210 protein-coding genes, 1 tRNA gene and 1 other RNA gene (1 of these 212 cut by a window edge) are annotated in these 230,686 nt (G+C 32.4%); 98 read left to right on the plus strand and 114 right to left on the minus strand.

Features of this window, described 5'->3' with window-relative positions; genetic code table 11:
* The 3 genes from CXF54_RS03995 to CXF54_RS04005 all read left to right on the plus strand — a co-directional run.
* Positions 1-1,505 (plus strand): gliding motility-associated C-terminal domain-containing protein (locus CXF54_RS03995; protein ID WP_157823383.1); only part of this gene is annotated, 1,505 nt, incomplete at its 5' end.
* 9 nt (positions 1,506-1,514) lie between these two features.
* Positions 1,515-2,462: a type IX secretion system membrane protein PorP/SprF gene (locus CXF54_RS04000; protein ID WP_090840145.1), complete on the plus strand. Its 948-nt coding sequence runs from the start codon at positions 1,515-1,517 to the stop codon at positions 2,460-2,462.
* 1 nt (position 2,463) lies between these two features.
* The gene (locus CXF54_RS04005; protein ID WP_101202550.1) at positions 2,464-4,410 is read left to right on the plus strand and encodes an OmpA family protein; all 1,947 of its coding nucleotides are present in this window, start codon (positions 2,464-2,466) and stop codon (positions 4,408-4,410) included.
* A 444-nt stretch (positions 4,411-4,854) separates the two neighbouring features.
* On the opposite strand, the gene CXF54_RS04010 is transcribed toward CXF54_RS04005, so the two are convergent.
* Together CXF54_RS04010 and pdxH are read right to left on the minus strand one after the other, a co-directional pair.
* Positions 4,855-5,349, minus strand: coding sequence for a CAP domain-containing protein (locus tag CXF54_RS04010; protein ID WP_090840150.1), 495 nt, complete (start codon positions 5,347-5,349; stop codon positions 4,855-4,857).
* 159 nt (positions 5,350-5,508) lie between these two features.
* Complete coding sequence (pdxH, locus tag CXF54_RS04015; RefSeq protein WP_101202551.1) at positions 5,509-6,156, minus strand: pyridoxamine 5'-phosphate oxidase; 648 nt, start codon at positions 6,154-6,156, stop codon at positions 5,509-5,511.
* A gap of 48 nt (positions 6,157-6,204) precedes the next feature.
* On the opposite strand from pdxH, the gene CXF54_RS04020 reads away from it, so the two are divergent.
* The gene (locus CXF54_RS04020; protein ID WP_101202552.1) at positions 6,205-6,513 is read left to right on the plus strand and encodes a DUF3784 domain-containing protein; all 309 of its coding nucleotides are present in this window, start codon (positions 6,205-6,207) and stop codon (positions 6,511-6,513) included.
* On the opposite strand, the gene CXF54_RS04025 is transcribed toward CXF54_RS04020, so the two are convergent.
* From CXF54_RS04025 to rpsA, 5 genes are all read right to left on the minus strand, one after another.
* Complete coding sequence (locus tag CXF54_RS04025) at positions 6,510-7,415, minus strand: ribonuclease Z (protein ID WP_101202553.1); 906 nt, start codon at positions 7,413-7,415, stop codon at positions 6,510-6,512. The two genes, CXF54_RS04020 and CXF54_RS04025, sit on opposite strands and share 4 nt — an antisense overlap.
* A gap of 53 nt (positions 7,416-7,468) precedes the next feature.
* Positions 7,469-7,801 carry a ribonuclease Z gene (locus CXF54_RS04030; RefSeq protein WP_090840161.1) on the minus strand — a complete coding sequence of 111 codons (333 nt, stop codon included), beginning with the start codon at positions 7,799-7,801 and terminating at the stop codon, positions 7,469-7,471.
* Between the two features lie 2 nt (positions 7,802-7,803).
* On the minus strand, positions 7,804-8,733 hold the full coding sequence (locus CXF54_RS04035) for an aspartate carbamoyltransferase catalytic subunit (RefSeq protein ID WP_090840163.1): 930 nt from the start codon (positions 8,731-8,733) through the stop codon (positions 7,804-7,806).
* Positions 8,734-8,863: 130 nt separating this feature from the next.
* The gene (gene pyrR, locus CXF54_RS04040; RefSeq protein WP_090840165.1) at positions 8,864-9,403 is read right to left on the minus strand and encodes a bifunctional pyr operon transcriptional regulator/uracil phosphoribosyltransferase PyrR; all 540 of its coding nucleotides are present in this window, start codon (positions 9,401-9,403) and stop codon (positions 8,864-8,866) included.
* Between the two features lie 126 nt (positions 9,404-9,529).
* Positions 9,530-11,368, minus strand: a complete 1,839-nt coding sequence (rpsA, locus tag CXF54_RS04045; RefSeq protein WP_101202554.1) for a 30S ribosomal protein S1 — start codon at positions 11,366-11,368, stop codon at positions 9,530-9,532.
* 389 nt (positions 11,369-11,757) lie between these two features.
* Here rpsA and CXF54_RS04050 point away from each other — a divergent pair, with 389 nt between their 5' ends.
* Positions 11,758-12,138, plus strand: a complete 381-nt coding sequence (locus tag CXF54_RS04050) for a LysM peptidoglycan-binding domain-containing protein (RefSeq protein ID WP_090840650.1) — start codon at positions 11,758-11,760, stop codon at positions 12,136-12,138.
* Between the two features lie 76 nt (positions 12,139-12,214).
* Here CXF54_RS04050 and cmk read toward each other — a convergent pair whose 3' ends face one another.
* The 4 genes from cmk to dnaK form a co-directional block, all read right to left on the minus strand.
* Complete coding sequence (gene cmk / locus CXF54_RS04055; protein WP_090840170.1) at positions 12,215-12,910, minus strand: (d)CMP kinase; 696 nt, start codon at positions 12,908-12,910, stop codon at positions 12,215-12,217.
* A gap of 112 nt (positions 12,911-13,022) precedes the next feature.
* Positions 13,023-13,457, minus strand: coding sequence for a hypothetical protein (locus CXF54_RS04060; RefSeq protein ID WP_157823384.1), 435 nt, complete (start codon positions 13,455-13,457; stop codon positions 13,023-13,025).
* 12 nt (positions 13,458-13,469) lie between these two features.
* Positions 13,470-14,417 (minus strand): NAD(P)H-dependent flavin oxidoreductase, encoded by a 948-nt coding sequence (locus CXF54_RS04065; RefSeq protein ID WP_101202556.1) that lies wholly within the window; start codon positions 14,415-14,417, stop codon positions 13,470-13,472.
* 195 nt (positions 14,418-14,612) lie between these two features.
* Positions 14,613-16,508, minus strand: coding sequence for a molecular chaperone DnaK (gene dnaK, locus CXF54_RS04070; protein WP_090840176.1), 1,896 nt, complete (start codon positions 16,506-16,508; stop codon positions 14,613-14,615).
* A 179-nt stretch (positions 16,509-16,687) separates the two neighbouring features.
* On the opposite strand from dnaK, the gene CXF54_RS04075 reads away from it, so the two are divergent.
* The 4 genes from CXF54_RS04075 (at position 16,688) to CXF54_RS04090 (ending at position 21,346) form a co-directional block, all read left to right on the plus strand.
* The gene (locus CXF54_RS04075) at positions 16,688-18,109 is read left to right on the plus strand and encodes an L-serine ammonia-lyase (protein WP_090840179.1); all 1,422 of its coding nucleotides are present in this window, start codon (positions 16,688-16,690) and stop codon (positions 18,107-18,109) included.
* A 142-nt stretch (positions 18,110-18,251) separates the two neighbouring features.
* Entirely contained in the window at positions 18,252-19,070 is an 819-nt protein-coding gene (panB, locus tag CXF54_RS04080; RefSeq protein WP_090840181.1) for a 3-methyl-2-oxobutanoate hydroxymethyltransferase, read from the plus strand.
* Between the two features lie 43 nt (positions 19,071-19,113).
* Positions 19,114-19,809 (plus strand): RluA family pseudouridine synthase, encoded by a 696-nt coding sequence (locus CXF54_RS04085; RefSeq protein ID WP_101202557.1) that lies wholly within the window; start codon positions 19,114-19,116, stop codon positions 19,807-19,809.
* Between the two features lie 166 nt (positions 19,810-19,975).
* Positions 19,976-21,346 (plus strand): aldehyde dehydrogenase, encoded by a 1,371-nt coding sequence (locus tag CXF54_RS04090; protein WP_101202558.1) that lies wholly within the window; start codon positions 19,976-19,978, stop codon positions 21,344-21,346.
* Positions 21,347-21,357: 11 nt separating this feature from the next.
* Here CXF54_RS04090 and CXF54_RS04095 read toward each other — a convergent pair whose 3' ends face one another.
* The 13 genes from CXF54_RS04095 to CXF54_RS04155 all read right to left on the minus strand — a co-directional run bounded on the left by CXF54_RS04095 (position 21,358) and on the right by CXF54_RS04155 (position 37,147).
* Positions 21,358-22,185, minus strand: a complete 828-nt coding sequence (locus CXF54_RS04095) for a sensor histidine kinase (RefSeq protein WP_101202559.1) — start codon at positions 22,183-22,185, stop codon at positions 21,358-21,360.
* Complete coding sequence (locus tag CXF54_RS04100; protein ID WP_101202560.1) at positions 22,178-22,885, minus strand: hypothetical protein; 708 nt, start codon at positions 22,883-22,885, stop codon at positions 22,178-22,180. The genes CXF54_RS04095 and CXF54_RS04100 overlap by 8 nt, the downstream gene beginning before the upstream one ends.
* A 2-nt stretch (positions 22,886-22,887) precedes the next feature.
* Entirely contained in the window at positions 22,888-23,601 is a 714-nt protein-coding gene (locus tag CXF54_RS04105; protein WP_101202561.1) for a hypothetical protein, read from the minus strand.
* A 7-nt stretch (positions 23,602-23,608) separates the two neighbouring features.
* Positions 23,609-24,109, minus strand: coding sequence for a hypothetical protein (locus tag CXF54_RS04110; protein WP_101202562.1), 501 nt, complete (start codon positions 24,107-24,109; stop codon positions 23,609-23,611).
* A gap of 83 nt (positions 24,110-24,192) precedes the next feature.
* A complete protein-coding gene (locus CXF54_RS04115; RefSeq protein WP_090840195.1) occupies positions 24,193-24,918 on the minus strand; it encodes a hypothetical protein in 726 nt (241 codons plus the stop codon).
* Between the two features lie 189 nt (positions 24,919-25,107).
* The gene (locus CXF54_RS04120) at positions 25,108-25,497 is read right to left on the minus strand and encodes a hypothetical protein (protein WP_090840197.1); all 390 of its coding nucleotides are present in this window, start codon (positions 25,495-25,497) and stop codon (positions 25,108-25,110) included.
* 121 nt (positions 25,498-25,618) lie between these two features.
* A complete protein-coding gene (locus CXF54_RS04125; protein WP_101202563.1) occupies positions 25,619-27,154 on the minus strand; it encodes a YifB family Mg chelatase-like AAA ATPase in 1,536 nt (511 codons plus the stop codon).
* Positions 27,155-27,200: 46 nt separating this feature from the next.
* On the minus strand, positions 27,201-29,078 hold the full coding sequence (locus CXF54_RS04130) for a CocE/NonD family hydrolase (protein WP_101202564.1): 1,878 nt from the start codon (positions 29,076-29,078) through the stop codon (positions 27,201-27,203).
* 65 nt (positions 29,079-29,143) lie between these two features.
* On the minus strand, positions 29,144-30,103 hold the full coding sequence (locus CXF54_RS04135) for a YheT family hydrolase (protein ID WP_101202565.1): 960 nt from the start codon (positions 30,101-30,103) through the stop codon (positions 29,144-29,146).
* A gap of 341 nt (positions 30,104-30,444) precedes the next feature.
* On the minus strand, positions 30,445-32,067 hold the full coding sequence (gene ade, locus CXF54_RS04140) for an adenine deaminase (protein ID WP_101202566.1): 1,623 nt from the start codon (positions 32,065-32,067) through the stop codon (positions 30,445-30,447).
* Positions 32,068-32,117: 50 nt separating this feature from the next.
* Positions 32,118-34,496, minus strand: a complete 2,379-nt coding sequence (locus tag CXF54_RS04145) for a protein-disulfide reductase DsbD family protein (protein ID WP_101202567.1) — start codon at positions 34,494-34,496, stop codon at positions 32,118-32,120.
* Positions 34,493-35,821 (minus strand): tRNA lysidine(34) synthetase TilS, encoded by a 1,329-nt coding sequence (gene tilS / locus CXF54_RS04150; RefSeq protein WP_101202568.1) that lies wholly within the window; start codon positions 35,819-35,821, stop codon positions 34,493-34,495. The genes CXF54_RS04145 and tilS overlap by 4 nt, the downstream gene beginning before the upstream one ends.
* A 21-nt stretch (positions 35,822-35,842) precedes the next feature.
* Positions 35,843-37,147, minus strand: coding sequence for an anthranilate synthase component I family protein (locus tag CXF54_RS04155; RefSeq protein ID WP_410503934.1), 1,305 nt, complete (start codon positions 37,145-37,147; stop codon positions 35,843-35,845).
* Positions 37,148-37,201: 54 nt separating this feature from the next.
* On the opposite strand from CXF54_RS04155, the gene CXF54_RS04160 reads away from it, so the two are divergent.
* Both CXF54_RS04160 and CXF54_RS04165 read left to right on the plus strand, forming a co-directional pair.
* Positions 37,202-38,113 (plus strand): aldose 1-epimerase family protein, encoded by a 912-nt coding sequence (locus tag CXF54_RS04160; protein ID WP_232782567.1) that lies wholly within the window; start codon positions 37,202-37,204, stop codon positions 38,111-38,113.
* Between the two features lie 42 nt (positions 38,114-38,155).
* Positions 38,156-39,505 carry a DEAD/DEAH box helicase gene (locus tag CXF54_RS04165; RefSeq protein ID WP_101202571.1) on the plus strand — a complete coding sequence of 450 codons (1,350 nt, stop codon included), beginning with the start codon at positions 38,156-38,158 and terminating at the stop codon, positions 39,503-39,505.
* Between the two features lie 286 nt (positions 39,506-39,791).
* Here CXF54_RS04165 and lpdA read toward each other — a convergent pair whose 3' ends face one another.
* The 3 genes from lpdA to CXF54_RS04180 all read right to left on the minus strand — a co-directional run bounded on the left by lpdA (position 39,792) and on the right by CXF54_RS04180 (position 43,619).
* The gene (gene lpdA, locus CXF54_RS04170) at positions 39,792-41,192 is read right to left on the minus strand and encodes a dihydrolipoyl dehydrogenase (protein ID WP_090840217.1); all 1,401 of its coding nucleotides are present in this window, start codon (positions 41,190-41,192) and stop codon (positions 39,792-39,794) included.
* Between the two features lie 179 nt (positions 41,193-41,371).
* Positions 41,372-42,991, minus strand: a complete 1,620-nt coding sequence (locus CXF54_RS04175) for a S41 family peptidase (protein WP_101202572.1) — start codon at positions 42,989-42,991, stop codon at positions 41,372-41,374.
* Positions 42,992-43,160: 169 nt separating this feature from the next.
* A complete protein-coding gene (locus CXF54_RS04180; protein WP_101202573.1) occupies positions 43,161-43,619 on the minus strand; it encodes an Lrp/AsnC family transcriptional regulator in 459 nt (152 codons plus the stop codon).
* A 162-nt stretch (positions 43,620-43,781) separates the two neighbouring features.
* On the opposite strand from CXF54_RS04180, the gene CXF54_RS04185 reads away from it, so the two are divergent.
* The 10 genes from CXF54_RS04185 (at position 43,782) to CXF54_RS04230 (ending at position 53,113) form a co-directional block, all read left to right on the plus strand.
* Positions 43,782-44,996, plus strand: coding sequence for an aminotransferase class I/II-fold pyridoxal phosphate-dependent enzyme (locus CXF54_RS04185; RefSeq protein WP_101202574.1), 1,215 nt, complete (start codon positions 43,782-43,784; stop codon positions 44,994-44,996).
* 277 nt (positions 44,997-45,273) lie between these two features.
* Positions 45,274-46,935 (plus strand): Na+/H+ antiporter NhaC family protein, encoded by a 1,662-nt coding sequence (locus tag CXF54_RS04190; RefSeq protein ID WP_090840229.1) that lies wholly within the window; start codon positions 45,274-45,276, stop codon positions 46,933-46,935.
* 146 nt (positions 46,936-47,081) lie between these two features.
* Positions 47,082-47,726 (plus strand): peroxiredoxin, encoded by a 645-nt coding sequence (locus tag CXF54_RS04195; RefSeq protein WP_090840231.1) that lies wholly within the window; start codon positions 47,082-47,084, stop codon positions 47,724-47,726.
* A 6-nt stretch (positions 47,727-47,732) separates the two neighbouring features.
* Positions 47,733-48,041, plus strand: coding sequence for a thioredoxin family protein (locus CXF54_RS04200; RefSeq protein WP_101202575.1), 309 nt, complete (start codon positions 47,733-47,735; stop codon positions 48,039-48,041).
* 77 nt (positions 48,042-48,118) lie between these two features.
* The gene (locus CXF54_RS04205; protein ID WP_090840235.1) at positions 48,119-48,376 is read left to right on the plus strand and encodes a DUF6952 family protein; all 258 of its coding nucleotides are present in this window, start codon (positions 48,119-48,121) and stop codon (positions 48,374-48,376) included.
* A 171-nt stretch (positions 48,377-48,547) separates the two neighbouring features.
* Complete coding sequence (locus CXF54_RS04210; protein WP_101202576.1) at positions 48,548-49,645, plus strand: polysaccharide lyase family 7 protein; 1,098 nt, start codon at positions 48,548-48,550, stop codon at positions 49,643-49,645.
* A 232-nt stretch (positions 49,646-49,877) separates the two neighbouring features.
* Positions 49,878-50,552 carry a hypothetical protein gene (locus tag CXF54_RS04215; protein WP_101202577.1) on the plus strand — a complete coding sequence of 225 codons (675 nt, stop codon included), beginning with the start codon at positions 49,878-49,880 and terminating at the stop codon, positions 50,550-50,552.
* Between the two features lie 149 nt (positions 50,553-50,701).
* Complete coding sequence (locus tag CXF54_RS04220) at positions 50,702-51,535, plus strand: hypothetical protein (protein WP_101202578.1); 834 nt, start codon at positions 50,702-50,704, stop codon at positions 51,533-51,535.
* 115 nt (positions 51,536-51,650) lie between these two features.
* Positions 51,651-52,325 carry an NADase-type glycan-binding domain-containing protein gene (locus CXF54_RS04225; protein WP_101202579.1) on the plus strand — a complete coding sequence of 225 codons (675 nt, stop codon included), beginning with the start codon at positions 51,651-51,653 and terminating at the stop codon, positions 52,323-52,325.
* A gap of 347 nt (positions 52,326-52,672) precedes the next feature.
* Positions 52,673-53,113: a hypothetical protein gene (locus CXF54_RS04230; protein ID WP_101202580.1), complete on the plus strand. Its 441-nt coding sequence runs from the start codon at positions 52,673-52,675 to the stop codon at positions 53,111-53,113.
* A 54-nt stretch (positions 53,114-53,167) separates the two neighbouring features.
* On the opposite strand, the gene CXF54_RS04235 is transcribed toward CXF54_RS04230, so the two are convergent.
* Positions 53,168-54,139, minus strand: a complete 972-nt coding sequence (locus CXF54_RS04235; protein WP_101202581.1) for an IS110 family transposase — start codon at positions 54,137-54,139, stop codon at positions 53,168-53,170.
* 362 nt (positions 54,140-54,501) lie between these two features.
* Here CXF54_RS04235 and CXF54_RS04240 point away from each other — a divergent pair, with 362 nt between their 5' ends.
* The 5 genes from CXF54_RS04240 (at position 54,502) to CXF54_RS04260 (ending at position 59,068) form a co-directional block, all read left to right on the plus strand.
* The gene (locus tag CXF54_RS04240) at positions 54,502-55,008 is read left to right on the plus strand and encodes a hypothetical protein (RefSeq protein ID WP_101202582.1); all 507 of its coding nucleotides are present in this window, start codon (positions 54,502-54,504) and stop codon (positions 55,006-55,008) included.
* A gap of 184 nt (positions 55,009-55,192) precedes the next feature.
* A complete protein-coding gene (locus CXF54_RS04245) occupies positions 55,193-55,915 on the plus strand; it encodes a phospholipase D family protein (protein WP_101202583.1) in 723 nt (240 codons plus the stop codon).
* 207 nt (positions 55,916-56,122) lie between these two features.
* Positions 56,123-57,082 carry a hypothetical protein gene (locus CXF54_RS04250; RefSeq protein WP_101202584.1) on the plus strand — a complete coding sequence of 320 codons (960 nt, stop codon included), beginning with the start codon at positions 56,123-56,125 and terminating at the stop codon, positions 57,080-57,082.
* A 113-nt stretch (positions 57,083-57,195) separates the two neighbouring features.
* Positions 57,196-58,338 carry a DUF3800 domain-containing protein gene (locus tag CXF54_RS04255; RefSeq protein ID WP_101202585.1) on the plus strand — a complete coding sequence of 381 codons (1,143 nt, stop codon included), beginning with the start codon at positions 57,196-57,198 and terminating at the stop codon, positions 58,336-58,338.
* A 73-nt stretch (positions 58,339-58,411) separates the two neighbouring features.
* Positions 58,412-59,068, plus strand: a complete 657-nt coding sequence (locus tag CXF54_RS04260) for a hypothetical protein (RefSeq protein WP_157823385.1) — start codon at positions 58,412-58,414, stop codon at positions 59,066-59,068.
* A 142-nt stretch (positions 59,069-59,210) separates the two neighbouring features.
* Here the strand turns inward: CXF54_RS04260 and CXF54_RS04265 are convergent, their stop codons facing one another.
* The 3 genes from CXF54_RS04265 to CXF54_RS04275 all read right to left on the minus strand — a co-directional run bounded on the left by CXF54_RS04265 (position 59,211) and on the right by CXF54_RS04275 (position 62,764).
* Entirely contained in the window at positions 59,211-59,681 is a 471-nt protein-coding gene (locus tag CXF54_RS04265; protein WP_101202587.1) for an ankyrin repeat domain-containing protein, read from the minus strand.
* Between the two features lie 71 nt (positions 59,682-59,752).
* Entirely contained in the window at positions 59,753-61,945 is a 2,193-nt protein-coding gene (gene katG / locus CXF54_RS04270) for a catalase/peroxidase HPI (RefSeq protein ID WP_090840276.1), read from the minus strand.
* Between the two features lie 222 nt (positions 61,946-62,167).
* Positions 62,168-62,764, minus strand: coding sequence for a fasciclin domain-containing protein (locus CXF54_RS04275; protein WP_101202588.1), 597 nt, complete (start codon positions 62,762-62,764; stop codon positions 62,168-62,170).
* A 225-nt stretch (positions 62,765-62,989) separates the two neighbouring features.
* Here CXF54_RS04275 and tpx point away from each other — a divergent pair, with 225 nt between their 5' ends.
* From tpx to ribB, 6 genes are all read left to right on the plus strand, one after another.
* Entirely contained in the window at positions 62,990-63,496 is a 507-nt protein-coding gene (gene tpx / locus CXF54_RS04280) for a thiol peroxidase (protein ID WP_090840280.1), read from the plus strand.
* Positions 63,489-63,857, plus strand: a complete 369-nt coding sequence (locus CXF54_RS04285; protein ID WP_090840282.1) for a diacylglycerol kinase — start codon at positions 63,489-63,491, stop codon at positions 63,855-63,857. The genes tpx and CXF54_RS04285 overlap by 8 nt, the downstream gene beginning before the upstream one ends.
* Before the next feature lie 61 nt (positions 63,858-63,918).
* Positions 63,919-66,351: a DNA translocase FtsK gene (locus CXF54_RS04290; protein WP_101202589.1), complete on the plus strand. Its 2,433-nt coding sequence runs from the start codon at positions 63,919-63,921 to the stop codon at positions 66,349-66,351.
* Between the two features lie 12 nt (positions 66,352-66,363).
* Positions 66,364-66,999 carry a LolA family protein gene (locus CXF54_RS04295; protein WP_090840286.1) on the plus strand — a complete coding sequence of 212 codons (636 nt, stop codon included), beginning with the start codon at positions 66,364-66,366 and terminating at the stop codon, positions 66,997-66,999.
* 6 nt (positions 67,000-67,005) lie between these two features.
* The gene (locus CXF54_RS04300; protein WP_101202590.1) at positions 67,006-69,177 is read left to right on the plus strand and encodes an LptF/LptG family permease; all 2,172 of its coding nucleotides are present in this window, start codon (positions 67,006-67,008) and stop codon (positions 69,175-69,177) included.
* 50 nt (positions 69,178-69,227) lie between these two features.
* Positions 69,228-70,382, plus strand: coding sequence for a 3,4-dihydroxy-2-butanone-4-phosphate synthase (ribB, locus tag CXF54_RS04305; RefSeq protein WP_090840290.1), 1,155 nt, complete (start codon positions 69,228-69,230; stop codon positions 70,380-70,382).
* Between the two features lie 69 nt (positions 70,383-70,451).
* Here ribB and CXF54_RS04310 read toward each other — a convergent pair whose 3' ends face one another.
* From CXF54_RS04310 to CXF54_RS04325, 4 genes are all read right to left on the minus strand, one after another.
* Positions 70,452-74,195: a DUF3857 domain-containing protein gene (locus CXF54_RS04310; RefSeq protein WP_101202591.1), complete on the minus strand. Its 3,744-nt coding sequence runs from the start codon at positions 74,193-74,195 to the stop codon at positions 70,452-70,454.
* Positions 74,196-74,235: 40 nt separating this feature from the next.
* Positions 74,236-75,429 carry a DegT/DnrJ/EryC1/StrS family aminotransferase gene (locus tag CXF54_RS04315; protein ID WP_101202592.1) on the minus strand — a complete coding sequence of 398 codons (1,194 nt, stop codon included), beginning with the start codon at positions 75,427-75,429 and terminating at the stop codon, positions 74,236-74,238.
* A 104-nt stretch (positions 75,430-75,533) separates the two neighbouring features.
* Positions 75,534-76,007, minus strand: a complete 474-nt coding sequence (locus CXF54_RS04320; RefSeq protein WP_090840296.1) for a thioredoxin family protein — start codon at positions 76,005-76,007, stop codon at positions 75,534-75,536.
* Positions 76,008-76,080: 73 nt separating this feature from the next.
* On the minus strand, positions 76,081-76,710 hold the full coding sequence (locus CXF54_RS04325) for an NAD(P)H-dependent oxidoreductase (RefSeq protein WP_101202593.1): 630 nt from the start codon (positions 76,708-76,710) through the stop codon (positions 76,081-76,083).
* 198 nt (positions 76,711-76,908) lie between these two features.
* Between CXF54_RS04325 and CXF54_RS04330 the strand changes: the two genes are divergently transcribed.
* Positions 76,909-76,993: transfer RNA gene (locus CXF54_RS04330), tRNA-Ser, on the plus strand.
* A gap of 83 nt (positions 76,994-77,076) precedes the next feature.
* Here the strand turns inward: CXF54_RS04330 and CXF54_RS04335 are convergent.
* The 7 genes from CXF54_RS04335 to CXF54_RS04365 form a co-directional block, all read right to left on the minus strand.
* Complete coding sequence (locus CXF54_RS04335; RefSeq protein ID WP_101202594.1) at positions 77,077-77,703, minus strand: Pycsar system effector family protein; 627 nt, start codon at positions 77,701-77,703, stop codon at positions 77,077-77,079.
* Positions 77,704-77,793: 90 nt separating this feature from the next.
* A complete protein-coding gene (locus CXF54_RS04340; RefSeq protein WP_090840302.1) occupies positions 77,794-78,219 on the minus strand; it encodes a DUF6789 family protein in 426 nt (141 codons plus the stop codon).
* A 9-nt stretch (positions 78,220-78,228) separates the two neighbouring features.
* A complete protein-coding gene (locus tag CXF54_RS04345; RefSeq protein WP_101202595.1) occupies positions 78,229-78,972 on the minus strand; it encodes a hypothetical protein in 744 nt (247 codons plus the stop codon).
* 6 nt (positions 78,973-78,978) lie between these two features.
* On the minus strand, positions 78,979-80,589 hold the full coding sequence (locus CXF54_RS04350; RefSeq protein WP_090840306.1) for a glutamate synthase-related protein: 1,611 nt from the start codon (positions 80,587-80,589) through the stop codon (positions 78,979-78,981).
* A 15-nt stretch (positions 80,590-80,604) separates the two neighbouring features.
* Positions 80,605-84,168: a ShlB/FhaC/HecB family hemolysin secretion/activation protein gene (locus CXF54_RS04355; RefSeq protein ID WP_101202596.1), complete on the minus strand. Its 3,564-nt coding sequence runs from the start codon at positions 84,166-84,168 to the stop codon at positions 80,605-80,607.
* Between the two features lie 293 nt (positions 84,169-84,461).
* Positions 84,462-87,419 (minus strand): DNA polymerase III subunit alpha, encoded by a 2,958-nt coding sequence (locus tag CXF54_RS04360; protein ID WP_101202597.1) that lies wholly within the window; start codon positions 87,417-87,419, stop codon positions 84,462-84,464.
* Positions 87,419-88,633: a DNA polymerase IV gene (locus tag CXF54_RS04365; protein WP_090840312.1), complete on the minus strand. Its 1,215-nt coding sequence runs from the start codon at positions 88,631-88,633 to the stop codon at positions 87,419-87,421. Before CXF54_RS04365 ends, CXF54_RS04360 begins: the two co-directional genes overlap by 1 nt.
* Before the next feature lie 52 nt (positions 88,634-88,685).
* Between CXF54_RS04365 and CXF54_RS04370 the strand changes: the two genes are divergently transcribed.
* From CXF54_RS04370 to CXF54_RS04405, 8 genes are all read left to right on the plus strand, one after another.
* On the plus strand, positions 88,686-89,459 hold the full coding sequence (locus CXF54_RS04370) for an XRE family transcriptional regulator (protein WP_090840314.1): 774 nt from the start codon (positions 88,686-88,688) through the stop codon (positions 89,457-89,459).
* The gene (locus CXF54_RS04375) at positions 89,456-90,787 is read left to right on the plus strand and encodes an exonuclease domain-containing protein (protein WP_101202598.1); all 1,332 of its coding nucleotides are present in this window, start codon (positions 89,456-89,458) and stop codon (positions 90,785-90,787) included. The genes CXF54_RS04370 and CXF54_RS04375 overlap by 4 nt, the downstream gene beginning before the upstream one ends.
* Positions 90,788-91,023: 236 nt before the next feature.
* Positions 91,024-96,027 carry a DUF4132 domain-containing protein gene (locus CXF54_RS04380; RefSeq protein ID WP_101202599.1) on the plus strand — a complete coding sequence of 1,668 codons (5,004 nt, stop codon included), beginning with the start codon at positions 91,024-91,026 and terminating at the stop codon, positions 96,025-96,027.
* A gap of 120 nt (positions 96,028-96,147) precedes the next feature.
* Entirely contained in the window at positions 96,148-96,561 is a 414-nt protein-coding gene (locus CXF54_RS04385; RefSeq protein ID WP_101202600.1) for a hypothetical protein, read from the plus strand.
* Positions 96,562-96,753: 192 nt separating this feature from the next.
* Complete coding sequence (locus CXF54_RS04390; protein WP_101202601.1) at positions 96,754-97,269, plus strand: GNAT family N-acetyltransferase; 516 nt, start codon at positions 96,754-96,756, stop codon at positions 97,267-97,269.
* 58 nt (positions 97,270-97,327) lie between these two features.
* Positions 97,328-98,311: a hypothetical protein gene (locus CXF54_RS04395; protein ID WP_101202602.1), complete on the plus strand. Its 984-nt coding sequence runs from the start codon at positions 97,328-97,330 to the stop codon at positions 98,309-98,311.
* A gap of 210 nt (positions 98,312-98,521) precedes the next feature.
* Complete coding sequence (locus CXF54_RS04400) at positions 98,522-99,142, plus strand: hypothetical protein (protein WP_101202603.1); 621 nt, start codon at positions 98,522-98,524, stop codon at positions 99,140-99,142.
* Between the two features lie 91 nt (positions 99,143-99,233).
* Positions 99,234-99,608 (plus strand): hypothetical protein, encoded by a 375-nt coding sequence (locus CXF54_RS04405; protein WP_232782569.1) that lies wholly within the window; start codon positions 99,234-99,236, stop codon positions 99,606-99,608.
* A 149-nt stretch (positions 99,609-99,757) separates the two neighbouring features.
* On the opposite strand, the gene CXF54_RS04410 is transcribed toward CXF54_RS04405, so the two are convergent.
* The 4 genes from CXF54_RS04410 to CXF54_RS04425 all read right to left on the minus strand — a co-directional run bounded on the left by CXF54_RS04410 (position 99,758) and on the right by CXF54_RS04425 (position 103,291).
* Entirely contained in the window at positions 99,758-100,189 is a 432-nt protein-coding gene (locus CXF54_RS04410; RefSeq protein ID WP_101202605.1) for a hypothetical protein, read from the minus strand.
* 57 nt (positions 100,190-100,246) lie between these two features.
* Positions 100,247-100,927, minus strand: coding sequence for a hypothetical protein (locus tag CXF54_RS04415; RefSeq protein WP_143067813.1), 681 nt, complete (start codon positions 100,925-100,927; stop codon positions 100,247-100,249).
* A 42-nt stretch (positions 100,928-100,969) separates the two neighbouring features.
* On the minus strand, positions 100,970-102,106 hold the full coding sequence (locus CXF54_RS04420; RefSeq protein ID WP_101202606.1) for a hypothetical protein: 1,137 nt from the start codon (positions 102,104-102,106) through the stop codon (positions 100,970-100,972).
* 279 nt (positions 102,107-102,385) lie between these two features.
* A complete protein-coding gene (locus CXF54_RS04425; protein ID WP_101202607.1) occupies positions 102,386-103,291 on the minus strand; it encodes a DUF6892 domain-containing protein in 906 nt (301 codons plus the stop codon).
* A gap of 224 nt (positions 103,292-103,515) precedes the next feature.
* On the opposite strand from CXF54_RS04425, the gene CXF54_RS04430 reads away from it, so the two are divergent.
* The 5 genes from CXF54_RS04430 to CXF54_RS04450 are packed head-to-tail and all read left to right on the plus strand — an operon-like array spanning position 103,516 to position 111,543.
* The gene (locus CXF54_RS04430) at positions 103,516-106,002 is read left to right on the plus strand and encodes a hypothetical protein (RefSeq protein ID WP_101202608.1); all 2,487 of its coding nucleotides are present in this window, start codon (positions 103,516-103,518) and stop codon (positions 106,000-106,002) included.
* A 3-nt stretch (positions 106,003-106,005) separates the two neighbouring features.
* Positions 106,006-106,665: a DUF1266 domain-containing protein gene (locus CXF54_RS04435; RefSeq protein ID WP_101202609.1), complete on the plus strand. Its 660-nt coding sequence runs from the start codon at positions 106,006-106,008 to the stop codon at positions 106,663-106,665.
* Complete coding sequence (locus tag CXF54_RS04440) at positions 106,662-108,905, plus strand: tetratricopeptide repeat protein (protein ID WP_157823386.1); 2,244 nt, start codon at positions 106,662-106,664, stop codon at positions 108,903-108,905. The genes CXF54_RS04435 and CXF54_RS04440 overlap by 4 nt, the downstream gene beginning before the upstream one ends.
* Before the next feature lie 28 nt (positions 108,906-108,933).
* A complete protein-coding gene (locus CXF54_RS04445) occupies positions 108,934-110,901 on the plus strand; it encodes a tetratricopeptide repeat protein (protein WP_232782570.1) in 1,968 nt (655 codons plus the stop codon).
* 6 nt (positions 110,902-110,907) lie between these two features.
* Positions 110,908-111,543: a response regulator transcription factor gene (locus CXF54_RS04450; protein WP_101202612.1), complete on the plus strand. Its 636-nt coding sequence runs from the start codon at positions 110,908-110,910 to the stop codon at positions 111,541-111,543.
* 64 nt (positions 111,544-111,607) lie between these two features.
* Here CXF54_RS04450 and CXF54_RS04455 read toward each other — a convergent pair whose 3' ends face one another.
* Positions 111,608-112,600, minus strand: coding sequence for a hypothetical protein (locus tag CXF54_RS04455; protein WP_101202613.1), 993 nt, complete (start codon positions 112,598-112,600; stop codon positions 111,608-111,610).
* A 149-nt stretch (positions 112,601-112,749) separates the two neighbouring features.
* On the opposite strand from CXF54_RS04455, the gene CXF54_RS04460 reads away from it, so the two are divergent.
* Positions 112,750-113,145: a hypothetical protein gene (locus tag CXF54_RS04460; RefSeq protein WP_101202614.1), complete on the plus strand. Its 396-nt coding sequence runs from the start codon at positions 112,750-112,752 to the stop codon at positions 113,143-113,145.
* A gap of 202 nt (positions 113,146-113,347) precedes the next feature.
* On the opposite strand, the gene CXF54_RS04465 is transcribed toward CXF54_RS04460, so the two are convergent.
* From CXF54_RS04465 to CXF54_RS04500, 8 genes are all read right to left on the minus strand, one after another.
* Positions 113,348-113,749 (minus strand): type VI secretion system tube protein TssD, encoded by a 402-nt coding sequence (locus CXF54_RS04465; protein WP_101202615.1) that lies wholly within the window; start codon positions 113,747-113,749, stop codon positions 113,348-113,350.
* Between the two features lie 45 nt (positions 113,750-113,794).
* The gene (locus tag CXF54_RS04470) at positions 113,795-114,484 is read right to left on the minus strand and encodes a hypothetical protein (RefSeq protein WP_101202616.1); all 690 of its coding nucleotides are present in this window, start codon (positions 114,482-114,484) and stop codon (positions 113,795-113,797) included.
* Between the two features lie 158 nt (positions 114,485-114,642).
* Positions 114,643-115,002: a hypothetical protein gene (locus CXF54_RS04475; RefSeq protein ID WP_101202617.1), complete on the minus strand. Its 360-nt coding sequence runs from the start codon at positions 115,000-115,002 to the stop codon at positions 114,643-114,645.
* Positions 115,003-115,027: 25 nt separating this feature from the next.
* Positions 115,028-115,729 (minus strand): WG repeat-containing protein, encoded by a 702-nt coding sequence (locus CXF54_RS04480; protein ID WP_101202618.1) that lies wholly within the window; start codon positions 115,727-115,729, stop codon positions 115,028-115,030.
* On the minus strand, positions 115,729-116,694 hold the full coding sequence (locus CXF54_RS04485; RefSeq protein ID WP_101202619.1) for a methyltransferase: 966 nt from the start codon (positions 116,692-116,694) through the stop codon (positions 115,729-115,731). Before CXF54_RS04485 ends, CXF54_RS04480 begins: the two co-directional genes overlap by 1 nt.
* Positions 116,687-118,108 carry a tyrosine-protein phosphatase gene (locus CXF54_RS04490; protein WP_101202620.1) on the minus strand — a complete coding sequence of 474 codons (1,422 nt, stop codon included), beginning with the start codon at positions 118,106-118,108 and terminating at the stop codon, positions 116,687-116,689. The genes CXF54_RS04485 and CXF54_RS04490 overlap by 8 nt, the downstream gene beginning before the upstream one ends.
* Positions 118,108-120,408, minus strand: a complete 2,301-nt coding sequence (locus CXF54_RS04495) for a glycosyltransferase (protein ID WP_101202621.1) — start codon at positions 120,406-120,408, stop codon at positions 118,108-118,110. Before CXF54_RS04495 ends, CXF54_RS04490 begins: the two co-directional genes overlap by 1 nt.
* A 65-nt stretch (positions 120,409-120,473) precedes the next feature.
* The gene (locus CXF54_RS04500; RefSeq protein ID WP_101202622.1) at positions 120,474-120,701 is read right to left on the minus strand and encodes a hypothetical protein; all 228 of its coding nucleotides are present in this window, start codon (positions 120,699-120,701) and stop codon (positions 120,474-120,476) included.
* A gap of 48 nt (positions 120,702-120,749) precedes the next feature.
* Here CXF54_RS04500 and CXF54_RS04505 point away from each other — a divergent pair, with 48 nt between their 5' ends.
* Positions 120,750-121,754: a sigma 54-interacting transcriptional regulator gene (locus CXF54_RS04505; RefSeq protein WP_101202623.1), complete on the plus strand. Its 1,005-nt coding sequence runs from the start codon at positions 120,750-120,752 to the stop codon at positions 121,752-121,754.
* A 289-nt stretch (positions 121,755-122,043) separates the two neighbouring features.
* Here CXF54_RS04505 and CXF54_RS04510 read toward each other — a convergent pair whose 3' ends face one another.
* From CXF54_RS04510 to CXF54_RS04560, 13 genes are all read right to left on the minus strand, one after another.
* Positions 122,044-122,478, minus strand: coding sequence for a hypothetical protein (locus CXF54_RS04510; RefSeq protein ID WP_157823387.1), 435 nt, complete (start codon positions 122,476-122,478; stop codon positions 122,044-122,046).
* A 93-nt stretch (positions 122,479-122,571) separates the two neighbouring features.
* Complete coding sequence (locus CXF54_RS15690) at positions 122,572-122,736, minus strand: hypothetical protein (RefSeq protein ID WP_157823388.1); 165 nt, start codon at positions 122,734-122,736, stop codon at positions 122,572-122,574.
* A 100-nt stretch (positions 122,737-122,836) separates the two neighbouring features.
* Entirely contained in the window at positions 122,837-122,986 is a 150-nt protein-coding gene (locus CXF54_RS15695; RefSeq protein ID WP_157823389.1) for a hypothetical protein, read from the minus strand.
* Positions 122,987-123,065: 79 nt separating this feature from the next.
* Entirely contained in the window at positions 123,066-123,446 is a 381-nt protein-coding gene (locus CXF54_RS04515; RefSeq protein WP_101202625.1) for a hypothetical protein, read from the minus strand.
* A gap of 7 nt (positions 123,447-123,453) precedes the next feature.
* Positions 123,454-124,293, minus strand: coding sequence for a hypothetical protein (locus tag CXF54_RS04520; protein WP_157823390.1), 840 nt, complete (start codon positions 124,291-124,293; stop codon positions 123,454-123,456).
* Between the two features lie 20 nt (positions 124,294-124,313).
* Positions 124,314-126,461, minus strand: coding sequence for a retron system putative HNH endonuclease (locus CXF54_RS04525; RefSeq protein WP_101202627.1), 2,148 nt, complete (start codon positions 126,459-126,461; stop codon positions 124,314-124,316).
* A 20-nt stretch (positions 126,462-126,481) separates the two neighbouring features.
* Positions 126,482-127,846 (minus strand): restriction endonuclease subunit S, encoded by a 1,365-nt coding sequence (locus tag CXF54_RS04530; protein ID WP_101202628.1) that lies wholly within the window; start codon positions 127,844-127,846, stop codon positions 126,482-126,484.
* Positions 127,847-129,250 (minus strand): N-6 DNA methylase, encoded by a 1,404-nt coding sequence (locus tag CXF54_RS04535; protein ID WP_101202629.1) that lies wholly within the window; start codon positions 129,248-129,250, stop codon positions 127,847-127,849.
* The gene (locus CXF54_RS04540) at positions 129,251-130,489 is read right to left on the minus strand and encodes a PD-(D/E)XK nuclease family protein (protein ID WP_101202630.1); all 1,239 of its coding nucleotides are present in this window, start codon (positions 130,487-130,489) and stop codon (positions 129,251-129,253) included.
* Positions 130,490-130,524: 35 nt separating this feature from the next.
* Positions 130,525-133,776: a type I restriction-modification system endonuclease gene (hsdR, locus tag CXF54_RS04545; protein ID WP_101202631.1), complete on the minus strand. Its 3,252-nt coding sequence runs from the start codon at positions 133,774-133,776 to the stop codon at positions 130,525-130,527.
* Positions 133,777-134,131: 355 nt separating this feature from the next.
* Positions 134,132-134,485 (minus strand): DUF6567 family protein, encoded by a 354-nt coding sequence (locus tag CXF54_RS04550; RefSeq protein ID WP_232782571.1) that lies wholly within the window; start codon positions 134,483-134,485, stop codon positions 134,132-134,134.
* Positions 134,486-134,650: 165 nt separating this feature from the next.
* Positions 134,651-135,376: a hypothetical protein gene (locus CXF54_RS04555; RefSeq protein WP_101202633.1), complete on the minus strand. Its 726-nt coding sequence runs from the start codon at positions 135,374-135,376 to the stop codon at positions 134,651-134,653.
* Between the two features lie 404 nt (positions 135,377-135,780).
* On the minus strand, positions 135,781-137,157 hold the full coding sequence (locus CXF54_RS04560; protein WP_101202634.1) for a sugar porter family MFS transporter: 1,377 nt from the start codon (positions 137,155-137,157) through the stop codon (positions 135,781-135,783).
* A gap of 356 nt (positions 137,158-137,513) precedes the next feature.
* Between CXF54_RS04560 and CXF54_RS04565 the strand changes: the two genes are divergently transcribed.
* Both CXF54_RS04565 and CXF54_RS04570 read left to right on the plus strand, forming a co-directional pair.
* Positions 137,514-138,347 carry a universal stress protein gene (locus tag CXF54_RS04565; protein ID WP_101202635.1) on the plus strand — a complete coding sequence of 278 codons (834 nt, stop codon included), beginning with the start codon at positions 137,514-137,516 and terminating at the stop codon, positions 138,345-138,347.
* Positions 138,348-138,480: 133 nt separating this feature from the next.
* Positions 138,481-139,251, plus strand: a complete 771-nt coding sequence (locus CXF54_RS04570; protein ID WP_101202636.1) for an RNA polymerase sigma factor — start codon at positions 138,481-138,483, stop codon at positions 139,249-139,251.
* A gap of 114 nt (positions 139,252-139,365) precedes the next feature.
* Here CXF54_RS04570 and CXF54_RS04575 read toward each other — a convergent pair whose 3' ends face one another.
* The 10 genes from CXF54_RS04575 to CXF54_RS04620 all read right to left on the minus strand — a co-directional run bounded on the left by CXF54_RS04575 (position 139,366) and on the right by CXF54_RS04620 (position 146,972).
* Entirely contained in the window at positions 139,366-139,830 is a 465-nt protein-coding gene (locus CXF54_RS04575) for a pyridoxamine 5'-phosphate oxidase family protein (RefSeq protein ID WP_101202637.1), read from the minus strand.
* Between the two features lie 97 nt (positions 139,831-139,927).
* Positions 139,928-141,151 (minus strand): metallophosphoesterase, encoded by a 1,224-nt coding sequence (locus CXF54_RS04580; RefSeq protein ID WP_101202638.1) that lies wholly within the window; start codon positions 141,149-141,151, stop codon positions 139,928-139,930.
* Positions 141,152-141,185: 34 nt separating this feature from the next.
* Positions 141,186-142,079, minus strand: coding sequence for a mechanosensitive ion channel family protein (locus CXF54_RS04585; RefSeq protein ID WP_101202639.1), 894 nt, complete (start codon positions 142,077-142,079; stop codon positions 141,186-141,188).
* Between the two features lie 22 nt (positions 142,080-142,101).
* Positions 142,102-142,395 carry a chaperone modulator CbpM gene (locus tag CXF54_RS04590; protein ID WP_101202640.1) on the minus strand — a complete coding sequence of 98 codons (294 nt, stop codon included), beginning with the start codon at positions 142,393-142,395 and terminating at the stop codon, positions 142,102-142,104.
* A gap of 2 nt (positions 142,396-142,397) precedes the next feature.
* Complete coding sequence (locus tag CXF54_RS04595; protein WP_101202641.1) at positions 142,398-143,291, minus strand: DnaJ C-terminal domain-containing protein; 894 nt, start codon at positions 143,289-143,291, stop codon at positions 142,398-142,400.
* Complete coding sequence (locus CXF54_RS04600) at positions 143,292-143,492, minus strand: hypothetical protein (RefSeq protein ID WP_090840403.1); 201 nt, start codon at positions 143,490-143,492, stop codon at positions 143,292-143,294.
* An 84-nt stretch (positions 143,493-143,576) separates the two neighbouring features.
* The gene (locus tag CXF54_RS04605; RefSeq protein ID WP_090840405.1) at positions 143,577-144,251 is read right to left on the minus strand and encodes an ABC transporter ATP-binding protein; all 675 of its coding nucleotides are present in this window, start codon (positions 144,249-144,251) and stop codon (positions 143,577-143,579) included.
* Positions 144,251-145,513: an ABC transporter permease gene (locus CXF54_RS04610; RefSeq protein WP_101202642.1), complete on the minus strand. Its 1,263-nt coding sequence runs from the start codon at positions 145,511-145,513 to the stop codon at positions 144,251-144,253. The genes CXF54_RS04605 and CXF54_RS04610 overlap by 1 nt, the downstream gene beginning before the upstream one ends.
* Entirely contained in the window at positions 145,513-146,592 is a 1,080-nt protein-coding gene (locus CXF54_RS04615; protein WP_101202643.1) for an efflux RND transporter periplasmic adaptor subunit, read from the minus strand. Before CXF54_RS04615 ends, CXF54_RS04610 begins: the two co-directional genes overlap by 1 nt.
* Positions 146,589-146,972, minus strand: coding sequence for a hypothetical protein (locus tag CXF54_RS04620; protein WP_101202644.1), 384 nt, complete (start codon positions 146,970-146,972; stop codon positions 146,589-146,591). The genes CXF54_RS04615 and CXF54_RS04620 overlap by 4 nt, the downstream gene beginning before the upstream one ends.
* Positions 146,973-147,098: 126 nt before the next feature.
* On the opposite strand from CXF54_RS04620, the gene CXF54_RS04625 reads away from it, so the two are divergent.
* From CXF54_RS04625 to CXF54_RS04660, 8 genes are all read left to right on the plus strand, one after another.
* The gene (locus tag CXF54_RS04625; protein WP_101202720.1) at positions 147,099-148,235 is read left to right on the plus strand and encodes a PAS domain-containing sensor histidine kinase; all 1,137 of its coding nucleotides are present in this window, start codon (positions 147,099-147,101) and stop codon (positions 148,233-148,235) included.
* Positions 148,235-149,287 (plus strand): response regulator, encoded by a 1,053-nt coding sequence (locus CXF54_RS04630; RefSeq protein ID WP_101202645.1) that lies wholly within the window; start codon positions 148,235-148,237, stop codon positions 149,285-149,287. Before CXF54_RS04625 ends, CXF54_RS04630 begins: the two co-directional genes overlap by 1 nt.
* 88 nt (positions 149,288-149,375) lie before the next feature.
* A complete protein-coding gene (locus CXF54_RS04635; protein WP_101202646.1) occupies positions 149,376-150,224 on the plus strand; it encodes a universal stress protein in 849 nt (282 codons plus the stop codon).
* A gap of 7 nt (positions 150,225-150,231) precedes the next feature.
* Complete coding sequence (locus tag CXF54_RS04640; RefSeq protein WP_101202647.1) at positions 150,232-150,993, plus strand: patatin-like phospholipase family protein; 762 nt, start codon at positions 150,232-150,234, stop codon at positions 150,991-150,993.
* An 84-nt stretch (positions 150,994-151,077) separates the two neighbouring features.
* Positions 151,078-152,640: a protein adenylyltransferase SelO gene (locus tag CXF54_RS04645; RefSeq protein ID WP_101202648.1), complete on the plus strand. Its 1,563-nt coding sequence runs from the start codon at positions 151,078-151,080 to the stop codon at positions 152,638-152,640.
* A 122-nt stretch (positions 152,641-152,762) separates the two neighbouring features.
* A complete protein-coding gene (locus CXF54_RS04650; RefSeq protein ID WP_101202649.1) occupies positions 152,763-153,272 on the plus strand; it encodes a peptide-methionine (S)-S-oxide reductase in 510 nt (169 codons plus the stop codon).
* A 35-nt stretch (positions 153,273-153,307) separates the two neighbouring features.
* On the plus strand, positions 153,308-153,748 hold the full coding sequence (locus CXF54_RS04655) for a DUF2452 domain-containing protein (RefSeq protein ID WP_101202650.1): 441 nt from the start codon (positions 153,308-153,310) through the stop codon (positions 153,746-153,748).
* Positions 153,741-154,157, plus strand: a complete 417-nt coding sequence (locus CXF54_RS04660) for a hypothetical protein (RefSeq protein WP_101202651.1) — start codon at positions 153,741-153,743, stop codon at positions 154,155-154,157. Before CXF54_RS04655 ends, CXF54_RS04660 begins: the two co-directional genes overlap by 8 nt.
* Positions 154,158-154,245: 88 nt before the next feature.
* On the opposite strand, the gene fsa is transcribed toward CXF54_RS04660, so the two are convergent.
* The 4 genes from fsa to ffs all read right to left on the minus strand — a co-directional run bounded on the left by fsa (position 154,246) and on the right by ffs (position 156,559).
* Entirely contained in the window at positions 154,246-154,899 is a 654-nt protein-coding gene (fsa, locus tag CXF54_RS04665) for a fructose-6-phosphate aldolase (protein WP_090840428.1), read from the minus strand.
* 186 nt (positions 154,900-155,085) lie between these two features.
* The gene (locus CXF54_RS04670; RefSeq protein WP_101202652.1) at positions 155,086-155,517 is read right to left on the minus strand and encodes a hypothetical protein; all 432 of its coding nucleotides are present in this window, start codon (positions 155,515-155,517) and stop codon (positions 155,086-155,088) included.
* Positions 155,518-155,519: 2 nt separating this feature from the next.
* Positions 155,520-156,320: an SDR family oxidoreductase gene (locus tag CXF54_RS04675; RefSeq protein WP_101202653.1), complete on the minus strand. Its 801-nt coding sequence runs from the start codon at positions 156,318-156,320 to the stop codon at positions 155,520-155,522.
* Positions 156,321-156,460: 140 nt separating this feature from the next.
* Positions 156,461-156,559: signal recognition particle sRNA small type (ffs, locus tag CXF54_RS04680), an RNA gene on the minus strand.
* A gap of 88 nt (positions 156,560-156,647) precedes the next feature.
* Between ffs and CXF54_RS04685 the strand changes: the two genes are divergently transcribed.
* The 5 genes from CXF54_RS04685 to CXF54_RS04705 all read left to right on the plus strand — a co-directional run bounded on the left by CXF54_RS04685 (position 156,648) and on the right by CXF54_RS04705 (position 160,886).
* Entirely contained in the window at positions 156,648-157,685 is a 1,038-nt protein-coding gene (locus CXF54_RS04685; protein ID WP_101202654.1) for a glutaminyl-peptide cyclotransferase, read from the plus strand.
* Between the two features lie 107 nt (positions 157,686-157,792).
* Positions 157,793-158,551 carry a hypothetical protein gene (locus CXF54_RS04690; RefSeq protein WP_157823391.1) on the plus strand — a complete coding sequence of 253 codons (759 nt, stop codon included), beginning with the start codon at positions 157,793-157,795 and terminating at the stop codon, positions 158,549-158,551.
* A gap of 28 nt (positions 158,552-158,579) precedes the next feature.
* The gene (locus tag CXF54_RS04695) at positions 158,580-158,963 is read left to right on the plus strand and encodes an acyl-CoA thioesterase (RefSeq protein WP_101202656.1); all 384 of its coding nucleotides are present in this window, start codon (positions 158,580-158,582) and stop codon (positions 158,961-158,963) included.
* A gap of 71 nt (positions 158,964-159,034) precedes the next feature.
* Positions 159,035-160,588, plus strand: a complete 1,554-nt coding sequence (locus CXF54_RS04700; protein WP_101202657.1) for a hypothetical protein — start codon at positions 159,035-159,037, stop codon at positions 160,586-160,588.
* A gap of 76 nt (positions 160,589-160,664) precedes the next feature.
* Entirely contained in the window at positions 160,665-160,886 is a 222-nt protein-coding gene (locus tag CXF54_RS04705; protein ID WP_090840442.1) for a DUF2892 domain-containing protein, read from the plus strand.
* A gap of 90 nt (positions 160,887-160,976) precedes the next feature.
* Here CXF54_RS04705 and glyA read toward each other — a convergent pair whose 3' ends face one another.
* A complete protein-coding gene (gene glyA / locus CXF54_RS04710; RefSeq protein WP_101202658.1) occupies positions 160,977-162,251 on the minus strand; it encodes a serine hydroxymethyltransferase in 1,275 nt (424 codons plus the stop codon).
* A gap of 144 nt (positions 162,252-162,395) precedes the next feature.
* Here glyA and fahA point away from each other — a divergent pair, with 144 nt between their 5' ends.
* The 4 genes from fahA to CXF54_RS04730 all read left to right on the plus strand — a co-directional run bounded on the left by fahA (position 162,396) and on the right by CXF54_RS04730 (position 169,921).
* A complete protein-coding gene (gene fahA / locus CXF54_RS04715) occupies positions 162,396-163,688 on the plus strand; it encodes a fumarylacetoacetase (protein WP_090840446.1) in 1,293 nt (430 codons plus the stop codon).
* 117 nt (positions 163,689-163,805) lie between these two features.
* Positions 163,806-164,990, plus strand: a complete 1,185-nt coding sequence (locus tag CXF54_RS04720; RefSeq protein ID WP_101202659.1) for a hypothetical protein — start codon at positions 163,806-163,808, stop codon at positions 164,988-164,990.
* Between the two features lie 99 nt (positions 164,991-165,089).
* Positions 165,090-167,465: a hypothetical protein gene (locus CXF54_RS04725; RefSeq protein ID WP_101202660.1), complete on the plus strand. Its 2,376-nt coding sequence runs from the start codon at positions 165,090-165,092 to the stop codon at positions 167,463-167,465.
* 119 nt (positions 167,466-167,584) lie between these two features.
* Positions 167,585-169,921, plus strand: a complete 2,337-nt coding sequence (locus CXF54_RS04730; protein ID WP_157823392.1) for a hypothetical protein — start codon at positions 167,585-167,587, stop codon at positions 169,919-169,921.
* A 62-nt stretch (positions 169,922-169,983) separates the two neighbouring features.
* On the opposite strand, the gene CXF54_RS04735 is transcribed toward CXF54_RS04730, so the two are convergent.
* Genes CXF54_RS04735 through ytxJ form a run of 3 tightly spaced genes read right to left on the minus strand, consistent with a single transcriptional unit; the run spans position 169,984 to position 171,488 of the window.
* The gene (locus tag CXF54_RS04735) at positions 169,984-170,589 is read right to left on the minus strand and encodes a MarC family protein (RefSeq protein WP_090840656.1); all 606 of its coding nucleotides are present in this window, start codon (positions 170,587-170,589) and stop codon (positions 169,984-169,986) included.
* A gap of 5 nt (positions 170,590-170,594) precedes the next feature.
* Positions 170,595-171,104 carry a DUF3124 domain-containing protein gene (locus CXF54_RS04740; RefSeq protein ID WP_101202662.1) on the minus strand — a complete coding sequence of 170 codons (510 nt, stop codon included), beginning with the start codon at positions 171,102-171,104 and terminating at the stop codon, positions 170,595-170,597.
* Positions 171,105-171,107: 3 nt separating this feature from the next.
* Entirely contained in the window at positions 171,108-171,488 is a 381-nt protein-coding gene (gene ytxJ, locus CXF54_RS04745; protein WP_410503933.1) for a bacillithiol system redox-active protein YtxJ, read from the minus strand.
* A 266-nt stretch (positions 171,489-171,754) separates the two neighbouring features.
* Here ytxJ and clpB point away from each other — a divergent pair, with 266 nt between their 5' ends.
* From clpB to CXF54_RS04760, 3 genes are all read left to right on the plus strand, one after another.
* The gene (gene clpB, locus CXF54_RS04750; RefSeq protein ID WP_101202664.1) at positions 171,755-174,364 is read left to right on the plus strand and encodes an ATP-dependent chaperone ClpB; all 2,610 of its coding nucleotides are present in this window, start codon (positions 171,755-171,757) and stop codon (positions 174,362-174,364) included.
* A gap of 149 nt (positions 174,365-174,513) precedes the next feature.
* Positions 174,514-176,430 (plus strand): PEP/pyruvate-binding domain-containing protein, encoded by a 1,917-nt coding sequence (locus CXF54_RS04755; RefSeq protein WP_157823393.1) that lies wholly within the window; start codon positions 174,514-174,516, stop codon positions 176,428-176,430.
* Positions 176,431-176,735: 305 nt separating this feature from the next.
* The gene (locus tag CXF54_RS04760) at positions 176,736-177,137 is read left to right on the plus strand and encodes a hypothetical protein (protein WP_101202666.1); all 402 of its coding nucleotides are present in this window, start codon (positions 176,736-176,738) and stop codon (positions 177,135-177,137) included.
* Between the two features lie 10 nt (positions 177,138-177,147).
* Here the strand turns inward: CXF54_RS04760 and CXF54_RS04765 are convergent, their stop codons facing one another.
* The 3 genes from CXF54_RS04765 to CXF54_RS04775 all read right to left on the minus strand — a co-directional run bounded on the left by CXF54_RS04765 (position 177,148) and on the right by CXF54_RS04775 (position 179,949).
* Positions 177,148-177,543, minus strand: coding sequence for a hypothetical protein (locus CXF54_RS04765; RefSeq protein WP_157823394.1), 396 nt, complete (start codon positions 177,541-177,543; stop codon positions 177,148-177,150).
* A 194-nt stretch (positions 177,544-177,737) separates the two neighbouring features.
* Positions 177,738-179,225, minus strand: coding sequence for a malate dehydrogenase (quinone) (gene mqo, locus CXF54_RS04770; protein WP_101202668.1), 1,488 nt, complete (start codon positions 179,223-179,225; stop codon positions 177,738-177,740).
* A gap of 106 nt (positions 179,226-179,331) precedes the next feature.
* Positions 179,332-179,949: an OmpW/AlkL family protein gene (locus CXF54_RS04775; RefSeq protein ID WP_090840472.1), complete on the minus strand. Its 618-nt coding sequence runs from the start codon at positions 179,947-179,949 to the stop codon at positions 179,332-179,334.
* Between the two features lie 180 nt (positions 179,950-180,129).
* Here CXF54_RS04775 and deoC point away from each other — a divergent pair, with 180 nt between their 5' ends.
* The 7 genes from deoC (at position 180,130) to CXF54_RS04810 (ending at position 186,678) form a co-directional block, all read left to right on the plus strand.
* On the plus strand, positions 180,130-180,801 hold the full coding sequence (gene deoC, locus CXF54_RS04780) for a deoxyribose-phosphate aldolase (RefSeq protein WP_101202669.1): 672 nt from the start codon (positions 180,130-180,132) through the stop codon (positions 180,799-180,801).
* A gap of 35 nt (positions 180,802-180,836) precedes the next feature.
* Positions 180,837-181,535: a purine-nucleoside phosphorylase gene (deoD, locus tag CXF54_RS04785; protein ID WP_101202670.1), complete on the plus strand. Its 699-nt coding sequence runs from the start codon at positions 180,837-180,839 to the stop codon at positions 181,533-181,535.
* Between the two features lie 9 nt (positions 181,536-181,544).
* Entirely contained in the window at positions 181,545-182,054 is a 510-nt protein-coding gene (locus tag CXF54_RS04790) for a SixA phosphatase family protein (RefSeq protein WP_090840480.1), read from the plus strand.
* Complete coding sequence (locus CXF54_RS04795; RefSeq protein WP_101202671.1) at positions 182,054-182,557, plus strand: GNAT family N-acetyltransferase; 504 nt, start codon at positions 182,054-182,056, stop codon at positions 182,555-182,557. The genes CXF54_RS04790 and CXF54_RS04795 overlap by 1 nt, the downstream gene beginning before the upstream one ends.
* A gap of 34 nt (positions 182,558-182,591) precedes the next feature.
* Positions 182,592-183,050: an SsrA-binding protein SmpB gene (gene smpB / locus CXF54_RS04800; protein ID WP_090840485.1), complete on the plus strand. Its 459-nt coding sequence runs from the start codon at positions 182,592-182,594 to the stop codon at positions 183,048-183,050.
* Positions 183,051-183,254: 204 nt separating this feature from the next.
* Entirely contained in the window at positions 183,255-185,723 is a 2,469-nt protein-coding gene (locus tag CXF54_RS04805; protein WP_101202672.1) for a DUF5686 and carboxypeptidase regulatory-like domain-containing protein, read from the plus strand.
* Positions 185,724-185,799: 76 nt separating this feature from the next.
* Positions 185,800-186,678 (plus strand): hypothetical protein, encoded by an 879-nt coding sequence (locus tag CXF54_RS04810; protein ID WP_157823395.1) that lies wholly within the window; start codon positions 185,800-185,802, stop codon positions 186,676-186,678.
* Between the two features lie 72 nt (positions 186,679-186,750).
* Here CXF54_RS04810 and CXF54_RS04815 read toward each other — a convergent pair whose 3' ends face one another.
* Complete coding sequence (locus tag CXF54_RS04815; RefSeq protein WP_090840491.1) at positions 186,751-187,392, minus strand: protein-L-isoaspartate(D-aspartate) O-methyltransferase; 642 nt, start codon at positions 187,390-187,392, stop codon at positions 186,751-186,753.
* A gap of 159 nt (positions 187,393-187,551) precedes the next feature.
* Between CXF54_RS04815 and CXF54_RS04820 the strand changes: the two genes are divergently transcribed.
* The 10 genes from CXF54_RS04820 to miaA all read left to right on the plus strand — a co-directional run bounded on the left by CXF54_RS04820 (position 187,552) and on the right by miaA (position 197,646).
* Positions 187,552-188,511 carry a Gfo/Idh/MocA family protein gene (locus CXF54_RS04820; RefSeq protein WP_090840493.1) on the plus strand — a complete coding sequence of 320 codons (960 nt, stop codon included), beginning with the start codon at positions 187,552-187,554 and terminating at the stop codon, positions 188,509-188,511.
* Between the two features lie 12 nt (positions 188,512-188,523).
* On the plus strand, positions 188,524-189,411 hold the full coding sequence (locus CXF54_RS04825; protein WP_090840495.1) for a 3-hydroxyacyl-CoA dehydrogenase family protein: 888 nt from the start codon (positions 188,524-188,526) through the stop codon (positions 189,409-189,411).
* A gap of 123 nt (positions 189,412-189,534) precedes the next feature.
* Positions 189,535-190,773 carry a DUF1015 domain-containing protein gene (locus CXF54_RS04830; protein ID WP_090840497.1) on the plus strand — a complete coding sequence of 413 codons (1,239 nt, stop codon included), beginning with the start codon at positions 189,535-189,537 and terminating at the stop codon, positions 190,771-190,773.
* A gap of 104 nt (positions 190,774-190,877) precedes the next feature.
* Positions 190,878-191,369 (plus strand): hypothetical protein, encoded by a 492-nt coding sequence (locus tag CXF54_RS04835; RefSeq protein WP_101202674.1) that lies wholly within the window; start codon positions 190,878-190,880, stop codon positions 191,367-191,369.
* A gap of 52 nt (positions 191,370-191,421) precedes the next feature.
* Complete coding sequence (locus CXF54_RS04840; protein ID WP_090840502.1) at positions 191,422-192,075, plus strand: YggS family pyridoxal phosphate-dependent enzyme; 654 nt, start codon at positions 191,422-191,424, stop codon at positions 192,073-192,075.
* Between the two features lie 37 nt (positions 192,076-192,112).
* A complete protein-coding gene (locus tag CXF54_RS04845; protein ID WP_090840504.1) occupies positions 192,113-192,475 on the plus strand; it encodes a four helix bundle protein in 363 nt (120 codons plus the stop codon).
* A gap of 26 nt (positions 192,476-192,501) precedes the next feature.
* Positions 192,502-193,866 (plus strand): exonuclease domain-containing protein, encoded by a 1,365-nt coding sequence (locus CXF54_RS04850; RefSeq protein ID WP_090840506.1) that lies wholly within the window; start codon positions 192,502-192,504, stop codon positions 193,864-193,866.
* On the plus strand, positions 193,863-195,821 hold the full coding sequence (locus CXF54_RS04855; RefSeq protein WP_101202675.1) for a DUF3857 domain-containing protein: 1,959 nt from the start codon (positions 193,863-193,865) through the stop codon (positions 195,819-195,821). The genes CXF54_RS04850 and CXF54_RS04855 overlap by 4 nt, the downstream gene beginning before the upstream one ends.
* 23 nt (positions 195,822-195,844) lie before the next feature.
* On the plus strand, positions 195,845-196,708 hold the full coding sequence (locus CXF54_RS04860) for an ion transporter (protein ID WP_090840510.1): 864 nt from the start codon (positions 195,845-195,847) through the stop codon (positions 196,706-196,708).
* Positions 196,709-196,731: 23 nt separating this feature from the next.
* Positions 196,732-197,646 carry a tRNA (adenosine(37)-N6)-dimethylallyltransferase MiaA gene (gene miaA / locus CXF54_RS04865; protein ID WP_101202676.1) on the plus strand — a complete coding sequence of 305 codons (915 nt, stop codon included), beginning with the start codon at positions 196,732-196,734 and terminating at the stop codon, positions 197,644-197,646.
* Positions 197,647-197,702: 56 nt separating this feature from the next.
* Here miaA and CXF54_RS04870 read toward each other — a convergent pair whose 3' ends face one another.
* The 14 genes from CXF54_RS04870 to CXF54_RS04935 form a co-directional block, all read right to left on the minus strand.
* On the minus strand, positions 197,703-198,410 hold the full coding sequence (locus CXF54_RS04870; RefSeq protein WP_101202677.1) for a response regulator transcription factor: 708 nt from the start codon (positions 198,408-198,410) through the stop codon (positions 197,703-197,705).
* A 4-nt stretch (positions 198,411-198,414) separates the two neighbouring features.
* Positions 198,415-199,986: a sensor histidine kinase gene (locus CXF54_RS04875; RefSeq protein WP_232782572.1), complete on the minus strand. Its 1,572-nt coding sequence runs from the start codon at positions 199,984-199,986 to the stop codon at positions 198,415-198,417.
* A gap of 70 nt (positions 199,987-200,056) precedes the next feature.
* A complete protein-coding gene (gene coaE / locus CXF54_RS04880; protein ID WP_101202679.1) occupies positions 200,057-200,656 on the minus strand; it encodes a dephospho-CoA kinase in 600 nt (199 codons plus the stop codon).
* Positions 200,653-201,612, minus strand: a complete 960-nt coding sequence (locus CXF54_RS04885; protein ID WP_090840522.1) for a hypothetical protein — start codon at positions 201,610-201,612, stop codon at positions 200,653-200,655. Before CXF54_RS04885 ends, coaE begins: the two co-directional genes overlap by 4 nt.
* A complete protein-coding gene (locus CXF54_RS04890) occupies positions 201,612-202,619 on the minus strand; it encodes a glycosyltransferase (protein ID WP_101202680.1) in 1,008 nt (335 codons plus the stop codon). The genes CXF54_RS04885 and CXF54_RS04890 overlap by 1 nt, the downstream gene beginning before the upstream one ends.
* A 73-nt stretch (positions 202,620-202,692) precedes the next feature.
* Complete coding sequence (locus CXF54_RS04895; protein ID WP_101202681.1) at positions 202,693-205,242, minus strand: T9SS type A sorting domain-containing protein; 2,550 nt, start codon at positions 205,240-205,242, stop codon at positions 202,693-202,695.
* A gap of 249 nt (positions 205,243-205,491) precedes the next feature.
* Positions 205,492-206,316: an enoyl-ACP reductase gene (locus CXF54_RS04900; RefSeq protein ID WP_090840528.1), complete on the minus strand. Its 825-nt coding sequence runs from the start codon at positions 206,314-206,316 to the stop codon at positions 205,492-205,494.
* Between the two features lie 97 nt (positions 206,317-206,413).
* Positions 206,414-208,066 carry a DNA repair protein RecN gene (gene recN, locus CXF54_RS04905; RefSeq protein WP_101202682.1) on the minus strand — a complete coding sequence of 551 codons (1,653 nt, stop codon included), beginning with the start codon at positions 208,064-208,066 and terminating at the stop codon, positions 206,414-206,416.
* Positions 208,067-208,142: 76 nt separating this feature from the next.
* Positions 208,143-209,030: a DUF4835 family protein gene (locus tag CXF54_RS04910; protein ID WP_090840532.1), complete on the minus strand. Its 888-nt coding sequence runs from the start codon at positions 209,028-209,030 to the stop codon at positions 208,143-208,145.
* Positions 209,023-210,234, minus strand: coding sequence for a bifunctional phosphopantothenoylcysteine decarboxylase/phosphopantothenate--cysteine ligase CoaBC (gene coaBC, locus CXF54_RS04915; protein ID WP_101202721.1), 1,212 nt, complete (start codon positions 210,232-210,234; stop codon positions 209,023-209,025). Before coaBC ends, CXF54_RS04910 begins: the two co-directional genes overlap by 8 nt.
* Before the next feature lie 4 nt (positions 210,235-210,238).
* Complete coding sequence (locus CXF54_RS04920) at positions 210,239-210,568, minus strand: DNA-directed RNA polymerase subunit omega (RefSeq protein WP_090840534.1); 330 nt, start codon at positions 210,566-210,568, stop codon at positions 210,239-210,241.
* An 8-nt stretch (positions 210,569-210,576) separates the two neighbouring features.
* The gene (locus tag CXF54_RS04925; RefSeq protein WP_090840535.1) at positions 210,577-211,377 is read right to left on the minus strand and encodes an outer membrane protein assembly factor BamD; all 801 of its coding nucleotides are present in this window, start codon (positions 211,375-211,377) and stop codon (positions 210,577-210,579) included.
* Positions 211,378-211,485: 108 nt separating this feature from the next.
* Complete coding sequence (dapA, locus tag CXF54_RS04930; RefSeq protein WP_101202683.1) at positions 211,486-212,373, minus strand: 4-hydroxy-tetrahydrodipicolinate synthase; 888 nt, start codon at positions 212,371-212,373, stop codon at positions 211,486-211,488.
* The gene (locus tag CXF54_RS04935; protein WP_101202684.1) at positions 212,366-212,893 is read right to left on the minus strand and encodes a DUF6913 domain-containing protein; all 528 of its coding nucleotides are present in this window, start codon (positions 212,891-212,893) and stop codon (positions 212,366-212,368) included. Before CXF54_RS04935 ends, dapA begins: the two co-directional genes overlap by 8 nt.
* A 72-nt stretch (positions 212,894-212,965) precedes the next feature.
* Here CXF54_RS04935 and CXF54_RS04940 point away from each other — a divergent pair, with 72 nt between their 5' ends.
* Complete coding sequence (locus CXF54_RS04940; RefSeq protein WP_101202685.1) at positions 212,966-213,724, plus strand: 5'-nucleotidase C-terminal domain-containing protein; 759 nt, start codon at positions 212,966-212,968, stop codon at positions 213,722-213,724.
* A gap of 8 nt (positions 213,725-213,732) precedes the next feature.
* Positions 213,733-214,650, plus strand: a complete 918-nt coding sequence (locus CXF54_RS04945; protein ID WP_090840544.1) for a bifunctional metallophosphatase/5'-nucleotidase — start codon at positions 213,733-213,735, stop codon at positions 214,648-214,650.
* Positions 214,651-214,658: 8 nt separating this feature from the next.
* On the opposite strand, the gene CXF54_RS04950 is transcribed toward CXF54_RS04945, so the two are convergent.
* The 4 genes from CXF54_RS04950 to CXF54_RS04965 all read right to left on the minus strand — a co-directional run bounded on the left by CXF54_RS04950 (position 214,659) and on the right by CXF54_RS04965 (position 218,902).
* On the minus strand, positions 214,659-215,327 hold the full coding sequence (locus tag CXF54_RS04950) for a hypothetical protein (RefSeq protein ID WP_157823396.1): 669 nt from the start codon (positions 215,325-215,327) through the stop codon (positions 214,659-214,661).
* Positions 215,328-215,467: 140 nt separating this feature from the next.
* Positions 215,468-217,462, minus strand: a complete 1,995-nt coding sequence (gene ligA, locus CXF54_RS04955) for an NAD-dependent DNA ligase LigA (RefSeq protein ID WP_101202687.1) — start codon at positions 217,460-217,462, stop codon at positions 215,468-215,470.
* A gap of 66 nt (positions 217,463-217,528) precedes the next feature.
* Positions 217,529-218,401, minus strand: a complete 873-nt coding sequence (prmC, locus tag CXF54_RS04960; protein WP_101202688.1) for a peptide chain release factor N(5)-glutamine methyltransferase — start codon at positions 218,399-218,401, stop codon at positions 217,529-217,531.
* Between the two features lie 6 nt (positions 218,402-218,407).
* A complete protein-coding gene (locus CXF54_RS04965) occupies positions 218,408-218,902 on the minus strand; it encodes a GNAT family N-acetyltransferase (RefSeq protein ID WP_232782573.1) in 495 nt (164 codons plus the stop codon).
* Positions 218,903-218,968: 66 nt separating this feature from the next.
* Between CXF54_RS04965 and CXF54_RS04970 the strand changes: the two genes are divergently transcribed.
* The 5 genes from CXF54_RS04970 (at position 218,969) to CXF54_RS04990 (ending at position 222,580) form a co-directional block, all read left to right on the plus strand.
* On the plus strand, positions 218,969-219,424 hold the full coding sequence (locus CXF54_RS04970; protein ID WP_090840552.1) for an LEA type 2 family protein: 456 nt from the start codon (positions 218,969-218,971) through the stop codon (positions 219,422-219,424).
* 3 nt (positions 219,425-219,427) lie between these two features.
* Complete coding sequence (ribD, locus tag CXF54_RS04975; protein WP_232782574.1) at positions 219,428-220,414, plus strand: bifunctional diaminohydroxyphosphoribosylaminopyrimidine deaminase/5-amino-6-(5-phosphoribosylamino)uracil reductase RibD; 987 nt, start codon at positions 219,428-219,430, stop codon at positions 220,412-220,414.
* A gap of 77 nt (positions 220,415-220,491) precedes the next feature.
* On the plus strand, positions 220,492-221,103 hold the full coding sequence (locus tag CXF54_RS04980; RefSeq protein ID WP_090840554.1) for an HAD family hydrolase: 612 nt from the start codon (positions 220,492-220,494) through the stop codon (positions 221,101-221,103).
* On the plus strand, positions 221,103-221,966 hold the full coding sequence (locus tag CXF54_RS04985) for a DMT family transporter (RefSeq protein WP_101202689.1): 864 nt from the start codon (positions 221,103-221,105) through the stop codon (positions 221,964-221,966). Before CXF54_RS04980 ends, CXF54_RS04985 begins: the two co-directional genes overlap by 1 nt.
* Before the next feature lie 2 nt (positions 221,967-221,968).
* On the plus strand, positions 221,969-222,580 hold the full coding sequence (locus CXF54_RS04990) for an IMPACT family protein (RefSeq protein WP_101202690.1): 612 nt from the start codon (positions 221,969-221,971) through the stop codon (positions 222,578-222,580).
* Here the strand turns inward: CXF54_RS04990 and CXF54_RS04995 are convergent.
* A complete protein-coding gene (locus CXF54_RS04995) occupies positions 222,569-222,967 on the minus strand; it encodes an acyl-CoA thioesterase (RefSeq protein ID WP_090840664.1) in 399 nt (132 codons plus the stop codon). The two genes, CXF54_RS04990 and CXF54_RS04995, sit on opposite strands and share 12 nt — an antisense overlap.
* Positions 222,968-223,159: 192 nt before the next feature.
* Here CXF54_RS04995 and dnaA point away from each other — a divergent pair, with 192 nt between their 5' ends.
* From dnaA to CXF54_RS05010, 3 genes are read left to right on the plus strand one after another with little or no spacing between them, the layout of a single operon-like run.
* Positions 223,160-224,587, plus strand: a complete 1,428-nt coding sequence (gene dnaA, locus CXF54_RS05000) for a chromosomal replication initiator protein DnaA (protein WP_090840560.1) — start codon at positions 223,160-223,162, stop codon at positions 224,585-224,587.
* A 13-nt stretch (positions 224,588-224,600) separates the two neighbouring features.
* A complete protein-coding gene (locus CXF54_RS05005; protein WP_101202691.1) occupies positions 224,601-225,062 on the plus strand; it encodes a low molecular weight protein-tyrosine-phosphatase in 462 nt (153 codons plus the stop codon).
* Between the two features lie 20 nt (positions 225,063-225,082).
* Positions 225,083-225,799, plus strand: coding sequence for an SAM-dependent methyltransferase (locus CXF54_RS05010; RefSeq protein ID WP_101202692.1), 717 nt, complete (start codon positions 225,083-225,085; stop codon positions 225,797-225,799).
* Here the strand turns inward: CXF54_RS05010 and CXF54_RS05015 are convergent.
* The 5 genes from CXF54_RS05015 to dapF all read right to left on the minus strand — a co-directional run bounded on the left by CXF54_RS05015 (position 225,796) and on the right by dapF (position 229,821).
* Positions 225,796-226,461, minus strand: a complete 666-nt coding sequence (locus CXF54_RS05015) for a peptidoglycan-binding protein LysM (RefSeq protein ID WP_090840566.1) — start codon at positions 226,459-226,461, stop codon at positions 225,796-225,798. The genes CXF54_RS05010 and CXF54_RS05015 overlap by 4 nt on opposite strands.
* Positions 226,462-226,568: 107 nt before the next feature.
* Complete coding sequence (locus CXF54_RS05020; RefSeq protein WP_101202724.1) at positions 226,569-227,519, minus strand: DUF2279 domain-containing protein; 951 nt, start codon at positions 227,517-227,519, stop codon at positions 226,569-226,571.
* Entirely contained in the window at positions 227,482-228,525 is a 1,044-nt protein-coding gene (gene mltG, locus CXF54_RS05025) for an endolytic transglycosylase MltG (RefSeq protein WP_101202693.1), read from the minus strand. Before mltG ends, CXF54_RS05020 begins: the two co-directional genes overlap by 38 nt.
* On the minus strand, positions 228,515-229,048 hold the full coding sequence (locus CXF54_RS05030) for a GNAT family N-acetyltransferase (RefSeq protein ID WP_090840570.1): 534 nt from the start codon (positions 229,046-229,048) through the stop codon (positions 228,515-228,517). The genes mltG and CXF54_RS05030 overlap by 11 nt, the downstream gene beginning before the upstream one ends.
* Positions 229,042-229,821: a diaminopimelate epimerase gene (dapF, locus tag CXF54_RS05035; RefSeq protein WP_101202694.1), complete on the minus strand. Its 780-nt coding sequence runs from the start codon at positions 229,819-229,821 to the stop codon at positions 229,042-229,044. The genes CXF54_RS05030 and dapF overlap by 7 nt, the downstream gene beginning before the upstream one ends.
* 126 nt (positions 229,822-229,947) lie before the next feature.
* Between dapF and CXF54_RS05040 the strand changes: the two genes are divergently transcribed.
* Positions 229,948-230,686, plus strand: the 5' portion of a protein-coding gene (locus CXF54_RS05040; protein WP_101202695.1) for a S1C family serine protease. It continues 674 nt past the right edge of the window; 739 of the gene's 1,413 nt are visible here — the first part of the coding sequence; the start codon lies at positions 229,948-229,950; the stop codon falls past the right edge of the window.

Here is a 230,686-nt window from a genome sequence, read left to right on the forward strand (position 1 = left end):
AGAATAATACAGAAGTAACTTTCTGTACGCCTACAGTTTTACTTGATATTGTTAAAACTGGTGTTTTCAATAATGATAATAGCAATGAATGTACTGAAGTAGGTGAAACAATAACATATACATTCACTGTTACAAACCCTGGTACTCTATCATTAGAAAATGTAGTGATAACAGATCCATTACTAGATAATGCAGCAACGCCTGTATCAGTAACATTTGTTTCTGGTGATGTAAACAGTAACAATATTCTTGAACCTACTGAAACTTGGATTTATACTGCAACGTATTTAGTTACACAATCAGATATTGATGCTACAGAAGTTGTCAATACAGCAACTGCTACAGCTACAGCAATTCTAAATGGAGAAATAGCAACAGCTACAGGTCAAACAACTACAGACTTAATCGAAGATACTACTCCGCCTAACGTTTCAACTTGTGCGGTTCTAGATGAAACGATTGAATGTGATGGTGACAATAATGCTTTACTTGCTGAAGTATGGAACGAGACTAATATTACAGCTCTTGAAAATTGTGCGACAGATGCATGTGACAATAACGTTACAGTAACTTCAAATTATGACTTTGCTAATTTAGTATCTACTTGTGGTGCTAGCGGAACAATTGAAGTAATATATACTTTAACGGATGCTACTGGTAATGCTAGTACATTCACTGCTACAGTTACTATAGTGGATACAACAGGTCCTGCATTAGTTACACCTTTAGAATTACCAACAAGTGTTATATGTTCTAATGTTCCTGAAGTACCTGTATTAGTATTTGAAGACAACTGTTCTGTAAATGATGTACAGATTACATTTGAAGAAACTACAACATTTACTGGTAATGAAGAAGTTTACGACTTAGTATGGACTTGGACAGCTACTGATGACTGTGGTAATGATACAGTAATTACACATACAATTAATGTGATTACAGAAGACTTTACTACCCCATTAACGGCTGATAGATGTAATGAAGATGGTGCGATAGATCTTTACCAATTCTTACCAACCGATGCCGATACAACTATAGAATGGACGGTTGTAACTAATGGTACAGAAATTGTTGATGGAATGTTTGATCCTCTTGAAGTAGAACTAGGAGACTATGTCTTTACTTACACAACTTTAAATGGAGGATGTTTAAACACATATGAATTAACTATTAATATTAATGATGACTGTACAGTACTTCCATGTGGAGAAGATGATTTAAAAATATCTAAAGCTGTTACTCCAAATGGTGATAACTATAACGAGTATTTCACAGTTGGTGGATTAAACGAATGTGGTTTCATAATAGAATTACAAATATTTAACCGTTTTGGTGATATCGTTTTCGAAACTAAAGATTACCAAAATGATTGGAATGGTCAAAGTCCAAGTGGATCAGTTGGATCTGCAGGTAGACTACCAAACGGAACATATTACTATGTAGTAAAAATATTAGATAGTGGAATCGAACCAATAGCAGGTCCTCTTTACTTAGGAACAAAATAAAAACTATAAATGAAAAAAATAAAATTATATAGTATTGGAGTAATATTACTGTTGAGCTGTGCAAATGCATTAGCTCAACAATTACCACAATTTTCTCAATACATGTTTAACACTATTGCTATTAATCCTGCTTATGCTGGAAGTAGAGAAACTATTAGTGTTGTTGGTTTACACAGAAGCCAGTGGGTTGGATTAGCAGGTGCGCCAACCACTTCAACAGTATCTGTGCATGCTCCGCTTAAAAATGAGAAAATTGGTCTAGGATTATCTGTAATTAATGATGAGTTAGGTTACGAAAATTTTGTTTTTGTTTACGGAGACTTTTCATATACTATAGAGCTTTCTGAGAAAACAAAATTAGCATTCGGATTAAAAGCCGGTTTTACACACTATAATTTAGATCAAGAAGGTTTCTTAGATGATCCATCAGTAGCTATAGACCCTTTCTTTAGTAACTTTACTAATAGATGGAACCCTAACATAGGTGTTGGAGCATACTTGCACCAAAACAGATGGTATGTAGGTTTATCTGCACCAAGAATTCTTAATACGGATTACAATCAAAGTGCTTTAGATCCTGAAGTAGATTATATAGCGCTAGAACGTGTTGGATACTATTTAACCGGAGGTTATGTGTTTGATTTAGACGAAAACACAAAACTTAAACCTTCTGCCCTAGTAAAAGTAACTAACGGAGCACCTATATCTTTTGATCTTAGTGCACACGTTTTATTTAACGAAAAATTCTGGTTAGGTGGTAGTTATAGATATAACAGAGATACATCAACAATCGGAGCTTTAGCAGATTTTCAAGTATCGCCACAAATGAGAATTGGGTATGCTTACGAACATTATATTACTGACTTGAGACCATATACTGGAGGAACACATGAAATCTTAATAATGTTTGAAGTATTCAAGCCAACAAAACGTGTAAAATCACCTAGATATTTTTAAAATGAAAATAAAAATTATTTCATATATAGTACTTTTCTTATTTGTACAACAAGCTGTTGCACAAACAAAAGTAGCCGATAACTTTTTTAGAGATTTCTCTTATGAAAAAGCAGCTGAACTTTATAAAGAGGCTTTAAAAAAAGAAGATAGTACGGAGTATATTCTAAAAAGAATTGGTGATAGTTACTTTAATATCAGTAAAGTTGAAAAAGCTGAATTCTGGTACAATAAAGCAATAACCAAATATCCAACAATTGATCCTGAATATATTTATAAGTATATACAAACTCTAAGAAGTCAAAAAAAATACGATTTAGCAAATGAGTATTTAAGAGACTTCAAACTAAAAAATACCAAAGATAAACGTATCAAGGATATTGAAGTTTTTAGTATGGAAAACTATAACCAATTAACTAATACTGAAAAAGTGTATGTTGATACTGAAAATTTAGAATTAAACACACAGTATTCTGATTTTGGAGGTTATGAGTTTAAAGATAAAATGTACTTCTACTCTACTTGGGTTAAAGATTCTATTACAGACGAAAAAGAATTATATGATTGGAATAACGAGCCTTTCTTAAATATTTTTGAAGTTGATACTAAAATAGAAAAAGCTGCAAAAACATTTAGTGAACCACAAAAACTTAATTCGTCAATTAATACAAAAGATGATCATGAAGGTTTAGTGACTATTACCAATGATGGTAAAACAATGTACTTTACTAGAAATAACGTTAATAAAAAAGAGAAACGTAAATATTCAAAAGAAGGAACCTCTAATTTAAAGATATATAAAGCAACGCTATCGGGAGAGAAATGGAGCAATGTAGTAGAGCTTCCTTTTAACAATGATGCTTATTCTTGTGGCGCACCAGCTTTAAGTCCTGATAACAAAACGTTATATTTTGTATCTGATATGGAAGGTGGTTTTGGTCAAACCGACTTATATAAAGTATCAATAAAATCGGATGGCACTTACGGTGTACCTAAAAACTTAGGAGCAGAAATTAATACCGAAGGAAACGAGAAATTCCCGTTTGTAGCTAAAGATTCTACGCTTTACTTTTCAAGTGATGCCAATTTAAATTTAGGATTACTTGATATTTTTGAAACTAACTTATTAAAGATAAAAAGAAACGATTCTACGGAAGTATTTATCAAAAATCTTGGAGCGCCATATAATAGTCCTTTTGATGATTTTTGTTACTTTATCGATACGGAAACACAATCGGGTTACTTCTCTTCAAATCGTGAAGGAGGAAAAGGTGGTGATGACATCTATGCTTTTGGTAAATATGAATGTAAACAAACTGTATCTGGAGTAGCATACGATAAACTATCTAACGAGCCTTTAGATAAAGTAAGAGTAGCATTACTAGACATAGATGGTAAAGTTATAGATACCTACTTTACTGAAAAAGATGGAAAGTACGAGTTTAAAGATATCGCTTGTGATAAGACGTTTACAGTTTTAGGTGAGCGAGTAATTTATAGACCAGACAAACAAGGATTTGTAACATCACCAAATAACGGAGATGAAACAACTATAGATTTATACCTAGACCCATTAATTGTAGATAATGAAATAGTTATTAACCCGATTTACTTTGATTACAATAAATCAGACATCAGAACTGATGCTGCATATGAATTAGAGAATATTGTTGCTGTAATGAGAGAACATCCTAAGATGATTATTAAAATCGAATCTCATACTGACGCTAGAGGACGTGATGCTTACAATTTAAAACTGTCTGATAGACGTGCTAAGTCAACTAGAGATTATCTTTACTCAAGAGGTATTGAGGATGGCAGAATACAAAGTGCTATAGGGTATGGAGAATCACAAATACTAAATCACTGTACTAACGGTGTAAAATGTACTGATAAAGAACATGAAGAGAATAGACGATCTAAGTTTATAATCACAAATCAATACAAATAAATAAAAAAAGCCTTTCTAAATTAGAAAGGCTTTTTTTATGTTATGCGGATTAGTGAATAATTATATCTAAAAACAACATTGTATTTTTCGCATTCTTTTATAATACGTTGAAACTTTATAGGCAATTGTATCAATTAACAACATTAAGCGCAGCCGCTTTGCTATAACAGTTATTATACAACAAAAGTATTAACTCCTACACAAAAAGCCTTAAAACAACGCTTATAACTAAAATAGCATTTACATATTACATTAGTTAAAATTCGTAATCCCTAATAACAGAAAGAGACTTATATCTATAACTATAAACACCATTCCCTAAATAATCGTTACAAATTGGTCTACATAAAAAAAGCCTCAACAATATAACTATTGTTGAGGCTTTTTAATTCTATTATAAATCCGTGATTTTTACATCAATTAAAAATCATGTAAAAAATATAATTATTTCTTCATAAAAATATTAGTAAAATACCATTTGTTATTTTCTCCTAACTCTGCAGAAATTTCAAAATCTGTGTAATCACCTTCAATATTACCTCTATGTCCTTCACTATTTAACCAAGCATTTACTACTGATGCAGCACTTGAAAATCCATAAGCGACATTTTCAGATACTTTTACGGCATCTGCATTATCTACTAAGAACGATTTTCTAGTAAAAAAATGATCGTGATTTACCTCATTAATATCTGTCATATAATCTGTATGACTAAAAGCTTGTCCTTTTATAAGCTGGTGACTAACCAAAACGTTTAAACCAATACTTATACGGTGTTGATTAATAAGTTCTAAAATTTCAATTTCAATTGGTTTTGCTTCTGGGATAACTAGAGCTTCAACATTATAATCTGCAGTTTCATCTAAGCTATCAGTTGAACAAGATGTTAAGGTTATTGTTAGTAACATAACAGTCAGTAGGTAGGTAAATTTTCTCATTTTTAAAGAGTTAAGTAGGTTTGGGACTTTAAAAATAGAACAGGTTACTCTAACAAACTGTTAAAGAAATGTTAAAATCGATTAAAAACATGCTTTTCGACGTTTCAATATGCTTTTAATCGATGAAATACATATTTTAAATGCATTTTAACGATTAAATCATGGCGATAAACGGTTTTTAACCCAATTAAACTCAGCATCTAATGCATATAGAATTCTATCATGCAATCTATTAGGTCTACCTTGCCAAAACTCAATAGAAATAGGTTTTATAATAAACCCTCCCCAAAACGAAGGTCTCTCAATTTCTTTCCCTTCATAATCAAGCTCAAGCTGCCTTAATTTAGATTCTAATACCTCTCTACTCTCTACAATACTACTTTGATTTGATACTATTGCACCTAGTTGACTACCGCGTGGACGAGATTCAAAATAACCATCACTTAAATTCTCTGCTATTTTTTCCGCCTTTCCTTTAATTATGATTTGTCGTTCTGCACCATGCCAGAAAAAGGATAAACATACATTTGGATTATTAAGTATCGCTTTTCCTTTTTCGCTATCATAATTAGTATAAAAAATAAAGCCTTCATATGTAAATTTTTTAAGAAGCACCACTCTACTTTTAGGAAATCCGTCGCTACCAATAGTAGCAACTGTCATCGCGTTAGTTTCGTCTTCAGGAAAATGTTGATCCACTTCATTAAACCAAGACCTAAAAAGCTCTAATGGGTTTTCAGGTGTGTCTTTTAATAACAACGCTCCTTTCTCGTAAGTTTTTCTGTAATTACTTAAGTCTTTTTCCATAACATTAATTTATATGTAAATTTACGCGTTTTTTACTATTTTTAAGGCATGATGTATTCTCAACTTTTGGTAAGTATAATTCTAATTATTTGTGGTTTTTTAGTGAAGAAATATCCAGATCTAATTGCTGGATACAATACATTAAGTCCTTCTGAAAAAGCAAAAATAGATAGTAAAGGTTTAGCCTTATTTTTAAAACAAGTATTAGTTGGTTTAGGGATACTTAATATAGTATCCTTTTTATTATTAACACTTAACCACGTAAGTAACAAAAACATCTTATACTTTAATAGTGTACTATTAATTGTATTACTTCTTCTAAGCCTTTTTGTAGTTAATAGGCGTTATAAAATTTAAAACTCAAAAACTTTACCATCGTCACCAAGTACAACATTGTCAAAGATTGTTTGTGCTTCGGTTTTAAAAACATTTAAATCGTCGTAACGTGTAGAATAATGTCCTAATATTAACTGTCCAACATTAGCTTGCTTTGCAATACTTGCTGCTTGTTTTGCAGTACTATGTTTTGTTGGGGCTGCTAATTTAGCATGTTTTTCTAGAAAAGTAGATTCGTGATATAATACATCTACGTTTTTTATAAGTGGTATTATATCTTCTTTATAAGCCGTATCGCTACAAAATGCATAGCTTTTAGGTTTTTTAGGTGCTTTGGTTACGGTTTCGTTCTTTACAACCTCTCCCGCTTCATTTGTAACATCTGCCCCTTGTTTTAACTTTCGATAATAAGACACATCTATATTTTCATTTAAAACAGCATTCATATCTAATTTACGGTCTCCTGGCTTTTCTTTAAATAAAAACCCGTTTGTGTAAATTCTATGATCTAAAGGGATGGTGTGTACTTCAACCTTTTCATCCTCAAAAACAATTTCAGAATCTTTATTAGTTAACTCATGAAACGTAAGCTTGTAATTAGTCCAAGAATTGGCTAACTTCATTTGAAGTGTAATGACTTCTTTTAACCCTTTCGGGGAATAAATATGCAGCTCCGTATCACGTCCTAATAATCTAAAAGTAGAAATTAATCCGACTAACCCAAAAAAGTGATCGCCATGTAAATGCGAAATAAAAATGTGCTTAATGCGACTGAACTTAATTTTATTTTTTCTTAGTTGTACTTGCGTTCCCTCTCCACAATCTATTAAAAAAATGTGATTATTAATTTCTAATACTTGAGATGTAGGATTAGTAAATGTACGTGGTGTTGCACTGTAACAACCTAAGATATTTAATTTCATTAAAGAATATTAATTTAATTATAAGACAAAATAAAATTCACTAAAAAGGTGTTTTAAAACCCTAAATCGCGTTCCATAACTTCCATTTCAATAATGTCGTGTGCTTCTTGAAGCGTTGGTACAATTATTATTTCGTCCGGCGTGTTGTCTGTATCTGCACCTTCGTTAACTATTACAAAAGAATGTTTTGCAGCGCGGTGTTGATTAGATACTCTTAAAAACTCAATAACATCTTTTAAAGACACCACTTTTGTAGCGTTTAAATTAACGATAATATTATTATTTTTAAATTTAGGATATAGTGTTTCTATTTTTTTAACTAATTCTATAACCGTAGCATTTTCTTGGGTTATAATTGCTAAGTTTTCATTTTGATCTATAATCATAACTATTGTTTTATTTTAGAAGCTAATAAGTAAATTACCGCCATTCTAACCGCTACTCCATTTTGTACTTGATCTAAAATAATGGCTTGTTTAGAATCTGCAACGTCACTAGTAATCTCTACACCTCTATTTATTGGTCCAGGGTGCATTATTGTAATCTCTTTGTCTAGGCTATCTAATAATGCCTTATTAACTCCGTATTGTTGTGTATATTCTCTTGTAGATGGAAAATAACTTATATCCATTCTTTCATTTTGTACGCGCAACATATTTGCTACATCACACCAATTAAGCGCCTTTCTTAAATTGGTTTCAACTTTTACGCCTAATTTTTCAATATGTTTTGGTAATAATGTTTTAGGACCACAAACCATGACATTAGCACCTTGTAACTTTAAAGCATAAATATTAGATAATGCAACACGACTGTGTAGTATGTCTCCAACAATAACAACGTTTTTACCTTTAACACTACCTAGACGCTCTCTTATAGAATAGCTGTCTAATAAGGCCTGTGTTGGATGCTCATGCGCTCCATCTCCTGCGTTGATGATACTAGCATTAACATGCTTGGATAAAAATACACCTGCCCCTGGATTTGGATGGCGCATAACAACCATATCCACTTTCATGGATAATATATTATTTACAGTATCTATTAATGTTTCTCCTTTTTTTACTGACGATTGCGAAGCCGAAAAATTAATGACATCCGCTGACAATCGTTTCTCTGCTAATTCAAAGGACAGTTTGGTACGTGTAGAGTTTTCAAAAAACAAATTCGCAATAGTAATATCACGAAGAGATGGTACTTTTTTAATAGGACGATTAATAACTTCTTTAAAGTGATCTGCTGTCTTAAAAATAAGCTCTATATCTTGTTTATTAAGATACTTGATTCCTAATAAATGTTTGACACTTAACTCGCCCATATTATTTGTTTTCAGTTTTAAATAGCACTGTTTAAATTGCTATTGTATTGATGATTATAATCTTGTTCCTTTTATTAACTTACTATTTTGTTAGATAAATGCTATGTAAAGCATTTAAGCAAGTTTATGTTTAGTTATTAACTAAATATACAGCATCTTCTCCTTCATTTTCCATCCAGTTTACTTTTACCTTTTCGTTATTTATAGCATCTACTTGACGACCTCTATAATTTGGTTGTATAGGTAAATGTCTACTAAAACGCCTGTCTATTAAGGTTAATAATTCAATTTCTTTAGGTCTTCCAAAAGATTGAATTGCGGTCAAAGCTGCACGAATACTACGTCCAGTATAAAGTACATCGTCAATAAAAACAATATTTTTATCTTCAACTTGTACATTAATCTCTGTAGTATTAGCTTCTAATGTGGTGTCTCCTCTTCTAAAATCATCTCTATAAAACGTAATATCTAGATGTCCTAATTGTAAGTTTTTAATTTTGTAATCCTCTTTTAGCATGGTTGCTAAACGGTTAGCCAAATATTTACCTCTAGGTTGTATACCAACTAAAACGGTATTAGAAAAATCATTATGATTTTCGATGAGTTGACAAGCCAATCTATGTAGAATGATGTTGACTTCTGTTGCGTTAAGTAGCACTTTTTGACTCATAGTATTCCAAACGGGTTTGGTAAACAAAGGTAAAGTAAATTATTATAAGTTGAAAGCTGTTTTTGTACCAAATAAAAAAGCCTCTCATTTCTGAGAGGCTTTTAATATTGATAAAAACTTTAAAGCTTATACTTTACCGTCCATTTTATCTTTTAACGCTTGTAAAGCTTCGTTAGCATCACCTAAAGTTGGTTTAGCTTCGTCAGCTTGAGAAGCTGCCTTTTTAACAGCTGCTTTTACATTTGCCATTTCTTCTGCTTTAAATATAGCAGTATGAGATGCAACAACACGTTTGAATTCTTTGTTAAATTCGATAATCTTGAATTCTGCAGAATCACCTTTCTTTAACATCTTACCGTCTTCTTTTTCAAGGTGACGAGATGGTACGAAAGCAACGATATCTTCGTTAAATTCAATAGTAGCTCCTTTATCTACAACATCAGCGATTTCAGCTGTGTGTGTTGTACCTAAAGCAAACTCAGTTTCGTATTTATCCCAAGGATTATCAGTTGTTTGTTTATGACCTAAAGATAATTTACGTCCTTCAACATCTAACTCTAATACTACTACATCTAATGTATCACCTACGTTACAGAACTCAGATGGATGCTTGATTTTCTTAGTCCAAGATAAGTCAGAGATGTAAATTAATCCATCAATACCTTCTTCTAATTCAACAAAAACACCAAAGTTTGTAAAGTTACGTACAATACCTGAATGCTTAGAACCTACAGGATATTTAGTTGTAATATCTGTCCATGGATCAGCAGATAATTGCTTGATACCTAATGACATTTTACGATCTTCTCTATCTAAAGTTAAGATTTGTGCGTCAATTTCGTCACCAACTTTTACAAAGTCGTTAGCAGAACGTAAATGAGTAGACCATGACATTTCTGAAACGTGTACTAAACCTTCAACTCCTTCTGCAACTTCGATAAATGCACCGTAATCAGCGATTACAACAACTTTACCTTTAACTTTATCACCTACAGCAACAGTTTCTCCTAAAGCATCCCAAGGATGTTTAGATAATTGCTTAAGACCTAATTGGATTCTAGACTTATCTTCATCAAAGTCTAAGATTACAACATTTAATTTTTGATCTAACTCAACAATCTCATTTGGATGGTTAATTCTTGACCAAGATAAATCTGTAATGTGAACTAATCCATCAACACCACCTAAATCAATAAACACACCATAAGAAGTAATGTTTTTAACAACACCTTCTAATACTTGTCCTTTTTCTAGTTGACCAATGATTTCTTTTTTCTGCTCTTCAATATCAGCTTCAATTAAAGCTTTATGAGAAACTACTACGTTTTTGAATTCGTGGTTGATTTTCACAACTTTAAATTCCATAGTTTTGTTTACATACTGATCGTAATCTCTAATTGGCTTAACATCAATTTGAGATCCTGGTAAGAATGCTTCGATACCAAAAACATCTACAATCATACCACCTTTAGTACGACATTTAACAAAACCGTTAACGATTTCTCCAGTTTCATTAGCTTTAATTACTCTATCCCAAGCCTTAATTACACGAGCCTTTCTGTGAGATAATACTAATTGTCCTGTTGCGTCTTCACGTACATCAATTAATACCTCAACCTTGTCTCCTACTTTTAAGTCTGGATTGTATCTAAATTCGTTTAAAGAAATAACTCCTTCAGATTTAGCGTTGATGTCAATAATTGCATCACGATCTGTCATGTGCACTACTGTTCCTTCAACAACCTCATCATCTAAAGTATCTACGAAATTTTCTGATACTAATTTTTCAAATTCTTTTAATTGAGAATCTTCAACTTCATCAATTCCTTCTTCGTAATTGTGCCAGTTAAAATCTGCTAAGAATTTTTCAGGGTTTGCTTGAGCTTCAGATACTACTGGAGCTACTTTTGTTTCTGCAGTTGCTTCTTGAGATGCAACTTCTGCTTGTTTTGCTTTTTCAGCCATTTAAATAAATTTAATAATGTACTTCCCGCTTTCGCTGAAATATAAATACATTATGTTTTTGTATTCTGTTATGTCTAGAAGATTTAGGCGCTAACACACAGAAGTGTTATAAATAAAATTGTTTTAATCCCTTTTCATCTTTCTTGTATGCGCCAAAAAGGAGTGCAAAAATACTACTTTTTAATAATACAGCCTAATAGTAATATAAAAATATTAAAACACTGAACCTCAGCATACTAATTAATTATAGTTTTACACTAAAAAAATGCTTTTAATCGGATAAATCAATCATTTAATCTAAGTTGATTCTAAATAAGGTTTTAGATAATCAACCTATTATTTTATTTACTATATTTAATCAAGAATTAATATTTAAAAACAAATTATTTATGGCTGTAAGAGCAAAATATCAAGGTGTACTTGATTTAGGAGAAAAATTAAAGATCGCTAACGGAGACGTTACTGAAGAAAATGGTGTATTAAAAGTTAAAGGAACTGCAGGTACGCAATATGAGAAAAACTTAATATGGGATGCAATCAAAGCTGCTGGTGGAGATAGCCCTTCTGATATTATGGCAAACATTGATGTTGCAGACGAAAGTCTTTATGCAAGACATACTGTTGTAGGTGGAGACACTTTAGGTAAAATTGCTAAGCATTACTACGGTAACGCATCTAAATACACTGCTATTTTTGAAGCTAACAAGGATATCTTAAAGAATCCTGATATGATCAATGTAGATCAAGAACTAAAAATCCCTAATTTATAGGCATTTTATACCAATTAGTAAAAGCGGATTGTTAAGCGTAAGCCAACTATCCGCTTTTTTTTATGCTTTAATCTAATTAGGCTAAATCTTCTAGTGTCTTATTTACTAAATTAAGTACAGTATCAAATTGTTGTTCTAATGTTAAATCAGAATTATCAATGGCTATAGCATCTTCTGCTTGTACTAATGGGGAGTCTTCTCTATGAGAGTCTATATAGTCTCTTTCTTTTACATTTCTTAATACGTCCTCGTATTTTACATCATCTCCTCTACCAATCAACTCATCAAAACGTCTTATGGCACGTTTATCTGCTGATGCTGTCATAAACAATTTTAATTCTGCGTAAGGAAACACAACCGTTCCAATATCACGACCATCCATGACGACACCTTTATCTTTACCCATTTTTTGTTGCTGTTTAACCAACTGGTAACGCACTTCTGGGATCGCTGCTACTTTACTAACAAAACTAGAGACTTCTAAAGTTCTAATTTCTCGTTCTATATTAACACCGTTTAAATAGACTTCTGCAAATCCTAATTCTGGATTAAAAGTAAAGCTTATTACTATTTTGTCAAGGTTTGAAACTAAAGCATCAACATCAAACTGATCTTTATCAATCCAACCATTTTGCATAGTATATAAAGTAACCGCCCTATACATTGCACCAGTGTCTACATAAATGTAACCTAAATGTTTTGCTAATTGCTTTGCTACTGTACTTTTTCCTGTAGATGAAAAACCGTCTATGGCTATGGTAATATTTTGCACTTATTTTGTTTTAGAATGTAAAAATAGGAATTAAAATTCGGAAATATAAGGTTGAAATAAGGCTGTTTTATAAAGTCAATTACTGCAATCATAATCAAAACAAATAATAATACTACTCAAACAGAGGGAAGTCTCCTGTGTAATAATACTCAAAATCAATAACTTCTCCTGTATCTAAGGTATCACGTCCAATCAAATAATACGTTGTACCAACATGTAAACTAGAATAAGATTTTGCCGAAATAAAAGTAACAGTCTCTCCTGGTTGATATATTTTGACAGATTTTACCTCTGGCGTATCATATGCTGAAGCTTCATTTAAAATTAAGCTGTAATTTTTAAATCTTAAATTATTAGCATTCCAACGTATAGTAGCATGCTCTTTTAGTTTGAATGGTATATTTAAGCATTTAGCATAGCGTTCGTCTTCAGACACATCTTTTTTAGAATCATACATCAAAGCGTAAAAAACACCAATAAACATGATTACAAAAAAGAAGAGACCAGCAAAAACAATTCTTTTAACTCTTTTAGAATTATTAGACATGTATTGCTAGTATTAAGCTACAAGGTTAGCAACAATATCCCTAACTGGTAATATTGCTTTAGTATGCTCAATACTTGGTCCTGCAACCCAAACAGTTTTATAAGTTGCTTTTTTAGCTGCATTTTCTGTGGCTTTCATCCCTATTGAAAAACGAATCATTTTAACCCATTTTTTCAACTTCTTGTTTTTATTTAAAACGCGCTCTATCCACGTTTGCTTTGTACCTATTTTTTGTACGTAAGGTGTATTGATTACTGTACAAGGTGTCCCAGAGATACGCTCTGTCATGATAATATCCTTTTCGCCGTAATCGACACAAGCCTGCTTATACTCGTCAGTAACTCCTGCTTCTACAGATGCAATAAATGGACTACCAACAGACACACCTTCTGCGCCGTAACTTATCATTTTATCAATATCCGCTTTACAACCTACACCTCCTGCAGATATTACAGGAATTGTTAAGGCTTGACTTAATTGATTAGTCAACTCTTGAGGTGTTAAATTACCTCTATGCCCTCCTGCTTCGTTATTAACAGCAATAGCAGCATCTGCACCCAACTGCTCTACTTTTTTAGCAAAACGTAAGTCTGTAACATCACAAAACACTTTTATACCTGCTTTGTGAGCCTGTTTTATAGTTTCTTCTGGGCTTCCTAGAGATGTAATTATAAAATCACAACCTTCTTCACATAAGACCCTTAGTTGTTCTTTATATTTAATGTTGGACTTGTTAACTATTAGGTTAAACCCAAAAGAGCCTCCTTCAACCTTATTAGCTTTTAACTCAATTATAGCAGCTCTTAACTGCTCTAATGTTCTATAATTAAGTGCAGGAATACATCCAGCAATACCAGCCTTCATCCCTTCCGTTACCATAGCAACGTTAGACACCAAAAACATTGGTGCTTGTATAATTGGATATTTTATATTTAAAAGCTGAGTTAATTTAGTTTCCATAATCATTAAATTGTTTAAACAAATATAGCATAAATTTATTATGCATGCATAGTTTTTTATTCCAATTATTAACACAAAAAAAACGCAATCAAATTAATGATTGCGTTTTTTTTGTGTTAAATCTAATAAGATACTCAGTCAAGCTGAGCATAAGTGATTCACTCAAGTTTTACTAAACAAAACTTGGTTCTCTGCTTACTTTACTTCTTCGAAATCTACATCTTCAACATCACTGTTTTCAGTTGTATCTGCTCCTGCATCAGGACCTGGTTGCCCAGCTTGACCATCTGCTTGTGCTTTGTACATTTCTTCGCTAGCTACTTTCCAAGCTTCGTTAATTTTCTCTAAAACTGGCTTAATAACTGCTACATCTTTAGATTCGTAAGCTGCTTTTAATTCAGTTAAAGCTGCTTCAATTGGTGCTTTTTTATCATCAGATAATTTATCACCAAATTCTTTTAATTGATTTTCTGTTTGGAAAATCATAGAATCAGCTTCGTTTAAAGTCTTAGCGTTTTCTGCTGCTAAAGCATCAGATTCAGCGTTTGCTTCTGCATCAGCTTTCATTTGCTTAATTTCTTCTTCAGTTAAACCAGAAGATGCTTCAATACGAATATCTTGTGTTTTTCCTGTAGCTTTATCTCCTGCAGAAACTTTAATAATTCCGTTTGCATCAATATCAAAAGTTACTTCAATTTGTGGAACACCTCTTTGTGCTGGTGGTAATCCATCTAAGTGAAAACGTCCAATTGTATTGTTATCTGCTGCCATAGCACGTTCACCTTGTAATACGTGAATCTCTACTGATGGTTGGTTATCTGCTGCTGTAGAGAAAACCTGAGACTTTTTAGTTGGTATAGTTGTATTTGCTTCGATTAACTTAGTAAATACGTTACCCATAGTTTCGATACCTAATGATAAAGGTGTTACGTCTAAAAGTAATACATCTTTTACATCTCCTGATAATACTCCACCTTGGATACCAGCTCCTAAAGATACAACCTCATCTGGGTTAACGCCTTTTGAAGGTGCTTTTCCAAAAAATGCTTCTACTGCTTTTTGTACTGCTGGGATACGTGTAGATCCACCTACTAAAATAACTTCGTCAATATCAGATTTTGATAAACCTGCTGCTTTTAAAGCTGTTTGACAAGGCTCAATAGTACGTTTTACTAAATCGTCAATTAACTGCTCAAATTTAGAACGTGTTAATGTACGTACTAAGTGTTTTGGTCCACTTGCAGTAGCTGTAATATATGGTAAATTGATTTCTGTTTGCTCAGAAGAAGATAATTCAATCTTCGCTTTTTCTGCTGCTTCTTTAACACGTTGTAAAGACATTGGATCTTTTCTTAAGTCCATACCTTCTTCTGCGTTAAACTCATCAGCTAACCAATCAATAATTTTTTGATCAACATCATCTCCACCTAAGTGCGTATCTCCATCTGTAGATAATACTTCAAATACACCATCTCCTAATTCAAGGATAGATACATCATGTGTTCCTCCACCAAAATCAAATACTACTATTTTTTGGTCAGTACCTTTCTTGTCCATTCCGTAAGCTAAAGCTGCTGCTGTTGGCTCGTTAATGATACGACGTACTTTTAAACCTGCAATTTCTCCTGCTTCTTTAGTTGCTTGACGTTGTGAGTCATTAAAGTAAGCTGGTACAGTAATAACTGCTTCAGTTACATCTTGACCTAAATAGTCTTCAGCAGTTTTCTTCATTTTTTGAAGTACCATAGCAGATAATTCTTGAGGCGTATATAAACGACCATCAATATCTACACGTGGTGTATCATTATCACCTTTAACTACTTTGTAAGGTACGCGTTCTGCTTCTTTTTTAGAATCAGAGTACTTGTTACCCATAAAACGTTTAATAGAATAAACAGTTTTTGTTGGGTTAGTTACTGCTTGTCTTTTTGCTGGATCACCAACTTTAATTTCGCCTCCTTCAACAAAAGCGATAACTGAAGGTGTTGTACGTTTACCTTCTGCGTTTGGGATTACAACTGCTTCGTTACCTTCCATTACAGAAACGCAAGAGTTTGTTGTTCCTAAATCGATTCCAATAATCTTACTCATAATTTTATATAATTTAAATTTTGTATTGTAATTGTTACGGTATCAGTAAGTCAATGATTATGCCAAGACAACCTAACTGACATGATGGCAGAATCTTAATAAAGAAGACTATTATTTTAACTATTATATGTCCAACAAAAAACTATATTTGTCGGCTAATACTAAAACGATATAGTAATATGGAATGTATTTCAGTTTTTGACATGCTTAAAATTGGTGTAGGTCCTTCTAGTTCTCATACACTAGGTCCTTGGCGCGCTGCAGAGCGTTGGATACACGAGCTTAAAGCAGCTAATTTATTTGACCAAGTACAACGTGTTACTATTGACTTATATGGCTCATTATCTTTAACAGGAAAAGGACACGCCACAGATTTAGCAGTCATGTTAGGACTTAGTGGCGCAGATCCAGAAAGAATCCCTACAGATACTATTGATATAATAATAGCCTCTATTACTAATACTCATAAAATTGTTTTAGACAACCAACGTATTATTTCTTTTGACAAAAAAGAAGACATTATATTTAACCGTGCTTTTTTACCGTTTCACTCAAACGGAATAAAATTTACCGCTTACGCTGAAACAGAAATACATACCTCTACCTTCTACTCCATTGGTGGTGGATTTGTTGTTAAAGAAGAACGTACGGTCGATGCCGAAAATAAAGAACTAAAAAAAGAATTCCCGTATCCTATTGATAAAGCTACCGAGTTACTAGCCTTTTGTCAAAGTGAAAACAAAACAATATCAGAAATAGTTTTAGAAAACGAACGCTCTCTTAGAACGGACGAAGAAATTGATTTTGAATTACACCGCATCTGGGACACTATGCTAGAGTGCATGTTTATTGGGTGTCATACAGAAGGTAATTTACCTGGAGGACTAAACGTAAGACGTCGCGCTTTTGACACACACAAGCGTTTAAATATAGAAATGCCTTACACTACACCTCAAGAGTGGTTAGAAAGCATCAGGAATAGTGAAGTCAAATTTAGACAAATCTTAAAATGGGTAAGCTGCTTCGCTTTAGCAGTAAACGAGGTTAACGCATCCCTTGGGCGTGTTGTTACAGCGCCTACAAACGGAAGTGCTGGAGTAATACCATCTGTTTTAATGTATTATATGGTAATCGAAAATCATGATGCCAACTTTGATGACATTAAAAAATTCTTACTTGTAGCCAGCGAGATTGGAAGCATCTTTAAAAAAGGCGCAACTATTAGTGCCGCAATGGGAGGCTGTCAAGCGGAGATTGGTGTATCTTCTGCTATGGCAGCAGCAGCTTTATGCGACTTACTTGGCGGAAGTACAGAACAAGTTATGATTGCAGCAGAGATTGCAATGGAACATCATTTAGGTCTTACTTGCGACCCTATTGGAGGTTTAGTACAAATACCATGTATTGAGCGTAACAGTATGGGTGCCATAAAAGCTATTAATGCAGCAGAGCTTGCTTTGGATACAGACCCTAAAAATGTAAAGGTACCATTAGACAAAGTCGTGGATACCATGTGGGAAACTGCAAAAGACATGAATACAAAATACAAAGAAACTAGTGAAGGCGGTTTAGCTGTTAGAGTAAACATGTCCGATTGCTAATCCGTTTAACAATACAATACCATAGCTTTTACTAGCACCAATAACATATAAAAAGGCTAAGTATAAGGGACTCAGTCTAAAAGAAAAATTTAGCAATACGTCTTTAATTTAGTACATTTACAATCTATATAAACAACGCAATATGTCTGTAGCAAAAAAAGAATATAAAAGAGTTACCGTAAAATCATTAGTAGATATGAAAAAGAATGGAGAAAAAATCTCCATGCTTACTGCCTACGATTACACTATGGCTAAAATAGTAGATGGTGCCGGTACAGATGTTATATTAGTAGGTGATTCTGCAAGTAATGTAATGGCTGGACATGAGACAACCTTACCTATTACTTTAGATCAAATGATTTATCACGCCTCTTCTGTTGTACGTGCTATACATCGTGCATTAGTTGTTGTAGATTTACCATTTGGTAGTTACCAAAGTGATCCAAAAGAAGCGTTACGTTCTGCTATCAGAATCATGAAAGAATCTGGCGGACATGCTGTTAAAATGGAAGGTGGTAAAGAAGTAAAAGACTCAATAAAACGTATTTTACATGCTGGTATCCCTGTTATGGGACACCTAGGATTAACACCACAGTCTATATATAAATTTGGTACTTACACCGTACGTGCTAAAGAAGAGCAAGAAGCTGTACAACTTAAGGAAGACGCTTTAATGTTAGAAAAAGCAGGTTGTTTTGCAATTGTATTAGAAAAAATACCGGCTAAATTAGCGCAAGAAGTAGCAGAAAGTGTTTCTATTCCTGTTATCGGAATTGGTGCTGGTGCTGGTGTTGACGGACAAGTACTAGTTACACATGATATGATTGGTATGACACACGAGTTTAACCCAAGATTTTTACGTCGATACATGAATCTTTACGAAGACATGACTAATGCTATGAAGCAATACGGAGAAGATGTAAAAAGTGGTGACTTCCCTAGTGATAAAGAACAGTATTAATTCAGCTTTTAGCTTATTGCTATTGGCTTTTAGCTTATAACTTGTGTCTAAAATACTTTCCAATAAAGACAACCTAAAAGTCATCTACGAGGACAACCATATCATCGTAGTAAATAAACGTGCAGGAGATATTGTACAAGGCGATAAAACGGGAGACAAACCTTTAAGTGATGTTGTTAAAGGATTTATAGCTGACAAATACAACAAGCCAGGTAAGGTATATTTAGGGACCGTACACCGATTAGACAGACCAACCACTGGTTTAGTTATCTTTTCAAAGACCAGTAAAGCCCTACCCCGCTTAAATAAGTTGTTTGTATCCAAAGAAATTTCTAAAACCTATTGGGCTTTAGTTAAAAACAAACCCGAAAAAGAAGCCGATACTTTAATCCACTGGCTAAAAAAGAATCCTAAAAATAATAAGTCTACCGCATATATAAAGGAAATTCCAGAAAGCAAAAAAGCCATTCTGCATTATAAAACAATAAAGAAATTAGATAATTATTATCTCTTAGAAGTTAACCTAGAAACGGGACGCCATCATCAAATACGCGCGCAACTCTCTAGTATTGGTTCTCCTATTAAAGGTGATTTAAAATACGGCTTTGATCGCAGCAACAAAGACGCAAGTATTAGTTTACATGCCAGAAACATAAAGTTTATCCATCCAGTTTCTCAAGACAATTTAAACATAACAGCACCCTTACCTAAAGATCCTATTTGGGACGCTTGTTTATAGTTTATAGGCGTTACCACAAGAGTCGTGTTTAAATTTATCCTGAGCGCAGTCGAAGGGTTATATCTTTTTTCGCCATTTATGGCAGCAAAAAAAGGATGCCATTACTACCACTAACGCAACAATAGCAAACCAATAAAATACGTTACCTTTATATAAACACACACGCATGATTCCGGAATTACTAAACGATCAAAAAAGCTATTTTAAAACAGGTCAAACGTTAAGCATCACCCATAGGAAAACACTTTTAAAAGCACTTTTAAATCAATTAGTAGCAAGAGAGCAAGATATTACCGATGCGCTGTATAACGATTTCAAAAAACCAGAATTCGAATCTGTTTTAACAGAAACAGCTATTGTTATTCAGGATTTAAAACACACCATTAAAAAGTTAAACAAATGGGCCAAACCTAAACGTGTATTTCCTGCGTTATTAAACTTTCCGTCTTCTGACTATTTGTATGCAGAACCTTATGGAAGCGTTTTAGTTATCGCACCATGGAATTACCCCTACCAATTGGCTTTAGCACCTTTAGTTGGCGCTATTGCTGCAGGAAACACGGTTGTTTTAAAACCAAGCGAATTAACGCCACATACTTCTGCCTTAATCAGTGACATTATTAAAACAGTATTTAAACCAGAACACGTTACAGTTGTAGAAGGTGGTGTTGACACTTCTACTAAATTACTAGAGCAACATTGGGATTATATTTTCTTTACAGGTAGTGTTAACGTCGGTAAAATAGTTGCTAAAGCTGCTGCTGTTAATTTAACACCAACCACTTTAGAATTAGGCGGTAAAAACCCATGTATTATTGATGATACTGCTAATATTAAGCTAGCAGCAAAACGTATTGTTTGGGGTAAATTTGTTAATGCTGGACAAACGTGTATTGCTCCTGACTATATCTTAATTCATCATTCCAAAAAAGATGCGTTCTATAAAGCTATGAAACATGAGGTTGAATTAGCCTATTCTACCACACCGCAACAATCTAAAGATTTTGCGCGTATAATAAACCTTAAAAACTTTGAGCGTTTATCAAAAATGCTAACCAATCAAAACTGTATTATTGGTGGTCAAACAGATGCTGATACGTTATACATTGCGCCTACTGTTATTGATAACCCAACGCTTGATAGCGAAGTCATGAAGGACGAAATATTTGGCCCCATTCTTCCAGTGATTTCTTATCAAAATGATTCGGAATTAGAAACTATTATTTTGTCTTATAACAAACCGTTAAGCTTGTATGTATTTGGCTCAAATTCCGCGAAAGCGAAACAATTAATACAAAAATTCTCTTTTGGAGGTGGTTGTATCAATGACACCATTGTACACTTTGCTAATCACAGATTACCATTTGGAGGTGTCGGAAATAGTGGTCTTGGGGCTTATCATGGACACTATACTTTTGACACTTTTAGCCATAAAAAAGGAGTAGTTAAAAAAGCCAATTGGCTAGATATACCTGTGCGTTATGCACCTTATAATGGAAAATTAGACTTGGTTAGAAAAGTATTAAATTGGTTATAATATACCAATTACTAGTAGTTTGATAGATTAACAAAAGGATATCCTAATTGTAATTTTACGCCTTCACCTTTTGTTGACGTCAAAGCGTAAGACATATTTATAAGCTCGGCACGACTTTTCATGTTTAATAATCCTGAGCCTTCTTGTACGGTGGCCATATCAAAACCAATACCATCATCTGTGGCCTCTATTAGTAATTGATCTTTTAAATAATGAAGTATAACGTTTAAGTTTTTAGCTTCAGAATATTTAACTGTATTAGAGAAAAACTCTTGTAATATCCTAAATACAATTATCTCGTGCTTTTTGTTATTAAAAGGCACAACGTCTCCTTTAACCTGCAACTCTGCTGTTGCAAACTTCATTTTTTTAAGTCTACTTAACTCGTTAGAAATTGATTTCTCAAACCCTATATTTAAAATAACCTCGTTGTTTAAAGACCGTGACAGCATCCTTACTTCTTTAAGACTTTGCTTGACATAGTCTGAAGCTTCAGAAAAGTTTTCTTTAGTCTCTTCATCTACTTTTGTTTTTAAAATGTTTAACTGCATACTTGCTGCTGCTAATAGCTGACCAACATTATCATGAAGCTCCCATCCAATGTTTTTTAGTGTTTGTTCTTGAATTTCGGTTTGTGCAATGGATAACTCTTCTTGAAAGGTTTTTTCTTGTTCAAACTTATCTAATAAAAGCTTATTTTTTCGCTTCTGAAATACAATAAAAAAAAGTACAACTAAAGACGTTACAATAAGTAAAACGCCAATCATGTATATTAATAGATAGCGCTCTGCAGCTGTAGACACAGGAAGTTTTTGTATAAACAATAAAAGGTTAGTCATTTTTTAAATGTGGTTTAGAAATAATAAGACCAATAGCAAAACAAGTATACATAAATATATTAGCAAACAGAAATACACGTCGTTTTAAATTTGCAAAATCCCAATCTGCAGTGGTATTGTATTGATCGTAAAATATTATAGGTGTAATTACTAACCACCAAACAAAAAGCCCAGTTGATGCGTACAAACCAAAGCTTGTAAACATGTTTAAAACAGCATTACTTTTTAATAATTCTAAAAGATACAAAGCAACACATATACAAACAACAGAAGCATCCAAAATAAAATATATTGGCGGATGTGCTTTTAAAAATAACTCAAAATTAAAGATAACATGTAGCACAAAAATTAGGGTAAATACTACAGCAGTATACTTTACTATAGTTTTATAACGCTTAGTTTTTAAAAGTAAATGGTAATATTTTAAAATAAATAAAACACTTCCAAACATCCAAAAAGCATTATACCAATTGTTACTGCGTAGACCATATTGTCTTAAAAATTGTATAAAACCTAAATCTCTAAAATAGATAAAAGAAACGCCTATACATTCCACAAAAACAATATAGAATAAAAAGTAGATAAAACACTTTGTTGCTGACTGCTTATGTCTTTTTATTACTAAAAGACCTATTATAGCTGTTAATAGTTCAAAACCATAGCTAATAAAATTAAAATACTTGGTTATAAATTCTATCATATTTAAAGGTGATCTTCAGTAAGTGGTTTTGATACTATTAGTCCTACAGCATATGTTAAATACATAAATAGGTTTGAAAACATAAATATTTGCCATTTTAGAAACACAAAATCCCAGTCTTCGGTGGAGTTATAAACGCTATAGAATACAACCGGTGTTGTTATTAACCACCAAAAAAATAAAGCGATACTTATATAAAAATCTAAAAGCCTATAAAAATTTAGAATTTTAGTACTTTGTAATAATTCAATAAAATAAAAAATAGTGCAAGCTAATATGGACATACACCCCAAAACACTAAGTAACGGTAAAAATCCTATAAAAAAGAGATCAATATTAAATACAATATAAAATACCGCTATTATAAAACTGATACTCCCAATAAGTAATACAGCAGTTTTGTAGGTATTGTTGTTTAGTATTTTATTAAAGTAAAACATAAAAAACAAAATACTACCTAGTATATAAAATATAGTAAATAGCCAATAATTATATTGAAACCTAGAGTTTTTAACCACAGACAACCATTCAATTTTCCCGTACATACTTGGGTACAATCCAATAAAATCGACACAAAAGACATAAATTAAAAAATAGATAAAATATCTAGCTGTCGTACGTTTGTATTTTTTTAAACACAATATACCTACCAACACTGCTAAAAACTCAATCCCATGAGTAATTATAGTATAGTTTTGTTTTAAAAATGTTTCCAATATTTAATTATTGAGGATAATTAGAGTTTGGCGGATTACCCGCAGATCCCATATTTAAAGGTCCAATTTGGGTAAGATCATTACTTTTTGAAGGACCAAATTTAGCATCTTTATTTATTTGCGTTTTAACACCAGTTGGCACCATAAACATCGTAGTATAACCTACTAAACCTTTTGTTTCAGGATAGGCGCCTAAATAGACTCTTAAACCATTCATAGCATACCCCAAACTATCTGCTTTGTGTTTAGAATACTGTAAGTAGTTTGTAATGTCATTTATGGACCACCAACAGGATCTATTATCAGGTCTTTTAACAATACTGTCACTAACAAGTTTATGTCTTAGGTCAAAAGTGTAATCTAATAATTTGGCTTCAGTTGGTGTAATAATGCCATTTGGCTTGATAATCGCGGTTACTGCTTCTCCTGTATTAGATGTATTTAAGTAAAAATACATAAGTAATGCACCAAGAAGAATACCTAGGATTAGAGTTCCTAAATTTTTCATTTGTTTTTTGTTTAGTAATTAATAGCGTTTTAAATGTACTAAAAAAAAACCTAAACAACACTTAAACCTTTATAACTAACGCTTTACTTTTCAATTTCCTTTTCTGGCGTGGACACAATAAAACCAATAGCAAAAGAAAGGTACATAAAAACTATAGAAAATAAATACACATAATTTTTTATGTGTACATAAGCGTAGTCATTAGCATTAAAGTATTGCTCGAAAAAATACAATGGTGTTGTCACTAACCAAAAAAAGAAAACGCCAATAGCGATATAAAAACTTAAAGATTTATAAAATTTTAATATTTGTTCAGAATCAAGTAATTGGATAAAATAACATATTGTTACACTTAAAATAACGATTAAACTTAAAATTTCTAATGAAAAAATAGAATTAGTATGTAGCGCATTGTAGTCCACAATAAGAATAATTGTAGATAGCACTAGAAAACTAGTTAAGAGTATTTTTAAACCTTTTTTTATTCCATTATTTTTATTTATTAAAATAAAATAAAGGGCTATAATAGCTGTGCTTAAAACAGTCCAAAAGACTTGAAAAAACCAAAAATTTCTATCAAAAATCGTGTTTTTAATTATGCTTTTTAACCAACTAAACTGCTCCGTTTTAGCTAAAAACAATGGGTAAGCTCCAACTATTTCAATAAATTGAACATAAACCAAAAACCAAATAAAAAGCCTTACTGCTTTAGATTTAAATTTTTTATACAAAACCAAACCCGCCACTGCTGCTAGTATTTCTGCACTACGATAAATCAATACATAATTTTCTAAAAGAAAAGAGCTCATTATTAATTGTATAACTTTTATTTATTATTGTTTAGCTTATTAAATTAACCTCAAAAAATGAGATGTTTTACAAACAAAAAACAGCCATCAAATAATGCCTTCAACAGGCGTATATATTTTAATGGCTGCCATTTTTTTACAATAGTATTAAACTATTTTAATAATACTAAGGATATCTACAAATAAAATTTATTGAGGGTAAGCACCGATTGGAGGGTGTCCATTTGACCCTCTATCTAAACCATCAGCATCTGTAATATCAGTATTTAAATCGTCATCATCCTCAGTACTTGGTTCTGTCGGCACCATAAAAATCGTAGTTAAACCATTTCCTTTGCCAGCATCTTTATTTACACCTAAATAAAAACGTAATCCGTTAGCCGTTTCATATTTTTCTTTAACACTGTTAATAAAGGCTTGTAAATCATCTAAAGAGTACCAAGAAGACCTATTGTCTCCTGTACCTCCTTGCGCCTTGTCATTGGCTTCTTTTCTTAAGTTTGTCCATTCATCACTTAGCACTTTTGCTTCTGTTGATGTGATAATTCCCTTTGGTAATCCGTTTTCAGTTTGTTCCATAAGTTTAGTTTTACTTAAAAACAAAAACCTTGTTTAGGTTTCCTTTTTAAGCATATAGTTATTAATTAATAGCCTTGCTAAATTATGAAAAAGAAACCGATTGTAGCACCTCCTAATTAAATTATCCTAACCAACCATCTCTATCTAGACTTCTATATTGTATGGCTTCGCTAATATGGCTCCCTAAAACGTCTTGACTTTCCTCTAAGTCTGCAATAGTTCTGGATACTTTTAAAATACGATCATATGCTCTTGCAGAAAGATTTAAACGTTCCATTGCTGTTTTTAATAAATGTTTAGAAGCTTCTTCTAGTTTACAATACACCCTAATTTGTTTGGTAGACATTTGTGCATTATAATGTACGTTCTCAAATGTTTCAAAACGGGTGGTTTGTATTTTTCGTGCTTTAGTCACCCGTTTTCTTATGTCTACAGATGATTCGCCTTTACGTTCTTCAGATAATTTTTCAAAAGGTACCGGTGTAACTTCTATATGTATATCTATTCTATCCAAAAGTGGACCTGAGATTTTACTTAAATAGCGTTGCATTTCAGCTGGACTACTGGTTATAGGAGAATCTGGGTCGTTAAAATAACCACTAGGACTAGGATTCATACTAGCCACCAACATAAAAGATGAGGGATACGTAACTGTAAATCTAGCTCTAGAAATAGTCACCTCTCTATCCTCCAAAGGTTGTCGCATAACTTCTAAAACACCTCGTTTAAATTCTGGTAATTCGTCTAAAAACAACACCCCATTATGAGATAACGATATTTCTCCTGGTTGTGGATACGCCCCACCACCAACTAAAGCGACGTCGCTAATAGTATGATGCGGACTTCTAAATGGTCTTTGAGACATTAAACCGGTGTCTTTAACACGTCCCACGACACTATGTATTTTTGTAGTTTCTAAAGCTTCATGTAAGGTCATTGGAGGCAATATGCTTGGCAAACGTTTGGCTAACATTGTTTTCCCTGCACCTGGAGGACCAATTAATATTATATTATGACCACCTGCTGCTGCAATTTCCATGCAACGTTTAATACTTTCTTGCCCACGTACATCGCTAAAATCAAATTCAGGAAAATCTAAGTTCTTTTCAAACTCTTCTCGTGTATTAATGATGGTTTGTTCTAAAGGTTCGCCCTTATCAAAATATTTAATGACTTGACTAATATTTTCTACACCATATACTTCCAATCCGTCAACAATCGCGGCTTCTTTTACATTTTGGATAGGTAGTATAAAACCTTTATAACCTTCCTCTCTTGCTTTAATTGCAATTGGCAAAGCCCCTTTTATAGGTTGTAAGCTTCCATCTAAGGATAATTCTCCCATGATTAAGAAGTCTTCTAAATTGTCTGCTGCAATTTGTTTAGACGCGGTTAAAATACCCATTGCCAAAGTCAAGTCATAAGCAGAACCTTCTTTACGAAGGTCTGCTGGTGACATATTGATAATTATCTTTTTTCCAGGAATTTTATAACCATTATTTTGTAGCGCTGCCGCAATCCTAAAATTACTTTCTTTAATCGCATTATCCGGTAATCCAACAAGATGGTAACCGATACCACTATCTATATTAACTTCTACTGTTATTGTCGTAGCCTCAACGCCAAAGACCGCACTTCCAAAAACTTTTCTTAGCATAAAATGGTTGGTTTAGATACTAAAAGTAGGAAAAAGATTCAAGACATTACTTTAAAACTGAAAACTCTATTGCAGAATCGTTATAAACTTTATGTGTTTGTGCCTTAAAATCGGACGCTTTTGCTTCAAAAATATTATCGACATACGTTTGTGGATTAATATCTATATAAGGAAAAAATGTACTTTGTACTTGCACTTGTATTTTATGTCCTTTTTTAAAGGTGTGTAACACATCTTGCAACTTAATATTTACCGCTGTTTTTTGGTTTGGCTCAAAAGGTTCTGGATTAGTCATACTATTTCTAAAACGCCCACGCATTGTTTCGCTTCTAATTAGCATGTGGTAATTACTTAGTTTTAAATGGTCCTGAACATCGTCTGTGTTTTCTGTGACAGCAGGAAAAACATCAATAACTTTAACAATCCAATCGGCAGATGTACCCGTTGTAGACACTTGTAATTTAGCTAAAATATCTCCAGCTAAAGTGATGTCGTTTTCCAAAACTTCAGTTTCAAAAGTCAAAACATCAGGACGTCTTGATGCAAAACGCTGATCGTCGGTCATAAATTTACGTGGCGTAAATACCACTTTTATATCTTCCGTGTATGGTACAGGCTTTTTAGGATCACTAATAAAATCGCTAGTCGCTATCATACGATTTGCTTTTTGCGTTAAACGCTGATTTGGTTGCATAAAATAGCTTTCTTTAACGCTATTTTCTGGTGGCCAAGCCGTAAAATCTGACCATTGTTTGGTTCCTGTATTAAAAAAGTGAGCTTCTGGTAAGTCCACTGTACCATCTGCTTTTTCTTTTAGGAAATGGTTAAAGAATTTAGTTTCGATATTCTTCTGAAAGTAATCAGAGATACTATCTCCAAAATGAATGTTACCCACTACTTGACGGTCATTACTTCTTGCCCAATCCCCATGACTCCATGGTCCAAAAACAACACCGTTATAGTTTTTACTATTTTTTTCAATAGACTTATACGTATTAAATGGTCCATATAAATCTTCAGCATCAAATAAACCTCCTACGACTAGCGTCGCTGGTTTAATATCTTTTAAATGTTGTAGAATTCCTCTACTCTGCCAGAATTCATCATAATTTGGATGGCTCTTTATTTGGTTCCAAAACTTATTATCTTCTCCGTAATACTTATTTAAATTACTAAGCGGTCCTGCATCTAAGAAAAACTGATATTGATCTTCAGTACCAATTTCAGGAAACTTGTACCAAGCTTCCTTTGTTGGTTTATCCTTCATATAACCAAACACTGAAGTCGCTCTCCAATAACTTAACAAAAAAGCACCGTTATGGAAAAAATCATCAAAAAAGAAATCACTAATACAAGCTTGAGGAGAAGCTGCTTTTAAAGCAGGATGGCCCGATAGCGTAGAGTAAGTCGCATAAAACCCAGGATAAGAAATTCCCCAAGTCCCCACATTACCATTAGTATTATCTACATTATTTACTAACCAATCTATAGTGTCATACGTATCACTAGCTTCGTCAAATTGTTTGCCTGTTTTATTTGGTATAAACGGTCTCATGTTATCATAAACCCCTTCACTATTCCAACGTCCTCTAACATCTTGATAGACTATAATATTACCTTCTTTCATTAAATATTGATTAGGTCCTATCTTTGATTTAAACTCGGCATCTCCATAAGGTCTGCAACTGTAAGGTGTACGTTGCATTAAAATTGGATACTGTTTAGAAGTATCTTTAGGCGAATAAATAGTGGTATGTAATTTTACACCATCACGCATAGCAATAGAGACTTCTTTTTTATTGTAATGTTCTGCAACAATAAAAGTGTCTTTTGCTTTTTCGGTGGTAGTGGTGTCTAATTTTAGTTGGTCTTTACAAGACGAAAATACTAGCGTTATGGCTAATAAAAGAAGGATACGATTCATTAATTTTTGATTTAAAAAAACTAAAGATAGGTATTTTATTACTAAACTGAAACTAGAGCTGTACGCTATAAATTAGTAATAAACTGAAGCATTCGTTTTTCCGAATAATAAGTGTTTTGTTCATCATAAAAACCAACATGTCCACCATATTTAGGCATTTCTAAATAAAAATTAGCATTTTGTTCTGCTTCTTGAATCGGGTAACATTCTTTTGATAAAAAAGAATCGTTTTGTGCATTTATCAGTAAAGTAGGAATTGAAATGTGTTTTAAATACTGCAGACTACTAGATTGCTCATAATAATCATAAGCATCTTTAAAACCATGCGCTATTGAAGTATATACATCATCAAAATCTTTTAGAGTTTTTACAGCACTCAAATCTTGATTGTTTATTTTTTGAGGAAACAACTGTTGTTTCTCTACTAGTTTACTTCTCAAATTTCTTAGAAATTTCTTTGAATACACATAGTTTTTAGAGGACATTAGTTGTTCCAAAGATCCTTTTAAATATACAGGAACAGATACTGTTACTGCTGCTTTAATTTGTTTTGGCAAATCTGATGTTTCACCTAAATACTTTAAAATAACATTACCACCCAAGCTAAATCCATTTAGGTAGATCGTATCATAATCAAACTGAGTCGTAATGTGTTTTATAACTGAAGCTAAGTCGTCCGTCTTTCCTGAATGGTAAGATTGAAACGTTTTGTTTACCTCTCCACTACACCCTCTAAAGTTTACACAAACCGCATCCATATTATTTTGGTTAGCCATTTTAGCAGATCCTAGCATATAATGGCGTTGTGCATTACCTTCTAAACCGTGTAAAACCACTAGTAGTTGTTTAGTCTTATTACCAGCATAACTCCAATCTAAATCTATAAAATCAGTATCTGGTAAAGTAATACGTTCTCGTTTCTGAGTCACGCCTTCTACTTTTCGTAATACACCTGAATAGATCGTTGAAATATGCCCATTTCTGAACATAAATTTAGGTTTATATGTGGATTTTAGGATTGGCATTTAATGGTTGTTTTTTTATTTTTAAAAATTCTGTCACATTGAGCGCAGTCGAAATGCTACAAAACCTAAGATCCCAAGTTTTTCGACTACGCTCAAAATGACAATTGTTTAGCTAGTAAAATAGCAATTATTATAAAACTGTCACATTGAGCGCAGTCGAAATGCTACAAAACCTAATATCTCAAGTTTTTCGACTGCGCTCAAAATGACAATTGTTTAGCTACTCAAATAACACTTATTTTAAAACTGTCACATTGAGCGTAGTCGAAATGCAATACAACCTAAGGTCACAAGTTTTCGACTGCGCTCAAAATGACAATTGTTTAGCTAGTATATAAACACTAAACCTCTAAACTAGTAAACTCAAATTTCCCACCATCAAATAAGCCTTTATCGCTTAATTTTAGTGAAGGAATTACTAATAATGCCATAAAAGACAAGGTCATGTAAGGTGCATTTAATGTTGTCCCCAATTGTTTAGCAAATGCATCCAATTCCGCGTAAGCGTGCCCAATAGTTTCGGCATTTTTATCGCTCATAATTCCAGCAACAGGAAGCGATACTATTTTTTGATCAGTATCAGACACCGCGCAAATACCACCTTTATTTTCAATTATTAAATTAACTGCTTTGCAAATAGCTTCGTCGCTAACACCTACCGCAATTATATTGTGAGAATCATGTCCCACAGAACTTGCAATTGCCCCTTCTTTTAAACCAAAGTTTTTAATAAACGCTAACGCTGGCTTGTCGTTTTTATAACGGTTAACTACTGTCATTTTTAAGACATCAGTAACTGTATTTGAAACTAAATTTCCGTTTAAGATTGTTGCTTCTTCAATTAATTGATTAGTTACCAACTGCCCTTCTAAAGCTTCAATAACGCGTATTTGTTTTGCTGTACTTTCGACTTTAAAGTCTTCAACCGTTTTAATTTCGGTATCAAAATTATTAAGATTTTCAAAATCTACGTGCTTAATTAAAGACGTTCCATTGTCAAACACTAACTCACCATTTATATACGTTTGTAATGTTTTAAAATCTTTTAAATCTTCAACAATAATAAAATCTGCAACATCATCTTTTTGTAATAATCCAACATCTAAATTATAATGTTTTACAGGATTGACACAAGCTGCTTGCAACACTTTAAACACATCAATATCTTTTGCTACTGCTCTAGCGCAAAGAGCGTTTATATGGTTTAATAATAAATCGTCAGGATGCTTATCGTCACTACAAAACATCATGTTTTGATAATGCTCAGGTAATAAATCTATTAAAGCTTCAAAGTTTTTAGCAGCACTACCTTCTCTAATCAAGATTTTCATTCCCTTTTGAAGCTTTTCTAATGCCTCGTCATAGGTAAAACATTCGTGATCTGTGCTAATTCCTGCATTGATATATTTAGTAACATCATCACCTCTTAAACCAGGTGCGTGACCATCTACGGGTTTGTTATAATGTTTTGCCCACGCTATTTTTTTAAGTACTTCCTCATCATCAAACAACACGCCAGGATAATTCATCATTTCGGCTAGATACTTAATATCTGGATTAGCCATAAGCGTTTTAATGTCGTCAGAATCTATAACTGCTCCAGCCGATTCAAAAGTAGTTGCTGGGACACAACTTGGTGCTCCAAAATTGAATTTAAACGGTGTTTTTTTACCGTTTTCAATCATAAACTCCACTCCTGCTACACCCAATACATTCGCAATTTCATGCGGATCACTAACCGTAGCAACAGTCCCATGTTTAACTGCTATTTTTGCAAACTCTGATGGTACTAACATCGAGCTTTCAATATGTATATGAGCATCTACAAAACCGGGTAAAATGTAATGCTTACTATCGTGTTCTTTTTCTGTAACAGAGGTAATCTTACCTGCGCTAATAGTAATTTCTCCACTAAAAACACGCTTGTTTTGTATGTCTACTATTTGTCCTTGTATTGTTTTCATGTTGTACTATATAACAGTAAAAAAAATCCCGCTAATGCAGGATTTTTAATTTATTTTTTAAAATTTTCTAATCCTTCTTTAAGCCATTCAAGATACTGGTCAGCATTTGGTGTATACGCTGTTGTGTGGTTTAAAAGCTCCATTTTATCATTAACCAAAACATAAAATGGTTGTGAGTTATTTTGGAAATTTAACGTTTGTAATGTTGCCCACTTATCTCCAATAGTCCTAATGTTTTTTAAATTACCATTGGCTTTGACAAATTTAAACTGTTCCTCTTTTGGTAATTCTTTTCTGTCATCCACATATAAAGACACAATAATATACTCGTCTTTTAGGATTTGATAAATAGCATCTTGACTCCAAACCTGCTCTTCCATTTTTCTACAGTTGACACATGCCCAACCTGTAAAATCTAACATGATTGGCTTATTTTCTTCTTTTGCTGCTGCAAGACCTTGGTCTATATCTTTATAACAATTTAAACCTAACGGGCAATCGCTATCTTTTTCATAAAGACTATATGGTAAAGGTGGTGGGAAACCACTCAATAATTTTAAGTTAGCATATTTTGTATTAGTCAATCCAGGAATTAAATAAATAACAAATGCTCCCACTAGAACAGCAAATGATATGCGACTAAAGCTTAACTTTTTTAGTGGACTATCATGCGGAAACTTAATTTTTCCTAATAAATAAAGTAATAGACCTATCCCAATTATAATCCAAATACCGATAAATACCTCACGTTTTAAAAGTCCCCAATGTTTAACTAAATCTGCATTTGATAAAAACTTAAATGCCATCCCTAATTCTAAGAATCCTAAAACCACTTTAACTGAATTTAACCAACCTCCAGATTTAGGTAATGAGTTTAACCATTTTGGAAACATTGCAAATAATGTAAACGGTAAAGCTAAAGCTAATCCAAAACCGCTCATTCCGGCTGTTAATTGCATAGCGCCACCATCGCTTGTTAGCGAGCCTGCTAATAATGAACCCAAAATAGGACCAGTACATGAAAAAGATACAATTGCTAAGGTCAACGCCATAAAAAAGATACCGATAAAACCACCTATTCTAGACGATGTTTCATCCATTTTATTTCCCCATGATGCAGGTAAAGTAATCTCGTAAAATCCAAAGAATGAAAATGCGAAAAAACCTAAAATCAAAAAGAAAATAATATTTAACGTCACATTAGTAGATATCGTATTTAGTATTTCTGGATTTAACGAATCTAAAAAGTGAAATGGTAATGATAATAACACATATATGATTAAAATAAAAAGCCCATAAATGATTGCGTTAGCTAATCCCTTTTGAGAATTCTCAGCACTTTTTGTAAAAAATGAAACCGTTAAAGGTATCATTGGAAAGACACATGGCGTTAATAAAGCTATTAAACCTCCAATAAATCCAAGGACAAATATTCCGAAGTTAGTCTCTTCTTTAACGTCTTCCTTTTTGTATTTATCCCAACCAGTAACACCTAAACTAAGTGCTCTTGATTTTTCTAAATCTTGTGGATCAATAGCTAAAGTCTCCACAAGACCTTGGCTTCCATCAAGATTGTTTATAAATTGAAATGTCGTTGGCGCCAAACATTTTTCGTCGTCACAAGCTTGATAATACGCTTCCGCCTCAATTTTTTTAATCGCAGGATTTAGTACTTGTATTTTTTGAGTGAAGATTGCTTGTTTTTCAAAATAAGTAACATCCATTGCAAACGCATTTTCATACTTTGTAATAGTTTGAGACTCCTCTAGCTTACCAATAGTCTTATAATCTTTATTCTCGTTATCCTTAAAAGTAATCTCAGTTGGAATAGGTCCCATTGGTTCCGTATTATTCTGAGAATAAATATGCCATTTGTCTTCTAACGTTGCTGTATAAACTAACTCATAATCAGTATCGTTTAACTTTTTTATTGAAGACGTCCATTTTACAGGATCAAATATTTTAGATTGCTTCTCTTCTTTTAACTGAAACGTTACAATTTCGCTTTCAAAAATACATTTTGTGTCATCACACGCTTGAAAACTAATTTCAGCCTCAATTGAAGAGATATTTGGATTTGTAACCTTTATTTTTTGAGTGAATGTTGCCGCATTATCAAAATAAGACAACTCCATTTGAAAGACTTTATCAAACTCAGTGATGCTCTCACTTTCCACAGCCTTACCAACTAACTCAAAATCTTTGTTTAAAACATCTTCCTGATAAAAAAACTCAGTAGGAATTGCGCCTCCTTCAGGTAACGTCTGAGAATAGACATGCCAATGGTTGTCAATTTTAGCATTATAAATCAAGTTGTATTCTGTGTCAGATATTTTCTCGACCTCAGTGGTCCATTTTACAGGATCTAACTGCGCATTTACAGTAAATGCAGTAATAAAAAACAGTATAAAAGCGGTTATATGCTTCATTTTGATAATTTAATTTTTAGTATTGATTTGGTTTGATTGGTTATTTTAAATCTATCATCTGCACGATGATTAATAACCCAAACAATTTTATCTTGACTACACAATAATAAAACCTTTTTCTTGTCTAACAAAGACAACTTTTGATCTTTAAAATATTTGCTAAGCTTCTTTTTACCTTGCATGCCAATAGGGTAAAAATAGTCTCCTTCTTCCCAATGTCTTACAGTTAATGGTAATTTTAACGTTTCTTTATCAATAAACACCGTCGAGGTGTCCGTTTTTTCTACACTCTCTGTGGTTTCAAAAGATAAAACGCCTAACGACACATCTACCTCGTTTTTAAAATTAGTAATTAATACAGCCCCTTCATTTTCATGCTGACTATCCTCCGTTTTTAATTCACTTAAAATTAAAGTCTCTCTATTTTTAAGTAATTGGTGCGTTGCAGAAAACACTTGCTTTCCACTTTGTGCGGTCAACAAATTAACAATATCTGTCCATTGGGTAAATCCGTAATCTTTAAATATTTCGAATAGATATGCTTTAGGATTACTAACTTTAATAAACTCCGATATTTTATAACTTATTTGAGTATCATCAATATCGATTATTGCACGTTTTAAAACCGCTTGCACACTTTCTTCCACAATATCTGCTGTATCATTAAGATTATTTAATGTGTTTTTAAAATTGGTTAAAACATTGCTATTTAAAGATTTTAAAACCGGAATAACATCATGTCTTAACTTATTACGCAAGTATTTTGTAGATGCATTACTACTATCTTCTCTCCATTGTATTTTGTTAGACACTGCAAAATTTTCGATAGTTTCTCTAGAAAATGGCAACAATGGTCTAACAATGTTTTCATTTATTTCCGGAATACCTTTTAAACCTTCTAAACCTGTTCCTCGAGTCAGATTAATTAAAAAAGTTTCTAAATTATCATCTGCATGATGAGCAGTTAAAATGTAATCAAAACCCAACTGTGTTGCTAATTCCTGAAACCAATCGTAACGCAATGTTCTTGCTGCCATTTGGATGGATTCTTTATTACTTTCGGCGTAAGCCTTAGTATCAAAACTTTCAGTAAACACTTCTAAATCTAAACTATTAGCTAGATTCAAAACAAATTTTTCGTCTCCATCGCTTTCAATACCTCGTAAATTAAAATTACAATGTGCCAATGTAATATCTAAACCAGATGTTTTACATAAATGCGTTAAAATAACACTGTCCAAACCTCCTGAAATAGCAAGCAATAGTTTGCTGTTTTTAAGAAAAGGAAGCGTGTTGTTAATGTGATTTTGGAAGTGTTCTAGCATTTTTAATTTAACAGTTTTTAATTAACTCTCTAAAACAGTTCTCATTGCTTTAGCTTTAATCAAACATTCTTCATATTCGTTTAAAGGGTCTGACTTTGCTGTAATGGCTCCTCCAACAGAGTAAGACACATATTTATTAGATGCGTTGTATAAAATACTACGTATTACAACATTAAAGTCAAAGTCGCCTGATGGCGAAATATAGCCGACTGCTCCTGAATATAAACCGCGTTTGGTTTCTTCTAAAGTTTCAATAATTTTCATTGCCGAAATTTTTGGAGCTCCAGTCATACTTCCCATAGGAAACGTGCTTTTTATAATATCTATTGGATGTGTGTTTCCGGCCACCTGAGAGGTTACTGTGGATATCATTTGATGTACTTGATCAAAGGTGTAAATCTTACATAACTCTTCAACCTTAACACTCCCTTTTGTGGCTGTTTGCGATAAGTCATTACGCACCAAATCTACAATCATTACGTTTTCACTACGCTCCTTTTGGTCCGTAACCAAGTTGTTTTTTAAAATAGAATCCAATATAAAATCGTCCTCACGTTTTGCGGTCCCTTTTATAGGTTGTGATATAATTTTAATACCTTCTTTTTTAATGTAACGCTCTGGTGACGCCGACATCAGGTATTTATCATTTAGTTTTAAAAACGTCGCAAATGGTGGTTTTGATATCGCATTAAGTTTATTGTAAATCTCTAAAGGGTTTATAACAGTGTCCTCTGCATAAAACTCTTGACAAAAATTAGCTTCGTAAATATCACCTCTGTGTATGTGACTAAGCATGGTTTTTATCTTATCAAAATACGCGTCTTTTTCTATTCTCAGTTCAATTTTAATTGGGTCGTTTTCATTCGGCAAATTGTCACGTCCTTCATCCTTGTACTGACGTATTTGATTTAAATCCATTTCCACTTCATCATCAACCATTTTTAAATACTGCATTTCGACAGTATCACCTTTAATTAAAAAGATTTTTTTAGGTTGAAAAAAATATAAATCAGGAAATGCTAAACCATCATAATTAGCAGATTTTAAATGCTCTACATCATTTTTTAAATCGTAAGACAAATAACCAAAAACCCAGTCATTAGCTAACGTTTGGTATTCTTTAAACTGTTCAAACGCATTTTTATAATCCGTTTGAAACCCTGTAAAGGCATCCACCGCTAAAACGGCATCGTAGCTAGAATACTGTTGCTGATATTGGTTAGAATCTAGCCAAACGACATCGTCAAATTGTTGGCTCCAAGACAATAAATTTTGCTTGAAGTCCTCAGGATTAGTCAGTTTATGTTTTGTCGTTGTTCTCACTATAAAAATGTTGTGTAAAGTTAAACAGAAATGTTAAAAAAAACGAGTATTTTAGTCATGAGATTAAATATAAAACAGATGTTTGAACTATCAAATGCCCTATTAAAAATTTCGGTTAAACCGAAAGGCGCAGAATTGTGCGAAATTGCTTCCGTAAAAAACGACAATCAGTTTATGTGGCATGCAAATCCTGACATTTGGGGCAGCCACGCACCCAATTTGTTTCCCATAATTGGTGCTTTAAAAAATGATGAATACACCTTTGAAGGCAAAACGTACACATTACCAAAACATGGATTTACAAGACATAGTGATGCTATTAAACTAATAGATCAAACCAAAAACAGTTTGACGTTTAGTTTAATGTACAATGATGACTTACTGAAACAGTTTCCTTTTAAGTTTGAATTTTTAATCACTTACACTTTAGTTAATAACACGTTACATATAAATCACACGGTTAAAAATTTAGATAACCAAACCATTTATTTTAGTATTGGCGGACATCCTGCTTTTAAATGTCCTGTTTATAAAGATGAAATTTACACCGATTACAGCTTGGTTTTTGAGACTGACGAAACCGCTCAAACCTATGTATTAAATATGGATAATGGTTTAGTTACCAAACAAACAAAACCTGCTTTTGACACTAAAAATAGCATCCAATTAAGACCCGATTTATTTACTAAAGATGCGCTTATTTTCAAGGATTTACAATCTAGACAGGTCGCTTTAGTTAGTAAAACTCATGGCGAAATACTAAATATGACCTTTAAAGACTTTAATTATTTAGGTATTTGGGCAAAACCAAACGCACCTTATGTTTGTATAGAACCTTGGTTAGGTATTGCTGATGCTGAAAACACATCACAAAAACTAACCGAAAAAGAAGGGATTATCAAATTACCACAAAACGAAACCTTTAATGCAAATTACAGTATACAAATACATGAGCATCATTTAGGGTAAACAAAATATTAGTAGTAATTTTGTAGGCTAAAATAATACGTTTTGAGCTTTAGAGATTTAAATTTAAATACCCCTTTATATAACGCAATTGACGACCTAGGTTTTACACAACCAACTCCAATACAAGCAGAAGCTTTTAATGTAGTTGCTAGTGGGGCTGATATGGTTGGTATTGCACAAACTGGTACAGGTAAAACTTTTGCCTACATGTTACCAATACTAAAAAACCTAAAATTTTCTAAGCAAGAAAACCCTCGTGTTTTAATTTTAGTACCTACTAGAGAATTAGTAGTACAAGTTGTTGATGAGATTGAAAAATTAGCAAAATATATAAACACACGTGTGCTTGGTGTTTATGGAGGAACAAACATTAACACACAAAAACAAGCTGTTGCACAAGGTCAAGATATTATTGTTGCAACACCAGGACGTTTATATGATTTAGCGGTTAGTCGTGTACTACAACTTAAGTCTTTAGAGCGTCTAGTTATTGACGAAGTAGATGTTATGTTAGATTTAGGATTTAGACATCAATTAATTAATATTTTTGATATCCTTCCGGAACGTAGACAAAACATTATGTTTTCTGCAACAATGACGGATGATGTTGACGCGTTAATTACAGATTTTTTTACTGCTCCTCAAAAAGTATCTATTGCAATTTCTGGTACGCCATTAGAAAATATATCACAAACAAAATATAGTGTTCCTAATTATTACACTAAACTTAATTTATTAGTACACTTATTTCAGGATGCTGAAACGTACAATAAAGCCTTAGTCTTTGTATCTAACAAACGTATGGCTGATAGATTATTTGAAGCTTTAGACGAGTTTTTTAATGAAGAATTATGTGTTATACACTCCAACAAAACACAAAACTATAGATTACGTAGTATTGAGCAATTTAGAGAGGGTGTAAATCGTATTCTAGTTGCTACAGACGTTATGGCACGTGGTTTAGATATTGATAACGTATCACACGTATTTAACTTTGATACGCCAGATTATCCAGAAAACTACATGCACAGAATTGGTAGAACTGGTCGTGCAGAGCGCGAAGGTCAAGCCATTATCTTTTCTACAATAAAAGAACAAGAAGGCCTTGAAAAGATTGAGACGTTAATGCAAATGGAAATTCCTGAATTACAAATCCCTAAGGAAGTTGTAATCTCTACGGAGTTGATTGAAGAAGAACGTACTGTAATTAAAGAACGTAACAATCCAACCAAACGAAAGGATATAGACGCACCTGGACCTGCTTTTCATGAAAAATCAGAAAAAAACAGTAAGGAAAACTTAGGGGGTAGTTATAAGTTTAAGATTGCTGCCAAATACAAGAAACCTAAAACTAGAGGAGATAAAAATTACAATAAACGTAATAATAAATAAAAAAAAGCGAGCTATTTAGCTCGCTTTTTTTTTGTGGTTTAAACATACTTTTATCTACCAACCAAAGTACTACACAAACAGTCAATTAGAAAAGCGTATTAGCGTTCCCGTACTCAATTAGTTAACTTTACGCATAGTTACATCTAAAACCAAAAACAATTCAATAATAAATAATTATAATAAATCAACTCTACCCTTAAAAATTATTTACATAAAAAAAGCGAACCAAATTGGTTCGCTTTTTTTTAAATTTTATTTCCGCGAAAGCGGATTCTCAACTTAACTTTTAAACATGTAATGCTCTATCATCAGTTGCAGCTAAAGCAGCTTCTTTTACCGCTTCTGCAAAAGTTGGATGTGCATGTGACATACGCGAAATATCTTCGGCAGATGCTCTAAATTCCATAGCAACTACTGCTTCTGCAATTAAATCTGCACAACGTGCACCAATCATGTGTACACCTAATACTTCGTCAGTCTTTTTATCTGCAAGGATTTTTACAAATCCATCTAAGTCTCCTCCTGCTCTAGCACGACCTAACGCTCTAAACGGAAATTGACCTACTTTATAATCTACTCCAGATTCTTTTAACTCTTCTTCTGTTTTTCCAACAGCAGCAACTTCTGGCCATGTGTAAACAACACCAGGAATTAAGTTATAATCTATATGTGGTTTTTGACCTGCTAAAGTTTCGGCAACAAAAACACCTTCTTCTTCAGCTTTATGCGCTAACATTGCCCCTTTTACAACATCTCCAATAGCGTAAATGTTAGATACATTAGTTTGTAAGTGCTCATTAACTTCAACTTGACCTCTGTCTGTTAATTTTACACCAGCTGCCTCAGCATTTAAACCATCAGTAAAAGGCTTACGTCCAACAGATACTAAACAATAGTCTCCTTTAAACTCAACAACCTCTCCCTTTTTGTTTTCTGCTTTAACAATAACCTCATCTCCAACACGCTCTACAGATTGTACTTTATGAGATAACATCATTTTAAATTTAGCCTTTTTAAAGACTTTATTTAACTCTTTAGACAATGCACCATCCATTGTTGGTAAGATTCTGTCTTGATACTCAATAACAGTAACCTCAGCACCTAAACGTCTGTAAACTTGACCTAACTCTAAACCAATAACACCACCACCAATCACAATCATGTGTTTAGGGATTTCTTTTAGTTTTAAAGCTTCAGTAGATGTAATTATACGTTCTTTATCTAAAGTAATAAATGGTAAACTTGATGGCTTACTTCCTGTAGCAATAATGGTGTTTTTTGCTTCAATTACAGTTGTTTCTTCACCTTCAATAGTAATGTGAGTCGCATCTTTAAAACTTCCAACTCCAGTAAAAACATCAATGTTGTTTTTCTTCATTAAAAAGTCAATACCTCCAGTTGTTTGATCTACAACTGCTTGCTTACGACCAATCATTTTTTCTAAATTAACTTTGATCTCACCCGGAATTTCAATTCCGTGATCTTCAAAGTGTTTAGTTGCTTCTTCATAGTGATGTGAAGAGGCTAATAATGCTTTACTTGGTATACATCCAACATTTAAACATGTACCACCTAAAGTAGAATATTTTTCAATAATTGCAGTTTTCATTCCTAATTGTGCGCAACGTATTGCTGCTACATATCCACCAGGTCCTGAACCGATAATTGCTACGTCGTATTGACTCATATATTTTATTTTTTCGCTTTCGCGGAAATTATTAATTGTTACTTTCTATAACAAAAGTACAATTTTGTGTGATTATTTACTAACGACTTAAAGCTAATTTTATAATAATATAGACAAATGAAAACCATATGTGGTATTCACTTTTAAATCAGAGATAAGTTATAATTCAATATCCAAGTTTACTTTTGCGCTTCTATATCTTCTAAAACCCAATGTAATTCTGGATCAATGTTATTTAAACGATCTTGATAAGTCGGAATTATTTCTACATCAGGTTTAACGCCATAACCATCTGTGCTCATTTTCTGTTTAGTATCTATAAACAGCAATCCTATCTTTGCTTCTATTTTTGAGTTAGGTAATATATATGTTTTCATTAATCCAGCGACTGTCCCATTGTATGCTCCACCAGTCTCTTCTCCAACAAAAGTAGCACGTTGTGTACCATGAAGCTGAGAAGATAATACTGACGATGCAGAAAATGAGTTACCATTAATTAGCACATAAATTTTACCTTTAAAATTTAATGACTTAGCCTCACTAACCTTTGCCTGTTTTAATCTATAATATAGTTTACCGTCCTTTTTACTGCTTTTAAGTAATTCTACCGGAGCTATAAAAGGAGACAACACTCCCGCTAAAACTCTAATTCCTAAAGGATTTGAATTGCTCATAATACTTTTTAGAAATGGCATTCTAGTTTTGGTTTCACTTTTATTAACAAACGCAACATTTTGATCTGAAAGATATGAGTATAGATAGGCTATTTCAGACAAACGTCCTCCAAAGTTATTTCTTAAATCAATAATTAATGTTTTGGTTTTTAGAGAATCCAATGTTGTAAAGGTTTCGTCATAAAAACGTTCATAATTACCTTTAGTAAAAGATTGTACTTTTAATAACGCAACAGTACTATCCTGTCCCACAAAATTTAAGTTCCTGTTATATTTTTTTACTTCAGGAAAAAATTTTATTGGTGTATAGCCATATTTACTATTATACTTCCCTAAAGCTTTTGCTTTTACCTTTTTGGCTTTACGTTCGGCTTTTGTAAGTTTTACTTTATCTTTTTTTATTGCTGACAAAGACTCTTTTTTAGCAACAACTAAATCAATCTTAGTAGTGTCTTTACCAATACCTCTTATATATTTTTTTAGAAAAGTAGAATCTGATAATTTTAACGTAAAAGAAATACTATCAAAACGACCTACATCTCTTGTGTAATAATTAAAAAACCGTCTTCCTGCTACTCTATTATGAAACGTTGTATTATAACCATCTGAAGCAATAATACGTTTGTATTTTTTTATTAATTTTTGAGGTGTTTCATCTTCAATTTTTAAAACTTCGGCATTAATTAAAACAGAATCCTGTCCTAATGCATCCACAATAAAAAGTTTCTCATCTAAATACTCAGTTTCTAGAAAATTGATACCAAACTTCGATTTACTAAGGTTGTTTCTTTCTTTCTTATTATATTTTTTTGAAGGAGGCGCAATAGACAAATGGCCTTGGCCAACATATTTTGTAACCGCTGCCAATTGCTTATAAAACGTACGACTATCCATTGGTTTAGTAATCGCGATTTTTAAACTATCAAACTTAAAGTCTAAAACGTCTTTAGATGTAAATTGGTATAAATGTGGATGATTCCGTTTTAACTGAGTATAAATATTATCAATATCATCACGCAAATCCTGAACAGCATGTTGCTTGGTGACTTGTAAATTATAGGTCTCTATACTGTTGCAAGAGACTAACAATAATATAATACTTAGGCAGGTAAACAACTTTCTCATAATTATAGCGATTTTAAATGATTGTATTTACTTATAAAGACGTAAAAAAAGAAGAAAAGGTTGCTTTGGCATCGTTTTTTACGACGAAAAAATAAATCACAACATTAAATTAGATTAAACTAATCTTCTCTTTTAAGATTTTAAATTTAAACAAAACATGTGCCATTTATTAAATCGGAATTGCAGTTGTGCTTTTTACTTCGCTAATAACAAACATACTATGCGTACTACCAATATGATTTATGTTGGTTAGTTTTTCAACCATAAACTCTCTAAACGCTTCCATATCTTTTACCATAACTTTTAAAATATAGTCATAATCGCCACTAATATGATGACACTCTAAAACCTCTGTTAAATTTGTAACTTCCTTTTCAAATTGCACCACATACTCTTGAATATGTTGTGACAGTTTAATATGGCAATATGCAACAAAGCTTTTTTCGACCTTCTCCTTTTTAACTAGCGCTACATATTTATTTATTACGCCATTATTTTCGAGCTTTTTAATACGCTCAAAAACAGCGGTTACGGATAAATTTAGTTTGTTAGATAACTCTTTATTAGTCTGCTTACTATCATTTTGTAGTAATTGAAGGAGTTTTCTGTCTATTGCATCAAAGGTCATAATCGAAAAATTTTCAGTGTAATTAGATTAAATTCAAATATACATACTTTATTTTCCGAGAAAACACAATTATATAGTTTTATATTCCTAATACTTAACCAAGCATTGATTATTATTCTAATAATATGCATATTTGATATAATAAATACTAAAATCATACTTATGTCATTTAAACCAGCAGACAACATTCAGGACTTACAATATTTTGGAGAATTTGGAGGTGTAAACCCCTCTATTTCAGACTCATCTACTTATACTTTTTTGAAAGCAAAAACCATGTTTGATACTTTTGAAGGTAATACAGATGGTTGCTATTTATACTCTAGACACTCTACACCTTCTAACCTTTATTTAGGCGAAGCATTAGCTGCTATGGAAGGAACAGAAAGCGCAAATGTTGCAGGATCAGGAATGGGCGCCATCACACCTACTCTTCTACAACTTTGTGGCGCTGGTGATCATATTGTATCTAGCCGAACGATTTACGGTGGTACTTATGCTTTTTTAAAGAACTTTACACCTAGAATGAACATTGAAACGTCTTTTGTGGATATTACTAAACTAGACGTTGTAGAAGCTGCAATTACTAAAAACACAAAGGTATTGTATTGCGAGTCTGTTAGTAACCCTTTATTAGAAGTTGCAGACATTAAAGGTTTAGCCGCTTTAGCAAAAAAACATAATCTAACGTTAGTTGTAGATAATACGTTTTCTCCTTTATCAATTTCGCCTGCGCAATTAGGAGCAGATATTGTAATTCATAGTTTAACTAAATTTATTAATGGCTCTTCGGACACCATGGGAGGTGTTGTTTGTGGTAGTGCAGACTTTGTTAATTCACTTAAAAGTGTCATTGATGGTGCTAGCATGTTACTTGGTGCTTCTATGGATAGTTTGCGCTCATCTTCAATATTAAAAAATATGAGAACGTTACATATTAGAATGAAGCAACACAGTAAAAACGCAGCTTATTTAGCTGAGAAATTTGAAGACTTAGGTATAAAGACCGTATACCCAGGATTAGCTTCTCACCCTTCTCATGATGTGTTTAAGTCTATGATGAATGAAGCCTATGGTTTTGGAGGTATGCTAACTATTGATGCAGGATCACTAGACAAGGCAAACGCATTAATGGAATTAATGCAAGAAAAAAATGTGGGTTACTTAGCTGTAAGTTTAGGGTTTTACAAAACATTATTTAGTGCTCCCGGAACCTCTACATCTTCTGAAATACCACAAGAGGAACAAGCTGAAATGGGATTAAGCGAAGGTCTAATTAGATTTTCTATTGGTTTAGATGATGATATCGAACGTACGTTTAACATGATAAAAGCATGCATGATTGAAGTTGGTGTTTTACAAACAGCAATGGCATAACCAATATAATTTACACAATAAAAAAGCCTGAACATGTTTAATGTTCAGGCTTTTTTTAATCATTATATTAAAACTATACTATAAAAAATCATTCACAAAATTACCTCAAAAGCAATGGTATATTATCTACCCCTTTTTTTTGAGATTGTTAGCAAAAAGTTACTCCTTTAAAGACTCAACTTAACAATTACAGATAACTACCTAATTGTCAGCACTCAAATCCATTTGCATAGCTTCTTGTAAAATCGTAACATTACATATCCAAAAAACTAACTAAATGCAAGACGACAATCTTTCGGAAATAGAAATCCAAGATCAAACCATAATAGAGAATAAAGAACTAAACATTTGGGAAGCATTAATACCTGTTGTATTGTTAATGTGTATGCTAGCTTACAACATATTTGTGGCAGATGGCGAAGCTTTAGGTGCATATTCTAATCAGTTTATTTTATTAATCGCAGGTGCAATTGCAGCAGTTGTCGGTTTCTTTAATAAAGTAAACTATAAACTAATGCTAAAGGAAATATGGGAAAACTTACAAAGTGTATTTGTCCCGATCATGATTTTATTTTTAGTTGGTGCTTTAGCCGGAACTTGGTTAATTAGTGGTGTAATACCCGCTATGGTATATTATGGATTACAAGTTTTAAATCCATCCATATTTTTACCGGCTTCTGTTATTATTTGTGCAGTAATATCTATTGCTACAGGTAGTTCTTGGACCACCTCTGCAACTGTTGGTATTGCGCTTATTGGTATTGGTACAGCTTTAGGGATTAGCCCAGGTATGATTGCTGGAGCCGTAATTTCTGGAGCTTATTTTGGAGATAAAATGTCACCTTTAAGTGATACAACAAACTTGGCGCCTGCTATGGCCGGAACAGATTTATTTACACATATAAAATACATGAGTATTACTACTGTACCAACAGTAATTATTACACTTATAGCGTTTTCTATCATGAGTGTAAGCATAGAGTCTACAGGTAGCTCTGACACCTCTTTCATTTTAGGAACAATAGACAAATACTTTAATATTACACCGCTACTTTTTTTAGTACCAGTAGCTGTAGTTGTATTAATTCTTTTTAAAGTTAAACCTGTAGCAGCCTTAATTTCTGGTGTACTTCTAGCAGCAGTATTCGCCTTTGTATTTCAATCTAAATTAATTGAAAACATAACAGACTCTTCTACCAAAACAGTTGTAACCTCTATATTAACAGATACTAGTGTAGAAATTGATAACGCAGAATATCTAGCTAACTTATCTCCTGCAGATATAGAGAAAGTTAATAACGACCCACAACTTAAAAATCTATTTTCAGATGACGATTTAAAAGGTGTGCATACACTACAAAGTTTACAAAGTTTTTTAGCTCCAGATTATGCAGACGCTGCTGTTGTTAAGGCTAAAGCCGAAAACTTAGAAAAACTAATCACCATTAAAAGGTTAAAAAAATTATTTAGCGCAGGTGGGATGAACGGGATGCTTTGGACCATCCTACTAATATGTTGTGCAATGGTATTTGGTGGTACAATGGACGCAATTGGTGCCTTATCACGTATTACAAGAGAACTATTAAAACTAGCCACTACAGTCTTTGGATTGTTTGCTAGTACCGTAATAAGCTGTTTAGGGTTAAATGCAATTGCATCAGATCAATACCTGGCATTGGTTATACCGGGTAAAATGTTTAAAAAAGCATATCAAGATAAAGGACTAGCGCCAGAAAACTTAAGTCGTACTCTAGAGGATTCTGGTACTGTAACCTCTGTACTTATACCATGGAATACCTGTGGTGCATACCAATCTGGTGTTTTAGGCGTAGGTGTTGGAGAGTATTTTGTCTATGCCATTTTTAACTGGCTAAGTCCATTTACAACCTTATTTTTTGCTGCACTTAATATTAAAATTAGACAACTAAAAGATAAATAACTGTAAATTATACACTTTAGAGTTTACTATAATTAAAATTTATAGCCTAATAAGATTTAAAAATTTTATTAGGCTATTTTTTTTTACCTTCTAATGTATCTTTGCACACTGAAAAAACAATGTATTAATTATAAAATTTTAAACAAATGGCAATAGTAGGAAAACAATTCCCAGATTTACATGTGGATGCAATGAACGAAATGGGTGATACTTTTAAAATCAACGTTCTTGAAGAAGCAAAAAACAACAACAAAAAAGTAGTATTATTCTGGTATCCTAAAGATTTTACTTTTGTTTGCCCAACAGAATTACATGCTTTTGAAGCTGCTAAGGCAGAATTCGCAAAAAGAAACACAATCGTTATTGGTGCGTCTTGTGATACTCCAGAAGTACACTTTGCATGGTTAAGTCAAGCAAAAGACAATGGTGGTATTGAAGGTGTAACTTACCCAATCCTTGCAGATAGTAACCGTAACTTATCTAGCATCTTAGGTATTTTAGATATCAAAAACGAAACTTACGATGAAGAAACTGGAACTGTACAAGTAGAAGGTGACAACGTAACTTACAGAGCAACTTATATTATTGACGAAGATGGTATCGTACAACACGAAAGTATCAACAACATGCCATTAGGTAGAAACGTTGGAGAATACTTACGTTTAGTAGATGCATTAACGCATGTACAAGAAAAAGGTGAAGTTTGTCCTGCAAACTGGGAAGAAGGTAAAGATGCAATGCAAGCTAACGCTAAAGGTACTGCAGCTTATTTAGCAAATCACGTAAATTAAATTATTATGTTACAAGAACTAAGTCAAGATAACTTAAGCGAAATTATAGCAAATAACGACACTGTAGTAGTACAATATTCGGCTACATGGTGTGGTAACTGTCGTATCATGAAACCAAAGGTTAAGAAATTAGCTAGCGAGTTAGAAAATATAACATTTGTTATCGCTGACGCGGAAAAATTTCCGGAATCAAGAAAATTAGCAACTGTAGATAATTTACCAACGTTTGCAACATTTAAAGGTGGACAATTTGTAAATCAAACACAGACTAACAAATTTGACGTTTTAAAAGAGTTAGTTGACGAAGTAGCATAACACATAAATGTCAGGTTACGCGCAGTTACAGCCAAAAGCTTAACTGCGTTTAAACAGACAACAAAAAACAATTATCAATGAAATTACCAGTAATAAAACACTTAACACAATTTATAGAGGACAATGACGAAGATTACATCGTTGAAACTATTGAAACTCTAGAAGCCTTAACTGAAGTACCATCTCTTAAAGATGAAGAATTAGACGTTATTGGAGAGTTAATCTCTAATATGTACGGTGCAATTGAAGTTAATAAAATGATTAAAGACGGTGCAACTAAAAAAGATGCAGTAAACGGATTTATGAAACGTGTTTTAGGGTCTATTGATAAGTAATTGAAAAAGAAAAATTAGTAATTATTAAAACCACTTTGTGCTAGCAAAGTGGTTTTTTTTTGTTAAATCAATAATTGGTTAACCAAATTTTGCATACCTTGGTTTTGTTATTAATGCAAGGCAATATAAATGTATTGTTGCGATATACCACCAAAAAAAAACTAAACTACAATGACAAAACAAAGTATCTCAACAATTTCAGCTACTTTACTTCTATGTGCTTTAACAACACTTAGTAGCTGTAAAAAAGAAACAAAACAAGCGGAAATGCCTAAAACGGAAGTCGCTCCAAAAACAGTATACGCTAGTAGTGTTATTCCGTTTTTTGACCAATGGAAACTTATTTTAGGTGATGGTTCAAATGCAGGAATTGCAACAGATTTTGAAAACAAAGATTTTTTCTACACTCAAAACGATGGAAAAGACAACTGGGTTGTGTTTAAATCGCCAAATGGTGGTGATACTCACGGAACATCAAATAACACCAGAACCGAACTAGCACAAACAAAAAAATGGTATCCAGAAACTGCTGATGACAAACTATCTGCGACATTAAAAGTAATGAATGTGTCTGCAACAGGAGATGCACGTGTTGCTGCATCGCACGCTGTGGTAGTTGGTCAAATACATAGTGCAGATGCTTTTGAAAACGAGCCACTAAAAATATTTTACAAAAAGTACCCTGGTCAAACTAAAGGTTCTGTCTTTTGGCATTACGAAATTAATACTGCAGGAGACGATAATGCTAAACGATGGGATTATTCTTCTGCTGTTTGGGGTAACGATTTTTCTGTAGTGGGTAGCGATGCTAATACATTTCCGGCAGAACCTGAAGATGGTATAGCCTTAGGCGAAGAATTTAGCTATAATGTGGTTGTAAAGCAAGGTATTATGGAGCTTACATTTACAAGTCCAGGACACGAGACTAAAACGTTTACTAAAAACTTATTACAATCAGAATACGCTACTAAAGCAGATATCCCTGTACAAACTCAAAAACTATTTTTTCCAATTGGTCAAGATGGTGTAGAGCGTAAAGAAGCATACACAGGAGAAGGTTGTTTCTTTAAACTTGGATGTTACAATCAGACTAACGGAAAATCTCCTGACGTAAATAAAAACTGGTGCTCTGGAGCAGAAACACATGGTGGCGATATCCAAAAGCAATATGCAGATGGTAACTATGCAGAAGTATGGTTTAAAACAGGAAGCATATCGGTAAGTGACAAAGCTGTATCAAATGATGGTTACTTCGCTAAAAACGATTAATCCACGCTACTAATTTATACTATTTTAAAAGCCACTTTACCGTTGTAAAGTGGCTTTTTTATGTCGCATAACGTCAAGTTTTATATCAATTTTAATTATTATCTATTCTAAGATCTTATGTCTGTTTAAATAATTTCTATTTAGTAGCTTACATTCTGACGGGGTAGTTATAATTAATCGCTTACTTTATTTATAAAATAAACTGTTGTAAATTACTTGCTTAATTAGAAAAATGAGAATAAAAGTAAGCGTTTTATTTATTTTAATATTTGCCACTCAATGCAAAAACATTGAGAAAAAAGACGTGCAAGAGCGTGATTGGGATGTAGTAAAAACATCAAGGTATTATAGAGACTACGCTACATTCATTCAGAACCATCCTAATTCTAACAATTTAGAAAATGCTATTTCAGAGTATTTATTTTTAAAAGATAGCCTTTCGGATTTTATTGGTTGTAATAGATACAATGCCACAATTGATACAGTTAACAATACTAAACTACTGTTTAATCAGTCATTAACAACTATTGATTCGTTAAGACATTTAGCCTTCAACTATCTTAAAAATGCAAACGGAGCAATGGAAGTTTCATCAAAATTGAAGTATAAAATCAGAATTCCAAATACGGATGTATTCGATTCCATTTCTAAAGGTCAATTTGAATTTCATTTTTATAAAAAACACATTCCTGTTACTTATTTACAGCCTTTAATAACTGAAATAAGTAAAGGCATTAATGATTACAAAAACTATTTGTCAAAAAAATGGTATCAAACGGAATACGCTAAGTTAGAAAAGAACAAAAAAATAGCAATTGACGCATTAAACGATCAAAAGTTGGTCTTTTTTGATTTCACGGACTTAGAAGCTAAAAGGATTACACCACCGCCACCAGCATCGGACTAATACAGTTAAAAGTAAATAATAAAAGGCACAACCAATATTATAAACAAAGCCCTACTCTTCCGCTTTTATTCACTAAATTAGACATTCAACAAAGGCAGATTACCTAAACTGATCACAAATAACACCATTACAACTAACGCTATTACACAATGAAAATTGAAAAAGTAAAAAACTACAATCAAAAACTACTGGCTATTCTAGGAACACTAGGAGCCCTTTTTTTAGTAATAGCTTTAATCGCTTTTATTTCAATTATAATTAAAGAAAATCGTGACTACTCTTCTTATGACGATGTTGAAACAGGAATATTATCTGACGAAAAAATTGAAAAACTACAAAAAGAAAATAAACGTCTACAAGTCATATCCTACGAAACACCAAAATTAATTGACACCTTAAAATCTGTTTACATAATCCCGGTGTCTCATAAAATGCTGAATCAAAAAGAAGATATTAATGGCATCTTAAATGGATTTGTAAGTGCTTCAGGAGAACAATATGCAAGCTCTAACAACAGATACTCTAGTGGCTTTTATGGTGCTTACAACAATGTTATTATTTATGATCAAAACAATCAGATCAACAAAAAACTATTTGACAACCGTGTCAATTTTAATACCATACATACAGCGTATTTTGATAATGATATACTGTTATTAATGCAAGCTTCAGAAAAGGACACCTATAAAGATGGCGTTTTAAATTTAGAAGATTTTAAATCACTTTATATCTATTCGTTTAAGCAAAAAGAAATGAAAAAAGTAAGTATTGAAGGCATGGATGTTTTCAATTATAAGTTTTTAAATAACAGTACTGATTTAATTATTGAATTTGGAATAGACAAAAATAGTGACGGACAATACGAGTCTTATAACGAACCTATTTTAATCAAGAGATATGATTTTAAAAGCGGAACACTAAGCGATATTATTGACAATCAAACACATTCTGAGTTACAAAAAACGTTAGAAGGATCAGAATAATAAAACACCATAAACACACCCACAACTCAAATTGAAACATCTAATTATTATCATTTTATTTATAACGTGTCACGTTTTTATTCAGGATCTAAAACAACTGGAAACAATTATTGGCATGGATTTCGATTTTGGAATTCAGGTGCAAAAAGACTGGCAACAAAGAGACCAATTACTAGAAGCTATTGCTTCCAATAAAAAAAGTTGGAACAACCTAACAGACCAAGAAGCAGCGCTTTTAGAAAAATATGACGAAACCTACAGCACAATGTGGGATGTAGAAGGTGCAGGTTGCTCCTGGTATTGTGGCGCTGGAGACTACACCGTTAGCGCTTCCTCCTTTTTAAAATCGGAAAACGCAAATACGTATAGCGTCAATAACATATCTGACTTTAGTTATCAAACAGCTTGGGTAGAAGGTGTAAAAGGCTATGGTATTGGAGAATCTGTTACGTTTTCATTTGTTCCAAACCACCCGCGATTAACCACTATTAAAATTGCAAATGGTTATATAAAAAGCAAAACCACTTGGAAGAATAACTCCCGTGTAAAAAAGTTTAAACTATATATAAACGATACTGTTTATGGGGTCATTAATCTTAAAGACCGTTATGCATTACAGTCTATTAGATTAGATAAACCTATTGGGTATTCTCAAAGAAAAGATCAAGAAAAACTAAAAACATTACCTAATTGGAAGATTAAATTTGAAATCTTGGAAGTCTATAAAGGCGATAAATATGATGATACAGCACTATCTCAAATATTTTTTGACGGTATTGATGTGCATTAAAATTGTAATGGATTTATAACGTTTTACAAGCCTGGTTTGAAACCTAGCGATGATTAACAGACGAATGTAACAAGACCGTTTATATAATTAACAGAGACTATTTTATTTAAAATAAATGGTGGTTACGGTTTCCCGTAAAGTATAGTAATCAGACTTTTGTAACTTGGCTGTAGTTTAGAAAAATACGTAGTTCTACTTATAGTTTTTTAAATGAATAAAAAGTAACTTCGTTTTTTATGTCTTAATAGATATAAGCAAAACTAAACTAACCATATCCGGTATATTTACGGGATTTGAGGAATAAACGTAATTATATAACTAGTTGTAGCTAATATCAGAGCAAGAATATGAATATAAATGAAACATTGAATTTCTTTGTAAACTTCAAAAAAAGTTCCAATGATAAGTCGGAAATAAAAATCTATGACAAATACATTGGAATTTTATCTGATTTAAAAGAGCGAGATTTGACAGAAAAACAAATAAAAGATATAGAATCAGAATTATCCAATTTGGATTTAGAATCTGAAAATCATAATAGAAAAAAATATTATAATAAAAAATTATCTGAATTTGAAAAGTTCCTTAAAAACAGACTCTCATTGATTTTAGATGGTCATTATACATTTACAGGAATGATTTTTGGAATGATGATTGGCTGTATAGCAACATTTTTTATTGGAATTTTCTCAATGATTGGAGGAATGATTATCGGAATGATAATTGGTGGAATTATGGATTCCGAAGCAAAAAAACAAGGGCGAGTTTTGAAAACAAAAGTTGGTTGAATAAAAAATACTAGCTACAACAAAGTACTGTGCTAAAAAACAAGTAAAATCTTATTAATTTTTCACTAGCGCACTTTTATATTCCTTGTCAAATATTAATCCCGATTTTGCAATAGCAAAAGCTTGTTTTAATAGCTTATTACATACCGCTATTAATGCTAATTTTTTACTCTTTCCTTTTGCTACTAATCGTTCATAAATATCTCTACATGCCTTGTTGTATTTACAAGCCGTAAAACTGCACATAAATAATAAATTCCTAAGTTTTTGATTGCCCATTTTACTAATTCGTGGTCGTCCTTTTATACTACTTCCACTTTGCCTAATAACTGGAGTTAACCCTGCGTAACTACATAATTCTGACGCACTTGAAAAGCGCTCAAAACCACCTGTTAAAACGATTAACATTATAGAGGTTTTTCTTCCGATTCCTGGTATGGTTTTTATTCGTGTAAATAAATCTTTATGAGCCTCTTTTACTAAAACCAGCAACAGTTCTTCTAGGTTGGACACCTCTTTATCTAAATGTTTTAAACTACGTTTTAACGATCGTACAATTGCTATACTTGGCTCCCCTAAAACAGATTCACCATGAAGTTTATTCTTTATCATCGTACGCTGTTTTGTATATATAGAAAGGGTTCTGGTGATTTGAAGACATTCCTGTACTTCCTTTGAACTACCCTTCCAAAGCTTTAACTCTACTTGCTCAGCATATGAACATATAAGTTTTGAATCGCTCTTATCGGTCTTAATCTTGGACAGCCTCATCTGGATAAATCGTTTTACAGACAATGGATTTTCTACTGAAACATTTAGACCTTCTTCAAACAAATAATAAGCCAACTGATAATGATAGTAACCTGTAGCTTCCATCACGCAATGACTCTCCGAATTTAAGAGTTTCCGAAACGCTTTAAAGCCTGAAACTTTGTTTTTAAACTGATAGTAATTACCATCAGAATCTGTGACATCAAAAACTAAATAACTAATGTCAATACCAAAATATTTAATATCTTTATTCATAACAAATTGTATTTTGAAAGGACATACTACGCGAGTTTCAACGACTTAAAATCGAGGTCTAAAAGCCTCACAGAACTGTTCGAAATCTGTGTAGAAAAGAGAGGGGATTTACAATGTTGACGAAGTCTTTAGCTTCTGCGTGTATAATAACCTTATTCCTCTCTTTTGTTCTTTCTTATTATATGTCTTAAATTTAGTGTTTTTATTAAAATGCTAACTTAAGCCGTGTATAATTAATTGCTTGCTTATATCCTACTTACGAACATTCCTGCGGAATATTCTATCTGTGATTTATTTGCTAAATTAGTTGCTTAACCACGCAACTAATCATACACAATCACGTTACAACACATTAAAGCAAATTGGAAGAAACTAACAAGCCTAGATTAAATGTATTAATAAAAGCTCCGATTATAATTATTGCTATTGTTGTTTTAATTCTTGATTATAAACAATTAGTAGATTACTATACAACAGTTGGAAATAATGGTGGAATTTCTGAGTATTTCAAAATTGCATTTAGTACTTCAATTCTAAGGTCATCTCTTTTGCTTATCATTCCTTTCAGTGGAGTTTTTATTAATAATAAAATTGGATGGTTACTAATTTGTTCATTCTATTATTTTTGGCTTTTATTTTTTATTTATTTCTCTATAAGTACAGAATTAGAAAGAGACGGAACAATTGTGTTTGTTGCTGGTGTAATTATAATCTCTATCTTTTTATTATTATTAATGAATAGTTATGAAAACAGTAAATTAGTTTATGGAATAAAGAGAAGTGATTTATTAAAAACGAACATCGCTGCATTCATCATAGCAATAATTGAAATACTGCTTATAGTTTTATTGAATTTCACAAAAGCATAATATAACGTGTTGTAACAACGTGTATAATTAATTGCTAGGTCTAGCCTACTTACGAATATTCCTGCGGAATATTCTATCTGTGATTTATTTGCTAACTTAGAAGTCTAAATCACACAACCAATCATAAACAATCACGTTGTAAACAATTTACAAAAACTGAGAAAACCTACAAACTAAAAGATAAATGGCAAAATTTTTAAACACTAGAAAAGCAGTATCTGAAATAGAAGATTTAATACGAAATGCGGAAACCAGACTGATTTTAATCTCACCATATCTAAAACTATCAAAAGATTTTAAAGAATTACTGACATACAGAAACAGCAAGGATAAAATAACAACTGTAATTTTTGGAAAACAAGAGCTGAATCCACACGAAATGAAATTTCTTCAAGGATTGAGATTTGTAATTTTAAAATACAATCAAGATTTACACGCAAAATGTTATCTGAATGATGACAAAATGATTATTACATCCCTTAATCTTTACGAATTCTCAATGAATAACAACAAAGAAATGGGAGTTTTAGTGGATTTGAATGACGAATCGGATAAAGAATTATTTGAAGACGCATATAAAGAAATAGATTTTATTGACGAAACGAGTGAAAGGTTTGAATTCACGTCCATTCCTGAAGTAGCTAAAACGGAAAAGAAAGAAACACAACCGAAAGTTGTGAGCACTTCAAGTTCTAAATTTTTAACTACAAAAGAATTAGCTCAAATAACAGGATTGAGTAGTCGAAAAGTCAATAGCTGGTTGACGGACAATAAACTCATGTACAAGAAAGAAGATGATTGGGTTACCACAAAACGTGGGAAAGAAGTTGGCGGAATTGAAAAAAGTGGTCAATATGGACAATTTATAATTTGGCCAGAGGAAATTGGAAAAAAAATAGCGGAATAAAAACTATTTACAACAACGTATAAAGCTAATAAACAACTAGTTGACAAATATAAGTTAAAATGTATTTGCGAGTGTGCCAAATTTTTAAATTTGGCTTATTGAGAAAAAAAAGATTATAAGTAAAATTTAAAAATTCAGCTTGTGTTCAACCGAATGGTAGTTGCATTTTTCCGCCCTACTGTTCTTATACAAATCCGTTAAATAATTATGAAAAAAAACTTCGCCGATTTATCACAAAATGCTCAAGACTATATTAATAGTCGGTTTCAACATTATGATATTAGTGGCGAGGAAGCTTTTAATACAGTCTTTTCTGACGAAATAAAGGATTTATCTTCTGACCAAGTTGTAGAAATTATAAAACAAAAGGATATTTCCCATATTCTTTCCCAATCAAGTTCACCCGAAACAGTTTCTAATTTAGACAATGTATTTTTAGAGGACTTTGCAATAAATCGTTCCCGCGGTGCAGAAAATGTTACTGATGCTGAATTTGAATTAGCGTGGGAAGACCAAATTGCCGATGTTGATTTTATAAATGCAAATGAGACTACCTTTGATATTTTAAAAGGAGAGTTAGAAAATATTGACAATACTATTCCAATCGAAGACATTATTGGAGGTTCATTAATTTTCGGCACTATTTTTACGGGTGTAGAAACTTACAAGGCAATCGAGAATAAAGAAATTGAATTAAACGATGCACCAAAATTTTTTGCAATCAAAACTGGAGGCAAAACTGTAAAGTATGCAATTATTGGTTTTTCGTTAGCTTCATCAAGTCCGATTATTGTTAGTGCCGGAGTTGGCTATCTAATTTATAAAAACAAAATGTTAATTGGCAAATGCTTTAATGGTGTTTATAATTTTTTCAATCACGATAAGACAAAAAAATACACACAATTAGCAATTAATGGAACTGCTGTTGGAATTACTTCAGCAGGAAATTACACTTATCGTGTGATAACAAGTAAACAAACCAAAAATTTTATGATTGCATCAAAAGATGTTACTTTCAAAACGACCAAGTATTTAGCCAATAAAAGCTATCAATTTGCGACACACGAAAACACAAAAAAAGCATTGAGCAAAACTGGAAAAATGATAGTAAAGACATTTGACATTTCGGAAAAATTAGCAGGCAAATTGTTCACTAGGAAGAAATAACTATTTATAACAAGCATAAAAACAATAGGGCAATTAAATTAAAATCGAATGGTTCAGGTGTGTTTTCCTCCCTACTATTCTTATAATAACCGTTAGCCAACATTTAAGAAAGTATGAAGAAAGTAATTGCATTTGCAGACGAATTCGGGAATAATTCTTTTGATTTTGATACTCAAGGAAGTCATTTTATAATTGCAAGCGTAATTATGAATCAAGAAGAATTAGGTGAAATTAAAATACAACTTGAAGAAATAAGAAAGCGTTTCTTTCAAACAGGAGAAATTAAGTCAAGTAAAGTATCAAGAAACCATAAGCGAAGAATCCTTATTTTAAAAGAACTTCAAAAGATTAATTTTTCTGTTTATGCAGTAGTAATAGACAAAAGAAAATTATTTGGAGAAGGTTTTAAATATAAACAGTCATTTTACAAATATTTAAACGGAATTCTTTACAAGGAACTTTATAGAACATTCCCACAACTTGAATTAAAAGTTGACGAACACGGAGGAAATGATTTTATGCGTAGTTTTAAAAAATATGTTGAGAAAAATCACATTAGAAATCTATTTGCAGGTTCTGATTTTCAAATCCAAAAAAGTCATAATGATTTAGGAGTTCAATTGGCAGATATGATGGCGGGAACTTTAGGCTTCATATTTGATGAACTAAAAAAGTCAGATAAATCACCTGAATTCTTAGAACTAATTAAAAACAAACTGCATAGTCTTAATCATTTTCCTAAAAAATATAAAACTGAGGAATTTAGTGAAAAAGCAACCTTCAGTGAATATGATGAAACAATTGCAACACTTGGCTTAAATAGAACATTTGACTTTATTGACAAAACAACAGGAAATACGCCAGATAACCTTGATAGAATAAACTTTCTTAAATTATTACTATTATATCATCAGTCAAACCACCCAAGGAAATTTACAACATCAGCCGAATTTCTTCGACACTTAAGTGTTAATAGGAAAAGTCCGTTAACGAAAGAACGTTTTAGCTCTAAAGTAATTGGTCATTTAAGAGATAATGGAATTTTAATTGCAAGCAGTAGAGATGGATATAAAATACCAACTTCTGCAAGTGATATGAAAAAATATATAAATCACGGAAAAAGTATTGTATTTCCAGTATTACGAAGAATTGAGGAATGTAGAAATGCAATCTTACTTGCAACGACAAATGAATATGATATTTTAGACGATCCAGAATACCAAAAATTAAAAGAGCTAATAGAAAACGTGGGCTAATACAGTGTATAATTTATTGCTGATTTAGTTGCTCAAAACGAAAATATTCTTATCCAAACACATTAACCCACATTTGAAAAAAACCAAGGACATTTTAATATTCATTTTTGCATTAATCGTGGTTTCTGCAATCGGATACGGGATCTTTTTATATTTCTACGCACAGAAAAGATATGCGGAAAGTCCGGTGACTAAAACCGAGTTAGTTTCAAAGTCTCAACCTAGAAGCGGGTTAAACTCAAATTTAGTTGCGTTTCTTGATAATCCTATTGACTTATTGGATTTTAAGAAAAAGAAAGGAATGCATTTTACAACAGGCGTGACTAGCGCAACTAAATATTATTATCAACCTAGAATTAAAGATTCTATTTTCTATGTTTATAATTATCCTGACTTTGAAAAAGAATCAATAAAAATAGACCAATTTGTAGTTTTTAAACACGGAAAAAACAAACACAACTACAAAGACACAACAGAACATTTAATTGAATTTAGAATTTTTAATCCAGATGCTGATTTAGGAAAAGCCAATCTTTACGGTTTAACTAAAACGGAATTAGAAGCGGAATTTGGAACTGATTATCTAACTTTTGATACCAGAATTGCTTACTCAAATAAAAACAAGGTTTTGATTATTGAACTTAACAATTCAAAAGTAAAATCCTTTAGATATATTAAACTAAATACGGAAATTGTTAACCAAGATTTAATTAGACAAATAGTGGAATAAAAACGTGTATAATTACTGGCTAGTTTTCTACAGGTTACTATAACACTCGTGGGTTTTCTATTCGATTAAAAAAAAACCAAGTTTAAAATCAGATAATTAACCTAATTTAAACTTGGTTTCATTTTAAAACACCACAAAAAAACTATGCTAAAAGCGTAGCAATTTCAGTAAACTTCTTATCCACCGCATACTCCAAAGCAGTCTTACCCTCGTTATCTTTAATGGTTGCATCTGCGTTATGATCTAAAAGTAGTTTTACTATGTCTACTTTATTGTATTGTGTGGCAAAGGTCAAAGCAGTTGTACCGTTAGCATTTACTGCATTTAAATCGGCACCATTTTCAATTAAATACTGGGCAAAAGCGACATTTCCTTTAAAACTAACACCAATTAATGCTGTATTTCCTGAGGCATCTTTAGCGTTAATAGGCGCGTTATGTTCTACTAAAACTTTAGTGGCAGCTTCGTTATCAAAATAAGTGGCTAATATTAAAGGCGTAAAACCACGCTGATCTTTAGAGTCTGCTAATTTAGGATTAGCACTTAACAATGCTTTTAAAGTGGCATTATCGTTATTTTTTATACTTTCAAAAAGGGTATTTATAGTTTCCATTTTGGATATTTTTTATAAAAAAAAGGAATGCGTTGTTAGACCCATTCCTTTTATAATTACTGTATTGTTTATTATTTTAAATCAAAACGATCTAAGTTCATCACTTTAGTCCAAGCTGCTACAAAGTCTTTTACAAAACGCTCTTGACCATCGTTAGCACCATATACTTCCGCAATAGCTCTTAACTCTGTGTTAGAACCAAAGATTAAATCGGCACGTGTCCCAGTAAATTTAACGTCGTTAGTTTTACGGTTACGTCCTTCAAAAACAGTTTGATCATCATCAGTAGCTTTCCAAGTATAAGTAAAGTCTAATATGTTTTTAAAGAAATCGTTAGTTAAATGTCCTCTATTTTCTGTAAAAACACCATGATTTGAGCCATCATAATTAGCACCTAACACACGTAAACCACCAACAAGAACCGTCATTTCTGGTACTGATAAGGTTAATAAGTTTGCACGATCTATTAATAAATCTTCTGCTGCAATCTTAATGCCTGGTTTGATATAGTTTCTAAAGCCATCTGCTAAAGGTTCTAAATAACCAAACTGTTCGATATCTGTTTGTGCTTGTGTTGCATCTCCTCTACCTTGAGTAAATCCTGGCGTTAACGTATACCCTGCATTTTTAACTGCTTGTTCTACTCCAACATTACCGGCTAATACAATTAAATCTGCTAAAGAGACTTCGCCTTTAAAGTCAGCTTTAATGCCTTCTAATATAATTAAAACCGCATCCAATTCCGCTGGATTATTTACTGCCCAACTGCGTTGTGGTTCTAATCTAATTCTAGAACCATTAGCACCACCTCTTTTATCCGATCCTCTAAACGTTGATGCAGATGCCCAAGCGGTAGTTACCATTTGAGAAATAGTTAATCCTGAGTCTAAAATAGCGTCTTTTAAAGTCGTAATATCTGCATTACTTAATGTGTACGTTACTGCTGGTACTGGATCTTGCCATAACAATTCTTCTTTAGGGACTTCTGGTCCTAAATAACGTGATACAGGACCTAAGTCACGGTGTGTTAATTTGTACCAAGCACGTGCAAATGCATCTTCAAATGCTTTATGATCTGCATGAAAACGTTTAGAAATCTCTAAATACGCAGGATCTACTTTTAAAGCGATATCAGCGGTAGTCATCATTAAATCTTGTCTACCATTAGCATCTCCTGCTTTTGGAGCACGTTTAGCGTTAGAAGCTGCTGTTGGCTTCCATTGGTGTGCACCTGCTGGACTTTTTGTAAGCTCCCAATCATAGTTTAATAACACGTCAAAATAGTCCGCATCCCATTGTGTTGGGTTTGGTGTCCATGCCCCTTCAATCCCACTAGTAATAGTGTCATCCAAAACACCTGTACCAAAGCTATTTTTCCAACCGGTACTCATTTCTTCTATTGCTGCGCCATGCGGCTCTTTACCAACATATTTATTTGGATCAGCTGCACCGTGTGCTTTACCAAAGGTATGCCCACCTGCAACTAGTGCTACGGTTTCTTCATCATCCATTGCCATTCTACCAAAAGTTTCTCTAACATCATGTGCTGATCCTAATGGATCTGGCACTCCGTTTGGTCCTTCTGGGTTTACATAAATCCATCCCATCATTACTGCTGCTAACGGATCTTCTAAATCGCCATTTTCGTAACGGTCTTCATTTGCACCCCATTCTGTTTCGCTTCCCCAGTATACATCTTGTTCTGGTTCCCAAACATCTTCACGTCCTGCAGCAAAACCAAACGTTGGAAAGCCCATAGACTCTAACGCACAGTTACCAGCAAGAATCATTAAATCTGCCCAAGATATTTTGTTACCATATTTTTGTTTGATTGGCCATAATAATAAACGTGCCTTATCTAAGTTACCATTATCTGGCCAACTATTAATAGGTGCAAAACGTTGGTTTCCTGCTCCTGCACCACCACGTCCATCACCAACTCTATAGGTTCCGGCACTATGCCAAGCCATACGTATCATTAATCCACCGTAATGTCCATAATCTGCAGGCCACCAGTCTTGAGAGTCTGTCATTAAATCTGTAACATCTTTTTTAAGCGCCACAAAATCTAAACTGGCAAATGCCTCTGCATAATCAAAATCGTCTCCCATTGGATTTGATTTTGAAGCATTTTGACGTAAAATGTTTAGTTTTAATTCGTTTGGCCACCAATCTCTATTTTCAACACCTCCTCCCGAAGTATGTTTAACAGTTCCACTTAAAAAAGGGCACTTGCTTGCGTCTCCACTATTACTATGATCCATATGATATGTTTTTTTACGGTTTAATTTTTGATAAAACTAATCTATTACTTAATCGATAGCCGATAAATAAAATTGATTGTATTTATTTTAGCATAACTTTTACTTATACAGCTTATCACCTATTAGGTCTTTAAAGTTAACCAAACCTAACTAATCAAACAAAAAAAAGGCTACTTCTATTACAAAGTAGCCTTTAATTAAGCTTAATAAATCCCTAGTAAATTAAGACTTTGGTAATACCACTATGTCAATAACATGAATCACACCGTTAGATTGATTAACATCTGCGATAGTTACTTTTGCTGAGTTTCCGTTTTGATCCGTGATGTACACGTCCTTATCTTTTAACCAAGCAGTAAGCGTCCCACCACTAACTGTTGTGATTGTCGCTTTTCCGTTTCCTTTTTTAATTAACTTTAAAAGGTCTTTTGCATTTATTTTTCCTGCCACCACGTGGTTTTTTAATACCGTTTGTAATGTTTCTAAATTTTCAGGTTTTAATAATGTCTCTACTGTACCTTCTGGTAATTTTGCAAAAGCAGCGTTAGTTGGTGCAAATACAGTAAATGGTCCTTCGCTAGATAAAGTGTCTACTAATCCTGCTGCTTTTACTGCTGCTACTAATGTGGTATGATCTTTAGAGTTTACCGCGTTTGCAACAATAGTTTTACTTGGATACATCTCTGCGCCACCAACCATAACTGTTTTTTCGGTTTTCATTTTATCTTTTTTCATCATCTTATCTTGAGAAAAACCGCTGATTGATGTAAATAATGCAATTGTAAATACTGCTGATTTAATTAATGTTGTAGTGTTCATAATTTTAGTGTTTTATTAAAATGGTTATTTATTTGTTACAGTCATATAAACGAGAACACAAGCAAGGCGGTTTTTAAAAAATAGACGTTTAACACTTTATTAACGAAACCACAGTAGCAATCCATTGATTTTCAGATTCAATTTTAAAAATGAATAAAAAAAGAAAACAAATAGTTTAAACATCTATTTATTGTTAATTTTATACTTTAACCAAAACAATTCAAAATGGCAAAAATAACATTAGGCGGTACTCCTGTCGAAACAATAGGAAATCTTCCAGAAGTTGGATCTCAAGCTCCAGACTTTACTTTAACTGCAAGTGATTTATCAATTCAAAAATTATCAGATTTTAAAGGACACAAAGTGGTTTTAAATATCTTTCCAAGTGTTGATACTGGTACTTGTGCAACCTCTGTACGTTCTTTTAATAAAGAAGCTGCAGAAATGAAAAACACTAAAGTATTATGTATCTCTAGAGATTTACCATTTGCTCAAGCTCGTTTTTGTGGTGCAGAAGGGCTTGATAATGTAGTGATGTTATCAGATTTTAAAACAGGACAGTTTGGTAAAGACTATGGTTTAGAGTTTGCTACTGGTCCTTTTGAAGGATTAGATTCTAGATGCGTTGTTGTTTTAGATGAAAATGGCGTTGTAAAATATACAGAACAAGTACAAGAAGTTGCTGACGAACCTAATTACAAAGCGTCACTTGAGGCGTTATTAAATGAGTAAAAAAGAACCTTTTGTAATCAATCGTTTAAAAAGTGTAGGGTATGCCTTTAAAGGCATGCTCTTACTTTTAAAGACAGAAGCTAGTATAAAAATTCAGTTTTGTATTGCTGTTATTATGACCATAGGTGGTTTTTATTACAACATATCTTCTACAGAATGGATTATGCAATGCTTTGCCATAGGATTAGTAATGAGTATAGAAGGTGTTAATACCGCTATTGAGGCTATTGCCGATTTTATCCATCCTGAACATCACGAAAAAATTGGTTTTATTAAAGATATTGCTGCTGGTGCTGTTTTTATAGCGTCTATAGCTGCATCCATCATTGGTTTGATTATTTATATTCCAAAGGTATTTTAAACAATTATCCATTAGGATAAACGTTAACTATTTGTATTTTTACCCAAACTAAAACCCAATAATGGCTAAAGCAAAAAAAACAGTTAAACCTAAAAAGAAAATCAGCATTAAAACCCCTGATTTTAAACTAAGTAGTCAACAAAAATTAGTTCTTGGGAGCTTCTTGATTATCTTAGGTGTTTTGTTTTTTATCGCATTTTTATCCTACTTATTCACCGGAAAAGTTGATCAAAGCGCGTTAAGTGAGTTTGCATCAAGAGATATTGAAACAAAAAACTGGCTAAGTAAGCTTGGTGCTTGGATCAGTGATCTGTTTATCCAACGTGGTTTTGGTATTGCTGCCTTTATTATTTCTGGACTTACCTTTTTATCTGGAGTATACGTACTAACGGACTTAAGTAAAGACAAATTACGTAAGCATTGGTTTTGGGGGATTTTAGTAATGATTTGGTTATCTGTTCTTTTTGGATTTTTCACTTACAAAAATGATAGCCTTAGCGGAACAATAGGTTTTGAAATTAATAGCTTTTTTCAAGATTATATTGGTAAGATTGGAACCATCCTACTATTGGCATTCGCATTTATTAGCTACCTAGCTATTAGATTTAAATTTACGCCACAACGTATTGCTGCCATATTTAAGAAAGCAAAAAACAATATTAAAGACGATTTTAATGAAGACTTTGTACCTGTTGATAATGCACATTCTGATGAAGCCGAAGACATAAAATCTGCTTTTGATGTCGATAAAAAAGTAGAACCTACAATTTCTAATCATTCAAAAATTGAAGCTAACAAACCTATCGAGCTAACGCAAGAACCTGTTAAACCTGTGGTCAAAGCAGCTGTAACATCGCCTCCAATTGAAATTGAAATCCCGAAAGTTGAAGAAGAGGAAGAATTACCAATGGAAATTGAAGTTGAAGCGGTAAAAGAAGAACTGTCTGAAACTGATAATTTAGCGAATAAGTTAGTGGAAGACTTTGGACAGTTTGATCCAACTTTAGAGTTAGGTAATTACCAATTCCCGCCTTTAGATTTACTTAAAAAATACGATAACGAAGGGGTTACTATTAACCAAGAGGAATTAGAAGAAAACAAAAACCGTATTGTAGATACATTAAATAACTACAAAATCGGAATTTCTAGTATTAAAGCAACCATTGGACCAACCGTAACGTTATACGAGATTGTACCGGAAGCTGGTGTTAGAATTTCAAAAATTAAAAACTTAGAAGACGATATTGCACTATCCTTATCCGCTTTAGGAATTAGGATTATTGCCCCTATTCCTGGAAAAGGAACGATTGGTATTGAGGTGCCAAACAAAAATTCGACAATAGTATCGATGCGTTCTGTAATTGCCTCTCAAAAATTCCAAAAAACAGAAATGCATTTACCAATTGCAATTGGTAAAACTATTAGTAATGAAACTTTAGTTATTGACTTAGCAAAAATGCCTCACTTATTAATGGCAGGTGCTACAGGACAAGGTAAATCTGTTGGTTTAAATGCCGTATTAACGTCATTACTATACAAAAAGCACCCTGCGGAAGTTAAATTTGTATTAGTCGATCCTAAGAAAGTAGAATTGACGTTATTCAATAAAATTGAAAGACACTATTTAGCTAAACTTCCTGATGAAGCAGAAGCGATTATAACAGATAATACCAAGGTTATACATACATTAAACTCGTTATGTATAGAAATGGACAACCGTTACGAAATGCTTAAAAATGCATTATGTCGTAACATTGTAGAATACAATACTAAATTTAAAGCACGTAAATTAAATCCAAACGATGGACATGCGTATTTACCATACATTGTTTTGGTGGTAGATGAGTTTGCAGATTTAATTATGACTGCAGGAAAAGAAGTAGAAACCCCTGTTGCACGTTTAGCGCAATTAGCACGTGCCATTGGTATCCACTTAATTATAGCAACACAACGTCCTTCTGTAAATGTTATTACAGGTATTATAAAAGCCAATTTCCCGGCACGTATCGCCTTTAGAGTATCTAGTAAGATAGATTCTAGAACTATTTTAGATGCGGGTGGTGCAGATCAACTAATAGGACGTGGAGATATGTTATACACACAAGGTAATGATATGATCCGTGTACAATGTGCATTTGTCGACACGCCAGAGGTAGAAAAAATTGTCGATTTTATTGGGAATCAAAAAGCATATCCTGATGCGTATTTGTTACCAGAATATGTAGGTGAAGAAAGTGGCACAAGTCTTGATGTAGATATATCAGACAGAGATATTTTGTTTAAAGATGCTTGCCAAATTATTGTTACAGCACAACAAGGTTCTGCTTCCTTATTACAACGTAAATTAAAACTAGGTTACAACCGCGCAGGTCGTTTAATTGATCAATTAGAAGCTGCAGGTATTGTAGGAGGTTTTGAAGGTAGTAAAGCCAGACAAGTGTTAGTACCAGATTTAATAGCTCTTGATCAACTATTAGAAAACGAAAAGAAATAAATTACATTTAAAATGAAAAAATTATTAGTATTATTTTTATTAGCTAGCAGTACCATTTTTGCACAAGATAACGATGCAAAAAAGTTACTTAATGAAGTGTCTGCTAAAGCAAAAGGTTATGATAACATTGCTATAGATTTTAAATATGTTTTAGAAAATAGCGAAGAAAACATCAAACAAGAAACTAAAGGTGACGTAGTGATGCAAGGCGAAAACTATCGCTTAAACATCCTAGGTATTACACGTATTTTTGACGGTACAACTATTTACAGTATCAGTCCTGAAGATGAAGAAGTGACTGTCTCTAAAGGTAGTGACCAAGATGAAAGTACAATTACACCAAGTAAAATGTTGTCTTTTTATAAAGAAGGGTTTACTTATAAAATGGACATCATACAAGATGTTAGTGGAAGAAAGATACAATATGTAAAGTTAATTCCTATTGATTCAAATTCTGAAATCAAATATGTACTGCTAGGTGTTGACACTAAAACAAAACATATTTACAGATTAATTGAAGTTGGAAAAAATGGTACAAAAACAACTTTAACTGTAAATTCTTTTAAAACTAATGAGCCTTTATCAAAATCCTTATTTACCTTTGACGAAACAAAGTACAAGGACTATTACATCAATAAACTGGATTAATCTTAAGTGAAAATATTAGATAGGTACATATTAAAATCATATCTTAAAACCTTTATCAGCGTGTTTGTTATACTCATGCTGATTTTTGTTTTACAAGCCATTTGGTTATATATTAAAGAATTAGCAGGTAAAGATTTAGACTTAGCAACAGTCTTAAAGTTTTTGATGTACATAACACCTACGCTAATTCCTTTAATTTTACCACTTACAATCTTATTGGCTTCTATTATGGTTTTCGGTAATTTTGCCGAGAATTATGAGTTTGCAGCCATGAAATCTACAGGGATATCACTGCAACGTGCCATGTCAGGCTTAGGGATTTTTATTGTTGGCCTATCCATACTTACCTTCTTTTTTAGTAATAATGTTATTCCTTGGGCGGAATACAATAGTTATAACCTTCGTAAAAATATTGCTAAAGTAAAACCGGCAATGATTATTGCAGAAGGACAGTTTAATGATATCGGAGAAAGTTTCAATATAAAAGTTGAAGAAAAATCTGGGTTAAACGGTAAATTTTTAAAAGGTGTTACCATACATAAAAAAGGTGCAAAAGGCTTTTCTGGTAACTACACCACTATTGTTGCGAAAACAGGTGAATTAGCTAGTGCTGAAGATTCCAATATTTTAAAACTAATTTTATACGATGGGTATTATTATGATGATACTCCTCCTAAAAAAATAGCTGACCGTAACAAAAAACCATTTAGTAAAGCTGCATTTAAAAAGCACGTTATGAATATGGACTTATCTAAATTAAATAATATTGATTTAGACGAGAAAAATATTGATAGTAAATACACCATGCTAAATGTTGCGGAGTTAAATGAGGCTATTGACTCATTAAAAACAGACCGTAATAATGTTATTGAAGAATTTTCAACTGCTTTATTTGCCAGAACCAATTTAGCAACATTAAACTTAACCGTAAATGCTAAAAAAGACAGTGTTTATGATGGCGTAATACTTGATATTTTTAATGACAAACGTAAAATACAAATTTTAGACTACGCTATTAATAGCATCTCTAGTACACAACAAATTATAAAATCAAAAAAAGGTCAAATCAAAGTTAAAAATTCTTCGATTTATAAACACGGAATACAATTACATAAAAAATTTGCTTTGGCTGTTGCTTGTATTATACTCTTTTTTGTTGGTGCACCATTGGGCGCATTAATAAGAAAAGGAGGATTAGGATTACCAATGGTAATAGCAATTGTATTATTTTTAAGCTACCACTTTATTGGTCTATTTGCAGAGAATAGCGCAAAAAATGGAAACCTCCATCCCGCCCTCTCCGCATGGTTTTCAACCTTAATCATGCTACCTTTAAGTATCTTTTTAACCAAGCGAGCAACGCAAGATCGCGGTATTTTTGAATTTGATCATATTACTGAGCCAATTAAGCAATGGTTCAACCAAAAATTTAATAAAGAAAAACTACAAGTTAATGCTTTAGACAATGATGCTGTTATTGTACATTTTGAAGACAAAGACATTCAAAATAATAAAATACTCTCAAAAATAAGCAGTGTAAGTTTTGCTATTGCCATAGTATTAGCACTGCTGTACTTTGTATTAAAAAATAATAAATTACCACAAGTTGCAACTGCAGGATTACAAATAAGTGCGATTGCATTAATAGTATTTGTGTTTAATTATATAAAATCTTGTACTTCTTTTAATAGCTTAATTTCTAAAACCGAGCATAAAAAAGAAACGATAGTACAACAAGTTATTGGGGCTATTATATACCCTTTAACTCACTTTTTACGTAAGCAAAAACTATCTATAGGGACTAATTACAATGGTTTAAAACCACAGTCGATAATTGATGTGACAGAAGAAGCTCCTATTGTTTTAACGGATGCAGATACTAAAGACTATAGGATAATTTCAAGATTAAGTCTTTTATTCTTTACCATTACAGCGGTATTATTTGTCTCTTATTTTATATTAAAAAACAATAAGCAACCACAGTTAGCATTAGCAGGCATACAAATTAGTGCTATCAGTTTTATTGTATTTATTTATAATTACGTAAAATCATACTTTGCTTACAATACAATAATACAGACGTTAAAACAGAAAAAAGAAAGCCCATTTTTGACGCTATTAGGCTTTATAGGTTACCCATTAGTACACTTTAAAAGGCGCCAAAAAACAAACGCTTAGCTACACTAAGTAATAAATATGCAATATCTTTGCAGCACAACACATTTATTATGATTACTACAGATAAAGAAAACAAAACTTCTTTTCAATTAAATACAATTGAAGAAGCTATACAAGACATTAAAGCAGGAAAAGTTATTATAGTCGTTGATGACGAAGACAGAGAAAACGAAGGAGACTTTGTGGCTGCTGCCGAATTAGTAACACCGGAAATGATAAACTTTATGGCCACTCACGGTCGTGGTTTAATCTGTACACCTTTAACAGAGCAACGTTGTGAGGAATTAGATTTACACATGATGGTTACCAATAATACAGATCATATGGAGACCGCATTTACGGTTTCTGTAGATTTAAAAGGTAAAGGTGTTACTACGGGAATATCTGCAGGAGATAGAGCTAAAACAGTTAAAGCATTGACTAATGGAGAGACTAAACCTTTTGATTTAGCAAGACCAGGTCATATTTTTCCTTTAGTTGCTAAAGAAGGTGGTGTTTTAAGACGAACAGGACATACAGAAGCAGCTATAGATTTTGCAAGACTAGCAGGTTTACAACCAGCGGGAGTTATTGTAGAAATTATGAATGAAGACGGAACAATGGCACGTCTACCTCAATTAATTGAAGTTGCTAAAAAGTTTGACTTAAAACTAGTATCTATCGAAGCTTTGATTGCTTATAGAATGGATCACGATTCTTTAATTGTAAAGAAAGATGATTTTGATATTGAAACTAGATTTGGTAGTTTTAGATTAAGAGCTTACCAACAAACAACAAATAACCAAGTACATATTGCTTTAACTAAAGGGGATTGGAAAAAAGAAGATACCGTTTTAACACGTGTTAATTCTACTTTAGTAAATAATGATATTTTAGGAACGTTAACCAACAATGCTGACGAAAAATTAGATGATATGTTCCGTGTTATTAACGAGGAAGGAAAAGGAGCTATCCTATTTATCAATCAGGAAGCTGAATCGATGAATCTTTTACAACGTTTATCATTATTAAAAAGTGAGCAAAAACCAAATACTATTGTAAAAGCACCAGCAATTGCAATGGATAGTAGAGATTTTGGAATTGGAGCACAAATACTTCATGATTTAAACATTCATAAATTAAAACTAATTTCTAATTCTCAACAAACTAAACGTGTTGGAATGATAGGATATGGTTTAGAGATTGTAGAGTACGTCGCTTACTAAGCTATTTATAAGACATAAAAAAAAGCTCCAATTATAATAATTGGAGCTTTTTTTATGTGTGATCGTTTATTATTTATAACCTATAAATGCTTCTTGTGCATCTAAAACATTTTTAACATACGTTTTAAATTCTAGATAATCCGAAGCTTTAATCCTGCGCATTGAAGGTGTAGAATTTAATTCCACCTTTAATTGATTCGCTTTTAATTTACTATAACTAATACTATATGAATGGTCCTTAAAAGTTAGAGTAACATTTTCCGGAATTTCAGTAAACGACTGTCCTTCTTCGATATTTACAATGTAAACTACTTGGTATACATCTGTAGTTTCGTATAACGTATAATCTATGTCATGCGCACGTTTTTCTAAACTTACAATACCTTTAGTATAAGGATTAGATACCATTGGTAATTGTAGTATACTAGTTGATCCTATCTTATTTATTTTTTTATTTAAAGTTATGTCTGCTGTATATTTAATTAACATATCATCATCCTTACGCTCTATGTTACTCACGTTATTTAAAGTAAAATCGTCAGACAACCTACTAGTGTAATCATCATATATTGCCTTTTTAATAACATCTCCATTTGGCTCTGAAAACACGCTAGAATAATAAGAGTTAATATGCCCTCTAAACTCTGAGTCTACCATCATACCAATCTGATCTTTATTAATGTCTAATGTTACTACATTCTTAGAGACTGCTTGTTCTCTAGATAGATTTTCTAATTTAAATAAATCGTAAGATTTGGTATCATTTCTATTCAAAGGAATTTCTAAAGCTGTAGCACCTCTTAGTGACGTTGGTAAAGATTTGTAAGGTAAATACTTATCTGTTAACTCTAAAAACTGATCTTTTCCATCAATCTTTACTTTTGCTATACAATGATTAAAATCTGTACTAGGTAAAACCAAACTATTACGACCATAATCCGACGTTAATACAAGTACCAAATTAGCTTCCAACTCAGCTTTCTTTGCCAATGTTACATACAGCGTAGAAAAGTCTTTACAATCTCCTAAATTAGTCTTAATTGTCTTTGATGGTTTTTGTGGTACAAATCCGCTTTGTCTAAAACTAACATAACTATAGGTAAAATTGTTACGTATATAATTGTAAATAATTTTAGCACGTTGATCCTCTGATAAATGTTTATAACCGTCAGGAAATAATTTATCAAATGTATCCTGTACAGTTGCATTTACCTCCATAACGCTTCTTACTAAATCAGAATACCAAATAGAAATCTCGTTCCAGCTATCAATTGTACTTAAGTGAATATATTCTGCAACATCAGAGTCGCTAGGCATATAGTCTTCTCCTTGAGGTAATCCAGGATTATTTAAAATAGTCCATTCGTATAATTTAGAATCTCCTTTAGTTGTTATTTTAGGTTGCGTATTACCATTTACACTCTTATAATTTAAGTTATGCTCTTTTGGAGCAATTATTTTAACTGCAGAAGATGATGTAGGATGAAAAGAACCTAGCATAAAACGATCCGAATACGTTTTATAAAAACGACCAGATTTAGAAAATGAATACTCATAATCTAAATAAATAACGTCACCAATTGCTAACCCGTTAAACACTAAGCTAGAACCGCTTTTATCTGCTGGTATAATGCTTTTATCTTGCTTTACAATTTCAGACTTATTTACATTATAATTCCCGCTTAACCCTAAATCATACTCTTTAAAACGCTCTACTCCGCTATCCGATGTAATTTCATAAATAAAAACAGATCTATAATTACCACCACCTTCGCTATATAACTCTACAGTACTATTATCATTTAGGATATTAAACCCATAGTTATTTGTTACTATTTTACCTCTTCTTTCATTTATTAAGCTATAGGCATCTTCCGTAACTAAATCTTTTAAAACATTGTTTTCGTTATTTAAATCCTTCAATTTTTTTCTTAAAGATTTATCATTACTATTATGAGACAAAGAGGATTCATAAGCAGTAATGGCTTTCTTTTTATCAATTTGAAGTAAAGCATCACCTTTTAACTCTTGAAAAACAAACGAATCTGGAAAATTAGATAAACCTTGGTCTATATATTTTAATGACTCTTCATATCTTTTATATTGGTGCAACTTATTAATAATAGACCTTAAGTAATAGTTATCAGTACCTAGATATTCAATCTCATTAGATAACATATCCAAAACTTTACTTTTTTGATTACGTTTATCATAATAAGACACTAGTTTTCTAACTATAGACAAATCAAATTTCTTTTTTTCTAAATCTTCTAAGATACTAACAGTCTTATTTTCTTCTTCGAACAACGACTCATACAACGGTGCATAACGCAATATTAATTTAGTGTTGCCGTCAGTCATTTTCATTAACTTATCAAGATTTTTTTTGAGTTTGGCTTGATCTTCTTGTCTAGCATTATAGATAAAATCTGCAGTTTCATGCATGATTTCTAAATCAATTGTTGATTTAAGTTTTTCAAGATAGTCTTCTAACTCTTTAATACTCATTCTTGTCAACTCGTCAAACACCATAACTTTTAACAAAACAGGTAGATAATAGGTTTCATCATCCAACTCCATGTTTTTATTAATTTCTTTGATTGTCGTATAATCTTTTTCTAAAGAATAGACCGTAATCATTAATTTTCTTAATAATGAACTTTTTGGGTACTGCTCTAAAAAAGGCTGTATTACTTTTTTAGCTTCTTCGTATTTAGAATTTCTTAAATATGTTCTAATTAAACAATAAGCATTAAAAAAATTGTTCGGATTTTGATTAAGTTTATCTACAAAAAAAGCTTCAAAACTATTAGTAACGGGAGTCGCTCCTATTTGACTAGCTTTACTTTTATTATATTCAGAATAGCTTGAAGACTCTTTTAAATTAGTATTATGAGATCCGTCTTGATTTAATGGACTCATAATAAAATAACTGCCATAGTCACTTTCGGCAGTTTTTATTAACAATCTATTATTTCCTTTTGGAAAAGTAACCTTAACCTGATAAGCATCTAAGTCTGTAACAACGTCCTGCTTGTTTTCAAATATAACAACATCATTTAACCATAATTTAAAAGCAGATCCACTTCCAATACGTAAAATTACTGTTTCATCTTGAGGCGTTGAAACAAAAGTCTGTGCATAATTAACACCCGATCCATACTCTTCATGATTAGTAAAAAACTGATAAGCTTCTTCTGTGTTTTTTGAAGTGTACCAATTAACATAGCCATTACTTTCTGCGTCAAAAGGAGTATTGTTGTTAGCGTTAGTCTCAGGTCCATAAACACGATCAAGACCGCTTTTATTCAAGTTTTCAAAGACACCACAATATTGCCAGTTTCTAAAAGAAGGTATATTACTAATTTTAGATTTGTAAGTCTCCCAATCTTTATTCTCTCTAGCCACTATAGATTCTAAATACGTTATAGCGTCTTGGATAGTATTATGTGTCGGATTACTTTCAGAAATACTATTAATTGCTCCAACAATTTTATTATTAAATCCTGTATCTAAATACGTATTAAAAAAATAGTTTTCGTTCCAAAGGGCATATAAATAATTTTGATAATTATCCTGATTTAAAAAAGTAGGCAAAAAGTCTTTATTGGCTCTAAATCGACCATTTTCAACCCTCATTATTTCATTAATAATAAGATTTTCAATACTATTAGCATCATCAATCTTTTTTAATGTTTGAGTTGCAGAAACACGGTTATTACTTAATAATTCTTGCCAAAATTGGTCATAATTATCTTGGGCTATAGCCGAATAAAAGCATAGCAACATATATAGTACAGTGATTTTTTTCATTAAAAGGTTGGTTTATTTGGGGTTGGTTTAAAATTAAAAATTATAGTGATTCTTTTATGGCTTCTACCATAAGTTTAGCGCGTTGTTTTGTTTCTTCTTCCGTCCAAGATAACTTGATTAAACAAGAAATATTTCTACCAATAAAATGGTCTGATTTTTCAAATGTTTTGTCTTTTAGATATGCTAGACCGTCTTTAACTTCTTTAGAAACTGGATATAAGGTTTTTATATCTTTTAAATGATCCCATTTTCTAATATAATGCCAGTTGTTATCATAATAATGAAAACAAACATCTACTCCTTTTTCTTTAAATGCAGCCGATGTTTTTCTTGTCGTTTCTAAATTTGGTAAAAAGAAACTTAAAAAAGCATAACTCTCTTCTCCTCCTTCAGGTACAGTTCTAAATGTCACCTCAGGAATAGCTGATAACGCCTCTCTTAAAATGGTATAGTTTTTTTTCTGAATGGCAATAAAGTCTTTTAAACGTCTAACTTGTGCTAAACCTACAGCAGCATTCAATTCTGAAATTCGGAAATTATAACCTAAGTAAGGATGTGTCTCTGCCCCTCTATCACTCCCAATATGGTCATGACCGTGATCTGTAAACAAATCCGCATGTTTTGCATACTCTGGATTATTAGTAACTACTGCTCCACCTTCTCCACAAGTTATTGTTTTAACAAAGTCAAAACTAAAACATCCTAAGTCACCATAGGTACCTAAAGACTTTCCTTTATAGGTTCCTCCAATAGCTTGACAAGCATCTTCTACCAGTTTTAAGTTATGATCATCCGCTATTTGTTTAAGCGCATCTAAATTAGCCATACTACCACACATATGTACAGGCATGATTGCTTTTGTTTTAGATGTAATAGCAGCCTTAACCGCTTCTGGGTTTAAGGTTAATGTATCATCTATATCCACTAATACAGGAATAGCACCCAACATCATAATAGCTTCAAAACTAGCGACAAACGTAAAACAAGGCATAATTACCTCATCTCCTGCTCCAATACCCGCTAAAGCTAAAGCTACAGATACAGCTGCTGTCCCGTTAGTTACTAATTGTGCGTGATTAACCTGTAGTGTTTTTTGTATTTCTGTTTCTAAAGACTTTGCTTTATAATGTCCATTACGCATGCCATCAAAACCATAACGCATTAATACTCCATTATCTAGTACATCTTCTACTTCTTTTCGCTCTAAATCTCCAAAGCTTTCAAATCCTGGCATCTGTATATTTTTTGTTATTAGTCAAATTTAAAAGAATTTAAGCTATAAAAAAAACGCCTCAAACTTAATTTGGGCGTTTTTTAAATGTCTTATATTCTTGTAGTCTAGTAATTTTCTAGAATCGCTTCTATAAAAGCAAAATGTCTGTCTGTTTCTCTTAAAAAAGTATAACCAGATAATTCTCCTATTATATGTAATTGATCATTTAAAGCTACTAAATTAGGGTAACCTCCTGATGTATTGTATTTACTAACAACATTATTGTTTTTTTCTTGTTGCTCTTTAGAGATGATGTCCGTACGTCTTGGCATATCAATCATTAGAAGTACAAATTGGTCTGCTTTTTCTTCAAAAGCTTCTGTGTAGAAAAAATCTTTTTTCAACATTTTACAAGGTGCACACCAATCGCTTCCTGTAAAATAAATTAAAATTGGCTTTTTAGAGCTTATTGATTCTTGTTTAGCTTCTGCTAAATCCGTCAGCCAATTTAAATTAGATGAATAATCTTCGTAATCATCATCCTGCGCAAGCATTGAAAATGATACACATAAAGTAAATACAAGCAGTAATTTTTTCATTTTTTAATAAATTTAATGCATTACAAAAGTATTGCTTTTTATGAAATAACAATAATCTTGCCACTTTATTGTGTTAACGCATAATTACGGTGTCTTTTATTGGACGCCTTACTTTTTGTAAGTCCGCCATAAAATCGTCTTTAGCTCTATATCCAATTGGCATTACTAAAACCGATTTAAGCTTAAGCGCTTCCAATCCTAAAACAGTATCGTAATCCGATGGGCTAAAACCTTCCATTGGACAAGCATCAATATTTAATAATGCACAAACCGTCATTATATTACCTAAAGCCAAATAGGCTTGTTTTACAGCCCAAGCTTCTTTTTCTGATTGTGATTTGTTTTTAAAATCTTCGATTAAAAATGTTTTAAAAGGATCTAAAATAGCATCTTCCGTATTTCTAATAGATTTAACCCTATCAAAATAACTAGTAATAAAAGTAGTATCCATCTGCGATTCTATACAAAATACTAATAGATGAGAAGCCTCTCCTACTTGTTTTTGATTGTAAGAAACCGGAACCAATTGTGATTGTAAGTCTTTATCCTTAATAACCATCAATTTTAATGGTTGTAAACCATAAGACGTAGCAGTTAGGTTAAAAGCTTCTGTAAGCGCTTTTATATCTTTATCTGAAACTAACCGTTGTGTATCAAAACTTTTTGTGGCGTATCTCCAGTTAAGTTGCTTTATTATATCCATATTTCAATTTTCGTCAAAAATAACGGTTATGCTTTTAATTTAGGTTAGAAAGCAATCAATTTATCTTATTAATTGATTACTAACAAACTATGACCTTGATTGAAAAAAAAACAAAAAAATCTTCTTTTTTATTTGAATAAAACTAAAATCCTATCTATATTTGCACTCGCAATTAGGGAATACCTAATGAGACACTTTGGAGAGTTGGCAGAGTGGTCGAATGCGGCAGTCTTGAAAACTGTTGAGGGTCACACCTCCAGGGGTTCGAATCCCTTACTCTCCGCAAAAAGCCTTACATTTTTATGTAAGGCTTTTTTATTTATAATACTTTAATTGTAATTACATGTTTTACAAGTGACTTGTGTTTTACATCAGTCCTCCAAAAAATACGTGACAAGCTATAAAGCCCATAACTGACATAATAATTCCCACTAAAAACACATTAAAAGATTTACGTAAGAGCTTAAATTTTCTATCGATTGTTTTCCCTAGATAAAAGGTGTCTTTTGCAATAGTTTTGTATAATTCATCTCCTTGATTCATTAACTGAGTAATACTATCCACATATTCAGCTTCTTCCATATCTTGAAAATTACCATAAAACATAAGATTTCGGGCACCTTTATCACCATGCACTAGTTCTGGACGTGTTGCAAATATAGCGTACGTTATAGATATCAAATTTGTAACAAGTATCATTACCACAGGAAAAATAAGATGTGGATCAGCATCTAACTGACTCATTACAGTACCGATTATTAATGACAAAATTAATGCATTGATTGAAATAAGAATGTTAGATTTTCTATCTATCATCGTATTTAAGGTGTACTGATTTTTGGATAATAAACGAAACAACGTTTCGACACCACGCTCAGACCTTGGTTCAATTTTAGCTAATTTTTTCTTTAAAGATTTAAGTGTATCCTTATCAATCTTTAACTCATCCATAAGGTAGTTATCTTCTGCTTTTTCTGTTTTTTTACTACTCATATCAATACGTTGTAAATTAAGACTTATAATTCTTGTTAAGATTATAACAATTCAAGCTATTCTCTTCTCAGAACAGCAGTTAAAATGAGATTATTTACGGTGGATAAACCACACGACAACAATACCAAATAAAATATGTCCCATAACTAGTCCCATTAATACTAAAGCCATGTTACCAGAAGGCGCAGGCATTGTATCAAACATCTTACCCATTATTGTCATACTTACCTTTGCCATAACAGCTGCTATTACTCCAAAAACAACACCTTTTAGTACAACAGAATTAATCTTTTCAAACCAACCACTAATAACATAAGTATAAATTAGTGCAAACGAGACCCCAATCATAAAATGCATCATCCATCCAACCACTACGGGAGCTCCTAAAGTTGTCGCTAACATATGTGGCGGTTCCATTTTTGGCATTCCTAATTTTCCTGATATTACCATTAATACTGTCATGGCAATCGTTGCTATAATTCCGGCTACAATACTTTTTAAAAATTTATTATTCATCTTATTTATTTATTTTGTTTGTAATTGACTAATAGCTTCCTTAAAAAAGGAAACGCCATCAGCTTCTGTTGTATTTGATAATTCTAAAATTGCACCCGTAAACCCATCCGATTTCCACTCGCCAAGAGCTAAATTAGAAAAACCAGAAGTATCCATAGTTTTACCATTTTTATAACCAGAAATATAAAAATAGAATGTTTTTGAAACACTGTCGGGAATAGCTAAGCCCAATCCTATCGTGATATTACTATCTGGAAACGCCGTATAAATACCTGTATCAAAATGATGAGGCCAAACTCTACAAAGTGTCTCTAAATGGTATGCCTTTTTTAATTGTTGAATTACTTTTTCTACTAATACACGTTGTGCTGATAACGTTTTTAATCTATCAATATCAGATAATTTAAAAGTGTAAGTAGCATCTATAGTATATGGTAAGTCATAATGAAACTTATAGGTATACAATTTATTAAGATTGCTTTTTGCGGTGTTTGAAAGCCATTGTAAAATTGTACTGTGCGTCGCACCATCCAGATTTAAACTTGTAGTCCCAGTTTTAGAGCTCCAAACCAGTGCAAAATTTTTGTAATCTAAACCTAATACGTCTTCGTTTTTAGAAAGTGTGTGCGTATATAAACATTGGTCTTTAATACTAAACCCTAAATTTGTATGACTATCATCGTCTTTTTTTTCAAGAAAACTAATTCCTGCTGCAGCTAAATATTGTGCTGCTAAATGCATTTGTTTTTCCATAATATGTTATTGTATTCCTGCGTAATTAATCCCTGTTAGTTTGTGCATCTCATAATCAAAAGTTGACAAATCCTCTTGATTAAATTTAGTCACATCATCATAACCACAAGCTCTTGCAATTACTTTAATTAAATCATTAGTCGCATCAAAATAGTTATATAATTGTTTAGCCGAAGACTCTATAATCAAGCGACTACGCAACGATTCTTTTTGAGTTGCGATACCTACTGGACAATTATTTGTACCACAAGCACGCATCCCTAAACAACCAATAGCTTGTAATGCCGAATTAGAAACCGCAATTGCATCGGCACCTAACATCATTGCTTTTGCAAAATCTTCTGCCACACGTAAGCCTCCTGTAGCCACCAACGTAACCTCTGTAGCGCCCACACGATCCAAATATTTTCTAGCTCTAGCTATAGCGGGTATGGTTGGTACATTTATATGATCTCTTAATATGGTTGGTGCAGAACCCGTACCGCCACCACGACCATCAAGAATGATATAATCCACACCAACATCTAAAGCAAACTGTATGTCTTTTTCAATATGACTTGCTGCTATTTTAAATCCAATAGGAATCCCTCCTGTACGTTGACGTACTTTATCTGCAAACGCTTTAAAATCCTGAACAGTATGAAAATTAGGATTTGCTGCAGGTGATATTGCAGTCTCTCCTTCTTTTACGCCTCTAACCTCAGCAATTTCTTTACTAACTTTACTGCCTGGCAAATGGCCTCCTGTTCCTGTTTTAGCCCCTTGACCGCCTTTAAAATGAAAGGCTTGCACATGATCTAATTTATCCCATGAAAATCCAAATTGTGCCGAAGCCAACTCGTAAAAATACTTACTATTATTAGCTTGTTCTTGCGGAAGCATACCACCTTCGCCTGAACAAATTCCTGTTCCTGCTAACTCTGCACCTTTTGATAGTGCTATTTTAGCTTCTCGAGATAATGCTCCAAAACTCATATCACTTACAAATAATGGAATATCAAGATGTAACGGTTTTTTTGCTTTTGAACCAATTGTAACCTTAGTTGCTACTGCCTCCTCATCTAACAATGGTCTTGTTGCTAATTGTGCTGGTAAAAACTGAATGTCATTCCATTTTGGTAACGTATTTCTATCTACTCCCATAGATGCTGAAAATCCATGATGCCCTATGTTTTTTAAGCCATTTTGTGCTAGTTCTTTAATATAACCTGTGTATGGCTCTGTATCTTCTGGATGTGTATCCGCATAAGCACCTAAATAAGCATCACGATTAAAGGGTTGCGGGCTATTAACCAAATAGGCATCTATTTCAAATGCGTCTACATATAAGTCATCACCTTCTATTTTAGTCGAAAATTTATGAAGTACTTCTTTATTATTATATTCCGAAACTCCAGAATCTACACGGTAATCCCATCCATGAACACCACAAATTAGATTATGACCATCAATATGACCGTCTGACATTAATGCGCCACGATGCAAACAACGTCCGTAAAGGACTGAGATAGCATCATCAAACTTAACAATAACTAAATCTAATCCATTAACTAATGCATGTTCCGGTTCTTTATTTTTTAATTCACTGACTTTAAATACTTGTATTGGTTTTTTCATATCGTTGGTTTTTAATTAGAATGCTAGACTTAGTAATATGTTTAATCTTCCACCTTCGTCAGAACTAAAATAGCCGAAGTTGGCAGTAGTAAATCCTGCAATGTTAAAAAACACACCTCCACCTGGTGACGTGTGCCACTCATTAGAATTGTCGTTTTCTACCCATACACGACCATAATCGAATCCACCATAAAAGCCGTAAGCAATCGGAATAAAAGCATTTCGTATTTTACCAAGAGACAGTCTTAAATCAGAGTTATGATAAAAGGCACTTTTTCCGCTAAAGCGTTCTTGTCTAAATCCTCTTAAACCATCTCCATCTCCTATGGATGCTGCTTGATAAAACTCAAACTCATTACTTAAATTAACATGTGCTTTAAGTTTTGTAGCATAGACTAAAATACCACGACTGTCAATTTTTTTTGTTAACCTAAGCTCAGGAATAACGTATGAAAAACTTTTATCGCTTTCAAAATTAGCTTTGTAACCTGCTGTCAATTTAAATCCAATTCCTGATTTAGGTAATGCTGCATTATCAAAGTTATTATACTCATAAACCCCTTCTACACCATAAAAACTTTGACTCTCAAAAACATCCGGATTAACACCAGCGACTTCTATAAATCGACCTGCTGTTTTTTCTGCTTCTATATTTTCATAACTCGCACCTAAGGTTATAGAACTACCATAGTACCCGCGATAAATAAGCGATGGCGCAAAAGACAGTGTTCTTAATCTTACTCTATTAAAATCTAGATCTAGGTCGTCTTCAAAATTTAGGGTTTCATTTCCGAAGCCAAAAAAATTGTTAGTATAACTAGAAGAAGAATATCCTGCTTCTATACCAAGGTTTATCTTTTCAAATACGTTGGCAAATTCTCCAGAATAATCAATTTGCACTCCCGATGTTTCAGTAATATAAGCAAGACTTAAACTGTGTTTTGCTGTAAATGGGTTACGTTGTAAAGAGTTTTTTGTGTAGTTAAACGTTGCACCTACTTTAAGTCCATCGTCTGGATTTAAAGCAATAATAGGTAGTGTGTTTCTGATATCTCTACGGTTTTTCTTAAAATAATATGTATTTAAATCGTAATTATCAGACAATGTTTTTGACACAGGAGTTTCAAACGTATTAGGCTTTGATTTCTGGTCAAATACACGCAGATTTCTTTTGTTATTAATACGGTACGTATCATTATTTTGTCCACCAATTATTTTAATTTTGATGTACTTATTACTCTTTCCATTCACTTCAAAGATATCTTCATCATCCAATCCGTAAATCCATATTTCGTTAGTAATGGACTTATCATAATCAACATCTAGATACTTATCTGTTTTCTCTCCTTTTTTAATTCGGTAGATACTAACGTTTGTAATTCCGTCAGGCTTACGGGTAATTACAAAATGATCATCTTTATCGGTTCCTGTTACAATAACACAAGTACGAAGGTATTCATAAATGCTTACTGCATTTTCTTCAACTTTAGCTAATCGTCCTAATAAGGCTTTTTTTGTTCTAGCTACTTTTGTCTGATCAATCTCTTTAGGAAAATTACTAAAGGCTTTATCAATAACTTCAGTCGTTAAGTTTTCTTTTATAAAACGTGCTTCGCGCAGCCAATCTTCTTGTGTATGCTTGGTCAACACAGCAAAATCAACATCATCTCCAGCATCATTAAACCATCGTGTGGAATTATATGTACCGTCATAACGTTGCATAAAACGCATAGGGGGACTTAATACGGTTAAAGCACCAAGCATAAAACCATCAAAATCTGCGTATGCTTGATCACGATCTCTAGGTATTGCTTCATAAAGATCTGTACCATCCTCTTGTTTTTGGACTGCCCAACGCCATTGGTCTGCGTGTCTATCAAAATCTCCAATTATATTATCAAATAAACGGGTTCTAATATATAAACTCTCGTTTATCGCTATTTTGTCTTTTCTACGTAGTTTGTCTAGTAAATCCGTAGTACTTTCTATAGTATTTGTGCTTCCTAGACTTGCTACATCTCCATGACCATCTGTTATACGTTCTTCAATAAAATAAATTTTATCACCAAAAGCATCGTTATAATTATCTAATGCTTTTTGTTTTGGGATATAATACATTTCAGTATTAGCATGATAAATATCTAACGCATCAGATAAGTCTCCTATAGTTAAACTTCCATAAGGATTTGCTGTAGTCCAATAATCTTGTAATAACTGAATAAAATAAGTATCCTCAACATCTGGCTCTAAATACTGAGTTTTAAACAGGAAATATTGAATAAAACGCAACGCACTTTTTTTAGCTGAGCGCATAGCAAATTCGCGTCCATCTTTTGTTTCTAAACGTAGTGAATTGGTTTGATGTCCTCCCCCTTTTCTAATAATAGATAATCCACCATATAATGTATCTAAAAGCGCTGTTTTTACATTTATGGCTGTAGCATAATCTTTTCTAAAATGTTCTCCCCAAAGCATTTTATAAAATCCAGAACGGTCTAACTCTTCTGGCTCATATATAGATGCTTTTACGTATTCTGGTGTTGCTGTTTCATTAAAATCTGGCAGTGTCACCTTATCAAATGCTTGTATTATTTCTGAAGCAAATAATGGTGTTGCAAAATTATTAGATTCGCCATAAAAGGCCATCCATAATGCGCCATTCTTATATTCGATAATCTTTGTATATCCTTTTTGATTAATGGCTGCTAAACTATTACTACCTTGTTTTGCTTTTTGAATTTTTCCTCCAGCGCCACTAATAATTGTTGGTATATTTTTTTCTACAATAAATTGCATATTTTGTTCATGTCCTGAAAGAAAAACAACGTTTGTAGATTGTTGCGCAATAGTTAATAAGCGCTTGCTATACTCCTTATAATACGTATTATTTAGATTTTGAGACCCGATACCAAATGCATAAGAATTTCCATGCTTACCATAAGAAGCGATAGGATGATACATTGCAATTAGCACCGTTTTTCCTTGACTTTTTATAATTTCATGCTCGACCTCGACATAAAACTCTGTTTTATTTTTTATCTCACAATGGTCATTAATATTAGGAATTTTATCCCAATCTGATAATGCCCACTGCGAATCTAAAATTAACAAATCTATGTTGTCATTTATTTTAATTTTCTCAATTGGACAACCTTTTTCTGGTTGAAAAACATTTTTATTATCAAACAGATCTTCTAAATAGTCTTCTTGTGCTTTTAAGCTTTTTAGTCCGTGTTTCCAGTCTGAATATCCAGGAATAAAATACATGCGCTCAGAAAACGGTTTAAAAACCGAGGCATAACTGTCTAAATTTGATTTGGCTGAACTCTTTTTTTCTGAAAAACCTGTGGTAGACGCATTATTACCAAGAAGTAATAAAGTCGAATTACTATCTTTTTCTAATGCTTTAGCAAGTGCTGTTACCACAGTATTACTACTGGCAGTATTAGATGTTGCTAAATTTCCTGTGGCGTAAAAGGTGTGAGAAATTGGTGTGTTAGGTAGGTTTTTTTCTTCTTGAGCGTAGGCAAAACCTACAATGATAAGGGACAATAACGAATTAAATAATCTTTTCTTCATGTGTTAGTTATTTTGGTTGTTATTAGAGAATCAATCTTAAGGGGATTGGTATTATGATAAGAACACCTCAGTTTTAGGATTGCATTTTGTTTATAACCATAGCTAGCGGTTAGACCAAAATGACTGTGTTTTTTTTTGTAATACGTCTTTAATTTACAAATAATTTAAATAACATTTCAAAAAAAACAGTCGCTCTATATACTTTATACCATGTTAGTTAAATGGTACTGAGAATTTAGACGCAATAAATTAAAAACCTAACAGACGGGCTATTTCTTTTTAAAAACAATAGCTTAACTATTTCTTGGATCTTGTAGTATAGCTAGCTTTTTACTCCAAACAACACTCATACTATAAAAACCGAATCTATCCGTTATTTTACCATAACACGCATAAACCCCTAGCCCATTAATGGGGAATTGATGGACCACATTTGTAAAGTGTACTGCATCAAAATAGTCTCCATTTTTATCGACAAACGTACTTAGACGCATCAATTTACCTTGTGACGTTTTATTAAAACGTGTGGTGACCAGGTTTCCGTAAATAAGTATTGTTTTATTAACAAACAGGTGCATTTGCGAGGCCAACACATCGCCTTGCATTGCTTCACTTACTAAATCAAAATAATTGCATAACGGGAATCCAATCAATTCCATTTCGTCATAAGCATTTTCAATCCAATTATTATCTAATTTTGGTAAGGTGAATTGTTTATGCTCCGTTTTAAACAGTTTAGATTGTATGGTGTCTTTTCCTTTGGCATTCAATTTAAAAATAGCTTTCCAAAGCAATTCTACTTTAGGGATATTGGTAAATCTAAACGCATTACTTCTAATTAAAATGGTTAGTTGTTCGATACTAATAAGAATTCTATCAATAAAATCGTCTAAAGATTTAAACGGTCCGTGCAACTGTCGTTCCGTTAATAGGCGCTTAATGGTATAAGCTTCCAAATTTTTCAAATACCCCAATCCTAAATAAATGGAGGTATCAATCAACCTATTGGGATGATCACTAGTATTTACACAAGGCAAGCAAATGGTTGCGCCTTGTTGCCTAGCTTCATGAAAATAATGTTCTGCACTATAAAAACCACCACCATTATTAAGTACAGCGGTCATAAACTCTAATGGGAAATAGCATTTTAAATACAAACTCTGATAACTTTCTACAGCATAAGACGCCGAATGCCCTTTCGCGAAAGCGTAACCAGCAAAATTTTTAATTTGGTTCCAGACTTCAAAAATTAAGTCGTCAGCATATCCTTTTTTTCTACAATTAGCAATAAATTTTTCTTCGACAGCTTCAAACTCTTTTAAGGATCTATACTTACCGCTCATACCACGTCTAAGCACATCTGCTTCGCCTAAAGTTAAATCTGCAAACTGATTAGCCACCTTCAACACATCCTCTTGATAGACCATCACGCCATAGGTTTCTGGCATAATATTGTACAATACGGGATGTGCCTCTTTTCGTTTTTCGGGCATCCGATGACGTTTAATAAACTCGTCTTTCATCCCCGACCCCGACACGCCTGGTCTAATAATCGAGCTAGCTGCGACTAAACCTAAATAATCTTGCGTTTGTAATTGCTGCATTAACCCACGCATTGCAGGAGACTCTACATAATACGCGCCAATAGCACCTCCTGATTTTAATAGATTATTAATTTTTGGATCTTTTTTAAAAGCAGCTACATTGGTAATATCTATTGGTGGTAATTCTGGTCTGTTTTCTGCAATAATTTCTAGCGCTTCTTTAATTTTTGCTAAACCACGTTGTCCTAAAATATCAAATTTAAAGACGCCGACATCTTCGGCAATATTCATATCAAACTGCACCGTAGGAAAGCCTTTTGGTGGTAAATCTGTTGCCGAATAACAATGTACGGGATGCTCCAAAATTAAGATTCCGGCGGAATGCACGCTTAAATGGTTTGGAAAGCCTTCAATTAACTTACCATATTTTAAAACCAATTTTGAAATATCGTCTAAACTAGAAGCGGTATAACTGTTTTTACTTAGCTTGTCTATGTCTTCTTTCGGTAAACCGAACACCTTACCTAACTCTCTAACAACCGCTCTATATTTAAACGTGTTATAGGTTGCTAATAATGCGGTATGCTTAAATCTTCTGAAAATATAGGCGGTCACATCGTCCCTATCCTTCCAAGAAAAGTCGATATCAAAATCTGGTGGAGACGCCCTAAAAGGGTTGATAAAGCGTTCAAAATACAAATCTAGCTCAATGGGATCTACATCTGTAATCCCAATAATATAGGCTACAATACTATTGGCGCCACTACCTCTACCCACATGAAAATAGCCTTGGCTTTTAGCATAAGACACGATATCATGATTGATAAGAAAAAAGGATACAAAGTGCATGGATTTGATGGTATCCAATTCTGTTTTTAAACGCGCATGTACTTTTGGTGATGGATTAGCATACCGTTTTGGTAAACCGTCCCGACACAATTGTTCTAATACGATACAATCATTTTCAAACGAGTCTGTGTATAATTTCTGGTTTTGGGAGTCTCTTTGATCGTCAAAACCAAACTCAACCTCACATTGGTCTAGCAACGCTTTTGTATTCTTTAGGATAAAAGGAAATTCAGCTACAGCTATATTCAATTCGTCTAAAGACCACATTGTATCCAAAGGATTACATTCCTCCGTTTTTTCCAGTTTACTTAATAGCGTGTTATTATCTATGGCTCTTAATAACCGGTGGGCATTAAAATCCTTTTTATCTCTTACCGTTACGGGCTGCAATAAGACAATTTTATGCTGCTGTTGTTTTAAGGTCGAAAATCTAAGCTTCCGCAAATCGGTAATAGACACCCCAATAAACTCGTGGTCAGCAAACGTTTTTTTATTTAATTGTAAGACGTTTTCAAAAGGATAAATAATAAACGCATTAGCAAGTGGTGGTGCCACATCTGGTAATTGTAATTTTTGTTCAGAATGTTGCGACAAAAAGGCGTTTAAAGCTTTAAATCCTTGATTATTTTTGGCTAGACCTACAAAATGCTGTTGTGCACCAGTCCTAAAATCAATACCAATTACAGGCTTAATATTGCGTTTTTTAGCATGACGCACAAAATTTAAGCACGCAGAGGTGTTGTTAATATCCGTCAACGCCACAACCTCCATAGCATTAGCTTCTGCTAAATCTAATAGATCGGTTTCAGAAAATGTTCCAAAACGCAAAGAATAATATGAGTGACAGTTTAAATACATTATTGATTACGGTGTGCTAATAAAACGGGAGGTTCGCCATTAAACGGGTTGTTAAATCTACCAATGGTTTTGGCGCCCATTGCAGAGGCTCTCATAATACTTAAATCGCCATATCGGTTTCTTATCGCGTCCATTGCATTGTATAGATTTAGCATCTCTTCGGTATCATCAAAAAGATTAATTTGATAATTTCCCGTCACTATGTCGCTAATTTTGACGCCTACCAAACGGATTAATAATCGGCGTTGGTATAGTTTTTCAAACAACTCTAATACTTTTGGGATAATAACATGGTCTGCACTAGAATAAGTGATTTTAACCTGTTTGGTGTACGTATTAAAATCCGAATACCTGATTTTGACACTTAATGTTCCGGCTAGTTTATTGCCTTTTCTTAATTGAAAGGCTAAATTTTCTGCCATAGCAAAAATGGTCGTTCTAAGCTTAACCATATCGATAGTATCTTTTCCAAACGTGCGTTCTGTAGACAAGGATTTTCGCTCATAAAACGGGACCAATGGTGGATTATCAATACCATGAGCTCTTTTCCAAATGGTACGTCCATTCGCGCCAAGCGCACTTATCATCATTTCTAATGGCATTTGTTGGATGACGCTAATTTTATCAACCCCCAAACCTCTTAACACCTGATACGTTTTCTCGCCAACAGATGGTATTTTACGAATGGATAATGGGGCTAAAAAATCTTTTTCAAATCCTGAATCTATCTGTAATTGGTTATTCGGTTTTGCTTCTCCTGTAGCGACTTTAGATACTATTTTGTTGGCTGATAATCCAAACGAAATTGGTAACCCCGTATTTTTAATGATGCTTTGACGTAACTCTGAAGCGTATTTATAACACCCATAAAACTTATCCATGCCTGATAAATCAACATAAAACTCGTCCACACTCGCTTTTTCAAAAACGGGTGATTTTTCTTTAATAATTTCTGTTACTAAATGCGAATATTTGGTATAAATGGACGCGTCTCCTCTAATTACTGTCGCTTCCGGACATAGACGTCTTGCTACTTTCATGGACATACCAGAATGCACACCAAAGCCTCTAGTCTCATAACTACACGCAGCTACCACACCTCTATCTCCTGTCCCTCCAACTAGTAATGGTCTGTTTTGCAAACGACTATCTATTAGTCGCTCGCAAGAGACAAAAAACGTGTCTAAATCTAGATGTAAAATATTATTTTGCATGCTACAAAATTAGCTACATATTTAAGTAATTATTGCTTACATTTGTAGTATTATGAATTATATATCTAAAAACATAAAACACTTAAGAAGTCTCAAAAAGCTATCTCAAGAAGGTATTGCTGAAGAGTTACAGGTAACTAGGTCACGTATTGGCTCTTACGAGGAGAACCGCTCTGCGCCTACTATCGAGTTTTTAATTGCGTTTTCCGATTACTTTAAAATACCGATAGATATTTTATTGCGTAACGACTTGACTAAAGCCAAAGACTTCTCGTTTATCGAGCTGAATAACCAACGGGTGCTGTTTCCGATAACGGTAGATAATGATAACGAAAATTTAATTGAAGTTGTCCCTGTAAAAGCCTCTGCTGGGTATTTAGCTGGATATGACGATCCGGAATATATTGAGCAACTACAAAAAATAAAATTGCCTTTTTTACCCACCGGAAAACACCGTGCATTTCCTATAAAAGGAGACTCTATGCTACCCATGAAAGATGGGGCGTTTGTTATTGGACGTTTTGTAGAAGATAGAAGCGAAATTAAAAGTGGTCGCACCTACGTATTAGTCACTTTAAATGATGGTATGGTTTACAAGCGTGTTTATAATAACATCGATTTAAACAACTCTTTATTGCTAGTATCGGACAATAAAACCTATAACGGTTATAGTGTCCCTATTAATGAAGTTTTAGAGATTTGGGAATTTACCTGCAGTATTAACACACAAGAATACACAGAAGAAGAGCTAAAAATCAGCAGTATTTTAGGTATGTTTAATGAACTGGGTGTCGAATTAAAAGCTTTAGAAAAAACGTTAAGATGATGTATACAATTATTGATGTTGAAACTAGTGGTAGAAGTAACAAAATTACTGAAATCTCTGTTTTTAAATACGATGGTAAACAGATAATTGACGAGTTTACTTCTCTTGTTAATCCTGAGGTTTTAATCCCTGATTATATTACGTCTTTAACAGGAATAGATAACGGAATAGTAGCGAATGCACCCACGTTTGCCGAGGTTGCCAATGACGTTTTATCCATTACAGAGGACACCATTTTTGTAGCCCATAATGTTAACTTTGATTACAATGTTATAAGAAACGAATTTAAGGCGTTGGGTATTGATTTTAATCGAAAAAAGCTTTGTACGGTCCGCTTATCTCGCAAATTATTACCCGGTCATAAATCCTATAGTTTAGGTAAACTATGTACCGATTTGCATATTAATATTGTAGACAGACACAGAGCACGTGGTGATGCTGAAGCAACCGTTGTTTTGTTTGATATATTATTAAATCAAGAGGATGCTGAAACTGTTTTTACTGACTTTCTAAAAAAGACATCCAAAGAAGCCACTTTACCTTCTCATTTACCGACTGCTGTTTTTAATAATTTACCCAATACTGCCGGTATCTATTATTTTAAAAATAAAAAAGGACAGATTATATATGTTGGTAAAGCAAAAGATATTAAAAAACGTGTTTTAAGCCATTTTTACAGTAAAGCGCAAAAATCGTTAGACCTTTGTCGTGAGACCTCCGATATTGACTTTGAACTATCCGGAAGCGAGCTTATTGCCCTATTAATGGAAGATGCAGCAATTAAGCAACATTATCCTGAATACAATGTTATTTCTAAACGCGCACCAAAAGCGTATGCTATATTTAGTTACGAAGATAGACAAGGCATAAAGCATTTAGCGTACAACACTCTAAAAGCAACACCAAACAGCATTCAAACCTTTTCCAGTATTACCGATTGCCGACAGTATTTAGAAAAAATGTGTGCTCAATTTGAATTGTGTCCAAAATTTTGCCATTTACAAGATGGTGTTGTACAATGTTCGCATTATAAAATAACAACTTGCAAAGGTGTTTGTGCTAATAAAGAAGATGTGACAGATTATAATTTGCGTGTCAACTCCGCAATTGATCACATTAATAACAACAAAGAAAACGTAGTATTAAAACAACAAGGGAGACATAGCCAAGAAGAAGCTTTTGTTTTAATTAAAAATAGTGTGTACTTAGGGTATGGCTTTATTGACAAATCAGAACAAATTAACTCCCCTGAAGATTTAGATACCTTTTTGATTCCACAAAAAGATAATTTAGATGTACAGAAGATATTACGTGGCGTTTTAAAGTAATATGTATTGAGACTTGAAAGTCTGTTGTAAATTTATTTAAAGACAACATTCTTATTTTAGATCTAATGGGTTAAACAATTGGATGCAATGCAATCGCATTATATTTAAACAAAAAATATCACCAAATACAGTGATAAAAAAAAGTTGAATTACTTTTATATTGCAGTCAATTATTGAACCTTTTAAAATAAAAGCAAATAATTACTATTGACCACAGATATAAAGGACTACAACATATGATTCCAATAGAAGACGCTAATAAACACATTAAAAAACACCAAAAACCAAAAGTTGATCGTTTTGACTTTAGACAATTTTCTACGCCATATAGAGTGTTAGGGAAAATTTTAGGTGGTGTAGAAAAAGATAAACGTGTTTGGTATAATGTAACAGATTTTATGGAGGCTTTTGACAGTCCAATCACTGTTAATCCTTGGGCTAATCAGGAAGGTATGCGTTTAGCCATGCAACTTTATGGTGTTGTACAAGCTCCTTATTTGGCTGCCATGTGGGATTTTATGAACACGCTACCCTATCAAACAAACTATAACAGAAAAGCCTTTAGATCTAAACCTTCTAAAACTGTTCTAATTAATAAACTAAACTATTTTACTCGGTTTTTACAGTTTAGCCGTATGGGTTTTTGCGGACTATCATTACAAGAGCATTTTCAATATAGTGTCTATCATCCTAATGCAAACAGTATTTTTTTAGCTACTGTATTACATAATGCCGGAACTATGTTTGATCCGTTATTAGACGACATTATTCAAGCAGAAGATGAGATTGGTGGTGTTAGTGCAGATATTATAAAAGCATTGCTGTTGTCTGAAGACGAAAAACATTGGGAACTAGTCGCTAAATTACTATTAGCAGCACAACGCCAAGAAGGCTTACGACAAACCATCCTAGAAGCCTTAGACCACTCTAGTCTTGGTGCACTTAAATATATAATTAATGTTGTATTAGAAAACGACCTTACCCGCTTTAGTAGTGTTACTAGAGCTGTAAGCACTTGGTTTGGTTTAAATTGGGAAACACCTAAAAAATCAGTGATTAATCGTGTGTTGGATTTAGCACAATCTTTAATTCTGAATCTAAAATCAGTAGACACATTGCTTGAAAGCAAAGATAATTTAGAGGTTTTAGTAGCGTTATGGTCTATTGGAATTTTGGATGTAGATACTGCAAACAGAAAAGCATTAGACCTTGTTTTTGCTTCTGAAGATAGAAACAAGAAAATTTTAGCCTTGTATTTTATCTCGACAACAGAAAAAACAAACGACGCTTTAGTACCTTATTTTATTGAAAATTTAGGACAAGATTACGCTTTAGACCATTGGATGGCAGTTAATTTACCATCAACGACTTTAGATAATACAACTTTTGACAAACTACTAAACGTTGCAAAAAACGTTACCGAAAAAGGAACATCCTTTGAAAGCAAAATTTTCTCTTGGTGGTCTTTTACTCCTGGTCCAACATACTTCTTTCAGTTTTTAATTAATAGCGCTACAGAGCAGCAATTAGAGTTAATGGCTACTGATTTTGAGGCATTCCCTACAGAATATAGAGAAGCTTACATCCGTAAAGTGTTTCCTAAACATTACAGTTATTCCTTTTACAATTACAAACAAAGTCAAGAAAGTAAAGTCCGTTTAAAGTTTGATCAAAACTCATGGAAAAGAGCCTTAGCTAGAAAAGCCATTTATAACAGAAATGAGCTGGTTATGGCTACGGGACTAAATATCTTTAGTAAAATGCACCTTTATGATGCCGATTTAGAGATTGCGGAAGATTTACTAAGACGTAAAAACAAAGGCTTACGTACTGCCTTGATACATTTAATAGTTAAACTACCTGTTGATCGTTTAAGACATAGTACTACAAATTTAATCACTTCAAAAAATGTAGAACAACGTATTGCTGGTTTAGAAATATTAACGCTTTTACACGACGATAATAGGCAACCCGATTTTATTGAACAACACATAAAAGACTACAATCAACGACCTAAAATCACTAAAAACGAACAAGTTTACTTAGATAAGTTTTCTGATACCACAGAAGAGTATAACTTTAGTAATGGTTTTGGTGTCATTGATTATAACAACCTAACACCACTTTACCAACCACAAGCACATTTTAAAACAAAGAAGAGCAGTTTCTTTGATAAATTAGGAATCTCTACGTCAAAATCTTCTGAATTTAAATTCAAAGAATTTATAGATACTAGTAAAATTATTACTCAAGTTAATCATTTAATTAGGCTAGTTTCTGAAAATGGAAACTACGAATATCAAATGGAAAGCTATCAAGGCGAAACACGTACACTTTTTTTAGAAAAAGGATTGTATGACATGAAGCGCTTAGGCGAATCTCCAACACCTGAAGAGCATTTACACAATATTCCGTTGGCAACATTATGGATAGAATGGTATGAAAAAAGTCAACTTAATGATTTTGAAATGTATGCTGCAATACGCTACATAAACAACCCTAGTTATCCTTTTGGGACTTATAAAGCTTTAGAGCCTTTTGTAAGGCAATATTACCCAGATTTAAACGGTTTAAATCTAGGTGTTACAAAAAACTATTCTAACAGATTAAATACTTACAACACTATTTTAAAACGTTTATTTAAGGTTTACGCAGACACCAAAACTATGGGATCTTTCAAGTTTTCAATTTTTGAGGACATGATTGCTAATTTCCCTAATAAATACAAGCTTAAAACTTTTCAGGACAGCGACAAATACTATACAACAACATACCATTGGACTAGTATTATCCTTCCCTTAACACCAAGTTTCAGTCTTAATTATTTAAATCAATTTTCTAATAAAGAGCTTTTAAAATATTGGTGTCTTAACATGTATTTAATTGCTCAAAACATATCTCATCCTGATGTTGCTACAGATATAAAAGTCATTACTGAAAATAATAAAAAGCCACGTAATTTAGAATTTCCTAATATAGAAATCACCTTAAATCTTTATAAAAAAGGCTTAATAAAAGACGACGACTTACTGTTTCAAGCCCTACATTCAAAATCATTAATGACGGTTATTGATGGTGGTTTTAATTACAGGATGAATTACAAAAATGGCTTTGAACGTGACATGGTACCTAAGCACGTTTTTCTTCCTTTAAAAACTAATTTATTAGAAACCGAATTAGAGCGTGGCGATTTAATTACGCCTGCTACAGAATATATAAATTCCATCCATAAAGTTGAAGGTGTAGACTATGTTTTTAGAGTTTTAGAACGTTTAGGAAAAGATAATTTTGAACGTGGTTACAGTTATTACGGAGACAGTAAAAAAACTATTTTTAGTAATATCTTAAAAAAGACAACCTTTAAAGACACGGAAAGTTATGCCGATTTTGCAAGATTGGCAGACCAAGCTAATTTACCTGAAAAACGATTAATAGAACTAGCGTGTTATGCCACGCAATGGGCGGAAGTTGTTGGCCAATATCTTAACATAGAAAGCCTAAACAATGCAGTTTGGTGGTTTCAAGCACATGCTTCAGATTATATGAACAGCGAAAAAGAAACCATTATTTCGCGTTATTCTAACATTCCAAAAAGCGATTTCGCTTTGGGCGCTATAGATATTGATTGGTTTAATAAAGTATATAAAACACTAGGAAAAGCCAATTGGAAACTACTTCATGATGCTGCTAAATATATCTCTGATGGTAATGGACACCGACAAGTAAAACTATATTCTAGCGTCATGTTAGGCGAAGTAAAAATCACAGAAACACTTAAAAAAATTAAAGACAAACGCGATAAAGATTACGTACGCGCATTGGGATTAATTCCGTTAAGTAAAACCATTCCTGAAAAAGATTTACTAAAACGCTATAACCTACTCCAAGATTTTTTAAAAGAAAGCAAACAATTTGGTGCCCAACGTCAAGAAAGCGAAGCTACTGCAGTCACAATAGCATTAGACAATTTATCTCGTAATGCAGGTTACAAAGACCGCGTCCGATTTAGCTGGGCAATGGAAGCCAAAGCCACAAAAGCCATTATGGAACAAGCAATTGTTACTATTGATGACACGGTAATAGAACTAATAATTACAGATCTTGGTAAAACTACAATCAAAGTAACAAAAGCAGATAAAGTCTTAAAAAATATTCCTGTTAAACTGCGCAAAGACAAACAAGTAATTGCCTTAAAAGACAATAAAACGTACTTATCAAAACAGTACAGTCGTACGCGTTTATCATTAGAAAACGCGATGGTTAATCAAGACCAATTTACAGCACTCGAAATTCATAATATGATGCAACATCCTATTGTAAAAGCGATGTTAACTAAATTAGTACTGATTGTGCCAGAAAAAGAAATCACAGGATTTTACAACTCAGGTAACTTAACAGACGCAACCGGAACAACGCATCCTTTAAAAGAAGACGACGTGTTACTTATTGCACATGCTTCGCATTTATACCAAGCAGTACAATGGGATCTTTACCAAAAACAGTTGTTTGCAGCGCGTATTACGCAACCATTTAAGCAAGTGTTTAGAGAATTGTATTTAATTACTGCGGATGAGCGTGAACATAGTAACCGCTCAGAACGTTACCAAGGTCATCAAATACAACCTAAAAAAACCGTCGCACTTTTAAGAAGTCGTGGTTGGACAGTAAGCATGGAAGATGGTTTGCAAAAAGTATATCACAAACACGGGTTTATTGCCACAATGTACGCTATGGCAGACTGGTACTCGCCTTCTGATGCAGAAGCGCCAACATTGGAAGACATTTGTTTTCAATCTATAGACAACTACAATCGTATTCCGTTAACAGAAATTCCTGAAGTTATTTTCAGCGAAATCATGCGCGATATTGACCTAGTTGTAAGCGTCGCTCATGTTGGTGGTGTCGACCCTGAAGCCAGCCACAGTACTATGCAAATGCGAGCTGCTTTAGCCGAGGCTTCTGCAAAATTATTCAAACTAAAAAATATTACTGTAAAAGAGCGTCACCTGTTTATAAAAGGGACTTTAGGAGACTATAGTATTCATTTAGGAAGTGGTCAAGTCAGCAAAAACGGACTATCATTATCCATCCTTCCAGTACACAGTCAGCATAGAGGTCGATTATTTTTACCATTTGTTGACGACGATCCAAAATCTGCTGAGATTATTTCAAAAATGAAATTACTATCAGAAGACAACAAAATCCAAGATCCAACTATTTTAGCACAGATAAATAGTTAACTTTAAATTATTAGGGCGTTACCTCGCTTAGGCGAGGTCGGGCTTTCTGTTGCAAGTCCTCGTGCTATCGCACTGTGGGCTTTCCACGACAATCCCTAACGCAAAAAAAATAAGTATAGCATGATATTCACGTTACAACTAAAAAGATTAGGTAAGAAAAAAGTAAAAGAAGTCCCTTTTACATTAGATCATACACCCAAAAATTTAGAAGAATTATTAATCGCATGTGTCAAAAATCAAGTCGATGCTTTTAACACAAAGCGCACAACTGTAAATGTCATTGGATTTTTAACGCCTAGACAAATTCAAGAACAAGCCCACAGCGGTAAAGTTGATTTTGGAGAAATTACCAATACTAATTTGGCCAACCAACAACAAGCAATAGACAATGTATTACTAGCCTTTACAGACGGATTATTTGTTGTATTTGTGGATGATCAAGAGATTACCGACTTAAAAGCTCCTTTACAATTAACCTCAGAAAGCGTCATTGCTTTTATAAGATTAACCTTTTTAGTTGGTACTTATTGGTAAAAACTATATTTGACGTAGACGTTTCACTTTTACATACAAAAACCTTTTAGGTAAAGGCTCTTTCAATTAATTGATACTAAAACCATTCACCTTAAAACATTAATTCTAGACAAATAATTTAGATTTCATATTACATAAACACCTAATTTTGCAAAATAAAATACACACTACAGTTTAGCATTTTTAAGGCAAATGATTAAAATTATAAAAGCAACTTCTGAAGATTCAGAAATAATTGCAACATTAGGACAACAGACCTTTAGAGAGTCTCATGGTAACAGTGCGCCAAAGGAAGATATTGACCGTTTTATTTTAAACACCTACAATACAGACACTATTTTTAAAGAGTTTGAAAACAAAAAGGCGCTATACCATTTACTGTATTACGATAACCAATTGGCAGGATTTTCTAAAATTCAATTAGAAACGCCTAACGATAATATTACCGACAAAAACATCACCAAATTAGACAGGATTTATCTTTTAGAGGCTTTTCAAGGCAAACAATTAGGTGTTACTTTGTTAGATTTTAATATTGCACTATCTAAACAACATAATCAAAAGGGGTTGTGGTTAGTCGTTTGGGTAGAAAACAAAAAAGCCATTCAGTTTTATAATAAAATGGGCTTTAAAATAGCTGGAGCTTATAATTTTAATATTTCAAAAACACATAGTAATCCTAATCACGTCATGTTTTTAGAGTATTAATATTATTATTTCAAAATTAGCAGTAATTTGAACTAAATCAGCAAAATGTAGAATACTAATGAAGTTTACAGAAAAATACATAAAACTTTATGAAGAAATTTCTCAGGAAAGTCTGGATAAATGGGGGTATTCTTATCCACCAAAAACTTGGGACCAATTATTTGCTTGGGATACAAAGTCTTTTGAAAAATACTTGAAAGATAAAAAGGATGATAATAAAAAGACAAAATCTTATGTCTCCTTATTAAAATCAATAAATGACTTTGGGTTTTACATTGCTTTTCAAAAACATGATTACCACTTCCTAAATAATGTTCTATATCAAACATCAAGACAAATTATTATAAGTAGAAGCATGTTAGCAAGCGGAACTGACCATTGCAATGTTCTTTTTAATGCACTTAACTCTTTTTCTTGCAATGATTTTGAAATTATTGACTCATTTTTTCCAAAAAACCTACCGCAATCTAAAGGAACTTATTACACAGAGGTTTCAGTTAATTTATTAAAAATTCTTTATTACAAACAATTCGATTTGAAAGATGAAGCTATAAAAAAGGCTGACAAATTTCTTGTCAAAAAAATTACCGCTTGGGAAAAACATGTAATTCTATATTTTAAAGCTTTAATAAATAAAAACGAAATAGATGCTAGCAATTGTCTGATAGAACTTTGCAAAGCATATCAAAAGATGAAACACTCAGTTTCCAAACGTCATAATATGCTTGCAAAATGTTTCGCTTCGGAAATACATGGACTGTATCGTTTTGCTAAAATCATTGATGAGGATTTATTTAAGAAAATAACAAGACCAAATCATAACTGCTTTTCTGAAGAATTTGAATTATGGCAAAAGAAAAATGATTTCCCAAAAGGAAAATTATTCTATGAATATCCAGAAAAATTGGATTATATGAATAAAATACTTGAAGCTAAATTACCAACAGTAGCATTACATAATCCATACCCTAAAAAAAAGATGCTCTATAAAGATGCAGATAAATTTTTAACAGATTTAACAGAGAATGCACTAAAAACATAAAAGATCAGCTTTGTGCTTTAAAAAAAAAGAGCCTTTTTACACACTACAATCCATACATAAATTTTTATAACCATAAGGTGTTTACAAGCGTATTACACCTTTTTTTATGTTCAAAAAGCAAACCATTAAATCTGTAAATGGCTGAATACCGTGATAATAAAAACAGCGTTCAATTATAAATTTGTAGTAAATAATTAAACAAATAGTATTATGAGCAAAGTCATTCACGGAAAAGAAAAATCTCAAGAAGAGTTGGAAAAAATCATTGAGCAAACAAAGCAAAGTGATCAAAAAATCTACCCAATTTTAAAACCAGGACATTGGGTTGGTCTTAAAGCAGGCGCTTTAAATTCTAATTTAATAAATTCTGAAAACGGACCTAAGGTTGTTATTGGTTACGGTATAGATACTCCAGATAATTTTGTGTTTTTAACAAAAAAACACTTAGAAACTATGGATGGTCAACAAATCACGCAACAAGCATTTCAAAACTTAGAAAATTACGAAACCGTATTTGAATATTCTGAAACATTTGATAACAAAGTAGTCACCTCTAGCGGTAATGATTTTTCTAGCGAAAGAATCTTATCCGTTTCACACATGCTAAAAGCGCACGAGATGTTACAAGCAGATGAGTTACTTGTATCATTAGCACGACGTACATGTATGATGGCTATTTCTAGAGATGCAGATCAGGAATTACTAAATAAGTTTGTATACCTACATGAGTACACTTGGAATGACGACAGTTTTGGAAATGCAGAGATCTCTGATATTTTATTTATTGTAAAAGAAGGACGTATTACAGGACATATTCCATTATCAGAATAAAGAAGCGTAAAAAAAGAAAAACAAGAAGTATTTACCGCTATTTAAAACCAACTAACGGTAAATACTTTTTAATAATTTAAAATTAAAAGATTTGAAATATTTAGACTTTAGTATTAATGGCAGAATCCAAAACTTAATGGTTGATGTGTTTGATGCCATAAGTGGATCCAAAGAACCACAACTTAAAATTAACGAGCTTTTAGAAACCAGAAGTATCTTTGAGTTAGTGTTTGAAATAGTTAATGCCACAGGGTTTTATAATCAAGATGAAAATTTTAACCTGATTAAAGCCTTAAATATTGACACAGATAATGTTGATTTTGAAGATGCTTTATACACAACTTGGGTCACTATGGGTAATAATTTAAACACTTCAAAAACACAGGAGGAGTTTAATGCTAAGTTTGCTTTATTTGTACCTATCATACTTAAAAAGATGGACGCTATTAACCGTATTGCGGTCTAAACAACACCTTTTAATTTTACCTTTTTAAATTCTAAAAAACACAGTTATAACACCATTATTTTTTAACTATAACTCAAAAAAAAGACCTATTACAGCTTTGTAGTTGGTCTTTTTTATATGCTTAAACTTGAGGTTTATTAGTTTAAAAGTTATTCAGAATAGGCTTTAATTAATTTGCTCAAAGTCCATTTGGTTTTAAACAAGCTGCCATCATCATGACGAAAAACATACAATGTCTTACTATCATGTCTATCTATAAATAATAAATCTCCTGATGCATTATTACCAATAGTGATGCTGCTGGACAACATTAACATGGACCATTTTTTTCCTTTTTGATCATTAACTGTAGGCCCTAAAATAGTTTTTAAAGTCTTAACATAGCCTTTTAAAGCGCGTGCTTCGCTAACTTCTAAACCGTCTATGTTAGTTAATGCAATCATTTTTTCAAAACTAAACAGTGTAAATGTATCATCTTCAATAGTGACTGTTCGTGGTTGGGCTGTAATAAATGCGTTATACTGTTTATTAAACAAGTTTCCGGCGTCTTCAACTGATTCTATAATTAAATTTGTTTCCATTTGTATTATTTAAAATGCTTGTTAGTTTTAATTCATTATTCGTTTTTACTGTACAGACTAATCACTAATCAAATCATATACATTGTCTGCATTAACCACTGATATAGGTTGTAATACTGTATTTAAATACGTGGTTTTTATATAGTCAATTGTTTCGTTTCGGACACCAAACACAAAATTGGTACTGACGTTGCCAGCACCAATATGCATGGCGTTTCCGTAGTTATTATAGTCTGATCCAATTAGCATATAGTCATCATAGTCTGCTTCATATTTAAACTTTAACTCGTAATCATGTCTCATGGATTGATGCCTTAAAATAATTACGGTGTTATTTATAACTTTTAACCGTTGTTCCACAGCAGTGTAAATAAAAGCGTAGGTCAAATTACCTGTTTGGTTTTTAAGCTTAAACGTACCATCCGTTTGTCCTTCAAATATGGCAAGCGTCACACGTGTTGCATCAGCATAATCTTTACTTTCCATCCCATTGGACAATAACACGACGTAGTCATAAATTCCGTCCGTATTTAGATCGGCTTTGACTTTATTAAACTTACCACCTGACCTGATAATGGCATAGCCTTCTGGAATAAAACCTTGTAAATCTTGCACTACACTATTTTGTTTCTCTTGAAACCCTAAAGTCTTTTTTGAAGTTTTAGAATCAACCATTTGATTATTACAAGACGTCAAAACAATTAGAATAAGTAGTACTGTTAGTTTGTGTATTGACATTGGTTTAGGGTATAAATACTTTTAAAATTTACTTAAGGTTAACTACAAGTCACTTTTACGTGTTTCTATTGTTTTTATAAGAGCATCGATGTCATTCAATTTTGCTTTATATTCACTTTTAATAGCTCTTTGAGACGCTTCAATTGCTTTACTAGAATCGTACTCCAATTGCTCCATTTTTTCTTCGGTTTTAAATGTTTTTTCTTGTTTTGTAGATTTAAATAACAAGACCGAAGCTTCGTTAGATCTTTCTAAATCTTTTACAGACATGGTTTTAAGTGTACCCAATTGTGTTAGTGATAATGAATCTGATGCCACACGAGTATCATTCAGCGAAAGCGTAAAATTTACAGCAGGTAAACTACGATACACCACGCCTTCTAATGGTTTTTGAGTACTTACTGATGGTAAACTATCCGTTTTAAGCATTGGAAACTCTAGCGTCACCACATCGTTTAACGTCACTTGTTCTCCAAAAAGATAATCAGGTGCGATGGTGTGGTAGATTTTATCGCCTTTTATTTCAGACCAGTGACCTTGGTTGGCGTATCGTTGTGATGGATCAATAATGACCGTATATTTTAGCTTTGTTTTTTTTATGTAACGCTTTACGTCATGGCCTGTTCTTATCGATTGTTTTTTGTATAAATGCAATAGCTCTAATGTAAACTCGGCTTCATCTTTAGTCGTGATTTTTGAAATATTATTCTTTATTTCTAAAACCGAATTATATGCGCCTACTTCAATATTAGAATCCGTTAAAAAGGATAACGCATTACCATTTTTTATGTGATTAGCATCAATTATTACCGTGTCTTTTGCAATACTATTTTGTGCAGTTTCTCCCGTATTTACAAAAAAGGCATCTGATAGTTTTTGACCCGTTATAAAAAAAGTTTGTGATGTATCTGCTACCAATAATTTTGTGATTTTGATAGGATCCTCAATAGTCACTTTAGCGTTATTACTTATAAGCGGATGATTGGCGCTAGTTTTATACAATTTTGGTTCGTTTAAAGTATAAATAATCTCTAATTTTAATAGGTCTTTTGATAAGTGGTAAGCCACCTCATCTCCTGTTAAAACAGAAGTGTCAGCATGCATAACCGTATAACTTTTTTGACTGCAAGACATTAATAAAACTAATAATAAGGCGAAAAAAAATATTGGTTTTTTCATAGTAAAAGCGTGTTTTGAAATGGTATATAAATAGCGGATTAATCTTGTGGTATTTAATTAAAAAGAATAGCTGTATTACTTGTAATTTGTAATCGCATGATCTTGTTGTTTTAATTGTACATGACAAAATTAGATTTTAGGATGCTGCGCTTTATCACTGAAATTAATGATATCCATAAATACTTAATTGTAGACTCTGAGTATTCAGCAGATTTTAAAACACAAAAAAGCACGCTATATTAGCGTGCTTTAGATTGTATTTCTTTTATTTTTATGGTGTTACAGCCACTCGGTTTTAATTCCCATTTCTATAAACTCATTATAAGCTTTCTCTTCTGCGTAGCATAATGTTACCGTTTTTAAATTAGGAAACTGTTTTACGTCCTCAGTACTTTCAATATCCCAAAACGTTACTGCTCCACCAGAAAAAGGTGCTAGATTCATATAAATATCATTCCCACCATCTTGATAGATTTCAGTTAGTTCTGAAGCCAAACGCAACGGTATTGGCAAGTCTTTAAAATACTGTTCTGCTTCTGGAATAGGATCATAGCCTTCCGCGTCAATATCTATCTTTCGTGGTTGGTACCAATTCGCAAATTCGTAAAGATCAAACTTAGGTAACAACACTTCTTTTTCGTACATCAGCGTTTCAATAACAGATAATTTAAATCCAAAATCGGTAAAATGGAGCACTGCTTCATCCAACGGTTTTATAGTGTATTTATCTTTAGGAATCCCTTCGCCTCTGGTATAGGATTGGTATGGACTAATTTCGATAGCACTTATAGCATCGTCATTAACATCAAACCAAGCACTAATATTATTTAAGACCAAAGCGCCGCCATCATCGCCATCAAACAACTCGACACGCTCATTTTTGTGACTGTTGTAATATTTAGAAATGTCTTCATCTTTAAAATAAAACGTCCCAGAAAATATACTTTTTGGACTAAAATCGTAAGCTTCAGGTTCTAACTCTAAAGTCAAAGAATCTACCAACTCACCATTTTCAGAATAAGCTATAATCCCTAAATCGTCCCAAGTAAACAAGGTGTTGTTTTTGGTGTTAGTCTGTCTAAAATTAGCCTTAAGACAGTCTTTTAAACTGTTTATAGCGACCGGAAATGTTATAGAAACCGCATTAATTTCAAAACTAGTTGGTGTTAATCGTAATGTTATCATACCTGTATTTTAAGTACGACAAAGATACTTACTACGTTATAAAATCTAGTCGTTGTTTTCCGTGATATTATAATTATTTAAGGGTATTTATTATCTGAAAAACAAAAAATCACCCTTTTCAGGGATAAAAAAACCTAATGTTAATTGGAACTTTGTTGTAAACTAATTATTCAACTCGTTTTTGATACCGAAACCATGGTATTGCTAATAAAGAACAACAGATAATGTCAGTGATTTTTAAAACAAAAATAGACGCCACAATAAACACAAATGCTTTAAATCCGAGTGAAGCAAAAGCATTAGCGACCACTTTAGAATTATTAAACTATCAAGATACGGAAACTTATACACGCACAAAAAGCAGCTTAACCAACCAATCAACACCCCCTGTTTTTACAAATGCATTGGCTCAAAAACTATACTACCATCCTGAGATTTATGCAGATCAAACTCAGGGATTAGAATTTGTAGCCTCTTGGTTTCCTTTGGTAAACAATGCTTATTATCCTGATAAAAAAAGTAGCGAACTGTTGGTTACTTTTTTAAAATTCAGCTTAAGCTTATTTACTTCTAATACTATTACAGAACAGCTTAAAACTCGTGTTTTTGATGTTATAAAACTTTTAGTACACAGTCCGTCTGCTGCTTCTGTTCCGCTCACACAATTTTTAATAGATACTGTGTTTGATACTAGAGACAGTAACAGCTCCGCGTTTATCGTACAACAGTGTTTAAAACATGATATTTTAAACGGACTTTACTACGTTTGTGATAAAAATCAAACGTATACAGCACATTATTTTACTATACAGCAGTCCTTTGTTAATCATTTTCAAGAGGGTAATTGGGAAGCATTAATAACCAAAATCCATGATATTATTCCGGTTGGAAAAACACAAAAACCGGGTGCTTACAATTTAGTTGCAGCTTGGTTTAGCTTTGATTTAGCACAATTTTACGCGACTAATTTAGAGTTTACCACAGCTGCATTGCGTGCCATTAAAGAACGCTTTTTATTTATTGAAGACCACTGCACTGCCTTATTACACATTAAAACCACTGAAGGTTTGTATCCATTAATTAAGACTTTAGGTAGTAAAACATGGGATTCTGGTGATGTTTTAGTGTTTAGTACACTTGATACAAACATCCCACAATCTCAAGTAGATGCATGTTATTTAAGATTCTTAGATTGGTTAACAGTAGATGGTAGTAGTAATTTTTATACCGAAGCGTTTAAAGACCACGGAAACACTATTTTAAGTAACAGTAACACTGCAACGCTTCCTGCGGAATGTATTCCGTTTTGGTTTGAAAAGTGTCATCCAAAAACGGGTGTTGTCAGTCAAACTGAAGCTTATAATACTCTATTCTATAAATTACTAATTGAAAACACAAAACATACGCTACCAACTTTACGATTGGATCATAGTGACTTTCAAATTACTGGCGAATTTCTAATTACAACCGTATTTCAGATTCAACATAATTTAAAAGCGTGGTTGGAACCTTTTAAAACATCAGGAATAGAAAATCCTTTAAATCAGTTTTTAGTCCTTGCCTTTTATGATGCTAGAGAAGCTTTATTAACGCTATATAACGAAGCCGATTGTGAGGTCTTACAAACCTATGCTCTAGCATTAGCGCACACTGCAACAGAAGCTTCAGACACTATAAAAACCAATAACCTACCATTATTGGTTAGTATTTTAAGCACATTGTGTGTCCAATCAGGGAACTATACGCGCGTTAACGAGATTTGGGCGCTTAAAAATATTGATCCTGTTATAAAAGACCAATGTAATACGTTTGCGCAATCGCATTATATAAATATAGAAACGCCATTACACCTTAATGTCATACAAGCGTGGTATAACTTTTTGGGCGATTATTATTACAGTCTAACCACAGAAGCTGTTTGGGTATCTAACATGTTAAAAACGCAAGGTTTACGCACAGGACTTTATTTTAATAGTCTTGAAGATGATACAACCTTCTTTTTAAATAAAGCCATTAATCGTATTGTGCATTTTCATAAAAAAAGCAAGCAAAAACAAGTTCAAAATAGCGTTTTTACTATGATTGCCTCGCAAATTGAAACCTATCTATCTGATGTTCTTGAAATATTAAAAAAAGATAAACTAGACCAAAATACAGTGCTGTTTTTACAAAATTATAGCTGTGATGAAACCTTTGGATTTAAAAATAACACGACTTTAAGTACTATAATTCAAAGTTGTTATAGCTTTCACTTTAAGGAAGCTCCAACACCAGAAATTAATATACTTCGGGAACATGGCCAGTTATCGAAAATAGACACAAAAGACATCCCAATAGACCAAACAACCATTACAACAGTATTACACAATTTAGAACATTATAAAACGGAAGGCGTTTGCGAAACTACCCTTTTGCAAGTTTTACACACCAAAATAGATGCTTTAAAATCGTGGTTATCGCAAAATGATTCAGGTATAGAAACCCAATATATACAAGCATTATACATGACATTACTAGATCCAGATTTAGCACCAGAAACACCATTAGAAACCTATGGTAACTTATGTAGACAGTTATTTGTACAATTAGCCAAAGGTTCCGATATGGCTATGTCCTACGCTTTGGGGTTAAAAGCTATGGCACATTCTGGAGCCTATGCTGATCCTTTAAAAACGACTCTATTACAAGTTGTAACCGATTTAAATACGTAGATAATGACAGCAGATATAACACCACAAATACAAGAGCAATTAAATTTATCGGCTTTGCTACTTAAAAAAAATTATAATACTGCAGACCTCAGCACTTGGTCTGGTTTTAATAGTGAAGACCAAATGCAAGTCAAACAAGCCAAAAGGCTTTTAAAACTGAATGGCATTACCTCGGGTTTGCATTTACGCAATAGCTTACAACGTTACCAAAGTGGACAAATGGTGTCTCATACTTTTTCTAAATTGGCAGCCGAATTTAGAATGGATACCACCACAACGTTTGATGCCAAATATAATGCACAAGAACACCCAAGGCTTAAACACAACTATAAAATGGTATGGAAATACCGTTTCACTTTAAAAGAGCACCTATTAATTGGGTATGAGTTATCCTACTACATTTATCTGATGCGCTTAGCAACAGTCGTTGGCTTTATAGGTACAGATGAGTTACTACTGCGCATGGAAGATGCTAATGAGACTATTAAATCGACTTTTTCTAGTTGGGGAGCATTCCATCGTAATGTGTGTTTGGGAGACGAATTTGTTTTGGGTGCGACAGAGCAAGACAATAGCAAATTTCCAGGCTCTAAAACCCTTTGGGAGCACTACCAACGTCTTTATGTAAAACATGCCTATTGGTTTAAAACATGGAACAAATGATGATAACAAGAAAAGACCTGATACAACATATTACGCGTGCAGAACAACTGTATGCAGCCAATCTATATTCCCATTTAGCGTCCCATATTACTGTAGTTCAAGAACATTTTGAACAACTTGAAGAAACAGATTACGCAAGGTTTTACCGCATTGTCATGTTGTACATCTGCGCTTTTGAAGACGTAAATATGCCTGTTATGGAATCATACTTAGAAGCTTTAGAAAGTATTGGTGAAGTCGAAGCTTCGGATTACGAATTGATTTGTAGTTACTACACCCAATGCGATGCGTCTGTATACAAGAAAGCAGTAGTTGCTTTTCCGTATAACGATACCTTACACCTGCATTATGCTTTAAAATTGCAACACGACAAGCGTTATGCTGATGCCATTTTAATTTTAGAATACATTTTAGAATGTTATCCTGCCTTAACCGAAGTTCGGTTTTTACTACATGACATACAAACTGCACAATTACTAAAGTTATGCACTTCTGAGGAAGCTGCCCATTATAACGACGTATTAGCACTAGCTTCAGCAACACACAATCTAGACGCCTTAACAGGATTAGAAATGGATCCACGTTTAGATCCAAAAAGTAAAACCTTAATCCACATTCAACTGTCTATTTGGAATAGCAAATCTGTAGAGATTGCGCAACGTTGGCAGACGGAATGGAAGCTATTGGATTTAACACCAACCACACGCTACTTATTAGCAGATTATGCCCAATCATTTATGCGTTATGATTTGGTAGCACAAATTTTAAGAGCGCCAAAAACACCAGAATTCCCCGAGGATAATTTTAGTACGTTTGACCAGTATAAAGTCTACATGCAAGATTTAGCAAACTCAGGTTGGCAATTGGCACAACATCATTATTTACTTGTTGGTAATTCGGCTTATTATCATACTGGAGATGACAACATTTTTAATATTTGTGTCACACAAGGTTTAGCACAAAACCCTAAAAACCCCTTATTATTAGTCTTAAAAGCTAAATATTTTTACTCAAAAGAAGACTATAATCAAACAGGTGCCGCATATCATGAAGCCTTTAAAAATGGGTTACGCTTAAGCGAATATCTATTTTATCTTCTAGAAGTTAATAACCGTATTAAAAGCTGGCAAGGTATTTTAGACATTGTAAAGCAATTCCACAAAGGACAAACCCCAACACTAAAAACCTTATTTTTTCAAGCTCGTGCCTTAGTTAATTTACAACAACACGATGCTGCGCTTGAGGTTATAAATGAAGCGCTTGAGGATTTTCCACACCCAGCACATTCCTACGCACCTTGGTTGTATAATATGCGTATGGAATACCATAGAAAAAACCATAATTACGACGCTTTTTTAGAAGATTTACATAAAGAAGTTGGCTTTTACAAAACGGGTGATAACGATTATTGCCAAACTATAAATTGTGGTGTCGAAGCCCTTTTTGAAAAGGAAGATTATGAAGAATGTTATAACTACGCCATTTATAATCATGAACAAGGCAAATTATATCCTCACCTCTATCCTGTGTTGCAATGGATATGTTTTTATGAATTTGCGCTTCAAAAACCAGATGATTTAGAAGATGTGACTACAGCCGACTTGGTAACCCAACCATCAACATTTATCGACTACAGAAACAATGGCTTAATCTATTGGATTTTAGGAGACAAAGTCGCTGGTGCCGATGCTTTACAACAAGCTGCCAATTTAGCTACCAATAAAGCCTTATACTTAAGATTAGCGATAGCTTGCGCTAACGAAGGGTTTAATTACGATAAAAGTGAAATCCTTTGTGAAATTTTCAAAACAGAAACTCCCGAAGCCCGAAACTGGAGAACAGATTATGACTACGGTCAAATAATATTAGACAAAGACAATTATCAAGAAGCCTACAAGGTGTTTTCAGAATTATTACAAAGCTATCCAAAAACCTCTTTTTACGCCTTTCCAAGAGCTTTTAATAATATGTTTGCTAGCGTTTTTAGAGATTGCTCCAAAGGTATTGGTAATATATCGGCGTTTCATAAGTACACAGCAATGCATTTAAGCAATGACAACCCTAGTGTATTTATAGCAAAAGAAGAACAAACCTATGCGGATCAGCATTATACAAACGACTTATTTTTAAGACATAATTTATTAGAATATGCTAGTAGATTAGAATGCGGACTTACAGACGTCGAAAAAGAAGCATTATTACAAATCAAAACAACAATAAGCGCCACTTATTTTGTCTAAACCTCTTAAATTTACGTTTTTTTTATAAATGACACGATTCTTAAAACAGACCTTACTCACGCTACTCCTATTTTTAGGACTCCATGTCGTGGTTATAGCTCAAAACTCTAATAATACACCATTAATAGACTCGCTATCCGTAGTCTATGGTAAAAACCTATACACCAATCCTATTGTCGCTAAAAAAGCTGCTGAAGAGTGGTTGAAAGAAAGTAAACGTTTAGATATCGATCTTCAAACGGTTAGAGCGCTTTATGCATTAGGGAATTTAGGAAACATCTCTGGAGACTATAAAAGTGCCATTAGTAAAACTACAGAAGCGATTGCTTTATTAAAAAAACTAAACCTTGAAAGTGGCTTGGCTGCCTGTTACAATATACTGGCTTTAGGCTATAAAAACCTAGGCGAATATCCTAAGGCTATGGATAGTTTTATGATGTGCTTAAGTTTTGCTGAGACCAATGATAATAAAATGCAAGAGGCCAATGCATATCAGAATATAGCAACCTTGTATGTGCTACAAAAGGACTTTACAAAAGCAACTGAAAACTTAGATCGTGCTGCTAACTTGTATCGCGAGTTAGGAAATGACGATGGTGTGTTGACTACCCTATTCAATTTTGCAAATATTTTAAAAGAACAAGATAAATTTGACGACGCTAGAAAGCATTATAAAACCGTGCTTGGTTACCGCGAAAAAGAAGGCAACAAAGCAGTTATAGCGTATATAAATATTAACCTTTCGCAAATGCTTGTGGAAGAAGAACGTTGCGAAGAAGCCATAGTCGCTTTAAAAAAGACGTTGACCTTATTAAAAGCACTTAAGTTTAATTCTGATATTGCTATTGTGCTTAACGATTTAGGTTTGTGTAACAGTAAATTGGGACGTACCAAGGACGCTATTAACTATTTCCAGGAAGCTTTAGCCATAGGCGAAACACAATCGTTGTTAAGTTATAAGTCTGATATTTATAAAAACTTAGCACAATTATATCAAGAAGCAGACGATTATGAAAATGCTCTAAAATACTACCAAAAAGGGGTAACGACTGTCGCCGAACAAAACTCTCTTGATAAAGAAAAGTACGTTGCTAAAATCCAAGAACGGTATGAAACACAGTTAAAAGAAACACGTATTGCATTATTAGAAAAAGAACAAAAATTAAGTGATGCCGAGTTACAAAAAGCAGAACTGACTTTAAAACGTCAACGCTTTGTTAGAAATGCTTTTATTGGTGGATTTGTATTGGTTTTAATTACACTAATAGTTTTAAGACTGTTTTACATCCAACGTTTACGCGTACAAAAGGAATTAAACCTGCAGCAAGAAGAAAATGCAAAACAGAAAATTAATCAAATGATTCAAGATCATAAATTATCTGTTATCGAGCGTTATCAAGAAGGTCAAGACGAAGAGCGTGCTAGATTAGCACGTGACATACATGATGGTATTGGAAGTGATTTGGCGGGTATAAAATTAGCATTTGAGCATTATTCTGAAAAACATGAAGATGCCTCTCAGGCCAAACGTATTGGAGAAGCCATAGACAATGCCTGTTTTGACATCCGTAGCTTATCACATCAATTACATCCGTTATCGTTTTCTAAAATAGGATTTACTAGTTTTTTAAACGATTTTGTTGATCAGATTACTAATAACACAACGTTAACCATTCAAACCTTTATCTTTCCGGAAGAAGACATTGACAAACTACCAGAAGACCTATTAGCGGATGCTTACCGAATTGTGCAAGAGTTAATAAACAACATTATTAAACACGCAAAAGCAACAGAAGCAGACGTCCAATTAACAAAGCATGACGCCTATTTAAACATTGTTGTGCATGATAATGGAAAAGGGTTTAAAACCAATAAAAAACAAGGAATAGGACTCCGTAATATTAAAGAGCGCTTACAAAAAGTTCAAGGGACTTTAGATATAGATAGTGGCTCTGGAAACGGAACGTCAATTACCATAGATATTCCTATAAACTAAATCATTTTGAAGAAAACAAACATCATTATAGCAGACGACCACTTAATGTTTTTAGAGGGCATTAATACCATATTAAGTGATATGGAAGAAATTGCTGAAGTCCATTTAGCTACCGAAGGGAAACAAGTGATTAGATTACTAAATCAATTTGAAATTGGTTTAATTATTAGCGATATTAATATGCCAAAAATGGATGGTATTGAGTTGCTTACTGAAATCAAGAAAAAACACAGCAGCGTAAAAATTATTATGCTAAGCATGCTTGATAACCACAGAACGGTACATAAAGTAATACAAAAAGGAGCGGATGGTTTTGTGCCTAAATTTACTAGTAAAGACGAATTACAAAAAGCTGTTAGAACAGTACTTGGTGACGAACAGTATTTTTCTGAAATTATAAAACAGCGTTATATGGAAAGCGTTTTTGAACGCAAAAAGTATAAAAACATTGAGCTGTCACCGCGAGAAAAAGAAGTCTTAGCGCTTTTAGCTGAAGAGTTAACCTCTAAAGAAATTTCAGGAAAATTATTTATTTCTGTTAATACTGTAGAAACGCATCGCAAAAACATTTTACTAAAAACGGGATCTAAAACCACGACTGGTGCTGTAAAATATGCAATCGAATCTGGGTTATTCGATTAATTACAACGTTTAAAGTAATTGCATTGGCTTCATTTGGAAACGCGCCCAAAAATACAGGGTTGCATTACCATGCCAAAACACCTTCTGTTTGGAGGGCGTCCTTTAATTGTACTAGGGTTTCGTCGTAAGACAATGTATCATAATTAGACGTGAGTAAATCGCCTTTATAAATATGATGTGTTTCAAAATCAAAATACGTTACATACACACCTTTTAAGGGGTTTTGCCATTTGGTGTTTCCGCCATTATCAATGGTTGTGTCACTAAGATAATGCACCCAAGCGGCTCTTGACAATGTGGTTTTATCCAAGAAAATCTTTTGTGCGTTATAAATTTTAAAGTTAGGTTGTGACTGCCTTAAATACTGGTTTACCTTTTTTAAAATAGAAGTTTCCACCGTTTTTAGACCTGATGCTTTTTCCGATAACATAAAAGAGGCGCTATGCCATTTACTATCAAACACCTCCAGTGGCACTTCCAGAAACCCGTCGGGATGCTCAGGTGTTTTTATAACAATGGCGATATCCGAGTAGATGCCCAAATCTTGATAAAAATAATTTAAACGCACTATAAAACGTTTCACTAATTCTTGTAAGGCGTCCGGCTCTAAATTGGCCTCTAAAGCCAAGTCAATAGTATTAGTATTAAATGTTATTGTGGGACATTCGGTTTTAAACAGGCGCTTTATGGCTTGTCTAGTATCGTAACGTTTTGTGGCTGCCAAATAGCGCGCATTAATCGTGTTTTGTTCCGTGCCTCCACTAGTTACTGCATTGTCTTTTAAAATGGTCTTTAGATTAATATGACAATAAAATTCGATTTCAGGAGTATCCATATTATATAACAAGACGGTAAACATATTAGGATCCATGTTTCCGCTATTAAAAAAGCGCTTTAACCATTTATAACTAACCTCATCCTGATACTTAATCTTTAAATACGCCTCTAAATTAGTGGCGGCGTGTTGCTTTGAAATGCCACCAACTAGTCGCGTAAAATTTGCAACTAGCAGCACGATAACCAACAGACAAATCCCTAATATAATTGCAATTCTCATAGTCTTTTATTTATACAATAAAATTAGACTTATTTAAAAGTGGGCGCCTCACGGAATTCAGTGAGATTTAACATTCACTTAAATGAGGTGTTTTATTTATGTGGTGTTAAAATACCTTTGAACTATCAATAACACTTAAAATAGGTATCATGGGATTAAAAGAAAGAAAAGCAGCAAAATCTATTGAAGATCAATATTTAGCAGATTACCAAAAAGAAATTAATGACATCGTGGGTAAACCAGTTCCTGTAACTATTAACTGGGATACGTTTGATATCGATTCTATTAAATTTGTACCAAGTGTGTGTTTACAACGTCTTACAGATGGTTTAAAAGAAGTTTGTAATGATACTATGGGTAAGGAAGCTGTGCAGGAAGGGATTAATACTATTGAAGTGTTTTGTATCCCTAACGAAGGTGCGGAAGACAACAAAGCACTTACATTAGATGCTGGTGTCTTTAGTTTAACAGCGTGTTGGGGCGGACACCACAGTGGCTATTATACGGATTTAGTAATTCGTGATTACTTAGAAAACACGTTATAAACGTACTAACCGTATTTGAATTAAAAAAAGGAAAACCCTATCGTTTTCCTTTTTTTTATGCCTTTTATGTTCCGCTTTTTTTAGTCGTACTGTTGCTACTATTAACACTACTTATAATGCAAAGGTTACGCTGACTTTAGCGCACGAAAAAGCCCTTAAGCAGCCACGCTTAAAGGCTAATTCTAACAATCTAAATTAGCTATTAACTTAATGGTATACTGTTATAAACCACGCCTTTTAAAATAGTATTAAAATAGGCTTCGTTTAATTGTGTGTTATACTCCGTAAACGATTGACTACATCCTGTTGCTACTGCCTCTTCAAAGACAAGCTCAATAGTTGGTTGGTCACTATTGTCATGATAGATTTTAAGACTACCAGACCACTTTCCTGGTTGGTTAGAAATCCATTGGATAAATAAAGGATCTATAGCCTCTTTTATGCCTCCAGAAAGATTAACTTCAATAGGCATACGGTCTTGCTCCTCTTGATAGTAATGTGTCGAAAAATTATAATCACACTGACTTAGTGCAAATAGTTTTTCTATAGTGTTATCTTTTCTGATTAGTAATTCTATTTTGGTATTATTATCTGATGTTTCCATAGTTGAATTTATTATTGATTATATACTATTATGTTGCAGGGTTAACTACAAACATGCTTCGATTAGTTCTTGTAATTGGTGCGCAGACGCTACACTTTTTAAACTTTTAGATACGTCTAAAGTTATGGACAAGGTTCCGGCTGCTAAGCTTACCGCATTTGTTGTATCTAAATTAAATTGAATTGTAGATACCGACTCTGTAAACGCTGCTTTGGATAAGTTATCCTTCGCGATATTAGCCATCGTATCTTTTAGTAAGCTTATGGAACTATGTGCGTAGTATTTTTGGTTATCGTTAGGGGTGTCCTGATAACTATAAGTTACAGCAATCTGTTTGTTTAAGGTTGCTTTTAGGTCTAGCGCCACACTATTCATTTCTTTTTTAAGTTGAAGCATTGTTGGTATTTTACCTGCTGGTGGCGTAAACGCGATGGTGCCGTCTGATAACAGGTAAGCATAACTTTCTATATTACGAATGGAAACCGAAGCGATGCTACTAGATTGTAAGTACTGTAATTGGGCTTTACGATCGTATAATTCGCATAACAAAATCACTCCTTTTGTACTATCATAGTTTACAAAAATACCAGACGCGCTGCTAGTATGCGTGGTAATGGTTACCATTGGCATATTAGGTTTGTCTTGATGTCTTTCTTTATCTGCTATCTGTTGTAGTAGTGTTACCACCTCACTAATATCTAGTGCAGGCAATTGTAACATTGTTTTATAATCCATAAGTCTATCTATTTGCTTAGATCACAAAATTGATATATTATGTATGAAGTTTAGTAACGGTTTTCAGTGATATTTATAAGTCGTCAAAAAACAACGCCCATTATCCAACACATGGTATTAATAGTGCGGTTTTAAACTAATATAAATGGGAGTTTAATTTAATTAATCACCTCTTGCTGTGCACCTTGCCTAAAACAACGCTCCTCGCCTAGATATAACGGATTACCATGTTTTTCTGACCAAAACCCGTCTAAAAGGTCTTGAGTAATGCATTTATATACTACAACGCCTTTATAAATAACGTCGTCATCACCAATGTAATTAAAATTAATAACCAAAATGTTATCCTTAAAAAACCCGGTACCTAACTGTTCTTGGTTGTTATTAATGGTCCACTTGGCATTAATCCTATTGTTTTGGTCTAATGTTAACTCTAGTGTACCTTTATAGGTTGCTGCTTCCTGGTCTTGGTTGCTTCCTATTATGTTGTATGTTCCTGGTAGTTGGGTTAGTTGCATTTTGGGTGTTAGTTTACTTTAAGAATTAATACTCTAATGTTATTTTGCCTTTCTCATCAATGATTTGTTTTATATTTTGAAAAGTATCCACAACAGCATAGCCATTATAAAAAGGTTCTATCATGGCGTATCTTTCGTTATATAGCTGTTTACCTTGTTTATCTATATGAAACCAACCTTGTTTATCTTTTGCAGTTGCATAGTTTTTATGAAAAACGCCTAGGTCCAAAAACGCTTTATCATTTAAAAAAAGTCCATTTATGTCGATATGCTTATACAAACCATTCAATTGTTTTACACAAGCATAACCATCTTTAAAATCTCCAACAAATCGATATTTAGATTCATAAATAGGTTTCCCTTCTAAATCAATATGAAAATACTGATTATTAAAACCTCTAACCGAGCATACATTTTCTTGGTAATTTCCTGTCCAAACATAGCTTTCACTGTACAAGCGTTCTCCTTTTTCGTTAATATGAAACCATAAGTCATTATCTATTACACTTGCTCGATTAAAATAAAAACCGAATACTCGATCATAACGCTCTTTATAAATCTCAACTCCATTTATATCAATATGACACCAACCGGATTGATCTTTAACAGGAGCTATTCCTGGACTATGAAACTTTAAAACTTCATCAAATTCTTTATTAAAAAGTAATTTACCTTGATAATTAAATGAGTTGTTTTCTTCTGAAACATTTATATCTCTCCAGTTCATTATTTAGTAAAAGTTAAAATGGTTTGCAATGTGTTAAGTTTTTTAGCTTCTTTAAATTTGAATTTATATTGATTAGCCAAAGCGATATACTCATAAGATGAACGTTCAAAACTCTCACACATAGTTAACATGTTTAGTGACAGTAAAGATAAATCCACCTCAATTTTGTCTGAACAATTTTCAATAATATATAAACACCCATTTTCTGGAAGTGCATGGTACATGTTATTTAAAATTTGATTTGACTTTTCATCATTCCAATCGTGTAAAACTCTAGACAATATTATAGCTTCTGCTATTTGCGGTATTTCAACAAAAAAATCGCCTTTTATTAATTTAACTCCATTCTCTAAATTACACTTACTAATCACCTTATCTAAATCAAATAAGTAACATTCTAAATTTGGTAGTAACTCCTTTACACTCGAGATTGCTGCTCCATAACCTCCACCAACATCCATGACACTTTTGTGTTCATTAAAGTTAATTACATCTGTTATATTACAATAATCATCTTTAGCATAAGCAAACATAGCTTTATGATAATTATCCAACTTTGCTTCATCTTGATTTAAAAAGTCGAAATAATTCATTTCGTATTTGTTTTCGAAGAAACTATTACCCGATTTAAGTGATATGTCTAAATCGCTCCAAGCCTCCAAGTGATCACCGGACCAATTCAAACAAGCATACTTTAGGCTCTCTGGATGTTTATCTGTCAATAAAATAGACAAACTATTTAACACATATTTATCTTCAATTCTATCTAAAAAATCAATATTCTCTAAACCTTTTAACAACAATTCTATATTTTCTTCAGGAACAGCTAATAATTTTGATATCTGATTTTTTGTTTTTCCTGTTTCACCTAAAACATCAAACAGATTTAATTTACAAGCTGCATTTACAGTCATATATTTCCAGTGCGCGGTGAAAAAGGATTTTAAAAATGCTCTATTATTCATGCAACAACTTTCTTTTTAAATTCTCAATTCGCTTCTCATTTAAACCACAAGACACTAAATATTTTATAATGCCTCCTTCATTTTCAACAACATCCAGCGCTATTTTTAACTTATCTAAAGATACATCCATTTCACTAGTTAAATAATCGGTATTTAGATTTGCTTTTGGCGATTCTAAAAGAAGATGTAATAACGAAAAAATAATACCTGTTCTATCTTTTCCTGCGTGGCAGTGAATAGCAATTGCTCCCGTTTCTTCTTCTAAAATGGTTTCAAATGTTTTCTTTATAGCGTCTTTACAACCCATAGCAAAAAAACGATACGCAATTTCGTGATTAGAACCTTCGTTATGCTTTTCCTTAAACCATTCTGGTTGATCCCAAGGATCAAATTGTGCTTTAACATATTTGACCTGATTTAATATTTCATCAGAATAAGAAATGGCTTCCATTTCTCTATCTGCTCTTAAATCAATTATTGTTTTTATGTTATTCTCATTTAGTAGTACATTTAATTCTTCCGTATTCTGAAATAAAGCCAATGCAGATGTTCTATAAATTAATTGATTTTTAATTTTAGGATTAAATGCATTTGCATCTCTAAAATTCCAAAAGAAGTCTCGCTTATAAACCCATTCACAAAATGCTTCCAACTCTTCATATTTATTTGAGGACACCAATTGTTCTATAGCATTATAAAAGAAGTCTAATAATGCTCTTTTTCTTGTATTCGCTTCTGGAAGAAAAGTAGTTCCATTTAATTTAGGAAAACCAACTTGTTCTTCTGCTGAAAGCTCATTCGTCATAAGGTTTTTAGGAAGGAAATAATATGCTTTTTTTCCTTTAGCTAAATAATTTAACTGAATAGCGACATGAAAAGCAATATTATAGAAATAGTAAAACTGATACCCATCACTCCTAGCGTGTTTAGAAGAACAACTCTCAAACTCATAAACAAACTTATCGATTAAATGATCCACATCTAAAGTGTCTAGATCTTTTTTAGCGTCAATAAGCTGCTTTAAATACAATGCTATTTGTGTTCTATCCTTGTCTTTTTCATACAAAACGATATCTTTTAGATCTGTTATTTCCGACCCTAAAAAGTCGCGATTAATAGCTTCTAAACTATAACATAAACCAAACTCTAACTTTGGCAGTTCCTTGAAATAAACAACAACTTTATTCCTTAATTCAATATAGTGCACACTACGTACCGTTTCATCAAATTCATTCTCTATAATCTTTATAAAGTGCTTAACGTTAAAATTTTCATTAACGATAAGCTTTATATCTAAATCTGAATTCCCTAAAGCTTCTTTCCTAGCATAAGAACCATATAACAATGCAACCTCTACATTTTCTATTCGAGGCAAAATATTCTTTACACTTACTATTGTATGTATATGTTTCATTAAGCTACAGGTTTACGCATGACACAAGTTTTACAAACATCTTTAGTCTTATAGTTATGCACTAAATCGGTATAACGTTCACTTTTTAAAACGTCTTGAATGGAATCTGTTTTTATATTTCCAAAATCACCTAAAGACTGCCTTAAATTATCTGGCGCACAACAAGGAGATATTTTACCAGTTGCAGATATCCATAATTCTTGCTCTAAAAAAGGACATTCGTAATCCTCAGGGACTTCTTTAATTTCATTATCTTCAATTGGAATAATGTTTTCTAATAACACTTTCTCTCCATTTGGTTTTCTAAAAGCCTCTGCTGCTACATGCGCTTCTTTAACATAGCTATTCCATTGCTTTACACTTTCTGGAGTTGCTTTCATGGACAATGCTTTAATCTCATCAAAATGATCCCAAAGCTGATGGCCCTTCACTCTATCTACTCCTAATGAAGCTGCTAGTTTTATAATATCTACCAATTCATGCATATTATTTTGCATAAAAGTTAATTGCAATGTTACACGACAGAAATAACCACTTTCTATTAAATACTGATCTCTATATGCTATAAACTCTTTTACATTGGTAATTGCTTTTTCAAAATCCAAACCATGCATTACTTCTTTGGAAGTTTCTGCTGTCGCACCATTCCAACTTATTTTAACATCTGTAGTATTTGGTACAATTAGCTTCGCCCAATCTAAAACAGACTTTTTAGGAAATGTGCCATTTGTGGTTAAATTTATTTTGATATCATATTGTTTCGCTAAATCAAAAATCTGGTCGAATTGCTTATACAATAATGGTTCTCCCATTGTAGATGGTATAATCTCCTTTACACCCAATGCAGATGCTTGTTCAAAAATTTGTTGCACGGTTTTAAAATCCATCCGTCTGCGCTTCACTCCTGTTTCTTTATACAGCGTATCTATAAAATCACTATACGGACTATGCTCTTCGCACATGATACATTTAAGGTTACAATCTTCAGGGTTTGTATCTATAGTTACTCTCCAAAATTTATTAGGAGCTGTATAACTTTTGTACATACTAACTAATGCTTCACAATGCGCTTTAATATCTGGTACAGTTCCGTCCTGCGAAAACAGATATCCTTTCGCGCCATAGGCTTTCATTTTATCTGGATTAGATACGGCAAAATTTAATTGTTCCGTTAAAGCATTTACATCTCTATGCTTAAATAATAATCCATTTACCTGATGCTGTACATATTCTTTCATTCCTCCAAAATCGGCAGTGATTACAGGAATTTTACAAGCTTGTGCTTCATGTATTACTAATGGTGAATTCTCTCCCCAAATAGAAGGCACCACAATACAATCTACATGTGCAAAAACATCATTAGCCAAATTATGGTTTATGTATTCTCCCATAAATTCTACTTTATTTTCTGAAGTTGCTGCCAATGCTTTTAAAGCAGCTGTACTCTGTCCGCTTTCTCTTCCATAAATTTTTAAAACAGCAGGTGTTTTTACTTGTTTAAAAGCATGTATCAATTGGTCGATACCTTTTGCAGGAATATGAGTTCCTATATACCCAAAGGTGAAGACTTCTTTTGTTTTTGCTTTCTCCGTTTGCGTTAAATAGTGTGTTGGAAAACCATAATCTAAATAAGTGATTTTAGATTTAGGTATCTGAAAATCGGAAACAAAACGATCTTGCAAGTATTTAGAAGGTGCTATAAACAAATCCACCTTATCAATTATCGCTTTGGTTTCTTGCATTCTTCGGTTTACCCAATTGCTCCAGTTATCGATATCGATTTGCTCCTCTTCTTTATTACCACTAAAATAGACTTGATAACAACTGGTAGCACACTTTTTATCTTCTTGACCAGAACAAAGCATCGTGTTATTCTCTTTGCCAATACTTCGCGTTAAAAACTGCCCTCTTGGACACATGAGCCAAAAATCATGCAAGGTAAAAACGATTGGGATTTGTAACGCATTTAAAACATCTATTAACCCAGTAGACAAATGGTTTAGATGTCCAACATGTGCAATGTCTGGTTTTAATTCTTCTACTAGTTTTTTAAAGTTATCATCTATTGCTGCATGTCTATAACCGTCTTTACCGTTAGGGTTATTAACAAAATATAGATTTAAATTTTCACTTGCTTGTTCATGACGAATTTTAAAATCTGGAGCATAGGGATTCTGCTCTCTTGTAAAAACGGAAACGCTATGCTCTTTTGATAATTGATTACAAATGGATTGGCTATAGACTTCTGATCCCGCATTGTAATTTGGTGGATAGCCATGAATTATTTTTAATATGTGCATGTAATATGTAGTCTTTTTTAAAAGTTCAAAATAGTATTATTTATAATTCTTTATACTAAAACCTATTATTTTTTTGGAGCTATATAATTTGGGTTATTGGGGTTTAAACGATTTGCTCGATCATCTCTTTCTTTTTTTTCTTGTAATCTTTTTTTCTCCGCATGTTCTCTTAACTGTTTCTCTGTGTTCTTGCGATTTTTAGCATAGGTGACATTTTGACCTTCAGTTTTTAGATTTGGGTTTTCAATGTCTGCTTGATGGTGGCTCTTTTTTTTGTTGTTCTTATTTTTCATATTATCTATATTTACTAATTAGGGAACAAATAACGAGAAAAAGAGAGATTGAATTTTAAACACGCAATTAAAACACTAAATTACGCAAACAAATACAACGATATGGATTTTGATAGCTTAATTGAAAACGAAAACAGACAAAGAAAACAAGCAATAACCAAGTTAAATGCATATTTAACTAACCCTGGACGTTTTTCAATTTTAGTTCTAGGATTTAGAGGAACAGGAAAAGCACATTGGCTAACAGAGTTACAAAAACTACACAAAGAATCTCATCTAAACTTAAATAGCATAACCCTAATTAATGCATTAAAAACAAATACGTTTACTGAAAAAGATTGGATTAAGACATTTAAAGAAATTAACAAAGGATTATTAGTAATTACTGATGTTGAAGAGCTAAGTAAAGAAAGTCAAGCCACTTTGTTTGAAGGTATTTCTACAGGAGATGGTGGAAAATTTGGTTTTAAAGAGAAAGTATATAATATAAGAATAGCGTTTACATCAACTAAGAGCATATCCTCACTAAGAGATAACGAAACTTACTTGACTCATAAGTTTTTTGATCGAATTTGTCAGTTTACTGTTAAATTTCCATCATATATTGGAGGAGACAGGAATATTTGGAAAGATTTTGAAAAAACTTGGAATAAAATGAGCTTTAAAGAAAAAAATGAGATACCAAAAAAAGAATTAAGAAAATGGCTTGAAAACGGAAGCAATATACTTCATGGGAACTTTAGAGACTTAGATAAACTAGCTATTAATTGGCACAATTACAGACTTCAAGATAATATTGAAGAAGAAAACATATTAGACTTAGTAGAAAAAGACTTTAATGAATTTTATAGATTCCCAAAACATAACGTTGACTTAACAAGAGCGTTTGAAATCTCCGAAGATATCACTTGGAAAGACAACCTAGATAATTTCAAAGAAGCCTATACTCGATTTATAAAAGACACAAATAATGGTTCATTAAAACAAGGCGCTAAAAAAGCAGGAATAAGTTATAGAACTATGGAACGATGGGCTAATGGTACAAGAACATAAAAGAATGAATAATTTATTTAAATTCACTCCTTCTTTTACTCAACCTATTGGTTATCTAAACTTCACGTAAACTAGTTGATAAAAGTGATTTTGTGAAAATATTTGAATAGTTCTTCTAAATTTAGAATATTGAAAAATTACTTCTTATTAATTATTTTTTTGACTTAAGATGTTCTAGTTGATTTATCTGGTAATAAATATTTATCTTCTTGTTTAGAACCCTTCATATACCCCATACTTCCAGAAGCATCTATTAATAATTCAAAATGTGTTTCCATAAAACCCAAGGTTAATTATTGTTTGATTTATCTCTCATTGCTTCTTGTAATTCTTTACATAAAGTTTTAAAATTAGGAACTAAATCTTTTAAAAATTCATGATTAAAAATAAACTCGTTAGAAACATTTATCGAGATATTTTTATTGCTTCCAATATATTTATCTATAAAAACATTTTTGCTCTCATATTTACCATAGTTATGGATGATGTTATTACGGATGGATTGTAAAGCCAAAAGCTCATTCCAAGCTTCTTCCTTTTTTGTATTAAACTTAAGACCTGCTTTATTAATTAAATAAGTACGTATCTGTTTTAACAAACTACCTTTGTCTCTTTTTAATGATGGATTTAAATTAAAATGTGTATTTATCCAGTCGCATAGTTTTATAAATCGAAGTTCAAACATACTCATTACTGTTACCAAAAGAGAATGCCTATTAAGCATAGGAAACACGTTTTCATAAATATCTTTTGCTTCAAACAAACTACCGTCTATACCTCTAAAAGAGGCAGTGATAATAGCATTATAATCATTAACCTACTCAAATTCAACCTTTTTAAGGCTGTGAAATTCTTTTATAGCAAAACTAGTACTAATTTCGCTTTGCTCTATATAGGCTGAGATTAACTCAATATCTGCTGCTACAAAATGATCATACCAATTGACAACTCCTCCTGTATTAAATTTAATTATTTCAAGCATAACTTATAACTCTACTGTTTAAAATATTAATAATTAATTTCTCGTATAATCTTTACACCTTCAACATTCGTAAACACAGTATGTGTTAATGATTTGTTTTTTATATTAAATTATACTTTTCAATTTGCTCAATTGGAAACAATGTACCATTTCTCGCTAACACCAATTCTCTTCTTTCTGTTGATAATACTGTCTTCCTTTTTTGATCGTTTAAAGCACTTAAATTTGTTCTTGTAGGTATTGTTTTCATGGTTAGTGAATTTGTTTTTATTCCTATAAATCCTCTAGATATTTATCATCTACTTTTAATCTTGCTATCATATATATAACTATAAATTTTTCCTTTCTCCAGTGCCAATATGCAAAGGACATAACAAACCTGCTGTTAACGCTTCTAACAAAGAACGTTCTCTTGCGTTTTCAATTTCTATAAATTGAAACTCAGCCCAATCTCTAAGTGAAACATTATTAATTTGCATATATAATTTAGAAAACGAAGATTGATTACGTACATGATTTAGTAAACGTTGATTTAAACCATTTCTACCTCTATTTGTTTTACCAACATGTAAAGGTGTTTTGTTATTATCATAAACAATATAGACCCCTTGTTTAGCACTTACATCTATTTTACCAAAAGCTGGAAATGTGTACACTTTAGATTTTAATAGTTCTTTATGTAGCAACATTATTTTTTCTGACTCTTTCATAAAAATTTTACTTTGTATTTAATGCTTTAATTATATTTCTTAATTCTACTAACTCTTGTCTTATTACAAAACGTACTACACCTAAGTGCTCTTTGTCAATTTTTCTTTGGGTTTTTAATTCGTCAAGTTCTTCATTCAATGTTTCTAAAAACTCCAGATCATTTGGATATTGCAGGTGTTTTTTAAAAGCTTTTCTTATCCTAATTAACTGCACTGTTACTTGTCGCCAAGTTTCTCTTCTATCCTTATGTAACTCACTTCTTAACAAACCAAACGTTTCTACAGAAGCCTTAACCATTTTTACTTCCTTCTCTGATATATCTTTATTAGGAAAAATATGTCCATCTTCATTATATGCAATAATTTTTTCAGGTTTATCAATACATGGATTAATAAGTAATCTCACTTTCTCTTCTTCTATTAAAACATTACCATAAGTCACTCTCATCGACTCATCTATTAGAGGAAAAAAATCTAATTTACCAGCAACAAATTTTTCTTCTAATTCTGTATTATGAGTTCCTGTTCTATTACAAAATGCGCAAGCAGCTAATAAATTATCCCAATCAGCAGCTAACCAATAATAACCTCTAATTTTATCTGAATCTTTAAAATTGACTTTTGTTTTTGGGCGAAAATGCTCTTTATCGATTGGAGAAGTTTTGGCTATTTTAGATTCACAATAAGCGCACTTTTTATTAAATAAATTCTCTAGTGCTTTTTTAACTTCTAGATCTTTAAATAGTTTATGTTCAAAAGCTTTTGTTTTGCCATCAGTTATATAATGCTTATGCGCAGATAGATGTTCTGCATCTGCATCATTAGTAAGTACATCTGGCTTTTTCACTTTATTTCGGTTAATATAGATCATTCGTCTTCCAAGTCATTTAAAAAATCATCGATTAGTTCAATTGCTTTATCTTTAACTTCCTTTTCCACTACTTTTCTAGAAAATGGTTCTTCTGATTTTTTTTGTTTTGCTAAAATCTCGTCAATTGCTATGTATAATAGCTCTTCACGAAACGTATCTCCTAAGTGGTTTTTATCTCGTAGACTTTTTTTAAGATCATTAAGTCTTCTTTTTTCACTAATTTTTAACGTGTCTTTATCTTTATATAAAAGTTCATAATACTCTTTAAATTCTTCTTCCATTTCTGGATCAACTGTACTAAATAACCCAAAAAACTCAGAGGTTAATAATTGATCTGCTCTATATTCTGAAGGGTTAGGCAAATCTGTTAAAACTTCTAATTCTCCATTATTAGACTTTAGAACGTACGTTTCATTTTCTTCTATGCCTTTTAAACATAATGGATCATGTGTAGTTACCAAAAACTGAACATTAGGAAATGTTCTTCTTAAACGTTTTACAATTTGCATTTTCCATCTTGGATGTAAGTTTGCTCCTATTTCATCTATAACAACAAACCCTGAAGCATTCTCTATACTTTCATTATTGAATAATAAGCCTTCTATGATATTACAACCTAAGGTAATTACAGACTGATAGCCATCACTTAATTGATCGAAAAACTCTTTTCTACCTGAATCATTATATTGAAACCAAACTTCATCCTTATGTAGTTTTCTATGTATTCTAGCTTTACCATCAAGCATCATTAAATCTAACAAAGCAATAGCTACAAACTCAAATTGTTCTGGTGTTAATGCCAAAATAAATTTTAAAGCATTATGCAATGGTACAGATGGTTTTATAAAATTATCCACAAAACAACCTCCTTTAAACCTACTATTATAATCATCGCTTTTACTGGAATGTTTAAATGGACTAAAAGCAATAATTGTACTATTAATAAAATAATCTTTCGGTAATAAATAATTAGCTCTAGTATTTTTTGAAATTGAAGCTTCTGCCATTAAAGAATCTTCAAATGAAATAATAATTCTAGCGTCTTCTTCTTCGTAATTTCTATTAACCTCATTTTTATTAAATCTGAGTCCGTTATAATTTCTTCCTATTAATGTTTTTAATGTTGCTGATAATGCCGAACTTTTTCCTACTCCATTTTCACCTATTAAAATGGCCCATCCTGCTTTTTTGCTCTTTGTTCTTTTAAAATTTATATTTAACTTATTAATGGATCTATAATTGAATATTAGAATATTATCAATTTGAAATCTACTTCCAGGATCAAAATCAGGGTCACTATCCCAGGAAGCCTCAGATCTGTCAATCAATTTTAATTTTCGCTTGAAAGAAATATCTGAAATATTTTTTAGTGGATAATTTAACTCATTAATAAATTTACGAACTAAAAACCTTCGTAATCCTAGATAAGGTTTATCATCATCCTCAAAACTATTTTCTAGTAAACTTATAATGTGATTAAATCTGTCTTTTGATTTATCTGTTGATTCTGAAGAATTAATTTCGGATAGAAAAGCATTTGTTTCATGCACAATCTCCCTTCTTTTTCTTACTAATTGTTGACGATTTAAGTTTAATAGCTCAATTGTAATTTTTGCGCGTTCTGTTAATGGCAAAATCTCTCCTGTTTCAAGATATTTAAAATACTCTTCTGGGTTTTCAAATTCTGGATCAATAAAAATTGGTGCTTCTATGTTAAAAAGTGTGTCTTTTGCATAATAGTTAACAGTTGCTCTTTTTTTATAAATTGGAAAATAGTTTCTTTTATTAGTATTACATTCTGAACATGAAGGCAAAAGGTTATTCCATTTTAAAGCTAACCACCAATAATGCTCTTGTGATATTTTACCGCTTGTGTTTGCTGCTGCATAATGTGGTCTAAAATGGTCTATAGTTGCTTCTAAGGAATCTATTTTAGATTCACAATATGCACATTTATAATTAGTCTTTTTTAAAAGTTCAACTTTAACTTCATCTAATTTAATTTGTAAATCTTGTATTGGAAATTTAGATTGACTTCTTTGAGCTATTGGTTTAGAAAAATGACTAGTTAATATATTTTTTAAATCTTTAAACTTAGCCGATTTAAAAAAAGTAGGCTCTTTTACTTTTGTGGTTTTTATCATAATAGCGAATTATTGATATTTTATTTCTTCTTCCTTTTAACAGATTGCTTCGTGCCTCGCAATGACTCTTTTAGTTTTTTAATCTCCTCCAACAAAACCTTTGCACTACCATCTGTATCCAACTGCGCTATCAACTCGCCTTTAAAGGCTTTAGCCAAAATAGCTTGTGGTAAATTGTCTATTTTTGTTTTTAGGCTTTGGTATTGGGCTTCTATAGCATCTGCTTTAGCAAATAGATGTTCTACTCGTTTTACGATTTCGGTTTGCTCTTCTTTTGGTGGAATATTTATTTCTAAATTCTGAGTTTGAGTTTTAGTCAACGCTTGTCTTGTAACTCCATAATTTTCATTGAAAATATAATTTTGAATCAATGAAGATGCTAGATACATATTTACATATTCTGGCGAATTATCGTCATTTAATCTAATGATAGTTACATGTTGATTTACTCTACCTCCAACAATACTTTTCTCTGCTATACAAACTCTTCCAATTGAAGCTCCTGTAATATTCAACAAAATATCATTTTCTTGAATAATTACATTTTTTAAACGTTCAGCTTGTTCTTCATCAATAAAAGCTAAACCTTTTGATTTAATACCGTTAAAGTGAATGTTCATAGATCGAACTAATGGAATACCTTCTTCCTTATAGCTTTCTGAACCTCCCCTTGGAGTTGAACCACTACCAATCTTAGTTGTAATATCTTTTAGATTAACTATACTCCATTCCTCCAACTCCTTCCCAACACGCCATTCCTCAGTAAGCTTACCTGTTACCGCTTGGGTTAACACCGCTTGTCTAAAGTTTTTAAGGATTTGTGGTATGTTGTTTAAACGGGTTTTAAGTGTGTCTAGATACCCAAATAATTCGTCTAACTTGGCAACAATGCGTTGTTGTTCTGGTAGTGGTGGAATTTTTAGTTTAATTTTTTTTACATTTCCAATAGGTAATTGTTTAAGAGCTGTACCTGTAGTCAAATTATTCATTTGATCAGTTACATTTACATCTTGTAACTGATAATATAAAAGTTTCGACTGAACCTTATCGATACATCTAAACCATGCAAGTTGAGAGTTTAAATTTGCTTTCTCAAAACTATCTGGTAACATAGCGACTTTTCCAATCATTCCTCTATTTGCACATAAAACATCACCTTTCTTTAAATGTCCTTTTCTTAACTGTTCGTGTTTCTCAGGTGATATATATAACATATCTTTCATAGAAACTATACCCTTTTTAAAATTAACACCTCTAATAAAAGGAATTCCTTCCGAAAGCATTTCTTCCTTTTTAGGGTATTTTCCTGAATGATTTCCATCACCTATTAGACAAATATTACCTATTTCAGTTACAATCCAATTATTTGGTAACTTCTTCTCCATCTAGTGTAATGCTTTAATTATAGCATTCAACTCCTTGGTAATGCTGGTTAATTCGGTTAACGCTTCTTTGGCAATATCTATAGGTTCGCCAATGTCTTCGGCTTTGGTAATGCTATCGTCTGCTATTAAACCTAAATCTAGAGAATCATTCTTTTTAGCAATGGTTTCTCTAGTTATACAGCTAAAACGTTCGTCTTTAATTTTATTTCGGTCTTTGGCGGTATAGGCTTTTTCAAAGTCTGCAAAATAGCTTTCAGTAAACGGTGTGCGTTTTCCAAAGTTGGGCATATTGGTACGCATATCGTAAAACCACACGTCTTTAGTGTTTTGTTTATCACTGGTGCCACGCTCAAAGAATAACACGTTGGTTTTTACACCTGCTGCGTAAAAAATACCTGTTGGTAAACGTAGAATGGTGTGTAGGTTGCATTTTTCCATGAGGTCTTTACGTACGTTTTGTCCGTCGCCATCTTCAAACAATACGTTATCGGGTAATACTACTGCTGCTCTTGCGCCTCCTCTGGTATGTAAACTACGGTATATACCTTGTAAAAAGTTTAATTGCTTGTTAGAGGTTGGATAGACTAGATCTGTTCTGGTTGGTCTGTCTCCTCCTTTTTTGGTTCCAAAAGGAGGGTTTGCTAAAACTAAATCTTTGTTTTTGATGTTTTCACCCAAACTACTTAAAGAATCTCCTAAAGCAATATTACCACCCATACCGTGTAAAAAAGCATTCATCATGGCTAAACGGTGGGTATCGCCTACCAATTCACAACCAGAATATTGTTCGGTTTGTAAGTGTTGGTTTTCTGCATCACCAAGGGTGTAAATATCATTATGTTTTAAAATATAATGATGTGCGGCAATCATAAAACCATAGGTTCCACATGCAGGATCGTTAAGGCGTTCACCTACTTTTGGATCCATTAAACGCACCATCACGTTAATTAAGGGTCTTGGTGTAAAGTATTGTCCTGCTCCAGATTTTTTTTCGCTTGCATTTTTTTCTAATAAACCTTCATACATTTCACCTAAACCTTCGTCTTTGGCCTCAAACCAATCCAGCTCGTCTATGTGTTTTATAATCTTACGTAGGTTGGCAGGTTCTTGTATACTGGTTTGTGCGTTGTTGTATATTTTTTGAATGTTACCTGTGCTTTCTGTACCTAAGTGCAGTAAAAGTTGGCGATAAAAAGTAGCAAGTTCTATTCCTTCTTTTTGTTTTAGGTCTTCCCAACGATATCCTTCTGGCAATTTATTGTTATAGTCGGTTTCTTCTGCCATTTTAAGGAACAGAATAAAGGTAAGTTCGTTTAGGTATTGGTGATATGTGATACCATCGTCGCGTAATACATTACAAAGGTTCCAGAGTTTATTTACTATTTCTTGCGTTGATAATGCCATTTATATGTTTTCTAGTTTTGCTTTTAATTGGTTGATGTCGTTTATGACATCAGTAGTTATTGTGGTTGTGGTCGCATCCAATATTTTTCTATCTGCTAAGTTAAAAACGGCATCAGTATTGAATGCTCTAAAGTCTAAAATTTCTTCTGTATAACGCCAACCTAACCAATATTCATGGTTTTTATAATTTGGGTTAATTTCTTGAACTAGGTTTTTATAATCACTATATTTTTCTTGATTAGAAATTCCACCTTTTTTATCATCTTCAATTGTAAAACCGAAGAAAATTTTGTGATCTACTTCTATTCCAAAATGAATTGAAATGTCACCTTTATGGAAAATTTTAACCATAAAACCGTAATTTCTGTCTTTGTTTCTACTATCTTGATAATAGCTTCTTACATTCTGCCAAGAAACATTTTTTTCATTAATTAAATCTAATTCATTTTCTTTTAATTTCTTTTCCAATTTTTCTTTTAAACTTTTCCAAAAGAGCCATTGGATTTTAATTTTTGCTGCTGTTAAATTTTCTGCAATTAAAGAAGCGTTTTTTAGGCTTTCTTTATTTTCAACTATGCTATCTGTAATTTCCTTATTCATAATATCGTTGCTTGATTGCCCTGTTAATGTTTCAATTAAATTTAAATAATGAGAAATTCCTTCTCTTAATAATGGTAATTCAACTGCTTCTTTTCTACAAGCTACTAACCAATCTTTTATATCGTATTTATACGAGATTAATTTAAAGTCTTTTTCAGGGTCTAGCTTGTTTTTATCATCAAATTCATAACTATATTTAGCAGGTTCATTACCAAATAACGTTAAATAAAAAAGGTTGTTTTCGTTATGTTTGTAATACCTTAATAATTGACTTTTTTGGTCTGAAGCATATATTTTATTTTCTATTGTTATGGCCCTTCCTCTGTTATCCGATATAAAAATATCGATAAAACCTCCTGTTGTATCTGTAACGGTACCCACATGTTTTTCAACTTCTACAGTTGCCCCCTTTGTGTCAATTTCTATTTTATATATTTCTGTAAACAATTTTAAAAAAACATCTTGTTGTCCATGAGAACCTTCTGGGTTTAATAATTCTGCAATAAATCTTGAATGTAATCTTACTTCATCTGTAGTAACATTTATTACTTTAAACACATTAAAATTACTACCAGATGCTTCTGCCAAATGCTGATATTTTTTCGAAATTTCAGCAACTTTTTTTAATAAATTCTTCATTCTTTACTATTCTATTTTAGCAATTTCTCTATCAATTAAGCGTACAAATAGCCATTTAATTCTTTAATAATTTGTTCTGTTTCGTTTTTAAACACTTTGTCTAAGCGTTTTAAACCACCATCTACACTAAAAGGCGGTTTGTTTAAATCATCTAAAGTAATGATGGATTCTTTCTGTAATTGTGCTTCAATCTTATCTAGCCATTTTAATTGAATTTGATTCCAATCGTGACTTGTTTTTAGTTTTGCTACTGCATTAGCAATGCGCTCTTGATGGCTTACTAAGTTCTCGCCTAAAGCAGACGTACGAATATGCGCAATAATATCTGCTACTATATTAGTATTAGTCACTTCTTTATATGCTGTGTTTAGATTGTTTTTATTGAAGCCTTGTGTGTCTAATATTAAACGTAACTCCTTTAGATCACTACGTGTTAAGGTGCTTGGTTTTGTACAGACAATGTTTAAGGCTGCGATTTCGTTTCTATTATTATTTATAAACTCGGTAAACGATTCTAAATAATCTTTAGGTTTTAGATTTTTCTCGTAAGCACGAGATACTTCTTCTACTTTATCTTCATGATCGCTATATAAAGTATTATAATTTAAAGCCTTACCTTTTTCCCGATCTAAAAACTCCCATAAATGACTATAGTTCTCAATAGATTGGTTTACATTTTCTATGTCTATCGCTTTTAGTTTTTTAGCAAAATCTCTAACTGTAGGTTCTCCAGTTAAAATCTCAAACTGTTCTTTTTGTTGTTGATTAAAACCAGAGACTTTACGCTGTATTTTAGCTATTATTCTGTCTAGCTTTGCTTCCTTGGAATAATCGTCTTCTATAATTGCTAACTCTTCTACTAAATGTCCAAAAGTTTTAGTCACTAAAGGCGCAACGGGTTTCATAACCTGTTCTTTTGCCATAATCTCTGTAACACCAACGCAATCGTAAATTTTAAAGACTTCCTTTCCAATATCATCGCAACGCCTTGTGGCACGACCCACCATTTGATCGTATAAAATACGAGAGTTTACGCGACGTAAAAAGACTAGATTAGAAATGCTTGGCACGTCAATACCAGTTGTTAATAAATCTACTGTAACTACAATACTTGGGTATTGGTCGTTTTTAAACTTGCGTAATAAATCTTCTCTGTTATAAACTTCTCCTGTAATTTTAACAATAGCGTCTTGGTCTGCTTCTTCCCCTAATTCTGCCAATTCTTCATATAACAATCTAACAATAGTATCTGCATGTGCGTTAGTAGCTGCAAAAACTAAGGTTTTATCTTTATTTTCAGGTAGAATGCCATAGGTAGAAATCAACTCGTTTAAAATAACACGATTAAAGTTTTCTGTAATTACTTTTCGGTTAAAACCTGTGATTTCTACTTTAATTTCGTCTTCGGTAACACCTAAATCTTTAATCTCGTTTTCTTCTGGATCGTAGATTTTTACCTCATCACCTTTTTCCCAAACAATTCCTCCTTTAGATAATGTTGTCTGAAACACATAAGGTGGTTCGAAATCTATTAAATAGCCTTCTATAACCGCTTGTCGATAAGAATACATAAATACAGGGTCTCCAAATATATCTTTGGTATGTAATGCAGGTGTTGCTGTTAAACCAATGCGATAGGCATCAAAATAATCTAATACCATGCGGTATTTACTTTGAAAATCAATTTGGTCACGAAGGATAAATTCTTCAGCATCCATTTCTTTATCCAACGTATAACCTCTATGCGCTTCATCTACCACAATACAATCATAATCTCCAACACTTGGAGAATTATCAGAATATGCAATACGTTGCACCATACCTTGCACAGTTGCAAAATGAATTTTTGTATCGAGCTCTGAAGCCTTATCTTCTAAATCTTGTAAATCATAAATTTGCGCAAAGGTTTGTAAACCTTCGATATGAACTTCTTTAAATGCATCGGCTGCTTGATTACCTAACATGCGTCTATCTACTAAAAATAAAATACGTCTAAAGCGTCCAGACTTTATTAACCGGTAACACATACCTATCATAGTACGCGTTTTACCTGTTCCTGTGGCCATTGCTAATAAAGCACGTCTATCTTCTACGTTAGTAAGAATTTTATGTTCTACAGCTTTTATAGCATCAACTTGATACTCTCTTAGTCCTAAACCACTAGGGTCAGATAATAAATCGTAATCTGTTTTTTCTAATTTTTCTACGCCTTCATTTTCATCGTAATTCAGTTTTTCTACTAAATCTCTTGGAGAAAACCAGTTTGGCAAAGGTCTAGCTAAATTTTTCTGATCTCTTCCATCCCAAAACCAAATACCTGAGGCTGTTTTAAATTGCTCTAAATATGGTCTTCCATTAGTAGAAAACATAAATGGCACTTTATAATTCTCACTATTTGCATGCTTAGGAAATGAAATATTCTGATCGTTAGTCACCAACTCGCTATATGTTTTAGCTTGCCCTAAGTCGCTCATTACATTTTTAATGTGCTTTTTAGCCTCTACAATACCAATTAACTCCAAACCATTAAACAAAGCATAATCTGCCCATTTACTTCCACACCTCCATTCGGCAATAGCCATTTGTTTCCCTTTTTGAGGTAATGATTTATTAGATTTATAATTTAATGTTTGTGTGTCACACGCCCAACCAGCATCCCTTAGTTGTTTATCAATTCGGTCTCTAGTTTCTGCTTCGGTCTCTTCTGTCTTTTTAGCTTTAGCAAAAGCACGTTCCTTGCGTTCTTGTTTTGCTTCTTCAGAAATTTGAGTATGCTCCTTTATTTTTTGTTCGTAGTTATCTACTTTCTTTTTTAAAAGTTCCAACTCCTGCTCTAATTCCTGAGCTCTGGAATCATCAACAACAAACCAAGACTCTTTAGGTGCTACATAATCTTGTGAAACGTCTTCGTTTTCATAAACTTCAACAAACCATTTAGTTAAATAAAATGTTTGTCTAAGCATATATCTCGCTTCTGCTTGTGTGCCTTCTCCTGTATGAGACGCTTTATTTCCTGATTTTCTAATGGTATGAAAAATCGAGATTATCTCGGAAGGTGTCTCAGAGTTATTAGCTAAAATTGCTAATCTGCTTATTTGTTTTTTATCGAAGGGCTCTTCTAATTGCTCAAAGTCTAGTAATATACCACATAGCTTTTCCGACAGGATTCTTAATTTAGCTAAAGTAGTGCTTGGATCTTTATAACAATTTTGCTCTGCCAACAATGCTAATTGTAGCAATGAGGCATAGGATTCTCCTAGGAAATTAAAATTTGTCTTCACTTTCATTTGGGACTTATTATAAAAACACCAATAATCATCAAGGCTTAACTGTTTTTGACACCTTAATGTTTTATTAATTTAATTTAAACTTAATCAATCAGCAACTATAATTTTAAAGGGAGAGTTTAAATATAAGACCTTTTTAAAAACCCACATTACGGAAATCCTCAAAAAACGGTATTTTTTATTGGGATACGTAAACACAAACCTTTAGATAAATATAAAAATCTATCTAACAGCTATTTAGAAAAAACATTAATTTACAAAACACATTAAAAAAAATAAAGCCTTGCTCTGGTTACGCAAGGCTTTTGTAGTGTATAAATCTAATTGATTAATAGCATTAATTTATAGCACTGTTTTATTCTGTAAACTCTACTATTTGTCCTGAGACGATCACTTTATATTTATTTACAAATAAAAAGCCTGATGTTTTAACTTCTACAATCTCGTTTACTACAGTTCTAGCAGCACCTTCCATACCTGCTGATTTTAGCATTTTTGCTTTAGCCTCTGCAATTAATCCGTTTTTAGCTAATCCTCCAATTCCAAAAATATAGGTGGCTTGCGCTTCACCTTTAACGATTTGCACGACTTTAAAATTCTTTTTAGTTAGTACAACTTCGGTTGTGTTTTGGTTGTAGTTTTTTGGTAAACCATAATGGGTTGCACAACTGGATAGAAACAACGTCATTACGAGTAATAAGAAAGTCATTTTTTGCATAAATAAATATTTGATTTTTTAATAACCTACTCCTTTTTATAGTCTGTTTTCGGCTTATTCTGACTTGAAGCGTCAAACATACCGTGTTAAAAAAAGAAAACCTTACGGTTTCCCGTAAGGCTTGTAGATTGTGTGTAAAATCAACACTTATTTATACTAATCTTCGTCAAAAAAGAAGTCGTGTATTTTTATAATATCTCCTCTTCCTATTTGTACGAGATCACTAGTTGCTTTTAAAAATATTCCTAAAGAGCGTTCGTTATATAATAATTTCATTTCTGAAGAGTAATCTGTAACAACATACATATCTCCAGTTAATTTAAAGAATGGTATAACCAATTTACTTTTAACTTTTACGCCTTTATTTACCACTTTACCTTCTTTTAAAGTCACTTCTAAACTAGCTTCATCACTTTCTCCGGAAGAGACTTTAACATAAGCCACCATCATATTTAACCATTCTGCGTCATCAATTAAATACCAAGTAACTTTTTCAAAATCAATACCATACTCACTTATCCAACCACTACTAGTAAACCCAAAAAGCACTTGTTTTTTACCATCTAATTCTGGCTTATCTGCTGGTGTAAATTCTTGAATTTTAAACGATATTACAGATACAGCGGACATATCTTTTAATTTTTTGCCATTAAAATCTAACGTTTTAAGAGAAAAACTGGTTAGTTCTGGTCTATTTGTTAAAATCCATTGTGTAGCTGTTAATTCTGCTTTTTCTTTCATTTGCTCCACTGCAGCAATACCTGCACCAATAGCCAGAAGCCCTCCTGCAATACCTGCTGCCGCATCTCCTTTATTTTGTGCGTAAGTTTGTTTTGGTAATACCATGATAAGTAGTAATACAATTAAAAGCGATTTTTTCATTTGTAAATAATTAGTTTAATAACCTACTCCTTTTTATAGTCTGTTTTCGGCTTATTCTGACTTGAGATGTCAAACATACCGTGTTAAAAAAAGAAAACCTTACGGTTTCCCGTAAGGCTTGTAGATTGTGTTATTTTATTTATGATTTACAGGTCTTTATCTTGTTTGACAAAGCTCTTTTTTTTTGTTTTCTTGACAAGTAGCTGTGTTTACGTTATAAACCAAATAGTACTATTACCACCGACGCTTGCCCCGCGTTAAGGATGGAAATGGCATCCTTTTTTACGTAAGTTGGTGGTGTTGTGAAGCATGAGCAACGCCCAAACCAACTAGTAAAAAAGATATAATGGACAGCCTGACGCACGTTTGCTACCAAAAGCAAACGTGGGTAACGCCCAAAACAATTAATCCCAGAATTGCTCTATCTCCTCTAGTGTTTTTCCTTTTGTTTCTGGTATAAATTTATAGGTTACGTATACGATAACTAGTATAAAGGCTATGAATATAAAGTATGGCAATGACCCGTTCCATGGGGCACTATTATTAGTCTCGCTACCCATAACCATTGGAAAGGATTGTGATACCACATAGTTTGCTGCCCATTGTGCTGCAACTGCTACGGACATGGCTACACTACGGATTTTGTTTGGAAACATCTCTGATAATAAGACCCAAACGACTGGTCCCATGGATAGTGCAAACGAGGCAATAAAGATTAGCACGCCTATTAATGACAGCATACCAACGCTTTCTTGTTGCAGTGTTACGCCTAATAATAAAAACCCGACGATCATCCCTATTGATCCAATGTATAATAATGGTTTACGTCCAAATTTATCTACTGTAAACATGGCTACAAACGTAAATACTAGATTGACAAAGGCTAATAGTATTTGTTGTGCTAGGACGTCTTCTTTTCCAAACCCTAAGGCTTTCTCGAAAATATCTGCGCCATAATACATGACTGCATTGATCCCTGTAAATTGTTGCAACATAGATAATACGGTACCTATGGCGATGATAGCTAATATGGCTTTTGAGAAATAACTGACTTTTACGCCTGCGTCTACTTGGTTTAACGATTGTTTGATTTGTAGTAGTTCTTTTGAGGCGATATCGGCTTCGTTAATTTTTTCTAGTACCACTAAGGCTTCGTCGTCTTTTCCTTTTAAGGCCAACCAACGTGGGCTTTTTGGTACAAAAAATAATAGGACTAAAAATAAGCCACTTGGTATTAATTCTGACCAGAACATACGACGCCATCCAAATGCGATATTCTCTGTTTGTGTTAGGTTGTTACCAATATAATAGGTGGCTAAAAACACGATAAAAAATCCGATTACTATGGCTAATTGGTAATAGGTTACCATACGCCCACGGATGTTTGATGGTGCGATTTCGGCAATATACATGGGTGCGTTCATGGACGCCACTCCGATACCTAATCCTCCTAAAATTCTGAAAAAGACTAACATGCTTACCGACTGCGGAAACATTTCTGGTAAGCCTGATCCGTAAGCGGATAATGTAAATAGTAAAGCTGATATTATTAAAGACCATTTTCTACCAATTTTAATGCTTAAAGGTCCTGCTATGATGGCTCCGAAAAAACATCCTAAAAGGGCACTTCCTACGACCCAACCTTTTAAGGCTGCGCTTAAATTAAAATGCTCTGTTAAGTAAAATTGTGCTCCGTTTATGACACCCGTGTCATATCCAAATAGTAAACCTCCTAATGCCGAAACTGCAGCTATTAAAAGTAAAAAAACGCCTTTTTTCATGTTGTTTAGTTTTTAGTTAGTACATCAATATAACAATTATAATGTGTGGGGTTTGTCAAAAATGTGCCCTGTATGGTTTTTGTATAGGTGTATTGTTGTCTTTTTTGAGCTATACTTGACAAAACACGTCTAAATGGTATCCAAAATCTGATTTTGTAGTGTTGTTTTTGATTGCTTTTTTGTTGTTTTTAGGTGAAATTCTGGCCTGATTTGCGATACTATGCGGTACTTGTTTTTATAATTATTTTATGGTTTGATATGACTTATATCATTTTTAGAACTCGGCTTTTAATCTACCTTCGAGGTATAATTAGTGTCTAGCGAAAACACTATTTAAAACCCTATTTTTTTTAGTTATGAAACAATCGATTTTAATTCCAACTGACTTTTCTGATAATGCTTGGAGTGCTTTATTATACACTTTGAATTTATATAAAAATGAAGCCTGTACCTTTTATTTATTACATGCCTGGTCCGTTAAATCTACCACACGCACTTATATTACCACAAACTATATTGATACTTTAAAAGCGGATGCTGAAAAACAGTTATTTGACCTTAAAAATCAGGCGGATGCTATTGATCAAATTTCTAAGCATACTTTCGAGATTATTTTTAGTACCGAAAAACTGCACGATGCTGTTGACACTGCGGTTAAAGCACATGATATAGACCTTGTTTTTATGGGCACCAAAGGAAGCTCTAAATCCAAAGAAATCTTATTTGGGAGTAATACCATTACACTTATAACAAAACTGAAGCTTTGCCCGATGGTTATTATACCTGATGGTTATGCGTTTGTGCCACCAAAGCAGATGGCGTTTGCAACGGATTACAGTCGGTTTTTTGGTAACGAGCTACAGCCTTTAAAGGACTTTAGTAAATTATACGATTCCAAAATTAAGGTGGTGCATATCTGTAAAGACAATACGCTTACGGATGCTCAAAACTATAATTTATCGATGCTACAGGCTAATTTAGGAGATTATCCACACAGTTTTAATTGGATAAAAGATGTTAGTAATAAGACCGAAGCGATTAATACTTTTATTAAAGATGAGGCCATTAATATCCTAACACTAATTAATTACGAGCATAGCTTTATTGAAACCCTTATTAACGAACCGGTGATTAAAAACGTGGTCTCCTATCCTACTATTCCGCTTTTAGTAATCCCTGCTATTGGGTAATTTAAAACAAAAGAAACATCCTATAAAACACAACAATTACGGGACTTAAAGGGCGCCTTTAAAAGGTTAAACTTTTCTTATTTGTAATTTTAATTTTGATAAAAACTGTATCTTTAAAGTAAACCATAACCTTATGAAATCAAACACTAGTAATTACCAAAACAAACAAGAATACCGTCTATTTATACAAGAATCGTATACTAATTTGGTAGCTTTTAAAACTAAAGGTGATAAAACAGCTTTTAACGCTTTAGTTTTAGAGATTCTGCCAACGTTAAGGAATTATATAAATAGAGGTTTAAATGTATTTATAAGTAACGGACACTTTAGTAAAGGAAAATATAAAGGTGATGATATTATCGATCAGCTTTTTATTGAAATTTATGATCATATTGACGAGGTAAAACAGGCTTCTGATTTTTATGCTTGGTTGTATCAAAAAACAGATCAACTAATGCAAGACATTAAAGTGGAAGAAGAATTTAATGAGTTGTTTTTTAAAAATATTGACACGTATTCTAAACCAGAATGGGATGCTATGGAAGAAAAATACACCAAAGATGCAGATGGCGATTTTTTATTAATTGAAGAATTAACAGATCCGTCTTACAACCATAATGATTACGAATTAAAACCTGTTTTTATTGAAAATGATGAAGCCGATTTTATTACTAAAATAGATAAGCAAATCAATAAAGACACTGTAAAACGACACACCAGTTTTGTGGTTAATAATTTACCTGCAGCTATGCGTCATGTTTTTGAGTTATATACTAACGAAAAACTAACACTAGAAGAAATTGCATCTATAAGACAACAAACGTTAGACGATGTGAAGCAGCTTTTAAAAGATGCTAAACGCGCTTTACAAGTTAGTCTTTACAATAGGTATTTATCAAACTAATACTATATTACATAAAAAAAAGAGCTATTATTTATTAGCTCTTTTTTTATGCTTCTAATTTGATTTTGATTGTGGCTGTTATTGTGATTGAGATTGTGATTGTGATTATGATAATTACGCTCTAAAATCTAATCGTTTTTTACCTGTTATGTCTTCAATTTTAATAATAAATACAGCCGGCACATTGTCTTTATAAATCTTACTAGAAAAATCGCTGATAAAATTAGCCTTGCTATGCTCCTTTTCTAATATCACAGCTTTAATTCCTAAAGAGAATTTATGCAAGTAGGCTTTTGCATCACTTCCAAAATGCTGTTCAAAAACCCCATGTACTAAAACAGATTTCCAATCGGTAACAGTATCCACATCAGATACTAATAAGGATACGGTTGGATGTTTACGCATGGCACTCATTTTATGCCCATCTCCAGAATAACAAATAATAGCATTAGATTCTTTGTCAAAATAATAAGTAATAGGCACTACAAATGGTCTGTTATTATAGATATAACCGATCTGACCTATATAATTATTTTCTAAAACATACTCGATTTCTTTGGTTTCTAAATTTTTAAACATCCGTGATTGATTTAAGGTTATACTAGCTTTTGGTTGCGCATTGTCTGTTTTGCAACTGAAGTAATATTATTTAAAATTGCAGTTAAAAACTATGATATTAATCAGTTGTAGATTTTAATTCAATACAGGTGATTTCAGGTCGCATCCCAACTCTACCAGGAAAACCCAACCAACCCAAACCACGATTAACATAAAGGTATTGTCCGTTAACTTGGTATAAACCTGCCCAATGTTTGTGCTTGTATTTTATAGGACTCCATTCCTTTTTTTTAATTCTAATACCTGCTTGCATACCATGTGTATGGCCTGATAAAGTCAAAGCAATGTTGGTTTTATCTAAAACTTCTTCGGTCCAATGCGTTGGATCATGAGATAGCAAGATTTTAAACGGAATGGCTTCCGATTGGTGTAAGGCTTTTTGTAAATCGCCATATTGTTTAAATGGTGGATTGCCCCAGTTTTCAATACCTAAAATAGCTATTTTGTCTGTGTTATGTTCAATTATATCCGCTTGATTTAATAAAAGCTTAAAATTGATGGTATTAAAAAACTGTTTTATAGTTTCAAAATTAGCTGCTTTTTCTTGTTCGGTTTGCCACGTACTGTAGTCGCCATAATCATGGTTTCCTAAAATGGCGTATTTCCCTTTTTTTGCTTTTAATTTTCCTAAGGTATTTTCCCATCCTTCCAATTCCCAAGCATAATTATTTACCAAATCTCCAGTAAAGCATATGTAATCTGCATTTTCGTGATTTATTTTTTTTATAGCTTTATCCAAAAGATGGTAGCGGTAATTAAAACTACCTAAATGTAAATCGGAAATTTGTATTATTTTTAATCCGTTAAACGCTTTTGGCAACTGCTTAAACGTAAGGGTTACATGATGTACTTTAAAATGATACGCCGATTTAAAAATAGCATAAGCAATAACAAAAAATGGCAAAAACCCAGCAATTAAACCTATTAAAGGAATGATAATATGCGACTGTTTTTCTGAGATGATATAGTTTGAATAATGTAAAATAGAAATAACAACTACAAATATTATTTTAGGAATAAAAGAAGACACTGTCAGTCCATATAACGAAGAAATAAGGCGTTGCTTTTTCTTTACAGCCACATGATCAAGTCTTACTTTTAGTATGATAATGGCAGTAATTAAACCTATAGTAAACAGCCAAAACACAACATTGATTGTTGTTACTAAAACCTGAGACGACATAAGTTGTGTTACAGATTGCAGCCAATAAAACGCTAAAGCATCAATAACTAAAATAGCAAAACACAATAGTAATATTTTATAAATGGAATGACTACGCATACTGATTTTAAGTCCTTTAAACGTTTACAACGTTTTATTTTTTAATTTCTATTTCAGGGATTTTAATAAGTTCTACTGTTGCTGAAGCTAAAACAACTTTACCATTGGTAGCTTCGATATCTTTTCTAATCAGATCGTTTAAAAGATGTTTAGTAACTCTCCTTTTTTTATAATCGACGATATAACGCAAATTAAATTGAATCCAATTATCTGTTAACGTTGTTGCTAGCGTCGGCTCTACCATTGCATCTTCTACATAATATTTAGACACGACTTCTGTCCATTTATCTTTTGAAGCTTTAGTATACTCCGCTAACGTTGTTGTTGCAGCGCTAATAATTATACTTTTAGCCAACTCGATATCAGAACCATAACGGATTGGTAAATTAAACTCGTCCCAAATAAAAGGAAAATCTTTAGAGTAATTATACACAGGCCCCTTAAACACAAAGGCGTTACTCAGTTTTACAATGCGCCCTGTATAATTATCGCTTTGCACCCATTGTCCAATTTCCATCATAGTGGTGTAAATACTATCCACATCAATAACATCTCCTTTAATACCGTTAATCTCTATACGATCTCCAGGCTCATACACTTTTACAATAAAAATATATACGGACCCTGCAATGCTTAAAATTAACTCTTGTAGTGTAAATGCTAATCCCGCAGACAGCAAACCTAAGGTTACCGTAAAGTCTTTTATACTTCCCGTAAAATATAGAATAGTGATAACACCAAGGATGAAATAGCCCAGTAACTCAATACCTTTTTGAGATTTATATCTTACTGAAGTATTGGCTATGTTACGTTTTAAAAAGCGTCTTATAATTTGTACACATAGCAATACAAACAACACTATTACACTATATTTTAAAATACTTTTTACAAGAGGATAGTCTTGAAACAACTGTTGTATTGCGTCCATTATTTAATATTAGTATGACCTATCAATCTTCGTATAGCCTTAATTTATTATTAAGCGATGTTATTTCGCTTTGCAAGGTTTCGACACGTTTTAATAAATTATATACTGCATCCAAGCCTTCCAAATTGATGTTTAAATCATAATGCAAACGCATCATTTTTTCGACTTCATTAATTTGCGTTACTTTAATATATTGGTCTTGCTCTGAAACTACAATTTCTATTAGTTCGTAATCCTCTAACTGGTTAATAAACGTTGTAGGCACATCATAATGCGTGCAAAAAGTGGTTATAGAAATTAAATCTGTTACTTCCATAATTATCTTAATTTTTGAAGTTCGGTAAATAATGCTTTCTCTTTATCAGTAAGTTTTGTCGGCGTTTTTATTTGGTATGTGATATACAAATCTCCAAACTGTCCTGCTTTTTTGTACTTAGGAAACCCTTTGCCTTTCAACTTAACCTTTGTTCCGTTTTGAGTTTCTGGTTTAATAGTTAATTTAACTTTACCGTCAAAGGTATCTACCATCAAATCGCCACCTAATAATGCGGTGTATAAATCTAAATCTACTGTAGCATACAGGTTGTCTTTATCTCTTTTAAAGGCGGTAGTATTAGTAATTGAAAACTGAATTAATAAATCACCATTTGGTCCGTTATTTGTGCCTTTACCACCGTGTCCTTTAATCTTAATCGTTTGCCCGTTTTCTACTCCTGCAGGAATAGTAATTCTGATATTTTTATTGTTAACAGTCAGCGTACGTTTATGGTCTTGGTACACATCTTTTAGATCCAACTGTAACTCTGCATTAAAATCTTGACCTCTAAATCTTGAAGTGCGTTGCCCTCCTGACGCCTGACCACCAAACATGTTACCAAAGATGTCTTCAAAATCATGCTGACTATAGCCGCCCGCTTGACCAGATTGACCTTGATACGCACGTTGTTGCTGTTGTTGCTGGCGTTTTGATTGCTCGTAAGCTTCAGAATTTTGCCAATGCTCTCCATATTGATCGTATTTTTTACGATTTTCAGGATTACTCAACACCTCATTAGCTTCATTAATTTCTTTAAACTTTAGTTCAGCATCTTTATCATTCGGATTTAAATCTGGGTGATACTTACGTGCTAGTTTTCGGTATGCTTTTTTTATATCTTTTTCGGACGCTGTTTTGGAGAGTCCCAATGTTTTATAATAATCTACAACTGCCATTTATTTTGATTTATGATGTTCGATATGTTCTTTTAATGTGTTTAAATAATCTTGTAAAACCGTAGGATTTATTTCTGGATGCTCCATAGAAGGAATCGTGCTTGGATCTTCTTGCAAAAGCGCATATAACTCTGGATAATTTTTCTCAATTTTAAAAGTTAAATCAGTAATTTCTTTTATTAATTCCTGCTCTGTTTTCATATCCTAAATAGGTTTAATTATTATAAATGTACTTTTAAAGTTACAAGAATAAAATGATAATAATCAGTTTTAAGGTGTTAATAGTTAGCTAATTATTTTACCATCTTCCATCGTGATAATACGATCAGTACGTTTTGCAAAATCTTCGTCATGGGTTACAATTAACAAGGATAAATTTTCTTCCACACTTAGCTTTTTAAAGATATTAAACACATTATCTGCATTATGGCTATCTAGATTCCCTGTGGGCTCATCCCCCATAATTATTGACGGATTATTTATCAGCGCTCTCGCAATAGCGACACGCTGTTTTTCGCCTCCAGACACTTGAGACGCACGTTTATGTGCTAAATGTTCAATATTTAATATTCTTAGTTTCTCAAGCGCATCTTTTTCTATGGCTTTGATGCTTTTTTCGCCTAACTTTTTAGCAGGCAACATCACGTTTTCTAATACTGTAAATTCTGATAATAAATAATGAAACTGAAAAACAAAACCAATGTGTTTGTTTCTTATAACAGTTAATTTTTGTCTGCTATCCCCTGTTATTAACTCGTTATTCAAATACAATTCACCCTCATACTCTGTATCCATGGTAGACAAAATGTACAATAGCGTAGATTTCCCACAACCAGACTTTCCCATTATGGAGACAAATTCGCCTTTATTAATTTTAAAACTAATATCCTTTAGCACGTGAAAAGACACTGGCTTTTTAAAGTATTTGTTTATATTTTTTGCTTCTAAAACGGTTTCCATTATTGTCCTCTTATTATTCTTACTGGGTCTATTTTTTTAGCTTTAAGCGAAGGCAAATAGCCTGCAAAAAAGGTTGAAATAATTGCAAACGAAAACCCTATGACATAATACCAGACACTAAAATCTATGGGATACGTTTCTACTTTTGCTAATGCGTCCGTTTTAAACGGAATGGTGCTAATTATATTAGTAAAAATCAAACCGATTAACAGTCCTAAAAGACCTCCAACTATTCCAATAATTAAGGCTTGACTCATAAAAATATACTGCACATCATTGCCTGAAAAACCGACTGCTTTTAAAATGGCAATGTCATTCATTTTTTCATAAATAAGCATGCTTAAAATGTTATAAACGCCAAAACCTGCAACAATCAATAACGCGATAGAAACCGCGTAAGTAATAAGATTTCTGACATCTGTACCGGTTTCAAATTGTGCGTTAGCGGTTTTAATATCTATAGCAGTTACATTAAATTGTTGTTCTATTTTTTTAGATAATGGCAATGCCTTTTCAATATCATAAAGCTTGAAATTAATATCTGTTATGTAATTTTGTGCTTCACCTAAAATACGTTGCACTGTTTTTAAATTAACAAAACTTTGAATAGCATCAACATCCGAAATACCACTTTGGTAAAGACCAACAATTCTTAAAGGAAAAACATCACCTCTTATTGTGCTTATCTGAATACGATCACCAACCGATAACGCCATTTTTTTGGCAATACCTGATCCTAATAATATTCCATTTTCAGTATTTTTAAGTTTCTCAGGAGAACCTTCAATAATATAATCTCTAAAATTAAATAATCTAGCTTCTTCCGTAGGTTGTATCCCTGTTAAATTACCAGCAATTTCAATAGAACCTGCGATATAAAATATTTGTGTTTTTATTTGCGGAATCGCTCCTTTTACATCTTCATTCTCATTTAAAAAAGTTATAATAGGTGTAGCATTGTGGATTTTTTTCTGACTTAACTTTGGTTTGATAGAATGCACCACATTTAAGCTGTTTTTAAAAGCATCATAAATATCTACAGGTTGCTGTTTTGAGGGTTCAATTTCATTATAGACATGTATATGTGGGGTTTGATTTAAAATTAAATCGTCTAACATATTGTTTAATCCAGTCATAAAGCTAACCAAAGTAATATACGCACCAATACCAAAAGTAACGCCCAAAGCCGCAATAGCAGTAGATTTAAACTTAGTTAACAATTGCTTTTTTGCAACATCAAGTATGACAGGCCAGTTTACCATTATTCTGGTTTATAGATGTAAGTGTCTTTGGTAATACCGTCTAAAACCTCAATACTTTCAAGGTCTCCTAAACCTGTAGTAATGGTTACTAAACCAGCATCAGTTTGCACCTGGTTATTACCGGTGATATAACTTTTAGGGATGGTTAGCACATTTTGTTTTTTAGAAATAACAATATTTGCTTCGCCAGAAAGTCCAGGATATAATACATCAGGAGGATTTACAAAAACAGCTTCGACTTTAAAGGTCTGATTACGCTCGTCCTTTTTAGGATAAATTTTGGACACTTTACCTTCCAAGACTTTACCGTTATAAGCATCCAATGTTATTAATACGTCCTGATTTTTAATAATTTTGACAATATCCACTTCGTCCACCAACATTTCAATAATAAAAGTAGAAGCACTTCCAATGGAAGCTATAGGTTCCATAGTGTTTATAAGCTCGCCAGAGGCTTTATAAAGGGCATACACCTTACCATTTATAGTGCTTTTTACAGTAAAGTCTTTAGTGTTAATTAAAGAGGTTTGATAGGTGTTTTTTGCTTGTTTAACATTGGTGTTTAACTGATTTTTAGTTTGGTTATATTTGTTTTTAAGTAATGTCCAGCTGTTTTTTGATAATTGATAATTTAATTGTTTGTTATCAAAATCAGCTTTAGAACCTATGTTTTGATTCCAAAGATTTTGTTGTCTAAAAAAGTTAACCGAATCGTTTTTATATTTCAAATTAGCAGCTTCAATTTCATCTAAAATTCCTGATAAAATAGCCGCACTCCCATTGTAATTTTCTTTAGCCAAATCCAAAGCTAGTTTTGCGTTTTGCGTATTTAAAACTGGTGTGTTATTAATAATCTGAGAGAGGGCTTGTCCCTTTGTAACTAAATCACCTTCTTCTACTAAATTTTGATCTAAAATACCTGCAACACTAGCGTAAGCTTGATATAAACTATCGGGTTGTATTGTTACAGATGTATATACAGACTCCGTTAAATCTTGGGTTGTAGGACGTGTTTTTTCTGTATCTTTTTTACAAGACCACAAAAATAAAATGGCTACAAAAAACAAATACTTTTTCATATCTTTTTTAATTCGATATCTAACTTAGCTAATAGTATTAATTCGGACTTATTTCTACCAGAAAAACGACTCGCAATAGCATTTGCTGTTTGTAATACCAACGCTTTTGTTTTGGGTGTAAAAAGGACTTTATTTGTTGTCATATAGCTCAAAAAGTTATCAAAACAGACCTCAGCCTCGTGCGCTTTTGTATCATGTAACCAATCAAACATAGCCACAATAATATTGGCATTATTAGAATGCGACCACGCTTGCTTCACAACCATTTTTAAAGTCTCAATTTCTGTAGCTTCTACAACGCCATCTGCATTAGCTATAGCATAAAATAATTCTCCAAGATTTTTATAGAATAGCGTCGTACTATCTTGCTTATTTTTCATCCCATTAATTTAACATCCAAAGTAATCCTAATGCATTACCTAACACATGATATTAATCAGTTAATACAGTTATAGTGCCTTTTTTTTTGTATTTTGAATTTTTATTTTACACCACAAGCGCGCTTTATGTTTAAGAATAACCAGGACATTTTTCAAATTTTATCTGAAGCAATTTCAGAAGGCATTCTAATAGTCGATGAAACTCAAACCATTATAGCCGTAAATTCGTCTACAGAAGACATGTTTGGTTATGATAAAGACGAATTAAACACCAAACCATTAGAAACATTAATCCCTTCTAATTATCACAAAGGACACGGTAAGCAGTTTAATTCGTATTACAAAAACAGTGAAAAACGTACCATGGGTAAAGGACGTGCTCTTTTTGCTGTTAAAAAAGATGGTAGTACATTTCCTGTAGAAGTCGGTTTAAATCCATTTAACGTGGCTGACAAAAAATACGTTATGGCCTTAGTTATAGATATTACCGAACGTAAAAACTATACAGATAAACTAGAAAAAACGGTTGAAGAACGCACTAAACAACTTAGAGAAGCTTTAGAAACGGAAAAAGAATTAAACGATTTAAAAACCAAGTTTTTATCGCTAGTATCTCACGAATTTAAAACACCTTTAACGGGAATTTTAACCTCGTCCATGCTATTAAGTAAATACAAATTAACAGAGCAACAGGACAAAAGAGACAAGCATATAAATACCATAAATAGTAAAGTACAATACCTAAATAATATTTTAAACGACTTCCTGTCTGTTGAGAAACTAGAATCTGGAAAGGTTAATTATAAGTTTACCGAGTTTAGATTAAGTAAAGTTGTAAACGAAGTGGTTTACAATGCTAATATGCTTTTAAAAGAAGGTCAGAAAATAAAATACCCTGAAAATATTGATGACATTTCATTGATATTAGACGAAAAAACGATAGAATTAGCTTTGTCTAATTTGGTGCATAATGCTATAAAATACTCGCCTGAAAACACCACTATCGAGCTACAAGTCAATCAGGATAAGACGCACACCACTTTTAAGATTATTGACAACGGAATTGGGATTCCGAAAAATGATCAAAAAAATATTTTTAATCGCTATTTTAGAGCCGAAAACGCTTTATTAGATCAAGGGACTGGTATTGGTTTAAACATTGTAAAAACGCATTTAGAAAACTTAGGAGGATCTATAAGTTTTGAAAGTATCGAAAATTCAGGATCCACTTTTACTATTATAATACCTAACAAAGCCAACTAATGAAAACCATACTTTTAATTGAAGATGATATTGTTTTAAGAGAAAACACAAAAGAGCTTTTAGAACTATCCGATTATAATGTAACTACTGCTGCCAATGGTAAATTAGGTTTACAGGCTGCAATAGTCACTTTGCCTGATATTATTGTTTGCGATATCATGATGCCAGAATTAGATGGTTATGGTGTCTTAGAAGGTTTGTCTAAACAAGATAGTACTATGCATATTCCGTTTATCTTTTTGTCTGCAAAAACGGAACGACATGATGTTAGAAAAGGCATGGATTTGGGTGCGGATGATTATATTACAAAACCTTTTAGTGAAGACGAAATTATTAGCGCAATTGAAAGTCGATTAGCAAAAGCTGCTATTTTAAAAGACAGAAGGACTCAGCAAGCATCTAAAAACGATGACAGCCAAGACGAACTAAGAAGTTTAAACGATTTAAAAAACTTTTTTGATGACAATGGTGAGATTTTTGATTTTTCTAAAGACGAGCACATTTACATCGAAGGAAAAAACTCCAACTACATTTATCTAATAACAAAAGGTATTGTAAAGTGCCATAAATTAGATGAAAATGGAAAAGAGCTAACCACAGCATTACATAAAGAAGATGATTTGTTCGGGTATACCTCGTTTACACAAAACATTCCTTATCAAGAAACTGCAACCACTATTAGTGATGCTACCCTAGTTGGATTATCTAAAAACGAACTTAAAAACATACTAAACACTAATCATAAATTAACCTTAGAGTTAATCCAATTGCTAACGGATGATATTACTGGCGTAAAAAATCAGCTTTTAGAAATGGCATACAGCTCGGTTTATAAAAAAACAGCGACTACCATTTTAAAGTTTGCTGACAAATTAAATTGTAAACCAGATGAGGCTATTAAAATATCTAGAAGTGATCTAGCCAGTGTTGCTGGTATTGCTACCGAAACTTTGATTAGAACCTTATCTAGTTTTAAAAAGCAAGGTTTGATAGTTATAGAAGGCCGAAATATTAGAATTGTTGATGTTGAAAAACTTAAGGAGGTCTGCTAAAATTATACTAAATTAAAGTAGATATGATTTTTATCATTTTTTAAACTGCTTGATAACTATAGATTTGTTTGAATAAGACCTATTTAAAATGAAATCTATATTACTACCTACAGATTTTTCTGAAAATTCATGGAATGCTATCGCCTATGCGCTACGCTATTTTTCTAACACAACGTGTACGTTTTACTTACTTCATGTTAACCCAATAACAGAAGTTGCTATTACAGATATAGACTATAGTTACAACATAGAACCATTAATAACAGAAGAATTACAAACAAAACCTGCTAGAAAAAAATTAAATGGGCTGCTAAAAAAAATAGCAATTCAGTTTTCTAACAATCCTAAGCATTCTTTTTTTACAATCAACGATACTGATTTTTTTATAGACGCGGTTAGAAAACAAGTTTTAGAAAAAAAAATAGACCTTATAGTAATGGGTACCAAAGGTGCTTCTGGATTAAAAAAGCTAATTATTGGTAGTAATACAGCGGACATAATAACTAAAGTAAAATGCAATACGTTAGTTGTTCCAGAAAACGCAACTTTTAAATCATTAGACCAAATTGCATTTCCAACGGATTTATTACAATTTTATGGAATAACAACCTTAGCGCCTATTTTAGAAAACTTAGAGCAGTTTAATGGCACATTAAACATTGTAAACATCAACAAAAAAGAAGTCAATCTAAATAAAGATCAAGAAAAAAACAAAGACTTTTTAGAAGACTATTTTAGTACATATCCTCATCAATTTCATTTTTTAACACATACAAAAATAGAAAATGGAATTAATACCTTTGTAAAAAGTAAAAATATAGATATGATTGTAATGATTGCCAAAAGTCTTAATTACTTTCAGCAACTATTTTTTCATTCTAAAATAGAAGAAATAAGCTATCAAACGGATATTCCGTTTTTAGTGCTTCACGAATAATTAAAACATGAAAACAGGCTTAGTCCTTTCTGGTGGTGGTATGCGAGGTGCCGCACATATTGGCGCTATAAAAGCATTAGAAGAACACGGTATTTTCCCAACACACATAGCAGGCGCCAGTGCTGGTGCTATTATTGGCGCATTGTATGCTTATGGCTTTTCTTGCGAAAAAATGTTGGACTTTTTAAAAACAATTCAGCTTTTTAATTACAAAAAATTTGCAGTTAGTAAACCTGGATTTATTGATGCCGAAAAATATTACAACTACTTTAAAAAACAGTTTCCTGAAGATAATTTTAACGCATTAAACAAACAACTCTTTATAACTGCTACTAATATTTTAAGTGGCGATTCAGAGGTATTTACGGATGGAGAGTTAATCAAACCAGTCTTGGCATCTGCTTCATTTCCTGGATTGTTTTCGCCAATAAAAATGAAACAAGGATTATATGTAGATGGTGGTGTATTAAATAACTTTCCTGTAGAGTTATTACAAAAAGACTGCGATCAAGTCATTGGTGTTTATTTAAACTTATACAAAACCAAAACACAAGCGCAATTAAAACATTTTCATAATATTATTGAACGCTCCATTACTATAGGTGCAGTACAAGCTGATATACAAAAGTTTTCCGATTGTGATATTTTAGTGGCACCTCATGCCTTAAGTCAGTTTGCGCTTTTTGATAAAAGAAATATCGATGCTATTTATAAAATTGGTTACGACAGCATGAAAGCAGCCTTAAAAGATAAGCAGACTAATACTTAATTATGTAATTAGTAAACATTACCTAAAATGTACGACTCTTATTATGACAAGCAATTCCGTATCTTTGTTATATAAAGGCTTTACATGAAACTGAACATAAAAAACACATTTACCTCACAACTTCCAGCAGATCCAATAACAGACAATAGTAGACGTCAAGTCACTAAAGCCTGTTATAGTTTTGTAACACCAAAACAGACTGCAAAACCAGAATTAGTTCATGTCTCTCCAGAGATGTTGGACACCTTAGGTATGTCAGAAAACGATGCTAAAACAAAACAGTTTTTAAACGTGTTTACGGGTAATACTGTGTTGGAAGGCACCACGCCATACGCTATGTGTTATGGTGGTCACCAATTTGGACATTGGGCTGGGCAATTAGGTGATGGTCGTGCTATTAATTTATTTGAAGTCGAACACAATAACAAAAACTGGAAACTACAATTAAAAGGTGCTGGAGAAACACCATATTCTAGAACGGCAGATGGTTTAGCAGTTTTAAGAAGCTCTGTTAGAGAGTATTTATGTAGCGAAGCTATGTATCATTTAGGTGTACCAACCACACGCGCTTTAAGCTTAGCGTTATCCGGAGATCAAGTCTTGCGTGACGTCATGTATAACGGTAATCCTGATTACGAAAAAGGTGCGATTGTATCAAGAATTTCTCCAAGTTTTTTACGTTTTGGAAGTTTCGAGATTTTAGCCTCAAGACAAGATACAGAAACCTTAAAAACACTTGTAGACTATACTATAAACACCCATTTTACGCATTTAGGTACACCAAACAAACACGCTTACGTTCAGTTTTTTAACGAGGTAGCTATGCGAAGTTTAGACATGGTTATCCATTGGCAACGTGTTGGTTTTGTGCATGGTGTTATGAATACCGATAACTTATCAATCCTAGGATTAACTATCGATTATGGACCTTACGGATGGCTAGAAGGTTTTGAGCCTGGATGGACGCCAAATACTACAGATAATCAGAACAAACGCTACCAGTATGGCGCGCAACCAGATATTGTCCTTTGGAATTTATACCAATTAGCAAATGCCTTATATCCATTAATTGAAGAAGCAGAAGGTTTAGAAGCGGTGTTGGCAAATTATGCGCAACAGAAAGACATCCAATACCTACAAATGATGCGTAGTAAAATTGGATTGTCATCCGAAGAGCAACTAGATGCCAATCTTATTCAAGAACTAGAAGACTGCTTGCAGTTAACAGAAACAGATATGACTATCTTTTTCCGTAATCTATCAGATTTTGATGGTGTAAATCCGACTAACGGATTACAAATTAGTCGTGATTCTTTTTACGACATAAAATCAGTAACCGAAGCTATAAAAGACAGATGGAACTTATGGTTTGAGAGTTATGCAGACCGTTTGGAACGCGACCCAATTTCAGCGAAAGCGAAAAAAGAAAACATGAACAGCGTAAACCCAAAATACGTGTTACGTAATTACATGGCGCAATTAGCTATAGATGATGCTAACAAAGGCGACTACAAACTTATTGATGACTTATTCAATTTATTAAAACAACCTTATGCAGAGCAACCAAAACACGAAAAATGGTTTACAAAACGACCAGAATGGGCAAGACATAAAGTAGGTTGTTCTATGTTGTCATGTAGCTCTTAGTTTTGATAAATATATGATTTTTAACTCCTCTCTTTAGCTAAAGAGCGATTAATTTCAGCTTTAGCTTAAATCGGAGAGTTTGACCTAAAACGCGAAGCAGTTTTAAAACCCTATTTAAAACAATGAACAATAAAATAGCATTTGGAGGTGGTTGTCATTGGTGTACAGAAGCGGTATTTCAAGCCTTAAAAGGTGTTCAAAAAGTAGAACAAGGCTTTATAGCTTCTACTAAAGACCACACAACTTTCTCGGAAGCAGTAATCGTTCATTACAATCCAGAAATAATTACGCTTGATATCTTAATTCAAATTCATTTATATACCCACAAAAGCACTTCTAATCATTCCATGCGTACAAAATACAGATCGGCTATCTATTATTTCTCAGAAGAACAAAAAGAAGATTCAGCTGTACTCCTAGCTAATTTACAATCAGAATTTGAAGCACCTATTATTACAAAAACACTTCCTTTTAAAGACTTTAAACCGTCAGAAGCACAATTTAAAAACTACTACAAAAACAATCCAAACAAACCCTTTTGTCAAACTTATATTAACCCAAAACTTAAGTTATTACAAGCAAAGTTTAGCAAACATTTAACGGATAACCTACAGCGTAAATCTATTAGCTAGTAGCTATTTAGTATCTTTGTTAAAAAAGAAAAAGGATGTCAGACACTAAAAAACCTGATAATATTGTCTTTAACCAAGAGACACAAAAATACGATGCATCATTAAAACCGTATGCAACAAATGTTGGTGCTCCAGCCATAAAAGTAACGGAAAACGTCACTTGGAAAAACAAAAACGTACACAAAGCCAATCAGCAAATTAAAGCCAAGTATTTAGAACTAAAAGCCGAATACGAGAAAATGATGGCAGAACTAGAATATAACAATCTTGTCTATAATGCTAAGTTTAGTTTTCAGCCTATAATTGGCGACACCTATCATTTATACAGAGATAAAAAAGGACAACCCTTTTTGTCCATTATTGCTCCAGAACAATGCAATTTTGACTTTATAGGTAGTTTTTACTTAAATTCTGAGCATATCTGGAAAAGAATAGACCAAGAAGTCATTGGCCAAGATCTAATTACTAATGAATAATCTTAGTATTATAAGTCTACTCTTCGATTTTGGATTAGTGGTATTAATTTGGATGGTTCAGCTTATTGTTTATCCAAGTTTTAAATATCACAATCAAGAGTCATTAATAAAATGGCACGCCAAATACACGGTAAGAATAGCTGGTATTGTTATCCCGTTAATGTTTGGTCAGCTTATACTCTATTTATATCTAGTATTTACGCAACCCGATGCCTCTATTTATATTAGAACCGTTTTAACTATCAGTGCGTGGATAGGGACATTTGCAATATTTGTTCCGTTACACAACACAATTAACAACGGAAGAAGTACAGAAAAAACATTAGCCCATTTAGTGTCTAAAAATTGGATTAGAACAGCAATTTGGACGCTACTATTTATCTTAAACCTATTAACATTAGTAAAATAAAAGCATAAAAAAATCCCAAGCATAACACTTGGGATTTTTTATAATATTATATAGTCCGCAAATTGCTAACTATTTAATCAGTACAAAATTAGTTTCCTTTTTTGTAATCTTCTAAAAACTTAGCTAAACCGCTATCTGTTAAAGGATGTCTTAATAACCCTTCAATAGAGCTTAAAGGACCAGTCATAACATCAGCACCTAATTTAGCACAGTCAATTACGTGCATTGTATGACGTACAGACGCAGCTAAAATTTCAGTTTCAAAAGCGTAGTTATCATAGATATGTCTAATCTCTGCAATCAGGTTTAAACCATCCGTAGAGATATCGTCCAAACGTCCAATAAAAGGAGACACATAAGTTGCACCAGCCTTAGCAGCTAATAATGCCTGACCAGGAGAAAACACTAACGTTACATTAGTTTTAATGCCTTTATCGCTAAAGTATTTACAAGCCTTAATACCATCTTTAATCATTGGTAATTTAACCACGATTTGATCATGTAATTCAGCAAGCGCCTCACCTTCCTTAACCATACCTTCAAAGTCAGTAGCAATTACTTCCGCACTAACATCACCATCCACAATGTTGCAAATGTCAACATAATGCTTCATGATATTATCATGACCAGTAATCCCTTCTTTAGCCATTAAAGACGGGTTAGTAGTAACACCATCTAAAATACCCATATCCTGAGCGTCTCTAATTTGGTCTAAATTGGCAGTATCAATAAAAAATTTCATTCTAAAATATATTTAAGTTGTGTATATAATTATTTTGGGCGTTACCACAAGGGTCAGGCTGTCCGTTATATCTTTTTTTGCCATTTTTGGCAGCAAAAAAAGGATGCCACTTCCATCCTTAACGCAATGCAAAGTTACAATTTAACTTTTGCAAGTAAAATAATGATATCAAATGATATTAACATTTTACTCAAAAAACTTAAAGGTTTTCTCGCAATCTAAGTCTTGTATGTAATAATTCATTTTAAAATTATCATGATCCCATTTTAATCGCCAATCAAAAACAAACGCTTCAAACGAAATTACAACAACAGACATAACACATAATGCTACAATAACAATTTTTCCAAAAACCCTAAAAACTTTATGTTTTATGGTATCTAAAAAGTAAACTAATCCGTAAATAAAAATACTCCAAAATAAAACATTACCAATAAAACCTTTAGCATACAAATTTCCAGACATGGAAAAAACCCAAGTCCTGTCTGTACTTTGTATAAACGGAAAGCCATAAAAATCAGGCCAATTCTCGTCAGTTAAACATACATACTTATAGGTAACAAAGTGCGGTAATGTAAAGGCTACAGCTATACAAAGTGTTGCTAAAAGCCTTTTCATGATTATAATTTGTAATGATTCAATAATAACTTTTCATACATCGTATCCGGTAACAAAAACTTTAAAATAATAGAAATTTTTTGCATTGGCGCACCAACCTTATAATGTATTCTAGGATTTTTGGTATTAATTACTTGATGCACTTTTTTAGCCACAGCAATTGGAGAACTACTATTATCAACATGATCATCAATATCTTTAAGTACGTTTGGATACTTAGTGTATGGCGAGTCTTTTAAAACAGGAGCATGATAACGTCCTGCAGCAATATTAGTTGCAAAATCACCTGGAGCAATATTGGTAAACTTTACACCAAAATCCTTGGTTTCCATACGTAACGCTTCCGTAACAAGCTCTAAAGCACCTTTACTAGCACTATAAATACCACGATAAGGCAATCCCATATATCCAGCAATGGATGTAATGTTGATAACCAAACCTGACTGTTGTGCTCTCATTTGAGGCAACACTGCCTTGATAACATTTATAGGTCCAAAAAAGTTAGTATTAAAATTATGTTGGATTTGCTCTTGCGGAATTTCTTCAATAGCACCATTAATACCAACACCTGCATTGTTAACCAACACATCCAACTTCCCTTCTGCTGCAATCACTGCTTTTACAGCTGCTGCAATAGTCACCGTATCATTAACATCTAAAGCGACCAACTTAAATTTACTGTTGGTATAATTAGACGGATTACGACTGGTACCATAGACAACATACCCTTTTTCGGTTAAAAACTCACCTATAGATTTTCCTATTCCAGAAGAACCTCCTGTAATTAATACGACTTTAGACATGTAAATAATTTTAAAAGTTAAAAGTAAAAAAGTTGAATTACAAAACGACTGTAACCAAAAAAGATTTGCTAGAATTAACTAACAAATCTTTATTTTATGTTTTTAAATCTCTTTTTATAAAAGGATTTAGAGTAATCAAAAAAAGGCAAGCTACCTACATCACACTGCTACGACCATTTACCTTTGCTTCGTTCCCGACCTGGAGGATTCAACAGGAGCTAGTTGTGTAGGACTTGCCAGGTGCAAAGATACACACATTTTATTTTCTCGCAATCATTTTTTATAATGAATTTTAATAAATAACTTGCTCTCAAATAAGTTTACAAAATGAAAGCATTTAAATACCTTACAATCATATTTTTAGCAACAACACTTTTTTCGTGTGGTGACAACGTCGAAGCGCAAAAAAAGAGTTTTTCTTTGACTACCAATGCCCAAAACGGTACAATTAGTATTGATAAAACGCTAGAAGTAGCATTAAAAAACCCTAAAAACATCCAGATTTCTTCTGTAAGTTATCAGTTAGACGGAAAAAATATTGAGGCTAAACAAACACTTTCCGATTTTAAATTAGGAGAACATACCTTAAAAGCAACTATTAATTTTGATGGCGAAACTGCAGAAATCAAAAAAACCATTGCGTTATTAAGTGCAGTAGCACCAAAGTTTTTATCTATAGAAATAATTAATACGTTTCCGCATGACAACACTTCTTTTACACAAGGTTTAGAATTTAACAATGGAGTGCTTTTTGAAAGTACTGGACAACGTGGCGAATCTAAAATTAGAAAAATAGATTATAAAACCGGTGACGTTATTACTGAAACAGCTATTCCTGATGCCTTTTTTGGAGAAGGTATTACCGTACTTAATAATACCGTTTACCATTTAACTTGGCAAGGTCAAAAAGGATTTACTTATAATGCCACTACTCTAGAAAAGAAAAGCAGCTTTAACTATGGTCAAAGTAAAGAGGGTTGGGGATTTGCAAACGACGGAACTAAACTATATAAAAGTGATGGTACTAGTTTAATTTGGAGTTTAAATCCAGATACGCTAATTGAAGAAGATCACATACAAGTATGCACAACAAAAGGAAAAATTGGAAGATTAAACGAAATAGAATTTGCTAACAACAAATTATACGCTAACATCTGGGAGAAAAACGGAATTGCTATAATCAATCCTAAAAATGGTGCTGTAGAAGCGGTTATTGACTGTACAATCTTAACAAAACAAATTCCTAATTTTTCTATTAACGAAAACTGTTTAAATGGTATTGCTTACAATCCAGAAACACAAACGTTTTTCTTAACTGGAAAACGTTGGGATAAATTATTTGAGGTTAAAATTTTAGAAAACTAATCAAAAACAAAAAGTTAAAAGATTATAAATTAGCTGTTAAAGTCTCTTAATTAAATTTATCATGTCCGCGATAAATCTAAATTTGAGACTAATCAACCAACCAAATCTTGAAGAATCTTACGCTTTTAATTATCTTTTTGGCAAGCTGCTTTGTGTCCGCACAAACAATAAATGGTAGTGTTTACGACTCTATTTCTACCTTAGAAAATATTAAAATAACAAACCTATCTTCAAAACAAATGACTACTTCCGATGTAAACGGAAGGTTTTCAATAGCAGGAAAAATTGGAGATACGCTTCATGCCAGCTCTTTATTTTATAATGAGCAAAAGTTAGTTTTAAAAGATTATCATTTCCACGAAAGTGTCGTTATCGAGCTTAAACAAATTTTTAATAATTTAGACGAAGTACAACTTATCACGCCCCATAAAGAAACTTTGGCTGATATTGAAACGGTTCAAGTAACCCTTAAAAATCAGTTTGCAGAGGATAGAAAAAACAATCCTCACCTCTACTCTAAACAACCTACCACTGGCGGAATAGATATTATACAAGTTATTGGCCTAATAGCAAAACTATTTGAAAACAAAGACAAATATGTAGCTCCACCGTTTGTTGCAATAACTTTACAAGATTTAGAAGCACTTATTGAAACGTCTCAATTATTTGACAAAAAATTATTGACCAATACTCTAAATATACATGAAGATAATATTAATTTATTTTTGCAATATTTAGAAGCTAAAACAATTGATAGTGAGTTATTAAAAGAAAACAAGGAGGTCTATTTATTGGAGATTTTTATAAAATCAGGTGAAGATTTTAAACAGTTAGTGGATACTTTTAATGCTAAAAACAAACAATAAACATTACTTTTAGGGCTTATTATAACTAATGAAATCATACAGCCAAACGTTAACAGTAACGCCTAACGATCTTGACGAATTAAACCACGTCAATAACGTAAAATATATTGAATGGGTAAACCAAGTTGCTAAAGCACATTGGGTAACTCACGCCACAAAACAGATTTTAGATCAGTATTTCTGGGTTTTAATTTCGCATCATATCGATTACAAACAAGAAATTGTGTTAGGACAAACCGTAACCTTAAATACTTACGTTAAATCCTGTCAAGGTGTAACCTCTATTAGAGTGGTAGAAATACTTGTGGATGAGAAAATTTGCGCCTATTCCGAAACTAAATGGTGCCTGATACACACGGAAAACAATAAACCGGCTAGAATCACACCAGAAATCATTACTCTTTTTCAATAATTTTAAAGTCACATACTAATTAGCCTTTAAAAAAGTTATATTTTAGTCAATCAAAGTTACAATTACATTTTATGAAGCGTACGCTATATTTTATCTGCTGTATTGGGTTTATCTTAATGGTAAGTTCTTGCCGAAAGGATTTTGAATTCCAGGCTAGTTCTGGAGGTTTAGAATTCTCTAAAGACACGATTTATTTAGATACTATTTTTGCAAATATAGGTTCAAGCACTTATAATCTAAAGGTCTACAATACTAGTAATGATGACATCTCAATACCTACTGTACAATTACAAAACGGAGAAAACTCTGGGTACCGACTAAATGTAGATGGTCAAGCAGGTAAAAGCTTTACAGACGTACAACTATTAGCTAAAGACAGTCTGTTTATTTTTATTGAAACAACTTACAACACAGATACAACACCACTTACTAATAACGAGTTTGTTTATACAGATAAAATAATATTTGATTCTGGAGACAATCTACAGGATGTAGATTTAGTAACCTTAGTTAAAGATGCTAACTTTATTTATCCTGATAAAAATAACACAACAGGTATTATTGAAACCTTAACCTTAACTATTGACGGTACACCAACCGCTACAGAAATACAAGGTCGCGAGTTACTACCTGAAGAATTAAACTTTACTAACGAAAAACCTTATGTCATTTACGGTTATGCTGCGGTACCTGCAGGAGAAACACTAACTATAGATGCGGGAGCACGAATTCATTTTCATGCTAACTCAGGTTTATTGGTCTCAGAAGGTGCTACTTTAAACGTAAATGGTGCTTTAAGTACTGATCCTGAATTACTAGAAAACGAAGTTGTTTTTGAAGGTGATCGATTAGAACCATTATTTAGTGATGTCCCTGGACAATGGGGAACCATTTGGTTATTTGAAGGCAGTCAAAATAATACTATTAATCATGCGACTATTAAAAATGCCACAGTTGGTGTATTATCCGATGGTAATGCAGATGCGGTAACTGATAAATTAACCATAACAAATTCGCAAATATATAATATCAGTACGTTTGGTATTCTAGGTCGTAACACGTCGATTAAAGCAGATAACATCGTCTTAAATAATGCTGGACAAGCTAGTTTTGGAGCTACTTTTGGTGGAAAATACAACGTCACCCACTCTACTATTGCAAATTATTGGAACAGTAGTTTTAGACAATTCCCGGCGCTGCTAATTAACAACTTTGTAGCTGATGCTGAAAACACTGCGTTTGTTGCAGATTTAACCGAAGCTAATTTTAGTAATTGTATAATATATGGTAATGATAACCCTGAGTTATTAATTGACCAAATTGAAGATGCTGCAGTAGTTTTTAATTTTAAATTTACCAATTGCTTATTACGTTTTCAAGATTCAAGCAATTTCTTTTCTAGCCCTAATTATGATTTTGATAATGCAACACATTACGAAAACATGATTTTTAACGAAGCTCCTGATTTTGAAAATCCTTTGGAAAACAATTTAAAAATTGGTGAAGACTCAGCTGCTAATGGTCAAGGTAATACTACTTTTTCTAGTCAAGTCCCAAATGATATTTTAGGCGTTAGCAGAACCACTAGTCCGGACTTAGGTGCATTTCAACATATCATCTTTTAGATTGAACGAAAGAATAAAATAGCACTAGCTTTTTCTTTTAGTTTTGAATTAAATAACAACCCTCAATTATTTAGTCATGATAAAAATAAAAAGAAATATGAGCAATTTTGATAGACTAGTCCGTTTTATTGTGGTTTTATTGCTTGTAGCGATATTATATGTAGGAGAATTTGATGGTCCCATAGCTTTTATTATTATACTAATTTCAGCCATGTTTTTATTTGCTAGTGTTACAGCTTTTTGTCCATTTTACAAATCGACTAACATTTCAACTTATGATTCTGACGACTATTTATAATAGTTTGATTAACATCTAATTTTACATAAAAAAAGCCAGCTTTTCAGCTGGCTTTTTTTCCGCGAAAGCGAAAAATTATTTTATAATAGACTAAGCTACAAACAATGGTAACTCACTCATCATTGCATTAACTTTAATTGCGATTTCGTCTAATAAATCTTCGTTTTCATGATTCATGATTACTTGATCAATTAGATCTACGATAGCTTCCATTTCGTTTTCTTTTAAACCTCTGGTTGTAATTGCAGCAGTACCAACTCTAATTCCTGATGTTACAAATGGAGATTTATCGTCAAATGGCACCATGTTTTTGTTTACTGTAATGTCTGCTTTTACTAATGCTTTTTCAGCATCTTTACCTGTAATGTTTTTGTTACGTAAGTCAATTAACATCATGTGGTTATCTGTACCTCCAGAAATAATTTTGTATCCACGTTTTACAAAAGCCTCTGCCATAGCAGATGCATTTTTCTTAACCTGTAACATATAATGCATAAACGGCTCTGTTAGCGCTTCTCCAAAAGCAATTGCTTTAGCAGCAATAATATGCTCTAATGGTCCACCTTGGTTTCCTGGAAAGACTCCAGAATCTAAAAGTGAAGACATCTTTTTTAAGTTTCCGTTTTTAAGTTTTAATCCAAATGGGTTATCAAAATCTTTACCCATTAATATCATCCCTCCTCTTGGTCCACGTAATGTTTTGTGCGTCGTAGTAGTTACAATGTGACAATGTGGTAATGGATCGTTTAAAATACCTTTTGCAATTAAACCTGCAGGATGTGATATATCTGCCAATAGCAAAGCACCAACACTATCTGCTATTACTCTAAAACGTTTAAAATCTATGTCTCTAGAATATGCAGAGGCACCTGCAATAATTAATTTAGGCTGTTCTTTAGTTGCAATTTCTTGAATCTTATCATAGTTTAAAACACCTGTAGCTTCTTCTACACCATAAAACACGGGATTGTATAATTTTCCAGAAAAATTTACTGGAGAACCATGTGTTAAATGCCCACCATGAGATAAATCGAATCCTAAAATTTTATCTCCTGGTTGTAATACTGCATGATAAACAGCTGTATTTGCTTGACTTCCTGAGTGTGGTTGCACGTTAGCATATTCTGCACCAAATAAAGCTTTTGCTCTATCAATTGCTATCTGCTCTACCTCGTCAACAATCTCACATCCACCATAATAACGCTTCCCAGGATACCCTTCTGCGTATTTATTGGTTAGTACAGATCCTGCTGCTTCCATAACTTGGTCACTGACAAAGTTTTCTGAGGCAATTAGTTCTATACCATTTAGTTGGCGTTCTTTTTCGGCTTGAATCAATTCAAAAATCTGTTCGTCGCGTTGCATAGTTATGTCTTTTTGTTATTTCCGCTTAAGCGAAAAATGTTTTAGAGTTAAATATTTATCAAAAATAAGAAATAACCATTGTAAATAATTGAAAAAACATATATTTACTTAGAATTTATAAACAACAAATCAACAATTATATATATGCCATTATCAGCTAATAATCCAGACAGAAAATCATGGTTACACGTCGATAAAAATTCTGACTTCCCAATTCAAAATATTCCGTTTGGTGTTTTCTTAACAAGAGATGACATTATTACTATCGGAACACGTATTGGTGATACAGCAATTGACCTAGGTGCGTTACACCAATTAGGATATTTTGAAGGTATCCCTTTAACAGAAGACATATTTTTACAAGACACACTAAACGATTTTATTGCGGATGGACGCAAAACATGGCGTTTAGTAAGAAATAGAATTGCCGAAATTTTTGATGCTGAAAATGATGCATTAACTAATAATTTAAAGCATAAAGAGATTGTTTTATTTAGATTAGACGAAATAGAAATGCAATTACCCGTGCAAATTGGTGATTATACAGATTTTTACTCAAGCATAGAACACGCTACTAATGTAGGGACTATGTTTAGAGATCCTGACAATGCTTTATTACCAAATTGGTTACATATACCTGTTGGATATCATGGTAGAAGCAGCTCAATAATCCCATCAGGAATACCTGTACACAGACCACAAGGTCAAACGTTACCTGCAGGAGCAACAGAACCTGTTTTTGGACCTAGTAAACTAATTGATTTTGAATTAGAAATGGGTTTTATTACTACTGATGCTAATGATTTAGGAGAACCTATTCCTGTGGATGAAGCTGAAGAATACATCTTTGGATTAGTGTTATTTAATGACTGGTCTGCTAGAGATATCCAAAAGTGGGAGTATGTGCCACTAGGACCGTTTTTAGCTAAAAACTTTGCGTCTTCAATTTCGCCTTGGATTGTTACTTTAGATGCTTTACAACCCTTTAAAACAAGTAGTCCTAAGCCATTAAAAAAACAATTACCTTACTTACAACAGTCTGGCAAAAAGAGTTACGATATTAATTTAGAAGTTGCTATACAACCAGAAAAAGCTAAAGAAACCGTAGTTAGTAAATCTAACTTTAAGCACATGTACTGGAGTATGTCGCAACAATTAGCGCATCACACCGTAAATGGTTGCCCAATAAACTCTGGAGACATGATGGGAAGTGGAACTATCTCTGGTCCAACACCAGATAGTTACGGATCTATGTTAGAGTTATCTTGGAGAGGTGAAAAACCTGTTAAACTTAATGATGGTACAGAGCGTAAATTTATTAATGATAACGATACTGTTATTATGAGAGGTTACTGCGAAAAAGATGGTACTAGAATTGGTTTTGGTGAAGTATCTACAAAATTACTTCCCGTTTTCCAACCTAAAAAACAAAAATAACAAAACACTACATATCAAACAATTAACCCTTAAATTATTAAATTTAAGGGTTTCTTTTTGGGGTTTGGCACAGCTATTGAATACTACTTAAAATAGAAACCAATAAAATCCCAAAAGATGAAAAATTTTACTCTTATTACAGTACTTCTTCTAGTACTAACATCTTGTGTTGGAAGAAAGCAAATCGAAAAGCAATTACACTCTGGTAATTACGATTTAGCTATTAGTAATGCTTTAAAAAAGTTAGAAAACAACAAGGACAAAAAACGCAAACAAAGCTATATTTTAATGCTTCAGGATGCGTATTATAAAGTTGTTGCAGATGATCACACTAATTTAAATCATTTAACTAAGGATGGTAATCCTGAGCTTTTTGAAACTATTTACAACACGTATTTAGATTTAGAGTCTCGTCAAACCGCTATTAAACGCGTGTTACCATTACAAATTGGAGGAAAAACAATAACGTTAGATTTTAATGATTATAGTAGTCAAATTGTAGACTACAGAGCTAAAGTATCAGAATATAAATATGACCAAGCTACAACCTTACTACAATCTAGTAGTAGCAAATACGACTACCGTGAAGCTTATAGCTTATTAAATACAATAGAAGCTATTAATCCAAATTATAGAGACGTTAGGTCTTTAATGGATGATGCCCATTTTAAAGGAACTGATTTTGTATTGGTAACTATTGAAAATCAAACCCGTCAAATTATACCACAACGTTTGGAGTCTGATTTATTAAATTTTGACACTTATGGATTGAATCAGTTCTGGACTGCATATCACGCAAGTTCTGATACACATATAGACTACGATTATGCGATGCAATTGCAACTACAACGTATTAATATATCTCCAGAACATATTACCGAAAGACAATTATTACGTCAGAAGGATATTGTAGATGGTTGGGAATATGTTTTAGATACTAATGGAAATGTAGCAAAAGATAGTTTAGGAAATGATATTATTCAAGATAAGATTGTTAATATTAAAGCTAGGTTTTTTGAAGTAAATCAGTTAAAATCAACTCAAGTTATTGCTAGAGTTGTTTATACAGATTTAAAGCAAAATCAAATATTAGATAATTTTAATATTGACAGTGAATTTGTTTTTGAAAACACCTTTGGAACTGTACGTGGTGATCAAAGGGCTCTAAATAATGGCGATTTACAGTTACTAAGAAACAGACAGATTCCTTTTCCTAATAACGAACAAATGGTTTATGATACAGGAGAGGATTTAAAATATAAACTAAAAGATATAATAAACAGCTATAGTTTTAGAGGCTAAACCTTAATTAAATATCATAAAAAAACTCCCAAAGTAATTTGGGAGTTTTTTTGTGTAATCAATTTATTAGACTAAATTTAACTCTAATATTATCCAAATATGCGTTACACCATCCTACTTATTACATTGTTAATTAGCACATTCTCTTTTTGTCAAGTAAATAATAGTAATCTAGTAGAAAAAATTACTAATAGTGGTTTTTTTCATAATTATAACGTAGAAAATTTTTATCTACACACTAATAAAGATGTTTATTTTACTGGAGAAAATATCTTTTTTAAAGCTTATGTCGTTAACGAAGTTGACAACACACCTAATATGGACACAAAAAACCTTCATGTTAATCTGTACAATAATGAAAACAAATTAGTCTCTAGCCAATTGTTTCATGTTGAAGAAGGTAAGACTAATGGCTCCATTAAATTACCAGCACATCTAAAGTCGGGACAATATACAATACAACTAGATACGCAATGGAACAGAAATTTTAAATCAGGATCCAATTTTTTAATATTAGTAAAAAATATAGATCAAACTGATTTTAGCACTACAGTAACCACAGATATTGAAACGACTGAAGAGCCTATTACATTTTATCCTGAAAGTGGATCATTAATAGAAAATAACGAAAATGTTATTTATTTTAAAGTCAAAAACGATAATGTTAAAGCCCCTATTGGTCGTATAGTAGAAACAAAAACAGGTCGACGAGTGGCTAAAATATTTCCTATTAATAGTAATTATGCTAAAAGCACATTTTTTTACGATTCAGAATTTACCGCTATAATTAACGTTGACGGTAAAAAAGAAAAAATTACGATACCTAAAGCAAATAAAACTGGTTTTACACTTTATAAAACTAAATCAGAAAAAGATGACGTTATAAACTTTCAATTAAGCACCAATCGTGAAACTATTAAAAAACAAAAATTTATATATGCAGTACATCATAAAAAAGGGGTTTTAAAAACTAAAGCATCTTTTAATCTAACTGAAAATATATTAAACTATAATTTTAACATTTTAAAATCTGATTTATTTCCTGGATTAAATACAATCTCAGTATTTGATAATCAAAATAAACTACTAATAGAGCGTTCTTTTTTTTACAAAGACAAAAAGAAAGTTGATATTTTAGCCAAAGTAATTTCGCAAAGTCAGGATTCCACCACATTAGATTTAAACCTTATTAATATAAATAAAGCCACTAACATTAGTATTAGTGTCTTGCATGAAGATAGCGAGGTTATTAATTATAATACTTCTATAACTAACACCTTACTTTACCAAGACACAAATTTTAATACATCAGAAAGCACAGATCTGTATTTTCAACAACAAACTCTAGAAAATAGTTTTGTTTATAAATCAAAAGATAAACAGCTACCATTTAGCAAAGAATATGGTATTAAGTTAATTGGAAGTTTAAATGCACCTGTAAAAGAACCTACAAGCTATCAAGTAGCCCTTACTTCTAGCACCAATGAGATTTTTACAACTACAGACTTAAAAGCTGACAAAAAATTTAAATTTGAGAAATTATATTTAACACATCCTTCTGAGTTTACTTTGTTATTGCTTAACAAAAATGGCAAATCTCGAGAATCTCGTTTCTATATTTATAATATAAATACAGATTACGTAGCTTTTAACACATTGCAAAACCCAATTAGCTTTAGAAGTGATTTTATCAAACCAAAAATCACAAAAAAAATATACACACAATCAGAATTAGAAGTACCCAAATTTATATCTAAAAATGTAGAACAATTGGATGAAGTTGTTTTAGAAGATGTTCAGAAAAGGAATGAAAAAAGAATAAAGCAAATAAAAAAAGAAAATCTATATTTAGCTATAAATGCAGGCCTATCTCGTGACTATTTGATAGATCCCGATAAAGATTTTCAAACATTAGAACAATACCTAAGAACAATTACAGGCATACGTGTAGTAAATGACACTTCCCTTATAAGAGTACTAAACGCAAGACCAGGAGGTAATTTTAAACAGCAAAATTATATTTCAATTGTCATAGATGGTAATTTTATAACTCAAAAAGCGGGAGGATTACAAAACCCACATAGACCAGTAACAGATTTTGAATTAATATCAGTTAATCTATCAGGACTTGGAAACGGGATAGTGCATCAAAATGGGGTAATAAATTTAGTGACTAGAAAAGGAAAATCAATCACTAGTAATAGTTACGTATCAAAAAACTACAAAACAACAAACGGTTATAATCTAAACCAAGAAACACTAAGTGATAGTAATTTGTTTTACCCTAGCAAATCATCTGAATATGCCTTTAGTACAATAGATTGGATCCCTGATTTTACATTAGATCCAAGTGCTCCAAATACAATTAAAATAAAAAAACCCATAGGAGAACATGTACAACTAATAATTAACGGTGTTAGCCTAGATGGGGAGTTAATTTATAAAGTTATTGAGTTAAAAGCACCATTAGAATAACACAACAAAAACCCAATACAATAGTGTTTAAAATGGTAATCATGATAAAAAAAAACAAATTACCATTGCATTTTGGCATAAAGATTGATAAAATATTTTCAACCAAAGCCAAACCAAACATGAAATATCCCTTCGTTGTTATTCTTTTTATTATTTCTAATGCTTTATACAGTCAAAGTACCACAAAAGAAAGTCCATTAAACACTATCGAAAACAACCCTTTTTTTCATAATTACAATATTGAAAATTTTTATTTACACACTAACAAAAGCTTATACTTTACTGAAGAACGTGTCTTTTTTAAAGCCTATGTGGTCAACGAAGCAAACAATAAACCAAACTTAGACACAAAAAATCTTCATGTCAATATTTATGATTTTAACAACCAATTAATCCTTAGCAAGTTGTTTTATACAGAAAATGGCGTGTCGTCAGGATCTATTGCTTTACCAAAGGACCTTGAGTCTGGTGAATATACCATACAGCTAGACACACAATGGAATAAAAACTTCAAAGAAGGCTCAAATTTCACAATTCAAATTCACAATCTAAAAGACTCGAAAATCGAGACCACTATTTTGGAAAATGAAGAAATAGAAGATCATCAAAACCAAAGTGAAGACATAAACGAAGATAGTATTACCTTTTTTCCCGAAAGCGGATCCCTTCTAGAAGATGTCGAAAACACTATATTTTTTAATATTAAAAGTGATGAACAACCACAAATAATAGGAAAAATAATAGATATTACTACGGGACAAGAAGTTGCTAAAATTGAAAATAGAAATAGTACATCTGTAAAATCAACTTTTAATTACAATTCCAATTTTATTGCTGTTTTTAATATTGATGGAAAAACACAAAAAATAGAACTCCCTTCTGCCAATCCTATAGGTTTTATACTTACTAAAACAAATACTAAACAAGACAATACTGTTAATTTCAAATTAAAAACCAATGCCAAAACATTGGCAAATACGGACAATAAATTTACTTATGCAGTACTGCATCAAAAAGGAATTGTAAACGCTACAGCACCATTTAATCTATCTGAAAGCATATTAACCTATAATTTAAACTTTTTGAAAACAGATTTATTTAATGGACTTAATACTGTATCCGTCTTTGATAGCCAAAATAAATTAATAACAGAACGATCATTTTATAATAAAGACACAAAACAAGGCGATATACTAACTTCTATTATCAATCAAGACAAAGATTCCATTTCCTTAGATTTAAGCCTTGTTAACATCAACAAAGCGACTAACATTAGTATAAGTGTGTTACATGAAGATAGTAAAGTTATTGATTACAAATCAAAAATACAAAACACGATTAACAAAGAATATACTGCTTTAAAAGACAATCAAACCAGCAGTTTTACATATAATAAAATAAAAAACAAGCCATTACTATTTGAAAATGAAAAAGGATTAATAATTAAAGGAACACTAAATAGTGATATAAAAAAACCAAAAGATTATAAAGTTATATTGGTCTCTCCCAAAAACAATATACTATTATCACGTGCCTTAAATAGTGATAAAACTTTCGAATTTAAAAATGTTTACTTTACACATCCTTCTGAATATTCGCTTACATTAATAGATAAAGAGAATAAAATAATTAAAGCCGATTTTTATGTGTATAACACATTTATAAATTATAATGCAGATAGTACCATTATTAAACCTAAAAAAATAAATGCATCTAAAAAAAAGGTGTTACAGGAAAATATGGTCTATAAAAACACTGAATTACCGCAGCAAAAAAATATTGAAATTTTAGACGAAGTTGTTCTTGATAATATAGAAAAAATAAAAGAAGAAAAAATAAAAAAAATACTAAAGAAAAACCCTATACTAGCATTAAACAAAGGATTTTCAAACTACTATTTAATTGATATTAACAAAAACCATGAGAGTTTAGAAAGCTACCTAAGAAAACTCCCTGGATTAGATATTGTATATATTAATGGAGAAACATATATCTATCTTCAAAGAAAATCAGAACTTGCCAAAATAACCTTAGATGGTAGCCCTATCAGCCAATCAAGAGGTTTCTCTCTAGCCAATCAAAGTGTAAATAGTTTCGAATTAATAACTGTAAAGATTTCTGAACTTGGATACCAAGGTACTTTTAGTGGAAATGTCAATTTAATTAGCAGAAAAGATTATTCTAAGTTAAAAATTAGAAACTCTGACGTGAAACAGCACAAAACAAATACTGGATTTAATTTTAACGCAACAACACTAAATGACAGTAACTTATTCTATCCCATAAAACAAACCGAAAAAGAATATAGTACTATTGACTGGGTTCCAGACTTCACATTAAATCCAAATACTACTAACATTCTTAAGATAAAAAAACCAATAGATGAACATGTGAAACTAATTATCCAAGGAATTAGCCTGGATGGTGATTTGATTTATAAGATTATAGAGTTATAGTAATTATACCAAGGACCTATCATAAAAAAACTCCCAAATTACTTTGGGAGTTTTTTTGTGTGTTAAGCAAAAAAGTCTTTTAATCCGCTTAAAATACTTTGTACAGCATAGGAAGCTAAAATTAATCCCATAATTTTACTAATTACGGTAATACCATATTCCCCAATCCGTTCTTGAACCTTATTAGCTGCCAGTAATAACAAGCTTGTTAACCCAATTACTACAAGAACTAATACTGTGGTTAACAACTGTTGCTGTATGTTGTAAATATGATTATCTGTTAACAATACAACCGCCATAATAGCGCCTGGTGATGCTATAGACGGAATAGCTACAGGAAAAATAGTAACGTGTTTATAATCTTTAATACCATGTTTTTCTGTTTCGGGCTTACCCTCTCCAAAAATCATAGTTAATGCAAACAAAAACAATATCACGCCTCCAGAAATCTGAAACGCATCTAACGTAACATTCATTCCTTCTAAAATTAACTGCCCTATAACTATAAAAAATAATAGCACTAAAAAAGCAACAAAACTGGCTCTAATAGCAATTCGTTTTTTATATTTTTTATCAAAATTTTTGGTAGCTTCCAAATACACAGGTATAGACCCCAAAGGATCAATAACTGCAACTAAAAACAAAAAAGTCGTTAAAATTTCTTTCATAAACATTACTCTATTTCAACACCTGTAGTAGTAAAAGATAAGCCTTGTTGTCCTGATGTAGATATCTGTACGGCTTCAAAATAAGGCGGTTTAACATCTTTAGAGGCAATCCAATCAAATACAAAATTAGCACCTGTACCACCTTCAATATCCCTTTCGTTTATTACAATTTCTATAGTCTGCATTGGCTTGACATAAATAGTCTCTGTAAAATAGGCTTTAATTAAATCACCACTAGTATTGTAAAAATCGGCTTCTTTTATAAAAATAGTATCCTTTTTATTAATATTTCTTAAGCTTACCGTAGCAGTTAAATTATGTGTTTTGTGTTCCGTAACACTATAAATTTGAGAATAAACAGACAAATAAGTTGATCCCGAAACTAATAACGAGTCCGTTAATGGTTTATTCCATTGCATAGCTTTCCAATTATTGGATGCCACGTAGACCTCTTCAGGTTTAGTATCGCAACTAAAAGCGGTTAATACAATTATAAATAGTAATACGTGTTTCATAATTTAAACAAATTTAAATAAATCAATTTCATTTATAGCGCCATGACTTGCATGTGCAACCACTACTCCATTTTTTATCACCAATAACTGTGGCGATTGGTGCATTACCTGAAACTTAAAACCAGCTTCATTTGAGACGTCTCGATAACTTAATAAATCTAAATAATATAAATCTAAATTAATATCCAATTCAAAAGCGGCAACAAACTGATTCATAACCATGCTGCTAATGCCACATCTTGTAGAGTGCTTAAATATAACCTGTGTTTTTCCTAAAGATAATTTAGCAATTTCATCTAACTGACTAACCGTCGTTAAATTTTTCCAAGGAAGTATTTTCTTTTCTTTTGGCTCTTTAGAACCCCCAAATAATTTTCCAAACATAATAATTTCTTTTTAGCAAAATAACTGCTATAAGTTAAACAAAAATATCATTTTTATGATACATATCATTGAATATGTCGAAACGTTTTAATTAACTTACATAGAAATTAAAAACAAAGCGCAACTGACTAAAAGTCAGTCTAAAACAGTCGTTAAGCGACATTTTGTCTTGCAATTGCAATTGGTAAGGTAATTGAAATACTGCTCTTGTAAACAATTATAAACATAAGTTTTCGCTTAGGCGGAACTACAAATAAATATACTATATGAACCCAGATAATTATACAATCAAATCGCAAGAAGCCATACAACGCGCTCAGCAGATTGCGCAAAGTTATGGCCATCAACAAATAGAAAATGAACACTTTTTTAAAGCCATTTTTGAGGTTGATGAAAACGTACTACCATTCATCTTAAAAAAACTGAATGTCAATCTTAATGTATTAGAATTAGCATTAGATAAGCAACTAGAAAGTTTTCCTAAAGTTACAGGAGCAGATTTAATACTCTCTCGTGAAGCCAGTAAAACATTAAACGAAGCGTCTATTATTGCAAAAGCAATGAATGACGATTACGTATCTATAGAGCACTTTATTTTAGCGGTCTTTAAATCAAAGAGCAAAATAGCACAAATGCTAAAAGACCAAGGCGTAACAGAAAAAGGTTTAAAAGCAGCAATAGACGAATTAAGAAAAGGAGATCGCGTAACCTCACAAAGCCAAGAGGAGACCTACAACTCCCTTAATAAATACGCTAAAAATTTAAACAAATTAGCCAGAGACGGAAAACTAGATCCTGTTATTGGTCGTGATGAAGAAATTAGAAGAATCCTTCAAATTTTATCTCGTCGTACTAAAAACAACCCAATCTTAGTTGGAGAACCTGGAACCGGTAAAACAGCTATTGCAGAAGGTTTAGCGCACAGAATTGTAGATGGTGACGTCCCAGAAAACTTAGTCGACAAGCAAATTTTTGCGCTAGACATGGGGGCCCTAATTGCAGGTGCTAAATTTAAAGGAGAATTTGAAGAGCGCCTAAAAGCGGTTATCAAAGAAGTAACAGATAGCGAAGGAGATATAGTACTATTTATTGACGAAATCCATACGCTTGTTGGTGCAGGTGGCGGACAAGGCGCAATGGATGCTGCAAACATTTTAAAACCTGCTTTAGCGCGTGGAGAATTGCGTGCTATTGGAGCAACAACTTTAGACGAGTACCAAAAGTATTTTGAAAAAGACAAAGCTTTAGAGCGTCGTTTCCAAAAAGTAATGGTTAATGAGCCTGATACAGAAAGTGCGATTTCAATTTTAAGAGGAATTAAAGAAAAGTACGAAGCACACCATAAAGTACGCATAAAAGATGATGCTATTATTGGTGCTGTAGAGTTATCTCAACGCTATATTACCAACAGATTTCTTCCGGATAAAGCAATTGACTTAATGGATGAAGCTGCTGCTAAAATGCGTATGGAAATCAATTCTAAACCAGAAGAGTTAGATGTTCTGGATAGAAAAGTGATGCAGTTAGAGATTGAAATAGAAGCTATTAAGCGAGAAAAGGACGAAAGTAAATTAAAAACATTACGTGCTGATTTAGCTAACTTAAAAGAAGAACGCAACGAAATGAATGCTAAATGGATTAGCGAAAAAGAAGTTGTAGACAACATACAAAACAGAAAGCAAGACATCGAAAACTTTAAGCTTGAAGCTGAAAAAGCAGAACGCGATGGAGATTACGGTAAGGTTGCCGAGTTACGTTATGGTAAGATTAAAGAAGCACAAGAAGCATTAGAAAAATTACAGAAAGATTTAGCTGATAACCAATCTGAAAATTCTTTAATAAAAGAAGAAGTTACTTATGAGGATATTGCTGAAGTCGTTGCTAAATGGACAGGCATTCCTGTTACTAAAATGTTACAAGGCGATCGCGAAAAGCTTTTAAACCTTGAAGCAGAATTACACAAGCGTGTGGTTGGTCAAGAGGAAGCTATTGTAGCGGTTAGTGATGCTGTAAGACGTAGTCGTGCAGGATTACAAAATCCAGAAAAACCAATCGGAACCTTCCTTTTTTTAGGAACAACTGGTGTTGGTAAAACGGAATTAGCCAAAGCGTTAGCAGAATATCTGTTTGATGATGAAAGCGCGATGACCAGAATAGACATGAGTGAGTACCAAGAGCGTCATGCGGTAAGCAGATTAGTTGGTGCACCTCCAGGATATGTTGGTTACGATGAAGGTGGACAATTAACCGAAGCTGTTAGACGCAAACCTTATTCTGTAGTACTTTTAGACGAAATTGAAAAAGCACATCCAGACACGTTTAACATCTTATTACAAGTGTTAGACGAAGGGCATCTAACAGATAACAAAGGGCGTATTGCAGATTTTAAAAACACCATCATCATCATGACATCCAATATGGGAAGTCAAATAATACAAGAGCGTTTTGATGCTGTAAAAGATGTAGAAACAGCTATTGAAGGTGCAAAAGTGGATGTTTTAGCCTTATTAAAACAAACGGTAAGACCTGAGTTTATAAATAGGATTGATGACATTATTATGTTTACACCTTTAACGCAAGATAATATTACAGAAATTGTAGGATTACAGCTAAAAGGTATTTCTAAAATGATTGCAAAACAAGGTATTACTTTTGATGCAACACCAGAAGCTATTACCTACTTAGCAGACAAAGGTTATAATCCAGAATATGGAGCAAGACCTGTAAAACGTGTCATTCAGAAAGACGTACTTAACCAATTAAGTAAAGAAATCTTATCAGGAAAAGTCACTACCGACAGTATTATTTTACTAGATGCTTTTGACGGCGAATTAGTCTTTAGAAATCAAGGCGATTTAGTAACAGAAGAACTGTAATCACAAAGTTCTGTTAACGTAAAATAAAGCGTAAAAGAGCACGTTTTAATTATGGTTGGTTAGTTGAAAAGCAACACAATACTTTACAAAAGTGGCGTGTTGCTTTTTTTTGTTCTATATTGTATTACTCTAATAAAAAACCACTTAGCTTGATCACATCCCAACTAAAAAATCATCTCGTCGTTCTTTTTATATTAACCTCAACATTTGTTTTATCTCAGACTAAGTTTAAACGTGTATTAACTTCGAAAACCGATTTTAATGCCTTAAAAACATCACCAAACACTAATAAATATGGGAATATTGATGCTTTAAAAGTCGTTTTTGATATTAAACAACAACAACTCTATTTTATCAACAGTAAAAACTACAAATACCACTACCATTTTTGTAAAGGGTATTTAGAGATCCCAGAAACTTTAAGAGAATTTAATAATTCTAACTACAAAGCGCAGCATAAAAACAAACGCTTTTTATTGGGAAACATAAATCATTATTTAGCTAACAACACCTACAACCTTGAGCTTTCTCCTATTGATGATATGCAAATTGCAGACATTAAAACATTTTACGAAGCCATCAAAAAAGCAACGTATTTCAAAACCTTTAATTTCTTTCTAAATACTGCAAGATTAGAACAACTAGAAGCTGTTTTAGACATTCCCACAATATCTGCTTCCAATTTATATGGCGACCAAACGTATCAAGCGGTAAGTACTCAAAAAAGTTATGGATGCTTAAAATTTGTTGCTGTTGATTCGTTAAAACAAAACAATATTTCTAAACATGATATAATTGTTATTAATCAACCTATCCTAGAATTACCTATTACTGCTGGCGTTATAACCACTATTTTACAAACGCCATTAAGTCACATTTCGGTATTAGGAAAAAACAGACAAATTCCAATTGCAGCTTATACTAAAGCCATGCAATCTGATATTTTAAAAAGCTTCAACAATCAATATGTTTCTTTTGAAGTGGCTTTAGACACCTTTTACATCAAACCAATCTCTAAAGAATTGTTTGAAAGAAAAACTAAAAAACAGAAAAAATCGACGTTGTTTCTAGAAAAAAACACAGCGATAAAAACCTTAATTAATGCAGACAATTTAAATCAAAACTCAATAAACACCGTTGGTGGCAAAGCTGCTAACTTTGGTGTGTTATATGATTTAGCTAAAAAAGAAGCCTTTAAAATTCCGGAATCGGCATTTGCTATTCCGTTTTACTATTATGAAGCACATCTAAAAACGTCTGGAGCAGACAGCTTAGTCAAGAAAATGATTTATGATTACAAAATCAATCAAGATGCTAATAAACTAACAGAGCAACTAAAAACAATTCAGAAACTAATAAAAAAGACACCTTTAGATCCTGAATTAATATCTAATGTCGAAGCCAAAATTAAAAGTTTAGGAGACGAGACACGCTTACGATTTAGAAGCTCGACAAATGCAGAAGATATTGTTGGGTTTTCGGGAGCAGGATTATACGACTCTAAAACAGGTATTGTTGGTAGCAAGAAAAAATCTATTGAAAAAGCAATCAAAAAAGTATGGTCAAGCCTATGGTATGAGCGTGCCTTTTTAGAACGAGACTACTTCAATATTGACCAAAATAGCATTGCAATGGGTATTTTAGTGCATCGCTCCTTCCCTAACGAGAAAGCCAATGGTGTTGCTATTACCAAAAATTTATATCGAAAAAACTACCTAGGAACCGTTATTAATGTCCAAGTTGGAGAAGCTAGTGTTGTTCAACCTGAAGATGGTGTGACCTGCGACCAAATTATTTGCTATTCTGGATCGTCTTCTAAATTATATAACGAAAAACGTATTGTCGAAATCATATCACACTCTAACCTTAACAATGGTAAATTAGTAATGACTGAAGCCGAAATAATTACACTCTCCGAACAATTAGAAAAAATCAAAAAACACTATTACTATAACGTGTATAAATCCAAACAGAAGTACTTAGAGTTTGGTTTGGATATAGAATTTAAACTAGATGGAGCGGATAGAGAATTATATATAAAGCAGGTAAGATATTTTAACGATTAAGTAACAAATTATGGTAATGCCAAGTTATAACGACTACTTCCCTAACTCTAATGGCTAACAACTAGACTTTTAAGCTATATTAAGCCTATGCACTGCCTTTTTAGAGATAAAACGGGTATTTATAAAGACTATTAATAATCACTAAAACTAAAGCTTACTATAGCTAATTGCATATCAAATAGCTACACTAAATTTAAACAAATAAAGCCCTTTATTAATTCCAAAATTTAATTTTAAATTTTAAAAGTCCCTTTTTTATTACTACCTTGAAAACATTGAACTATCAACCAAAACCATAAAACAACATGGGAATATTCCATTATTACGATATAGGTAATGCCGAAATTTATGTTTTTGATGACTTTCTTATTAAACAAGTCAAAGAAGGTGCTTTTATCAGTGATGATGAAACAGAATTATTTGTTGAAATAATAGAAAAACATTTCAAGAATAAAAATTTTGCTTTTATTTCCAACCGTGTCGCCTCTTATTCTGTTAATCCATTAATTTATAACGCAGCTAACAAAATACCAAATCTAGTCGCCTTTGCAGTTATAACCAATGACGAAAAAATGCTTGAAATTTCTAGGTTCGAAAACAAATTTCACAACAAACCTTTTAATCATTTTGAAAATTTAAGCGATACCATACTTTGGACATCTAAAATTATAAAACAAGAAGACGAGAAAAAGTCTGAAATTTTATAAATTAGATCGACTAAAAGCTAAATTCTAAAACTAGAATACGTCTATGAAAATAATCAGTATAATCTGATCTCAGATTTATAAGACCAAGAACAGCTAATTCATTAGGCATTAAACCGGCAGCCTCTCTTCTATTCCAATAATTAGTAATAAAACTATCATCACCTTTTATTTTATAAAGTGCTTTCATGTACTTCCCAATGTTATTAGCTTCTAATATTTTAGTTGAATCCTTAGATTCTGATAAGTTACTGTAGCGATAAACTTCATCCCATAAACCACTTTCATGGAATTCTTTATTTGCTTTATTTGACTGAAATTCAAACTTTTTAGGGTCCTCAATTTCAATAGAAAGTAAATCAATCAAATACTGTCCATAAGCAACATCAACAGATAAATTAGGATACATTTTAGTTAAATTATTTTCAAAATCTAACACAAGTGCATTAAGAGATTCTACTTGTCTCTCTCCAAGTATATCCTCAAATATCGCAACTCTTTTTTCTGATATAGTTTTAGAGCACCCAAATGTTAAAAGAAAAAGAAGTACAATTTGAATTTTATATGTTTTAAAAACTATCAAATTTCTATTTTATTTTCTACTTACAATTTTAAAGCGACTGCACTCTTTTTTAATTGTGCTTTAAACAAGTCTTCTGTAACCTCAGTATTATAAAAAGGAATCATTTTATCCATTACCGTCTTACCTTCTTCAGAGTTTAATAGTTCTGGAAAGGCTTTTTCTAAGACCTGTAACATTACAGACGTTGCTGTAGATGCTCCCGGAGAAGCACCAAGTAAGCAAGTAATACTACCATCTTTACTACTTACTACTTCCGTACCAAATTGTAAAACACCACCTTCAAATTCGTCCTTTTTAATAATCTGAACACGTTGTCCAGCTACTAAGATTTCCCAGTCATCACTATTAGCATCTTTAACAAATTTGCGTAACTCCTTCATACGGTCCTCATGAGAGGAAGTTACCTGTTCTATCAAATATTTAGTTAGAGGTAAATTATGCCAAAAAGCACCTAATAAAGGTGAGATATTGTCAAATTTAACCGATTTAAACAAATCAAAATTAGAACCTTCTTTTAAAAACTTAGGACTAAAACCTGCAAATGGACCAAAAAGTAATTCGCGTTTTCCGTTTATATATCTAGTATCTAAATGTGGTGTAGACATTGGTGGATCGCCAAGTCCTGCTTTACTATATACCTTAGCGTTATGTTGTTTTATAATGGCTTCGTTTTTACAAACCAACCATTCCCCACTTATTGGAAAACCACCATAACCTTCTTTTTCATCAATTTCTACTTTTTGCAATAACAATAAGCTACCACCTCCTGCTCCAATAAAAACATGTTTAGATTCTAGATTATGTTTTTGGCTAGTTTCAAGATTTTCCATTTCTACAGTCCAATCAATATCTGGACTTGGATCAATATCTTTAACTTCCATATTACAATATACAGGTGTATCAAATTTGGTTTCTAAAATATTGAATAATGTTTTTGTTAATGTACCATAATTAACCTCTGTACCTCTATCAATTCTAGAAGCAGCCATTACCTCATCCTCGTCTCTGTTATTCATAATTAACGGAAACCATTCTTTCATTTTACTCTTGTCCTTAGTAAATTGGATAGTATCAAACATAAAATGATGTTTCATGGTATTAAAACGATGCTCTAAATAATCTGCATTTTCTTTACCTAAAACCCAACTATGGTGTGGCACTGAAGCAATAAAACTATCAGGATCTTCAATTAAGCCAAGCGTCGCTAAATAGCTCCAAAACTGTTTAGACTCTTCAAACTGTTGACAAATTTTAATAGCTTTATCAATGACTACTTTACCGTCTTCTTCAGGGCAATAATTAAGTTCGCAAAGCGCAGAATGTCCCGTACCTGCATTATTCCAAGCAGCAGAACTCTCTTGAGCCACTTCACTAAGACGCTCCACAATTAACACCTTTAAATCTGGTTTTAGCAGTTTAGAAATCAGTGACAATGTTGCACTCATAATTCCGCCTCCAACACAAATTAAATCGTATTCTTGTTTACTATCTAGTTTAGCTTTGCTCATTATATCCTAATTTTTCTTTAAATATAAATAAGTCCAGTGATATATTAATTCTGAAACAAAAAAAAGACTACAAATTGTAGTCTTTTTAATTTAACCTAAGCTATTATTATAACTTAACACCAATACCAACACCTATAATTAATGGGTTAATATCAACATCTACAGGTAACATTACATCTCCTGTATTAACCGTTACATCTGTACTTAATAATAATTGTTTAATATCAAAATTGATAAACCATTTATCGTTTAAGTTGTAGTCAATCCCTGCTTGGAAAGAAAAACCAACAGAATTATCGTAGTCCATACCTACAACATCTCCTGAATCTTCTCCATAAAAAATAGTGTAGTTTACACCTGCTCCAACATAAGGTTTAAAATCTCCTGCGTAAAAATGGTATTGCAAATTTAACGTTGGTGGTAATAACCATACATACCCTAAATCTGTTTCACCTACCTCAACATCATGCTTAGTGGTTGCTAAAATTAGTTCTGCTGCCCAATGCTTAGTAAAAAAGTATGTAAAATCTAACTCAGGCACTACGGTCGTAGAAATATCGACATCTGCACCATCTAGATCATCACCAGGAGATGGTATTACACCAGCCACTCTAAATCTTGCCTGCCATTTATTAAAATCAGTGTCATTTGACACTGTATCCTGCGCATGCGCGTTTAATCCAAATAAACCGACTACTAAGACTGCTAAAAATATTTTTTTCATAATATAATTGATTTGTTGTTTGTTTTATACCACAAAATTACGGGAGACTAAAAGCTTAAAAGCTGACTTTTGTCATTGTTTAAGTAAGTTTTTTTGTTGTTTTTGCAATATAAAATTCTACTAAAAGTAACCCCTGCCTTTTAATCAAAAACCATTAACTTTATATCTTAATTTATTTAGATGAAACCATTAAGCAAGTACATAGATCACACCATATTAAAAGCTACAGCTACTAAAACAGATATAATAAAATTGTGTCAAGAAGCCAAGGAGCACGATTTTTTTTCCGTTTGTGTAAATAGTTGTTATGTTAGTTTGGCTAAAGCCGAATTAAAAAATAGTGCTGTCAAAGTCTGCAGCGTTATTGGTTTTCCTTTAGGTGCCATGAGTACTATTGCTAAAGTTGAAGAAACTAAACAAGCCCTAAAAGATGGTGCGGATGAGATTGATATGGTTTTAAATATAGGTCTTTTAAAAAGCGAAGATTTTGATGCTGTTTATAAAGACATTGACGCTGTAAAGAAAGTAATGCCTAACAACACTTTAAAAGTGATTTTAGAAACTTGCTATTTAAATGACCTAGACATTAGTAAAGCCAGTGCATTAGCAATTCAGGCTAAAGCCGAATTTATAAAAACGTCGACAGGTTTTGGAACTGGAGGTGCAACTATAAAAGCTATTACTTTAATGAAAAACGTCATTAATAACGGTAACACAAAAATAAAAGCCTCCGGAGGTATTAGAGATACAGATACCGCTTTACAGTATATTAATCTTGGTGTTGACCGTATTGGTACATCTAACGGAATTGCAATTGTAACCGGCCAAGCTTCGGGAGATAAAAGTTACTAATCTCAAGCGTAAGCATTTCACCTTAAAAAATAATTATGAGTATACATATTGGAGCCCAAAAGGGCGATGTTGCAGAAACTATATTGTTACCAGGAGATCCTTTACGTGCTAAATGGATTGCCGAAACCTTTTTTGAAAATCCTGTTTGCTTTAATAACGTTAGAGGCATGCTTGGCTATACAGGAATGTATCAAGGTAAACGCGTGTCTGTAATGGGTACAGGAATGGGCGTGCCTAGTATTTCTATTTATGCGCATGAATTAATTACACAATTTGGTGTAAAAAATCTGATTCGTGTTGGTAGTGCTGGTTCTTACCAAGAACATATCAAGATTAGAGATGTTGTTTTAGCTATGGCAGCATCCTCAAATTCTGGAGTAAACACGCTTAGATTTGGAGGTGCCGATTATGCACCTACTGCTAGTTTTGAATTGTTTCAAAAAGCGGTGGACGCTGCAAAAAACAAAAACATAGTCATTAAAGCAGGTAATGTTTTTACCTCTGACCAGTTTTATACGGATGATTTTGAGTCCTACAAAAAATGGAGTAAATTTGGTGTACTTTGTGTAGAGATGGAAACTGCTGGTTTATATACCGTAGCTGCCAAACACAATGTAAATGCATTAACGATATGTACTATTTCAGACTCGTTAGTTACAGGAGAAAAAACGACTAGTAAAGAACGAGAAACCACTTTTAAAGACATGATAAACATTGCTTTAGAATTAGCCTAATATTGACTTATGAAAAAACTACTACTTCTATTTTTAGTATTCCTTTTTACCTTTTCTGCACAAGCACAACAAGATGATAACACGTCAACCACAACGTATTATTTTATTAGACATGCAGAAAAAGATAGAAGCGATGCCACAAACCATAATCCACAACTAATTAAAAAAGGAAAACGTCGTGCAAGAAAATGGAAACGTTATTTTAAAAAAATACAGATAGACGCCATCTACTCTACTAACTACAAACGCACTTTAGGAACTGCTTTTCCGACGTCAAAAAACAAAAAATTACCTGTAATTGCATACAATCCAAACGCTATAGATTATGACGATTTTAAAAAACAAACCAAAGGGCAATCCGTTTTAATTGTTGGACACAGTAATACAACACCAAGATTTGTAAACGCCATAATAAATCAAGAAAAACACGAAGATATTGACGACGCTATAAATAGCAAACTGTTTATAGTAACCATTACTAACGGAAAAATTACAGATCAAGTTATAGACCTTAAATAATGCTAAACTTAAGTCCTGTTACCGTTGCTAAGCATGAGGTATTGCTGCAATTAATGCAACGTATTTATCCACCAGCCTACAGACAGCTTTGGAAAAACAACGATTGCAATTGGTACATAAACTCACAATACAACCTTAAGCACGTCACTAAAGAATTAGACGTTAAAAACACCGATTACTTTTTTATCCAATACAATACTAAAACCATTGGTATTTTAAGATTGGTACATCAAATACCAGAGGCAACAACCAAATTACACCGATTGTATCTAGATCACGATTATCAAGGATTAGGTCTAGGAAAACAACTAATGCAACTGTCAGAAAACCGCGCAAAAGCAAATCAATCCACCTCTATCTGGTTAGAAGCTATGGACACACAATTACAAGCTTTAAATTTTTATAAAAAATGTGGCTTTAAAATTGTAGACTCCTATGCGTTGGATTTTGAATTAATTATGGACCCTTTTAAAGGGATGCATAAAATGACTAAACAATTATAATTACTTTAACTTCAATTTTATTAGCTTTGCACCAATGCAAAAAAAGATAAACATACTTAATAAAAAGGCTAAATTTCAATATGAAATTTTAGATAAATACACTGCTGGAATCGTTTTATCCGGAACAGAAATTAAATCTATTAGAAACAGTCAAGCCTCTATCGCCGAATCTTTTTGCGAGTTTAATGAGCGTGGTGAGCTATTTGTGATTAACATGAATATCCAAGAGTATGCTTATGGTAATTATTACAACCACAGACCAAAAGCAGAACGTAAGTTACTTTTAAACAAAAAAGAGCTTAAAAAAATGCTTAAAGAAGTTAATACGTCAGGTTTAACTATTATTCCTTTGCGATTATTTTTAAACGAAAAAGGTTTCGCCAAATTAGATATTGCGCTAGCAAAAGGTAAAAAACTGTATGATAAGCGCGAAACAATGAAGGATAGAGATAACAAACGTGATCTAGATCGTATTAAAAAATCGTTTAACTAAACACTTCTTTTTCTTAATCTGCTTCCTGTTTATGGTTTGGTTTCAACTAAAACAAAAACGGTACACAGCAACAGCTTTAGTTTTCTATTTAAAAAAAACTTTATAATTTCTATAACAATATTCAATTTCAATAAGTTATATGTTTGAAGGCAGGCAACCTTTTTTAATAAAAAAGCGTCTATACTAATAAACAACCAACTTTAAATGAAATACTCTCTACTTACGCTATTTAGTTTAGTTAGCACTTTTGCATTTTCTCAAATTACAGGTACTGTAACATCTGACAATAACACGCCTCTAGCTGTCGTCAATATTTTTATCGAAGACACATACACGGGTACCACCACAAATAATGATGGTAATTATTTATTAGAAGTTTCTAAAACAGGAGACTATACTGTTACATTTCAATATTTAGGTTACAAAACCTTAAAAAAGAAGGTCACTATTGATAAATTTCCGTTTGTATTAGATGCTGTATTATCAGAAGAAGACATCAACTTGGACGAGGTTGTAATTAACTCAGAAGAGAATCCTGCTAACGCCATCATGAGGCAGACCATAGCCAAACGTAAAGACAATCTTAATAAATTAAAAGCGTTTAGAGCAGAGTTTTACTCAAGAGGTCTATTAAAAATGGTAGACGTACCCGAAAAAGTTTTAGGTCAAGACGTTGGCGATTTTGATGGAGCGTTAGATAGCACCAGAACAGGGATTGTTTACTTATCGGAAACCATATCTAAATTAGAATACCAAGCACCAAAACCAATTAAAGAGACTATTATAGCTTCAAAAGTAAGTGGGGATAGTAATGGGTTTAGTTTTAATAATGCGACTGATGTCGAATTTAACTTCTACCAAAACACCTTTGAACTAGGAAGCGAAATAGTGTCTCCTGTTTCAGACTTCGCATTTAATTATTATAAATTTAAGTTGGTCGGAACATTTTATGATGACTTAGGAAACCTAATTAATAAAATTGAATTACTGCCTAAACGCAAAAACGACAAAGCTTTTGGTGGTTTTATATATATTGTAGAAGACCAATGGAGTTTGTTTGGTACAGACGTTACATTAACTGGGCAACAAGCACAAATACCTGCTGTAGATTTATTTACAATTAAACAAACGTTTACCTATTACGATACTGAAAAATCATGGATAAAAACCACGCAATTATTCGATTTCAAGTTCGGTATTTTTGGTTTTAATGGTGATGGACGTTTTACTGCTGCTTATAATAACTACGAGTTTAACCCCAATTTTGAGGCTAAAAACTTTACAAGAGAAGTCTTATCTTTTGAAGATAATGCCAATAAAAAAGATTCCATTTACTGGGACACAAAAAGACCTGTACCGTTAACTAATCTAGAAGCTAACGACTATGTTAGAAGAGACAGTATACAGTTAATTAGAGAGTCTAAACCCTATTTAGACTCAGTAGACACAGTTAATAACAAATTTAAATTCGGTAATATTTTAGGAGGCTACAGTTACAACAACTCTTATAAAAAAACCTATTTTAATATCTCCTCCCCTATCAGTAAATTAGCTTACAATACTGTGCAAGGTTGGAATGGTACAGTATCTGCTAGCTACAGCAAATACTTTAAGGACGATAGTCCTGAGTATTTAAGACTGTCTTCTAACATAAATTATGGCGAGTCAGATGATCGCTTAAGAGCTATCGGAAACATCAGCTATAGATTTGACAAAAAAAACAGAGCAAGAATAGCGTTATCGGGAGGTAGTAAAGTAGAACAATTTAATCCTAACCTATCTAGTTTAGAATTACTAAACACCGCGTATTCCCTTACTGCAGAAAAAAACTATTTAAAAATTTACGATCGTAGCTTTGCACAAATAGACTATAGTCAAGAGTTACTTAATGGCTTACAACTATCTACAGATTTAAGTTATAACGACAGAAAACCGTTATTTAACACTTCGGACCAGGCGTGGTACCCTCAAGACAACAGAGACTATACTAGCAACAACCCATTAGATCCAACAGCTAACGGTGTAGCCTCTTTTGACGCGCACAACATCATGAAACTTAATGTAAACACGCGCATTAACTTTGGGCAAAATTACATGAGCTATCCTTTTGGAAAATATAACCTTCCAAATAGTAAAATTCCAACACTATATTTAGGTTACGAAAAAGGGTTTGGAAGTAGTAACTCCAACTACAATTTTGATCAATTTAAAGGAATGCTATATCAACGCTTAAATTTAGGTAACAAAGGGGATTTAACCTATTTAGCAAAAGGAGGGGTTTTTAACAATGCAGACAATATTGCTTTTGTAGATTACCACCATTTTAATGGTAATCAAACTAATGTAGTTCTGGATGGCAATTATATAAATGCCTTTAAAATTTTACCGTATTACGCGTTAAGTACTAATAAGGCTTACGCCGAAATACATGCAGAACATAACTTTAAGGGTTATATTTTAAACAAAATTCCGTTATTAAATAAGCTTAATTTTAATTTGGTTGCAGGATTTAATGCAGCAGCCACAAATGGCAATAAACCATACACCGAATACTCGCTTGGATTAAGTAATTTAGGTTGGGGTAAAATGCGCTTTTTACGTGTAGATTATGTGCGTGCTTACCAAGGAAGCGGTTTGGTTAACGATACGTTTATGTTTGGGTTTAGCTTTTAACTAATTTATGTAGTGCAAATCAAAACTTATTTGTACCAAAAAAAAACGCTAACTTCGTTAAATGCTCGATAAAAAAATGAAGAATAAAGTAAACATTTACCTTTTAGTTCTATCAATACTAAATTTATTAATACTTCTCTTCTTTTTAGAACTTAAGGAAAGCTTAATTATTGTTCCTTTTTCATTTACATTATTATATCTCTTTTATTTACTAAAAACTTCTAAAAAGTATAAAAATGAAGGTCTAAATATCTTATTCATATTATTCTACTTAGCAATATTATTTTTTCCAACATTTCATTTTCTTAGTTATAAAGTAAATGAAAATAATTATTACTTATCTGATTACTTAAAAGATGCTGCAAATCATAGATTAGAAATTAAAAAAAACGATAATCAATTCAGTACTTTAAATTTTGGAATAATTAAAAATATTTTGAATTACGAAAGTGATTTAACACTCAACAAGTCAGAATTCTTTAAGCTAAAAGAATTAAACTATTTAGATAGTGTAAGATTGTCTGGCGAAACTTTTAAAGCTATTTCCGATTCTTCATATAATTACATAAAACATCAAAGGCTTTCAGGGGGTGGATTACCAAAGCCAAGACAAAATACTTATCTAACAATTTTTAAAAACAATAACAAAATAAATTTATTTTATTTAAAAAATCAAACAATACGTAAAACTCTAGAAAACTATTTAAATGGTTATAATTCATTTTATGAAAGAACTAAAAATATTAATAAAGAAATCGGATTTATTGATTTTTGGTTTGCTTCAATTTCTTCATTCAAATTTTCTGAAATCATTCCAAATACATACTTGACAAAGTCATTATGGATATTCCAATCAATAATTTCATTCGTTTTGCTTTTTTATATTTCAACTAACATTCCACAATTAACAATAAAGAAAAACTCGAAAAAGAAAAAAAATGATAAACAAAAGTAATTAATGTTTGCCTCCATGTAATTTACATCAGAAAAACCAAACACACTATCCGACCTCAAAAAAACTGACTTATTAATTCTTATCCTCTAAAAGCGGAACAAATCTAAACTCACCAAATTCTGTTTTCTCAAAATCCTTTTGACCTGTTCTTACAAAAAGGGTCATTGTTTGTACATTTTCGCCAACAGGTATAACTAAACGTCCACCAATTTCTAATTGTGCTAATAATGGGTTTGGCACAAAAGGGGCACCAGCAGTAACTATTATACTTTTAAAAGGGGCTTCTTCCTTCATCCCTTTATAACCATCGCCAAAAATTAAACTTTTAGCTCTGTAACCTAATTTTGGTAAAAATCTGCTAGTAATTTTAAACAGTTCTTGTTGCCTTTCAATACTATACACTTTAGCACCAAGCTCGCATAAAACAGCAGTTTGGTAACCACTACCTGTTCCTATTTCTAATACTTTATCGCCTCTTTTAACTTGCATTAATTCCGTTTGAAACGCAACAGTATACGGTTGAGATATGGTTTGATTAGCCGCAATAGGAAATGCTTTATCTTGATACGCGTGGTCCAAAAAGCTAGAATCCATAAATAAATGTCTAGGTATCTTGCCAATAGCAGCCAATACAGCAGTGTTTGTAATTCCTTTATTCTTTAAAACAGCAACTAATTGCTGACGTAAGCCTTTATGTTTAAAAGTATCTTTCAATGGTAGTCCTTAGTTTAGAGCATAAAATTACTTCAAAAATTCAACCCTGAAAAGGATTTCCGTCAATTTATAATTTTGTCTTAAATCCAATATATAATTATTAAATTCATATAAAATACTGTGTAAAAAAACTTATTTTTGTATAAAACATAACAAACTATGCTAAAAGCTGGTGTATTAGGTGCTGGTCACCTTGGAAAAATTCATCTTAGACTATTAAATCAATCAGACAAATTTCAATTAGTTGGGTTTTATGATGCAGATGCCGACAACGGTAAAAAAGTTGAAGCTGAATTTGGTTACAAATATTTTAAAACTATTGAAGCGCTAATTGAAGCTGTTGATGTCGTTGATATAGTAACGCCTACCCTATCTCATTACGATTGTGCCAAGCAAGCTATTGCAAAAGGCAAACATATATTTGTCGAAAAACCAATAACAAATACCGTACAAGAAGCCGAAAGCTTAAGAGCTTTGGTTGCAGAATATGGCGTTAAGGGTCAAGTTGGACATGTAGAGCGTTTTAATCCCGCTTTTATTGCAGTTAAAGACCAATTAGATAGTCCAATGTTTATTGAAGCACATCGTTTAGCCGAGTTTAATCCGCGTGGAACAGATGTACCAGTAGTTTTAGATTTAATGATCCATGATATTGACGTTATATTAAGCGTTGTAAAATCTAAGGTTAAAAATGTATCTGCCAGCGGAGTTTCTGTTATAAGTGATACACCTGATATTGCTAATGCACGTATCGAGTTTGTTAACGGTTGTGTTGCTAATTTAACAGCAAGTAGAATATCGTTAAAAAACATGCGTAAAACACGTTTTTTCCAACGTGATGCTTATATCTCTGTTGATTTTTTAGAGAAAAAATGTGAGGTTGTAAAAATGAAAGATGCGCCAGAAACTCCTGGAGATTTTGATATGGTTTTACAAAATGCAGAAGGTGTTAAAAAGCAAATCTATTTTGATAACCCAGAAATATCTGCTAACAATGCTATTCTAGATGAGCTAGAATCTTTTGCAGATGCAATAAATAATAACACAACACCTATTGTAACATTACATGATGGTACAGAAGCGTTACGTGTTGCAACAATGATAATTGATCAATTTTAGAACAACATACAAATGAAAAACATAGCAGTTATAGGTGCAGGAACAATGGGTAATGGTATTGCTCATACGTTTGCACAATCAGGATTTAAAGTACAATTAATAGATATTAGCGAAGCGTCTCTAAAAAAAGGAATGGATACCATTACCAAAAATTTAGATCGTATGGTTGCTAAAGCTAAAATTACAGAAGCTGACAAAGCGGAAACTTTAGGTAATATAACAACCTATACAAATATTGAAGCTGGTGTTGAATACGCTGGTTTAGTAGTAGAAGCTGCAACAGAAAATTTAGATTTAAAATTAAAGATTTTCAAACAATTAGATGCCGCTTGTGGTGAGGATACTATTTTAGCAACTAACACCTCTTCTATCTCCATTACACAAATTGGTGCTGTAACGTCAAGACCAGAAATGGTTATTGGAATGCATTTTATGAATCCGGTGCCAATCATGAAATTAGTAGAAATTATCCGTGGGTATAGTACAAGTGATGCAGTCACTAAAATCATCATGGATTTATCTAAGCAACTAGGTAAAACACCAACTGAGGTTAATGATTACCCAGGTTTTGTTGCCAACCGTATATTAATGCCAATGCTTAACGAATCTATTGAAACGTTATACAATGGTGTTGCTGGTGTCGAAGAAATTGATACCGTAATGAAACTTGGTATGGCGCACCCAATGGGACCATTACAACTAGCCGACTTTATTGGATTAGACGTTTGTTTATCTATTTTAAACGTAATGTATGATGGATTTAAAAACCCTAAATACGCACCATGCCCATTATTAGTTAATATGGTAAATGCTGGAAAACTTGGTATTAAATCTGGTGAAGGTTTTTACGATTATTCAGAAAGCAGAAAAGCAGAAAAAGTATCTAAACAGTTTATATAATTAAAAGTAAAAAGGCATAAGTTATTAGTGTTTATAGCGCTAAAGACGTATGCCTTTTTTTATTAGTACTTTCTTCTTTTACCTTTTGCCTTTTGCCTAAAAAGACTTCTTATTCTCAAAAACATGACAAAAATACTCCCCTTTAAAGCTGTAAGACCAACTAGAGATAAAGTTAGCTTAGTGGCGTCACGTTCTTATCAGAGTTATACGCAAGCAGAAAGAGAAGCACGCTTGGATCATAATCCGTTTTCGTTTTTACATATTGTAAATCCAGGATACAAATACGACAAAGAAATCTCTGGAGAAGCACGTTATAAATTAGTAAAAAACCGTTATTCAGAGTTTAAAGAAGATGCTGTTTTTATGCAAGACCAAAAACCTTGTTTTTACATATATAAAATAGTAGACAGAGACTTTCAAGTCTTTAATGGTATTGTTGCAGCAGCAAGTGTGGAAGATTATACCAATAACATTATTAAAAAACATGAAGATACAATCGCTTCTCGCGAAACCGTATTTAAAGACTACCTAAAAACAGTAGGTTTTAATGCAGAACCTGTGTTATTAACCTACCCTGATAATGATGCTATTTCAAACATTATAGCAAAAAAACAAAAAGAACGTGCTGAGTTTGAGTTTACAACAACCTACAGAGACACGCATTATTTATGGCTAATTGAAGAGCCATCAGATATAGATACAATAACAGCCACATTTAATAACATGCCAACGCTGTATATCGCAGATGGACATCATAGATCGGCCTCGTCTCAATTACTTTGCGAAGACCTAAAAAACGAAAATCAAAAACATACAGGAGAAGAAACATATAACTTTTTTATGAGTTATTTGATTGCCGAATCGGAATTACGCATACACGAGTTTAACCGATTAGTAAAAGATTTAAACGGATTAACTAAAGAAGAGTTTTTAATACAATTAGATACCGTATATCGTATTGAAAACAGAGGATTAACACCATATCAACCATCAAAATCGCATCATTTTAGTATGTATTTGGATGGCGAATTTTACTCGTTATACCTTAGAAAAACAGAATATAACTTTGGTACGTCTTTAGACGAATTAGATGCGCAAGTCCTTTTTAAAACAATTCTAGAACCTATTTTAGGAATTACGGACTTACGTAACGATACTCGCATACATTACATTAGCGGAAAAAAAGACATTGTAAACCTTAAGAGTAAAGTAGATAGTAAGGAGTTTATCGTAGGTTTTGGCATGGTTCCTGCGACAATTAATCAAATGAAACAAATCGCTGACGACGGACTAACAATGCCTCCAAAAAGCACATACATAGAGCCTAAAATTAGAAGTGGTGTTACTATTTATGAGTTTTAAAATAAGACAGTAGTAAAAAGGTATAAGGGATGAGAGATAATTTAGATGCCATATTATTTCTTAGTTTGTCATTAAGACTAAAGCGCAGAATCTAAATTAGAGCTATGAAATCGACTAAATTATTACTAATAATATTTTTAATTATATTTTTTAATTGTTCAAGCACTAAAAACACAAACTCTGATTCAAATACTACAATTAACATCCAATACATAAAAGAGATAAAGAACTATAGTCATTTTAAAAAATTAATAAATAAAGACTTTGATTGTAAAAGTGTAGAGCAAAATATTTTAAGAGGAATAACTACAGGCGCCAAACAAACAACTACCAAGTGCCATAATATTAAAAGTAATGAGTTGGTTTATGTTTCTTTTATAAGTAAAGGTGATACTTATATTAGTCAGAAATACTTTTATAAAAACAAGGCATTAGTATTTATTAAAACTGAGGCTATAGATAAAAACAAAGATTCTATATTTAATGAAATTTATGTAAAAAATGATTCAATTTATTACAATCGACAACAATCACATGAGGCTAATCGGTTAGTGATTAATGGCGTATATTACTTAAATAATTTCAATTACGAATAAGATAAGTAAGTGAATAACCTCAAAACAAATTCATATTACCATAGGAAACATTATGAGCATCAAACAAAATCTAAACATAATAAAACAATCCCTTCCTGATCACGTCACACTAGTTGCTGTTTCAAAAACAAAACCGGTTAGTGATTTAATGGAAGCTTATGAGACTGGTCAACGCATTTTTGGAGAAAATAAAATCCAAGAAATGGCAGACAAACACCAAGAAATGCCAAAAGATATTAAATGGCACATGATTGGCCACGTACAAACCAACAAAGTCAAATATATGGCTGAGTTTGTAGATTTAATACATGGTGTAGAGAGTTTTAAATTGCTAAAAGAAATTAATAAACAAGCCAAAAAGCACGATAGAATTATCGATTGTCTACTTCAAATTAAAATAGCTTCGGAAGATTCTAAATTTGGAATGTCTCCAGAAGATGCTTCAACATTACTTCAGTCTGAAGACTTTTCATCTTTAAAAAATGTTAGCGTTATTGGTGTCATGGGAATGGCAACTTTTACGGAAGACCAAGATCAAATTAAGCAGGAATTTGGTGTACTAAAAACAACATTTGATTCACTTAAAACAGTACATTTAGATTTGGAAACCATATCTATGGGTATGAGTGGAGATTACCAATTAGCTATTGACTGCGGTAGCACCATGGTTCGCGTCGGAAGTAGTATCTTTGGAAAACGCAACTAATAGTTAAAAAGTAATAACTAAAAGTTTTAATTAAATAATGAAAGAATCAATTTTAAAGATTAAAAGTTACAATTTTGCCCTGCAAATTATTAAGTCTTACCAATTGATTGTAAAAAATGATAAGGAATATACACTATCTAGACAACTTCTAAGAAGTGGAACTTCTGTTGGTGCCAATATAAGAGAAGCCGAGTTTGCTCAATCTAATAAAGATTTTATTAGTAAAATGAGCATCGCTCTTAAAGAAGCTAATGAAACAGAATATTGGATTGCCTTACTTCATGATTCTTCATACTTAAAACACGACTTATTTTTGAGTTTAACTTCTCAAAATAAGGAATTAATTAAAATGTTAGTAGCTACAATAAATACTATGAAATCAAAATCAACTAATTTTTAATTTTTAATTTTTCACTTTTAACTGTATTGTACACAATAGTCGACATAGAAACCACTGGTGGTAAGTTTAACGAAGAAGGCATAACCGAAATAGCAATCTATAAATACGATGGTCACGAGGTTGTAGACCAGTTTATAAGCTTAGTTAATCCAGAACGTGAAATCCAACCTTTTGTGGTTAATCTTACAGGTATAAATAGTAAAATGCTACGTAATGCTCCTAAGTTTTACGAAGTAGCAAAGCGTATTGTAGAAATTACGGAAGACACTATTTTAGTAGCACATAATGCAAAATTTGATTACCGCATTTTAAAAACAGAATTTAAACGTCTTGGATTTGAGTTTGAACGCGAAACATTATGTACTGTAGAGCTTTCTAAAGATTTAATTCCTGATTTGCCTAGCTACAGCTTAGGCAAATTAGTTAGGTCTCTTGGTATACCAGTTACAGACAGGCATCGTGCATCAGGAGATGCTCTAGCAACGGTCAAATTATTTAAATTATTACTAAATAAAGACACCAATAAAACTATAATTAAAGCGTCTATTAGAAAAGAACCCAAATTCCAAATGGAACCGCGTTTAATAGATATTATAGCAAATCTACCATCAAAAACCGGAGTCTATTATATGCATAAAGCCGACGGTGAGATTATTTATATTGGTAAAAGCAAAAACATAAAAAATAGAGTCAATCAGCATTTTACAGGTACAACTGCTAAATCCAAAAAAATCCAAATGCAAGTCGCAACAGTGACTTACGAAGCTACTGGTAGCGAGCTTGTTGCGCTTTTAAAAGAAAGTGAAGAAATTAAGAGAAACAAACCTATACTTAACAGAGCTTTACGTAGAAGTATATTTACACACGCCCTGTACAGTTTTATAGATCATAATGGTTACATAAATCTAACTATAGACAAAGCAGATGGCAGAAAGCCTCACGTTACCACCTTTAGCACCAGACAAAGTGGTAAACATTTTTTAGAAAAAATGGTTGAAAATTTTGAGCTATGTCAAAAATTATGTGGGCTTTATAAAACAAAAAGTAGTTGTTTTCAATACGATGTAAAAAATTGTCAAGGTGCTTGTATCGAAGAAGAAACACCTGAGAGCTACAACAAACGTGTACAGAAACTATTAGACAAGTACAACTACAAAAACAAAAACATGGTTATTGTAGACCAAGGTCGTGAAGTTGATGAGCGTAGCGCTATTTTAATACAAAATGGGGTGTTTAAAGGTTTAGGCTTTTACAATTTAAATTATCAAATTAATAATCTAGAAATTTTAGAATCTATTATTACTCCAATGGAAAATAATAGAGACCAACAACATATAATACAAAGCTATTTAAGAAAAAATAAGCGCATAAAAATACTTAATTTAGAATGAGAATATTAGTCGTTATCGCCCTGTTATTTACAAATTTTTTAGTCTCACAAAACCAATTTAACACCAAGGATTTAACGACTACAAGAGCAGATTTAGAATTAAATGAATTTAAGCAAGATACCACTGCCAATGCTGTAGTTTTATATGAATATGGAAACGCTAAAATTGACGAAAAAAGTTTCAATTTAATTTTAAATTATAACAAAAAAATCAAAATTTTAAACCGTAATGGTTTCAATCAAGCCAACGTTAAAATATACTTATACAACTCTGGAGGCAATAAAGAGAAAATTACAAATTTAATTGCCACTACTACAAATATAGAAGACGGAAAAGTATCTAGAATCAAACTTGATGATTCTCAAATATTTGAAGAAAAGGCAGACGAGAATCACACAATATTTAAATTTATTCTTCCAAATATTAAAGAAGGCTCCGTTATAACGTATAGTTACACTTTTGAGAGTCCATTTATCTATAAATTTAATACGTGGCGCTTTCAAGAAGAGATTCCAAAACTTTATAGTGAATACAACACGAGTATCCCTGGTAATTACGATTACAATATCAAACTTGTTGGAGAACTTAAATTAGATGCAAACGAAAGCACTATAAAAAAAGGCTGTGTTGAAAGAAACAATGGTGCTAGTGCAGACTGCACCGTCGGAAAATATGCAATGCAAGACATCCCTGCTTTTATAGAAGAGGATTATATGACTTCTGCCAAAAATTATTTATCCCGAATTGAATATGAATTAAAAGTTGTTAAAGGATTTGATGGTACAGTAAATAACATTACTAAAAATTGGGAAACTACGGATAGCGAATTAAGGACTGATTCTGATTTTGGAAAACAGCTAAAAAAGGAAAGTCTTGTAAAAAAGCTAATTGACCCTGAATTATTAAATCAAAAAAGTGATTTAGATAAAGCCAATTACATCTTTGACTTTGTTAAAAACAATTACAATTGGAATAACTATTACCGCATTTTTAAAGATGTATCCATAAAAGAAGTCATTGAACAAAAGTCAGGTAACGTAGCAGAAATTAACTTGCTACTTTATAACCTATTAATAAAACATGGTATACAAACCTACCCTGTACTATTATCGACAAGAAACAATGGATTTATAACTAAACTATACCCTGTTATTTCAGAATTCAACTACGTGATTGTGAGAGCAGAAATTGATGGCGAATCATACTTTTTAGATGCAACAGATTCTGCATTAAATTTTGGAGAGATCCCGTTTAAATGCTTAAATCAATATGGACGAGAAATGGACTTTAAAAACGGAAGTCATTGGGTTGATATAAAACCAAAAACAAGCTCGGCAATACAGCATAAAATTATTGTCAAACTTAATGATGATGGTACATTTACTGGAACTTTGACAACCGCAAAAACAGGTTATAATGCGTTAAAAGCTAGACAGAATTATACTAGAGACGATCAAGATAATTTAAAACAATTCAAAGAAAAATATCCCGATTATACTTTTGGCGATATAGAGGTTGAAATAAACAAAAACAACAAATCGTTGTTTACTGAAACAATGTCTATATCAGGACCATTAACAACCATAGGAAACAAGATTTATTTAGACCCCTTTATTTTTAAAATTTTCACAAAAAACCCGCTACAATTAAACAAAAGGACCTACCCTATTGACTTCGGGTTTAAAAATAATTTTATCTACAATATAAAAATTGAATCTAGTGACAACTATAAAATTATAGAAACACCACAAGAAAAATCATATAAACTATCTAATAATTCTGGTTTACTTGTTTTTAAACCAATACAAAAAGAAAATATTCTAGAGTTATCTTTTAGAGTTCATTTTTATAACACGATGTACACTACAAATTATTATCCTGAATTAAAATCTTTTTATAACGACATTGTTAAAATTCAAAATAACACTGTAATAGTTTTAGAAAAAAATAACTAATCTTTATTTAGTATTTTTACCACATGAGTGCAGCAAAACAAAATAAAGGTTGGAAAGACAAACTTCATGAGATTATTTATGAGGCAGACACACCTGCGGGAAAACTATTTGATGTCATTCTACTTGTTTTAATTTTAGCAAGTATACTTTTAGTTATGCTAGAAAGTGTCAATCATATTGACGCAAAATACCACGAGCTATTATACATCGGCGAGTGGATTATTACTATATTTTTTAGTATCGAGTATATTTTACGTGTCATAACCGTAAAAAAACCTTTCAAATACATTTTTAGTTTTTATGGTATTTTAGATTTATTGTCAACAATACCAATGTATATCTCTTTTGTTTTTGCAGGTTCTCATGCGCTGGTAACCTTAAGAGCATTACGTTTACTTCGTGTTTTCAGAATTTTAAAACTAGCTAGATACTTAGGTGCTTCTAACCAATTAAAGGATTCTATAATTGCTAGTCGTGTGAAAATATTTGTGTTTTTATTTGCGGTTTTAATTTCTTCTGTCATTTTCGGAACCATTATGTATTTGGTTGAAGGAGAAGATAATGGATTTACAAACATTCCTAAAAGTGTCTATTGGTGTATTGTAACCTTAACTACGGTTGGATTTGGAGATATTGCGCCACAAACTGCATTAGGGCAATTTATTACAACCATCATCATGATTTTAGGTTATGGTATTATTGCTGTACCTACAGGAATTGTATCTGCAGAGTATTCTAGAAGTATGAAAAAGTCTGATGACGAAAAAACGCAACAACCGCCACAAAAAAAACTAAATCTAAATACGCAACGCTGTTCTAATTGTCATGAAGAGTACCATGATGACGATGCTAGATTCTGTAAAGTCTGCGGAACCAATCTATATTAATATTCTTTTAAAGACCTTTTAAAGTGAAACACACTAACAAGTATCTTATATCTATTGTTGGACCAACAGCTATAGGTAAAACAGCGCTTAGTATTAAGTTAGCCAATTACTTTAATACAGAAATAATATCAGCCGATTCTAGACAGTTTTTTAAAGAAATGAGTATTGGTACTGCTGCGCCAACCACTGAAGAATTAGCACAGGCTAAACATCATTTTATACACAACAAATCAATCACAGAAGCTTACAATGTTGGTGCTTTTGAAAAAGAGGCCATAACTTGTTTGAAAAGCTTACACCAAAGCAATGACGTTGTTATTATGGTAGGTGGCTCTGGATTATATGTAGATGCTGTTAGCAAAGGTTTGGACTACTTTCCTGAAGTAGATAAAGCCATTAGACCACAATTAAATAAACAATTAGAGACAGATGGTTTAGAAACGCTTCAATTACAACTAAAAACATTAGATCCAACATCTTACAATACGATAGCAATTGACAATCCGCAACGCGTTATTAGAGCCTTAGAGATTTGTATTGGTAGTGGACAGCCTTATTCTTCATTTTTAAATAAAGATAAAAACAAACGCCCTTTTAAGACCATTACCATTGGTTTAGAGGCAAATCGTCAAATTATTTACGACAGAATTAATAAGCGCGTCAATATTATGATGGATAATGGATTAGAGGATGAAGTCAAAACACTACTCCCTTTTAAGGAACTTAACAGCCTAAATACTGTTGGTTACAAAGAGATTTTTAATTATTTAGATAATACTTGGACTTTAGACTTTGCTGTAGCAGAAATACAAAAAAATTCTAGACGATTTGCAAAACGACAATTGACTTGGTTTAAACGCAATCCCGAAACTTTATGGTTTGATTATCTAACACCAAAAGAAACTATCATTTCTAAATTAGAAACTATTATAAACTAAAAAAATCCAGCGATATGCTGGATTTTTTTTATTCAAAAAGTAGACTTAATTAGTTATTAACTTTGGTTAACGACTAATCTAAATCCTTCTCCGTGTATGTTTAAAATTTCAACTTTAGGGTCTAATTTTAAATATTTTCTAAGTTTAGCAATATAAACATCCATACTTCTAGACGTAAAATAATTATCGTCTCTCCATATTTTAGTTAATGCTAATTCTCTTGGCATTAAATCGTTTTCATGTAGCGCTAACATACGAAGTAATTCGTTTTCCTTTGGAGATAATTTTACTTGATCTCCTCCGTTGTATGTTAAAAATCTAAGCTTAGAGTTTAAATCAAAACCTCCAATTTTAAATTCAAATTGCTTGCTATCTGCAACTGTATCGTTAGCTTTACGTTGCATGATTGCTTTAATCTTCATTAATAAGACTTCACTATCAAAAGGTTTGTTTAGATAATCATCTGCACCAACTTTATACCCTTTAAGCACATCTTCTTTCATCGCCTTAGCGGTTAAGAATACTATAGGCACTTCTGCATTTTTCTCTCTAATTTCTTTAGCTAAAGTAAAACCGTCTTTATATGGCATCATGACATCTAAAATACATAGGTCAAAATCGCCACGTTTAAACTTTTCAAAGCCTTCCATACCATTTTTAGCATGTGTAACTTCGTAATCGTTCATTGATAAATAATCTTTTAAAACAGTTCCAAAATTTGGATCGTCTTCGACTAATAATATTCTTTTTAATTGTTCTTCCATAATATTACGAGATTAAGGGAAGCTTTATTGTAAAAGTACTTCCTTTTTCTTTTTCACTTTCTACTGATATATGACCATGATGGTCTTCTACTATTCTCTTAACGTAAGCCAATCCTAAACCATGACCTTTGACGTTATGTATGTTTCCTGTATGTTCTCTATAAAATTTTTCGAACACACGTTTTTGAGCTACTTTACTCATTCCACTTCCGTGGTCTTTAATATGTACTAAAATATTATTACCAGCCAATTCTGTTGTAACTATAATTTTAGGTTGTTCTGGAGAATACTTAATAGCATTATCCAATACGTTTACTAAAACATTGGTAAAATGTGTTTCGTTAGCTAATACGGAAGACTTTTCAGCATTAAGATGGGTTTCTATATGACCACCTCTATCTTCTACAATTAACTCTACATGAGTAATAGCGTCTTCTACTAAGTCGTTTAACTCTACACGTTCCTTACTAATGTTAAGCTCATTTTTTTCAAGTTTAGATATTCTTAATACATTTTCTACCTGAGCATGCATCCTTTTATTCTCTTCTTTAATCATTCCTAAATAACGTAAAACCTTCTCTTTGTCGTCTATTACCTTAGGATTTCTAATGGAGTCTAATGCCAAATTTATTGTTGCAATTGGCGTCTTAAACTCATGTGTCATGTTATTGATAAAATCTGTTTTAATTTCAGAGATCTGTCGTTGTTTTATTAACTGATACAATGCACTTGAATAAGCAATTATAATAATTAATGTAAATATAATAGACAAAATTAGCATCGTTAAAACTGATGATAAAATGAATTTTTTACGTTCCGGAAAATTTACTAATAACCTGTAATTGCTATCGTCGTTTTCATTAAAAAAAAATGGAACACTAAAAGTAGACGCTTTATTTTGATCTAAATGAAAATTTTCTGTCTTAACCTTAGTGGCTAAACCATTACTATAAATAGCAAACTCATAACCAATATTAATATCATCTTCAATTAGTTTTAATGCCAGTAACCTTTCAACCTGATCAGTATTAACCCTTTTATGTATTGGCTTTCTAAACGCATAATCTAAATATGACGTCTCTAGAAAAAACTCATTGACAGTTGTTACTCCAATCTCAGATAACATAGATGTGAGATTTTGCGTCCCATCTAAAGTGCTGTTTTCTACTATTTTTGTTTCTCTTTCGCTTAAAATTCGTTTTACATTTAAGCTATCTAAACCTATGTCAAAGAGCGATGATGATACTTTAAAATTTTCTTCAAGAATTCCATTTCTATAAATTATAGATTGGTTACTATTAGGATTATCCTGTTTAATATAAAAATTTAAAATAGCATTAGAATCTAGCTTAGTTTTACCTTCTTTAATTAGTTCAGAAATCTTATAATAATGGTCTGAGCGTTCTTCATTTTCAATAGTTTTAGAAACATAACTCAATGCTTTTTTTACATTGAAGTTAAATTGGTTTTCACTATTTTGAATTGAATTGTTAATATAATAAGCTTGTACTAAAATAATACCTATTAAAGAACAACTCATTAAAACTACTAATACTAGAAATATCCTTTTATTCACACACCAAAACTAATATTTTAACATTTAGGATTCCTTGCATTTAACCTTACATTAACAAAAACGTTAAAATTTAATGATTTGTTGCGCTATTTAAGATTTTAGCATGGATTTTTCCTACTTGGAGCCTTGTGTCTTCTAAATTTACATTAGTTATCACAAAATCTGAAAGTTCAGTTTTTTGTTTATCGCTCCATTGGTTTTTCATAATGGCTTTTACTTTTTCAGAAGAAGAGTCGTCACGTTTAACTACACGCTTAAGTCTAACGTCTTCAGGTGCCACCACTGTTATGATGACATCATATTTTTTGTAGCTACCGTTTTCAAAAATAATAGCAGCTTCGCTAATAACGTAGTCTGACTCTTGTTTTTTTACCCAATTAGCAAAGTGTTTTGCAACTTTTGGGTGTACAATAGCATTCATTTGTTGTAATAATGCTTTGTTGTTAAAAATCTGACTCGCAATAAAAGGTTTGTTTAATGACGCGTCAATATATGCTTGGTCTCCAAAAAGCTGTACTAGTTTTCGTTTTATAATTTTAGAACGGTTCATTAAAGCCTTAGCTTCTGTATCTGCTATATAAACAGGCACACCTAAGTCTTTAAAAAAATTAGCGACTGTAGTTTTACCACTACCTATACCTCCTGTTAATCCTACAATTATTGGTGTCATTCTTTTATAATAAATTCAATTTTCTGCTGTAACAACCTTATGTTTTTAACACTAGCAGGTTGTTTTACTAAATTTGGAGTTAAAAACGAATTATCTATAGCGTCTTTATAATTACAAACCACTTTAAAATCTTGTGCTGATATATTCTTAAAGTTTTCTAAACTGGTAGCATAGCTTAAAGAAATCTGTTTTGGAAAATAATTAAGCGTTATACCTTCTGGAACATTAATAACCTCTATTGGAAGACTAACCACACCTTCTGAAAACTTAGAAACCTTAACTTCCAATTGTACTTGCTTTAAGTTTGTCTTTACCTTATTACCTATACTATCCAATTGTAAGGTTAGTATTTTATTAATATTGGCTTTAACATCTAAGACATCCAAGTTGTCCGTATCTATCTTTTTAATTTTTCTGAGTATAGAACTTGGCCCAATCAACTTTATGCTATCTGGTTTCGTTTTAACCACATCCAACGTATTATAACCAGGCGCATATTTAATATTTGCATGCAGCACTATTGGAACATATTTTATACTATTACTATCATACTTAAACGATAAAGTATCTGGATTGATGCTAATTATTTTTTTCTCTTTACTAAACTGCTTGTTAATATTTGCAAAGCCACGAGACATACTCCAGATAAGTGATGAGTCTTTTTTTACTATATCAGTGTTAAAATCAATGTCTAAAAGCGGACGATTTATTGCATATCTAAGCCAATCAAATCCATAGGTTTCTAATGTTATATTTAACTTAGCATTGTCTTGATTTATTAAAACAAATGTGTCATCTACATTTATTGGATTTACATCAAAAGTTAGTGTTGCTGTATAAACTTTAGATAATTTAGTTAATACTAAAATTGAAAACGCTAACAAGAAGAACAGTAAAAAGACATTTATCTTTTTGCTCTTAAACAATCCTAATATTTTAGATTTTATGGTTTGCATTATTTATTATTAAAAAACAGATGAGGAAATAGCACTTCTGCTTTATCTTTTTTTATACTTAATATTAAAGTGGACTTTAAAAATCCATAGCCATATCCAAAAAACTGAATACATACTGCTAACAACGCCTGACATGTAATAATCACATTTTTTGTTGTGATTAAAGCTATAACAAAAACGAGACTAAAATAGAATAAGACTAAATATATTGGTAAGTAAATATTAAAAAGCGCAAATATTATAGCAAAAATAGCACCAAGTGTAAATACTGACGGAAACCAATAAGTCAGCTTTTTAGTTTGCGGATGCCATTGGTTTAAAATAGGTCTTACAGAACCAAATTTATAGACTTGTTGATAAAATTTAGACCAAGAAATACGTCTTTTATGATAAACGTAGGCTTCCGGGATTAATACTGTATTAAAACCTAAATTCCATAACCGTATAGATAAATCAGGATCCTCTCCCGGATGGATATTACCAAAGCCTTTTGTAGCTTCAAATGCTTTTTTAGATAATCCCATATTAAAACTTCTAGGCTGAAACTTGTCTAAACTAGCCTTATTACCTCTGATTCCTCCTGTTGTTATTACAGAAGTCATACTAAAATCTATTGCTTTTTGAAGATTAGAAAATGATTTATGTGCTTTATCTGGTCCTCCAAAACAGTCTACGTAATTTTGTTTTAAACTACGGTCAACTTCAATTAAATAATTACTAGGCAATAAACAATCACTATCCAAAATAATAAAGTAATTCCCTTTTGCTTTTTGCATTCCGAAGTTTCTTGAATCTCCAGGTCCCGAATTCGGTTTAAAATAGTAGGTTATATCTAACTGCGTATTATACTTATCTATTACGGACTGAGACGTTATAGTCGACCCATCTTCCACAATTACAATTTCATAACTAAACGTACCGCTTAACTTTAAAAAGCTCTCTAAAAGCTCTTCAATCTCTACAGGACGATTATAAACGGGTATGATAAAAGAATAACTTAATTGCATGTTACAAATGTAAGTTAATCGCATAAAAAAAGCCACCTAAAAAGGTGGCTTTTAATTGTATTAAAGTTTAAGATTATTTCTTAATTACTTTTATTGTTTCTGTTACATTATCAATAGTTACTTTAACAAAGTAAGCTCCTGCCTGTAAGTTAGACATGTCTACAGAATTGTTAACACTGTTTGGTGCGTTTCTATAAACTTCTTGTCCAATCATATTATAAACAGATACATTAGAAATCTCTTTTTGAGCTTTTAATGTTAAGTTATCGCTAACTGGGTTTGGATAGTAAGAAAATAAACTTTGATTAGTAAAGTCTGAAGTACTTAAAACTGCTTCTGAAACTAATAAAGTAAAAGAACCTGTAACTTGTGATCTTGCAGTTCCATCATCACTAACTCTAACATAATACGTAGTTCCTTCCGTTAAATCACCAACTACAGATACATTGCACTCGCCAACTACAGCACCGGCACAATCACTATAAACAGCATATTGAGCAGCGGTAGTTGTTACTGTAACCTCTCCTGAAGCAGGAGCTACAAATGAATACCATAAATCTGATATTACACCTGTAAAACAATCTGTTGCTAAAGCAGAATCTGTTGCTCCAGTATTATCTCCTGTGATTTCAACTCCTAAAGTTAAAGCTTCTGCAGCAGCACATTCGTCATTAGCAGGCGGTAAAGGTGTCGTATTTAAATTTAATGTATAAGCACCTACACCAGTAGCTGCATTACCATCTATGTAAATATAATAAGTTGTAGCTGTTGCTTCAGAATCGAAACAAACAAAACCACCATTTCCTACAATCGAACTATCGTCATCTCCTGCAACACACACTAATGAGCCACAAGCTCCAGACCATACTTGAATCTCTGAATCGAAAGCACCAGCAGAATCCTCAATAGAAATAGATTCATTACCAGGTGAATTATATACATACCACACTCCTGTACCAAAAACAAGGAAACCACCGTTAGGTGTAGAATCACCACCTGAATCACATGTTGTACCTACTGTTCCTCCTTCACATACTGTTAAAGCTTCTACATTGGTGGCTCCAGTAGTATCACCAGAGATTGAATCTCCAGCATTAATTGTAATTGCATTCTCACAAGCATCGTTTACTGGAGGACAAGCAACTTGAGTTAATGCTGAACTATTTAAAAAACAATTTGCATCGTTATCATCAGCTATTGAAATTACAACATCCGTCGCGTTAACATAAGGTCCAAATTGAACTGTACCTATAGCTGTAAGCGATTGTGTTGCACTAGCTTGATCATCAGAAACAGTTAAAGCAGTTGCTGTACCCATATCTGTTACTTCAACATCTATAAAAAAGCCACCTGAATTATCACAATCATTTACAATTGTGTAAATAGCAGTTGCATTTGTACATGTGTTTTCTGTAATATTTAATGTATAAACAGTGTTTTGAGGGTTAGCCCAAGTAGAAATTACAACATAATAGGTTGTACCTGTCGTTAATTCTAAATCATAACTTAAATCTCCACCTGCTGAACCATTTACAGCTCCTGAAGTACATGTAGTACCTATATCAGAACAATCTGTGTAAACAAAAAGTCCTGTGTAAGTTCCAACACCTGCAGCTTCAAAGTTTACTGAAATGTCAGCTGAGGCAGTGTAAGAATACACAACATCATCTCCATTTAAATAACCACTTGTAGAATCACAACTAGCTCCTGGAGAGCCAGAGTAAGTATCTCCATAATTAGCAGTATCATCAGAAGTACTGTAAGGTAAACTAGCAACTGCTATAGCATTTAAACAATCTGTACCTGCTGGAGGTTGCGCTTCTGTAACAAATGTTTGCTCTACACAATCTGTAGCAGAACCATTTGCATTAGTTGGTACAAGATTTACATAATACGTTGTTGAATAGGCTAATAATCCTAAATTAACGGTAGTAACATTCCCTAAAGATGTAGACAAAACATCAGAACCACCTGTAGCAGTTCCAACAGTTAAATCGTAACCAGTTGGAATACCTGTTGCACCATTCCAAGATATATCTCCTGCAATTGAAACATCTACAGTAGTTGCTAAAACAGAATCACAATTTGGCGCATCAGCAGAAGTTTGAGAAACTAAAATATTATCTAAATAAAAATAACTATCTCCACTTTGCCATTCTCCTCTTATTCTAAATTTAAAATCTGAACCTAAAGGAATATTTGCTGAAGGAATCACCTCACTATACGTTGTACAAGCTGTAGTTTCTGTAACCGCAAAAGAAGACACTAAATTCCAATCAGTACCATCATTAGTTGAATATTCAACAAAAATTATGTAGTCTACAGCATTAGTTGAATAAGGTCTAGCTAACCAATCAAAAGATACAACAGCATCTGTTTCGTTTGATGCTCCTACAAAATTTGGAGAGGTAAATGTACCATCATTGGAAGCACTACCGTACAGATTATCGGCAATATTACCACTTCCTTCACATACATATGTTGCAGTTGAACTAGCAAAATAACTGACTTGAGACCATCCTGTAGGAAAGCCCGAGTCAAGATTTTCTTGAATAAATATTTGTGCATTAGACTGCATATTAAATGCAATAAGCGCAAACAATAAAAAAGTAATTTTTCTCATATTAAAATTGGTATTAGTTAGTTATTAAATAATCATTCTTTAAAAATATTGAATAATTACCAACGAATAACAAACAACTTTATCAAATCGACAAAATACATTTTTAACAGACAAAATGCTGATTTCTTTAACACAAAACTACAACTAACTGATTATCATACTTTTCCTACACGCTATACTTTGAAGCATAAAAAAAGGCCTTACGTTACAAGCAAGACCTTTTTAAAAATATATTTTTTGACTTCTAATCTATTTATCCATACTCTCTACAAAAGCATTCATTACCTCGTCACTAACGCCCATATTACTAAACCCACCATCATTGTATAAGTTTTGTAATGTTACACGTTTAGTTAAATCACTAAATAAAGACACTGTGTAATTAGCACAATCTAATGCTGTAGCATTACCTAAAGGCGACATTTTTTCCGCGTAAGCGATAAAACCGTCAAACCCTTTTACACCACTACCTGCTGTAGTTGGTGTTGGAGATTGTGATATTGTATTAACTCTAACCTTTTTATCTCTTCCAAAAAAGTAACCAAAACTACGTGCAATACTCTCTAAATAAGCTTTATTATCTGCCATATCATTATAGTCTGGAAAAACACGTTGTGCAGCCATGTATGTTAACGCTACAATACTTCCCCACTCATTCATTGCATCTTGCTTATATAACGTCTGCATTGTTTTATGAAAAGACATCGCAGATACATCCGTACCCTTTTGTGTCCAAGCATAATTTTGATCCGTATAATGTTTTCCTTTTCTAACATTAATAGACATCCCAATTGAATGTAATACAAAATCAATTTTACCTCCTAAAATCTCCATAGATTTATTGACAAGGTTTAATAAATCTTCTTCACTAGTAGCGTCTGCAGGTATAATCTGAGATCCTGTTTTTTCTGCTAATTTATCAATTTGTCCCATACGCATTGCAACAGGCGCATTAGTCAAGACAAACGTACCACCTTCTTCGTGTACACGTTCTGCAGTTTTCCAAGCAATAGAGTTTTCATCTAATGCTCCAAATATAATTCCTCTTTTTCCTTTTAATAAATTGTATGACATAACTTATAGTTTATCAGTTGACTTGTTAGTTTATTGTAATATCCTTCAAAGATAGTATTTATAATTTTTTTATTTCGCTTTCGCGGAAATTATGCCTCTAATTTAATAGTTGCTTTGCATGTGCTATTGCCGAATCCGATAATTGTGTACCACCTAGCATTTGCGCTAATTCCACAACACGCTCATCATAGTTTAATTTAACCAGATTGGTTGTTGTTACTTCATTAACATCCTTTTTATAGACTTTATAATGTGTGTTTCCTTTGGCTGCAATTTGTGGTAGATGCGTAATACTAAACACCTGCATTTTTGTACTCATTAATGCCATTATATCTGCCATTTTATTAGAAATCTCTCCAGAAACACCTGTATCAATCTCGTCAAACATAATAGTTGGCAATTTCACATATTTTGATAAAATAGATTTAATGGCTAACATTATTCTAGATAATTCTCCTCCAGAGGCTGCTTTTTTTAACACATTAAACTGTCCTCCTTTATTGGCTGAAAACAAAAAGCTTAAAGTATCTTTTCCATTATATAAAAAAGTATCAGAAACCTCTAAGCTAATCTTAAATTGCGCATTTGGCATACCTAACTGACTTAAGATAGCTTCTAACTGTTTCTTTAAATCTGGTATAGCCTTATTACGTTTCTCTGTAATTTGTTTTGCTTCTGTATTTAATAATTTTTCGACTGCTTTTATTTCTTGTTCCTTATCTAAAATGTCTTGATCAGCATTTTCCGTCGCTGCCACTTTTTTAGATAAATCCTCACGTATTATAATTAACTCCTCTACTGTTTTAACTAAATGCTTTTGCGTCAAGTTATTTAAGGTTGCTAATTTGGCATTAACAATTTCCAATCGGTTTGGATCTGCATCAAGGTTACCTTCAAAACGCTCTATATCTACTAAAACATCATCTAAATCAATCAAACTACTAGTTACCCTATCTAACAAATCTTGATAGGTAGTAGAAATTGTCGCTAACTTTTGCAATGCTGCTTTTAAGTCTCTTAAAGACGTTAATACACCTGCTTGCTCTTCACTTAATAATGCATTTGCCTCTTCTAATTTAAGTTGGATTACTTCAACATTATTTAATAACTCAAAGTCTTCTTCCAATTCTTGAAGTTCGCCTTCCTTTAAATTAGCTTCAACTAATTCGTTTAACAAAAAAGCGTTATAATCGTGCTCTTTCAAAGCTTCAGCTTGAAACTGTTGTAATTGCTTTAATTCCTTATTAAGTGTTTTATGACTTTTTAAATGAAGCGTATACGTTTCTAAATCACGTTCCGTTTTAGCTAAAGCGTCAATTACCTGAAACTGAAACGCATCATCTACCAACTGCATGGTTTCGTGCTGAGAATGTATATCTATTAACTGCTCACCTAAAGATTGTAAGCTAGATAGGTTTACAGGCGAGTCATTAACAAATGCTCTTGACTTTCCTGAAGGTAAAATTTCTCGTCTAATTATTGTTTGCGTCTCGTAATCTAAATCTTGTTCTTTAAATAGTCCTTTTAGCTTGTATTTTGAAATATCAAAAGTAGCTTCAATTATACATTTATTTTCAGGATTACGTAAGCTTGATAAATCAGCTCGTTTACCTAAAATTAAAGAAAGACCGCCTAATAATATAGATTTACCTGCTCCTGTTTCTCCTGTAATAATGGTAAACCCATCATTAAAGCTAACTTGAAGTTGATCTATTAAAGCGTAGTTTTTTATAGTTAATCCTGTAAGCATTCTTAAAGTGAAAAGTTAAAAGTTAAAAAGAGAAAAGTTTTGATTTTTCGCTTTTTAAGAATGAAAATAAATATATCTAGATTTTAATGTTTCTCCATTTAGAAGAATGCATTGGAGCGATTTTATTAAGTGTGTCTATTAAATCTGTAATATCTACACTAGGTCCGTCTGAGAAAATTTGCTCAATCTCTTCGGCTTTCGCGTCAAAAAACACACGAAGTAAATATGAATTTGGACGGGTTCTGTTCATATCCCCAAACAAATCTAAAGCCATAGCAATTTCTGTTTTGGCATCCTTTTGATTAGCACTCATAACATCTAAACCACGTCTGTGATAATTATACATTACTGTTCTAAACGCCTTAAAAGTTGGTGACAATAAATTATCTATCAATGCAAATCTACTCTGTAATCCGTCAGATAATTTCCAACCTGAATAATTTTCTTGTTGAGAAAAATTGACAATATTTTGTGCTTGCTTAAAATACTCGTCTCCACCTTCTGGTTTAAACGTGTCTGCGTCCATACCTAAAACCATATTTACATGATATGCTAAAACCGAAATTAAATTAGAAGCATATTGCGTTGGATTGTATATCAAACTTTGAAACTCGATGTATTCAAATGTAAAATCCTTATCGTTAATATTATAGGTTGGGGTAGTATAACTAGCACCAAAAACAGGTCTTGAAGACTGTACTTGGATTGTCGCTTTATAATTGTTACCTGAGTATTCGCTAATATTAATTACAAAATTACAGTCTATACGTTCTTGAGGTAAAACCGTTCTATCTGTCCATTTAGTACTAGAAATAAATTCCTTTAATTGTGTCTCTAGTGTTTTAAACTGCTGTAAGTTTTCGTTACCGGTTTGTTGCGCATTTACAACTACTGTGGCATTTAACTCTTGTGCATGAATTGATACACTAAAACAAAATATAAATAGGAATAATAGATTACGCATGTATTGTATATATTATGGTGTTAAAAAGGTCCTTAGCAACTTCTGTTTTAGACTTTAATTGGTATACCGTTGCTTCTTCGTCCTTATTAATTAGGGTTACTTTATTAGTATCAGACTTGAAACCTGCACCTTTGTCGTTTAACGAATTTAAAACAATTAAATCTAAATTCTTCTTTTTTAGCTTCAATTTTGCGTGCTCCAATTCGTTATTAGTCTCTAATGCAAAGCCAACTAAAAATTGCTTTGTTTTTATAGCTCCTAAAGAAGCTAAAATATCTTTGGTCTTCTCTAGTTCTAATGTTAACGTAGCTGTCTTCTTTTTTATTTTCTGAGTAGCTACATTTTTTGGTCTATAATCTGCGACTGCTGCAGACAATATTGCGATATCAGAATTATTAAAATAAAGATGAGCTGCATCATACATCTCTTGCGCACTCACTACAGGGATTACCGTAATTAAACTGTGCTTTACCGTTTGGTGGGTTGGTCCCGTTATTAAAATAACTTCTGCACCAAGATTAGCTGCTGCTTTAGCAATCTCGAAGCCCATTTTTCCTGAAGAATGATTCCCAATAAATCGTACTGGATCTATAGCCTCATAGGTTGGTCCTGCAGTTATTAAAACGGTTTTGTTTTTTAAGGGTAATCCGCTAATAATATCTTTCTCTATAAAAGAGACAATATCATCAGGCTCTGCCATACGACCTTGTCCAACCAATCCACTAGCTAGCTCACCTGAAGTAGCCGGTATCATGATATTACCATAATTTTTAAGCGTCTCAAAGGACTGTACAGAAGAGGGATGGATATACATATCCAAATCCATTGCTGGCGCAAAATACACTTTACATTTTGCAGATAAATAAGTGGCTAATAATAGGTTATCACAAGTACCATTCGCCATTTTTGACAACGTATTAGCTGTTGCTGGCGCAATTACAAAATAATCAGCCCAAAGCCCTAATTCTACATGGTTATTCCACATAGCATTATCATCTTGGTCGTTTGTAAATGTTGAGTGTACTGGATTTTTGGAAAGTGTGGACAATGTAAGCGGTGTTACAAAATCCTTAGAAGCAGGTGTCATAACGACTTGTACGTTTGCACCTGCTTTTATAAATGATCTGACTAATGTAGCCGTCTTGTAAGCAGCAATACCACCACTGATGCCCAATAGTACGTTTTTGCCACTTAATATTGACATATAATTAGTCTTGGTTATCTTGTTCTGTATTTCTATGGTAAATTTTACCATCTAACCATTCTTGAACAGCTAAAGCATGAGGTTTAGGAAGTTTTTCGTAAAACTTAGACACTTCAATTTGTTCTTTGTTTTCAAAAATTTCTTCTAAGCTATCATTATATGTAGCAAACTCTTCTAGCTTCTCAATTAATTCCTTTTTAATTTCAGAATTAATTTGCTCTGATCTTCTTGCAATAACTGAAATAGCTTCATAGATGTTACCTGTTGGTGCATCAATAATATTTCTGTTATACGTCGTTGTTGATAACGGAGCGTCGATTTTTTTTAAATCCATAATATATATTAGCTTTTGGTACTATATTTTTCTAATTGTTCTTTTAAATCTTCAACCATTTTATCTGCATCCTTATTAAACTCTGAGTCTGCATTTACTTTCTTAAAACTATTGTAGTAAGATATAGCTGTAGTTAATCTGTCTTGTTTTTTTGATTCTACACTCTTCATTCCTAAATGGTAAGCTGAATCAAATTTATAAAATAATGCCTTTTCACGCAGAGACGTCCCAGGAAAGTCTCCAATAAAATTATCAAAAGCACTTATAGAAGCTTTAAAATCTGAAATGTGATTGTATTGTTTTGCTGTACTATATGCCTTTAATTCTAACTTATATTGTAATTCTTTAACTAGCTCATTGATTTTAGGCATGAACTCTGAATTAGGGTATAAGTTTGCAAATACTTGTAATTTTTCTAAAGCATGCTCTGTATCATGTTGTTCTTTAGAAAACACAGGAGATAACGCTGCATAACTTAACGCACTTTTATAATACGCTTCTTCAACTTTATCACTTTTAGAGTATGACTTTGCAAAACGTTCAAATCTAAATCCAGCTTGAGCATTTAATCCCATATGAAAATAAGAATCCGCATCTAAGAACATTAGTTTTTCAGCTTGAGGCTTACCTCTATAAGCTGGTACTATTTGATCAAATAAACGACTGGCCTTACTATATTTACCATCCTTATAAAGCTGTTCCCCTAAGGCAAACTTTACAGCAATATCTTCAGACTTAAGCGCCTTTTGATACTCACTACAAGAAGTAAAAAATAAAAATGTGATTAAGATGTAAAATAAATTCTTCATAAAATTTTAACGAAGCGCAAAAATACGCTATTTAAATGGATTTTAAAAATATAATTTGATTGCTAAATTAATTGAAGGAATCAAGTTTAACGTAGGATTAAGTATAATTTAACTTTTATTAAAATTTGTTATAAAATCCGCTATACTGTTTTGTAGCATTTCTGTTGCTTCAACTAACGGTAATCTAACCGTTTTATTACAAAGTTCTAGATTGTTTAATACTGCTTTAATTCCTGCAGGATTATTTTCCGAGAAAATCAAACCAACAATATCCATCATTTTAAAATGAAGTGCATATGCCTCTTTAGCTTTCCCTTCTAATCCTAAGTTTATCATAGTAGAAAAGGCTTTTGGCAAGGCTTGTCCAATTACAGATATCACTCCTGCTCCACCTGCTAATACAACACCTAAAGCTAAATCGTCATCACCAGAAATTACAGAAAACCCTTCTGGCTTATCTCTAATTAACTCTAAATATTGTGCCATGTTATTTCCAGCTTCTTTTACTGCTACAACATTTTTAAAATCATTTGCTAAACGTAACGTTGTTTCTGGCGACATATTTTTAGCTGTTCTTCCTGGTACGTTATATAAAATAATATCTACCGGACAAACTTCAGCTATAGCTTTAAAATGTTGGTACATTCCTTCTTGAGTCGGCTTACTATAATAAGGTGTCACCGATAAAATCCCTGCAAATGCCGATAAATCTGTCGTTTTAATTTCTTCAATAACAGACATCGTATTATTACCTCCAACACCCAAAACCAAAGGTAAACGTCCTTTATTAAATGTGATTATTGCTTCTACAATATCCTTTTTTTCCTGTTTGGTAATTGTAACACTTTCTCCTGTAGTACCGCTTATAACTATATAGTCAGTTCCATTGGCAATATTATATTCTACAATTTTTTCTAACGCTTTGTAATCTACCGTTAAATCATTATTAAACGGTGTTACAATTGCTACTCCTGTACCTAAAAAAGGGTTATTCATTACTTAATTTATTTAAAATGTTTAGATATTTTATTAGTTCGGTTTTAAAAAGTGCCTTATCGTCTAATTTAGTTTCAATAATTAAATCGTTTAGATCCTGATTAGCATCGTATAGCCCTACTTTAAATTGGGCTTGAGTTGCGGCAGACACCACTTGAAGCGCTAAAGCATCAGATTGATAAAGGTTAATCAATAAATCAAACTTAGTGTTTACAAAGTCTTTTGCTGTTTGAGATTTTAATTGTCCTTTCCATCCAAGGTCTTTTTCAGAAAAGGTATTTGTGTAGACAGAGACCTCTTCTTTTTTTGTATTAAAAAGGGATAAAATCTTAAGGTTATTCAGGTTAACATTTAAGCTTTCTGCAAGCTGGTTAATCCATTCTAAATCAGAAAATTGTTGACCGTCAACAACTACTCCAATAGTTTTAATAATGGCGTTAGTAGGCTTTACAACTCTACTAGCGGTACATTTATTAATGTACTTTTTATTAGATTTTTCTTTAAATCCTTTTAAAATCATTTATCTTTATTCCTTTATTACAAATGTAGTAATTGTAACTATATATTAGCTTTAAATTATTCAACTTTAAATATGAATTATAAACACCTGTTAATCTTACTTTCGATAGTCTTAGTGTCGTCTTGTAAGAACGAAACTTACTCGTTAACAAAAATAGAAGGAAAAAAGATAACTATAACTGATACATTAGCAATAGATCCTGATGTTGATGCTTATATTAAACCATTCCGCGAAAGCTTAAATAAGGATATGAATACGGTCTTATCTTACGCTCCTGAAACCTACACAAAAAATGATGGTGATTTAAATACCGCTATTGGTAATTTAATGGCAGATGCAGTAATGCAGGAAAGCAATCCTATTTTTAACAAAAGAACAGGTAACAATATTGACATGGTACTTTTAAATCATGGAGGTATACGCTCTATCCTTTCTAAAGGAAATATTACGACTAGAACAGGATTTGAAATCATGCCTTTTGAAAACAGTATTGTTGTTGTTGCTTTAAAAGGCCCGCAAATAGATAGTTTAACCACTTACTTGAGTAGAGCAAAACGCCCACACCCAATTAGTGGATTACAACTAACACTTGACAAAAACTATAGCATTACGCAAGCCTTAGTCAATAACAAACCTATTGATAAACACAAAACATACTATGTAGCAACCAATGACTACTTATATAATGGTGGTGACGGTATGCGCTTTTTTCAAACTAATGACAGTTTATACGTTTTAAACTATAAAATTAGAAATGCCATGTTAGACTACTTCAAAAAAGTAGACACCATTAAACCAGTAATTGACAATAGATTTATCCAAACTAAATAACCAAAACAATGAAACGTAGAGACTTTATACAACAAGCAACAGCTGCTACTGCATTAATTACAGTTGGTGGTTATGGATTACAATCTTTTGCAACAACTGCTAAAACAAAAAAAATCACCATTTTACATACTAATGACGTACACAGTCATATAGATGCATTTGGACCTGAAGATGGTAGAAACGCTAATCAAGGTGGTGTAGCACGACGTGCAACCTTAATTGAAAACATAAGAACAGAAAACCCAAACACGCTACTTTTAGATGCTGGGGATATTTTTCAAGGAACGCCTTATTTTAATTATTATGGAGGTGAGTTAGAATTTAAGCTTATGAGTAGGCTTAAATACGACTTAGCAACTATAGGAAACCATGATTTTGATAACGGAATCGACGGTTTATATGCACAATTACCACATGCTAGTTTTGGTTTTGTATCTGCTAACTACGATTTTACAAATACTGTAATGGATACGCATGTTAAACCGTATCAAATCTTTAAAAAAGAAGGTATTAAAATTGGTGTTTTTGGATTAGGAATTGAATTGGATGGATTAGTTGACAAAACAATGTCTAAAGAAACTAAATATTTAGATCCTATTGAAGCTGCTCAAGAAATGACTAGAATCCTAAAAAAGGATGAAAAATGTGATTTAATAATCTGTTTATCTCACTTAGGGTATAACTACAAGAAAAATCCTGATAAAATTAGCGACTTAAGTTTAGCTAAAGCAACCAAAGACATTGACCTTATTATTGGAGGACATACACATACTTTTTTACCAAAACCTACAGTTGCACAAAACTTAGAAGGTAAAAATGTATTAGTAAACCAAGTAGGTTGTTACGGAATAAACTTAGGTAAGATTGATTTTTACTTTGAGCCTGACAGTACTAAGAAAGCAGAAGGAACATCTATTATAGTATAACAGTAGCGTTATACTATGGCTGGGGATTCTGTTTTATAAGAATCAAAATGTCTAATTTTAATATAGACATACAAGAAATAGAATCCTAGACCCATTAACATCGAGTAAATAATTTCTAATATTTGTTCTGAAGAAATAAACAAATAAGCCACTTGTACCATTTCTGAAAATACAATGCACACACTAGCCAAAAACAACAGCAAACTCTGCTTAGTTTGATGGTATAAGTAGTGTATTAATGCCAATGATAGCACTAATTGAATAAATACGTTATAAACTACGTCTATCACAAAATCCAAAGAATCTGTTTCAACCTTTGGATCTTCCAAAATCATCTCGTTTAAAGCATAAATTATATAGGCGTTAAAGACTACCAAAACAACTATTGGCAGTTTAAAGTCCTTAAATATCTTTTTAATTTCCAAATCTTTAACTAAAAAGATTATTAAAGATAAATAAGTTGCTATAATAAGATAATTAGCGCCATAAACCCCAATCAATTCATTAGCATCAAACACAACTTTTAATATTTCTACAATAGAAAATCCTATTAAAAAAAAACCAAAGAAATGATTGTGCACCTTTGTTAGACCATAGTAAAGATATGCAAAAAGTGGAAACACAAAAATCCAAGAATAGTCGGACACTATCGGCATATCAAAGATCCTTCCTGTCATAATAAATAGGACAAGAATAACCAGACACATCGAGACGACATTGAACTTTGTTAACTTCATTTTAAAGATTTGAGATTACGAAGATACACAAAAATGTAATTTAACGCAATAAAAAGTAGTTTATCCGATTTTTAATATCCTTACTCTAAGCTATTTAAAAAATCCTGCTCTGTAATTAACTCAATATTTAGCTTTTCTGCCTTATCTTTTTTACTCGGCCCCATATTGTCTCCTGCTACAATATAACTAGTCTTAGAAGAGATTGAGCTACTAACTTTACCGCCATTATCTTCTATTAGTTTTTTAAGTTCTGTTCTTGAAACCGAATGAAATACCCCTGAAACCACAATAACCTGACCTTTAAGCTTATCGGTTTGATTAGCAAGTTTTTCTGCCGAAATCTGTAATTGCAAACCATAAGTCTTTAGTCTATTAACTATATCTTGGTTTTTTGGGTCCGAAAAGAAATCCACAACACTCTCTGCTATTCTAATACCAATTTCGTTGACTTGCTCCAAATCTATAACCGATGCAAACGCTAACGCATCAATACTTTTATAATGTTTTGCTAATGTCTTAGCTACGGTTTCTCCAACAAAACGAATTCCTAAAGCAAACAATACACGCTCAAAAGGAATCTGTTTAGAGGCTTCAATACCTGCCAATAAATTATCAGCACTTTTTTCCGCCATACGCTCTAATGGTAACACTTGATCTTTAGTCAATGTGTATAAATCAGCATAATTATGTATTAGACCTGCTTTAACTAACAACGCAACAGTCTCACCACCTAAACCTTCTATATCCATTGCTTTACGCGAAATATAATGTTGTATACGTCCAATAACCTGAGGACTACATCCATTATAATTTGGACAAAAATGTTTTGCTTCACCAGCTTCTCTTTTTAGCAGCTGGTCACATTCAGGGCAGTTAGTAATGTATTCTGTTGGCTTAGAATCTGCAGGGCGTTCTTCTAAATTTACAGCAATAATCTTAGGGATTATTTCGCCACCTTTTTCAACATAAACCGTATCCCCTACTCTAATATCTAATTTTTCAATTTGATCAGCATTATGTAAAGACGCACGTTTTACAATAGTACCAGCCAACTCTACTGGCTCTAAATTAGCAACAGGCGTAATAGCACCTGTGCGCCCAACCTGGTAAGTAATACTATTTAAAACCGTACTTACCTGTTCTGCTTTAAACTTATAAGCCATTGCCCAACGTGGCGCTTTAGATGTAAATCCAAGTTCGTCTTGTTGATGTAAATTATTCACTTTAACAACAACACCATCGGTTTCATAAGGCAAATTATGTCTTGCTTGATCCCAATGATTTATAAACTCAAAAACCTCGTCTATACTTTGGCACAACTTAGCTTCTTGTGGTACTTTAAAGCCCATTTTTCGTGCCTTTTCTAGGCTTTCAAAATGTGTTTTATAATCAAAATCACCACCAACTAAACCATATAATAAACAATCTAAAGGGCGCTTAGCCACCTCTGCGCTATCTTGTAATTTTAAACTTCCTGATGCTGTATTACGTGGGTTTTTATAAGGCTCTTCGCCATTTTCCACACGCGCTTCATTCATTTTAATAAATCCATCATAAGGCAAAATAATTTCTCCCCTAATCTCAAACTCTTCAGCATAATCTCCTTTTAGTTGTAAAGGCACAGAGTTTATTGTTTTTATATTGGGTGTCACTTCATCCCCTTGCATACCATCACCACGCGTCACAGCTTTTAGCAAGCTACCATTTTGATACGTTAAATTTATAGACGCACCATCATATTTAAGCTCACAAACATATTCAACATCACCATCAATACTTTTTTTAATTCTTGTCTCCCAATCTTTTAAATCTTCTAAAGAGTAGGAATTATCCAAACTATACATCCTATGCTTATGCACAACAGTATTAAAGTTTTTGGTTATTGCACCACCTACACGCAATGTTGGCGAATTAGCATCATAAAATTCAGGATGAGCCTCCTCTAAAGCTTGTAATTCTTTTAATTGTATATCAAAATCGTAATCACTAATAGTCGGATTATCCAAAACATAATAATTATAATTATGCTCTCTTAACTGATCTCTTAATGCGTTTATTTTTAATTGTATGCTCATGCTGTTTTACTTCTAAATCTAATAATTACTATTGTTGCGGACTATTGCTTTTAACCAAATCTACAACTACCCTTTAGTCCCTTTTACCATACGGTCTTTTCCAAAAAAATCTTGTTTTAATTGGACATCTTTAAATCCATTATCTTCTAAAAGCTGAATCATTTCAGGACCTAAGTATTCGTTAATTTCAAAAAATAATTGCCCATTTTGTTTCAAGTGTTGCACTGCAAAAGCTGTAATTGCTTTATAAAAAAGCAACGGATTATCGTCCGCCACAAACAATGCCAAATGTGGTTCGTTTTCTAATACATTAGCCTGCATTTCTAACTTTTCTAAGTTTCTAACATAGGGCGGATTAGAAACAATAACATCAAACGTTATGTCTTTGAAAGCAGAATCTCCTTCAGTCATTGTTAATATATCACCAGCAACAAAATCGACCTCCACATTATTTAATACCGCGTTTTGTCTAGCTTGTTCTAACGCTTTCGCGGAAACATCAAGTGCAGAAACAGAACTTGGTACTATATTTTTTGCTAAGCTAATGGCTATACAACCACTTCCTGTACCAATATCTAATATCGAAACCTTAGCCTTGCTATTTTGTTCAGGATAAGCATCAACAACCAACTGTACCAACTCCTCTGTTTCTGGTCGTGGTATTAATGTATTAGCATTAACTTTAAAAGGCAACCCATAAAATTCTGTTTCGCCTAAAATATATTGTATTGGTGTATGTTGTTTTAAGCTCTCTAATGCCTTAAATAGTGGTTCTTGCTCTTCCTTTGTTATACTTATTTTAGTATCTAACGCCACATCCAATCTAGAAATATTACAATACTGTTCCGTTAACATAAAGAAAAAGGAAAATACTTCGTCTTTACCGTAAATAGCATCTAGTTCCTTATGGAATATTTGTTTTAAATCTTTTACTAACATCTATAATTATTGTAGTTTTTTTTCCATCCAAACACCACAACTAAAATGACCAGTATCACCTAATGGTCCTTCTAAATGTGTAAACCCATTAGATTCGTATATATGAATCGCTTCTTTTAAAGTTGGAATAGTTTCTAAATACGCCTTTTTAAAACCTAGTGATTGCCCTTTATTTAAACACTTTTCAAATAGTTTTTTACCAAAGCCTTTTCCGCGTAAGCGATTAGAAAAATACATTTTCTGAATTTCAAAAACATCAAACTCCATACCATTCAATGGTTTTAAACCACCACCACCTTCTACCTTACCGTCCACAACAACAACGTAATACACTTCGTTTTTTCCTGCATAAGATTCAAACATTTTTGGCGTTTCTTTATCTGTATACGCTGTACCCACTAATGGCATATCATATTCAATAAAAACACCACGTATAACTGCTTCAATTTGCGCATTGTCTTCCGGCTGGATTTCTCTTATTTCAATAGTAGTATTAGTCACTTTTAAATAGTATTTTTGTCCGTATATTTTAGAGGATGAAGATACATTAAATCTAAAAAAAGACACATGAAGAGCACACTAATCTTATTAACAATATTAACCTGTTTTATTAGCTGTAAAGTCACAGAGAAGCCAGAGTTTATTAAAGTTGAAAATATAAAAGTACTAAAATCGACTTCTAAATTTATTACAATTACTGCAGATGCCTTTTTTTTAAACCCTAATAATATTAGTGGTCAATTAAAAACAGACGGGATTAAAGTTATTGTTAATAATAGTGAGTTAGCCTCTGTAACTAGCGAAAGTTTTAAAGTACCAGCTAAAAAAGAATTTAGTATTCCTTTACAAGCCAAAATACCTACAGACAGCCTTTTAAGTAACAAAAATTTAAGCAGCTTGCTGGGTAGTTTTTTAAATAAAAAACTAAAAGTCCAATATATTGGCGAAATAAAATATAAAGTCCTTGGGTTTTCTCACACTTACAAAGTGGACAGAACAGAAAATGTAAAAATCAAACTTTAAAATTTGACGGATCAATATTACATAAAACGCGCTTTACAAATTGCTAAAAATGGATTAGGACAAACACGTCCAAATCCAATGGTTGGTAGTGTTATTGTATTAAATGACCAGATTATAGGCGAAGGTTTTACTAGTAAATACGGTGGTAATCATGCTGAAGTCAACGCCATAAATAGTGTTACAGACAAAGCTTTATTAAAAGAAGCTACAATATATGTTACACTAGAACCTTGCAGTCATTATGGAAAAACACCTCCTTGTAGCGATTTAATAATCCACCATCAGATACCAAATATTGTTATTGGCTGCGTGGATGATAACCATGAGGTTGCCGGAAAAGGCATCAAAAAACTAATGGAAGCAGGTCGTAATGTTAGAGTTGGTGTTTTAGAAGCCGAATGCAAAGCACATCACAAACGTTTTTTTACGTTTCATAACAAAATACGTCCGTATATTATCTTAAAATGGGCCCAATCAATCGATGGGTTTATTGCGCCAAAAACTAAAGACGAACAAAAACCCGTTTGGATTACTAATACCTATTCTAGACAATTAGTACATAAATGGAGAGCCGAAGAGCAAGCTATTTTAGTGGGTACAAATACAGTTATTAAAGATAATCCTACCTTAAATGTCAGAGATTGGACTGGTCAAAACCCTGTCCGTATTGTTTTAGATCGTAATAATTTATTATCTGATCAATATGCTATATTTAATACAGACGCAGAAACAATTACATTCAAAGACCATACGATAAAAGCAATTTGCGACCATCTACACAAAGAAAACATAAACTCAATAATTATAGAAGGTGGCTCTAAAACCTTACAACTATTTATTGATGCTAATTTATGGGATGAAGCTAGAGTGTTTTCTGGAAAAATCAAATTTAAAGACGGTATTAAAGCACCTAAATTTGATGGCCAATTAATCAAAGACACTACTATTTTAGACGATACACTAAATATTTACACTAATAAAAACAGATAACACTAATACGTTTAAGTAAACAAATTAGCACTGACCAATACAACTATAGCGCAATGCTGTAGCAGAAATAAAAAACTATGATTAAAACTATAATATTCGATTTTGGAGATGTCTTTATCAATTTAGATAAAGAAGGCGCTATGACTAACGCTTTAGAGTTATTTGAAATTGAAGAATTATCAGAAGAACTGATTGCTTTTAATAGCTTTTACGAACAAGGTTTGATTGATACAGACGAGTTTATTGATTTTTACATGGACAATTTTCCTAAACTATCAAAAAAAGAGATTACTGAAGCATGGAATTATATTATCTGCGACTTTCCGTCTAGTCGTTTAGAGTTTATACAGCAACTAGCAAAAGACAAAAAATACAATCTGATACTATTAAGTAACACCAATGCACTGCATATAGAATGTATCCAAAAGCATATTTCGTTTTACGACGATTTTAAAAATGCGTTTAACAAGTTTTACTTATCTCACGAAATTCAGTTACGTAAACCAAACGCAGATATCTTTCAGTTTGTACTAGATCAAAACAAGCTTAAACCTGAAGAATGTCTTTTTATTGATGATACTAAAGAAAACACTGATGCTGCAAGCACGCTTGGTATAAATGTTTGGAATAACGATCCAAAAACACAAGATATTATAGATTTATTTACCATTAAAAAAGAATTGTTTTAATGTATTTAATTTTTAGTATTTGTGCTTCTACTTTAATTTTTGTGATTTTTAAAGTTATTGGAAAAAGAAACATTAACACATTACAAACCATTGTATTTAATTATTTTACTGCGTTTACTTGTGGTATTTTAAGTTATGATTCTCCTGTTATTATTGAAGACATCATAAGCTCTAAATGGTTTTTTGGTGCTATTGGATTAGGATTTCTATTTATAGCAATTTTTAATGTCATGGCTCTGACCGCACAACGTATCGGGTTATCTGTAGCATCCGTAGCTAGTAAAATGAGTGTTGTGATACCAATAATTTTTGGACTTTTTGTCTATAACGAAAGTTTAGGATGGCAAAAAGGTATTGGAATTATATTAGCATTGGTTGCTGTATATCTAGCGTCTCAGAAAGAAAAAACTAATGCCCGGTTTTCAATTAAAAGTTTATGGCTACCGATAATACTATTTTTAGGATCAGGAACTATTGATACTTCTATAAAATATTTAGAAACTACATATGTGGCAGATAATGGTATTCCAATATTTTCTGCAACTATCTTTTTTATAGCCGGATTGATTGGTATTGGCCTACTTTCCGCGAAAGCGATACAAAAAACATTCACTTTTGATCCAAAAAGTGTTGTTGCAGGTGTTATTTTAGGTATTGTTAACTACTACTCTATTTACATGTTGTTAAAAGCCTTAAATGCAGACAATTTTGAAAGCTCCACTATATTTACTGTTAACAATGTTGCCATAGTAATGCTATCTACATTATTAGGTCTTGTACTTTTTAAAGAACGACTACTTCCAAAAAACTGGATTGGTATTGGCGTTGCTATACTATCAATACTTTTGGTAACTTTAGCATAATTATGGAAAATGACGCTTACAAAACAATAACAAAACCATCTGAAGAGGTCCTTTTTAAGGATAAAAACTCTAAATTTTTTGGATATGCTTTTCCTGTAAAAACAGAAGAAGACATTAAGCAGCATTTAGAAGACTTAAAAAAACAGCACCACCAAGCCAGACATTGGTGTTATGCTTATCAAATTGGTACTGAAACTATTGCTTATCGTGCCAATGACGACGGAGAACCAAACAATAGCGCAGGAATGCCTATTTACGGGCAAATCCAATCGTATGAAGTCACCAATATACTTATAGTTGTTGTGCGATACTTTGGAGGCGTTAAATTAGGTGTTGGAGGCTTAATAAATGCTTACAAAACAGGCGCCCAATTAGCTTTGGAAGCATCCAAAATTGTAACACGCACCATTAACAAAACCTTTCTAATCACTTTTGATTATAAAAACATGAATAAAGTCATGCGGGTTATAAAAGAGAAAAATCTAAAGGTTATTAACCAAAAATTAGAATTAGATTGTCAAATCACAATTTCGGTTAGAAAAAAAGATGCGTCTACAATTTTTGAAATTTTTGAAAATATTTACGAAGTAAATATAAAATCATTATCCATTTAAAGCATCTAAAAAATACTTTGGCGGTCTAGTTGGACGTTTTGTTTTCATGTCTAAAAAAGCTAAAACCACACTTGCTGTACACATAATTTGACCCAAATCATTTAGTATTTCGTAGTCAAATTCAACCATAGCTGTAGGTGCCTTTTTAAGTTGTGTTTTTACTTTAATAACATCATCATAAAGTATTGGTTTTTTGAAATTTAAAGCCATAGACACAACTGGTAAACCAATCCCTTCTTCCTCCATTTTTCGGTAAGAAATGTTTAATTTTCGTAGCCATTCAATCCTAGCCATTTCTAGATATAATGCGTAATTCCCATGATGAACCACACCCATCTGATCGGTTTCTGCATAACGTACTCTTATTTCAATTTCATCTTGTTTTATACCCATTATCTTAAATATTTTTTGTAGTTTCGAATTGCTAAACAACATGCACAAAAAAAACTGAATATTCAATAGTAATTCATTTTTTTTTTACGTTTTTTGTTCACATATTTGCCAAGCTTAAGAACGGAACTGTTCATTGCTATTATCAGAACAAAAGTAACTAACTTAGAAATACCTTTTAAATTTAACATGAGTGTAACTGCGCAAACGGTCTGGAATAATTGTCTCCTTTTTATAAAGGATAATATCCAACCACAAGCTTACAAAACTTGGTTTGAACCTATTGTAGCGGTTAAGCTTGCAGATAATGCGCTTAGTATACAAGTACCAAGTAAGTTTTTTTACGAGTGGCTTGAAGAGCATTACGTTAAACTTTTAAAAGTATCTTTAACTAAAGAGCTGGGTGAAACTGCCAAATTGGTTTACATTATTAAAATGGAAAACACGTATGGTAATAAACAACCTTTTACTGAAAAAATTCCGAGTTCTAATAGAAGCGCTGTAAGGTCTCAAAATGTAGACGTACCGCTTAATAATAAGAACCGCGAATTACGTAACCCGTTTATAATTCCTGGAATTAGAAACGTAAAAATCGAATCTCAACTTAATCCAAACTACAACTTTGATAACTTTTTAGAAGGTGATTCAAACCGTTTAGCACGTAGTGCAGGTTTAGCAGTCTCTGCAAAGCCAGGTGGAACGTCTTTTAATCCATTATTAATTTTTGGTGGTGTTGGTTTAGGTAAAACACATTTAGCACACGCTATTGGTGTTGATATAAAAGATAAATACCCAGAAAAAACTGTTTTATATATTTCTGCTGAAAAATTTACGCAACAATATATTGACTCTGTTAAAAAGAACAACCGTAACGACTTTATACATTTTTATCAATTAATTGATGTATTGGTTATTGACGATGTTCAGTTTTTATCAGGAAAGTCTGGAACACAAGATGTATTCTTCCATATATTTAATCATTTGCATCAAAATGGTAAGCAAGTTATTTTAACTAGTGACAAGGCGCCCGTAGATATGCAAGATATTGAGCAACGCTTACTATCAAGATTTAAATGGGGATTATCTGCTGAATTGCAAACACCTGACTTTGAAACGCGTGTCTCTATATTAAAAAACAAATTATACAGAGATGGTGTTGAAATGCCTGACGATATTATTGAATATGTTGCTAAAAACATAAAATCAAATATCCGAGAGCTAGAAGGTGCTATTATTTCTTTAATTGCTCAATCCTCTTTTAATAAAAAGGAAATCAATATTGAGTTGGCTAAACAAGTTGTAGAAAAGTTTGTAAAAAATACCAAGAGAGAAGTATCTATAGATTATATCCAAAAGATTGTCTCAGATTATTTCCAAATGGATGTGGATACATTACAATCTAAAACTAGAAAGCGTCATATTGTACAAGCTAGACAATTAGCTATGTTTTTTGCTAAAAAACTAACTAAAGCATCTCTTGCCAGTATTGGTTCTCAAATAGGAAAACGTGATCATGCAACTGTATTACACGCCTGTAAGACCGTAGATAATTTATCATCTACAGACAAGCAGTTTAAAAAATACGTTGAGGATTTAACGAAGAAACTTTCGGTTTAAATTTCATTTTAAAATGACTAATATTTTAATGGTATGCTTAGGAAACATTTGTCGTTCTCCTCTAGCTGAAGGTATCTTACAATCAAAATTAAACCCTGAATTGTTTACTGTAGATTCTGCCGGAACTAGTAGCTACCATATTGGAAACAAACCAGATCCAAGATCAATAAGTACTGCCAAAAAGCACAATATTGACATTACTAAACAACGTGCTAGACAATTTACTAAACAAGATTTTATAGATTTTGATATTATCTATGCAATGGATAAGTCAAACTTTGCTAATATTATAGCATTAGCTGAAAATGAAGCACAACACTCTAAAGTCAAATTAATTTTAAACGAAAGTTTTCCCGACAAAAACTTAGATGTGCAAGATCCGTATTACGGTGGTGACAACGGTTTTGAAAAAGTGTACACCCTTTTAGCGGATGCTTCCGAAAAAATTAGCACCAAATTAAACAGCCTTACTTAATTTTATACCTTTACAGTACTATGACTAAAGGAAAACTATATTTAATACCATGTACATTAGGAGAATCAAATCCCTTTAATGTATTACCTGCTCAAGTAAAAACCATTATTGATAGTTTAGACACCTTTGTTGTCGAAAACTCTAAAGCAGCCCGAAAATTTATAAAAACTATTGCTCCAGATAAGGCTCAAGCTAGCTTAAACCTTTTTGAACTTAATAAATTTACAGAAGTTACAGATTTACCTAATTTTATCAAACCCTGTTTAGAAGGTAAAAATTTAGGTTTAATATCTGATGCTGGATGCCCAGGAATTGCAGACCCTGGCGCAGATATAGTTAGTTTAGCACATAAAAACAATATACAAGTAGTACCGTTAGTTGGTCCTTCTTCTATCCTATTAGCCATGATGGCTTCCGGTATGAATGGACAAAGCTTTGCTTTTAACGGGTACTTACCGATTGATAAAGGTGAGAAAAAATCAGAATTAAAACGTTTAGAGCGTTTAAGTTTTGAACATAACCAAACACAGTCTTTTATTGAGACACCTTATAGAAACAATAAGCTTCTAGAAGACCTTTGTAGCGTCTTAAGTGATAGTACAGAGATTTGTGTGGCTTGTGACATTACATTGCCTACAGAGTTTATTAAAACACAAACAGTGAGTCAATGGAAAAAAAATAGTGTTGACCTACATAAGAGACCAACACTATTTATCATTCACAAAAGCCAATATTAAGCGCTTTCGTATTTTACTTTTACCTTTTTTAAAGGTTTAATTAAAGAGGTATCATAACCTGAAAACTTCTTCATGTAATACTTTATGGTTGCACCATTTGCATCTGCAAATCCTTGCTCTCCATAACTTCTTAAAAATTTCTTTACGCTTCCTGGTCCTGCTAAATGCGCTGCAGCCAATATACCCGATTCCGTAACTTTAACACCTTTGATATACTTGTTGTTAAAACGTTTGATATCCTTACGTAATACCCATTTGTTACGTTGTGCATTTGCTATAAATGCTTTTTCCTGTAACTCAGGATTACTCAAAAAATACTGAGGATGATGGATACCTAAAACTTTTAATGTACTTTTTCCAAATTGATATTTTCCTAAGTAACCAAATTGGTTTACTCTAAAATAATCATTTTGAGATTCTTTAAATCCTAAAGCTTCTTTAAAACCTGTAAACGTTTTACCTAATTTAGGTGTAAACGCTGTTCTATTAAATGCTTTTACGTTTGAAGCAATATTTGCATATTGTATATTTTCAAAGTCAACGTTGTTAAACTCAATTTCATCTACTAATGTAGCATCATTTTTAGTGGTAACAAATACAACTAAAAGTAAAATTGATATTGTAAACGTTAGGGATAATAACTTTCCAATATTTTTTTTCATTTGTTTTTGATTTAAAAGTCTGTTTTTTAATATTATAAAGACTTAAATTTCAGCGTGCAAATATACAACAAATAATTAAATACTGAAAATCAATATGTTAACTTATGTTAAAAGTAAATTAAGTGCCCTTTTAGCTTCCCGCTACTATTGATTTCTAGTGTTGGAAACGGTACTTTTATAACATTAATTATGTTAAAAAGCTGTTTAAAAAATGTAGAATCGGTCTTGATTTTGGTTAAATCCATATCTAGACTTAAATAAAATTGTTTGGTTCTGTCTTGATTTGTAAAATTGATATTTTGTAATTGATTAGTACCATATAGTAAACCATCCACCCCATAACCAACAGCTAGATTTAACCATTTTGGTAATTTACTGTCTTTAAAAAAAGAATGCAGGTTAGCACTTAACCAATAGGTCTGCCCATTATAATCCTTTATAAATTCCTCAAACACCCCATTACCCAGTTTATCTGGATTTTGATTAGCGTAAGGACTTTGGTTAAAAGAATATTTTAGTTGAACACGTTGCTCTTCCCACAACAGCTCTTGTCCAATAAATAGCCCTGCTCCTGCTGCATTAGCGGTAAAGTCTCCCCAAGAAAAACCCCATTCTTCAGAAAAACCATCTAAAACTTCCACTGCTGTTAAAAAAGAAAAGCCAAGTGTTGCTCCGTAAATTAGTTGATTCTTTTTACTCACTCCACTCCAATGTAACGCTTGAGATCCAAAACGTCCTAATTGATAAGCTGTAAAGCTATGCCCCAACTTATCCATTTTAAACCATTCTGAATTATCATTAGTACTATGAAGGTTAGAACGATCAAAATCAGAATACCACAAAGCGTTTAAACCTATTATAGATAAAGACGCTAAGCTAGCTTCCGTTATAATAACTGCGTTTTTACGTGACACATTAAGTGTATCACTAGGTTTAAAAAACTGAGAGTGATTGTTTTGTGCAATTGTACTACCTGTAATTAAAAAGGCATATATAATTAGTACTGTTTTAAGCACACCTTTATCTGTTAACACCTTTGCTATTAATCCAACGGACATACTCATTTTTATTAGCATTATGTTGACTTAAATTTTTAGCAAATTTGTGATATCCAAAATTTTTGACATTAGCTACAAAATAATAGTACCCGTGCCTTTCTGCATTTAAAACAGCATCAATAGCAGATACATCTGGCATTGTGATTGGTCCCGGTGGAATCCCTCGGTATTTATAAGTATTGTAAGGCGAATCTATTTCTAAATCTTTATATAACACACGTTTTATAACTTGATCAAAATCGTTCTCTTTTAATTTCTTAGAATAAATAACTGTTGGATCGGCTTGTAAAGGCATACCAACTTTTATTCTATTTAAATACACACCAGCAACTCTTGGCCTTTCGTCTACCTTAGCGGTTTCTTTTTGAACGATAGATGCAATAGTAACAACTTCGTTTACAGAAAGATTTAATGCTTTACGCTTTGCTTGACGCGAATCATTCCAAAAACGATAGTATTCTTTTAGCATTTTATCTCTAAAGCCTTCAGCTGATGTATTCCAGAAAAACTCGTAGCTATTAGGAACATACATATTTAATACTGTTTGGTTTGTAAACTTATGCTTGTCCAAAAATACTTTATCTGTCATGGCTTGCAACAGTGACAAACTATCCGGTTCTATTTGCTCAGCAATACGCCCTGCTAAATTTTGAATACGTTCTTGATTATTAAAGCTTAATTTTATTGGAATATTTTTACTTCTAATAGAGTTAATAATATCATTATTACTCATGTTTTTATCAATAGCAAAACGTCCTGCTTTAATATTTGTCGTATATTTTTTACGTTGTGCTAATGCATCAAAACTATCAATATCCTTTAATAAAGGTACCAACTGCTCTCTAACCTGATCATAATTAGCATTGGTTGGTACGTAAATATAGGCTGTGTCATTATTAAATGCAGTGTTTTGTTTAAACATCGCACCATAAATAAAATAAGCAAAATAAGCAGCAATTACTAGTCCTATTAATGCTATTGCTACTAAGATTTTTTTAATATACATTGGTATTAATTAATTGAAATAAATATTCGTTTTTGTATTGACCATTTAAATAATTCCAGTCTTTTTTAAGACCAATTTCTTTAAATCCCTGATTTTTAAATAATGCTAAACTAGCTGTATTATCCTCACTTATATTGCAATATAATTGGTGCAAATCTAAATGCTTAAAACAATAACTAGTTAGTAGTTGTAAAGCTTCTTTACCATTACCTTTTTGCCTATCATCGGTTTCTTTTATTAAAATACCAATTCCTGCACGTCTATTTTTAAAGTCAAAATCAAAGACATCAATCATACCCATAGCCTGATGCTTATAATTACAGATAACTAACCGCAACTGCTTTACTTCAAAAATATCTTTATGTGCTTGATCTAAATATTGCTTGATTAAATATTTAGAGTACGGCGTTATGGTATTGCTTATTTCCCAAATAGATTCGTCATTTTCAATGGTATGAATAAATGATAAATCTTCAGGCTCTAAAGCACGTAAATAAATATGTTCACCTTTTAATGTTAACATGCTATTTCGCCTTTAAAAACTTGCGTCGCAGGTCCTATTAACATGACCTTTTTATAACTATTACCGTCTTTTACAAAAGACACTTTTAACGCGCCGCCTTGTACGTTTAAGTTAATGGTAGTACCAACACTGTTTCCTGTGTTATGCATTGCAATTGCAACAGCGGTAACGCCAGTACCACAAGATAAGGTTTCGTCTTCTACACCTCTTTCATAGGTTCTAACCGTGTAAGTATCTTCATTAACCTTTTCTACAAAGTTAACATTTGTACCGGCTTGATTATAAGGTTGACCATATCTAATTTTTTTACCTTCATTTTTAACATCAAAATGCGCTAAGTCTGCAACAAACTGCACGTGATGTGGTGAGCCTGTATCTAAAAACTGATGATTTTTAAAGCTTTCGACCGTGTCCACGTCCTTCATTTGTAAATGGATAATGTTATCCTCAATTTTTGCAAAATGCAAACCGTCTGTTGCTTCAAACGTTGTCTGATCTGTAATCAACTGCAAAAATTCCGCGAAAGCGACAATACAACGTCCACCATTACCACACATACTACTTTCGTTTCCGTCTGCATTATAATAGACCATTTTAAAGTCCTCCGTTGGGTGGTTTTCTAGTAAAATTAGACCGTCTGCTCCAACGCCAAATTTACGGTCGCATAAAAAAGCAACCAATTTGGTATTGTTTTTGTCAAACACATTTTGTCTGTTATCGATCATGACAAAGTCATTACCTGTTCCTTGATATTTATAAAAAGTCAACGTCATTGGGATGAAAAATTGAATGACAAATATAAGTTTTTTCAGTTGTTAAAACGTCGTTAAAGTTGAAATAGGCATTCAATATTTAATTAATTTTAATCGTTATCTAATTAAATCTAAACTAAGTATTTTATGAAGAAGATGTTAACTTTGGTTTTAGTTTCGGTATTAGGAGGCGCAATTACTCTAGGAACATACAAAACCTTTCTTGAAAAAGATGAACAAAAAATTGCCAACACAACAACGCAGGAAACACCAGTGTATTTACCTGCCAATTATAACACAAACACGACTGCTTTAGCTGCTGCTGAAGGCATTAATTTTACCACTGCTGCAGACAAAACAGTACATGCTGTAGTCCACGTTAAAAACGTTGCTTTAAATACAGCACAACCTACTTTGCAAGACTTATTTTATGGTCGTGTGCCACAAAAAAGGCAGTTAGGAACTGGAAGTGGTGTAATTATATCGCCTGATGGTTATATAATTACTAATAACCATGTTATTGAAGACTCTGAAGCGTTAAGTATAACACTTAATGATAATAGAACTTTAAAAGCTAAAATTGTAGGAACTGACCCAAAAACGGATATTGCTTTACTAAAAGTTGAAACTGAAGACCAACTACCTTACACCACATTTGGGGATAGTGATACGGCTAAAATCGGAGAATGGGTCTTAGCGGTTGGTAATCCGTTTAATTTAACGTCTACTGTTACTGCAGGGATTATTAGTGCAAAATCTAGAGATTTAAGTGGTAGAAGCACACAGTCTTTTATACAAACAGATGCTGCGGTAAATCCGGGTAACTCAGGTGGGGCTTTGGTAAACACTGCGGGTCAGCTAATTGGTATTAATACTGCTATATCGT

It is taken from the genome of Olleya sp. 1-3 (genome assembly GCF_002836085.1).
GTDB classification, from domain to species: Bacteria; Bacteroidota; Bacteroidia; order Flavobacteriales; family Flavobacteriaceae; genus Olleya; species Olleya namhaensis.

What these genes read in the sequence shown, in the direction of transcription:
- CXF54_RS04705 (WP_090840442.1), top strand. Translation starts at nt 160,665, where the DNA reads ATGATAAAAATAAAAAGAAATATGAGCAATTTTGATAGACTAGTCCGT.
- CXF54_RS04605 (WP_090840405.1), bottom strand. Translation starts at nt 144,251, where the DNA reads ATGGAAACCGTTTTAGAAGCAAAAAATATAAACAAATACTTTAAAAAG.
- CXF54_RS04060 (WP_157823384.1), bottom strand. Translation starts at nt 13,457, where the DNA reads ATGTCTAATAATTCTAAAAGAGTTAAAAGAATTGTTTTTGCTGGTCTC.
- CXF54_RS04670 (WP_101202652.1), bottom strand. Translation starts at nt 155,517, where the DNA reads ATGAAAAGGCTTTTAGCAACACTTTGTATAGCTGTAGCCTTTACATTA.
- ade (WP_101202566.1), bottom strand. Translation starts at nt 32,067, where the DNA reads ATGAAAACAATACAAGGACAAATAGTAGACATACAAAACAAGCGTGTT.
- CXF54_RS15690 (WP_157823388.1), bottom strand. Translation starts at nt 122,736, where the DNA reads ATGCTTGAAATAATTAAATTTAATACAGGAGGAGTTGTCAATTGGTAT.
- CXF54_RS04890 (WP_101202680.1), bottom strand. Translation starts at nt 202,619, where the DNA reads ATGCAATTAAGTTATTCTTTTATCATACCCGTTTATAATCGTCCTGTA.
- CXF54_RS04490 (WP_101202620.1), bottom strand. Translation starts at nt 118,108, where the DNA reads ATGAAACATATACATACAATAGTAAGTGTAAAGAATATTTTGCCTCGA.
- dnaK (WP_090840176.1), bottom strand. Translation starts at nt 16,508, where the DNA reads ATGAGTAAGATTATTGGAATCGATTTAGGAACAACAAACTCTTGCGTT.
- CXF54_RS04010 (WP_090840150.1), bottom strand. Translation starts at nt 5,349, where the DNA reads ATGAGAAAATTTACCTACCTACTGACTGTTATGTTACTAACAATAACC.
- CXF54_RS04945 (WP_090840544.1), top strand. Translation starts at nt 213,733, where the DNA reads ATGAAACGTAGAGACTTTATACAACAAGCAACAGCTGCTACTGCATTA.
- CXF54_RS04775 (WP_090840472.1), bottom strand. Translation starts at nt 179,949, where the DNA reads ATGAAAAAAATATTTTTAGCAGTCTTAGTAGTCGGTTTATTTGGATTA.
- CXF54_RS04035 (WP_090840163.1), bottom strand. Translation starts at nt 8,733, where the DNA reads ATGGGCGAGTTAAGTGTCAAACATTTATTAGGAATCAAGTATCTTAAT.
- CXF54_RS04430 (WP_101202608.1), top strand. Translation starts at nt 103,516, where the DNA reads ATGTCAGTGATTTTTAAAACAAAAATAGACGCCACAATAAACACAAAT.
- CXF54_RS04395 (WP_101202602.1), top strand. Translation starts at nt 97,328, where the DNA reads ATGAAGTTTACAGAAAAATACATAAAACTTTATGAAGAAATTTCTCAG.
- CXF54_RS04820 (WP_090840493.1), top strand. Translation starts at nt 187,552, where the DNA reads ATGCTAAAAGCTGGTGTATTAGGTGCTGGTCACCTTGGAAAAATTCAT.
- CXF54_RS04285 (WP_090840282.1), top strand. Translation starts at nt 63,489, where the DNA reads ATGAGTAAAAAAGAACCTTTTGTAATCAATCGTTTAAAAAGTGTAGGG.
- CXF54_RS04620 (WP_101202644.1), bottom strand. Translation starts at nt 146,972, where the DNA reads ATGAAAAATAAGCAAGATAGTACGACGCTATTCTATAAAAATCTTGGA.
- CXF54_RS04685 (WP_101202654.1), top strand. Translation starts at nt 156,648, where the DNA reads ATGAAAGCATTTAAATACCTTACAATCATATTTTTAGCAACAACACTT.
- CXF54_RS04325 (WP_101202593.1), bottom strand. Translation starts at nt 76,710, where the DNA reads ATGGATATAATAAAGCAACTTAACTGGAGATACGCCACAAAAAGTTTT.
- CXF54_RS04000 (WP_090840145.1), top strand. Translation starts at nt 1,515, where the DNA reads ATGAAAAAAATAAAATTATATAGTATTGGAGTAATATTACTGTTGAGC.
- CXF54_RS04585 (WP_101202639.1), bottom strand. Translation starts at nt 142,079, where the DNA reads ATGGACGCAATACAACAGTTGTTTCAAGACTATCCTCTTGTAAAAAGT.
- CXF54_RS04480 (WP_101202618.1), bottom strand. Translation starts at nt 115,729, where the DNA reads ATGAACTGGAGAGATATAAATGTTTCAGAAGAAAACAACTCATTTAAT.
- CXF54_RS04700 (WP_101202657.1), top strand. Translation starts at nt 159,035, where the DNA reads ATGAAGCGTACGCTATATTTTATCTGCTGTATTGGGTTTATCTTAATG.
- CXF54_RS04235 (WP_101202581.1), bottom strand. Translation starts at nt 54,139, where the DNA reads ATGAATAAAGATATTAAATATTTTGGTATTGACATTAGTTATTTAGTT.
- mltG (WP_101202693.1), bottom strand. Translation starts at nt 228,525, where the DNA reads ATGTATATTAAAAAAATCTTAGTAGCAATAGCATTAATAGGACTAGTA.
- CXF54_RS04420 (WP_101202606.1), bottom strand. Translation starts at nt 102,106, where the DNA reads ATGAAAAAACCAATATTTTTTTTCGCCTTATTATTAGTTTTATTAATG.
- recN (WP_101202682.1), bottom strand. Translation starts at nt 208,066, where the DNA reads ATGCTTACAGGATTAACTATAAAAAACTACGCTTTAATAGATCAACTT.
- CXF54_RS04125 (WP_101202563.1), bottom strand. Translation starts at nt 27,154, where the DNA reads ATGCTAAGAAAAGTTTTTGGAAGTGCGGTCTTTGGCGTTGAGGCTACG.
- CXF54_RS04030 (WP_090840161.1), bottom strand. Translation starts at nt 7,801, where the DNA reads ATGATTATAGATCAAAATGAAAACTTAGCAATTATAACCCAAGAAAAT.
- CXF54_RS04210 (WP_101202576.1), top strand. Translation starts at nt 48,548, where the DNA reads ATGACAAAACAAAGTATCTCAACAATTTCAGCTACTTTACTTCTATGT.
- CXF54_RS04245 (WP_101202583.1), top strand. Translation starts at nt 55,193, where the DNA reads ATGGCAAAATTTTTAAACACTAGAAAAGCAGTATCTGAAATAGAAGAT.
- CXF54_RS04935 (WP_101202684.1), bottom strand. Translation starts at nt 212,893, where the DNA reads ATGATTTTAAAAGGATTTAAAGAAAAATCTAATAAAAAGTACATTAAT.
- CXF54_RS04290 (WP_101202589.1), top strand. Translation starts at nt 63,919, where the DNA reads ATGGCTAAAGCAAAAAAAACAGTTAAACCTAAAAAGAAAATCAGCATT.
- CXF54_RS04560 (WP_101202634.1), bottom strand. Translation starts at nt 137,157, where the DNA reads ATGAAAAAAGGCGTTTTTTTACTTTTAATAGCTGCAGTTTCGGCATTA.
- CXF54_RS04340 (WP_090840302.1), bottom strand. Translation starts at nt 78,219, where the DNA reads ATGAATAATAAATTTTTAAAAAGTATTGTAGCCGGAATTATAGCAACG.
- CXF54_RS05030 (WP_090840570.1), bottom strand. Translation starts at nt 229,048, where the DNA reads ATGTTAACATTAAAAGGTGAACATATTTATTTACGTGCTTTAGAGCCT.
- CXF54_RS04830 (WP_090840497.1), top strand. Translation starts at nt 189,535, where the DNA reads ATGACAAAAATACTCCCCTTTAAAGCTGTAAGACCAACTAGAGATAAA.
- CXF54_RS04135 (WP_101202565.1), bottom strand. Translation starts at nt 30,103, where the DNA reads ATGCCAATCCTAAAATCCACATATAAACCTAAATTTATGTTCAGAAAT.
- CXF54_RS04540 (WP_101202630.1), bottom strand. Translation starts at nt 130,489, where the DNA reads ATGAAGAATTTATTAAAAAAAGTTGCTGAAATTTCGAAAAAATATCAG.
- CXF54_RS04370 (WP_090840314.1), top strand. Translation starts at nt 88,686, where the DNA reads ATGAATTATATATCTAAAAACATAAAACACTTAAGAAGTCTCAAAAAG.
- CXF54_RS04400 (WP_101202603.1), top strand. Translation starts at nt 98,522, where the DNA reads ATGAGCAAAGTCATTCACGGAAAAGAAAAATCTCAAGAAGAGTTGGAA.
- CXF54_RS04895 (WP_101202681.1), bottom strand. Translation starts at nt 205,242, where the DNA reads ATGAGAAAAATTACTTTTTTATTGTTTGCGCTTATTGCATTTAATATG.
- CXF54_RS04695 (WP_101202656.1), top strand. Translation starts at nt 158,580, where the DNA reads ATGAAATCATACAGCCAAACGTTAACAGTAACGCCTAACGATCTTGAC.
- CXF54_RS04470 (WP_101202616.1), bottom strand. Translation starts at nt 114,484, where the DNA reads ATGGATTATAAAACAATGTTACAATTGCCTGCACTAGATATTAGTGAG.
- CXF54_RS04570 (WP_101202636.1), top strand. Translation starts at nt 138,481, where the DNA reads ATGAAATCAAACACTAGTAATTACCAAAACAAACAAGAATACCGTCTA.
- CXF54_RS04110 (WP_101202562.1), bottom strand. Translation starts at nt 24,109, where the DNA reads ATGAAAAATTTAGGAACTCTAATCCTAGGTATTCTTCTTGGTGCATTA.
- CXF54_RS04215 (WP_101202577.1), top strand. Translation starts at nt 49,878, where the DNA reads ATGAGAATAAAAGTAAGCGTTTTATTTATTTTAATATTTGCCACTCAA.
- CXF54_RS04725 (WP_101202660.1), top strand. Translation starts at nt 165,090, where the DNA reads ATGCGTTACACCATCCTACTTATTACATTGTTAATTAGCACATTCTCT.
- CXF54_RS05010 (WP_101202692.1), top strand. Translation starts at nt 225,083, where the DNA reads ATGACTAAAGGAAAACTATATTTAATACCATGTACATTAGGAGAATCA.
- CXF54_RS04115 (WP_090840195.1), bottom strand. Translation starts at nt 24,918, where the DNA reads ATGAGCTCTTTTCTTTTAGAAAATTATGTATTGATTTATCGTAGTGCA.
- CXF54_RS04095 (WP_101202559.1), bottom strand. Translation starts at nt 22,185, where the DNA reads ATGACTAACCTTTTATTGTTTATACAAAAACTTCCTGTGTCTACAGCT.
- CXF54_RS04795 (WP_101202671.1), top strand. Translation starts at nt 182,054, where the DNA reads ATGCTAAACTTAAGTCCTGTTACCGTTGCTAAGCATGAGGTATTGCTG.
- CXF54_RS04720 (WP_101202659.1), top strand. Translation starts at nt 163,806, where the DNA reads ATGAAAAATTTTACTCTTATTACAGTACTTCTTCTAGTACTAACATCT.
- CXF54_RS04630 (WP_101202645.1), top strand. Translation starts at nt 148,235, where the DNA reads ATGAAAACCATACTTTTAATTGAAGATGATATTGTTTTAAGAGAAAAC.
- katG (WP_090840276.1), bottom strand. Translation starts at nt 61,945, where the DNA reads ATGGATCATAGTAATAGTGGAGACGCAAGCAAGTGCCCTTTTTTAAGT.
- CXF54_RS04910 (WP_090840532.1), bottom strand. Translation starts at nt 209,030, where the DNA reads ATGCGTAATCTATTATTCCTATTTATATTTTGTTTTAGTGTATCAATT.
- CXF54_RS04455 (WP_101202613.1), bottom strand. Translation starts at nt 112,600, where the DNA reads ATGAGAATTGCAATTATATTAGGGATTTGTCTGTTGGTTATCGTGCTG.
- CXF54_RS04445 (WP_232782570.1), top strand. Translation starts at nt 108,934, where the DNA reads ATGACACGATTCTTAAAACAGACCTTACTCACGCTACTCCTATTTTTA.
- pyrR (WP_090840165.1), bottom strand. Translation starts at nt 9,403, where the DNA reads ATGAGTCAAAAAGTGCTACTTAACGCAACAGAAGTCAACATCATTCTA.
- lpdA (WP_090840217.1), bottom strand. Translation starts at nt 41,192, where the DNA reads ATGAGTCAATACGACGTAGCAATTATCGGTTCAGGACCTGGTGGATAT.
- CXF54_RS04465 (WP_101202615.1), bottom strand. Translation starts at nt 113,749, where the DNA reads ATGGAAACATCAGATAATAATACCAAAATAGAATTACTAATCAGAAAA.
- CXF54_RS04735 (WP_090840656.1), bottom strand. Translation starts at nt 170,589, where the DNA reads ATGAAAGAAATTTTAACGACTTTTTTGTTTTTAGTTGCAGTTATTGAT.
- deoC (WP_101202669.1), top strand. Translation starts at nt 180,130, where the DNA reads ATGAAACCATTAAGCAAGTACATAGATCACACCATATTAAAAGCTACA.
- CXF54_RS04855 (WP_101202675.1), top strand. Translation starts at nt 193,863, where the DNA reads ATGAGAATATTAGTCGTTATCGCCCTGTTATTTACAAATTTTTTAGTC.
- mqo (WP_101202668.1), bottom strand. Translation starts at nt 179,225, where the DNA reads ATGAGCAAAGCTAAACTAGATAGTAAACAAGAATACGATTTAATTTGT.
- prmC (WP_101202688.1), bottom strand. Translation starts at nt 218,401, where the DNA reads ATGTTAGTAAAAGATTTAAAACAAATATTCCATAAGGAACTAGATGCT.
- CXF54_RS04510 (WP_157823387.1), bottom strand. Translation starts at nt 122,478, where the DNA reads ATGCTTAATAGGCATTCTCTTTTGGTAACAGTAATGAGTATGTTTGAA.
- CXF54_RS04485 (WP_101202619.1), bottom strand. Translation starts at nt 116,694, where the DNA reads ATGAATAATAGAGCATTTTTAAAATCCTTTTTCACCGCGCACTGGAAA.
- CXF54_RS04740 (WP_101202662.1), bottom strand. Translation starts at nt 171,104, where the DNA reads ATGAAACACGTATTACTATTTATAATTGTATTAACCGCTTTTAGTTGC.
- CXF54_RS04675 (WP_101202653.1), bottom strand. Translation starts at nt 156,320, where the DNA reads ATGTCTAAAGTCGTATTAATTACAGGAGGTTCTTCTGGAATAGGAAAA.
- CXF54_RS04320 (WP_090840296.1), bottom strand. Translation starts at nt 76,007, where the DNA reads ATGAAAAAATTACTGCTTGTATTTACTTTATGTGTATCATTTTCAATG.
- CXF54_RS04595 (WP_101202641.1), bottom strand. Translation starts at nt 143,291, where the DNA reads ATGGCAGTTGTAGATTATTATAAAACATTGGGACTCTCCAAAACAGCG.
- CXF54_RS04355 (WP_101202596.1), bottom strand. Translation starts at nt 84,168, where the DNA reads ATGAAGAAAAGATTATTTAATTCGTTATTGTCCCTTATCATTGTAGGT.
- CXF54_RS04205 (WP_090840235.1), top strand. Translation starts at nt 48,119, where the DNA reads ATGAAATTACCAGTAATAAAACACTTAACACAATTTATAGAGGACAAT.
- clpB (WP_101202664.1), top strand. Translation starts at nt 171,755, where the DNA reads ATGAACCCAGATAATTATACAATCAAATCGCAAGAAGCCATACAACGC.
- CXF54_RS04660 (WP_101202651.1), top strand. Translation starts at nt 153,741, where the DNA reads ATGAATAATCTTAGTATTATAAGTCTACTCTTCGATTTTGGATTAGTG.
- CXF54_RS04870 (WP_101202677.1), bottom strand. Translation starts at nt 198,410, where the DNA reads ATGGAAGAACAATTAAAAAGAATATTATTAGTCGAAGACGATCCAAAT.
- CXF54_RS04255 (WP_101202585.1), top strand. Translation starts at nt 57,196, where the DNA reads ATGAAGAAAGTAATTGCATTTGCAGACGAATTCGGGAATAATTCTTTT.
- CXF54_RS04380 (WP_101202599.1), top strand. Translation starts at nt 91,024, where the DNA reads ATGATTCCAATAGAAGACGCTAATAAACACATTAAAAAACACCAAAAA.
- CXF54_RS04495 (WP_101202621.1), bottom strand. Translation starts at nt 120,408, where the DNA reads ATGCACATATTAAAAATAATTCATGGCTATCCACCAAATTACAATGCG.
- glyA (WP_101202658.1), bottom strand. Translation starts at nt 162,251, where the DNA reads ATGCAACGCGACGAACAGATTTTTGAATTGATTCAAGCCGAAAAAGAA.
- CXF54_RS04825 (WP_090840495.1), top strand. Translation starts at nt 188,524, where the DNA reads ATGAAAAACATAGCAGTTATAGGTGCAGGAACAATGGGTAATGGTATT.
- CXF54_RS04050 (WP_090840650.1), top strand. Translation starts at nt 11,758, where the DNA reads ATGGCTGTAAGAGCAAAATATCAAGGTGTACTTGATTTAGGAGAAAAA.
- CXF54_RS04555 (WP_101202633.1), bottom strand. Translation starts at nt 135,376, where the DNA reads ATGAAAAAATCGCTTTTAATTGTATTACTACTTATCATGGTATTACCA.
- CXF54_RS04810 (WP_157823395.1), top strand. Translation starts at nt 185,800, where the DNA reads ATGAAGAATAAAGTAAACATTTACCTTTTAGTTCTATCAATACTAAAT.
- CXF54_RS04295 (WP_090840286.1), top strand. Translation starts at nt 66,364, where the DNA reads ATGAAAAAATTATTAGTATTATTTTTATTAGCTAGCAGTACCATTTTT.
- fsa (WP_090840428.1), bottom strand. Translation starts at nt 154,899, where the DNA reads ATGAAATTTTTTATTGATACTGCCAATTTAGACCAAATTAGAGACGCT.
- tilS (WP_101202568.1), bottom strand. Translation starts at nt 35,821, where the DNA reads ATGCTAGAACACTTCCAAAATCACATTAACAACACGCTTCCTTTTCTT.
- CXF54_RS04985 (WP_101202689.1), top strand. Translation starts at nt 221,103, where the DNA reads ATGTATTTAATTTTTAGTATTTGTGCTTCTACTTTAATTTTTGTGATT.
- CXF54_RS04990 (WP_101202690.1), top strand. Translation starts at nt 221,969, where the DNA reads ATGGAAAATGACGCTTACAAAACAATAACAAAACCATCTGAAGAGGTC.
- CXF54_RS05015 (WP_090840566.1), bottom strand. Translation starts at nt 226,461, where the DNA reads ATGAAAAAAAATATTGGAAAGTTATTATCCCTAACGTTTACAATATCA.
- CXF54_RS04805 (WP_101202672.1), top strand. Translation starts at nt 183,255, where the DNA reads ATGAAATACTCTCTACTTACGCTATTTAGTTTAGTTAGCACTTTTGCA.
- CXF54_RS04950 (WP_157823396.1), bottom strand. Translation starts at nt 215,327, where the DNA reads ATGACAGGAAGGATCTTTGATATGCCGATAGTGTCCGACTATTCTTGG.
- CXF54_RS04025 (WP_101202553.1), bottom strand. Translation starts at nt 7,415, where the DNA reads ATGAAATTAAATATCTTAGGTTGTTACAGTGCAACACCACGTACATTT.
- CXF54_RS04645 (WP_101202648.1), top strand. Translation starts at nt 151,078, where the DNA reads ATGAAACTGAACATAAAAAACACATTTACCTCACAACTTCCAGCAGAT.
- dapF (WP_101202694.1), bottom strand. Translation starts at nt 229,821, where the DNA reads ATGACGTTGACTTTTTATAAATATCAAGGAACAGGTAATGACTTTGTC.
- CXF54_RS05020 (WP_101202724.1), bottom strand. Translation starts at nt 227,519, where the DNA reads ATGTCCGTTGGATTAATAGCAAAGGTGTTAACAGATAAAGGTGTGCTT.
- CXF54_RS04845 (WP_090840504.1), top strand. Translation starts at nt 192,113, where the DNA reads ATGAAAGAATCAATTTTAAAGATTAAAAGTTACAATTTTGCCCTGCAA.
- CXF54_RS04790 (WP_090840480.1), top strand. Translation starts at nt 181,545, where the DNA reads ATGAAAAAACTACTACTTCTATTTTTAGTATTCCTTTTTACCTTTTCT.
- CXF54_RS04250 (WP_101202584.1), top strand. Translation starts at nt 56,123, where the DNA reads ATGAAAAAAAACTTCGCCGATTTATCACAAAATGCTCAAGACTATATT.
- panB (WP_090840181.1), top strand. Translation starts at nt 18,252, where the DNA reads ATGTCTGTAGCAAAAAAAGAATATAAAAGAGTTACCGTAAAATCATTA.
- pdxH (WP_101202551.1), bottom strand. Translation starts at nt 6,156, where the DNA reads ATGGAAAAAGACTTAAGTAATTACAGAAAAACTTACGAGAAAGGAGCG.
- CXF54_RS04535 (WP_101202629.1), bottom strand. Translation starts at nt 129,250, where the DNA reads ATGGCATTATCAACGCAAGAAATAGTAAATAAACTCTGGAACCTTTGT.
- hsdR (WP_101202631.1), bottom strand. Translation starts at nt 133,776, where the DNA reads ATGAAAGTGAAGACAAATTTTAATTTCCTAGGAGAATCCTATGCCTCA.
- CXF54_RS04075 (WP_090840179.1), top strand. Translation starts at nt 16,688, where the DNA reads ATGGAATGTATTTCAGTTTTTGACATGCTTAAAATTGGTGTAGGTCCT.
- CXF54_RS04410 (WP_101202605.1), bottom strand. Translation starts at nt 100,189, where the DNA reads ATGGAAACAAATTTAATTATAGAATCAGTTGAAGACGCCGGAAACTTG.
- CXF54_RS04860 (WP_090840510.1), top strand. Translation starts at nt 195,845, where the DNA reads ATGAGTGCAGCAAAACAAAATAAAGGTTGGAAAGACAAACTTCATGAG.
- CXF54_RS04425 (WP_101202607.1), bottom strand. Translation starts at nt 103,291, where the DNA reads ATGATAACATTACGATTAACACCAACTAGTTTTGAAATTAATGCGGTT.
- CXF54_RS04200 (WP_101202575.1), top strand. Translation starts at nt 47,733, where the DNA reads ATGTTACAAGAACTAAGTCAAGATAACTTAAGCGAAATTATAGCAAAT.
- CXF54_RS04020 (WP_101202552.1), top strand. Translation starts at nt 6,205, where the DNA reads ATGATGTATTCTCAACTTTTGGTAAGTATAATTCTAATTATTTGTGGT.
- ligA (WP_101202687.1), bottom strand. Translation starts at nt 217,462, where the DNA reads ATGAGCATACAATTAAAAATAAACGCATTAAGAGATCAGTTAAGAGAG.
- CXF54_RS04460 (WP_101202614.1), top strand. Translation starts at nt 112,750, where the DNA reads ATGGGATTAAAAGAAAGAAAAGCAGCAAAATCTATTGAAGATCAATAT.
- CXF54_RS04100 (WP_101202560.1), bottom strand. Translation starts at nt 22,885, where the DNA reads ATGATAGAATTTATAACCAAGTATTTTAATTTTATTAGCTATGGTTTT.
- CXF54_RS04065 (WP_101202556.1), bottom strand. Translation starts at nt 14,417, where the DNA reads ATGGAAACTAAATTAACTCAGCTTTTAAATATAAAATATCCAATTATA.
- deoD (WP_101202670.1), top strand. Translation starts at nt 180,837, where the DNA reads ATGAGTATACATATTGGAGCCCAAAAGGGCGATGTTGCAGAAACTATA.
- CXF54_RS04390 (WP_101202601.1), top strand. Translation starts at nt 96,754, where the DNA reads ATGATTAAAATTATAAAAGCAACTTCTGAAGATTCAGAAATAATTGCA.
- tpx (WP_090840280.1), top strand. Translation starts at nt 62,990, where the DNA reads ATGGCAAAAATAACATTAGGCGGTACTCCTGTCGAAACAATAGGAAAT.
- CXF54_RS04940 (WP_101202685.1), top strand. Translation starts at nt 212,966, where the DNA reads ATGAATTATAAACACCTGTTAATCTTACTTTCGATAGTCTTAGTGTCG.
- CXF54_RS04350 (WP_090840306.1), bottom strand. Translation starts at nt 80,589, where the DNA reads ATGAAAAAACCAATACAAGTATTTAAAGTCAGTGAATTAAAAAATAAA.
- smpB (WP_090840485.1), top strand. Translation starts at nt 182,592, where the DNA reads ATGCAAAAAAAGATAAACATACTTAATAAAAAGGCTAAATTTCAATAT.
- CXF54_RS04925 (WP_090840535.1), bottom strand. Translation starts at nt 211,377, where the DNA reads ATGAAGAATTTATTTTACATCTTAATCACATTTTTATTTTTTACTTCT.
- CXF54_RS04760 (WP_101202666.1), top strand. Translation starts at nt 176,736, where the DNA reads ATGGGAATATTCCATTATTACGATATAGGTAATGCCGAAATTTATGTT.
- CXF54_RS04730 (WP_157823392.1), top strand. Translation starts at nt 167,585, where the DNA reads ATGAAATATCCCTTCGTTGTTATTCTTTTTATTATTTCTAATGCTTTA.
- CXF54_RS04615 (WP_101202643.1), bottom strand. Translation starts at nt 146,592, where the DNA reads ATGAAAAAGTATTTGTTTTTTGTAGCCATTTTATTTTTGTGGTCTTGT.
- rpsA (WP_101202554.1), bottom strand. Translation starts at nt 11,368, where the DNA reads ATGGCTGAAAAAGCAAAACAAGCAGAAGTTGCATCTCAAGAAGCAACT.
- CXF54_RS04415 (WP_143067813.1), bottom strand. Translation starts at nt 100,927, where the DNA reads ATGTCAATACACAAACTAACAGTACTACTTATTCTAATTGTTTTGACG.
- CXF54_RS04315 (WP_101202592.1), bottom strand. Translation starts at nt 75,429, where the DNA reads ATGCCAGGATTTGAAAGCTTTGGAGATTTAGAGCGAAAAGAAGTAGAA.
- CXF54_RS04475 (WP_101202617.1), bottom strand. Translation starts at nt 115,002, where the DNA reads ATGCAACTAACCCAACTACCAGGAACATACAACATAATAGGAAGCAAC.
- CXF54_RS04600 (WP_090840403.1), bottom strand. Translation starts at nt 143,492, where the DNA reads ATGAAAACAGAGCAGGAATTAATAAAAGAAATTACTGATTTAACTTTT.
- CXF54_RS04500 (WP_101202622.1), bottom strand. Translation starts at nt 120,701, where the DNA reads ATGAAAAATAAGAACAACAAAAAAAAGAGCCACCATCAAGCAGACATT.
- CXF54_RS04835 (WP_101202674.1), top strand. Translation starts at nt 190,878, where the DNA reads ATGAAATCGACTAAATTATTACTAATAATATTTTTAATTATATTTTTT.
- CXF54_RS04900 (WP_090840528.1), bottom strand. Translation starts at nt 206,316, where the DNA reads ATGTCATACAATTTATTAAAAGGAAAAAGAGGAATTATATTTGGAGCA.
- CXF54_RS04640 (WP_101202647.1), top strand. Translation starts at nt 150,232, where the DNA reads ATGAAAACAGGCTTAGTCCTTTCTGGTGGTGGTATGCGAGGTGCCGCA.
- CXF54_RS04090 (WP_101202558.1), top strand. Translation starts at nt 19,976, where the DNA reads ATGATTCCGGAATTACTAAACGATCAAAAAAGCTATTTTAAAACAGGT.
- CXF54_RS04650 (WP_101202649.1), top strand. Translation starts at nt 152,763, where the DNA reads ATGAACAATAAAATAGCATTTGGAGGTGGTTGTCATTGGTGTACAGAA.
- CXF54_RS04190 (WP_090840229.1), top strand. Translation starts at nt 45,274, where the DNA reads ATGCAAGACGACAATCTTTCGGAAATAGAAATCCAAGATCAAACCATA.
- CXF54_RS05005 (WP_101202691.1), top strand. Translation starts at nt 224,601, where the DNA reads ATGACTAATATTTTAATGGTATGCTTAGGAAACATTTGTCGTTCTCCT.
- CXF54_RS04275 (WP_101202588.1), bottom strand. Translation starts at nt 62,764, where the DNA reads ATGAACACTACAACATTAATTAAATCAGCAGTATTTACAATTGCATTA.
- CXF54_RS04515 (WP_101202625.1), bottom strand. Translation starts at nt 123,446, where the DNA reads ATGAAAGAGTCAGAAAAAATAATGTTGCTACATAAAGAACTATTAAAA.
- CXF54_RS04345 (WP_101202595.1), bottom strand. Translation starts at nt 78,972, where the DNA reads ATGGAAAAACAAATGCATTTAGCAGCACAATATTTAGCTGCAGCAGGA.
- dnaA (WP_090840560.1), top strand. Translation starts at nt 223,160, where the DNA reads ATGAGTGTAACTGCGCAAACGGTCTGGAATAATTGTCTCCTTTTTATA.
- CXF54_RS04840 (WP_090840502.1), top strand. Translation starts at nt 191,422, where the DNA reads ATGAGCATCAAACAAAATCTAAACATAATAAAACAATCCCTTCCTGAT.
- CXF54_RS04550 (WP_232782571.1), bottom strand. Translation starts at nt 134,485, where the DNA reads ATGACTTTCTTATTACTCGTAATGACGTTGTTTCTATCCAGTTGTGCA.
- CXF54_RS04365 (WP_090840312.1), bottom strand. Translation starts at nt 88,633, where the DNA reads ATGCAAAATAATATTTTACATCTAGATTTAGACACGTTTTTTGTCTCT.
- CXF54_RS04185 (WP_101202574.1), top strand. Translation starts at nt 43,782, where the DNA reads ATGTCATTTAAACCAGCAGACAACATTCAGGACTTACAATATTTTGGA.
- CXF54_RS04195 (WP_090840231.1), top strand. Translation starts at nt 47,082, where the DNA reads ATGGCAATAGTAGGAAAACAATTCCCAGATTTACATGTGGATGCAATG.
- CXF54_RS04175 (WP_101202572.1), bottom strand. Translation starts at nt 42,991, where the DNA reads ATGAGAAAGTTGTTTACCTGCCTAAGTATTATATTATTGTTAGTCTCT.
- CXF54_RS04590 (WP_101202640.1), bottom strand. Translation starts at nt 142,395, where the DNA reads ATGGAAGTAACAGATTTAATTTCTATAACCACTTTTTGCACGCATTAT.
- CXF54_RS04435 (WP_101202609.1), top strand. Translation starts at nt 106,006, where the DNA reads ATGACAGCAGATATAACACCACAAATACAAGAGCAATTAAATTTATCG.
- CXF54_RS04265 (WP_101202587.1), bottom strand. Translation starts at nt 59,681, where the DNA reads ATGGAAACTATAAATACCCTTTTTGAAAGTATAAAAAATAACGATAAT.
- CXF54_RS04635 (WP_101202646.1), top strand. Translation starts at nt 149,376, where the DNA reads ATGAAATCTATATTACTACCTACAGATTTTTCTGAAAATTCATGGAAT.
- dapA (WP_101202683.1), bottom strand. Translation starts at nt 212,373, where the DNA reads ATGAATAACCCTTTTTTAGGTACAGGAGTAGCAATTGTAACACCGTTT.
- CXF54_RS04005 (WP_101202550.1), top strand. Translation starts at nt 2,464, where the DNA reads ATGAAAATAAAAATTATTTCATATATAGTACTTTTCTTATTTGTACAA.
- CXF54_RS04970 (WP_090840552.1), top strand. Translation starts at nt 218,969, where the DNA reads ATGAAGAGCACACTAATCTTATTAACAATATTAACCTGTTTTATTAGC.
- CXF54_RS04225 (WP_101202579.1), top strand. Translation starts at nt 51,651, where the DNA reads ATGGATTTCGATTTTGGAATTCAGGTGCAAAAAGACTGGCAACAAAGA.
- CXF54_RS04765 (WP_157823394.1), bottom strand. Translation starts at nt 177,543, where the DNA reads ATGTATCCTAATTTATCTGTTGATGTTGCTTATGGACAGTATTTGATT.
- CXF54_RS15695 (WP_157823389.1), bottom strand. Translation starts at nt 122,986, where the DNA reads ATGAAAACAATACCTACAAGAACAAATTTAAGTGCTTTAAACGATCAA.
- fahA (WP_090840446.1), top strand. Translation starts at nt 162,396, where the DNA reads ATGCCATTATCAGCTAATAATCCAGACAGAAAATCATGGTTACACGTC.
- CXF54_RS04565 (WP_101202635.1), top strand. Translation starts at nt 137,514, where the DNA reads ATGAAACAATCGATTTTAATTCCAACTGACTTTTCTGATAATGCTTGG.
- CXF54_RS04385 (WP_101202600.1), top strand. Translation starts at nt 96,148, where the DNA reads ATGATATTCACGTTACAACTAAAAAGATTAGGTAAGAAAAAAGTAAAA.
- CXF54_RS04335 (WP_101202594.1), bottom strand. Translation starts at nt 77,703, where the DNA reads ATGAGTAGTAAAAAAACAGAAAAAGCAGAAGATAACTACCTTATGGAT.
- CXF54_RS04120 (WP_090840197.1), bottom strand. Translation starts at nt 25,497, where the DNA reads ATGGAACAAACTGAAAACGGATTACCAAAGGGAATTATCACATCAACA.
- CXF54_RS04625 (WP_101202720.1), top strand. Translation starts at nt 147,099, where the DNA reads ATGTTTAAGAATAACCAGGACATTTTTCAAATTTTATCTGAAGCAATT.
- CXF54_RS04145 (WP_101202567.1), bottom strand. Translation starts at nt 34,496, where the DNA reads ATGAAGCATATAACCGCTTTTATACTGTTTTTTATTACTGCATTTACT.
- CXF54_RS04525 (WP_101202627.1), bottom strand. Translation starts at nt 126,461, where the DNA reads ATGATAAAAACCACAAAAGTAAAAGAGCCTACTTTTTTTAAATCGGCT.
- coaBC (WP_101202721.1), bottom strand. Translation starts at nt 210,234, where the DNA reads ATGTCAATATTAAGTGGCAAAAACGTACTATTGGGCATCAGTGGTGGT.
- CXF54_RS04580 (WP_101202638.1), bottom strand. Translation starts at nt 141,151, where the DNA reads ATGCGTAGTCATTCCATTTATAAAATATTACTATTGTGTTTTGCTATT.
- CXF54_RS04530 (WP_101202628.1), bottom strand. Translation starts at nt 127,846, where the DNA reads ATGGAGAAGAAGTTACCAAATAATTGGATTGTAACTGAAATAGGTAAT.
- CXF54_RS04575 (WP_101202637.1), bottom strand. Translation starts at nt 139,830, where the DNA reads ATGTTTAAAAATTTAGAAACCAAAGAAATCGAGTATGTTTTAGAAAAT.
- CXF54_RS04610 (WP_101202642.1), bottom strand. Translation starts at nt 145,513, where the DNA reads ATGGTAAACTGGCCTGTCATACTTGATGTTGCAAAAAAGCAATTGTTA.
- CXF54_RS04920 (WP_090840534.1), bottom strand. Translation starts at nt 210,568, where the DNA reads ATGGATTTAAAAAAAATCGACGCTCCGTTATCAACAACGACGTATAAC.
- CXF54_RS04230 (WP_101202580.1), top strand. Translation starts at nt 52,673, where the DNA reads ATGAATATAAATGAAACATTGAATTTCTTTGTAAACTTCAAAAAAAGT.
- CXF54_RS04310 (WP_101202591.1), bottom strand. Translation starts at nt 74,195, where the DNA reads ATGAAAAAAATCACTGTACTATATATGTTGCTATGCTTTTATTCGGCT.
- ytxJ (WP_410503933.1), bottom strand. Translation starts at nt 171,488, where the DNA reads ATGTTTGGAAAATTATTTGGGGGTTCTAAAGAGCCAAAAGAAAAGAAA.
- CXF54_RS04360 (WP_101202597.1), bottom strand. Translation starts at nt 87,419, where the DNA reads ATGTATTTAAACTGTCACTCATATTATTCTTTGCGTTTTGGAACATTT.
- CXF54_RS04440 (WP_157823386.1), top strand. Translation starts at nt 106,662, where the DNA reads ATGATGATAACAAGAAAAGACCTGATACAACATATTACGCGTGCAGAA.
- CXF54_RS04885 (WP_090840522.1), bottom strand. Translation starts at nt 201,612, where the DNA reads ATGCAAACCATAAAATCTAAAATATTAGGATTGTTTAAGAGCAAAAAG.
- CXF54_RS04980 (WP_090840554.1), top strand. Translation starts at nt 220,492, where the DNA reads ATGATTAAAACTATAATATTCGATTTTGGAGATGTCTTTATCAATTTA.
- coaE (WP_101202679.1), bottom strand. Translation starts at nt 200,656, where the DNA reads ATGACACCAATAATTGTAGGATTAACAGGAGGTATAGGTAGTGGTAAA.
- ribB (WP_090840290.1), top strand. Translation starts at nt 69,228, where the DNA reads ATGATTACTACAGATAAAGAAAACAAAACTTCTTTTCAATTAAATACA.
- CXF54_RS04180 (WP_101202573.1), bottom strand. Translation starts at nt 43,619, where the DNA reads ATGACCTTTGATGCAATAGACAGAAAACTCCTTCAATTACTACAAAAT.
- CXF54_RS04160 (WP_232782567.1), top strand. Translation starts at nt 37,202, where the DNA reads ATGAGATTAAATATAAAACAGATGTTTGAACTATCAAATGCCCTATTA.
- CXF54_RS04655 (WP_101202650.1), top strand. Translation starts at nt 153,308, where the DNA reads ATGTCAGACACTAAAAAACCTGATAATATTGTCTTTAACCAAGAGACA.
- CXF54_RS04220 (WP_101202578.1), top strand. Translation starts at nt 50,702, where the DNA reads ATGAAAATTGAAAAAGTAAAAAACTACAATCAAAAACTACTGGCTATT.
- CXF54_RS04375 (WP_101202598.1), top strand. Translation starts at nt 89,456, where the DNA reads ATGATGTATACAATTATTGATGTTGAAACTAGTGGTAGAAGTAACAAA.
- CXF54_RS04130 (WP_101202564.1), bottom strand. Translation starts at nt 29,078, where the DNA reads ATGAATCGTATCCTTCTTTTATTAGCCATAACGCTAGTATTTTCGTCT.